At 60.5% G+C, this 230,686-nt stretch carries 177 protein-coding genes, 50 pseudogenes, 1 riboswitch and 2 other annotated features (2 of these 230 cut by a window edge); of the genes and pseudogenes, 138 read left to right on the top strand and 89 right to left on the bottom strand.

Annotated elements, in window-relative coordinates:
• A protein-coding gene (locus tag NLM33_RS48355) for a ribonucleoside-diphosphate reductase subunit alpha (RefSeq protein WP_254106563.1) crosses the window boundary here: on the bottom strand, positions 1-834 show its beginning. 1,107 nt of this gene lie to the left of the window's left edge; only the first 834 of its 1,941 coding nucleotides appear in the window; the start codon lies at positions 832-834; the stop codon falls past the left edge of the window.
• Between the two features lie 97 nt (positions 835-931).
• A riboswitch (cobalamin riboswitch) is annotated at positions 932-1,144 on the bottom strand.
• Between the two features lie 103 nt (positions 1,145-1,247).
• Here NLM33_RS48355 and NLM33_RS48350 point away from each other — a divergent pair.
• Complete coding sequence (locus tag NLM33_RS48350; protein WP_254106562.1) at positions 1,248-2,045, top strand: hypothetical protein; 798 nt, start codon at positions 1,248-1,250, stop codon at positions 2,043-2,045.
• 20 nt (positions 2,046-2,065) lie between these two features.
• Here NLM33_RS48350 and NLM33_RS49460 read toward each other — a convergent pair whose 3' ends face one another.
• Positions 2,066-2,200, bottom strand: coding sequence for a hypothetical protein (locus NLM33_RS49460; protein ID WP_256570633.1), 135 nt, complete (start codon positions 2,198-2,200; stop codon positions 2,066-2,068).
• Between the two features lie 162 nt (positions 2,201-2,362).
• Between NLM33_RS49460 and NLM33_RS48345 the strand changes: the two genes are divergently transcribed.
• From NLM33_RS48345 to NLM33_RS48335, 3 genes are read left to right on the top strand one after another with little or no spacing between them, the layout of a single operon-like run.
• Positions 2,363-3,106: a DUF6088 family protein gene (locus tag NLM33_RS48345; protein WP_254106561.1), complete on the top strand. Its 744-nt coding sequence runs from the start codon at positions 2,363-2,365 to the stop codon at positions 3,104-3,106.
• A complete protein-coding gene (locus tag NLM33_RS48340; protein WP_254106560.1) occupies positions 3,087-4,190 on the top strand; it encodes a nucleotidyl transferase AbiEii/AbiGii toxin family protein in 1,104 nt (367 codons plus the stop codon). Before NLM33_RS48345 ends, NLM33_RS48340 begins: the two co-directional genes overlap by 20 nt.
• Positions 4,191-4,250: 60 nt before the next feature.
• Positions 4,251-5,351 (top strand): hypothetical protein, encoded by a 1,101-nt coding sequence (locus NLM33_RS48335; protein ID WP_254106559.1) that lies wholly within the window; start codon positions 4,251-4,253, stop codon positions 5,349-5,351.
• Between the two features lie 445 nt (positions 5,352-5,796).
• On the opposite strand, the gene NLM33_RS48325 is transcribed toward NLM33_RS48335, so the two are convergent.
• Positions 5,797-6,384: an N-acetyltransferase gene (locus tag NLM33_RS48325; protein ID WP_254106558.1), complete on the bottom strand. Its 588-nt coding sequence runs from the start codon at positions 6,382-6,384 to the stop codon at positions 5,797-5,799.
• Between the two features lie 244 nt (positions 6,385-6,628).
• Here NLM33_RS48325 and NLM33_RS48320 point away from each other — a divergent pair.
• Positions 6,629-7,374 (top strand): annotated as a pseudogene (locus NLM33_RS48320) (IS3 family transposase); the annotation flags it as partial.
• Positions 6,913-7,029, top strand: a sequence feature (AL1L pseudoknot). (Overlaps the previous pseudogene by 117 nt.)
• A 635-nt stretch (positions 7,375-8,009) precedes the next feature.
• A pseudogene (locus NLM33_RS48315) lies at positions 8,010-8,520 on the top strand (reverse transcriptase domain-containing protein); the annotation flags it as partial.
• Here the strand turns inward: NLM33_RS48315 and NLM33_RS48310 are convergent.
• Positions 8,515-10,743 carry a recombinase family protein gene (locus NLM33_RS48310; protein ID WP_254106556.1) on the bottom strand — a complete coding sequence of 743 codons (2,229 nt, stop codon included), beginning with the start codon at positions 10,741-10,743 and terminating at the stop codon, positions 8,515-8,517. The pseudogene NLM33_RS48315 and the gene NLM33_RS48310 overlap by 6 nt on opposite strands.
• A gap of 368 nt (positions 10,744-11,111) precedes the next feature.
• On the opposite strand from NLM33_RS48310, the gene NLM33_RS48305 reads away from it, so the two are divergent.
• The 4 genes from NLM33_RS48305 (at position 11,112) to NLM33_RS48290 (ending at position 15,749) form a co-directional block, all read left to right on the top strand.
• Entirely contained in the window at positions 11,112-11,321 is a 210-nt protein-coding gene (locus NLM33_RS48305; RefSeq protein ID WP_254106554.1) for a hypothetical protein, read from the top strand.
• Positions 11,279-12,094: a reverse transcriptase domain-containing protein gene (locus NLM33_RS48300; protein ID WP_254106553.1), complete on the top strand. Its 816-nt coding sequence runs from the start codon at positions 11,279-11,281 to the stop codon at positions 12,092-12,094. Before NLM33_RS48305 ends, NLM33_RS48300 begins: the two co-directional genes overlap by 43 nt.
• 288 nt (positions 12,095-12,382) lie before the next feature.
• On the top strand, positions 12,383-14,842 hold the full coding sequence (locus NLM33_RS48295; protein WP_254106551.1) for a DEAD/DEAH box helicase family protein: 2,460 nt from the start codon (positions 12,383-12,385) through the stop codon (positions 14,840-14,842).
• 256 nt (positions 14,843-15,098) lie between these two features.
• The gene (locus tag NLM33_RS48290; protein WP_254106435.1) at positions 15,099-15,749 is read left to right on the top strand and encodes a hypothetical protein; all 651 of its coding nucleotides are present in this window, start codon (positions 15,099-15,101) and stop codon (positions 15,747-15,749) included.
• On the opposite strand, the gene NLM33_RS48285 is transcribed toward NLM33_RS48290, so the two are convergent.
• Positions 15,662-16,435: a hypothetical protein gene (locus NLM33_RS48285; RefSeq protein WP_254106436.1), complete on the bottom strand. Its 774-nt coding sequence runs from the start codon at positions 16,433-16,435 to the stop codon at positions 15,662-15,664. The genes NLM33_RS48290 and NLM33_RS48285 overlap by 88 nt on opposite strands.
• An 8-nt stretch (positions 16,436-16,443) precedes the next feature.
• Positions 16,444-17,379, bottom strand: coding sequence for an ABC-three component system protein (locus tag NLM33_RS48280; RefSeq protein ID WP_254106549.1), 936 nt, complete (start codon positions 17,377-17,379; stop codon positions 16,444-16,446).
• Here NLM33_RS48280 and NLM33_RS48275 point away from each other — a divergent pair.
• The 3 genes and pseudogenes from NLM33_RS48275 to NLM33_RS50170 all read left to right on the top strand — a co-directional run bounded on the left by NLM33_RS48275 (position 17,341) and on the right by NLM33_RS50170 (position 20,402).
• Entirely contained in the window at positions 17,341-17,658 is a 318-nt protein-coding gene (locus tag NLM33_RS48275) for a hypothetical protein (RefSeq protein ID WP_254106547.1), read from the top strand. The genes NLM33_RS48280 and NLM33_RS48275 overlap by 39 nt on opposite strands.
• Before the next feature lie 277 nt (positions 17,659-17,935).
• Positions 17,936-19,295: pseudogene (locus NLM33_RS48270) on the top strand (IS1380 family transposase).
• A 585-nt stretch (positions 19,296-19,880) separates the two neighbouring features.
• Positions 19,881-20,402 (top strand): papain-like cysteine protease family protein, encoded by a 522-nt coding sequence (locus tag NLM33_RS50170; RefSeq protein WP_371930202.1) that lies wholly within the window; start codon positions 19,881-19,883, stop codon positions 20,400-20,402.
• Between the two features lie 451 nt (positions 20,403-20,853).
• Here the strand turns inward: NLM33_RS50170 and NLM33_RS48265 are convergent, their stop codons facing one another.
• The 7 genes from NLM33_RS48265 to NLM33_RS48240 form a co-directional block, all read right to left on the bottom strand.
• Positions 20,854-21,543 carry an SMC-Scp complex subunit ScpB gene (locus NLM33_RS48265; RefSeq protein ID WP_254106546.1) on the bottom strand — a complete coding sequence of 230 codons (690 nt, stop codon included), beginning with the start codon at positions 21,541-21,543 and terminating at the stop codon, positions 20,854-20,856.
• 1 nt (position 21,544) lies between these two features.
• Complete coding sequence (locus NLM33_RS48260) at positions 21,545-22,486, bottom strand: DUF1403 family protein (RefSeq protein ID WP_254106544.1); 942 nt, start codon at positions 22,484-22,486, stop codon at positions 21,545-21,547.
• Positions 22,487-22,761: 275 nt separating this feature from the next.
• Entirely contained in the window at positions 22,762-23,907 is a 1,146-nt protein-coding gene (locus NLM33_RS50165; protein WP_371930201.1) for a TniQ family protein, read from the bottom strand.
• Positions 23,907-24,842, bottom strand: a complete 936-nt coding sequence (locus NLM33_RS48255) for a TniB family NTP-binding protein (protein WP_254106543.1) — start codon at positions 24,840-24,842, stop codon at positions 23,907-23,909. The genes NLM33_RS50165 and NLM33_RS48255 overlap by 1 nt, the downstream gene beginning before the upstream one ends.
• Positions 24,839-26,494, bottom strand: coding sequence for a Mu transposase C-terminal domain-containing protein (locus NLM33_RS48250; RefSeq protein WP_254106538.1), 1,656 nt, complete (start codon positions 26,492-26,494; stop codon positions 24,839-24,841). Before NLM33_RS48250 ends, NLM33_RS48255 begins: the two co-directional genes overlap by 4 nt.
• A 257-nt stretch (positions 26,495-26,751) precedes the next feature.
• Positions 26,752-27,279, bottom strand: a complete 528-nt coding sequence (locus NLM33_RS48245; protein ID WP_254106536.1) for a GNAT family N-acetyltransferase — start codon at positions 27,277-27,279, stop codon at positions 26,752-26,754.
• Positions 27,276-27,554 (bottom strand): DUF1778 domain-containing protein, encoded by a 279-nt coding sequence (locus tag NLM33_RS48240; protein WP_254106534.1) that lies wholly within the window; start codon positions 27,552-27,554, stop codon positions 27,276-27,278. Before NLM33_RS48240 ends, NLM33_RS48245 begins: the two co-directional genes overlap by 4 nt.
• Before the next feature lie 298 nt (positions 27,555-27,852).
• On the opposite strand from NLM33_RS48240, the gene NLM33_RS48235 reads away from it, so the two are divergent.
• Genes NLM33_RS48235 through NLM33_RS48225 form a run of 3 tightly spaced genes read left to right on the top strand, consistent with a single transcriptional unit; the run spans position 27,853 to position 29,605 of the window.
• Positions 27,853-28,107, top strand: a complete 255-nt coding sequence (locus NLM33_RS48235) for a type II toxin-antitoxin system Phd/YefM family antitoxin (RefSeq protein ID WP_254106533.1) — start codon at positions 27,853-27,855, stop codon at positions 28,105-28,107.
• Positions 28,107-28,514 carry a type II toxin-antitoxin system VapC family toxin gene (locus NLM33_RS48230; protein WP_254106532.1) on the top strand — a complete coding sequence of 136 codons (408 nt, stop codon included), beginning with the start codon at positions 28,107-28,109 and terminating at the stop codon, positions 28,512-28,514. The genes NLM33_RS48235 and NLM33_RS48230 overlap by 1 nt, the downstream gene beginning before the upstream one ends.
• On the top strand, positions 28,511-29,605 hold the full coding sequence (locus NLM33_RS48225; protein WP_254106530.1) for a site-specific integrase: 1,095 nt from the start codon (positions 28,511-28,513) through the stop codon (positions 29,603-29,605). The genes NLM33_RS48230 and NLM33_RS48225 overlap by 4 nt, the downstream gene beginning before the upstream one ends.
• Positions 29,606-29,623: 18 nt before the next feature.
• On the opposite strand, the gene NLM33_RS48220 is transcribed toward NLM33_RS48225, so the two are convergent.
• The 6 genes from NLM33_RS48220 to repA all read right to left on the bottom strand — a co-directional run bounded on the left by NLM33_RS48220 (position 29,624) and on the right by repA (position 34,944).
• Positions 29,624-30,037 (bottom strand): type II toxin-antitoxin system VapC family toxin, encoded by a 414-nt coding sequence (locus tag NLM33_RS48220; RefSeq protein WP_254106528.1) that lies wholly within the window; start codon positions 30,035-30,037, stop codon positions 29,624-29,626.
• The gene (locus tag NLM33_RS48215; RefSeq protein WP_254106526.1) at positions 30,034-30,282 is read right to left on the bottom strand and encodes a type II toxin-antitoxin system VapB family antitoxin; all 249 of its coding nucleotides are present in this window, start codon (positions 30,280-30,282) and stop codon (positions 30,034-30,036) included. Before NLM33_RS48215 ends, NLM33_RS48220 begins: the two co-directional genes overlap by 4 nt.
• Positions 30,283-30,398: 116 nt before the next feature.
• Positions 30,399-30,980 (bottom strand): hypothetical protein, encoded by a 582-nt coding sequence (locus NLM33_RS48210; protein ID WP_254106524.1) that lies wholly within the window; start codon positions 30,978-30,980, stop codon positions 30,399-30,401.
• A gap of 86 nt (positions 30,981-31,066) precedes the next feature.
• Entirely contained in the window at positions 31,067-32,422 is a 1,356-nt protein-coding gene (gene repC, locus NLM33_RS48205) for a plasmid replication protein RepC (protein WP_254106522.1), read from the bottom strand.
• A 276-nt stretch (positions 32,423-32,698) separates the two neighbouring features.
• Positions 32,699-33,733: a plasmid partitioning protein RepB gene (repB, locus tag NLM33_RS48200; protein WP_254106520.1), complete on the bottom strand. Its 1,035-nt coding sequence runs from the start codon at positions 33,731-33,733 to the stop codon at positions 32,699-32,701.
• Positions 33,730-34,944 carry a plasmid partitioning protein RepA gene (gene repA, locus NLM33_RS48195; protein WP_254106518.1) on the bottom strand — a complete coding sequence of 405 codons (1,215 nt, stop codon included), beginning with the start codon at positions 34,942-34,944 and terminating at the stop codon, positions 33,730-33,732. Before repA ends, repB begins: the two co-directional genes overlap by 4 nt.
• A gap of 469 nt (positions 34,945-35,413) precedes the next feature.
• Here repA and NLM33_RS50160 point away from each other — a divergent pair.
• From NLM33_RS50160 to NLM33_RS48125, 15 genes and pseudogenes are all read left to right on the top strand, one after another.
• Positions 35,414-35,533 (top strand): annotated as a pseudogene (locus NLM33_RS50160) (acyl-homoserine-lactone synthase); the annotation flags it as partial.
• Between the two features lie 118 nt (positions 35,534-35,651).
• Positions 35,652-35,846, top strand: a complete 195-nt coding sequence (locus tag NLM33_RS50155) for an acyl-homoserine-lactone synthase (RefSeq protein WP_371930194.1) — start codon at positions 35,652-35,654, stop codon at positions 35,844-35,846.
• A gap of 117 nt (positions 35,847-35,963) precedes the next feature.
• Positions 35,964-36,932, top strand: a complete 969-nt coding sequence (gene trbB, locus NLM33_RS48185) for a P-type conjugative transfer ATPase TrbB (protein ID WP_254106516.1) — start codon at positions 35,964-35,966, stop codon at positions 36,930-36,932.
• 4 nt (positions 36,933-36,936) lie between these two features.
• Positions 36,937-37,302 carry a TrbC/VirB2 family protein gene (locus tag NLM33_RS48180; RefSeq protein ID WP_371930200.1) on the top strand — a complete coding sequence of 122 codons (366 nt, stop codon included), beginning with the start codon at positions 36,937-36,939 and terminating at the stop codon, positions 37,300-37,302.
• Positions 37,295-37,594: a conjugal transfer protein TrbD gene (locus tag NLM33_RS48175; RefSeq protein ID WP_254106510.1), complete on the top strand. Its 300-nt coding sequence runs from the start codon at positions 37,295-37,297 to the stop codon at positions 37,592-37,594. The genes NLM33_RS48180 and NLM33_RS48175 overlap by 8 nt, the downstream gene beginning before the upstream one ends.
• A 12-nt stretch (positions 37,595-37,606) precedes the next feature.
• Positions 37,607-40,060, top strand: a complete 2,454-nt coding sequence (locus tag NLM33_RS48170; RefSeq protein ID WP_254106509.1) for a conjugal transfer protein TrbE — start codon at positions 37,607-37,609, stop codon at positions 40,058-40,060.
• Entirely contained in the window at positions 40,032-40,829 is a 798-nt protein-coding gene (gene trbJ / locus NLM33_RS48165) for a P-type conjugative transfer protein TrbJ (protein WP_254106507.1), read from the top strand. Before NLM33_RS48170 ends, trbJ begins: the two co-directional genes overlap by 29 nt.
• Entirely contained in the window at positions 40,826-41,005 is a 180-nt protein-coding gene (trbK, locus tag NLM33_RS48160) for an entry exclusion protein TrbK (RefSeq protein ID WP_254106504.1), read from the top strand. Before trbJ ends, trbK begins: the two co-directional genes overlap by 4 nt.
• Before the next feature lie 12 nt (positions 41,006-41,017).
• On the top strand, positions 41,018-42,178 hold the full coding sequence (gene trbL / locus NLM33_RS48155) for a P-type conjugative transfer protein TrbL (RefSeq protein ID WP_254106502.1): 1,161 nt from the start codon (positions 41,018-41,020) through the stop codon (positions 42,176-42,178).
• Between the two features lie 43 nt (positions 42,179-42,221).
• Complete coding sequence (locus NLM33_RS48150) at positions 42,222-42,884, top strand: conjugal transfer protein TrbF (protein WP_254106501.1); 663 nt, start codon at positions 42,222-42,224, stop codon at positions 42,882-42,884.
• 16 nt (positions 42,885-42,900) lie between these two features.
• Positions 42,901-43,746: a P-type conjugative transfer protein TrbG gene (gene trbG / locus NLM33_RS48145; protein ID WP_371930193.1), complete on the top strand. Its 846-nt coding sequence runs from the start codon at positions 42,901-42,903 to the stop codon at positions 43,744-43,746.
• 2 nt (positions 43,747-43,748) lie between these two features.
• Entirely contained in the window at positions 43,749-44,201 is a 453-nt protein-coding gene (trbH, locus tag NLM33_RS48140) for a conjugal transfer protein TrbH (protein WP_254106500.1), read from the top strand.
• A gap of 9 nt (positions 44,202-44,210) precedes the next feature.
• Positions 44,211-45,518, top strand: coding sequence for an IncP-type conjugal transfer protein TrbI (trbI, locus tag NLM33_RS48135; protein WP_254106499.1), 1,308 nt, complete (start codon positions 44,211-44,213; stop codon positions 45,516-45,518).
• A gap of 37 nt (positions 45,519-45,555) precedes the next feature.
• A pseudogene (locus NLM33_RS48130) lies at positions 45,556-45,978 on the top strand (IS66 family transposase zinc-finger binding domain-containing protein); the annotation flags it as partial.
• A gap of 100 nt (positions 45,979-46,078) precedes the next feature.
• Positions 46,079-46,771, top strand: a pseudogene (locus NLM33_RS48125) (transposase); the annotation flags it as partial.
• 211 nt (positions 46,772-46,982) lie between these two features.
• Here NLM33_RS48125 and NLM33_RS48120 read toward each other — a convergent pair.
• A pseudogene (locus tag NLM33_RS48120) lies at positions 46,983-47,718 on the bottom strand (IS630 family transposase); the annotation flags it as partial.
• Positions 47,719-47,729: 11 nt separating this feature from the next.
• On the opposite strand from NLM33_RS48120, the gene NLM33_RS48115 reads away from it, so the two are divergent.
• Together NLM33_RS48115 and ltrA (NLM33_RS48110) are read left to right on the top strand one after the other, a co-directional pair.
• Entirely contained in the window at positions 47,730-48,047 is a 318-nt protein-coding gene (locus NLM33_RS48115; protein ID WP_254106498.1) for a LexA family transcriptional regulator, read from the top strand.
• Positions 48,048-48,558: 511 nt separating this feature from the next.
• Positions 48,559-49,821: a group II intron reverse transcriptase/maturase gene (gene ltrA / locus NLM33_RS48110; RefSeq protein ID WP_254103067.1), complete on the top strand. Its 1,263-nt coding sequence runs from the start codon at positions 48,559-48,561 to the stop codon at positions 49,819-49,821.
• Between the two features lie 92 nt (positions 49,822-49,913).
• Here ltrA (NLM33_RS48110) and NLM33_RS48105 read toward each other — a convergent pair.
• A pseudogene (locus NLM33_RS48105) lies at positions 49,914-50,237 on the bottom strand (FAD-dependent thymidylate synthase); the annotation flags it as partial.
• 608 nt (positions 50,238-50,845) lie between these two features.
• Between NLM33_RS48105 and NLM33_RS48100 the strand changes: the two are divergent.
• The 4 genes from NLM33_RS48100 (at position 50,846) to NLM33_RS48085 (ending at position 55,026) form a co-directional block, all read left to right on the top strand.
• The gene (locus NLM33_RS48100; protein ID WP_188107594.1) at positions 50,846-51,127 is read left to right on the top strand and encodes a helix-turn-helix transcriptional regulator; all 282 of its coding nucleotides are present in this window, start codon (positions 50,846-50,848) and stop codon (positions 51,125-51,127) included.
• Entirely contained in the window at positions 51,124-52,479 is a 1,356-nt protein-coding gene (locus tag NLM33_RS48095; RefSeq protein WP_254106497.1) for a type II toxin-antitoxin system HipA family toxin, read from the top strand. The genes NLM33_RS48100 and NLM33_RS48095 overlap by 4 nt, the downstream gene beginning before the upstream one ends.
• Before the next feature lie 894 nt (positions 52,480-53,373).
• Complete coding sequence (locus tag NLM33_RS50150; protein ID WP_371930192.1) at positions 53,374-53,835, top strand: transposase; 462 nt, start codon at positions 53,374-53,376, stop codon at positions 53,833-53,835.
• Positions 53,836-53,944: 109 nt separating this feature from the next.
• Positions 53,945-55,026 (top strand): IS3 family transposase gene (locus NLM33_RS48085; RefSeq protein WP_254106496.1). Its coding sequence is split into 2 segments (ribosomal slippage): positions 53,945-54,149 and positions 54,149-55,026, totalling 1,083 coding nucleotides; the frame shifts between segments, so codons are not numbered across the junction.
• A gap of 294 nt (positions 55,027-55,320) precedes the next feature.
• Here NLM33_RS48085 and NLM33_RS50145 read toward each other — a convergent pair.
• Positions 55,321-55,491, bottom strand: a pseudogene (locus tag NLM33_RS50145) (transposase); the annotation flags it as partial.
• 70 nt (positions 55,492-55,561) lie between these two features.
• On the opposite strand from NLM33_RS50145, the gene NLM33_RS48075 reads away from it, so the two are divergent.
• The 3 genes and pseudogenes from NLM33_RS48075 to NLM33_RS48065 all read left to right on the top strand — a co-directional run.
• A complete protein-coding gene (locus NLM33_RS48075) occupies positions 55,562-56,035 on the top strand; it encodes a transposase (protein ID WP_254106365.1) in 474 nt (157 codons plus the stop codon).
• Positions 56,016-56,369 (top strand): IS66 family insertion sequence element accessory protein TnpB, encoded by a 354-nt coding sequence (gene tnpB / locus NLM33_RS48070; RefSeq protein WP_254106366.1) that lies wholly within the window; start codon positions 56,016-56,018, stop codon positions 56,367-56,369. The genes NLM33_RS48075 and tnpB (NLM33_RS48070) overlap by 20 nt, the downstream gene beginning before the upstream one ends.
• Before the next feature lie 53 nt (positions 56,370-56,422).
• A pseudogene (locus tag NLM33_RS48065) lies at positions 56,423-56,742 on the top strand (IS66 family transposase); the annotation flags it as partial.
• A gap of 227 nt (positions 56,743-56,969) precedes the next feature.
• Here NLM33_RS48065 and NLM33_RS48060 read toward each other — a convergent pair.
• A protein-coding gene (locus NLM33_RS48060) for an IS3 family transposase (RefSeq protein WP_254095161.1) occupies positions 56,970-58,099 on the bottom strand; the annotation gives its coding sequence in 2 pieces (ribosomal slippage) (positions 56,970-57,847 and positions 57,847-58,099; 1,131 coding nt in all).
• A 70-nt stretch (positions 58,100-58,169) separates the two neighbouring features.
• On the opposite strand from NLM33_RS48060, the gene NLM33_RS48055 reads away from it, so the two are divergent.
• The 4 genes and pseudogenes from NLM33_RS48055 to NLM33_RS48040 form a co-directional block, all read left to right on the top strand.
• Positions 58,170-58,655 (top strand): transposase, encoded by a 486-nt coding sequence (locus NLM33_RS48055; RefSeq protein WP_254106576.1) that lies wholly within the window; start codon positions 58,170-58,172, stop codon positions 58,653-58,655.
• Positions 58,636-58,989: an IS66 family insertion sequence element accessory protein TnpB gene (gene tnpB / locus NLM33_RS48050; protein WP_254106366.1), complete on the top strand. Its 354-nt coding sequence runs from the start codon at positions 58,636-58,638 to the stop codon at positions 58,987-58,989. The genes NLM33_RS48055 and tnpB (NLM33_RS48050) overlap by 20 nt, the downstream gene beginning before the upstream one ends.
• A 53-nt stretch (positions 58,990-59,042) precedes the next feature.
• On the top strand, positions 59,043-60,611 hold the full coding sequence (locus NLM33_RS48045) for an IS66 family transposase (RefSeq protein ID WP_254106368.1): 1,569 nt from the start codon (positions 59,043-59,045) through the stop codon (positions 60,609-60,611).
• A gap of 4 nt (positions 60,612-60,615) precedes the next feature.
• Positions 60,616-61,944: pseudogene (locus NLM33_RS48040) on the top strand (IS66 family transposase); the annotation flags it as partial.
• A 198-nt stretch (positions 61,945-62,142) separates the two neighbouring features.
• Here the strand turns inward: NLM33_RS48040 and NLM33_RS48035 are convergent.
• The 7 genes and pseudogenes from NLM33_RS48035 to traA (NLM33_RS48005) all read right to left on the bottom strand — a co-directional run bounded on the left by NLM33_RS48035 (position 62,143) and on the right by traA (NLM33_RS48005) (position 72,963).
• Entirely contained in the window at positions 62,143-63,891 is a 1,749-nt protein-coding gene (locus tag NLM33_RS48035; RefSeq protein ID WP_254106495.1) for a hypothetical protein, read from the bottom strand.
• Between the two features lie 877 nt (positions 63,892-64,768).
• The gene (locus NLM33_RS48030) at positions 64,769-65,254 is read right to left on the bottom strand and encodes a relaxase/mobilization nuclease domain-containing protein (protein WP_254106494.1); all 486 of its coding nucleotides are present in this window, start codon (positions 65,252-65,254) and stop codon (positions 64,769-64,771) included.
• Between the two features lie 407 nt (positions 65,255-65,661).
• Positions 65,662-66,791, bottom strand: a protein-coding gene (locus NLM33_RS48025; RefSeq protein WP_254095161.1) for an IS3 family transposase whose coding sequence is annotated in 2 segments (ribosomal slippage) — positions 65,662-66,539 and positions 66,539-66,791 — 1,131 coding nt in all. Because the reading frame shifts where the segments join, the coding sequence is not laid out codon by codon here.
• A gap of 591 nt (positions 66,792-67,382) precedes the next feature.
• Positions 67,383-67,964 carry a conjugal transfer protein TraH gene (locus NLM33_RS48020; RefSeq protein WP_254106493.1) on the bottom strand — a complete coding sequence of 194 codons (582 nt, stop codon included), beginning with the start codon at positions 67,962-67,964 and terminating at the stop codon, positions 67,383-67,385.
• A gap of 11 nt (positions 67,965-67,975) precedes the next feature.
• A pseudogene (locus NLM33_RS48015) lies at positions 67,976-69,107 on the bottom strand (conjugal transfer protein TraB).
• Positions 69,108-69,126: 19 nt separating this feature from the next.
• Positions 69,127-69,660: a conjugative transfer signal peptidase TraF gene (traF, locus tag NLM33_RS48010; RefSeq protein WP_254106492.1), complete on the bottom strand. Its 534-nt coding sequence runs from the start codon at positions 69,658-69,660 to the stop codon at positions 69,127-69,129.
• Positions 69,657-72,963, bottom strand: a pseudogene (gene traA, locus NLM33_RS48005) (Ti-type conjugative transfer relaxase TraA). The gene traF (NLM33_RS48010) and the pseudogene traA (NLM33_RS48005) overlap by 4 nt, the downstream one beginning before the upstream one ends.
• Positions 72,964-73,210: 247 nt before the next feature.
• Here traA (NLM33_RS48005) and NLM33_RS48000 point away from each other — a divergent pair.
• The 4 genes and pseudogenes from NLM33_RS48000 to NLM33_RS47985 form a co-directional block, all read left to right on the top strand.
• Entirely contained in the window at positions 73,211-73,471 is a 261-nt protein-coding gene (locus NLM33_RS48000; RefSeq protein WP_254106491.1) for a TraC family protein, read from the top strand.
• Positions 73,472-73,475: 4 nt separating this feature from the next.
• A complete protein-coding gene (traD, locus tag NLM33_RS47995) occupies positions 73,476-73,691 on the top strand; it encodes a type IV conjugative transfer system coupling protein TraD (protein WP_254106490.1) in 216 nt (71 codons plus the stop codon).
• A complete protein-coding gene (gene traG, locus NLM33_RS47990) occupies positions 73,678-75,609 on the top strand; it encodes a Ti-type conjugative transfer system protein TraG (protein ID WP_254106489.1) in 1,932 nt (643 codons plus the stop codon). The genes traD (NLM33_RS47995) and traG (NLM33_RS47990) overlap by 14 nt, the downstream gene beginning before the upstream one ends.
• A gap of 628 nt (positions 75,610-76,237) precedes the next feature.
• Positions 76,238-76,747 (top strand): annotated as a pseudogene (locus NLM33_RS47985) (IS701 family transposase); the annotation flags it as partial.
• On the opposite strand, the pseudogene NLM33_RS47980 reads toward NLM33_RS47985, so the two are convergent.
• Positions 76,748-76,882, bottom strand: a pseudogene (locus NLM33_RS47980) (IS3 family transposase); the annotation flags it as partial.
• Between the two features lie 471 nt (positions 76,883-77,353).
• On the opposite strand from NLM33_RS47980, the gene NLM33_RS47975 reads away from it, so the two are divergent.
• Together NLM33_RS47975 and NLM33_RS47970 are read left to right on the top strand one after the other, a co-directional pair.
• A complete protein-coding gene (locus NLM33_RS47975) occupies positions 77,354-78,895 on the top strand; it encodes a hypothetical protein (RefSeq protein ID WP_254106488.1) in 1,542 nt (513 codons plus the stop codon).
• Positions 78,896-79,040: 145 nt separating this feature from the next.
• Complete coding sequence (locus tag NLM33_RS47970; protein WP_254106487.1) at positions 79,041-80,846, top strand: effector protein; 1,806 nt, start codon at positions 79,041-79,043, stop codon at positions 80,844-80,846.
• 193 nt (positions 80,847-81,039) lie between these two features.
• On the opposite strand, the gene NLM33_RS50140 is transcribed toward NLM33_RS47970, so the two are convergent.
• The gene (locus NLM33_RS50140) at positions 81,040-81,204 is read right to left on the bottom strand and encodes a hypothetical protein (protein ID WP_371930191.1); all 165 of its coding nucleotides are present in this window, start codon (positions 81,202-81,204) and stop codon (positions 81,040-81,042) included.
• Here NLM33_RS50140 and NLM33_RS50135 point away from each other — a divergent pair.
• The gene (locus tag NLM33_RS50135) at positions 81,160-81,501 is read left to right on the top strand and encodes a hypothetical protein (RefSeq protein ID WP_371930199.1); all 342 of its coding nucleotides are present in this window, start codon (positions 81,160-81,162) and stop codon (positions 81,499-81,501) included. The two genes, NLM33_RS50140 and NLM33_RS50135, sit on opposite strands and share 45 nt — an antisense overlap.
• A 15-nt stretch (positions 81,502-81,516) precedes the next feature.
• Positions 81,517-83,595, top strand: coding sequence for a type IV secretion system ATPase VirD4 (gene virD4 / locus NLM33_RS47960; protein ID WP_254106486.1), 2,079 nt, complete (start codon positions 81,517-81,519; stop codon positions 83,593-83,595).
• A gap of 407 nt (positions 83,596-84,002) precedes the next feature.
• On the opposite strand, the gene NLM33_RS47955 is transcribed toward virD4, so the two are convergent.
• Both NLM33_RS47955 and NLM33_RS47950 read right to left on the bottom strand, forming a co-directional pair.
• Positions 84,003-84,944 carry a hypothetical protein gene (locus NLM33_RS47955; protein WP_254106485.1) on the bottom strand — a complete coding sequence of 314 codons (942 nt, stop codon included), beginning with the start codon at positions 84,942-84,944 and terminating at the stop codon, positions 84,003-84,005.
• Between the two features lie 4,672 nt (positions 84,945-89,616).
• The gene (locus tag NLM33_RS47950; protein WP_254106484.1) at positions 89,617-90,354 is read right to left on the bottom strand and encodes a RolB family protein; all 738 of its coding nucleotides are present in this window, start codon (positions 90,352-90,354) and stop codon (positions 89,617-89,619) included.
• A gap of 455 nt (positions 90,355-90,809) precedes the next feature.
• Here NLM33_RS47950 and NLM33_RS47945 point away from each other — a divergent pair, with 455 nt between their 5' ends.
• The 3 genes from NLM33_RS47945 to NLM33_RS47935 all read left to right on the top strand — a co-directional run bounded on the left by NLM33_RS47945 (position 90,810) and on the right by NLM33_RS47935 (position 93,284).
• A complete protein-coding gene (locus tag NLM33_RS47945; RefSeq protein ID WP_095730859.1) occupies positions 90,810-91,205 on the top strand; it encodes a transposase in 396 nt (131 codons plus the stop codon).
• Positions 91,202-91,549, top strand: coding sequence for an IS66 family insertion sequence element accessory protein TnpB (gene tnpB, locus NLM33_RS47940; RefSeq protein ID WP_028344503.1), 348 nt, complete (start codon positions 91,202-91,204; stop codon positions 91,547-91,549). Before NLM33_RS47945 ends, tnpB (NLM33_RS47940) begins: the two co-directional genes overlap by 4 nt.
• Positions 91,550-91,700: 151 nt before the next feature.
• Positions 91,701-93,284, top strand: a complete 1,584-nt coding sequence (locus tag NLM33_RS47935) for an IS66 family transposase (RefSeq protein WP_371930198.1) — start codon at positions 91,701-91,703, stop codon at positions 93,282-93,284.
• Here the strand turns inward: NLM33_RS47935 and NLM33_RS47930 are convergent.
• The 3 genes from NLM33_RS47930 to NLM33_RS47920 are packed head-to-tail and all read right to left on the bottom strand — an operon-like array spanning position 93,208 to position 96,370.
• Positions 93,208-94,209 (bottom strand): tyrosine-type recombinase/integrase, encoded by a 1,002-nt coding sequence (locus NLM33_RS47930; protein ID WP_254106483.1) that lies wholly within the window; start codon positions 94,207-94,209, stop codon positions 93,208-93,210. The genes NLM33_RS47935 and NLM33_RS47930 overlap by 77 nt on opposite strands.
• Positions 94,206-95,132 carry a tyrosine-type recombinase/integrase gene (locus tag NLM33_RS47925; protein ID WP_254106482.1) on the bottom strand — a complete coding sequence of 309 codons (927 nt, stop codon included), beginning with the start codon at positions 95,130-95,132 and terminating at the stop codon, positions 94,206-94,208. Before NLM33_RS47925 ends, NLM33_RS47930 begins: the two co-directional genes overlap by 4 nt.
• A complete protein-coding gene (locus tag NLM33_RS47920; protein WP_254106481.1) occupies positions 95,129-96,370 on the bottom strand; it encodes a tyrosine-type recombinase/integrase in 1,242 nt (413 codons plus the stop codon). The genes NLM33_RS47925 and NLM33_RS47920 overlap by 4 nt, the downstream gene beginning before the upstream one ends.
• A gap of 122 nt (positions 96,371-96,492) precedes the next feature.
• On the opposite strand from NLM33_RS47920, the pseudogene NLM33_RS47915 reads away from it, so the two are divergent.
• From NLM33_RS47915 to NLM33_RS50125, 3 genes and pseudogenes are all read left to right on the top strand, one after another.
• Positions 96,493-96,636: pseudogene (locus tag NLM33_RS47915) on the top strand (transposase domain-containing protein); the annotation flags it as partial.
• Between the two features lie 31 nt (positions 96,637-96,667).
• Positions 96,668-97,057, top strand: coding sequence for a transposase (locus tag NLM33_RS50130; protein WP_371930197.1), 390 nt, complete (start codon positions 96,668-96,670; stop codon positions 97,055-97,057).
• Positions 97,054-97,140: pseudogene (locus NLM33_RS50125) on the top strand (IS66 family insertion sequence element accessory protein TnpB); the annotation flags it as partial. The gene NLM33_RS50130 and the pseudogene NLM33_RS50125, both read left to right, overlap by 4 nt.
• Before the next feature lie 21 nt (positions 97,141-97,161).
• Here NLM33_RS50125 and NLM33_RS47910 read toward each other — a convergent pair.
• Positions 97,162-98,301, bottom strand: a pseudogene (locus NLM33_RS47910) (IS4 family transposase); the annotation flags it as partial.
• Positions 98,302-98,425: 124 nt separating this feature from the next.
• Between NLM33_RS47910 and NLM33_RS47905 the strand changes: the two are divergent.
• The 4 genes and pseudogenes from NLM33_RS47905 to NLM33_RS47890 all read left to right on the top strand — a co-directional run.
• Positions 98,426-99,019 carry a UPF0149 family protein gene (locus NLM33_RS47905; RefSeq protein ID WP_254106479.1) on the top strand — a complete coding sequence of 198 codons (594 nt, stop codon included), beginning with the start codon at positions 98,426-98,428 and terminating at the stop codon, positions 99,017-99,019.
• Positions 98,982-99,383 carry a transposase gene (locus tag NLM33_RS47900; RefSeq protein ID WP_254106358.1) on the top strand — a complete coding sequence of 134 codons (402 nt, stop codon included), beginning with the start codon at positions 98,982-98,984 and terminating at the stop codon, positions 99,381-99,383. The genes NLM33_RS47905 and NLM33_RS47900 overlap by 38 nt, the downstream gene beginning before the upstream one ends.
• A complete protein-coding gene (gene tnpB / locus NLM33_RS47895; protein WP_256570628.1) occupies positions 99,380-99,733 on the top strand; it encodes an IS66 family insertion sequence element accessory protein TnpB in 354 nt (117 codons plus the stop codon). Before NLM33_RS47900 ends, tnpB (NLM33_RS47895) begins: the two co-directional genes overlap by 4 nt.
• Before the next feature lie 44 nt (positions 99,734-99,777).
• Positions 99,778-100,563: pseudogene (locus tag NLM33_RS47890) on the top strand (IS66 family transposase zinc-finger binding domain-containing protein); the annotation flags it as partial.
• A 519-nt stretch (positions 100,564-101,082) separates the two neighbouring features.
• On the opposite strand, the gene NLM33_RS50120 reads toward NLM33_RS47890, so the two are convergent.
• Positions 101,083-101,802 carry a winged helix-turn-helix domain-containing protein gene (locus NLM33_RS50120; protein ID WP_371930190.1) on the bottom strand — a complete coding sequence of 240 codons (720 nt, stop codon included), beginning with the start codon at positions 101,800-101,802 and terminating at the stop codon, positions 101,083-101,085.
• A gap of 876 nt (positions 101,803-102,678) precedes the next feature.
• On the opposite strand from NLM33_RS50120, the gene NLM33_RS47885 reads away from it, so the two are divergent.
• The 12 genes and pseudogenes from NLM33_RS47885 (at position 102,679) to ltrA (NLM33_RS47830) (ending at position 115,804) form a co-directional block, all read left to right on the top strand.
• Positions 102,679-102,990: a TrbC/VirB2 family protein gene (locus NLM33_RS47885; RefSeq protein WP_254106478.1), complete on the top strand. Its 312-nt coding sequence runs from the start codon at positions 102,679-102,681 to the stop codon at positions 102,988-102,990.
• Positions 102,991-103,057: 67 nt separating this feature from the next.
• Positions 103,058-103,336, top strand: coding sequence for a VirB3 family type IV secretion system protein (locus tag NLM33_RS47880; protein ID WP_254106477.1), 279 nt, complete (start codon positions 103,058-103,060; stop codon positions 103,334-103,336).
• Entirely contained in the window at positions 103,329-105,677 is a 2,349-nt protein-coding gene (locus tag NLM33_RS47875; RefSeq protein ID WP_254106476.1) for a VirB4 family type IV secretion system protein, read from the top strand. The genes NLM33_RS47880 and NLM33_RS47875 overlap by 8 nt, the downstream gene beginning before the upstream one ends.
• A gap of 352 nt (positions 105,678-106,029) precedes the next feature.
• Positions 106,030-106,584: a type IV secretion system protein gene (locus NLM33_RS47870; RefSeq protein ID WP_254106475.1), complete on the top strand. Its 555-nt coding sequence runs from the start codon at positions 106,030-106,032 to the stop codon at positions 106,582-106,584.
• Between the two features lie 4 nt (positions 106,585-106,588).
• A complete protein-coding gene (locus tag NLM33_RS47865; RefSeq protein WP_256570632.1) occupies positions 106,589-107,635 on the top strand; it encodes a type IV secretion system protein in 1,047 nt (348 codons plus the stop codon).
• Positions 107,636-107,791: 156 nt separating this feature from the next.
• Positions 107,792-108,466 carry a virB8 family protein gene (locus NLM33_RS47860; RefSeq protein ID WP_254106473.1) on the top strand — a complete coding sequence of 225 codons (675 nt, stop codon included), beginning with the start codon at positions 107,792-107,794 and terminating at the stop codon, positions 108,464-108,466.
• 62 nt (positions 108,467-108,528) lie between these two features.
• A complete protein-coding gene (locus NLM33_RS47855) occupies positions 108,529-109,224 on the top strand; it encodes a TrbG/VirB9 family P-type conjugative transfer protein (protein ID WP_254106472.1) in 696 nt (231 codons plus the stop codon).
• A gap of 155 nt (positions 109,225-109,379) precedes the next feature.
• Complete coding sequence (locus NLM33_RS47850) at positions 109,380-110,573, top strand: TrbI/VirB10 family protein (protein ID WP_254106471.1); 1,194 nt, start codon at positions 109,380-109,382, stop codon at positions 110,571-110,573.
• The gene (gene virB11, locus NLM33_RS47845; protein ID WP_254106470.1) at positions 110,570-111,568 is read left to right on the top strand and encodes a P-type DNA transfer ATPase VirB11; all 999 of its coding nucleotides are present in this window, start codon (positions 110,570-110,572) and stop codon (positions 111,566-111,568) included. The genes NLM33_RS47850 and virB11 overlap by 4 nt, the downstream gene beginning before the upstream one ends.
• Positions 111,569-112,304: 736 nt before the next feature.
• A protein-coding gene (locus NLM33_RS47840) for an IS3 family transposase (RefSeq protein ID WP_254095161.1) occupies positions 112,305-113,434 on the top strand; the annotation gives its coding sequence in 2 pieces (ribosomal slippage) (positions 112,305-112,557 and positions 112,557-113,434; 1,131 coding nt in all).
• 149 nt (positions 113,435-113,583) lie between these two features.
• A pseudogene (locus NLM33_RS50115) lies at positions 113,584-113,994 on the top strand (transposase); the annotation flags it as partial.
• Between the two features lie 556 nt (positions 113,995-114,550).
• On the top strand, positions 114,551-115,804 hold the full coding sequence (gene ltrA, locus NLM33_RS47830; protein WP_254096825.1) for a group II intron reverse transcriptase/maturase: 1,254 nt from the start codon (positions 114,551-114,553) through the stop codon (positions 115,802-115,804).
• 163 nt (positions 115,805-115,967) lie between these two features.
• Here ltrA (NLM33_RS47830) and NLM33_RS47825 read toward each other — a convergent pair whose 3' ends face one another.
• The gene (locus NLM33_RS47825; RefSeq protein ID WP_254106575.1) at positions 115,968-117,155 is read right to left on the bottom strand and encodes an IS110 family transposase; all 1,188 of its coding nucleotides are present in this window, start codon (positions 117,153-117,155) and stop codon (positions 115,968-115,970) included.
• Positions 117,156-117,407: 252 nt separating this feature from the next.
• Here NLM33_RS47825 and NLM33_RS47820 point away from each other — a divergent pair.
• Positions 117,408-117,533: pseudogene (locus tag NLM33_RS47820) on the top strand (transposase); the annotation flags it as partial.
• Between the two features lie 847 nt (positions 117,534-118,380).
• Here NLM33_RS47820 and NLM33_RS47815 read toward each other — a convergent pair.
• Together NLM33_RS47815 and NLM33_RS47810 are read right to left on the bottom strand one after the other, a co-directional pair.
• On the bottom strand, positions 118,381-118,851 hold the full coding sequence (locus NLM33_RS47815; RefSeq protein WP_254106469.1) for a hypothetical protein: 471 nt from the start codon (positions 118,849-118,851) through the stop codon (positions 118,381-118,383).
• Positions 118,852-119,404: 553 nt separating this feature from the next.
• Positions 119,405-119,659: pseudogene (locus NLM33_RS47810) on the bottom strand (transposase); the annotation flags it as partial.
• Between the two features lie 271 nt (positions 119,660-119,930).
• On the opposite strand from NLM33_RS47810, the gene NLM33_RS47805 reads away from it, so the two are divergent.
• The 3 genes and pseudogenes from NLM33_RS47805 to NLM33_RS47795 all read left to right on the top strand — a co-directional run.
• Complete coding sequence (locus tag NLM33_RS47805) at positions 119,931-120,518, top strand: hypothetical protein (protein WP_254106468.1); 588 nt, start codon at positions 119,931-119,933, stop codon at positions 120,516-120,518.
• 37 nt (positions 120,519-120,555) lie between these two features.
• A protein-coding gene (locus NLM33_RS47800; RefSeq protein WP_254095161.1) for an IS3 family transposase occupies positions 120,556-121,685 on the top strand; the annotation gives its coding sequence in 2 pieces (ribosomal slippage) (positions 120,556-120,808 and positions 120,808-121,685; 1,131 coding nt in all).
• 647 nt (positions 121,686-122,332) lie between these two features.
• Positions 122,333-122,563: pseudogene (locus NLM33_RS47795) on the top strand (DDE-type integrase/transposase/recombinase); the annotation flags it as partial.
• A gap of 164 nt (positions 122,564-122,727) precedes the next feature.
• On the opposite strand, the gene NLM33_RS47790 reads toward NLM33_RS47795, so the two are convergent.
• The 3 genes from NLM33_RS47790 to NLM33_RS47780 all read right to left on the bottom strand — a co-directional run bounded on the left by NLM33_RS47790 (position 122,728) and on the right by NLM33_RS47780 (position 125,926).
• Positions 122,728-124,071, bottom strand: coding sequence for an IS1380 family transposase (locus NLM33_RS47790; RefSeq protein ID WP_254094818.1), 1,344 nt, complete (start codon positions 124,069-124,071; stop codon positions 122,728-122,730).
• 121 nt (positions 124,072-124,192) lie between these two features.
• Entirely contained in the window at positions 124,193-125,392 is a 1,200-nt protein-coding gene (locus tag NLM33_RS47785; protein WP_254106467.1) for a relaxase/mobilization nuclease domain-containing protein, read from the bottom strand.
• 147 nt (positions 125,393-125,539) lie between these two features.
• The gene (locus NLM33_RS47780) at positions 125,540-125,926 is read right to left on the bottom strand and encodes a DNA mobilization endonuclease VirD1/MobC family subunit (protein ID WP_254106466.1); all 387 of its coding nucleotides are present in this window, start codon (positions 125,924-125,926) and stop codon (positions 125,540-125,542) included.
• A gap of 327 nt (positions 125,927-126,253) precedes the next feature.
• Here NLM33_RS47780 and NLM33_RS47775 point away from each other — a divergent pair, with 327 nt between their 5' ends.
• Together NLM33_RS47775 and NLM33_RS47770 are read left to right on the top strand one after the other, a co-directional pair.
• Entirely contained in the window at positions 126,254-126,949 is a 696-nt protein-coding gene (locus NLM33_RS47775; RefSeq protein WP_254106465.1) for a conjugal transfer ATPase VirC1, read from the top strand.
• A gap of 1 nt (position 126,950) precedes the next feature.
• Entirely contained in the window at positions 126,951-127,529 is a 579-nt protein-coding gene (locus tag NLM33_RS47770) for a VirC2 family conjugal transfer protein (protein WP_254106464.1), read from the top strand.
• Positions 127,530-127,558: 29 nt separating this feature from the next.
• Here NLM33_RS47770 and NLM33_RS47765 read toward each other — a convergent pair.
• Positions 127,559-127,741 (bottom strand): annotated as a pseudogene (locus NLM33_RS47765) (hypothetical protein); the annotation flags it as partial.
• Positions 127,742-127,790: 49 nt separating this feature from the next.
• Here NLM33_RS47765 and NLM33_RS47760 point away from each other — a divergent pair.
• Positions 127,791-128,918 carry a hypothetical protein gene (locus tag NLM33_RS47760; protein ID WP_254106463.1) on the top strand — a complete coding sequence of 376 codons (1,128 nt, stop codon included), beginning with the start codon at positions 127,791-127,793 and terminating at the stop codon, positions 128,916-128,918.
• A gap of 122 nt (positions 128,919-129,040) precedes the next feature.
• The gene (locus NLM33_RS47755; protein WP_254106462.1) at positions 129,041-129,367 is read left to right on the top strand and encodes a transposase; all 327 of its coding nucleotides are present in this window, start codon (positions 129,041-129,043) and stop codon (positions 129,365-129,367) included.
• A 448-nt stretch (positions 129,368-129,815) separates the two neighbouring features.
• On the opposite strand, the pseudogene NLM33_RS47750 reads toward NLM33_RS47755, so the two are convergent.
• Positions 129,816-130,088, bottom strand: a pseudogene (locus tag NLM33_RS47750) (transposase); the annotation flags it as partial.
• Positions 130,089-130,349: 261 nt separating this feature from the next.
• Positions 130,350-130,469 (bottom strand): annotated as a pseudogene (locus NLM33_RS47745) (ATP-binding protein); the annotation flags it as partial.
• 511 nt (positions 130,470-130,980) lie between these two features.
• Here NLM33_RS47745 and NLM33_RS47740 point away from each other — a divergent pair.
• The gene (locus NLM33_RS47740) at positions 130,981-133,083 is read left to right on the top strand and encodes a recombinase family protein (protein ID WP_254104135.1); all 2,103 of its coding nucleotides are present in this window, start codon (positions 130,981-130,983) and stop codon (positions 133,081-133,083) included.
• Between the two features lie 15 nt (positions 133,084-133,098).
• Here NLM33_RS47740 and istB read toward each other — a convergent pair.
• From istB to NLM33_RS47725, 3 genes and pseudogenes are all read right to left on the bottom strand, one after another.
• Positions 133,099-133,726 (bottom strand): annotated as a pseudogene (istB, locus tag NLM33_RS47735) (IS21-like element helper ATPase IstB); the annotation flags it as partial.
• Positions 133,623-134,542, bottom strand: a pseudogene (locus NLM33_RS47730) (IS21 family transposase); the annotation flags it as partial. The pseudogenes NLM33_RS47730 and istB, both read right to left, overlap by 104 nt.
• A gap of 7 nt (positions 134,543-134,549) precedes the next feature.
• Positions 134,550-135,619, bottom strand: a protein-coding gene (locus tag NLM33_RS47725; protein ID WP_254096555.1) for an IS630 family transposase whose coding sequence is annotated in 2 segments (ribosomal slippage) — positions 134,550-135,133 and positions 135,133-135,619 — 1,071 coding nt in all. Because the reading frame shifts where the segments join, the coding sequence is not laid out codon by codon here.
• Between the two features lie 196 nt (positions 135,620-135,815).
• On the opposite strand from NLM33_RS47725, the gene NLM33_RS47720 reads away from it, so the two are divergent.
• On the top strand, positions 135,816-136,541 hold the full coding sequence (locus tag NLM33_RS47720; RefSeq protein ID WP_254106461.1) for an autoinducer binding domain-containing protein: 726 nt from the start codon (positions 135,816-135,818) through the stop codon (positions 136,539-136,541).
• Positions 136,542-136,611: 70 nt separating this feature from the next.
• Here NLM33_RS47720 and NLM33_RS47715 read toward each other — a convergent pair.
• From NLM33_RS47715 to traA (NLM33_RS47690), 6 genes and pseudogenes are all read right to left on the bottom strand, one after another.
• Positions 136,612-137,167 (bottom strand): annotated as a pseudogene (locus NLM33_RS47715) (IS630 family transposase); the annotation flags it as partial.
• 170 nt (positions 137,168-137,337) lie between these two features.
• Positions 137,338-137,658, bottom strand: coding sequence for a transcriptional repressor TraM (locus NLM33_RS47710; RefSeq protein WP_254106460.1), 321 nt, complete (start codon positions 137,656-137,658; stop codon positions 137,338-137,340).
• 536 nt (positions 137,659-138,194) lie between these two features.
• Entirely contained in the window at positions 138,195-138,815 is a 621-nt protein-coding gene (locus NLM33_RS47705; RefSeq protein ID WP_254106459.1) for a TraH family protein, read from the bottom strand.
• Between the two features lie 9 nt (positions 138,816-138,824).
• Positions 138,825-140,060, bottom strand: coding sequence for a conjugal transfer protein TraB (locus NLM33_RS47700; RefSeq protein WP_256570630.1), 1,236 nt, complete (start codon positions 140,058-140,060; stop codon positions 138,825-138,827).
• Complete coding sequence (gene traF / locus NLM33_RS47695) at positions 139,981-140,514, bottom strand: conjugative transfer signal peptidase TraF (RefSeq protein WP_371930189.1); 534 nt, start codon at positions 140,512-140,514, stop codon at positions 139,981-139,983. Before traF (NLM33_RS47695) ends, NLM33_RS47700 begins: the two co-directional genes overlap by 80 nt.
• The gene (gene traA, locus NLM33_RS47690) at positions 140,511-143,819 is read right to left on the bottom strand and encodes a Ti-type conjugative transfer relaxase TraA (protein WP_254106457.1); all 3,309 of its coding nucleotides are present in this window, start codon (positions 143,817-143,819) and stop codon (positions 140,511-140,513) included. The genes traF (NLM33_RS47695) and traA (NLM33_RS47690) overlap by 4 nt, the downstream gene beginning before the upstream one ends.
• A 244-nt stretch (positions 143,820-144,063) precedes the next feature.
• Between traA (NLM33_RS47690) and traC the strand changes: the two genes are divergently transcribed.
• The 5 genes from traC to NLM33_RS47665 all read left to right on the top strand — a co-directional run bounded on the left by traC (position 144,064) and on the right by NLM33_RS47665 (position 148,717).
• Positions 144,064-144,324, top strand: coding sequence for a conjugal transfer protein TraC (traC, locus tag NLM33_RS47685; RefSeq protein WP_254106456.1), 261 nt, complete (start codon positions 144,064-144,066; stop codon positions 144,322-144,324).
• A 4-nt stretch (positions 144,325-144,328) separates the two neighbouring features.
• Positions 144,329-144,544 (top strand): type IV conjugative transfer system coupling protein TraD, encoded by a 216-nt coding sequence (traD, locus tag NLM33_RS47680; protein ID WP_254106455.1) that lies wholly within the window; start codon positions 144,329-144,331, stop codon positions 144,542-144,544.
• Complete coding sequence (gene traG / locus NLM33_RS47675) at positions 144,531-146,462, top strand: Ti-type conjugative transfer system protein TraG (RefSeq protein ID WP_254106454.1); 1,932 nt, start codon at positions 144,531-144,533, stop codon at positions 146,460-146,462. Before traD (NLM33_RS47680) ends, traG (NLM33_RS47675) begins: the two co-directional genes overlap by 14 nt.
• Positions 146,463-147,149: 687 nt before the next feature.
• A complete protein-coding gene (locus NLM33_RS47670; RefSeq protein WP_254106453.1) occupies positions 147,150-147,494 on the top strand; it encodes a hypothetical protein in 345 nt (114 codons plus the stop codon).
• A gap of 1,049 nt (positions 147,495-148,543) precedes the next feature.
• Complete coding sequence (locus tag NLM33_RS47665) at positions 148,544-148,717, top strand: hypothetical protein (protein ID WP_254106452.1); 174 nt, start codon at positions 148,544-148,546, stop codon at positions 148,715-148,717.
• A gap of 90 nt (positions 148,718-148,807) precedes the next feature.
• Here NLM33_RS47665 and NLM33_RS47660 read toward each other — a convergent pair.
• Positions 148,808-148,939 (bottom strand): annotated as a pseudogene (locus NLM33_RS47660) (DUF736 family protein); the annotation flags it as partial.
• Between the two features lie 254 nt (positions 148,940-149,193).
• Between NLM33_RS47660 and NLM33_RS47655 the strand changes: the two are divergent.
• Positions 149,194-149,856, top strand: a pseudogene (locus NLM33_RS47655) (ATP-grasp domain-containing protein); the annotation flags it as partial.
• A 33-nt stretch (positions 149,857-149,889) separates the two neighbouring features.
• Here the strand turns inward: NLM33_RS47655 and NLM33_RS47650 are convergent.
• From NLM33_RS47650 to NLM33_RS47625, 5 genes and pseudogenes are all read right to left on the bottom strand, one after another.
• Positions 149,890-150,175 (bottom strand): annotated as a pseudogene (locus tag NLM33_RS47650) (ParB/RepB/Spo0J family partition protein); the annotation flags it as partial.
• 610 nt (positions 150,176-150,785) lie between these two features.
• Positions 150,786-151,421, bottom strand: a complete 636-nt coding sequence (locus NLM33_RS47640; RefSeq protein WP_254106451.1) for a DUF6036 family nucleotidyltransferase — start codon at positions 151,419-151,421, stop codon at positions 150,786-150,788.
• Positions 151,418-151,777, bottom strand: coding sequence for a hypothetical protein (locus tag NLM33_RS47635; protein WP_254106450.1), 360 nt, complete (start codon positions 151,775-151,777; stop codon positions 151,418-151,420). The genes NLM33_RS47640 and NLM33_RS47635 overlap by 4 nt, the downstream gene beginning before the upstream one ends.
• Before the next feature lie 517 nt (positions 151,778-152,294).
• Positions 152,295-152,980: pseudogene (locus NLM33_RS47630) on the bottom strand (transposase).
• A gap of 476 nt (positions 152,981-153,456) precedes the next feature.
• Positions 153,457-153,721 (bottom strand): annotated as a pseudogene (locus tag NLM33_RS47625) (hypothetical protein); the annotation flags it as partial.
• A 162-nt stretch (positions 153,722-153,883) separates the two neighbouring features.
• On the opposite strand from NLM33_RS47625, the gene NLM33_RS47620 reads away from it, so the two are divergent.
• Positions 153,884-154,321 carry a hypothetical protein gene (locus NLM33_RS47620; RefSeq protein WP_254106449.1) on the top strand — a complete coding sequence of 146 codons (438 nt, stop codon included), beginning with the start codon at positions 153,884-153,886 and terminating at the stop codon, positions 154,319-154,321.
• Here the strand turns inward: NLM33_RS47620 and NLM33_RS47615 are convergent.
• A pseudogene (locus NLM33_RS47615) lies at positions 154,322-154,525 on the bottom strand (transposase domain-containing protein); the annotation flags it as partial.
• 667 nt (positions 154,526-155,192) lie between these two features.
• Here NLM33_RS47615 and NLM33_RS47610 point away from each other — a divergent pair.
• The 3 genes from NLM33_RS47610 to NLM33_RS47600 are packed head-to-tail and all read left to right on the top strand — an operon-like array spanning position 155,193 to position 157,889.
• Positions 155,193-155,528, top strand: coding sequence for a helix-turn-helix domain-containing protein (locus NLM33_RS47610; protein ID WP_254106448.1), 336 nt, complete (start codon positions 155,193-155,195; stop codon positions 155,526-155,528).
• Positions 155,521-156,768, top strand: coding sequence for a type II toxin-antitoxin system HipA family toxin (locus NLM33_RS47605; protein ID WP_254106447.1), 1,248 nt, complete (start codon positions 155,521-155,523; stop codon positions 156,766-156,768). Before NLM33_RS47610 ends, NLM33_RS47605 begins: the two co-directional genes overlap by 8 nt.
• A complete protein-coding gene (locus tag NLM33_RS47600; RefSeq protein ID WP_254106446.1) occupies positions 156,765-157,889 on the top strand; it encodes a hypothetical protein in 1,125 nt (374 codons plus the stop codon). The genes NLM33_RS47605 and NLM33_RS47600 overlap by 4 nt, the downstream gene beginning before the upstream one ends.
• Before the next feature lie 330 nt (positions 157,890-158,219).
• Here NLM33_RS47600 and NLM33_RS47595 read toward each other — a convergent pair whose 3' ends face one another.
• From NLM33_RS47595 to NLM33_RS47575, 5 genes are read right to left on the bottom strand one after another with little or no spacing between them, the layout of a single operon-like run.
• Positions 158,220-158,567: a hypothetical protein gene (locus NLM33_RS47595; RefSeq protein ID WP_254106445.1), complete on the bottom strand. Its 348-nt coding sequence runs from the start codon at positions 158,565-158,567 to the stop codon at positions 158,220-158,222.
• The gene (locus tag NLM33_RS47590) at positions 158,557-160,302 is read right to left on the bottom strand and encodes an Hsp70 family protein (protein ID WP_254106444.1); all 1,746 of its coding nucleotides are present in this window, start codon (positions 160,300-160,302) and stop codon (positions 158,557-158,559) included. The genes NLM33_RS47595 and NLM33_RS47590 overlap by 11 nt, the downstream gene beginning before the upstream one ends.
• Positions 160,299-161,042 (bottom strand): nucleotide exchange factor GrpE, encoded by a 744-nt coding sequence (locus NLM33_RS47585; RefSeq protein WP_254106443.1) that lies wholly within the window; start codon positions 161,040-161,042, stop codon positions 160,299-160,301. The genes NLM33_RS47590 and NLM33_RS47585 overlap by 4 nt, the downstream gene beginning before the upstream one ends.
• A 17-nt stretch (positions 161,043-161,059) precedes the next feature.
• On the bottom strand, positions 161,060-161,440 hold the full coding sequence (locus NLM33_RS47580; protein ID WP_254106442.1) for a DnaJ domain-containing protein: 381 nt from the start codon (positions 161,438-161,440) through the stop codon (positions 161,060-161,062).
• Positions 161,441-161,461: 21 nt separating this feature from the next.
• Positions 161,462-163,669: a hypothetical protein gene (locus NLM33_RS47575; RefSeq protein WP_254106441.1), complete on the bottom strand. Its 2,208-nt coding sequence runs from the start codon at positions 163,667-163,669 to the stop codon at positions 161,462-161,464.
• 839 nt (positions 163,670-164,508) lie between these two features.
• Between NLM33_RS47575 and NLM33_RS47570 the strand changes: the two genes are divergently transcribed.
• The 5 genes from NLM33_RS47570 to NLM33_RS47550 are packed head-to-tail and all read left to right on the top strand — an operon-like array spanning position 164,509 to position 168,580.
• Positions 164,509-164,889 (top strand): XRE family transcriptional regulator, encoded by a 381-nt coding sequence (locus tag NLM33_RS47570; protein ID WP_254106440.1) that lies wholly within the window; start codon positions 164,509-164,511, stop codon positions 164,887-164,889.
• Positions 164,882-165,796 (top strand): ABC-three component system protein, encoded by a 915-nt coding sequence (locus NLM33_RS47565; protein WP_254106439.1) that lies wholly within the window; start codon positions 164,882-164,884, stop codon positions 165,794-165,796. The genes NLM33_RS47570 and NLM33_RS47565 overlap by 8 nt, the downstream gene beginning before the upstream one ends.
• The gene (locus NLM33_RS47560) at positions 165,793-166,038 is read left to right on the top strand and encodes an ABC-three component system middle component 6 (protein WP_254106438.1); all 246 of its coding nucleotides are present in this window, start codon (positions 165,793-165,795) and stop codon (positions 166,036-166,038) included. Before NLM33_RS47565 ends, NLM33_RS47560 begins: the two co-directional genes overlap by 4 nt.
• The gene (locus NLM33_RS47555; RefSeq protein WP_254106437.1) at positions 166,035-167,798 is read left to right on the top strand and encodes an ABC-three component system protein; all 1,764 of its coding nucleotides are present in this window, start codon (positions 166,035-166,037) and stop codon (positions 167,796-167,798) included. The genes NLM33_RS47560 and NLM33_RS47555 overlap by 4 nt, the downstream gene beginning before the upstream one ends.
• Before the next feature lie 8 nt (positions 167,799-167,806).
• Positions 167,807-168,580: a hypothetical protein gene (locus NLM33_RS47550; protein WP_254106436.1), complete on the top strand. Its 774-nt coding sequence runs from the start codon at positions 167,807-167,809 to the stop codon at positions 168,578-168,580.
• Here NLM33_RS47550 and NLM33_RS47545 read toward each other — a convergent pair.
• Together NLM33_RS47545 and NLM33_RS47540 are read right to left on the bottom strand one after the other, a co-directional pair.
• On the bottom strand, positions 168,493-169,143 hold the full coding sequence (locus tag NLM33_RS47545) for a hypothetical protein (protein WP_254106435.1): 651 nt from the start codon (positions 169,141-169,143) through the stop codon (positions 168,493-168,495). The two genes, NLM33_RS47550 and NLM33_RS47545, sit on opposite strands and share 88 nt — an antisense overlap.
• Before the next feature lie 256 nt (positions 169,144-169,399).
• Positions 169,400-170,689, bottom strand: a pseudogene (locus tag NLM33_RS47540) (DEAD/DEAH box helicase family protein); the annotation flags it as partial.
• Here NLM33_RS47540 and NLM33_RS47535 point away from each other — a divergent pair.
• From NLM33_RS47535 to NLM33_RS47510, 6 genes and pseudogenes are all read left to right on the top strand, one after another.
• Positions 170,682-171,488: pseudogene (locus NLM33_RS47535) on the top strand (DUF2130 domain-containing protein); the annotation flags it as partial. The pseudogenes NLM33_RS47540 and NLM33_RS47535 overlap by 8 nt on opposite strands.
• Before the next feature lie 163 nt (positions 171,489-171,651).
• Positions 171,652-172,923: pseudogene (locus tag NLM33_RS47530) on the top strand (IS256 family transposase).
• A 314-nt stretch (positions 172,924-173,237) separates the two neighbouring features.
• Positions 173,238-174,152 carry a DNA-processing protein DprA gene (locus tag NLM33_RS47525; RefSeq protein ID WP_254106434.1) on the top strand — a complete coding sequence of 305 codons (915 nt, stop codon included), beginning with the start codon at positions 173,238-173,240 and terminating at the stop codon, positions 174,150-174,152.
• Entirely contained in the window at positions 174,127-174,774 is a 648-nt protein-coding gene (locus tag NLM33_RS47520; RefSeq protein ID WP_254106433.1) for a hypothetical protein, read from the top strand. The genes NLM33_RS47525 and NLM33_RS47520 overlap by 26 nt, the downstream gene beginning before the upstream one ends.
• Before the next feature lie 380 nt (positions 174,775-175,154).
• Entirely contained in the window at positions 175,155-175,352 is a 198-nt protein-coding gene (locus NLM33_RS47515; RefSeq protein ID WP_254106432.1) for a hypothetical protein, read from the top strand.
• Positions 175,349-177,811 carry an AAA family ATPase gene (locus NLM33_RS47510; protein ID WP_254106431.1) on the top strand — a complete coding sequence of 821 codons (2,463 nt, stop codon included), beginning with the start codon at positions 175,349-175,351 and terminating at the stop codon, positions 177,809-177,811. Before NLM33_RS47515 ends, NLM33_RS47510 begins: the two co-directional genes overlap by 4 nt.
• A 56-nt stretch (positions 177,812-177,867) precedes the next feature.
• Here the strand turns inward: NLM33_RS47510 and NLM33_RS47505 are convergent, their stop codons facing one another.
• Positions 177,868-178,413 (bottom strand): hypothetical protein, encoded by a 546-nt coding sequence (locus NLM33_RS47505; protein ID WP_254106430.1) that lies wholly within the window; start codon positions 178,411-178,413, stop codon positions 177,868-177,870.
• A gap of 128 nt (positions 178,414-178,541) precedes the next feature.
• On the bottom strand, positions 178,542-179,681 hold the full coding sequence (locus tag NLM33_RS47500; RefSeq protein ID WP_254106429.1) for a YncE family protein: 1,140 nt from the start codon (positions 179,679-179,681) through the stop codon (positions 178,542-178,544).
• Between the two features lie 390 nt (positions 179,682-180,071).
• Here NLM33_RS47500 and NLM33_RS47495 point away from each other — a divergent pair.
• From NLM33_RS47495 to NLM33_RS47485, 3 genes and pseudogenes are all read left to right on the top strand, one after another.
• Positions 180,072-180,278 (top strand): annotated as a pseudogene (locus NLM33_RS47495) (transposase); the annotation flags it as partial.
• 845 nt (positions 180,279-181,123) lie between these two features.
• Positions 181,124-181,996, top strand: a complete 873-nt coding sequence (locus tag NLM33_RS47490; protein ID WP_371930188.1) for a hypothetical protein — start codon at positions 181,124-181,126, stop codon at positions 181,994-181,996.
• 143 nt (positions 181,997-182,139) lie between these two features.
• The gene (locus NLM33_RS47485; RefSeq protein ID WP_254106428.1) at positions 182,140-183,051 is read left to right on the top strand and encodes a protein-L-isoaspartate O-methyltransferase; all 912 of its coding nucleotides are present in this window, start codon (positions 182,140-182,142) and stop codon (positions 183,049-183,051) included.
• Between the two features lie 490 nt (positions 183,052-183,541).
• On the opposite strand, the pseudogene NLM33_RS50110 reads toward NLM33_RS47485, so the two are convergent.
• Positions 183,542-183,772: pseudogene (locus tag NLM33_RS50110) on the bottom strand (IS701 family transposase); the annotation flags it as partial.
• Between NLM33_RS50110 and NLM33_RS47475 the strand changes: the two are divergent.
• The 5 genes and pseudogenes from NLM33_RS47475 (at position 183,740) to NLM33_RS47455 (ending at position 188,747) form a co-directional block, all read left to right on the top strand.
• Positions 183,740-184,120, top strand: coding sequence for an endo-1,4-beta-xylanase (locus NLM33_RS47475; protein ID WP_254106573.1), 381 nt, complete (start codon positions 183,740-183,742; stop codon positions 184,118-184,120). The pseudogene NLM33_RS50110 and the gene NLM33_RS47475 sit on opposite strands and share 33 nt — an antisense overlap.
• A 276-nt stretch (positions 184,121-184,396) precedes the next feature.
• Positions 184,397-184,498: pseudogene (locus tag NLM33_RS47470) on the top strand (transposase); the annotation flags it as partial.
• Positions 184,499-185,233: 735 nt separating this feature from the next.
• Positions 185,234-185,679 (top strand): annotated as a pseudogene (locus NLM33_RS47465) (transposase); the annotation flags it as partial.
• 445 nt (positions 185,680-186,124) lie between these two features.
• The gene (locus tag NLM33_RS47460) at positions 186,125-187,165 is read left to right on the top strand and encodes an IS110 family transposase (protein WP_254106570.1); all 1,041 of its coding nucleotides are present in this window, start codon (positions 186,125-186,127) and stop codon (positions 187,163-187,165) included.
• A gap of 220 nt (positions 187,166-187,385) precedes the next feature.
• On the top strand, positions 187,386-188,747 hold the full coding sequence (locus tag NLM33_RS47455) for an IS1380 family transposase (RefSeq protein ID WP_254106427.1): 1,362 nt from the start codon (positions 187,386-187,388) through the stop codon (positions 188,745-188,747).
• A gap of 123 nt (positions 188,748-188,870) precedes the next feature.
• Here the strand turns inward: NLM33_RS47455 and NLM33_RS47450 are convergent.
• Positions 188,871-189,308, bottom strand: a pseudogene (locus NLM33_RS47450) (transposase); the annotation flags it as partial.
• 264 nt (positions 189,309-189,572) lie between these two features.
• On the opposite strand from NLM33_RS47450, the gene NLM33_RS47445 reads away from it, so the two are divergent.
• Genes NLM33_RS47445 through NLM33_RS47435 form a run of 3 tightly spaced genes read left to right on the top strand, consistent with a single transcriptional unit; the run spans position 189,573 to position 192,002 of the window.
• Positions 189,573-190,046: a transposase gene (locus NLM33_RS47445; RefSeq protein ID WP_254106365.1), complete on the top strand. Its 474-nt coding sequence runs from the start codon at positions 189,573-189,575 to the stop codon at positions 190,044-190,046.
• A complete protein-coding gene (gene tnpB / locus NLM33_RS47440; protein WP_254106366.1) occupies positions 190,027-190,380 on the top strand; it encodes an IS66 family insertion sequence element accessory protein TnpB in 354 nt (117 codons plus the stop codon). The genes NLM33_RS47445 and tnpB (NLM33_RS47440) overlap by 20 nt, the downstream gene beginning before the upstream one ends.
• Before the next feature lie 53 nt (positions 190,381-190,433).
• Positions 190,434-192,002: an IS66 family transposase gene (locus tag NLM33_RS47435; RefSeq protein WP_254106368.1), complete on the top strand. Its 1,569-nt coding sequence runs from the start codon at positions 190,434-190,436 to the stop codon at positions 192,000-192,002.
• Positions 192,003-192,189: 187 nt separating this feature from the next.
• On the opposite strand, the gene NLM33_RS47430 is transcribed toward NLM33_RS47435, so the two are convergent.
• Positions 192,190-192,471 (bottom strand): LexA family transcriptional regulator, encoded by a 282-nt coding sequence (locus NLM33_RS47430; RefSeq protein WP_254106426.1) that lies wholly within the window; start codon positions 192,469-192,471, stop codon positions 192,190-192,192.
• Between the two features lie 38 nt (positions 192,472-192,509).
• Between NLM33_RS47430 and NLM33_RS47425 the strand changes: the two genes are divergently transcribed.
• The 10 genes and pseudogenes from NLM33_RS47425 to NLM33_RS47380 form a co-directional block, all read left to right on the top strand.
• The gene (locus tag NLM33_RS47425) at positions 192,510-193,667 is read left to right on the top strand and encodes an IS630 family transposase (RefSeq protein WP_254106571.1); all 1,158 of its coding nucleotides are present in this window, start codon (positions 192,510-192,512) and stop codon (positions 193,665-193,667) included.
• Between the two features lie 511 nt (positions 193,668-194,178).
• A complete protein-coding gene (ltrA, locus tag NLM33_RS47420) occupies positions 194,179-195,441 on the top strand; it encodes a group II intron reverse transcriptase/maturase (RefSeq protein WP_254103067.1) in 1,263 nt (420 codons plus the stop codon).
• 294 nt (positions 195,442-195,735) lie between these two features.
• Positions 195,736-196,017, top strand: coding sequence for a hypothetical protein (locus tag NLM33_RS47415; protein WP_254106425.1), 282 nt, complete (start codon positions 195,736-195,738; stop codon positions 196,015-196,017).
• Between the two features lie 18 nt (positions 196,018-196,035).
• Positions 196,036-196,482, top strand: a complete 447-nt coding sequence (locus NLM33_RS47410) for a transposase (protein WP_254106424.1) — start codon at positions 196,036-196,038, stop codon at positions 196,480-196,482.
• On the top strand, positions 196,463-196,816 hold the full coding sequence (gene tnpB, locus NLM33_RS47405; RefSeq protein WP_254106422.1) for an IS66 family insertion sequence element accessory protein TnpB: 354 nt from the start codon (positions 196,463-196,465) through the stop codon (positions 196,814-196,816). The genes NLM33_RS47410 and tnpB (NLM33_RS47405) overlap by 20 nt, the downstream gene beginning before the upstream one ends.
• Before the next feature lie 125 nt (positions 196,817-196,941).
• Positions 196,942-198,543: an IS66 family transposase gene (locus NLM33_RS47400; RefSeq protein ID WP_254106421.1), complete on the top strand. Its 1,602-nt coding sequence runs from the start codon at positions 196,942-196,944 to the stop codon at positions 198,541-198,543.
• A gap of 493 nt (positions 198,544-199,036) precedes the next feature.
• Positions 199,037-199,993, top strand: coding sequence for a hypothetical protein (locus NLM33_RS47395; RefSeq protein WP_254103617.1), 957 nt, complete (start codon positions 199,037-199,039; stop codon positions 199,991-199,993).
• A 242-nt stretch (positions 199,994-200,235) separates the two neighbouring features.
• The gene (locus NLM33_RS47390; RefSeq protein WP_254103168.1) at positions 200,236-200,661 is read left to right on the top strand and encodes a hypothetical protein; all 426 of its coding nucleotides are present in this window, start codon (positions 200,236-200,238) and stop codon (positions 200,659-200,661) included.
• Positions 200,662-200,664: 3 nt separating this feature from the next.
• Positions 200,665-202,443, top strand: coding sequence for a tetratricopeptide repeat protein (locus NLM33_RS47385; RefSeq protein WP_254106418.1), 1,779 nt, complete (start codon positions 200,665-200,667; stop codon positions 202,441-202,443).
• Positions 202,444-205,605: 3,162 nt separating this feature from the next.
• Positions 205,606-205,776, top strand: a pseudogene (locus tag NLM33_RS47380) (IS256 family transposase); the annotation flags it as partial.
• Here the strand turns inward: NLM33_RS47380 and NLM33_RS47375 are convergent.
• From NLM33_RS47375 to NLM33_RS47360, 3 genes and pseudogenes are all read right to left on the bottom strand, one after another.
• Positions 205,735-205,977, bottom strand: a pseudogene (locus NLM33_RS47375) (hypothetical protein); the annotation flags it as partial. The pseudogenes NLM33_RS47380 and NLM33_RS47375 sit on opposite strands and share 42 nt — an antisense overlap.
• A 428-nt stretch (positions 205,978-206,405) precedes the next feature.
• A complete protein-coding gene (locus NLM33_RS47365; RefSeq protein WP_254106415.1) occupies positions 206,406-206,822 on the bottom strand; it encodes a hypothetical protein in 417 nt (138 codons plus the stop codon).
• A 90-nt stretch (positions 206,823-206,912) separates the two neighbouring features.
• Positions 206,913-207,254, bottom strand: a complete 342-nt coding sequence (locus NLM33_RS47360) for a DUF1236 domain-containing protein (RefSeq protein ID WP_254106414.1) — start codon at positions 207,252-207,254, stop codon at positions 206,913-206,915.
• 197 nt (positions 207,255-207,451) lie between these two features.
• Here NLM33_RS47360 and NLM33_RS47355 point away from each other — a divergent pair, with 197 nt between their 5' ends.
• Both NLM33_RS47355 and NLM33_RS47350 read left to right on the top strand, forming a co-directional pair.
• Positions 207,452-208,426 (top strand): ABC transporter substrate-binding protein, encoded by a 975-nt coding sequence (locus NLM33_RS47355; protein ID WP_254106413.1) that lies wholly within the window; start codon positions 207,452-207,454, stop codon positions 208,424-208,426.
• 211 nt (positions 208,427-208,637) lie between these two features.
• Positions 208,638-209,575: pseudogene (locus NLM33_RS47350) on the top strand (ABC transporter substrate-binding protein); the annotation flags it as partial.
• A 172-nt stretch (positions 209,576-209,747) separates the two neighbouring features.
• Here NLM33_RS47350 and mdoH read toward each other — a convergent pair.
• From mdoH to NLM33_RS47335, 3 genes are all read right to left on the bottom strand, one after another.
• Complete coding sequence (gene mdoH, locus NLM33_RS47345) at positions 209,748-211,874, bottom strand: glucans biosynthesis glucosyltransferase MdoH (RefSeq protein ID WP_254106412.1); 2,127 nt, start codon at positions 211,872-211,874, stop codon at positions 209,748-209,750.
• A complete protein-coding gene (locus NLM33_RS47340; RefSeq protein ID WP_254106410.1) occupies positions 211,862-213,361 on the bottom strand; it encodes a glucan biosynthesis protein G in 1,500 nt (499 codons plus the stop codon). Before NLM33_RS47340 ends, mdoH begins: the two co-directional genes overlap by 13 nt.
• 225 nt (positions 213,362-213,586) lie before the next feature.
• Positions 213,587-213,823 (bottom strand): response regulator, encoded by a 237-nt coding sequence (locus NLM33_RS47335; protein WP_371930187.1) that lies wholly within the window; start codon positions 213,821-213,823, stop codon positions 213,587-213,589.
• 256 nt (positions 213,824-214,079) lie between these two features.
• Here NLM33_RS47335 and NLM33_RS47330 point away from each other — a divergent pair, with 256 nt between their 5' ends.
• Together NLM33_RS47330 and NLM33_RS47325 are read left to right on the top strand one after the other, a co-directional pair.
• Complete coding sequence (locus NLM33_RS47330; RefSeq protein ID WP_254106408.1) at positions 214,080-214,307, top strand: hypothetical protein; 228 nt, start codon at positions 214,080-214,082, stop codon at positions 214,305-214,307.
• A 206-nt stretch (positions 214,308-214,513) separates the two neighbouring features.
• Positions 214,514-215,554, top strand: a complete 1,041-nt coding sequence (locus tag NLM33_RS47325; RefSeq protein WP_254106570.1) for an IS110 family transposase — start codon at positions 214,514-214,516, stop codon at positions 215,552-215,554.
• 426 nt (positions 215,555-215,980) lie between these two features.
• Here the strand turns inward: NLM33_RS47325 and NLM33_RS47320 are convergent, their stop codons facing one another.
• Positions 215,981-217,006 carry an IS110 family transposase gene (locus tag NLM33_RS47320; protein ID WP_254106407.1) on the bottom strand — a complete coding sequence of 342 codons (1,026 nt, stop codon included), beginning with the start codon at positions 217,004-217,006 and terminating at the stop codon, positions 215,981-215,983.
• 199 nt (positions 217,007-217,205) lie between these two features.
• On the opposite strand from NLM33_RS47320, the gene NLM33_RS47315 reads away from it, so the two are divergent.
• A complete protein-coding gene (locus tag NLM33_RS47315) occupies positions 217,206-218,234 on the top strand; it encodes an IS110 family transposase (RefSeq protein ID WP_254106406.1) in 1,029 nt (342 codons plus the stop codon).
• A 487-nt stretch (positions 218,235-218,721) separates the two neighbouring features.
• Here the strand turns inward: NLM33_RS47315 and NLM33_RS47310 are convergent, their stop codons facing one another.
• Together NLM33_RS47310 and NLM33_RS47305 are read right to left on the bottom strand one after the other, a co-directional pair.
• Positions 218,722-219,408, bottom strand: a complete 687-nt coding sequence (locus NLM33_RS47310; RefSeq protein ID WP_254106405.1) for an RES family NAD+ phosphorylase — start codon at positions 219,406-219,408, stop codon at positions 218,722-218,724.
• Positions 219,405-219,842 carry a DUF2384 domain-containing protein gene (locus tag NLM33_RS47305; RefSeq protein WP_254106404.1) on the bottom strand — a complete coding sequence of 146 codons (438 nt, stop codon included), beginning with the start codon at positions 219,840-219,842 and terminating at the stop codon, positions 219,405-219,407. The genes NLM33_RS47310 and NLM33_RS47305 overlap by 4 nt, the downstream gene beginning before the upstream one ends.
• Before the next feature lie 415 nt (positions 219,843-220,257).
• On the opposite strand from NLM33_RS47305, the pseudogene NLM33_RS47300 reads away from it, so the two are divergent.
• A pseudogene (locus NLM33_RS47300) lies at positions 220,258-221,570 on the top strand (IS256 family transposase).
• A gap of 133 nt (positions 221,571-221,703) precedes the next feature.
• Here the strand turns inward: NLM33_RS47300 and NLM33_RS47295 are convergent.
• Positions 221,704-222,177 carry a hypothetical protein gene (locus tag NLM33_RS47295; protein ID WP_254106402.1) on the bottom strand — a complete coding sequence of 158 codons (474 nt, stop codon included), beginning with the start codon at positions 222,175-222,177 and terminating at the stop codon, positions 221,704-221,706.
• A gap of 358 nt (positions 222,178-222,535) precedes the next feature.
• Positions 222,536-223,767 (bottom strand): IS3 family transposase gene (locus NLM33_RS47290; protein WP_254094988.1). Its coding sequence is split into 2 segments (ribosomal slippage): positions 222,536-223,476 and positions 223,476-223,767, totalling 1,233 coding nucleotides; the frame shifts between segments, so codons are not numbered across the junction.
• Positions 223,367-223,483: a sequence feature (AL1L pseudoknot), on the bottom strand. It overlaps the preceding gene by 117 nt.
• A gap of 263 nt (positions 223,768-224,030) precedes the next feature.
• On the opposite strand from NLM33_RS47290, the gene NLM33_RS47285 reads away from it, so the two are divergent.
• The gene (locus NLM33_RS47285; protein ID WP_254106401.1) at positions 224,031-224,204 is read left to right on the top strand and encodes a hypothetical protein; all 174 of its coding nucleotides are present in this window, start codon (positions 224,031-224,033) and stop codon (positions 224,202-224,204) included.
• 365 nt (positions 224,205-224,569) lie between these two features.
• Here the strand turns inward: NLM33_RS47285 and NLM33_RS47280 are convergent.
• Positions 224,570-224,853: pseudogene (locus NLM33_RS47280) on the bottom strand (IS5/IS1182 family transposase); the annotation flags it as partial.
• A gap of 125 nt (positions 224,854-224,978) precedes the next feature.
• On the opposite strand from NLM33_RS47280, the gene NLM33_RS47275 reads away from it, so the two are divergent.
• Both NLM33_RS47275 and NLM33_RS47270 read left to right on the top strand, forming a co-directional pair.
• Positions 224,979-225,200 carry a hypothetical protein gene (locus tag NLM33_RS47275; protein ID WP_254104198.1) on the top strand — a complete coding sequence of 74 codons (222 nt, stop codon included), beginning with the start codon at positions 224,979-224,981 and terminating at the stop codon, positions 225,198-225,200.
• A 15-nt stretch (positions 225,201-225,215) separates the two neighbouring features.
• Complete coding sequence (locus NLM33_RS47270; RefSeq protein ID WP_371930062.1) at positions 225,216-225,638, top strand: hypothetical protein; 423 nt, start codon at positions 225,216-225,218, stop codon at positions 225,636-225,638.
• A gap of 588 nt (positions 225,639-226,226) precedes the next feature.
• Here the strand turns inward: NLM33_RS47270 and NLM33_RS47265 are convergent.
• Positions 226,227-227,541: pseudogene (locus NLM33_RS47265) on the bottom strand (IS256 family transposase).
• 93 nt (positions 227,542-227,634) lie between these two features.
• On the opposite strand from NLM33_RS47265, the gene NLM33_RS47260 reads away from it, so the two are divergent.
• The 3 genes and pseudogenes from NLM33_RS47260 to NLM33_RS47250 form a co-directional block, all read left to right on the top strand.
• Positions 227,635-228,603 carry a DUF2939 domain-containing protein gene (locus NLM33_RS47260; protein ID WP_256570629.1) on the top strand — a complete coding sequence of 323 codons (969 nt, stop codon included), beginning with the start codon at positions 227,635-227,637 and terminating at the stop codon, positions 228,601-228,603.
• A gap of 271 nt (positions 228,604-228,874) precedes the next feature.
• Positions 228,875-229,216: pseudogene (locus NLM33_RS47255) on the top strand (transposase); the annotation flags it as partial.
• 547 nt (positions 229,217-229,763) lie between these two features.
• Positions 229,764-230,686 carry the 5' portion of a hypothetical protein gene (locus NLM33_RS47250; protein WP_254106397.1) on the top strand. Its footprint extends 67 nt past the window's final position, so 923 of the gene's 990 nt are visible here — the first part of the coding sequence; it begins with the start codon at positions 229,764-229,766; its stop codon lies beyond the right edge, outside the window.

The following is a 230,686-nucleotide window of genomic DNA, read 5'->3' as shown; positions in this document are numbered from 1 at the left end:
AGCGTCGATCTCGCGGACGACCTCGTTGGTCTTCGGGCTGCGCAGAGCGAACGTGGTGCCGGCGCCCACGGCACGCATGAACTCGTCGGTGACGTTGATGCCGTGATGCAGGTTGAGGCTCTTGCGGTTGAAGTCGCCGGACGCCTTGCGGATCTCGAGGAACTCCTCGATCTCGGGATGGTGGATATCGAGATAGACTGCCGCCGAGCCACGCCGCAACGAGCCCTGGCTGATCGCCAGCGTCAGACCATCCATGACGTGGATGAACGGGATGATGCCCGAGGTGACGCCGCCCTTCACCTTCTCGCCGATCGAGCGAACATTGCCCCAGTAGGTGCCGATGCCGCCGCCGTTGGAGGCAAGCCAGACGTTCTCGTTCCAGGTGCCGACGATGCCCTCGAGCGAGTCCGACACCGAGTTAAGGAAGCACGAGATCGGTAGGCCGCGCGTGGTGCCGCCGTTGGAGAGCACTGGTGTGGCCGGCATGAACCACAGCCGAGACATCGCATCATAGAGACGTTGGGCATGCGCAACATCGTCCGCGAAGGCACAAGCCACCCGCGCGAACATATCCTGGAGGCTCTCGCCGGCGAGCAGATAACGATCGGTCAGCGTCAGCTTGCCGAACGACGTCAGCAGGTCGTTGCGCGACCGATCGAGCGTGAGGTCGGAGGGCTTTGGCGATGGCGCGAGCGGCCAGGGCAGCGGAGCCGGCGATGGCGGCGGCACAAGACGCAGCTCAGGCGCGGTAGGCTTTGCCTGCGCTGGGGGCGGCCGCACACTCGGCAGCTCAACGAGATGACCATGCTGATCGAAATCGTAAGACGGCGACATCGGCAACCCCGCGATGTTTGGGGGCTGGGCGCGGGACGACTTGCGAGACTGGGCAAATGTCCCCGGCCGCAAGCGCCTCACCGGACACCCCGCCCGAGGACGTTCGTTCTGTCGCGGCAGGTCTCCTGGCTCGCGGGTCGCTGCGGCTGTCGGCCTTCCGGCGCTGTCGCGCCAGTGACCATGATGACAACCGCTCGCCGCTTACAGTTGCGGGGGCAGCCTCGGAGTAGCCGTTGCCGGCGCACCGGGTTCCCTCTTAGCTTCCATCCGACGAGATGTGGACTGGAAGACCGTGACGTACTACATATAGTGCTCCTCGGCGAGATTCGTCAAGCTTTTGGCGCGGGGGGAGGTCAAGATTCAGAAGGAAAACGGCACCGTCAAGTTTACCGATTGGAACGGCCGAGAGGTAGATGACTATGCATGCCAATCGGTCGGGCCCCTCTTTATCGCTGGAAGTGATTAGCTATGCCGTTTGGTTGTATTTCAGTTCCGAGACCGGCATCGAAGCCGCAATAACGATCCTGTTATTCGCCGAGTACATGGCGGAAAACGACGGCGCGCTGCACTTCGCGATGCCGGTCAATGGGAATGGCCCCCTCCCAAGCGAACAGATGAAAGCGCAACGCGTCACCATGCCCCGCGACACGCGTTCCCAACTGATGCCGATCGTGACGGATGTCATCGCGAGAAGAACCGATGGAAGGCCCCGACACGCGGAACCATTGGATGCATTCGCCGCGAGGCTGAACTCGCTCGGCTACGCTGGGTTTCATACGTGGTGGGTGCAGATCGTTTCGGAGTTGAAACGTTCGGATGTCCAGTCGGCATCCGTCTCCGTATGCGTGCTGGCGGCGGCTCTCGTGGAAGGCGCGCTAACGTTCGTGGTCAAGCACGCGCGATCCAAGCAGGTAGGCCCATTCGGATCCAACAACTTCGAACGTGATCCGCGTACCTGGCGGATCGACGATCTTGTCTCGAGCGCGGCGTCCGGAGGGCGATCGAGCATCCGGGATCAGGCCACGCGAAGCCGGTCAGACGGCCTAATTCAAACGCGCCAACGCATACACGCCGGGCGGATGTTGTCCGATCACCCTGCGGGCGTGCCCGGTCTTCGACCGGAAGAAGCACGCGACGCCAAGCAGACGGCCGAGCTAGTCGTGCGGAGTGTGCTCGACTGGCTCGACCGGTTTCCGCCGGATCCAAAATAACTGTCGCGCGCGCCGCGGGCCTAATCGATATCGGGAAGCCGATAACGTCGAACGTGGAGGGCCTCGTCCTCCGAGGTGATTTCTAGCACCTGGTTCACCAGATCGGCATCGGCATTCAGTTCGTCCAGCGCCTGCTCGAAAAGCTCGACCTGCATATCGAGGTTCCATGTTTGGGGGACCGTTGGGCGAGGAGTCCCGAAAGCGACTTTTTGCGCTTTACTGACCAAATCTTGAATATAAATTCTGGTCAGTTGGTTATTCCCAACTTGCTACTGACCGTTTTTTATATACAATATTCGGTCAGAAAATGGTGGCTGATGCCCGACCCCACGTCCGATACCCTCGATCGCATCCATGATCGGATCGCCCAGGCGGCGCCGGCCGGTGTGTGGTCGCGCGCCGATTTTCTCGACATCGGAACCCCGAACGCCATCGAGAAGGCGCTACAGCGGCTGACCCTGAGGGGCGACATCCGCCGGCCTCACCGCGGCCTCTACGACAAGCCGGGCCTCAGCAAGCTGACCGGCAAGATGGTGTTTCCGCCGCGCGCCTCGTTCATCGATGCCATCGCCCGGCGTGACAAGCTGCGCGTCCTGGTCGATGGCATGACGGCCGCGAACGACCTCGGCCTGACCACGGCCGTTCCGGCGCGATCGACGATCTATGCCGATACCTATCCGCGGACGATCGAGATCGAGGCGAGCGCCGGCGATCCGCAGGTGACCAAGCCCGTCATCTACAAGCTCGACTTCAAGCGCATTTCGGCCAAGACCGCATTCTGGGCCGGCCGCCCCGCCATGCGCGTGGTCCAGGCGCTGACATGGTTTCGCGACGAGCGATCAAACCTCGATCCGGCCGTGAACGGTATCGTCCGGCATTTGTCGCACGATCCGAACCGGGAAAACATCGCACAAGATCTACGCGACAACATCCAAGCGGTCCCGGCGTGGATGTACCCGCTGGTCGAAACGATCGCACGCAAGCTCCGAGCGGAGGATCACAGCGACGGCAAGTCGAATCCTGAGGGCGCAAAAGGCGGCCATGCAGAAAACCTTCATTGAAATCCTGCGCTCGAGCGTCGACGAGCGCCGCACTCTCTTTGAGACGGTTGCTGCCCATCTGGAGACAGAGGCGCAGAACATCGAGAAGGACCTCTGTGTCTGCTGGGTGCTCGACTTCCTGTTCAACCGGCGGGGTGATGATCCCATCGGACTTTATTTCAAGGGTGGTACAAGCCTCAGCAAGGCATATGGACTGATCCGTCGCTTCTCCGAGGATATAGACATCGGCATCTATAAGGCCGATTTGCACGTCCCGTTGGAAGCCGAGATCGCGACCCTCCCCTCGGTGAATCAGCAGCAGCGCGCGCTCGCCGAGAAAGTGGACGAGGCGGCGCGGCAGTATATCTCGGGTCAGCTCAAAAAGGAGCTGACGACGGAGATCGCAGCCGTCGAAGGCGCCGCCGAACAATCGGGGCATTTCTCACTCCGCTTTGGCTTCGATACGTATCGCAACAAGGAAGCGCTCGACATTCTAGTGGTCGGCTACAGGAGCGTCTTCGACGCCGGCGACGCCTATGTGCAGGCGGCGGTCCGCATCGAAGGTGGTGCGCGTCCTGATCCTGAGCCGGCCGAGCCCCGCGAGATCGTTCCCTACATCGCTTCGGAAATGCGGGAGGGAATGGAGCTCACGGTGCGCAACGTGACGACGGTCAAGCCCGAGCGGACCTTCTGGGAGAAGGTGCTGATCCTGCATGCCATGACTGAAATGACAGAGAAGCGAAGCACGGAAAGCAAACCCGACCGTCCGGTGCCCGATCTCAATCGCTACTCGCGCCACTATTACGACGTCCATCAAATCTGGACCCATCCGGACTATGGCGTCGCCACGGCGTCGATGCGCGATCTTGCTGAAGCCTGCCGGCAGCACAAGGAGTTGATGTTTCGTGCGCCGGATCACCGGTACGATCGCGCTGTGCCCGGCAGCTATCGCCTCGTTCCGACCGCGGAGATGCGGGCCAGGCTCGCCGCCGACTATGACCGGATGTCGGCAATGATCTTCGGCACACCGCCCGCTTTCGCGGACGTCATGGCGAGCATCGAAGCACTCGAACAGCACCTGAATGCTGGACCGCCCAACTTATAGCGGGGCCTGTCCCGGGAAAAATGAACAGGACTCAGCGGGCTACAATGATAGGATCAAGGCATGGGTGAAGCTCCAGAGAACATCCCAGTGCGACTGCCTGATTCCGCCACGATCGAGGCGGCTCTCGCGTGTCTTCCATCCGGCGCCGACGAAGGGACTCTCGCATCTGCGCTGACGGACGCATTCCCGGGATTTTCCTTTTCGGCGGTCAGCATCGACGACCCGTATTGGCGCGACGCGCTCTCAGTGATCGCGGCCGACGGGACGCGGATCGCGGACTATCGGCCATGGATGGAAGCGGAGCTCGCGAAGGTCAACGGCGACATCGGCGCGCTCTGGACTCGATTGCGCGAGAGCGACCTTCAGATTTCGGAATGGCACGGCAACAGCGTGTATGCCTTCGCGCCGACTGGACCGGACGCGGCGGACTATGTGCAAATCCGTCTCGGTCGGGAAGTCGAACGGCGCGCTGGGCCGATCGTCAATCCGAGCTATCGCCCTTGGGGCAAGGACGAGTTGCTCGATCCGTCATGGATCACGCACGGAGATATGTCTGACGACAAGGTACTCGCCGGCCCGCTTTATCGGATACTTGGGCGCGCGGGCAGCAGCGTTGTCCATGTCCGCAGCTTTCTGACTCGGCGTGCCTGCCTTGAGCGCGAGAAGCGCGAAGCGCAGCGGCCGGAGATGGAACGCCGTGTAGTGCGGGAAGTGACGCGGGAGGGCACGACCGAGACTCCGTTCCTGGAATTGGTGCCGGACTGGTTCGAGTACGTGCCACGAGAGAATCGCTTCTTCCAGGATTGGGACGAATCAAGCGCTTCAGTCGAGCGCATCTACGCGCACTGGGCGCTCGACATTTACGACTACGACGACAAAGGCACGCGCGAGGTCGGATTCGTACCGCGCCCGCTGCATCTGCCGGAAGAGAGGCTTATCGCTGGCGACGCCTCGGTTCATATCCTGATGGATCGCGCTGAAGCGATCGACCGTGAGGTCGGCGTCCCATTTGGTTGGTTCTTCTTGATGACCCATGGTAATCGGATTGAGCCAGAGGTTGGTCAAGCGATTGCCAAGGGTCTGCGTGACCAGCGCGTGGTCCTACCCGATCGGGATGCGCGCGTCCTGCTGCGCTGGGCCGAGCGACCTTACGGTTTCTGATAGGACAGGGGTGATGGCCAGAACTCAGGTTCGTTGTCACGCGCTCAACCGGCCGCGATCACCGCGAAGCCCAACTCAGGCATAGCGACGGCATGCTCGCATAGCCGCCGCCTTGAGGGTTGATATCGAAGATCTGGTGCCGTTCAACTGCACCCGTTCTCCTTACGGAAATTGGCTATGGTCGATAGCCCGGAACGAGCCCGCGCAATGGCCAGATCAGTTCCAGATTGCGCCCGGCCTCTCGCTCGAGGCGACGCTAGGAGCGGATCTGATTGATATAGCGGTAGAGATAGAACTTCAGCAGATCTGCCGGATCACATGGCGGCTGTCCCGCTCCGCTCTGGCGCTCAGCGTGTCGAAAACGAAGTGCAACCAGATCAAGGTTGGCAACGTAGGCTAACCAATAGGACTGAAGCGTACGAAGCTACTCTTCGCCGGATACCACTCAATGGGCTGTCCGCAACATTGGCGTTAGCGTGGGCGAATCACCACGCTGTATCTCACCAATGACCTTGAAGCCGTGGCGCTCGTAAAAGGGAATGTTTTCCGGATTTGAGCTTTCGAGATATGCGGCGGCACCCTCCGAATCACATCGTTTAAGAGCGTGTTCCATTAGCAACGTGCCAAGCCCCTGTCCGACCCAGTTCGGATCGGCGGCAATGAGAGGCAGATACCAATGTGGCTCAGGTGGATGATGTTCGACCATTCCCAGCCGTAGCTGTGCCATATCTTCGCTGATCTCCGGACGTAGGGAGTGAGCCATAATTGCGTCGAGTGCATCCTCATCTTGCTCCACGCCGGGTGGCAGCCAGAGCGCCGCGGCTCGAATCCCTCCCGTCACGTATGCTGTGCCATGCTCGAATGCTCGTCCACCACAGGCCTTAACGAACTGAGGCATGATCGTAAGATATTGGTCTGGGTCAGGCCAGCTCCATCGAGCCAATGGGTCCGCGGCAAAGCCGAGCACAAGTGTCCAGACGGCGGTCGCCTGCATTTTTGAGGGCGCAGATTTTATGTCCGTCTCCGCTGTCATGATGTCTGTTCCAGGTCTCTATTTGGGCGCCAGAGTTGCAAAGCTAGAACGCACGACAGGTGCCTCTGAACATGCGCAGAAGAGGGCACCAATGGAGGTTTCGTCGGCTGCATCTCGTTTTCGCGTTTCGAGCTCTTCTCTTTCCTCAGACGGTCGCACTAGCGACCCTGCGGGACCAAAGCTCGTCAGCGGGTTGAACCGCCCCGGGTTTGCCGGAGGCTCCAACTCCTGAGAGGATGGAGCCATGACAAGCAAGACGACGAACAAGTTTTCACCCGAGGTCCGGGCTCGTGCGGTTCGGATGGTTCTGGATCATGCGAGCGAGCACCCGTCGCGGTGGGCGGCCGTGACCTCGATTGCGGCCAAGATCGGCTGCACACCGCAGACGCTGCACGACTGGGTCAAGAGGGACGAAGTCGATAGCGGACACCGGGCCGGCGTTCCGACCGACATGGCCGAGAAGCTGAAGGCGCTGGAGCGGGAGAACCGTGAGCTTCGGCAGGCGAATGAGATCCTGCGCAAGGCGAGCGCGTATTTTGCGATGGCGGAGCTCGACCGCCGGTCCAAGCCATGATCGCCTTCATCGACGATCATCGTGGGGCGCATGGGGTCGAGCCGATCTGCAAGGTCTTGCCGATCGCCCCTTCGACCTACCACGCCCATGTGGCCAGGCGGCGCGATCCTGCCAGGCTGTCGGCGCGCGCCAGGCAGGACGCTACCCTGAAGATCGAGGTTCGGCGGGTGTTCGATGAGAACTTCCGGGTCTATGGCGTGCGCAAGGTCTGGCGGCAGCTCGAGCGGGAAGGCTTCGATGTTGCCCGCTGCACGGTGGCGCGACTGATGCGGGACATGGGTTTGCAAGGAGTCATCCGCGGCAAACCCGTCAAGACCACGATCAGCGACAAGGCCGCGCCATGCCCGCTGGATCACGTCAACCGCCAGTTCAGGGCGCCAAGGCCGAACGTTCTTTGGCTCTCCGACTTCACCTATGGTGCGCCTCGCCCCGAGGAATCGGGGGAGCGTATGTTTGGAATGCATTGAGAAAGGAGGAATTTGACGAGCCTGCTTCCTGCTGTGGGGAAGCATGAGCCCAAGCGGCGGTGACCTGCTGTCAGCTGGCAGGGTGACGTAGCCCGCAGGTAAAGGGGACTGAGGCGAAACCGTTACGCCGAGATGGTTCCCGAGGCTGAGTATCGGAAGGTTGAGGAACACGAACCGGTTCATCCGCGTCTGTGGGCTGAAATGTCGCCTCCGCCTACACGGTTTAACAGGCGGAATGCTGAATGGTGTCGAAGGATATGTAGCCGGAGACACCCGAACGCGAGCGTAGACGTAAGGCGTCTTGCGTGGGCCGAGGGGAGAACGCAGCCAAACCTGAGGCAACGGCATCGACTTGCAGCAAGCAAGGGAAAAGACTGCGACCGGCAACCTCACCGATGCGCTGGTAGTCCAACATATGAACGAGGGAAGGCATGAGCGGAATGGTAAGGGAGTTGACCCCGATGTCCGTCATGCTGGCAGAGCTCCCGTAGTAGTCCGAGGCCGGGAAAGCCGGTCACATGGCGAAGGGGAGCAGTTTGAGTTGCTTGGAGTGCACGTGATCTGACCTAATGAGGTGAAGACCTTTGATAATCAGTGAAATGCAGCACAAGCTCGCGACGTGGGCCGCGGCCGATCAGACCCGCCGGTTTGATCGATTGCTCCGGCTCATCACCGACAGGAATTGGCTTGCTGAGGCGGCCCGGATCGTCCTGGCGTCGAAGGGCGCCAATACACCGGGTCTTGACGGAATGGACAAGCGACGACTTGCTGCCGTTCTGGAGCGTCATCTGGATCGGTTGCGCGTGGCCCTGTTGGACGGCACTTACCGCCCAACGCCGGTCAAGCGAATCCATATCCCGAAGACCAACGGCAAGTTGAGACCATTGAGACCGCATCGTCCAGCGGGCGATGCTGATGGCCATGGAGCCGATCTGGGAGAGCGACTTCCACTCGGGCTCCTACGGCTTCCGTCCCGAACGCAGTGTTCATCATGCGGTTCGTACAGTGAGGATGCAGTTGCAGGATGGCTCCGACTCGAAGGGCCGCTGGATCATCGAAGGTGATCTGGCGAGCTACTTGGATGTTGCGTCATACTACACCTTCAGTTTTTTTGAGAGGGTCGAAGAGGTCCGGAGCAACTGCAGGTACTTGAATTCGTATGCCTTTTGCTCGTCCGCGATAGACGTGAACGGCCTTAAGCTCGCCGCGCTTTACACGTTGCAAGATGGTTTGCCGCGAGACGCCGAGTAGATTCATGGCCTTAAACATCTTCACATAACCTTCGGGCGCGCTCTCCACAAAGCGCGACCGCAACTCGTCATTGATACGGACGCGCCACGGCGCGCCAGGTGTGATCTGCTCTCCGGCAATGAAGCCATCTTTGAGGTAGCGATGCAAAGTAGAGGGTGCGATCCCGAGAGCGCGTGCTGCTTTCTCGATCGTCATGCACTCGCCGTCCTGCACTTGCTGTTTCGGCTCGAAGCACGGAATCTCCCAGTGCGTCCGCAGGCTCGACACACGATTTGCCGTAAACGACAGTCCTGTGGCCGTTGTACGGCCTTGGCGATTGAGGATGCCGGCGATCTTGGTGTCGGGATAATGTGCAGCCAGTCGCCGCAGCAGATCGATCGTATCGTCGGCGGTGCGGATCGGCGATGGATGCGAGTGCGGTAATGGGACATTAACTTCACTGAAGAGACCGCCGCGCCAACGTAGCGTCAGGTGAGCGTTGTATTTATCGCGCTCGACTCTCAAGGTGATATCGTCGAGCAGCGTGCGGAGCAACTCCTTGCGATCGCGATCGCTCGTCGTGGGAGCGAACCAGATACGCTTGAGGTCTTTACCGAGTGCAAGGATCGCGTCGCGTTCTTCGTGCGTAAGCGAGCGCGGTCGGGCATGTTCGCGGTCCGAGAGTTCGGATTCGGCAGTCTTCAGTTCCAGCAGAGCGCTTTCCCATTCTGCTTCGAGCCCACGCGCGACGAGTCTATTCTCCGGATCCACGGCGCGATAGCGTCGCTCGGCGCGCTGCGCGTTGTAGCGCGCACGCTCGACGTCGCGACGGAACTGCGCGAGAGTCGTCTCGTGATCGGCGTCGAATTGCTCGATCGCCTGGAGCGAGGCTTCCAGGCCTGCGGGCGCGAGAGCCGCAAGGAACGCTTCGGCGACAGCCGCATCAATCTGCACACCGCCGATGTTGAGGCAGTACTCGCCCCGGCCGTTGACGATGTTCTTGCCGGCGCAGTGATATCCGGGCGCCGAGAACCGGCCGCTGTAGTGTACGGCCAGGCGCCGACCGCAGTGTCCGCATACGGCGAGGCCTTGTAGGAGTGCTGCGCCTTCTCTCACGGCACCCCCGCTCTGGTGCGGTCGAGGACGGATGTTCTGCGCCAGGCGCTTCTGGTTCGCCTCGAAGGTATTCCAATCGATGTATCCGGCATGATGGTCACGAATGAACACCGGCCACTGCTCGCGGTCGCGTTGTCTGATGCGCTTTCGGATTCGACCGCCCGCATCGAGATAGCATGTCTGCTGGGTGCGGCCATACACATAAACGCCGGCATAGAACGGGTTGGTGAGGACCTGGTGGATCTTTGTGTAAGTGGGGGCGACCCAGCGGAGATCGACAAGGCTGTTGGAGTGCAGCGGAAAGCGCAGGCCTTGCGAGCGGAACCACAGCCACACGCGTCGTGCCGAGCCGAATTCGGCAAAGCGGTCGAAGACAGCATGGATCGCGGCTTGCACCGACTCGTCAGGATGCAACAGCACCTCCCCGTCGGCGTCGCCCCGTACCAGACCCACCGGCAGCCCGCGGTGCAGTTCTCCGCGTGCGGCCTTGTTGCGGATGCCACCGAGCAGCCGCGCACGCAGCACATGCAGCTCTGCCTCTGACATCGTACCTTTGAGCCCGAGCACCAGGCGGTCATTGAACAAGCCCGGATGATAAATCCCATCTCCATCCCCGATGAGCGTGTGGGTCAGGCCGCATAGATCGAGCAGACGGTACCAATCAGCATTATTGCGCGCTAGTCGCGAGACTTCCAAGCCGAGCACGATGCCCACCTGGCCGAGGCCGACCTCCGCGGTCATACGCGCGAAGCCGGTGCGCTCGGAAAGGCCGGAGCCGGAAATACCGAGGTCCTCATCGATGACCTTCACCTGATCGCGTCGCCAACCAAGCCGCGCGGCGCGTTCGGCTAACTCGTACTGACGGGCGGTGGACTCGCGATTATGCTCGACCTGCGTCGTGCTGGACTGACGCACGTAGACGATTGCGCACCGGCGTAGGTGCTCAGCGGTGATCTTGCTCAGTTCGTTCATCGTTGTGATCTCCGGCAGTGGCGATTGCTCGGGCGATTAGTCGGGCGAGTCGCAGCACGAGATGTGCGCGCTGCTCTTTATCGAGGGCCTCCCATACGGGTACGGCCCCGCGCTGAGGTGGTGGGTCGAGAAAGCTTAGCTGCTGCATGGCTGTCCTCCGATTCCGGTGGCAGGACAGTATGCGCGGCATCCAATTGCCGCAGCAAAGCGTCGACGATCGTCCGGGCGTGCAGCAGCTCGGCGTGGGAAGCCAGGAATGCCGCTCGAGCGCATTGCGGGCTTGCACGCGGTAAATGTTGTGCGATAGGCAGATCTGTCCACGCGGCCGGTACAAGGGCACGGGTACCATCGGGCAGTACAAGCGTCAGATGAAGTTCGCCGCGTCGATGACACCAGCCAAGCACATTAAGCGCAGATCCCTCGAAGGGATGGCGCGACCGAACGATGGTTACCTGATCGGGATAGTCGTCGAGATGATGAGCGCGGTGGTGGGTAGTCTGTCGAGTAGTCTTTCGGGAGTCTCAATCATGATTGGGTGCTCCGATTTGTCGCGCATCGAGTCGGTGATCCACGCCTGATCAGTTTGATCCGGAGCTGGCTGAAAGCGGGCGTTTTGGAAGATGGAAAGGTCCATCCGAGCGAGCAAGGAACACCGCAAGGGGGATCGATCAGCGTACTTTTGAGCAACCTTTATCTGCATCATGTGCTCGACCTCTGGTTCGAATGCGTGGTGAGATGCCGGTTGCGGGGCGAAGCCCGGCTGGTGCGCTACATCGACGACTTTGTGATCTGTTTCCAATATCGATCGGACGCCATCCGCGTTCAGGACGCGTTGCGCCTTCGGTTGGAAAAGTTCGGTCTCACTCTTGAGCCGACCAAAACCAAGTTGGTTGAGTTCGGTCGGTTCGCGCAGCGACACGCGGGTAAACGCGGCAGAAAGCGCCCGGAAACAATCTACTTCCTGGGGCTGACGCTGCATTGCACGCAAAACCTGAAAGGTAACTTCAAGGTTGGGATGCGCACCGAGAAATCTCGCTTGCGGCGCAGCCTTACGTCCCTGCAGGAGCTCCTGCGGCGAATACGACATCATGCGATCAGTGACCAGGTCGGCGAAATCAACGCCTTCCTACGCGGCCACTATGCCTATTACGGTGTCGCCGGGAATCTCCGGTGTCTCTTGAAGGTGTATCGTGCCGGGGAGCGTTACTGGCATCGGATGTTGCGCAGCCGCAGCTGGGCCGGGCGACGCTTGACCTGGGAGAAGTACCACCAGATCAAAGCAAGGACGCCGTTACTGAAACCAAAGCTGCGCCTTCCATATGCGGAGTTGCAGGCTCTTGCAGTGCTGTGAACCAACTGCCGAAGAGCGTAGTGCGGTAAATCCGCATGCTACGTTCTGTGGGAGCGGGAGGCGGGCGACCGCCTCCCGCGACCCGGTGGTGGCGTTGCGAGACGTCCCCCTATCCCGATCAAGGCAGATTATGCGGAGAGCGGGATTATGCGAAGTGCCGCCCTGTGATGGGCTGGTTTTCGCCGATCTCGGCGTGCTCCGCTCCGCATAATCCCAGACGTCTCGGGCCGTAGTGATGCATTGTCCGCCTTAAGCTGAGATCGCCTTTGGTCTATGTTGGCTCGCGGGATGAACGTAGGCGCGGACTGCAAGCCGGTGGATAAGAATGATGCTTGGGAAGAGATTGCGCGCATCCGACAGCGGTTGGCTGATCTGGATGCCGAGCGGATGGAGCTTGAGCGCAAGTTGGAAGCGCTTGAGCAAAAGCTGACATCCGGCAGCGAGGCTGAAACACCTGCTTTTTTCGACACCCCCGTTACCAATAACTCGCAATCAATCGAGAAAGTCGAGTTGTTCCGACGCTTGTTCGGCGGGCGTCCCGATGTTTTTCCGGTGCGCTGGGATAACAAAAAGACGGGACGCTCCGGTTATTCGCCGGCGTGCTCGAATGAGTGGGCAAAGGGGATCTGCGGCAAGCCGAAGGTAAAATGCGGGGAATGTCCGCATCAGGCGTTTATTCCGCCTTCCGAGGACATTATCGAAAAGCATCTGCGCGGCGGCGATGCTCGCACCGGTGACTTTGTCGCCGGGGTTTATCCATTGCTGCAGGATGAGACATGCTGGTTCCTTGCCGCCGACTTCGACAAGGAAAGCTGGGCGGATGACGCCAGAGCATTGCTCGGCACCTGTCATGTGAAAGGAATTGCCGCGGCCCTGGAGCGGTCGAGATCGGGAAATGGCGGCCATGTCTGGGTATTCTTCTCCGAGCCTGTTCCAGCAAGGATCGCCAGGCAGATGGGGGCGGCCTTGATCACGGAGACGATGGAAAAACGGCCCGAAATCGGCTTCACCTCCTATGATCGCTTCTTTCCCAATCAGGACACGATGCCCCTTGGGGGCTTTGGCAACCTGATTGCATTGCCGTTGCAAAGGAAAGCTCGTGAGATCGGCAACAGCGTTTTTGTCGACAACGATCTGCGGCCTTACGACGACCAATGGGCGTATCTGTCGTCCCTGCCCAGATTGTCAGCTGACATGGTCTTCAGGATCGCGGAAGAGGCGGAGCTATCGGGTCGGGTTTTGGGCGTCCGCATGCCGGTGGACGACGAACATGTCGACGAACCGTGGAAGATGTCGCCGTCTCGCCGCCGTGCGCCGCGGCGTATTGAGGCCGCGATACCGCACAGCATCAGGGGCGTGGTCGCCGATCAGGTTTACATCGACAGGACAGAGCTGCCGCCAGCCCTGATTGCGCAATTTATTCGCCTGGCGGCATTCCAGAACCCGGAGTTCTATCGCGCCCAGGCCATGCGGTTGCCGACATTCGGCAAGCCTCGGGTCGTCTCATGCGCCGAGCTGTTTGCGCAGCATGTCGCTCTACCGCGGGGCTGCCTCGAGGAAGCAATCGATCTCATCAAAAGCCATGGCGCCGCGGCCGATCTGGAAGATATGCGCGAAATCGGTACGGCACTTCCCGCGAACGTATCCTTCCAGGGCGAATTGCGACGGCCGCAGTTGGCGGCTTTCGATGTTCTCGTCGCCCACGACAACGGGGTGCTCGCCGCCACGACGGCCTTTGGCAAGACGGTTGTCGCAGCAGCCCTCATCGCGCACCGCGCCCGCAATGCGCTGATTCTCGTTCATCGCCGAGAACTGCTCACTCAATGGGTGGAGCGACTCGGTTCCTTTTTGAACATTGACCCGAAACAGATCGGTATTATCGGGGGCGGAAAAAGGAAGCCGACTGGCGTCATCGATGTGGCGCTGATCCAAAGCCTGGTGCGCAATGGAGAGGTTGCCGATATCGTCGCCGATTACGGCCATCTCATTGTCGACGAATGCCATCACCTGTCCGCAACAAGCTTCGAGCTTGTCGCTCGGCGATCAAAGGCGCGATACGTCGTTGGTTTATCTGCGACTGTCGCCCGAAAGGACGGACATCATCCCATTATCTTCATGCAATGCGGCCCCGTTCGCCATCGGGTGGATGCGAGGGTCCAAGCGACCGAGCGTGGCATTCGTCATCGTGCCCGCGACCGTTCGACGAAATTTGAATTGCCATCGTCCCTGGCCTCCGTCGAGCGCCCATCAATGCCCGCGATCTATGCGGCCCTGGCGCAGGACAGTAGCCGAAATGACCTGATCTTTGATGATGTGCTGAAATCGCTGGAAGCCAAGCGTTCTCCCATCGTCCTGACGGAGCGAAAGGACCATCTCGATTATCTTCAGCAGAGGTTCTCGTCGTTCGTGAAGAATCTTGTGGTTCTGCGCGGCGGCATGTCCGCGAGGGATCGCAAGCTAGCCAATACGACATTGAATGTTGCTGACGATGACGAGCGCCTGATACTCGCGACAGGCCGCTACATCGGTGAAGGCTTCGATGACGCCCGGCTTGATACGTTGTTCCTAACGATGCCGATCGCCTGGAAGGGAACCCTGACGCAGTATGTCGGTCGTCTGCATCGACAGCATGATGGAAAGAGAGACGTGTTGGTCGTCGACTACGTCGATAAAGCTGTTCCCGTTCTGGCCCGGATGGCCACGAAGCGACGCGCGGGCTATCGCGCGCTGGGCTACATGATCGAGTAGTGGACCTGACCACTTGAAGCCGCCTTAACCCTGCTGGTTTATAGCGGCTGGCAACATAGGGCGGCAGATTCGCCACCACGGCTTGAACTCGCGCATCGTCGCGGTGCGGTCGCGCCATACCCATACGCTGGGCGAGCAGAGCCAGATTGTGACCATCCTTGCTTTTTCGGAAGGATTCAGGATCGACACCATCCCATACCAATGCGGCCTTCATCGATAACTCCGCCACCATACAAATCGGCTGGATAACCGAATCGTGGCTGAACGCGGACGGCAAGGTGTTTGCTGCGTCTTCGAGATTCGACCCCGCCATCCGCCAGAGCGTCACCGCATCAGCATTGCCTTGCTCAACTTGGTTGAGACCCATCGTGAAGTCGTGAATGTCAGCGCCCGCAAAGGCGACATCCGCGGCGATCATCCGATCCTGGCGGCACCAATTCCACCATTCCTCGGCATTCTCGAAACCCGTCATCTGCCAAGGCTGGGGGGCATTCTGGCCGAAGACGATGGGGAAAACGGCCTTTCGTGCCTGATCGACAGACGCGACCAATCCGATCCCGGCACCGGGCCAACTCGTTTCAACTTCCGGCACCATGGCAGCGTAAGCATCCATGATAAGCTTGACTTCAAGATTACCACCCGCGCCGATGACGAAGTTCGAGCCGAGCAATTCTATTGCGGCCCGGAACGGTCGCTGATGGGTGTGAACGCCTTCCTCCGCATATTTCCGGTCCAAGCGATGCAGATCATCCAGTGTCCATCCACTCATTCGCGCCTCCTACCGCCCATTGGCCAAGCGCCTGAGGAAGGTTCGCGCGGTTACGAGTACGACATGAAGACGAAAGGTGCTGTGGTCTTCATCCGAAAGACCGGGATGCGATCCCTCAGTGTGCAGCATCTTGAATAGGCCATTGATGTAGCTTTTCCCATCCGCAGTCCATCCGTTGCGGCTCGCCGACAGGAAGCCGATTTCCTCCAGCAACGCCCGACGGTTCTAGGCGTTGGGCCGTTTCGCCGCGTCTTCCGGGCGGACATTTCTGGCAATGTCGCTGAATAGGCTTTCGAGGAACGTGCGAAGCTGTCCGTTGCAGGCCGCCCAATCGCCGCGGGTGTGCGCTTCGATCGCCTGATCGAGATGACCGAGCGGTGTTGCGAAACCGAAGGATTCAGGAGCCGATGCACCTCATCATCGGTTTCGGGGAGCTGGATTTCCCCCGGCAGCGCGGCCCGAATAGAGGCACTGCGGCCATCGTCATCCCACACCAATACAAAGGCGTCGTGGGCCAGGCCGCGGGCAAACGCCGTCTGCAACGGGTGAGTGGCATCCTGTTGTGCCAGCAACGCGGCTTGGCGCACCACGGCTTCGCCGAGTGTCATGCGGCCGTCGAGCGTGTCGATGACGGTTTCAGAGCGCTGAACAACGATGCGTCCAAGCAAGTCGCATTTCTTCGCGACGCTGATGCTGGTATTCGAAGAAATCTCATTCTCAAGCCCGAGACGAAGCACCACCTGATTGAAGCGCGCCTGACTGTGTTGTTCGAACAGTTCGACGGCGGCAATCAGGGTGGGTCGGGTAAAGGGAACGGATCGCATGGGCCGGCCTACTCGAAGCGCAGGCCGAACAGCCCCCCGGTGTCCGTCGCATCTGTCAGCTTCATTTCTATAATGCGAGAACGGATGTCGAAGCCGGCCTTGAAGCCCTCGCGCGGCAGCGCGTCGGAGTTCATCGTGACGATATACTGGAAGCCGGCTGCCTCGGCCCGCTCGGCCCCGAGCTGCAACGCCTTGGCGACCTGCCGCTCGTCCACGCCATCGAACAGGTGGCTGTCATGTATCAGGAAGCCGGGACCACGGCCGTTCTTCAGGCTGATTTCGGTCAACATGAGATCAAAGCAGAAGATCTGCATGTTGGTAATGCCCTTGCTTCGCTGCCCGTCGATATGGACCTCGAACTGGGGGCCGCTTCCGGTTTCGGAAATCGTCAGGCTGCCCGCCTTCTCGTAAAGGGATTCCGACAGCGACTCGAAGGCGAGGATCGCCTCGCGGATGAGGTCGGCCCTCTCGTGGATGTCGTCACGCAGCGCCTTGGTTAGGTTGGCCCGCTCGATGTCGAGTTCGGCCTTGGTGCTCTCGATCCGCTCGGCGGTGTCGAGCCGCTGGCGAAGTCCCTCGACCTCCGCCTCGGCTCGGCCGACTTCCTCGCGCAGCGAAGTGTAGTGTTCCAGTGCGCCGCCGGAGCGAAGCACGCCCATGATCTGCCGTCGGCGACGGTCGCGCTCGGCGGTACGCTGATCGCGATCGGCAACGCGAGCCTCGGCCGAGGCGATCTCAGCGGTCAGATGCGCGCGCCGGTTCTCGATGATGATCCGGTGGAAGCGTTCCACCTCGTCGAAACGCCGCCGCACCATGTCGGGCAGAACGACCCCGGCCTCGGCATAGAGCTTCGTGACATCCCCCAGATCGGGCGCATCCTCGTCGGACAGCGAGGCGCGAAGCTGTTGCAGAAGATCGCCATCGATCACGTTCTCGACGTTCATGCCGTCGATCTCGCGTGTGATCTCGTTCGCCTCGCGCTCCAGAGCTTTGTATTCTGGCACGACCTCGAACGTCTCAAGCTGTTGACGCAGCCGCGCTGCGCGAGCCTCGGCGATGGTCAATCTCGTCCTGAGATCGGCCGCCTTACCAAAGAACCGGCCAAGGTCGCCGCTCCGGGCAGCCTTGCGCAGTTCCTGCGCAACCTTCTCCTGTGCGCGCAGTTCCTGAAAATGGCCGGGGGGATATTACGCCTCGCCGGCACGCTCCGACATGCGGATTGAAGCACATGTCCTCAGACTTGCTAGGGGGCCCACTTATGGGCGTCCCCCTGAACAAAGAAGCAACTCGTGGCAACGACGGTTCCGCGGTCGCAGGGATTTGTCCTGCCTGGTCCGCCTGCTAAAAGATTCTGGTGCAAGCGAATGGGCAGCTGAAACTAACCGTTCTTATTCATCAGCGCATGTTGAGAGGTTGGCGAGCGTGGCGTAAGCCGCTGAGGTGGCGTAGGATTCGGTTGCTGACACCCACCCTCCGCGCATCCGGGCCGCCACACTCGCCATGACCGACGATACGAGTCTGTCGTTCTCATTTCCAGCCGTTTCCCGCAAGAAGATCACAGCCGCGTTTGATTGCGGCAGGCTGACATCGGATGGTGGCGTCATGCTTCTGGCCATGGCGGACCGGCGCCTCGGCCTGGCCGCGAAGTTGTCCTGTGTATTCCCCGAGCGGCGCGATCGGGGACGCATCGTGCACAGCCTTGCGGATATGATCCGCGCCCGCATCTTCGCCATCGCGTGCGGCTACGAGGATGGCAATGATCTCGATCGGTTACGCGGGGATCCGGCGTTCAAGCTGGCTTGCGGCCGACTGCCGGACACTGGCCGGGATCTGTGTTCGCAGCCGACGCTATCGCGCCTGGATAATGCACCACACCTGCGTGAGGTGATCCGGCTGAGCTATGCGCTGGCTGAGCTATGCGCTGGTTGACCTATGGATGGACAGCTACGCGCGAGCGCCGAGCGCAATCACGCTCGATATCGACGACACGGTCGACGTGGTGCATGGCCGTCAGCAACTCTCGCTGTTCAACGCCCATTATGACGAATACTGCTTCCTGCCTATCCACGTCTACGACACCGAGCATAGCCGGCCTGTTGCGGTCATGCTGCGCCCCGGCAAGACGCTGAGCGGCATCGAGGTGCGAGCACACCTGTGCCGCCTGGTTCGGCGCATCCGCCGGCGCTGGCCCAATACGCGTATCACTTTCCGCGGCGACGGCCATTACGCCTGCCCCGAGGCGATGACTTTTTGCGAGCAAAACGCCATCGATTACGTCTTCGCGCTGGCCGGCACCAAGCCGCTCGCCAGAAAGGTCGATGAGGTCTGCGATGCTGTTTGAACCGAACGTGCGGTCGAGAACAAGATCGTGGTTCGCGGCTACACCGAGACCCGCCACGCGGCAGGTTCCCGGCATCGTGAGCGCCGCGTCATCGCCCGCATCGAGGCAACCCAACAAGGGCTCGACAACCGCTACGTCTTCACCAGCCTGAATATCGGCTCGGCCGAGTGGATCTATGATAGCCTCTACTGCGCACGCGGACAGGCCGAGAACCTGATCAAGCTGCACAAGACCCAGCTCGCCTCCGATCGCACCAGCTGCCGCTCGGCGCTCGCCAACCAGGTCCGCCTCGTCTTCCACACCGCCGCCTATTGGCTCATCCTCGCCGTGCGCGACGCCATCCCGAAGCCGCGTGATCTGGCAACCGCCGAATTCAACACGATCAGACTCAGGCTTCTCAAAATCGCAGCCCGTGTCATCGAGACCGCCACCCGCGTCCGCCTAGCCTTCGCTGCGGCGTGCCCCGACGCCGACCTGTTCCGCGGCTTGGCAGACGCTCTGGCCCCGCAAGCGCCCTGACGCGCGGGGCATGAGCCCCGGTCATCCCCGCCGCCGTCCTCCAACGCGTTCACGAAGTCCGGTCGAAAAGCGGCGAAAAAGCCGTAGCATTCGCGCGCGCCTTCAACCACGACCGGAAATGTTCCAGCAGCCCGCCCGGCAATCATGAATAAGGCGGGCTAGAGAACGCGTCGCCCGCGGCGCGCAGCAGGCTACGAAGAGGATTGACAATAGCGGGCTCTGGCGCGCTCTACAGAGCCTACAAGATGCCGGTCGAGGGTCGAATGGTGCCGGAGTGTTTTGCGATATACCGCGCTTCAGAAACGCGCTGCGAGATGTTGCCGCCGAGGGCGCAGCCGCACAGAAGATCATGAACGAAACGGATTGGCCTTCAGACGCCGACTACGACGTCTGTGACTGATCGAAGCATTGGCGGTAGCTGCCCCGTTGGTTGGCGCGCGCATCTGTGGTCTCTGCAACGTTGTTTGACATCGTCGATAGCGGACGGAGCCGGCGCCGTCGTAAAACAAACCGGCTGGCGGCTCGACGTGGTTCATCTTCGCTGTCAGCGCTTGGCGCGCTATTTGCTTGGCTCGCCTTAAACTTATGGAGGTGGCTGTGGTGCGCTTGAATGTTCCGCTTGTCGGCCAACAGCATGATTATGATGGTCAACCGATCATGCGACGAGATTACCAGGAAAATATGCGGCCATTTGGGAGTCGCGCTTGTTGGTATGCTTCCGCTTGTATGGTGTCCTATTACTTTCGCCCGGGGCCCCGCCTGGGTTTTCCCACGCTTTGGCGGGACGACTCAGGCCTCCCCCAAAACTGTTTTGAATATTTGGCTTTGACCGAAGGATTGGATTGGCTCGTAAAGCCATATGGCGGATTTACCCCATATTTCATCGCCGAGACGCTGCTGAGGCGAGGGCCAATTTGGGCTGCGGTAACGCTTCCGGTAACGCTAGAATCGGGGGATAGGCTTGTGGATAAGCATGTAGTGGTACTAACCGGCGTGAATGGACATACGCTATACTTCAATGATCCTAAGCCCCCAGCGCGTGCAGAGATTGGCTTCTTTGATCTCGAGCTCGACGCGCTTTTCGTCAAGAGTTGCGATTCGCTGTGAATGCTCTTCCGCAAGGCCCTTCGCCCAGGACTGGGACGCCAGTTGAGCGGAAGTAGCAGCCATGCAGGCGTAGGGGTGCTGAGAATTTTGGGGTTAAAAAGTGGCGGGCTTTTTTGGGGGGGGGCTATTGGCGTCTTTGCACTGGGCGGTATCGGCTGGATAGTAACATTCGTTTGTCGGTCAGCCGTTCTGAAGTGGACCCGCGGCCGGCGCGTCATTGGTGTGCCTCATTCACGGCCACGGCCACGGCCACAATCGCGGGCTTAGCATCGGCTTCGTCAACACGAACACCGGCTATTTTCGAAGCTCAACACCGGCCCGGTAGCGGGCAGTCTCGGGAAAGCCTCGAATAGCCGTCGGGCTGTCCCCGAGGAATGAGATGAGCTTCATAGCTAAAGTGTATCAAAACCGATACACCCAGGCAAGGCTTGAGATATGCCTCGGCAGCGATTCAAGCCGCATCGTCGTCTTCCTCGGGGTCGGCCTCGACCTCGTCGGCCTCCTCGTCCGATGCCAGCGCCGGCAATTCTCCCGCCAACATCTTGTCCTTGCTGAGCAGGCCGGCGTCCTCCAGCGCCTCCATGTTTGGAAGATCGCGCAGCGTCTCCAGGCCGAACTGCACCAAAAACCCCTTGGTGGTCACATAGGTGTAGGGCGCGCCGGGTTGCGGGCTCCGCGGGCCGCGCGCGATGAAGTCTAATCCGCGCAGACGGGCGATGGTATCGCGGCTGACCTCCTTGCCGAAGAAGGCGGACAGCTCGCTGCGGGTGATCGGCTGGTAATAGGCGATGCAGGCGAGGATCAGCGTCTCGGACTGCGACAGCGCCTTGCCATCGCTCGCGCCGCCGATCGCCGCGCGGATCGCATCGCCAAAGTTTTTCCGGGTGCGGTGCTGCCAGCCGCCGGCCACTGAGACGAGCTCGTAGGGCCGGCCGCGCAGCTCGGCGCGGATGTCGTCGATGATCAGATCGAGGCTGCAGTCGCGGCCGACGACGCGCGCCAGGGTCTCGCGGGTCACCGGCGCGGGTGCGGCGAAGATCACGGCCTCGACCCGGCCCATCCATTCGCGCCAGCGCAGCTCCGGCGGCAGCTCGGTGAGCTCCGTGTCGAGATCCGCTTTGGCTCGCGCGCGCCGCCCCATCTCAGAGCCCGTACAGTCGGAAGGTCGGCCGTCCCGTGAGCTCGCGCACCGCACCAAGCAACACCAGCCGTTCGAACAGCCGCCGCGTCGAACGGTCGCTCGCGGACGGGCCGGCGCCGGCGGCTTGCGCGTCCTCCATCAGCAGGATCCCCACCATCCTGTCGGCGTCCTTGCCGCGCAGTTTTGGCGCCACCGCCAGCAGCCGGTTGGCCCGTCGCACGAGGTCGGCGTAGAGCTCCGCTGCGGCCGCGGCGGCGCGCGCATAGGCCAGGGCGCAGGCCGAAAGCCAGGCGTCGTCAACGCCGCCCGCCTTGCCGGCAGCGCGCAGATCGGCGCGGCGGACCTGGCTCGCGATCAGCGGCACGGCGATCGGCCAGTTCAGGCGGTGAGCGAGCACGACGTCGGCCAGCCACAGGGCCAGCGGCTCGCTTGCCGGCACGAAGCGCAGGCTCAGCGCCGCGATTTCGGCGGCGGCCGCGACGGCGCTGCCCTGTCCGGCCGCGAGTTGTGTCGCGGCTGTGACGACATCCTTGAGCGCAGTGTCGACGCGCAGCTCGAACCGAACGGACAGCGTCATCAGCCAGTCGTCCGGCGCCATGGCGGCGCGCGCGCCGAGCTGGCGCCAGGCCGCGAGGATGCGCCCGCCCGGGCCGGGATCATCGGTCGTGCGGCGCAGATACCAGGCGTCGCGCAGGGAAGCCTCGTCCTCGCGGCGCCCACTGTTCCGGGCGAGCACAGCGGCGCTGGCGAGCGCTAATCGATATCGCCAGAGCTGGCCGAGCGGGTGTTCGCTGCGCGCGATGGGGTGGAGTGCGGCGAGCGCGCCACCGGCCAAAAACATCGCATCATCAGCGGCTTGTGCGGACGCGACCTGGCGCGCCCAGCTCGGTGCGGGCGGGACGGTCGGCGGGGCTTCCGGGAGAGTTCGCGCGCGCGGGGGCATGGCGAAGCTTATGCCGATTGCGGCGCTTATGGCATCAAAAATCGCCAAAACCGCCGCACCTGTCGGGGGATAACAACGCGTGATAATGTTGCCTTATCAGTCGTTTTGCCCTTTATAGAGAGGATGCCCGTTGTCGCTGGCGTTTCACCGCCGGACAGCCCCGTTTTGGCATCAAATCGACGAAAATTCGCAGTCATTGAGCGGACCGCCTTTGCGCTTAATCCCCGGACAGCGGCCTCCAGGATGGCCTCTCTCGTCGCGCAGAATGCGGAAATTCACGCCAATCGGGCGCGCGGACGACATCTCGCGCGTCCTTGTGCGGCCAGATGAATCTCAAGGGCTTGGGCGGAAATCTCGCGCACCATTATGAGATTCCCGGAGCGCCATTGTGGACTGGCTGAATCGGAATTCGTGAGACTGCGTGCCAAAGCACGTAGTCTCAGCATTACTGAATCGCCTGGCCGGCGGTCGCGGCGGCCGGGCTCCGGTGCGAATTTTGGGTGCTGCGGCACGCCGGACCAGGTGAGCCGCGGCGGCCCCCATCTCACGGTCCAGGCGCAGTTCGGCGCCGAAAACATCGTCCAGGGCAAGCAGGGTGAAAAAGCGCCAGCGCACCGGCAGCTGTCCGAGCGGCGCTTCGGCGCCGACGGCATGCCTGGCTTCGTGGGACAGCGCCAGCCGGGTTCATTGATCCAGAGCGCCAGCACGGGTCGCGCCGCTGCAGCATGGTCAAGCGGCGCCCAGAGGGTCGCAAGCGCCTTTTCAAGCTGCTGCTCTTCGGGAGCTTGTTTGACGGTCACTGAGATCCGCTGCTGGACCGCAAGCGCCCTTCCCAACAAGGCACGGTCCTGCGGGCGGCCGCCCTCCCCTCCCCTATCGATCAGAATCAGGCCGCAAGAGCTGCAGACGGGGCGCGCGCCCCCGTCAAGCAAGCGGAAAGCCACGGAAAGACGCCGGTGGCACGACACGCAGCGATCGTAAAGCAGCCGGTCGTGGATCGGGCAGATGCAGCGCTCGGCAAGCATCCAGCCGGCTCGTAGATAGGCATCGCGACCTGCGTCACGATCGGCTGCGAAGCAGGCGAAACAGACCGGGCATGACCCGGTCATTGCCGATGGCGCCCATTCCGGTCCCCGGCGCGCGTACCATGACCGGGGACGCCGCGGATAACGCCTGCTCAAGGACAGGCGCTCCAGTCGCTCGGGGTCGACACCGCAAGCCTGCGCCCACACCCTCGTCTGCCCCGCCAGCGGCGCCCTGTCGTCGATCGGCTGGAACGAGGACAGGCCATTGCCGCCGGCGGCGAAATGGCCTGCCAGTTCGCGCGCCGTCAGGCCATAGCGGCATGCCACCCGTGCCAGCCACGACGACAGCAATTCGTCGCGATAGGGCCGTGGCGCCACAGGCAGACGCCCTTGCATCATTCCCCCGCCATCTGGGTCATCCCCGGAGCCGCCCGTCCGCGCACAGATCGGGTCATCGACACAAGCGGCAGGACGAGATCGTCGCCGAAGCTCATCCGATCGAGCCGTTCCCGTCCCGACCGGATCGCCTCCTCGGCGGCCGTTTCGATCAGCCGGAAAGTCCGGGCCGTGACGCCGCTGGTGAGCATGTGGACCCGCCCACGGACGACGTCGCTTTCGAGATCGGACGCGGCACGCAGCGGCAGGATGCCAGCCAGGCTCTTCAAGAGCCGCGCAAAGGCGTGATTGTTCTTCCAGGGCTTGAGATGAAATGCCTCGAAGCGCTCGGCGAGCTGCGCGTCGGTGAGCAGGGCCTGGCGCGCCAGGTCGGTGCCGGCGCAGACAAGCGGCACTCTCAGGTCATTTGCGAGAAACCGCAGCGCATTCAGAAATATCCTCTGCTGCCGATAGGTGCCGGCCAGCATGCCATTGACCTCGTCGAGCACGATCATCCTGGCGCCGACGGTGCGCAGCAGCGAGCGGCAGATGTCTTTCTCGCGGGCAAGCGTGCCGCCGACCAGGGCGGGAGCCTGCAGGCTGGTCAGCAGTTCGCGATAGAGGTCGCGCTCGATCGGCTCCGAGGGCACTTGCGCCACGACAACGGGCCTGTTGGTCACGCCGGTCGATTGGCAGAATGTGGCCGGGTGCGCACGCTCGAACTTGCGCACGATCTTGGTCTTGCCCATGCCGGTGTCGCCATAGATCAGCAGGCAGGGCATGCGGTCGCGCGGCGGATAGGCCAGCAAGGCATTCAGACGGACAAGTGCTGCTTCTGCCTGGTCGAAGCCGATCCAGCGGTCGGCCTTGATCCAGGCAATGCGCTCGTCGTCGGGCAGCGCCGCATAGCGGCGGTAGCGCTCGTCGAGGTGCTCGTATGTCCCCTCGCCTCTCACGACCACTCCTCGACGGAGAAAACGGGCACCTTGCTCCAATCGATCGGCCGGTCGTCCTCAATCTGCGGAGGCTCGGCCGGCGCCGACGACTTGTTTGGCGCGGCAGCGCCGAGCGCCCGGTCGCGCTTCTCCGCCAACTGGCGCGCTGCCTTGGTGCGCCTCGTGGCCTCATCGACCAGTGCGCGCTGGGCCTCGATGGTCTCGAAGATCAGTTGCTCGTCGACCAGCGTCAGACCACGCTCCCGCAGGGCGGTCCGGGCGCGGCGGTGCTCACCGAGCGTGATTGGCGGGCGACGTAGATCAGCAAAACGGATGGGCCAGCGCGTCCCGTCTGGAGCGCGCACGAAAACCCTCGAAAGATCGCGTGGATCGTAGGAAACGCGCAGCGGCCGGTCGAGCCGGCCGGCCCAGATGCTGAGCACGTCATCCCAGTAGCGCAAACCGAACAGATGAATGCCGTCACGCCGCACCAGTCGGTCGAGGCTGGGCAGGAAATCGATCATGAAGCCGGCGAGGTCATGGGGCTGGCGCACAGGCCTGACACGGCGGGCCGCGGCCTCGTGCCAGCCCGCCAGCGGCGGAATCCCCAGCGCGCCATGGCGATCGGCGTGGTAGCGCACGATCTCGAGCGCCAGCCACCGCTCCAGCTCGTCGAGTGTCATCGTCGCATTGGCGGCTGAATCATAGCCGCCGCGCTCGTCGATATCGCTGAATGTCGTGCCCGGCAGAAGGTGAACCGCGCCCATCATGGTGCCGATCAGCCGTTCGATATGGCCGCCATAGTGGGGCGTGGCGACCGGGCGGTGGATGAGCTTAATGCCATATTCCTCAGCGCCACGCTGCAAGGCGCGCGACCGGAACTCCTTGGCGTTGTCAACATGGATCGAATTGGGGAAGCCGGAGGTTGGCCACTCCCCATCGATCCCCAGCCCGGCAAGCCATGCCCCTTTCGGCTGCACGAGGTGTTGGATGACGAGTGCAACCGAAACCACCGACGGCGCCTCGAGCGTCAGATAAAAGCCCGCGACCATACGGCTCGCGACATCGATGGCGAGCGTCAGCCACGGCCTCTGGAGTGGTCGTCGATACTGGCGATCGACGACAATCACATCGACCAGCGTGTGGTCGATCTGGACAACGTCGAAGGCGTGCTCGGCGGCATATTGTCCGGGAACGCACCGAAAGCGGTCGCGTGCTGCCTTCGGGCCTTCCCGTGCCACAGAGAGCTCGGCGGGATCCATCGCAGCGATCCGCGTCTTCACGGCATACCAGGACGGTGCTCGCAGGCCGCGCGAGCGGCAGAGCCTGCGGATCTCCTTGTGCAGCCGATTGATGCTCGGCTTCTGGCGCGTCTTGTAAAACTCCCGCAACGCTTCGGCGATCACCGCTTCGGTCTCGTCCGGCAATCGGCGGCTGCCTCGTCGCGTGCCCGCCGGACGCGGCAACAGCGAACTCGTGACCGGATGCTCCCGGTACGCCCTGATCAGCTCATAAAGGCGGGTTCGCCTAAGGCCGAGTTCACGGCAAGCCCGGAAGAAGTCTGACCGGCCAGGGCAGTCGAGCGCCACCAGCCGCCGGATCACGATCTCCCTTGCAACCGCCTCATTCCAGGCAGGATCATCGACCGTGTCCCTGTCGGGCCTATGAACCACAGCGCCTCGCTGAAAGTTCGTCCGCTCAATGGTTACGAATATTCCGGTGATTCGGCTAGAATCCGCCCTTGAACTCCGAAGATGATTCGCGCCAGATCAATGATTTACCGTCCGCCAATGAATCGCGAGCGACACCCGTTTTCAGCGCCCAGACGATCGAAAATCGCCCGCAATCGGGCTCCCGGCCGCCTCTTGGCTGGGCTTCCGAAATTGCCGGTAACGTTGTGCAGGTGTCGGCAAAGGGCGCTGGAGGCAGGCTAGAGACGTCCGGCCGCCCGCAACGCGTCGGCGAAGGTCGCAAGCGGGGTGACCAAGGCAAGCGGTTGATCGGCCAGCGGCTCGGCGCCAAGACTGCGATACCACTGTGCCGCCCGCGCGGTCTTGGCCTCGATGACCATCAGCACGCCGCCGACCTCTTCCGTCACCCGCAGGCAGCGCAAAGCCGCCGCCAGCAGCAGCTGGCCACCCAGCCCCCTGCCCGCGACCGTCTTGTCGACCGCGAGCCGCGCCAGCAGGAATCCGGGCACCTTGTGGCGCGCCAGGCCTTTGGTCATGGCGGCCGGCACGGCGTCGTGCGCGATCGACGCCAGCGCCAGGCTGTAGAAGCCGAGGGCCCGGTTCGGCGTGGCGTTGGCGAGCGCGCAATAGGTCTTGACCGCGTTCTGCTCATGCCCCTGGCGGGCATAGCGCAGCAGGAAGGTGTTCAGCGCGCCATCGCCGCAGTCGAAGGCTTTGCGGTCATGGCCCTTGGCGACCGGCTCCTCGTGCCAGGCGGGAAGCGTCACAGGTCTTTGGGCAGACCGGCTGCGGCCGCGTGCAGCTTGGCATTCGCCTTGGGCGGATTGTCCAGGAGGTCGAGAATGCGCGCAAAATCGCGCTCCGACACATTGATCGCATCGGCTTCGGCAATGACGGCGTCCGCTTCACGCAGCGCCGACTGCGTCACAAAACTGGTCAGATCGGTATGGCGTAGCGCAGCCGCACGCATCAGCCGGGCTTTCACCTCCGGCTTGATCCGCAGATTCATGCGGTTGGTGTCATCGACGGCAACGCGCGCCATGGCTCAAATCTACTCCTTGTGCAGCCACAATATGTACGCGAGATTGCAGACCAAGTCAATTTCGTACGCACACAATATGTACGGAGGGCAGTACGATTCTGACCGGCGCCGAAAACGAGGATCTTCCCGAAGTCGTCGCCGCCGCTCGGGACATTGTCGAGGCCTCCTCCCCTGCTGGCCTATCTTGCGGGCCTCGCCGATCGCGCCCCGGAGACGGCGGCGAGTTCGGGTGACCCGATTGACGGACCCACCCCCAGGCCTCTATATAGCTAGACAGTCCAGCTAGGAACGCGCGCTCATGGAATGGCAGCTACAGGACGCCAAGAACCAATTCTCCAAGCTCGTCCAGAAGGCCCGGCTCGAGGGGCCGCAGGTCGTCACCCTGCGCGGGATGCGGGCCGCCGTGGTGCTGTCGGCCGCCGACTACGACGCCTTGCGCGCCGGTCGGCCGAGCCTGGTCGACGACCTGCTGGCCGGCCCGGCCTGGGACGACGACTTCGCGGAGGCCGCTGGCGCCCGGGCGACGACGCCGAGCCGCGACCTCGCACTCTGATGTACCTCGTCGACACCAATGTGATTTCCGAAGCGCGCCGCGGCTCGCCGCAGGCGACCTCGTGGCTGCGCTCGGTCGATCCTAGCAGCGTTCATCTCAGCACGCTGACGCTGGGCGAGATCATGCGCGGCATCGCCTTCCGGCAAAGGTCCGATCCGAAGGCGGCAGGACACTTGGCCGAGTGGCTCCGTAAACTGCGCCACGACCACGCCGATCGGATTCTTCCCGTGACCGACCAGATATCGGTCGAGTGGGGCCGGATCGCCGCGATTCGGCCGCGCGGCGATATCGGCGGCCTGATCGCGGCCACGGCGATCGTGCACGACCTCATCCTCGTCACCCGCAACGAGCGGGATTTCGACGATATAGGGGCGTCCCTCATCAATCCCTGGGAGGTCGGCACATGACGCCGCCTGACAGCACTGACGGCGTCACTGAAACCTTGCCGACCACATTGGCTGCGGCGGCATCGACGCCCGAACCGACCGGCGAGCCCCCCTCCCCTGCCCTGCCGACGCATCTTGCGCGCCTCGCCGAGCGCGCCCGCGGCTATGTCGCGGCGGCGAGCTCGGCCAATACCCGCCGCGCTTACGCGGCTGACTGGAAGCACTTTGCCGCCTGGTGCCGGCGCCAGGGCCTCGAGGTCCTGCCACCCTCCCCGCAGACCGTCGGCCTCTACATCACCGCCTGCGCCTCGGGCGCGGCGACCGCCGATCGCCAGCCGAATGCGGTCGCGACGATCGAGCGCCGGCTCTCGGCGCTCGCTTGGAATTATGCGCAGCGCGGCACACCGCTCGACCGCACGGATCGGCATATCGCGACCGTGCTCGCCGGCATCCGCAACACCCACGCCGCCCCGCCCCGGCAGAAGGAAGCCGTGCTGCCGGAGGACGTCATCGGCATGCTCGAGACCCTCGACCGCGGCACGCTGCGGGGCTTGCGCGATCGCGCCATGCTGCTGATCGGCTTTGCCGGGGGCCTGCGCCGCTCCGAGATCGTCGGCCTCGACGTCCAGCGCGACCAGACGGAGGACGGCCAAGGCTGGGTCGAGATCCTCGACAAGGGCCTGATCGTCACCCTGCGCGGCAAAACCGGCTGGCGCGAGATCGAGATCGGCCTTGGCTCGTCCGATGCGACCTGCCCAGTCGTCGCTCTGCGGACCTGGCTGAAACTGGCCCGGATCGGCCACGGCCCGCTGTTTCGGCGGGTGCGCGGCCAAGGCAAGGACGTCGGGCCCGATCGCCTGAACGACCAGCAGGTCGCCCGGCTGGTCAAACGCGCGGCCCTTGCCGCCGGGGTGCGCGCCGACCTGCCCGAAGGCGAGCGGGAGACGAAGTTCGCCGGGCATTCGCTGCGCGCCGGCCTCGCCTCCTCGGCCGAGGTCGACGAGCGCTACGTCCAGAAGCAGCTCGGTCATGCCAGCGCCGAGATGACCCGCCGCTACCAGCGGCGGCGCGACCGTTTTCGGGTCAATCTCACCAAGGCCGCCGGCCTCTGACGCCCTGCCGCCCGCCCTCTAGAAGTTCCAGGGCGAGATCAATTCGAGCCCTGTCGAGGCAAAATCACTGAGATTTCGCGTGGCCAAGCGGCCGCCATTGACGCGGGCGATGGCCGCGATCATGCCGTCGGGTGCCGACATCGGTTGGCCACGCCGCGTCGCGTCTCCCATGATATCGCCATAGGCGAGCGCAGCCTCTTCCGTCAGGCCAAAAATCCGATCGGCGAAGCGTCGGCGCCACTCCGATAATCCGCGTTCCAGGCGCTCGGCGCGCTGGTCGGGCCTGATCTTTTGAATGCCAAAGGCGATCTCCGCGATCGTGACCGTGGGAAGCGCGAGCTCTGCGTCGTGGCTAACCAACCAGGCCATGACCGCATCGTCAGGTGCCTTCCTCAAGGTCTCCGAGAGCACATTGGTGTCGAGAAAGATCAAAGCTCAGGCCCTATGTGCGGTCGGCGCCCCTCCCGAATGATCGCCTCGAGGTCAATATCCGCGTCCCCACTTGCCCTAAGACGGGCGTAGAACTCCACGGCAGGCTCGCGCCCGGCCGCGCGTTCCTCGTAAGCTTCGAGCGCACGCTCGACGACGTCGGCGATCGAGCGCTTCTCCCGACGCGCCAGACGATGGGCAAGATCTCGTGCCTTCGCACTGCGGACTGAGAGCTGTGGTTCGGCCATAACAACTCCTCTCTTGAGGCCTATATAGGCCGAAGCGCCCTTGCCATCAAGATGGCACCTGGTGGCTAGCCAGCTGCAGGTCTCGCCGTACGGCAATCCGGCGACCTTCGTATCGGCTACGAATTCAGGCTCGGTCGACGGGCCAACTCAGGCGACGCGCGCATGTTGCTCATCACCTCGGCCATAGCCGTTCGGAGCTCCTCCTGGGCGTCGTTCAATCCGACATGGCCAGTATAGGCCGCAAGTGCCGCAAATTTCAGCGCGGCCAACATGGCCGCTTCGCTGCCCAACTCCCGCGAGACGCGTCTGGCCGGATGGGTTTCCAGCACGGCAAGAGCCGATTGGGTGATCGTTCGCCCGAGCCCGTCGATCAGATCGTCGAACGCGGCAAGCTCCAGCTCATCTTCCGAGCGGCTCGGCCGCGGCACTGGCGGGGCGTTTCGGACGGCCAGCGTCACCTCGCCGACCACCTCGTCCACCAGGCCCACGATCTCGCCGGCGCGCGCGTCGAGCTCGTCCCACGGGATACGCCGTGTCCCCAGGCCTTCCTGGGCACGATGCTCCGCCGGCGTTCGTGCCGCGATGCGAGCGTTAATCGTGAGACCTGAGCTGTCATCGCCGCAGATCGTCATGATCCGCACCCGAGCCGGACGGTCGGTGAGGCTGCGCAACTCCTCGGCCCGTGCGAGCGCGGCCACCAGATGTGGAATCTCCGGTCAAATCGCCCCCTCTCATCTTTCGTTAACCCTAAAATTTGGTAGCCGAGTCATCCGCAACGACGGAGTCATTTCGTGCTTCGTTTCAAATCATTTTTCAGCCGCTTGGCCAATGAGGCGCGCAATTCGGCGCTGGCCTGGAAGGCGAAGGCGCCGGTTTGTGTCGGCTTCCCCGGCTCGAATCTGGCGGTCCCGCCTGCGGGCGGCGGGGTTGGCTTCGATCCATCGAGCTTGGCGCGCAGCAAAGCCATGATCATCGGCCAGACGGAGAATTTGCCGTGCTTGGCGCGGTCAGTCAGGCTTCGCAGATAGCCGCCGGCGGAGCTGATTTGGTCGGATTTCTGATGAATCGCGGCGAGCGTGATCGCGGCCTGCTGCTCACCCAGCACGTCCCGCGCCTCGCGCCACGCACTGGGGCTGATTCCGAGCATCGGCCGGGCAACCTCCGCGGCAGCCAGTAAATCCTTCCAGTGCCGGATTTCGCCGCCTTTGATCAGCCAGTGCATGTTGGGGCAGGCATCCAGCACGATTCCCAAGGGCAGCTCACGCTTCGGCAGGCTCCGCAGGTTGGGGGGAGCTGTGGCGGTGCCGCCCGCTTCAGGGTTCTTCGCTAAGCCACTTTCAGATTCAGATGGAAGGTCTGGGTTTGAATTCTGTATGTGACGACCAGAATGGGACTCATTGGCGTCCGGATTCCGTGTTTTCGCAAAAGTTTCCAACAGCTCACGGATCTCGCGCCAGAGCGTTTCCATCTCGCTGCCCAGGCTCTCCACGAGCTGTCTTGGCGCTGTCCGGGGGATCCGGCCAGCGATCTCCTGATACGCCTGCTGAAACCGCTTCCAGTTTCCCGGCACGCCCTCCTCAAGCCCGGCCTCGATCATCTTCACGATGTCCCGGCGCAGGATCGTGAGACGCTCCTTGGCAACACGGAACGCCTTCTTCTCGGCCTGCACGGCAGCCGCGAGCGATTTGTACTTCTCAGCGCAGGCCACGATCGGGGCCAAGTCGAAGCCGTAGGCCTGCTCGATCTCTCCGCCCTGCCCTTTGCGCGCAAAGCGCTTGCCGTTCGGGCTGTCCCTGCGGATGATCAGGCCGCAGTCGACCAGGACGGCGAGATGCCGGCGCAGCGTTGTTGGCGGCATTCCGTTGGCGCGCGCCATCAACTGTTCGTTGGACGGCCAGACGATCAGCTCGCTGTTGGCCTCGAGGGCGATCTCGGGATGGAATGACAACAGCGCGTGCAGAATCGTCAGCGCTCGGTCGGTCGCGCCGAGAGCCTGCCGGGCTTCCTTGATGTGCTGGAAGACGTGCCATTTGTGAACAATGGCCGTCTCTGGCTTTGCCTTCGCGGCCAGCTGGCTTGAAATCATGCCAAGCGTCATCGGCCGCCGCCCAAAGGGCGTCGTTGATAAAGGATGCGTCATGGTTGCCTTTCAGCTTTTGGGCAAAGCGAAAGCGCTCACCAAAACGGTGTCCAACGCCTCGAAGAGGCTCTTGACTGTGATTCGCGGAAGTGAGATTCTCGTTGTCGCCAAACATACGAGAAAGGGCTTCCGGGACACTGTTTCGGGGGCCTTTCTTTTTACCGCATGCTACCTCTGTGTTTGTTGCGCTATCGTCCGGCTTCGGCCGAGGCCTCTGCCCTTCCCGCCGCCCAGCCAAACCTTGTCAGCTGACAAGGTTTGGCCACGCGGCAAAAATCACTCAGTGCCCTCGCGAGCGAAAAACCGTTCCACCAGACCCGGCAGCTCTTCTTCCAGGAAGGAGCCGAACTCCGATGCGTGCTTGTCGGAGACCGTCAGTTTGATGTCGCCCTTTGAGAATGTCGCCTTGCCCAGAACCTTGCCCGCCGGGCTACGCAGCTCGATCTCGCTATGAGATCGCGTCGGCGACTGCCTTACAGCCGCAAAGACGAGCTTGAATCGATCATCGGAGGGCAGCGTCGAAACCTTGTCAGCTGACAAGGTTTTTCGCACCCGGTCCAGCGCCGCCGGCTCTTCTCCGACGGCAGTCGAAAGCGCAACCCAACGGGGTCGACCAGCCTTCGGCGCTCGGCCAATCGCCTCAATCACCTCGATCGGAATCACTCGGCAGACTGCTCTGAGGCGGGCAAGCTCTGGATCATCGACCGAAAGAGCCGCCCGGATATCGCGCGGCTTGATACCGGCCTGATCCATTCGCCATGCGAAAAGCGCGCGCTCTATCCAGCTCAGATCCTCACGTGCGGCGTTCTCGATGCCCTGTGCCACGACCAGCTCGCTGTCCGACAGCGCGACAACTGTGGCTTTGACCTTGATGCCAAGATCTAAAGCCGCCCGCCAGCGGCGATGGCCGTAGACGACCTGGTATCGGCCGCTGACGTTCGGATGCCGCCGGACCTGGATCGGCACCTTCTGGCCTTCCTCGGCGATAAGCTTCTTGAGCGCTTCGAAACTGACCTGGCTATCGTCGGGCAGCCGGTCCGGGAAAGGCGATGGGTCGATAGACGATGGATCAAGCTCTGAGCCGCCGCCGGCGTCGACGAGCGCTTGGAGCCTGTCACGCTCTTCACGCAATTCTGCCAACGAGCGCTGTGTCGCTCCGATAACGCCGGCTCCGACGCGGGCCGTCGATTGCATCGGTGCCTCCGCCCGTGTGGCCGCTGGAGGGGAGGGGTCACTGGTCGCCACCTCTGGCTCGGAGAACGAGCCGAAGTTGCGGAGAATCGATCGACCTGACGGACGTTTGTTGGTCATGCGCGCCCCCAGGCTTGAGTGATCAGCGCGAGGATCTGATCGTTAACCGCATCGATAGATTCCCGCGCGCGCTTGGCAGTTGCCGCCGAAATATTGCCCGGCTCCAGTTCGTAGAGCGTGCGCTTCGCCAGACCGGCGGTCTCGATGGCCGAGCTCGCGATCGCTGTCGCAGTCAGCACATCTTCAGAGAATAGGTGCCGGAGCATGGTCACGACCCCGACCTGCGATTGGTCGAATGGATCGTGCCGGGTCACGACATAGCGCAGGAAGTCATGTTTCATCGACGCGCCGGCGTCGCGGATGACTGATATGAGGTCGCCCATCATCAGCAAGAACTGGCTCATCGACATCACGTCGAGCATCGCAGGATGGACGGTCACGAGAAGCCCGGTCGCCGCATAGATAGCACCCAGCGTCAAGAAGCCGAGCGAAGGTGGGGTGTCCAGGATGACGACGTCGTATGCGTCTTCGACGTCCGCCAACACGAGGCGCAACCGCTCGAAAAAGATGCTCTCGGAGCCCGGCTGCCGCCTCGACAAGTACCGCGGTGTCTCGTGCTCATACTCCATGACCTCGATGTTTCCAGGAATGAGGTCTATGCCTGTGAAATAGGTTGGCCGGATGATGTCTGCGATTGATCGGCGTTCATCGTCGTACCGGAGAGCTGCGTAGATGGTCTCGTTGTGCTGGACGTCGATTTCCGGCTGCGCGCCGAACATCGCCGACAGCGACGCTTGCGGATCGAGATCAATCGCCAAAACGCGATAGCCATAGAGAGCTAGGTAGTGGGCAAGGTGCGCGCTCGTCGTCGTTTTGGCACTGCCACCCTTGAAATTCGCTACCGCCAGAACCTGCAAATGTTCGCCGGCCCGACGATGGGGCAAGAACCTCAAGGCGTCCGCGGGACGCTGAGACGCAAACAGCTCGCGAAGCTCATTGATCTGGGCGAGCGTGTAGGCGCGGTGATTGTTTTCCAGCCGGGCAGGGACGGGGCCTTTCCCTTCGTTCGACATCAACTTGAGCGTCGATTCCGGAACCGAGGTCAGTTTCGAGACCTCATGGGTCATGAAATACCGCAGGCTTTTCCGAGCGTCCGGGGGATACATCTGCTGACGCCTGGCCTGCAAATGTTCAGAAAGCATCCCCGCGTGCCGGATAATCTTATCGGCGGGATCTTCGATTTGAATTTTGGTCTGAGCCTGCGTAGCCATTGCCGATTCATTCCTTGGTTGTCGGCCAACAGGCGGTTTGTCGCCCCTTGCCCGCTAAACCTAGGTCACGATTCTCGGCTTTCGTCCAGTCCTTTAAGGTTAACAGACACTTAACGGCACCTTCGCATCGCAGTGCTCGAACCGCTGATTCGTCGGAATTCGCTCAATCTTATCGAGGGCTTAGCTTGCGCGCCCAAAACAGGATGATCACGTTTCGTTCTCCCGCTAATCCTACAGTCCGAGCGTGCGCTTTGCCGCCCGGATTTCGAAGGCTGAGAGACCAGAATCGACGCCTACGACGCGACTCGCTCGACTCAGAGCTCGCCGGCCCCCCGTTAATTCAACAGAGCGTACGAGCCGCCGCACCATGCTGACTTGCCTCCGTTCACACGAACGCGACGGAGGATTCGGCGAATGCGGGCAATTGCGATCGAGGCAAACGAACCTGGCGGATTAGGGTCTCTGCTCGATGAGATGCATCAGTTGCGCCCGGGTGTTTGCCGGCCGGCTCGGCTGGCCGGTGAGGATCGAGTATGGCCGCGAGCGCGACGAATATCACGCGCTCGACCCGACCTACATCCTGGCGCTGACGGACCGCGGCGACGTTGCCGGCTACGCCCGCCTGCTTCCGACCGCGGGGCCCAACCATGTTGTCGTAGACCTTCCCACAACTGGTCCCGGGCGGCCGGCTACGGGGCAAGCCCACCATGGTCGAGAGTTCGCGCTTTTGCCTCGACACCCAAGGCGAGGGCAGGGGAGGCCGGTTCCTGCACGAAGCGACTCTGACCATGTTCGCGGGGATCATCGAATGGTCGATGAACGGCTTCGACGAGTTCGCCACAGCGACGGATTTGCGGGTCGAACGCATCCTGATGACAAAACTCGGATCGGCGACACCATGAGCGGCGCCGGCATCCTGCCAGCCGACCAGGCGAGCTTCGACCGGGTCCGTCCGCCTGGCTATCGATCCGACCTGCGCCGCCTTCAGCGCGTCGCTGCATGAGCGAGGCGCGATCGCCATGACCGAACTTCGTTCGCATCCGCGGCTTGTCCGCAAACTCCAGGACGCGCTTGGCGACCATATCTGCGCCGCGCTCGATGATCCGGCCGTTGTCGAAGTGATGCTCAATCCGGATGGGCGGCTGTTCATCGAACGGCTCGGCCACGGAATGACCGCGGCCGGGGACATGCCGGCCGCGACCGCCGAGATCATCATCGGCAGCGTCGCGCATGCGCTGCAATCGGAGGCCGACGACGAGCGTCCGATCATCTCGGGGGAACTGCCGATCGGCGGTCATCGCTTCGAAGGGTTGTTGCCGCCTGTCGTCGGCGCCCCCACGTTCACGATCAGAAAGCGGGCCTCGCGTCTCTTCGATCTCGAGGATTACGTGACGCAGGGCGTGATGACCGCCGACCAGCTCGCGGTCATCCGCAACGCCATCGTCTCGCGCCTGAACATCGTCGTGTCGGGCGGCACGGGCTCGGGTAAGACCACACTCGCCAATGCTGTCATCGCGGCGATCGTCGCGCACGCACCTGAGCACCGCCTCGTCATTCTCGAAGACACGGCCGAGATCCAATGCGCGGCCGAGAACGCCGTCTCACTTCACACGAGCGACACGGTCGATATGGCGCGCCTGCTGAAGAGCACCATGCGGCTGCGCCCCGATCGCATCATCGTCGGCGAGGTCCGCGACGGCGCGGCCCTCACGCTGCTCAAGGCGTGGAACACCGGCCATCCGGGGGGCATCACCACCATCCACGCCAACAGCGCACTTTCCGCGTTGCGCCGTCTCGAGCAACTCACGGCCGAGGCCAGTCAACAGCCCATGCGCGAGGTCATCGGGGAAGCGGTCGACCTGGTTGTCTCGATCGAGCGGACGGATCGCGGCCGACAGATACGCGACGTGCTCCATGTCGAGAGCTTCTCGGCCGGCCAATACCAAACCCAATCCTATGCCCCGAAGGAGGAGCGCCATGTCGCGTAACCGCATGATCTTTGCAGGCGCCGGCGGCCTGCTGCTCGCACTCGTGATGTCGGATCCAGTTTTTGCGTCGACCGGCGGCGGCGGCAACCTTCCCTGGGAAAGCCCGCTTCAGCAGATCCAGCAATCGATCACCGGTCCGGTGGCCGGCTTCATTGCACTTGCGGCCGTGGCGGTTGCCGGCGGCATGCTGATTTTCGGGGGCGAGCTCAACGATTTCGCGCGACGCCTGATGTACATCGTGCTCGTCGCCGGCATCCTCCTCGGCGCCACCCAGATCGTCGCCTTGTTTGGTTCGAGCGGGGCCTCAATCGGCGATGTCGCGCGCACGCTGCCGATCGCGGATAGGGCAGGGGACCTCGGCCATGGCTGAGATCGGCGCCAATCTCAGACGCAACCGCATTCATCGCGCGCTGTCGCGGCCGAACCTTTTGTTCGGCGCCGATCGCGAGCTCGTGCTGCTGACGGGCCTTGCCGCGGTCATCCTGATCTTCGTCGTGCTCACCTGGTACGCGGCAATCCTCGGCGCGGTGATCTGGATCGTTGTCGTGGCGGCGCTGCGGATGATGGCGAAAGCGGACCCGATGATGCGGCGGGTCTATGCCCGCCACATCTCCTATTCCCCGTACTACCGGGCGACCTCGACGCCCTGGCGCCGCTACTAAAGGTCCACTTCAATGGTCGCGCTGCGCTCCTTCCGTCATTCCGGCCCGTCTTTCGCCGATCTCGTGCCCTACGCCGGACTCGTCGCCAACGGAATCGTGCTGCTGAAGGACGGCTCGCTGATGGCGGGCTGGTATTTTGCCGGGCCGGACTCGGAGAGCTCCACGGACGCCGAGCGCAACGAGGTCTCGCGTCAGATCAACACGATCCTAGCGCGCCTCGGCTCGGGCTGGATGATCCAGGTCGAGGCGGTGCGGGTGCCGACCACGGATTATCCGGCGCGGCGGGATTGCTATTTTCCCGATCCCGTCACGCGCGCGATCGACGACGAACGCCGGAGCCGCTTCGAGCAGGAGAGTGGGCATTTCGAGAGCCGGCATGCGATCATCCTGACCTGGCGGCCGCCCGAGCGCCGGCGCGCCGGTCTCGCACGCTACGTCTACTCCGATGTCGAAAGCCGCTCGGCCTCCTATGCCGACACCGCGATCGAGAGCTTCCGCACCTCGGTCCGCGAGGTCGAGCAATATCTCGCCAGCGTGCTGTCCATCCGCCCCATGGAAACCCGCGAGGTCGAGGAGCGCGAGGGCATGCGCATGGCGCGCTATGACGAACTGTTCCAGTTCATCCGCTTCTGCATCACCGGCGAGAACCATCCGATCCGGTTGCCGGACATTCCGATGTATCTCGATTGGCTGGCGACCGCGGAGCTGCAGCATGGCCTCTCGCCCATGGTGGAGAACCGCTTTCTCGGTGTGGTGGCGATCGACGGCTTTCCGGCCGAGAGCTGGCCGGGAATCCTCAATTCGCTCGACCTGATGCCGCTGACCTACCGCTGGTCCTCACGCTTCATGTTTCTCGATGACCAGGACGCGCGGCAAAAGCTCGAGCGCACCCGCAAGAAGTGGCAGCAGAAGGTCCGCCCCTTCATCGACCAGCTCTTCCAGACACAAAGCCGCTCGATCGACCAGGATGCCGCCGCTATGGTAGCGGAGACCGAGGATGCGATCGCAGAAGCGTCTTCCCAGCTCGTCGCCTACGGCTATTACACGCCCGTCATCGTCCTGTTCGACGACAGCAGCACGCGTCTGCAGCAGAAGGCCGAGGCGGTCCGCCGCCTGATCCAGGCCGAAGGTTTTGGCGCGCGCATCGAAACGCTGAACGCGACCGAAGCCTTCCTCGGCTCGCTACCGGGCAATTGGTACGCCAACATCCGCGAGCCCCTCATCAACACGCGCAACCTCGCCGACCTGATCCCGCTCAACTCGGTGTGGTCCGGCAATCCGACCGCACCGTGCCCGTTCTATCCGCACGCGTCGCCGCCGCTGATGCAGGTCGCGTCCGGCTCCACACCTTTCCGGCTGAACCTGCACGTCGACGACGTCGGGCACACGTTGGTGTTCGGCCCGACAGGCTCCGGCAAGTCGACGCTGCTGGCGCTGATCGCGGCGCAGTTTCGGCGCTATGCCGGCGCGCAGATTTTCGCCTTCGACAAGGGCCGTTCGATGCTACCGCTGACGCTGGCGGCCGGCGGGGACCATTACGAGATCGGCGGCGACGACGCGGACGGCGCGGCAACGCTGGCGTTTTGCCCGCTATCGGACGTGTCAACAGACGCCGACCGCGCCTGGGCCTCGGAATGGATCGAGACGCTCGTCGCGGTCCAAGGCGTGACGATCACGCCAGATCACCGCAACGCCATCTCGCGGCAGATCGGCCTGATGGCCGAGGCGCGCGGGCGATCGCTGTCGGATTTCGTGTCGGGCGTGCAGATGCGCGAGATCAAGGATGCGCTGCATCACTACACGGTCGACGGTCCAATGGGCCAGCTGCTCGATGCCGAGAAGGATGGCTTGCTGCTCGGATCGTTCCAGACCTTCGAGATCGAGCAGCTCATGAACATGGGCGAGCGCAATCTCGTCCCGGTCCTCACTTATCTCTTCCGACGGATCGAGAAGCGTCTGACCGGCGCACCGAGCCTGATCATTCTCGACGAGGCTTGGCTGATGCTCGGCCATCCCGTCTTCCGCGACAAGATTCGCGAGTGGCTGAAAGTGCTGCGCAAGGCCAATTGCGCCGTGTTGCTCGCCACGCAGTCGATCTCGGACGCCGAGCGCTCCGGCATCATCGATGTGCTGAAGGAGAGCTGTCCGACCAAGATCTGCTTGCCGAACGGCGCTGCGCGCGAGCCCGGCACGCGCGAGTTCTATGAGCGCATCGGCTTCAACGAACGGCAGATCGAGATCGTCGCGACCGCAAGCCCCAAGCGCGAATATTACGTCGTCTCACCCGAAGGCCGCCGTCTCTTCAACATGGCGCTCGGCCCCATCGCACTCTCCTTCGTCGGCGCGTCCGGCAAGGACGACCTCAAGCGCATCCTGGCGCTGAGGAAGGCGGGGGCTGATTGGCCCATTCACTGGCTCAAGGAACGGGGGATCGGCCATGCCGAGACGCTTCTCGCGGATTTGTAAGGCGCTCATCGTCGCTACGGGTATCGGAGGACTCGCGGCCGGTCCAGCGTTCGCGGGGGCCGCGGCCGGCGGCGCGACCGAGTTCACGCAGATTCTCAATAATGGACAGCTGGTCCAGCTCGCCGGCCAATCGGCGCAACAGATCAACAATCAGATCACGCAGATTTCGCAGCTCGCCCAGCAGATCCAGAACCAGCTCAAGATCTACCAAAACATGCTGCAGAACACGGCGCAGTTGCCGGCGCATGTCTGGGGGCAGGCCGAGAATGACCTCAAGCAGCTGCAGAACATCGTGGGTCAGGGCCAGGGCATGGCGTTCTCGATGGGCAACATCGACGACGTTCTCAAGCAGCGCTTCCAGAGCTATGCGCAGTTCAAGACCAATCTGCCCAATGGCGCGAGCTTCGGCTCCACCTATCAGACCTGGTCGGCGACCAACCGCGACACGATCTCGAGCACGTTGCAGGCGGCGGGTCTCACCTCGCAGCAATTTGCGACCGAGAATTCGACGATGGCGCAACTCCAGACGGCGTCCGAGAGCGCCGACGGACAGATGATGGCCCTGCAGGTCGGCCATGAGATCGCAGCCCAGGAGGTCGCCCAGATGCAGAAGCTGCGGGGTCTCGTCGCGCAGCAGACCACGATGATGGCGACCTGGTTCCAATCCTCAGAAGCCAACAAGGACCTCTCGCAGGCGCGTCGCGAGCAATTCTTCAACGCGACCACGCCGGCGACCTCCGGCGGGCAGACCATGGAGCCGCGCTGGTGAAACGATCTGCGATCATCATCGTCGTTATCGCGATCAGCGCCTGCGCCGCAGGCGCGTGGTTGTTCGTCGCACCGCACAGCTCGTCCCAAGGTGCAACGCAGCGTGGGAGCGAGTTTTTCAAGCCGCCGCAGGACTACAAGACGTCCGGCGGTCAGCCGATGAAACCACGCTGGTAGGGGAGGGGCAGGGTGCAGAAACTCAAACCGGGGCTCGTTCTGATTGGCGCGATCGGACTCATCGTCGTTGCGCATCCTGCCTTGGCGCAACAGGACGGCAGCGTTCTCACGACGTTGGAAAATTCGGTGACGACGGCCGCCAAGGGCTGGCAGACAACCGTCATGCAGGCGGCGAAGTCGCTGTTCTGGATCCTCGCGGGGATCGAGGTCGGCATCGCCGCGGTCTGGCTCGCCATTCAGACTGCGACACTTGACGCCTGGTTCGCCGAGATGGTGCGGCGGATCATGTTCATCGGCTTCTTCGCCTTCGTGCTCGACCAGGGCTTTACGTTCGCGAAGGCTGTCGTCGACAGCCTCTATCAGATTGGCGCGGGCGGTGGCTCGGCCTCGCCGGCGGATGTGTTCAACGCCGGGCTCAAGGTCGCCTCCGCCATGTCGCAGAATGCGCAGTTCGGCCTGTTCCAGGACAATGCGCTCGCCATCGCGTCCGTGTTCGCCATGGTGATCGTGGTGATCGCCTTCTCGCTGGTCGCGGCGATCTTCGTCGCCGTGATGGTCGAGATGTATGTCGGCCTGCTCGCCGGCATGATCATGCTCGGTCTCGGCGGCTCGTCCTTCACCAAGGATTTTGCCATCCGCTATCTCGTCTATGCCTTCTCGGTCGGCATGAAGCTGATGGCGCTGGTGATGATCGCCAAGATCGGCTCCGACGCCTTGTTGAACCTCGCCAACCAGACCGGTACCGGCAACGACGCCTTCGTCGGGACACTGGCGATCGGCGGCATCTCGGTCGTCGTCTTCATCATCTCGATGTATGTGCCGAGCATCGTGCAAGGCGTCGTGCAGGGCGTCTCCGTCGGCAGTGGCATGGAGGTCGCGAAGCATGCCGGACAGGCGGCAAGCTTCGCTGCCGGCGGCGCCGCGCTCGCCATGGGAGGGGCGCGGGCAGGGGCTGCGGGCTTCAGCGCGGCGCGGGCCGATGGCGCCTCATTCGGCGCGGCTGCGCTAAAGGCCATGACGGGAGGCGTCGGAGCGGCAGGCGGCGCGCTCGCCTCCGCCGCCCGCGATCAGGCCATCGGCGCGCCGGGCTCGTTCGGCACGTCGACCTTAGGCCTTGCCAACGCCAAGCTCGATCAGCGCCAGCCACGAAACGGATCGGGCGCAAAGAGCTGAGCCCTTCCATCCAGCAACATCATGAGTGGAGACAACGATCCGAATGGCCGCGCTAAATCCCCCCGACAATCCCTATCTCGCTGCGCGCCAGGAATGGAACGAGCGCTACGGCTCCTATGTGAAGGCTGCCGCCGCATGGCGCATGGTCGGCATCATCGCCATGGTGATCGCCGTGATCGGCTTCGCCTACGCACTGTTCCAGAGCACGCAGGTCAAGCTCGTGCCTTACATCGTCGAGGTCGACAAACTCGGCACGGCCATGAGCGCCGGCTATCCGCAGCAGATCGAATATGCCGATCCCCGCGTGGTGCGCGCGGCGCTCGGAAGCCTGGTCTCGAACTTCCGCTCGGTGACGCCCGATGCTGTGGTGCAGAAGCAATACATCGATCGCACCTATGCGCTGTTGCGGACTTCCGATCCCGCCACGCAGAAGATCAACGACTGGTTCCGCAGCAACTCGCCGTTCGAGAAGGCCAAGACGACGACGGTCGCTGTCGAGGTCAACAACATCGTCGCCCTGTCCAACCAGTCCTACCAGATCGACTGGACCGAATTCGAGCGCGACAGGAAGGGGAAGGAAATCGGCGCGCACCGCTTTCGCGGCATCGCCACGGTCACGCTGACTCCGCCCCAGGACGAGCAGACTATCCGGCTCAATCCGATCGGGCTTTACCTGCGTGATTTCGACTGGACGGCGCAACTATGAAAGGGGCGGGACACCGATGTATCCAAACACAATGACAATCGGGTTCAAGATTGGCACTCTTTTTGCGACTTCCGCCTTTGGCGTGCTGCTGGCCGATGCCAGCGCACACGCGCAGGCAATGAACGTCAAGGAGCGAAAAGGCACGAACATCTCGAGCCAGTGGCGGGGATCGACCGGACTCGTGACGCGCGGAGCGGACGGCAAGGTGATCTTCCTGTTCGGCGAGGTGCAGCCCTCCGTCGTCTGCTCGCCGCTCGAGGTGTGCGACATCGAGCTGCAGGCGGGCGAAGTCGTGCGCGATGTGTTGGTCGGCGACACCGTGCGCTGGAAAGTGGAGCCGGCGACGTCGGGCGCCGTCGGCGGCCAAGCCATCCACCTGATCGTCAAACCCGCCGAGCCGGGGCTCGTCACCTCGATGGTGGTGACGACCTCGCGACGAACGTATCATATTCAGCTCAAGTCGAACGCGACCCAATATATGGCGCGTGTCGGTTTCGAATATCCCGAGGATGTCGGCAGCAGGCTCGCCGACGTCAACGCCCGGCTCGGTTCCGACACCATTCCGGGCGCCGGCGTTCCGGCCGAGCAGTTGAACTTCGGCTACAGCGTGAGCGGCAGCGCCTCGTGGCGGCCGACGCGCGTCTACAGCGACGGCGTCAAGACTTACATCCAGTTTCCCTCGTCGCTCTCCGGAGGGGATGCCCCAGTCCTGTTCGTCGTGTCGGGCGGCCAAAACCGCATCGTCAACTATCGGCTGAAGGACGACATGATGGTGGTGGACTATCAGATCGACACCGCCATTCTGGTGTCCGGCGTCGGCTTTTGGAATCAGGACAAGGTAACGATCCGGAGGGGAGGCTGATCATGCGCTCCATCTCCTTGAGACGCCGGATTGCCGTTCTCTCTTTGCTCAGCCTGTCGCTCGCCGGATGCGCGTCGTTGGGAAGTGGCCGCCTGGTCGCGAGTTCAGCGCCACCTGAGCTCTCCGGCCCTGCCGCCTCCGCGATCGCCGGCGACATGGTGACGAAATTCGCCGAACAGGTCGGTCCAGGCACCGGCACGATCATCCTGAAACCCGATGGCTCGCCCTTCGGCCAGGCGCTGGTGACGTCCCTCAAGAGCTGGGGCTATGCGGTGGCGACCGACCAGAAGACCGGGGCTGAGAAGACGATCCCGCTTGCTTACGTGCTCGAGTCCTATGACGGTCAGGTCCTGGCGCGGTTGTCGACCGGCAGCGTCGAGCTCGGCCGCGCCTATTCAGCGACGGCGGCGGGTGCGTCGCCGGCAAGTCCGGTCTCCGTCATGCAGCGCGGGTAGGAGGCGGCGATGGCGCAATCCCTGAAGCTCGGCGGCAGCCCGGATGCAGAGGAGGCAAGAGGAATCCGCCGTCTCAACCGCTTGCCGATCATCGTCGCGATCGTGCTGGTGGTCGTGTTCTTTGCCGTGATTTTCTACGGCCTGACGTCGCGCGGACTGTACTTCCGACGCAACGCCGGCATCGAGACGGCCTCGTCCAATCCGGCCTCGACCTACGCCGATCAACTGAAGAAAGGCGTCTCCAACGGCATCATCGGAGATCAGACCGAAGCGCAAACGTTCCAGCCCGCCCCACCGCAGCCCGACACGCCAAAGCCGGCCAACAATCCCTTTTCCGGCCGACAACAGACCGAGGCAAGGGCGGCATCACAGCTCGAGTCCGAAGAATTGTGGCGGGCGCGCCTCGATCGAGAAGCGCATGAGCAATATCTGCGGGAGCGACAGCGCGAGCGAATGGCGCGCGTGCAGGCGGGTGATGCCGCCCATGACTCACCCCTCGCCATCAATCTGAGCAAGCTCCAGACAGCCTCTGCGACGGCGACGAGCAACACGGCGCCGGTAAAGACGACAACACCTGTCGTTGGCGGCGGGGCGTCTGATCTCTATGCGGCGGCGCTGCGTGCCGGCCTCGGCATACAGAACATCGATCCAAACGGACAGACGGCGAAAGAGGATTTCTTCAACGCGGATCTCAAGAAGCTCGGCTACTTGCCCAATAAGGTGGTCACGCCGACGTCCGCTTACGAATTGAAGCGCGGCTCGGTCATTCCCGCAACGCTGATCACTGGCATCAATTCCGACCTTCCCGGACGCATCACGGCCCAGGTCAGTCAGAACGTCTACGACAGCGCGACCGGCCATCACCCGTTGATCCCGCAGGGCGCCAGGCTCCTCGGCCGTTACGACTCCAAGATCTCGTTCGGCCAAAGCCGCGTCCTTGTGGTCTGGACCGACATCATCTTCCCGAACGGCTCGACCCTCCAGATCGGCGGCATGGCCGGCACCGATGCCGAAGGCTATGGCGGCTTCAATGACGAGGTCGACAATCATTATTTCCAGGTGTTCGGCTCGGCGATCCTGATTGCCGCAATTGGCGCTGGCATCGACATGTCCGTGCCGGCAAGTTCGCCGTACGGATATCGACAGACACCCTCGGATGCCGCGCGCAACAGTTTTGCTGAGTCGTTCGGCCGCGTCGCCGAACAGACGATCAGCAAGAATATGAACGTCCAGCCGACACTCGAGATTCGACCGGGCTATGTGTTCAACGTCCTCGTCGACCAAGACATGGTGTTTCCGGGGGCTTACAGAGGATGAAGTGCTTCGGTTCGGCTACGAAAGAGCCTCTGGCAGAGCGCCGAAGAGCGAAAAGCTCAAGGAGCGCATCTTCAACGAAGCCGAGCAGGCCGCCGCTGAAAGCCGGGAGGACGACGATGTCGAGGCGGTCGCCGTGCCGGACACGGGATTGCCGGAGGCTCCAAAGCCGGCGCCGAAGACACGCGGCCGCAAGCCGCTGCCTGACGATCTGCCGCGCCAACGCGTCGAACATGATCTGGGTGAGGATCAAAAGGACTGTCCGTGCTGCCATAATCGGATGCATCGGATGGGCGAGACCGTCGCCGAGCAGTTGCACGTCGCGGTGAAAGCGTCGGTGCTGCAACATGTGCGGTTCAAATATGCCTGCCGTCACTGTGAGCGCACCGCGCTGAACACCCCGATTGTGACCGCGCCGATGCCGGCGCAGCCGCTGCCAGGTAGCGTCGCCACGCCATCGACGGAGCTATGGCGGAAACTGGGTGATGACGGGTTGAGAGAGGCGGCGTATCGTGAGGCGGGTGTCCAGCCTGCCAGAAACCTCTCAAGGAGAGCGATACGCCATGACCGAGACTACCAACGTTCTTGCTTTTCGTCAGCCCTCCACGGTTGACGATCCACTGACCGATATCCTGCGCGCTGGGGCGCGCGAGCTGCTTGCCAGGGCGATCGAGATCGAGGTCGACACGTTTCTGGCCAGCACGTCTGAGCTGACCCTGCCCGACGGCCGGGCCCGGCTGGTCCGGCACGGCTATGGACCGGCGCGGCAAATTCAGACCGGCATCGGCCCCGTGGAGGTCGCCCGGCCGAAGGTTCGGGACCGCGGCGCCTGCGGGGCCAATCGGATCCGCTTTAGCTCGGCGATCCTGCCGCTGTGGGCGCGGCGCACCAAGAGCCTGGATGCCCTGCTGCCAGTGCTCTACCTGCGCGGCATCTCGACTGGCGATTTCCAGGACGCGCTGTCGGCGCTGCTCGGCAAGGATGCGCCGAACCTGTCGCCGTCGGTGATTGCACGCCTGACGGCCGACTGGCAGGCCGAGTACGAGCGTTGGCAGCGACGTGACCTGTCGGCGCGGCGCTACGTCTATCTTTGGGCCGATGGCATTTATTTGCAGGCCCGGATGGAGGATCACAGCGAATGTATCCTGGTGCTGGTCGGCGCGACGCCGGAGGGCCGCAAGGAATTGGTCGGCTTCCAGGTGGGCGCCCGCGAGAGCGCCCAGAGTTGGCGTGAGTTCTTGATCGATGTGAACCAGGGCATTACCGTCAATCGCTGGCCCCATGGCTATGCCTATTCTCCGAACAGCCTATTCGACGACCCGAATGAGATGGCGCACACGATGACGGTGGCGCGACGCCCCTTCGGCAATGTTGCGATTGCCAATTCCGATTCCGGCTGGGAACCCCTTACCCAAGCGGCGATCTATCAAGCTTGGCGTGCCGTCGGCGAGATCGACTAGTGGTTCATCACTGTGGTCTTGACTCTTTGGTGGCAACCGGATAGGCGCGACCGAGTTTGCGCGCGGGCTTTGTCGGTTGTGAACATCCATTTGATGCGGTCTCGGACTTTGTTTCGCTGCCGTTGCCATGCTGCGATCTCTTTTCGAAGCCTTTTGGGATCGTCGATGCGACGGCCGAGACACTGGCGCTGCAGCACGCTGATCTCGCACTCGACCATATTGAGCCAGCTGGCGTGTTTCGGGGTATAGTGGAACTCGAGGCGGCGCAGGATGCGACGGGCCTCGGCAGGCGCAAATGCCTGATATAGCGCGCCGGCGGTATGGATCGACAGATTGTCCTGCACGACCCGGATGCAGGCGGCATCGGGATAATGGACGTCGACGAGCTCATGCATGCAGTGGGCGTAATCTACGGCGGCGCGGCGCTCGGTGACCTGGACGTTGCGCCAGCCACGATGCGGATCGAAGGTGACGAAGAGATTGACGGTGCCGTTGCGGCGATATTCGTAATCGTATCGCTCGCGCTGTCCCGGTTGGGCAGGGATCGGCTGGCGCGCCTCGCCGATCAGCTGGACGGGGGTCTCGTCGAAGCAAACCAACGGCCGGTCCGGATCCGGCGTCTCGGCGTAGAGATCGAGCACGTCCTCCATGCGGGCGACGTATTCGCCGTCGACCTGGGGAATGCACCGCATGTCCCTGCGCCAACGTAGATTCATGCTTCGCCTCCTTGTCGGAGGCCGGGACGAATCAAGCTATGAGTCAAAAATCAGGCGTGCACTTCACCGAGAAGCAGGGACACTATCTCGCTTTCATTCATACCTATTCGTACATGTTCGGACAGCCGCCAGCCGAGGCCGACATCCAGCGCCACTTCCGCGTCAGCCCACCGTCAGTTCACCAGATGATCGTCACCCTCGAACGCAACGGGTTCATTCGTCGCAAGCCTGGCGTCGCACGAAGCATCGAGATCCTCTTGCCACCCGAAAACTTGCCCATCCTCCAATGGCTCGGCATCAAAACGTCAAAATCACGTGTGCTGCAGAAGTTGACGAACGAGGAGAAGTTGAAATGACTTAGCCTAATTGAAGACGAGCTGTGCGATTGATGAGGGTAGGCCCCTCGGGATCGGCTTTCAGGAGCGGGTCTCAAACCACTTCAAGCTGCTGCGGCCAAAATCCGTGGTGGTGAGCGTTGAAGACAAAGCGCGGGGAAGACCCCGCGCAGGTATGTGTCCGGGAGACGAATGAAAATGAACCCTTCGATCACGCGTCGTTATACTTTCAAGTACCGTCAAAACCAGGGGTGGTGATTCTCCTGCGATAAACCTGTCGGAGGCCTGATGACTGGACAGGTGGCGGTCGGCGTAAAGGGGGCGTGAACCGGATACAGGCGATTGCACGGAACTGCAGGAACCAGTTCTCCGATGCCAAGGGAGAAGCACAAGCGGCCAAAACCGCGAGGCGAGAGTACCGATGCGGATAACTGGGGCGGACCGACCCGTACGAGCGTTGAAAGTCTGTAATGGGACTGGAGCAAAGGGGTCGGGTCAGGCGGTGGCATTCACCGAAACAACTGGAAACAGGATGAACTCGACGAATGCGACAAACAAACCGTTCAACATCGAGAAACGTCTCGTGTACGAGGCGTACAAAGCGGTCAAATCCAACAAGGGCGCGGCCGGAGTGGACAAGCAGACGATCGACGAATTTGAGAAGGCTCTGTCAGGAAATCTGTATAAGATCTGGAATCGAATGAGTTCGGGAAGCTACTTTCCCCCACCGGTGCTCGCCGTCTCCATTCCGAAGAAGACTGGAGGCGAACGGATTTTAGGTGTGCCCACTGTGAGCGACAGAATCGCGCAGATGGTGGTCAAGCAGGTCATTGAGCCGATTCTAGAACCAATCTTTCTTCCAGACTCCTACGGGTACAGGCCGAACAAATCGGCGCTGGATGCTGTAGGGGTCACGCGACAGCGGTCCTGGAAGTATGACTGGGTGTTAGAGTTTGACATCAAGGGTCTGTTCGACAACATCGACCACGATTTGATGCTCCGGGCTGTCCGGAAACACATAACGTGCAACTGGGCTGTGTTGTACATCGAAAGATGGCTCAAGGCGCCCATGATGAAGGAAGACGGAGCCATCATCGAGCGAAGCCGCGGTACCCCGCAAGGGGGAGTGGTCAGCCCGACTCTGGCGAATCTTTTTCTCCATTACGCGTTTGATCTCTGGATGACGAGGACGCACCCCGACCTCCCGTGGTGCCGTTATGCAGATGATGGACTGGTGCACTGCCGTACCGAGCTAGAAGCAGAAACCCTCAAGGTTGAGCTTCAAGCCCGGTTGGCAGAGTGCCATCTGGAGATGCATCCAACGAAAACCAAGATCGTCTACTGCAGAGATGGGAATCGCAAAGGCAACTACCCGAATGTCAGCTTTGACTTCCTCGGATTTTGCTTTCGCTCCCGTCAGGTAATGAATTCCCGAACCAACTCGCTGTTTGGAGGATTTACTCCAGCAGTCAGTCCATCGGCAATGAAGACCATGCGGGAAACGATTCGGGCCTTGAACTTGCGCCGGCAGACACACCTGTCCTTGCAGGACCTAGCCTCAGAGATCAATCCTCTCCTCAGGGGATGGATTGCATACTATGGGCGCTATACTCGGTCGGCACTGTATCCCTTCCTTCGATACGTCAATCAGACGCTCGTGGCGTGGGCGGTGCGGAAGTTCAAGCGCTTCCGCCGCACTAAAGCTGGTGCGAGTCAGTTCTTCCTAAGACTCGTCAAGGAAAGTGCGGAACTCTTTGTGCACTGGCGACTCGGTATGACTGGGACGTTTGCCTGATGGGAGCCGGATGACGGGAGACTGTCATGTCCGGTTCTGCGAGAGCCCCGGGGTGAAATTCCGCGGGGCTACTCCCCTGTGATGAACCACTAGCGCGCAACGAAGATCGGGAGCTTCACGTGCAGCTTGATCTCCGCCATCTCGAACGGAGTCGTATGCCGGTGGCGCAGCAGGTATCGGATCAGCGCACTGTCCTCGGAAACCTTGCGCGTTCCTCGTCCATACGAAACGCGGGCGGCCTGGACGATCGATGAATCGTCGCCCATGTAGTCGACGACCCGTACGAACCCGTGATCGAGCGCGGGCATGGGCTCAAAAAGCAACTCCTCGAGGGCAGGGACGGTGGGTCGTCGCGTGGGAGCCGCTTCCCGCCGGGACTTCTCGATCTCGGCCCTATCGTCGTCAGATATTTCCATTCGTCGCCTTCCAAACCCGTTGAAGCCCGCTTCCGATCGCTTCGCGAAAGATATCAGCGCTGCACCGCCGGGCCTATGGTTGCCTCCCAAACTGATCGGACGCGCAGCGTCGAAACGAGCGAGGCGACGAGATCGAACTGGACAAGTATGTTCTATGTAGCATGACCGACTGACCCATCAGGTGGTGCATTCGTCGACCAGGAAGCAGATGGACCCGTAGCTGCTGCCGTCGGCAGGAACGTGCCGCCAGTGCATGGACTAGCTCCGGACAATGGGTCCTGCCGCCGGAATACTGGTGGGCACTCCTGACGACGCGGGCGCCGACGGCGGTCGACCGGGTCTTATCCGGACGCCTGCTCCGACTGACGAGATTCTGAGCGACTGCTACGATGGCCGGTTGGCGCCGCAACATCCTAGGGCCACAAAGTTAATCGGATTTACCGATCGGTAAATTCGGCTGTAGAACGGCCTTCCAGGACGCCACAAAATTCCCGCTCGGGAAATTCTTGGCGTCGGAACTCATTCGAGCAGCTAAAATTTACCGCTCGGGAAAATCTGGCTTGTCGTTCCGGCATTTCAGGGCATATATTCCCGCTCGGGAAATTGTCATGACGATCGCAACCACGACAGAACTCGGCGAACTGATCCGGGCCCGGCGTACCTCCTTGGGGCTCCGGCAGCAGGACGTCGCCCTGACGGCCAACGTCGGTGTCCGCTTCATCGTCGACATCGAGAACGGTAAGGAGACCAGCCAGGTCGGTCTGGTTCTGCGCCTGCTGCAGGCGCTCGGCATCCGGCTGAATCCGGAGATGAGCCCGGTGCCGACGGCGCGGCCGACGGACGAGGAAGCCGAACCGTTCGACCCCGACAACTTCTCTCCCACGCCATGACTAGCAACCCGAAGCCCGGCGAGGCCGGCGAGACCCTCGAAGTCCGGTACGGCACTCTGCTCGTCGGCCTGCTGCGCCGGCGCTCGGAGGAGATCCAGGACATCGAGTTCGTCTACGGCGAAGCGTGGACGAAGGATCCGGAGGCGTTCGCCGTGTCGACCCGCATGCCGCTCGCCAAGCGCGTCCACGAACCGGACGTCGTGTACCGATGGTTCCTGAACCTGCTGCCCGAAGGCCGCACGCTGAAGACGGTCGGCACGATCCTCAAGATTCCGGAGGCCAACGTCTTCGCGCTTCTTGAAGAGTTGGGAGAGGACCTTCCCGGCGCGCTCGAAGTCTATCGGCCCGCCGACCAGAGGCCGAAGCGGACGCCGCGCTACAAGCGTCTCTCCGAAGCCGAGCTCGCCGCGGCCATCCGCCGCCTTCCCGAGAAACCGCTCCTGATCGGCGAGGAGGGCATCCACATGTCGCTCGCCGGCGCGCAGGACAAGCTTCCCGTGGTCCGGTATCCGGACGGAGGGATCGGCCTCGCGCTCGACGGCGCGCCGACGACGCACATCCTCAAGCCGACCAACAAGCACTTCAACAACGCGGTCGAGAACGAAGCCTTCTGTCTTCGCCTGGCGGCGAAGGTGAAGCTGGACGTCGCCGAGTGCACGATCGGCAAGGCCGAGGATCTCGACTACCTGCTGGTGAAGCGCTACGACCGCGTTCCCGAGGGACGCAGCCTGCGCAGGCTGCATCAGGAGGACTTCTGCCAGGCCACCGGGCACATTCCTTCCACGAAGTACGAAGCCAATCCGGCGACGAGGCTGCGCGGTCCGACCCTGAAGGACTGCTTCGACGTCATCCGGAAGACGGAGAACGGTGCGGCCAACGCAGCGCGCTTCCTGGACTTCTTCGTCTTCAACGTCCTCTGCGGAAACGTCGACGCGCACTCCAAGAACTACTCGCTGCTACTGCTGCCCGGCGGCGGCGTGTCCATGGCGCCGCTCTACGACGTGATGAACGGCGACATCTATCCGGATGTGACGCGTAATCTCGCCATGAAGATCGCCGGCAAGAACCGCGGACACTACATCCATGCGCGCCACTGGGACCGGATGGCGGAGGAGAATCAACTCTCCGGCGCTCAGGTCAGGCGCCGCGTCGGCGAGCTCTCCCAGGCGGTGATGGATGCGCTACCGTCCGTCGTCGAGGAGTTGAACGCGCTCAAGGAGTCCCCGGTCTATCAGCGTATCTCCGACTGCGTCGCCGGCTATTGCCGCGACATGCTGCGGAATCTGAAGAGTGACGTCGACGACGAGCCGGAGGAAGATCCGGAGCCCACGCGTCCGCCGGGCTTTTCCTGAGCGCTTCCGCAGGAGCGGTTTCGCGCGTTCATGCCGTCGGCCGTCGCGCTGCGGTACGCCGGGCCGAACGTTCCTCATATTTCCGTACGTTCGCAGTCCCGAGTGAGCGCCGGGAAACCCGGAGTACGAGCTTCAGGAGGTCGCCGCCACGGTCGCTTTCCGAACATACCACCCCGGGCCGCGCGGTACGCAAAGGAGAACGACGGCCCACGCCGTCAAGGCGAGGCCCAGCAGAGGGACCACGTAGAAGAAGAGGGGGGTCCACGAGCGGGGGAATATCTCGACGCCCTTCGTGCAGTCCTCCTGTCCAGATCCGGCCTTCCGGAGCCGCATCTGCTGACCCTCAACCGCGGCCGGCGCCCACAGCAGCGTCGTGTCGGCGCCGCCATAGAAGTGCTTCTTGTCCTGTTCGCAGATGTCGCCGCGCTTCCGCGATCGTCATGCAACTGACGACGCCTGCGACCGGCGCGAGCACGAGGAGCACGCAGAACTGGTACAGCTTCCCTTCCCATGCAGCGGTCTCGAGACCCTCAAGCCACACCAACGGGATCCTGGAATGCCAGACGTTGCCGTGCCGCCGGACATGGAGCAGAAACGGAAGCGAAGCCAGCAACAGCAAACCTCCACCGATGATCCCCCGAAATAAGCGACGCCGACGGGATTCTCGACCGGCGCTCCGGCCTTCTCTCCGAAAAGACGGCCGACGAATTCGGTGCCTCCCTGCAGCGTTACGACCGTCGCCGCCAGGAACAGCACCGCCGCGACAGAGAACCAGCTCCACAGCTTCGTAAGATGCCCTTCGTTCAAGCGTAACCGGCATGAGGCACCCACCTCGCCATCCTTCGGCTCGGCTGCAATACAGCTTGGCATGAGCTGATCGGTGGAGGTGGAGTGATGGCAAATGCCATGCTTGATGCCAGGCAGGAAGGTGACTCCTATCGTCGCGTCGAGGTGATCACTGGGGAGCGCCGACGGCGACGGTGGACTGGCGCGGAGAAGGCCCGGATCGTGGCGGAGAGCTTTGAGGCGGGTGCGAACATCTCCGAGGTGGCGCGGCGCAATGGCGTTTCCCGCGGGCTGCTCACGGCGTGGCGCCGCCGAGTTGCGGCGGCAGTGGCCGGTAAGGCGCCGAGCTTCGTGCCGATTCAAATTGGCGCCGGAAGCGGTGGCGAGACAGCTGGCGAGTCCGACCGTGCTTCGCCGGCACAGACGAAGGCTTTGGAGATCGCCGCGCCTTCGGCCAAAGTCTGCGGGGTGATCGAGATCGACGTGAACGGAGCGCGCATCCGCGTCGAGCCAGGCGTGGAGTTGGCGACGCTGTCGACGGTGCTGGCGGCGCTCCGGGGTTGCCGGTGATTGCGTTACGGTCCGACCTCAAGGTGATGTTGGCGACACAGCCGGTCGATTTCCGTAAGTCGGTGCACACGCTGTCGGTCGGACGCATTCTCCGGCATTCAAGGCAAAGGTGGCTTTGGCGGCCGTGAAGGGGGAGAAGACGTTGGCCGAGCTGGCGCAATTGTTTGATGTCCATCCGAACCAGATCACGACCTGGAAGACCCAACTCCTGGAAGGCGCCGCCGGAGTGTTTGGGCAGGACAACGGACCGGCCGAGGCGCCGGTCGATTTGAAGGCGTTACATGCCAAGATCGGCGAGCTTGCGTTGGAGAACGATTTTTTGTCCGGCGCGCTCACCAAGGCGGGCCTGCTGAGCGCAAAGCGATGATCGACCGCGACCATGATCTGTCTGTCGTGCGCCAGGCGAAGGTCCTGAACCTTGCCCGCAGTACGGTTTACTATGAACCTCGGCCGGTTTCGGCCGAGGACCTTGTCTTGATGCGCCGGCTCGATGAGCTGCACCTCGATTATCCCTTCGCAGGGGCGCGCATGCTGCGATCGCTGTTGCAGCGTGAGGGCATGCAGATTGGCCGCCGCCACGTCGCGACGCTGATGAAGCGCATGGGGATCGAGGCGATCTATCGCCGTCCGAACACGAGCAAGCCCGCACCGGGCCACAAGATCTACCCGTACCTATTGCGCGGATTGAAGATCGAGCGGCCGAACCAGGTCTGGGCAATGGACATCAGCTACATTCCGATGCGACGTGGATTCGTCTACCTCGCGGCGGTCGTCGATGTGTTCAGCCGACGGGTGTTGGTCCATCGCGTATCGATCACGATGGAGACGATATTCTGCGTCGAAGCGCTCCAGGAGGCGTTGGCGAAGCACGGCAGGCCCGAGATCTTCAACACGGATCAGGGTAGCCAGTTCACCAGCCTCGACTTCACCGGCGTGCTGCTGGACGCGAACATCGCCATCAGCATGGACGGCAAGGGTGCCTGGCGCGACAACGTGTTCGTCGAGCGGCTGTGGCGCACTGTCAAATACGAGGAAGTCTATCTGCGTGCTTACGACAGCGTGCTCGAGGCGCGAGCATCGATTTCCAAATATCTGGCGTTCTACAACCGAGGACGTCCTCACTCGAGCCTTGACGAACGCACGCCCGACGAGGCTTACTTCGGCGCGCAAACGATGGTGACGGCCGCATGATCGTCGCCAACGATTTTGCTGCGGCTCTGGTCGGGCTTACGCCCTCCCGACGCCACAGCAAAATCGTAAAGCCCCGCCTTCAGCATAACCCGGCAGGAATCCACTTAATTTTCGCGGGGCGCTGTCCAAACAACCGGGGCCAGCTCTGTGACCTCGTGACGAACCATTCCACGAGATCTTCCTACCCGACCAGATCAGCCCTCAGCGCGTGGTCCTTGGATGACGCTCACGAATAAAGGCTGGCGCAATCGGCGCCCGCGCCTCCGGCTGGCCATCCCCGTTCTGAAGTTGTCGCTTGGCCACCCACTTGCGCAGCAGGTTCACGTTCACGCCGTGTTGCAACGCCAGCCCCGCCAGCGACGCGCCAGGCTGCAGACAGGCCTCGACCAGCCGCTGTTTGCTGGCCGGATCATAGCGACGCCGGCCATTGCGCAACACGCCGACCGTCTCAAGGTAAGCGCGAATTTCCCCGCACCTTTTGCTGTTGAGTACTCTGATGCATGAGGTGTCCACCAAAATAGGTGGACACCTTGTGATGTCAGACGATGATCAGAAACTGCGGGTAAGGCTTGTTGGTCGGAACGGTCGACGCCGTTACGACGCCGCATCGAAGGACCGCCTTGTCGCGGCCTGCCTTGCGCCTGGCGTGTCGGTATCGAGACTTGCGCTCGAACATGGGGTCAATGCGAACCTTCTTCGGAAATGGGTAAAGAAGCGCACGGAGACGCTGTCTGTCCGGCCGTCCTCACCAGCGGCGTTCATCCCGGTTCAGATTGAAGGGACTGCTGATCGGGCACTGTCGGGACAGAGCCGCATGGATGCGGTGGATTTGCCGGCGACTTGTGATGGGGTGCGTGGATCGGCACCGGAAAGGGCTGCGACGTTTTCCTCTCCAGCCAAGGTGAGCGCGTCACTGTCGAACGGCGTGAAGCTGACGCTGGAATGCGGTGATGTGAATGTATTGACGGCGATCATCGGAGCACTGGGACATGTTCAGACTGGGCGCTGACCTGAAAGTCTATCTGCACCGTGAGTCGATCGACTTCCGGGCCGGCATCAACAGCCTTGCGGTTCTGGTCCAGGAAACGATGGCGCTCGATCCGTTTGCTCCGGCGGTTTTTGCGTTCTGCAATCGCCGTCGCGACCGGATGAAGCTCCTGTTCTTCGATCGGTCCGGCTTTGTGCTGATCCTGAAACGGCTGACCGAGGACAAGTTCCGGTGGCCGGGCCGCGAGGCAGCGGTGATCACGCTTACGACCGAGCAATTGCACTGGATCCTCGACGGGATCGATATCGATGCGATGGTCCGCCATCCGGTGCGGCAATATCAGGTTGCTGGTTGAGGGCCTCGAATTGAGCGGTTGACGCGGCGGCATGCTTTCGATTCAAGAATCTGATGAATCGACCCGGCGAACCGGCTGTTGAAGAGTTGATGGCGCGCATTGCTGCGCTGCAGGCAGAGAACCGTCAACTCACCGAACGCGTCGTCAGACTCGAGGAAGAGCTGGCGCTTGCACGACTGCATCGTTTTGCGCCGCGCAGTGAAAGCACATTGACCGCCTCTTCAATGAAGCCGAACAGGCCGCGGATGAGGACCCCGCCGACAACGAAGATGACGATGTCGTTGCTCTGCCGGACACGGGCTTGCCGGCGACCGAGGGGGCGACGGGAAGGAAGCGCGGCCGCAAGGCCTTGCCAGAGAACCGTAAGCGCGAATTTCCCCGCACCTTTTGCTGTTGAGTACTCTGATGCATGAGGTGTCCACCAAAATAGGTGGACACCTTGTGATGTCAGACAGAGCTGGCCCCGGTTGTTTGGACAGCGCCCCGCGAAAATTAAGTGGATTCCTGCCGGGTTATGCTGAAGGCGGGGCTTTACGATTTTGCTGTGGCGTCGGGAGGGCGTAAGCCCGACCAGAGCCGCAGCAAAATCGTTGGCGACGATCATGCGGCCGTCACCATCGTTTGCGCGCCGAAGTAAGCCTCGTCGGGCGTGCGTTCGTCAAGGCTCGAGTGAGGACGTCCTCGGTTGTAGAACGCCAGATATTTGGAAATCGATGCTCGCGCCTCGAGCACGCTGTCGTAAGCACGCAGATAGACTTCCTCGTATTTGACAGTGCGCCACAGCCGCTCGACGAACACGTTGTCGCGCCAGGCACCCTTGCCGTCCATGCTGATGGCGATGTTCGCGTCCAGCAGCACGCCGGTGAAGTCGAGGCTGGTGAACTGGCTACCCTGATCCGTGTTGAAGATCTCGGGCCTGCCGTGCTTCGCCAACGCCTCCTGGAGCGCTTCGACGCAGAATATCGTCTCCATCGTGATCGATACGCGATGGACCAACACCCGTCGGCTGAACACATCGACGACCGCCGCGAGGTAGACGAATCCACGTCGCATCGGAATGTAGCTGATGTCCATTGCCCAGACCTGGTTCGGCCGCTCGATCTTCAATCCGCGCAATAGGTACGGGTAGATCTTGTGGCCCGGTGCGGGCTTGCTCGTGTTCGGACGGCGATAGATCGCCTCGATCCCCATGCGCTTCATCAGCGTCGCGACGTGGCGGCGGCCAATCTGCATGCCCTCACGCTGCAACAGCGATCGCAGCATGCGCGCCCCTGCGAAGGGATAATCGAGGTGCAGCTCATCGAGCCGGCGCATCAAGACAAGGTCCTCGGCCGAAACCGGCCGAGGTTCATAGTAAACCGTACTGCGGGCAAGGTTCAGGACCTTCGCCTGGCGCACGACAGACAGATCATGGTCGCGGTCGATCATCGCTTTGCGCTCAGCAGGCCCGCCTTGGTGAGCGCGCCGGACAAAAAATCGTTCTCCAACGCAAGCTCGCCGATCTTGGCATGTAACGCCTTCAAATCGACCGGCGCCTCGGCCGGTCCGTTGTCCTGCCCAAACACTCCGGCGGCGCCTTCCAGGAGTTGGGTCTTCCAGGTCGTGATCTGGTTCGGATGGACATCAAACAATTGCGCCAGCTCGGCCAACGTCTTCTCCCCCTTCACGGCCGCCAAAGCCACCTTTGCCTTGAATGCCGGAGAATGCGTCCGGCGACTCCTCTTCGTCATCTTCGCTCCTGATTCGCGGCAAGAAGCCTCGCCGCTCTCAGGCAGAAAATCCACTCAAGCTACTGTCCGAATTTGCGGAGCCAGCTCTGACGATGATCAGAAACTGCGGGTAAGGCTTGTTGGTCGGAACGGTCGACGCCGTTACGACGCCGCATCGAAGGACCGCCTTGTCGCGGCCTGCCTTGCGCCTGGCGTGTCGGTATCGAGACTTGCGCTCGAACATGGGGTCAATGCGAACCTTCTTCGGAAATGGGTAAAGAAGCGCACGGAGACGCTGTCTGTCCGGCCGTCCTCACCAGCGGCGTTCATCCCGGTTCAGATTGAAGGGACTGCTGATCGGGCACTGTCGGGACAGAGCCGCATGGATGCGGTGGATTTGCCGGCGACTTGTGATGGGGTGCGTGGATCGGCACCGGAAAGGGCTGCGACGTTTTCCTCTCCAGCCAAGGTGAGCGCGTCACTGTCGAACGGCGTGAAGCTGACGCTGGAATGCGGTGATGTGAATGTATTGACGGCGATCATCGGAGCACTGGGACATGTTCAGACTGGGCGCTGACCTGAAAGTCTATCTGCACCGTGAGTCGATCGACTTCCGGGCCGGCATCAACAGCCTTGCGGTTCTGGTCCAGGAAACGATGGCGCTCGATCCGTTTGCTCCGGCGGTTTTTGCGTTCTGCAATCGCCGTCGCGACCGGATGAAGCTCCTGTTCTTCGATCGGTCCGGCTTTGTGCTGATCCTGAAACGGCTGACCGAGGACAAGTTCCGGTGGCCGGGCCGCGAGGCAGCGGTGATCACGCTTACGACCGAGCAATTGCACTGGATCCTCGACGGGATCGATATCGATGCGATGGTCCGCCATCCGGTGCGGCAATATCAGGTTGCTGGTTGAGGGCCTCGAATTGAGCGGTTGACGCGGCGGCATGCTTTCGATTCAAGAATCTGATGAATCGACCCGGCGAACCGGCTGTTGAAGAGTTGATGGCGCGCATTGCTGCGCTGCAGGCAGAGAACCGTCAACTCACCGAACGCGTCGTCAGACTCGAGGAAGAGCTGGCGCTTGCACGACTGCATCGTTTTGCGCCGCGCAGTGAAAAGCACATTGACCGCCTCTTCAATGAAGCCGAACAGGCTGCGGATGAGGACCCCGCCGACAACGAAGATGACGATGTCGTTGCTCTGCCGGACACGGGCTTGCCGGCGACCGAGGGGGCGACGGGAAGGAAGCGCGGCCGCAAGGCCTTGCCAGAGAACCTGCCGCGCGAACGCGTCGAGTATGACCTTCCCGACGACCAGAAGGCTTGTCCTTGCTGCCGTCACCAGATGCATCGCATGGGCGAGACCGTTAGCGAGCAACTTCATATCGAGGTGAAGGCGAAGGTTTTGCAGAATGTGCGGTTCAAATATGCTTGCCGCCATTGTGACCGTACCGACATCAACACGCCGGTCGTGACCGCGCCGATGCCTGCACAACCCTTGCCGGGCAGCATTGCTACGGCCTCGACGCTGGCCTTCGCACTCGTCCATAAATATGTCGATGGCACGCCGCTCTATCGTCTGGCGAAGGCCTTCGAGCGCGCTGGTGTTCCCGTCAGCCGCGGCGCTCTGGGCCACTGGGTGATCGGTTCGAGCGAGAAGCACCTCGTTCGTATCTACGACGCGCTAAAGCTACGGTTGCGGTCGCAGACCGTCATCCATGGCGACGAGACCACCGTTCAGGTGCTGAAAGAAGCGGGCAAGGACCCCACCAGCACCTCGTATATGTGGGCTTATCGCAGCGGCGAGGATAGCGAGCAGCCGATCGTGCTGTTCGATTATCAGCCTGGTCGCGGACAGGAACACCCGCAGGCCTTCCTTGGCGACTATCGTGGCATCCTGATGAGCGATGGCTACGCGGCCTGGCGCACATTGAAAGGCGCCACGCACGTCGGATGCATGGCCCACGCCAGACGGAAGTTTGTCGACGCCCTCAAGGCCAGGAAGAAACCGGGTGGGCCACCGGCCCAAGCCCTCAAGTTCTTCGACCAGCTCTACCGGATTGAAAGACAGGTGCGGGACGAAAAGCCCGGCGACGGCGAAACGCAGGTCGATTACATACGCCGCTTGCGCCAGAAACACAGCCTCCCGGTCCTGGACGCCCTCAAGGCGTGGCTCGATGCAATCGCTCCCAAGGTTGTGCCCGACACCAAGCTTGAGGATGCGGTCTCCTATACGCTCAACCAATGGGAATATCTGACGCGCTACGCCAAGGACGGCAGCATGCCGATCGACAACAACCTTCTGGAACGCGATATCAGGATTTTTGCCTGCGGCAGGAAAAACTGGCTCTTCAGCGCTACCGTGGAGGGAGCCAGGGCCAGTGCCGTCATCTATAGTCTGATGCTGACCTGTCGGGCCTGTCGCATCGAGCCCTTCGCATGGCTGAAGCACGTCCTCGCCCAGTTGCCGACACGCCCCGATGAAGCCGATGTCCAGGATCTTCTGCCCTTCAACTTCAAAAAGTTGCCAGCCTGAGCCGCCACCACCACTGCCGCCGCCGCATTACGCCGCTCTACGACGTGCATCGAAATCCGCGCTTACAGAGAACCTGCCGCGCGAACGCGTCGAGTTTGACCTTCCCGACGACCAGAAGGCTTGTCCTTGCCGCCGTCACCAGATGCATCGCATGGGCGAGACCGTTAGCGAGCAACTTCATATCGAGGTGAAGGCGAAGGTTTTGCAGAATGTGCGGTTCAAATATGCTTGCCGCCATTGTGACCGTACCGACATCAACACGCCGGTCGTGACCGCGCCGATGCCTGCACAACCCTTGCCGGGCAGCATTGCTACGGCCTCGACGCTGGCCTTCGCACTCGTCCATAAATATGTCGATGGCACGCCGCTCTATCGTCTGGCGAAGGCCTTCGAGCGCGCTGGTGTTCCCGTCAGCCGCGGCGCTCTGGGCCACTGGGTGATCGGTTCGAGCGAGAAGCACCTCGTTCGTATCTACGACGCGCTAAAGCTACGGTTGCGGTCGCAGACCGTCATCCATGGCGACGAGACCACCGTTCAGGTGCTGAAAGAAGCGGGCAAGGACCCCACCAGCACCTCGTATATGTGGGCTTATCGCAGCGGCGAGGATAGCGAGCAGCCGATCGTGCTGTTCGATTATCAGCCTGGTCGCGGACAGGAACACCCGCAGGCCTTCCTTGGCGACTATCGTGGCATCCTGATGAGCGATGGCTACGCGGCCTGGCGCACATTGAAAGGCGCCACGCACGTCGGATGCATGGCCCACGCCAGACGGAAGTTTGTCGACGCCCTCAAGGCCAGGAAGAAACCGGGTGGGCCACCGGCCCAAGCCCTCAAGTTCTTCGACCAGCTCTACCGGATTGAAAGACAGGTGCGGGACGAAAAGCCCGGCGACGGCGAAACGCAGGTCGATTACATACGCCGCTTGCGCCAGAAACACAGCCTCCCGGTCCTGGACGCCCTCAAGGCGTGGCTCGATGCAATCGCTCCCAAGGTTGTGCCCGACACCAAGCTTGAGGATGCGGTCTCCTATACGCTCAACCAATGGGAATATCTGACGCGCTACGCCAAGGACGGCAGCATGCCGATCGACAACAACCTTCTGGAACGCGATATCAGGATTTTTGCCTGCGGCAGGAAAAACTGGCTCTTCAGCGCTACCGTGGAGGGAGCCAGGGCCAGTGCCGTCATCTATAGTCTGATGCTGACCTGTCGGGCCTGTCGCATCGAGCCCTTCGCATGGCTGAAGCACGTCCTCGCCCAGTTGCCGACACGCCCCGATGAAGCCGATGTCCAGGATCTTCTGCCCTTCAACTTCAAAAAGTTGCCAGCCTGAGCCGCCACCACTGCCGCCGCCGCATTACCCCGCTCTACGACGTGCATCGAAATCCGCGCTTACGTCTCAAGTCTCACAGGTTCTTCTAGAGTTATGATCGATGGTGTCCACTTCGCTCATGGTGGACACCTCATCCCATCCCCCGCACTCAATTGCATAGGTGCGTAGAAAGGAGCACTTACAGAGGTTCAGAGGAGATTACCGCCCGATGTCCGTATCTCGAAGGCGTTTGCGGTCATGCTCGTGAGAGCACTGAATGACATCATCGCGAGCAATAAACTTGGCGAAGGCTCCCTCAGCTCCCTCCCGCTCCTTATGATTATAAGCGCGCTCCGTCATGTAGGTGTTGTCGGCCGCCTTGAGCCACACGTTGTCTGCGCCGTACTTTTGTGTCAAACTTGCTAACGTTTTCACGTCGACAAGTTTCGGCCAAAGGCCGATGAAGACGCCGTCATTTCGGATCAGAATATCTGGATTGTAGTTTCCCGTTTGGAGTGGAAATTCGTAGTTGTGGAGAGCGGTTCTCCTCCCGGCGGGAGTATCATAGGAATGGGGCCCCGGACTTCTCACTGAACCGAAGACTCTATGCGATAGGCCTAACTCATCCATCTTCTCAATGTACCGCTGTCTCCCAAGCTGCGAGAACAGCCGATTTCTGGGTGAGTACGCACCTTCAGGATCGTCTGACTTAATCAGCACGGACATTTGATCGTACTCTTCTTTATCGAGCCATCTTCCCACTCTCCTAAAATGCTGCTGAGGGGTTTCGAAGAACATCGAATGGTCCCACTCCGAATTGGACTCATGTCCAATGAGTAAGTCATCGCGCTCAATGGCATCATCGCGAGCAATGAACTTGGCGAAGGCTCCCTCAGCTCCCTCTCGCTCCTTATGATTATAAGCGCACTCCGTCAAATAGGTGTTGTCGGCCGCCTTGAGCCACACGTTGTCTGCGCCGAACTCTTGTGTCAGACTTGCTAGCGTTTTGGCGTCGACAAGTTTCGGCCAAAGGCCGATGACGACGCCGTCATTTCGGATCAGAATATCTGGATTGTAGTTTCCCGTTTGGAGTGGAAATTCGTAGTTGTGGAGAGCGGTTCTCCTCCCGGCGGGAGTATCATAGGAATGGGGCCCCGGACTTCTCACTGAACCGAAGACTCTATGCGATAGGCCTAACTCATCCATCTTCTCAATGTACCGCTGTCTCCCAAGCTGCGAGAACAGCCGATTTCTGGGTGAGTACGCACCTTCAGGATCGTCTGACTTAATCAGCACGGACATTTGATCGTACTCTTCTTTATCGAGCCATCTTCCCACTCTCCTAAAATGCTGCTGAGGGGTTTCGAAGAGCATCGAATGGTGCCACTCCGAATTGGACTCATGTCCAATGAGTAACTTGTCGCCGACTTCAACGCGCTCAAAGGTCCGCAGCGGCACGGATCGCGGCATCGCTTCACTCGGATGGCCAATCGCAGTAGCAGGCAAGGCTACGTCACGAACGTCACTTTTTGCCTTACCCTTATCGACAACGGGTGTGTCTCCATGACCCCACATTACTTCGTCGATTCGCGACCAATCGTCTTCGGTGAGATCATCGAAATCATCATGCATCGCCGCGTCTGGCGGGAAGGCACCACCTATTTGGCTATTCGCGGACGACGATGCGGCAAGTGTATTGCTCCTTTCGCCTCGACCGCTTGTTGGCTCCCCCACGCGGCCACTGGAACCGGCGAGCGATTCGTCCTCGTGGGTGTCCGATCCTCCTTCGCGATTCATCGCTGGCAACAATTGGTCGGACTTCGACCAATCGCCTTCGGTGAGATCATCGAAATGAACATCACTTTTTGCCTTACCTTTATCGACAACGGGTGCGTCTCCATGACCCCACATTGCTTCGTCGATTCGCGACCAATCGTCTTCGGTGAGATCATCGAAATCATCATGCATCGCCGCGTCTGGCGGGAAGGCACCTATTTGGCTATCCGCGGACGACGATGCGGCAAGTGTATTGCTCCTTTCGCGTCGACCGCTTGATGGCTCCCCCAGGCGGCCACTGGAACCGACGAGAGATTCGTCTTCCTGGGTGCCCGATCCTCCTTCGCGATTCATCGCTGGCACCCCCCGGGCGTTTCTTACCATTTATCTGTCCCTTATCGTTTTGGGCAGCATCACATCATGTAATCGGCTTCATGGAATCGACCGTCTACATATAGAGGCTTCAGCTCCATCAAGTTGATGCATTACCCGCACGGCGCTTCGCGTCCGCACGAGTTCTGCCTTACATGTGATGGGTCGCCCCTGCTGTTTGATCGTTACCCGGGAATGGTTCGTCGCAAAGGAGCCTGTGCACGTCCATTGCTGGTGATGTATTGGATTCGCGCGCGGGGCCGCGTTGTTCGCCGCTCGCCCCAGGGGCGGTGGAGCTGGCGTCCTCCATGAGCCCTTATTCGTCGTGACTTGTCCCTTGCTATCTATCTCATCGGCTGCGACCGTCTCTTGCGCGTTTACTTTCGTTCCTTTCTCCGTCATTGACGTACGGAAGAGTCGATTGCTGCTCTCCGTGCTGCTCGTCTCGCTTTGAGTTATCCTGCTCCTCCTGTCGGCGACGGCCGATAGCCTCCCACCGCATGACCATGTCTTCTGGAGGCCCCCGATGGGGCGCCACGGCTTTGGTTTGCTTTGTACCCAACACAGACGTATGCTGAGGAGGCTCGACCTGCGGTGCGACCGGTCCATTTGAACCGCTTTGATCGCCGAATGTCAACAAACGGTACTTCCACCTTCGACAACCATATTTGAGTGCACCAGCAAATTCTCCCCTCGCTCACACCGGCGGTATTCGGCAAAGGTCATCGGCCGCTCGGTGAGCGCCGCGCTCCGCTCGCGAGCTCGCGTCTAGCATGATGCCATGCTGCCGTGAGATCTCAGCCATCTCAGTGCGCAGGGCCTTATAGTTCAAGTGCGGGTGGCGACGGGATATCTTCAGCCGCGCTCGTCCCAGGAGTTCACGACGATTGACGACCACATGAAGGTGAGGATGGCCGCGATCCGTATAGAAAGCGGTAAGATAGTTATACTGACCGCCCCCAAATCCTGAGCCGAACATCTTGGCCGCCCACCCGCGCCCTGCTGCATAAGCGGCCTCTTGATTGGTGCCTGGCGTGAAGCTGATGAAGTGGACTGAGCCAGCTCTCTCGAACCCGCAATAGGCCAAACGGAAATGATAGAGACGATGATGGGCAGGCGGGGCGCCCGTCGGCGGCGGCGGCGGCGGCAGGATATATTGTGATGTAAACGTCGCTCTCGTCATTTCGTCTTCACTGCGGGGTGATATCAAAAACCGTTGGCTTTCTGGGAAAAACCATCAAGTCCCTGTCGAATACAGAGGGGGGCCCAGTAAGAAAGAACGGCTCCCTAGTTGCTTGAAAAGGCCACTCTTTGCCTTTATAAATCTCAGCGCGTTCGGTTAAATCACTCACAAACCCATCACCTTTGATCTTCCAGTCTCGCTTCTCTGATGTCGTGGCTCGCTGGCGATCCAGTCGTTGTTGACGTGCCTGCCTCGCTGACAGAGCTGGCCCCGGTTGTTTGGACAGCGCCCCGCGAAAATTAAGTGGATTCCTGCCGGGTTATGCTGAAGGCGGGGCTTTACGATTTTGCTGTGGCGTCGGGAGGGCGTAAGCCCGACCAGAGCCGCAGCAAAATCGTTGGCGACGATCATGCGGCCGTCACCATCGTTTGCGCGCCGAAGTAAGCCTCGTCGGGCGTGCGTTCGTCAAGGCTCGAGTGAGGACGTCCTCGGTTGTAGAACGCCAGATATTTGGAAATCGATGCTCGCGCCTCGAGCACGCTGTCGTAAGCACGCAGATAGACTTCCTCGTATTTGACAGTGCGCCACAGCCGCTCGACGAACACGTTGTCGCGCCAGGCACCCTTGCCGTCCATGCTGATGGCGATGTTCGCGTCCAGCAGCACGCCGGTGAAGTCGAGGCTGGTGAACTGGCTACCCTGATCCGTGTTGAAGATCTCGGGCCTGCCGTGCTTCGCCAACGCCTCCTGGAGCGCTTCGACGCAGAATATCGTCTCCATCGTGATCGATACGCGATGGACCAACACCCGTCGGCTGAACACATCGACGACCGCCGCGAGGTAGACGAATCCACGTCGCATCGGAATGTAGCTGATGTCCATTGCCCAGACCTGGTTCGGCCGCTCGATCTTCAATCCGCGCAATAGGTACGGGTAGATCTTGTGGCCCGGTGCGGGCTTGCTCGTGTTCGGACGGCGATAGATCGCCTCGATCCCCATGCGCTTCATCAGCGTCGCGACGTGGCGGCGGCCAATCTGCATGCCCTCACGCTGCAACAGCGATCGCAGCATGCGCGCCCCTGCGAAGGGATAATCGAGGTGCAGCTCATCGAGCCGGCGCATCAAGACAAGGTCCTCGGCCGAAACCGGCCGAGGTTCATAGTAAACCGTACTGCGGGCAAGGTTCAGGACCTTCGCCTGGCGCACGACAGACAGATCATGGTCGCGGTCGATCATCGCTTTGCGCTCAGCAGGCCCGCCTTGGTGAGCGCGCCGGACAAAAAATCGTTCTCCAACGCAAGCTCGCCGATCTTGGCATGTAACGCCTTCAAATCGACCGGCGCCTCGGCCGGTCCGTTGTCCTGCCCAAACACTCCGGCGGCGCCTTCCAGGAGTTGGGTCTTCCAGGTCGTGATCTGGTTCGGATGGACATCAAACAATTGCGCCAGCTCGGCCAACGTCTTCTCCCCCTTCACGGCCGCCAAAGCCACCTTTGCCTTGAATGCCGGAGAATGCGTCCGGCGACTCCTCTTCGTCATCTTCGCTCCTGATTCGCGGCAAGAAGCCTCGCCGCTCTCAGGCAGAAAATCCACTCAAGCTACTGTCCGAATTTGCGGAGCCAGCTCTCACAGCAAAATCGTAAAGCCCCGCCTTCAGCATAACCCGGCAGGAATCCACTTAATTTTCGCGGGGCGCTGTCCAAACAACCGGGGCCAGCTCTCACCATGTCAAAGGATAGTCGTAAGGATGGCGATAAGGATAGGCATGCCCTTGGACACGGCATATCGCTCCTTCGGTGGAGAAGTGGAGACGTCAAGCACCCCCACGATATGCCGCCTTCCCGATTCCCGCCGTCACCAACTTTCGGCGATAGCTCTCGACCAAGTTGGTATGGTCTGAGCGGCCAAGAGCCTGGCAACATAAAGGGAGCGCGCCGGTGGTTGGTGACGTCCAACTCCTGCTGCTCGATGTCGAGGAAATGCGATAGCCCCTCAGAGCGGAGACCCCGCGCCCCGCACAAGCCAGATCGCATCGCTCCAGATCAGCATTAGGAGTTGACGGCCTACGGCGTAACGCTGCCGCCTATCCACTTGGCTTTCCAGCCCGAGGCCGTTGCAATGCGCAAAGGCCTATTTCGGCTTGCCTACGCCAACGCCGGTCAGATCGATCCTGATGCCCGCCTTGTTCGGATCAATCTGCTCCCTGTCCAGCTGGGTCCCCTCGTCCGGTCCGCTCGCAGGCCTCACCTCGTCCGCGGACTTGTCGCCGGCTTCCGGGGGCTGGGCTGGCAGACTGCCAGGATCGGGCTCATCGAAGACATACTTCCCATCGAAATAGCCAGTCTTCCAGGCCGCGATCGCATCGCCGAAGGCCTCGTCGACCTCAGCGCCATACCATTTCGTGACGATGCGATAGACCTTGCCGAACAGCGCGGTGCCCATCCTGATATTGGCGCAGGTGTCGATCAGATCGGAGGTGAGCGCCGAGACATCGGTGATACCGAGCCCGGCGGGATATTGAGTGACGCCGACGCGGACCAGCTCCATGGCATCATCTGCGGTCTTGGGCGGCCTCACCAGGATGACGCGGTTTTTGGTCCGGACGGTGACCGCGAGCGGTTCGGGTGCCCCGACCGCGCGGATGAATCTTTCGACGATCGCAGGCTTCAGAGTTGGATCGGCGCATTGATGAATAGTGGCGGCATCGATCATGATAATCCCCTTCAGGTGTTGAACGAACGCACGAGCGGCAGAGCGAACAGGCGCGCCCAGGCTTGTGTGCTGGCGCGTTGAATGACGAGGACGTTGGTTCCGGCGGTCTCACCAATCGTTGCCGATCGCGACAAGCACGTCGGGCGAGTGGAGCGTCGACTGCAGGACGGGCCAGACGAGCAGTTGCTCGTAACAGATCAAGGGCGCGATGCGGCGGCCGGCGGACTCGACGACGGGATTGACAAAGAAGCTGGCGCTGGCGCCTGCGCCCTGCCCCGTCCATGCGAGCCAGGGCTGCCACATCGAGACCGGGACCGGCATGCGTTCGCCATAGAGCCGGCGCGTGCGACCGGCGCTGATCTCCATCATAGCGTTGTCGTAGCCTGCGCGATCGACGATCGCCGCGCCAACGATCACCGTAATGTCGGAGCCGCGAAGGCCCTCCATCCAGACGCCGCTCGTGGTCGGGGTCCACAGCCCGGCCGCACTCTCGGGAAGCACGACAACGCGCGCACCGGCCGCGCCCGCTTCGCGCACGCGCTGGAGAAGGAGGCGGGATTGATCGAGATCGGGACTTCGGCCGAGCGCGCTGCCAAGCTTGGTCTCGAGACCAGCCCATCCGTCTGGTTGCGACGGCGCGGTCCAGTGCGCGGCCGACCAGGTCCACAAGGCGGCCGCGACGATTCCCGCGATGGGCCACTTGCCGGTCGTCATGGTGAGCAGGACGGCTGCGGTCGCCGCCACTCCCCACCATCCCCATCCCGGCAACAAAACTCCGGCCGCAGTGATCGGCTGCGCCCATCCGACGATGCCAAAGGGCGGCACGCTCATCAGGATCGCAGCAAAGGCGAACCGAAGCGCCCTCTCCCATCCCGGCCGTCTCTGCCACAGCACGGTGTGGACAAGGACGAAGGCGGCCGCGGCGCCGATCCACAAGGCGATGCCGACGCCGAAATCGGTGCCGTAAAAATTGACCGCTCCTTGCGGAAGCCCGCGCGATGCCGCCAGGAAATAGGCTGCGCTCACTGCCGCTGAGATCGACCGTGAGGGCGCGAACGCCCACAACGTCGGAAACGCGCAGGCAAGCGGCAGGGTGAGCGCGTGACCGCACCAGGCGACAGCCCCGACCGCGGCCGCGGCCATCGCCGCGCCCCGCCAGGAATTATGGTCCAAAGGTGAAGACCGGCCGGGCAAGGCCGAGAACGCCCGATGACGGGATCGGGCCGAAGTAGTGGGAATCATAGGAGCCTGCGAAATCGGAGTGGAGATAGAGCTCGCCGGCGGGAACGACGCCGCCGGCAAACGGTGTGAGAGGACGGCGGGCGGCATCGGCATGCCGGACCTCGGAATCAGGGAGCGGACGGCCGTCGATCGAGACCCGATTGGCCACATTGACCTGTTGGCCGCCGATGGCGACGACGGTCTTGATGAGCGGGCTTAAGCCCCCGGCGCACAGTCCGCGCCGGATGTAGCCGCGGTCGAAGGCGCGTTCGAACTCGGCCGTATGCGGTGGACAGACGAAGACGAGATCGCCGGCAGCGGCCTCACGATCCAGCATCTCAATCCGCCACAGGCCGCGCGGATAACTCGGCGTCATGTTGACGCGCAGTCCGGCGCACCAGCCGGCGCCTGCCACGGCGATGACGAGGCCGGCGCCAGCCAACAGGATCACGAGCGGGAAACGCCGAACAGTCATTTCAGGGTCTGTCCCTGGCGTTGGGCTAGACGCTCCGTCTCAGCCTGCTTGAGGGCCTGCGCGGTGCGCTCGCCGCTTGCGAGCTGCTGTGCTGCGCGCATGGTTGGCCAGGCTTCTTTCAGCTGCGCGCGCCGCACCGAATCCATGCCGGCCGCCACCTTCTCGAAGGCCTGCCCGTTCGGCTCTTTAGCGGCGTTCGGCAGGAACGTGCGATCGCCAAAGCGCTCTGCGATGGCTTTGTTGAACCCGTCGATCTCGGCTTTCACCATCCGGTCCGCCAGTGCGAATTCGAGCGCGCTCGGCAGGTCGTTCCGGTCGATGGCGTCGCGCACGCGCTCAAGCACGCGGCGGGCATCGCGCGACAGAGCGGGGATCTCGATGGCGACGCGGTGCCGGATCGCGCGTTCCTCAGTCTCATGCTTGTGCTCAGCCTGGGCGCGAAGGCGTAAGTAACGCTCGATCTCGCGCTTGAGCGCGGGCACATTGGCCTCGGCGCGCTGACGCTCCCGTTTATCGGCCTTGCGCGCCAGCAGGCCGACCTTCCCGCGCAGCGCTCCAAGGGATTCCGGGTTTGTGGCGAGACGGCCGATCGTCGAGGTTGCAGCAGTGGCATCCTTCAGCATGGCGTCGAAGTTCGTCGCGCGGAACGCTCGCTCGGGATCGGCAAAGACGAGGCGAAAGCGAGTGGAGACGTCCTCCCACTGCTTCTTGATGGCGGGATCGGCGAGGATCCTGTCCTCGACGGTGTCGATGAGGGATTTGGGGAAGGTCGTCACGCCGGCGACCATGGGCTTCGCCTCCCTGTATGCGGTGCTAATGATGGGTTGACGGACATCGACGATGCCGAGTTTTTGGCCGAGCGCACGCAGCCGACGCGCCACGTCGGCGAGGCGCTGCTTCTGGCGAACCGTCCAGCGCAGGCGGTCGTTCACCAGCGTGCGCGCCACCCTGACGATATGCAGTCCGCGGTTCGCGGCGAAGCGCAGCGCATCGCGATAGAGAGCGCCGCGTTCGTAATCGAGGGTGGTCTCCTTCCCTCGGCGCTGCGACAGGATCGGGATCAGGCCACCGGCCTTCTGGAACGAACGCCGGCCGTAATAGAGCGCCACATCCTCACGATGCCGAGTCAGCGCGACATAGGTCAGGTGCTTGTCCAGGGACAGCGTTGCCAGCACCTTGACCCGGTCGACCGTCGCTCCTTGCGCCTTATGCACGGTCGTCGCGTAGCCGTGGTCGATATTGCGATAGAAGCGCTGATCGACCTCGACGCGGCAGCGGCCCTCGCCCTCACCGATCTCGGCGACCAGGCGCGCTGGCCCGGCTTCCACGACCTTGCCGATCATGCCGTTCTTGACGCCGAGCGAGCCCTCGTTCTTCAGGAAGACGATCTGGTCGCCAGGCGCAAACCGGCGCTCGCCGTCCTCGGTTCGGAAGCCATATCCGTCTTCGACCAGACCGCGCGCGACGAGCTTGGCCCGCGCCATGTCGTTCAGCGCGCGGACGTCGCGGCGCAGATGCGCCAGGATCAAGGTCGACTTGGACGGATCGTAGTCGCGGTTCCAATCGGCGATGAGACTGTCGATCGCCTGCGCCTTCAACTCCGAGCCGAACAGACGTCCATGATGGCGATAGGCGGACAGGGCCTGCGCCGTGCGGCCACGGGCAAGATCGAGCGATGCCTCGCGCATCCATTGCTGGCGCTGGCGATAGATCGTTTCGAGCTCGGCATAGCCGACGCGCTCGACGATTGCGCGAAACGCCGCCCCCGCTTCGATCGGCTGCAGCTGCTCGGGATCGCCGACCAGGACGAGCTTCGCTCCCGCCTTAGATGCTGTTTCGACGAACAGCGCCATCTGGCGCGAGGCGACCATGCCAGCCTCGTCCAGGACAAAAACCGTTCGATCATCGAGGCCGTCCCGACCGCTTTTCCAGTGCAACTCCCAGGAGGCCAGCGTGCGGGATTGGATGCCCGCCTCCTTCTCCAATCCCTCGGCCGCCTTTCCCGCCAAGGCGCCGCCGACGACGCGATAACCGGCGGCCTCCCACATCTGCCGCGCAGCCCGCATCATCGTGGTCTTGCCCGCCCCCGCGCGACCAACAACCGCCGCGATCCGCGGCCCGGACCCAAGATGCGCGATGGCCGTGCGCTGCTCGGCCGAGAGGTTGGCGTTTCGCGATGACACGGCCGCGACCACCTGTGCCTTCACGGCAAAAGCCGTGCTGCCAGAGAGGTGGACCGCCCGCCGCGCCATCTCGGATTCGAGCCGGATCAGCTCGCGTGTCGTATATTTTGCCGGCGCCCGCGCGCCCGTGGCGAAATCGATCTGTTCGCCTTCCAGCCGCAGCGCATCGGGGCTTTGCAGCACCCGCGCCATCAAGTGCTGAAACGTTCCGGCATCGTCGACATAGCGATGCAGGAGCTTGCCGACATCCCGCTCATCGAACACGCTCTTTTCCCGCGAGATCAGGTCGAGCACGATCTCCGGACGGCGCTGGATTCGTCTTAGCGTCTCGGCCCGGCTCTCCTCAAACACGCGCAGCCGTTCGAGGTCGGGATCGCGCCCCTCGCGCTGTGCCCGGCGCTGGATGGCCTTGGCCGCAACGCCGATATGGGGCATCGGCGCGACGTCGATGCCGCGCTCGGCGTAGGAGCGCCCATCGACCCGAATCTCATGACCGTTCAGAGCCAGATGCTGGTTCTGCAGGTCGAGCCAACCGTTGCGCTGCGCGAGGAACTCCTGCTTGTCCCCGGCCCAAAGCCGATAGGCGATCTTGCCGGATTGCATGCGCAGCGGCTGGCCATCTTCACCGATGACCGCGACCCGCTTTGGCCCGAATCCGTCCGCTGAGAGGCCGCAACGTCGTCATCAGGTGGACATGCGGATTGCCGGGCTCGTCGTGATAGACCCAGTCCGCGACTTGCCCGCGCGACAGCACTTGCTCGACCACGAACTGGCGCATCAGCGCGATGTTCTGCTCAGGTGTCAACTCGACCGGCAGTGCGACGATGAACTCCTTGGCGAACTGGGCATCCGCCCGCTTCTCGAAGGCCTCGACCTTATTCCAGAAGGCCTCCGAGGCACCGGCGACAGAGCGATCGGCGATCATGGTCCGGAGCCAGGCGGGCGCGTCGGCTGGCACCAGGAATTCCTCGTGAACCATCCCGCGCTTGCCCGAATAGTCGACGGTACGGCCCTCGGCCTCGAACGCCATTTTTGCGCAATGCCGGTAGGCGGCGGCCAGCACGGCGCTGCGGCCATCGCCGCGTCCGATGAGCTGGGGCGTGAAATGCGTGATAGCCACGACTGGAGCGATCCTTCGGACAAGTGAACATGCCGTTCGACGGGATCGGCCCCCCAATTCGGGGCGAGAAGCAGGACGTCGCGTCAGCGACGTATTACTGCGCCCTTAGACCGCTCCTTCGGAACGGCGGGATGATCTTCCAAAGCGTCGGCTTCGCCGACCCCGTTAATTACCCGGGTCGCGCTTTGCGCTCAGCCCGGCTTTCCTTCGGACGCTTCGCGCAAGTTGAAAGGAAAGGTCTTTCGGAATGAAAAAGCCCTCGCGGCAGATCAGGGACGAAATCGCTCGGCTCCAGGACCAGCTGAAGCAGGCCGAAACGCGGGAGGCCGAGCGGATCGGCCGGATCGCACTGAAGGCCGGCATCGGGGAGTTCGAAAGCGACGAGGGGGCACTGCTGTCAGCGTTCGCGGAGATCGCCGGCCGGTTTCGTAAAGGAGGCGGCCGCGCCGCAAAGACGGCCGCGGCCATCGCGCCTGGCGCGTCTTCGGATCTGGCTGAACAGGGCTGAACGCATGCACCGCTCCGACGCCACAGAGGCCCGCAAGAAGAATACGCGGGAGAAGATCGAGCTCGGCGGCCTGATCGCCAAGGCCGGGCTGCGCTACGAAAAGCGGGCGCTGCTGCTGGGCCTGCTGATAGAGGCCAAGGAGCGGCTTCACGGCAACGAAGCGGAACGCGAGCGCCTGACGGCGATCGGCGCGAAGGCGTTTGGTCATGAAGGGAAGTAAGATCGCGCTGGCCATCGCGCCGGCCGTGCTGATGGTGGGCTCTTGCCTTGCCATCACGGGCATTGAGGTGTGGTTTGCGAAGTTCGGGACAACGCCGAACGCACGCCTTCTGCTCGGCCGGATCGGCATCGCCATGCCCTATGCGTTGGCCGCCGCAAACGGCGTGGTCTTCCTGGTCGCGGCCGCAGGCGCGACCGCGATCCGCGCTGCCGGCTGGGGTGTCGTGTCTGGCGGCATGATCGTCGTAGCGATCGCCGCTTTGCGGGAGATCGCGCGGCTGCATTCCTTCGCCGGCGCGCTGCCAACTGGCGACCGGCTTCTCGCCTACGCCGATCCGTCGACCATCGTTGGCGCGACCATCGTGGCGCTTGGGGCCGTGTTCGGGATCCGGGTCGCGATCAGGGGCAACACTGCCTTCGCAAGCTCCATTCCGCGCCGCATCCGAGGACGGCGCGCCATCCATGGCGAGTCCGATTGGATGGCGATGGCGGAGGCTGCACGGTTATTCCCTGAGGTGGGTGGCATCGTGATCGGTGAGCGCTATCGCGTCGATCGGGATGCGGGCGCGGGCCAGTCCTTCCGCACTGAGGACGCCGAGACATGGGGTGCTGGCGGCAGGTCTCCCCTGCTCTGCTTCGATGCCTCCTTCGGCTCATCGCACGGCATCGTGTTTGCAGGGTCCGGCGGCTTCAAAACGACATCCGTCACGGTGCCAACGGCGCTCAAATGGGGCGGCGGGCTGGTCCTCCTCGATCCTTCCAACGAGGTCGCGCCTATGGTCAGCGGACACCGGCACGAGGCGGGTCGGCAGGTCTTCGTGCTCGACCCGCGCTCGTCAGAGATCGGCTTCAATGTGCTCGACTGGATCGGCCAGCACGGCGCGACCAAGGAAGAGGACATTGCCGCCGTCGCCTCATGGATCATGACCGACAATCCGCGCCAGGGTTCGGCACGGGACGACTTCTTTCGCGCCTCGGCCTTGCAGCTGCTGACGGCACTGATCGCCGACGTCTGTCTGTCCGGTCATATGGACAGGAAAGATCAGCACCTGCGCCAGGTCCGCGCCAACCTGTCCGAGCCGGAGCCGAAGCTGCGCCAGCGGCTTCAGACGATCTACGACAATTCGGAATCGGAGTTCGTGAAGGAGAACGTCGCGCCGTTCATCGCCATGACCCCGGAGACTTTTAGCGGCGTCTACGCCAACGCCGTGAAGGAGACGCACTGGCTCTCCTATGCCAACTATGCCGCGCTGGTGTCGGGGTCGAGCTTCACGACGGCCGAGCTGGCGGAGGGCCGGACGGACGTCTTCATCAATCTCGACCTGAAGACGCTGGAGAACCACGCCGGCCTTGCCCGCGTCATCATCGGCGCACTCCTTAACGCCATCTACAATCGCAATGGCGAAGTGACCGGCCGGACCCTGTTCCTGCTCGATGAGGTCGCTCGCCTCGGGCACTTACGCATTCTCGAGACGGCACGCGATGCCGGTCGTAAGTACGGCATCACCCTCTTGATGCTCTATCAGTCGATCGGCCAAATGCGCGAGGCCTATGGCGGACGTGATGCCACCAGCAAATGGTTCGAGAGCGCCTCCTGGATCTCCTTCGCCGCAATCAACGATCCCGAAACCGCCGACTACATCTCGAAGCGCTGCGGCGACACGACGGTCGAGGTTGATCAGTTGACCCGGTCCTCGCAGATGTCCGGTTCCTCCCAGACGCGGTCCAAACAGCTCGCGCGCCGGCCGCTGATGCTGCCGCATGAGGTGCTGCGCATGCGGACCGACGAACAGATCATCTTCACGGCGGGCAACCCGCCGCTACGCTGCGGTCGCGCCATCTGGTTCCGGCGCGTCGACATGCGAGCCTGCGTCGGCGAGAACAGGTTCTACCGGCGAGAAGCAAGTAGCCGTCGCTGATGATCATGAAAGCGGCGATGGGGGGAAAGACGTGGCCGGCCTCCAACAGACCGGCCGGTTCCAAAGCAGAGAAAGAAGGGGCGTGTGCGGCGACGGCAATATTGTCCGGGAACGGAAAGCCGAGACGGAGCGCATCCACAACGACAGCAACCGCGGGCTCAACGATCGACTCGTTTGCGAGCCAGCGCTACCAAGGCTACTACCGGCCGCCGCGCCTTGCGATAAGAAGCCATGTCCCCCGTGCAAAACCAACCTCGAACGTAGAGGTGACCGATCATTCCTTACATTGTCTCGGCCCTCAGTTTGAGGAAGACAACCACGCTTCGACGCCCTCTGAACGCATGTGCAGATGCGCGCGCTGCTGCGCGGCTGGTCATAGGCCAACGAGCGCTGGGCGATGACGGTCCCCAGTCCGCAAGGCTATTACCCGGCTTTAGTTGCGCTTGGGTCAAGGTTTCTTTGGCTGTTCAAAACGCACCACGATCAACGCGTTCCCCAGGGAGCTCATAGTCTGACTGAGTCACACAACCGCAGGCTTTGTCCGGCCGGAATCAGCGATGGTTGAAGCATGGACCATCAGCCGAGGAGGCCACATGAGCGGGCGTGGCACCAAGACCAGTGAGATGCGATTTGCGGCGTATTTGGAGGGCTTGCCAGCGTCATCGGTCATGCTGATCGGAAGGCACCGCTGCGCGACTATTGCGTCGGCCTCATGGCCTGTGGCGATCGCAAGAGCGTGGAGCCGATGGCGGCGGTGACGGCTCCGGAACGGACGGCCGCCCAGCATCAATCGCTGCTGCATTTCGTCGGCAGCGGCACCTGGTCGGATGAGAAGGTGCTGGGCGAGGTACGCGAGATGGTCCTGCCGGCGATTGAACGCCAGAGCCCGATCGAAGCTTAGATCATCGATGACACCGGCTTTCCCAAGCAGGGGCGACATTCGGTTGGAGTTGCACGGCAATATTGCGGGCAGCTCGGCAAGCAGGATAGTTGCCAGGTGGCGGTGTCACTGTCGATCGCCAACCACCACGCCAGCCTGCCTGTCGCCTATCGCCTTTATCTTCCGAAGGAATGGACTGAGGATTGCGATCGGCGGCGCAAGGTGGGCATTCCTGCCGAAGTCGGCTTCCGGACCAAGCGCGTTGGGCTTGGCCTCCACCAGGATCGGGGCTCGGGTCCCCACAGCCTTGCGGCGGGCACGTCGCTTGCGGACGACGAGTCCTTCCTCCCGATAGAGCCGGTAGATCCGGTTGATCCCCGACGGCTCGCCCTCAATATGTTGGACTACCATCGCATCGAACGGGCAAGCTGTTCAGCTACGTTGATCTGGAGGCGCGGGTGCGGCGTGCGAGCGACGGACGATGGTGAACGAGGGGTCTAACCACATTACAAGTGCAGCACGATTCGACGTTGACGCCGTAGAACTTCAGATCATTATTAATGGGAGACGCGCCAACCGGCGCGTTCAATATTGAACGGAGGTCAAGTTGCCGACCGAAACACTTACATCACCTCACTCCTCCGGGCTCAATCAGAGTGGCAACAGCGTTCGGCTATCACGCGAACTGAGTGCGCTTCTGGATATTGATGCAAACGACTATGCACCGATGGACGATCCGAATCTATTTTTGGAGTCTCGTGAACGTCGGCTTATGGCATTGCTACGAGCTGTAAAGGCCCGAGATGAAAAGCAAACAAAAAACACTCGCAGCTGAACACCCCAGGTTATTGAAGGATCGATTACGTGGCCGATGATGACGAAGTCATGCCCCAGGTCGGCGATGATTACGCTAAACGATTTGCAGCGCTTAAACTCAGTGCAGCTCGACGCACCGTCGCCGCCAGACTTCCCTCGAACGACGACCTTTTGATTGCGGTTGCAGACACTACACTTCGAGCCAATGGCATCCAAACAGTGCCGCTGAACTCGGAAGATTCCGAAAACCGTTCCAGGAAGAAGAACGTACATACGTTTTTTACTGGTGCAGACTTTCAGGCTCTCCCCAAGCTCGGCAACAAAACCGCCAAGCAGATGGACGAGCAGCTTATCTACATCAAGTACGAAGGCAACTACTATACTAAGAATACACTTTGGAATGCCATTAAGGTCCCTCATAACGAGAAACACAAGATAGACTACAAAAATGCCGAGTTCAGGAAACTCACGACATCACTTGGGCTGACCGCGGAGCGTGATAACAGGCTTTTCGAAAGTGGCAAAACAGAAAAGAGGGATAAAGACGGAAAGATAGTGCTTAAGGACGGGAAGCCCGAGATCATTCCGACTTACAAACTCGATGGCGAGGCGCAGCTTTACAACACTCCAGCCGGGAAGAGGCGACGAGCGTTCGCCCATCAAGATCCGCATACTAGCGGCGAGCAGGCTCCGGACATCATGCTTCGAATGAAGAACGGAGTCATGAAGGGGTTTTCGCGCCTCCCAGACGATGCTTATCAAGAGTGTACGGCTTGGGACTTGGAAGCGGCTCTTGACGGCGTTGTATGGCTGAAGTCAACGCTTCACGGCTATCAAACCATCGACTTCATCGAGCGCACGCTTGGACCCGAGCAAGCCACGCACCGCTTACGCGACTATGTTGGCGAAAGCCGCGGGTATAACCAGGATACCCACAGTGCCTACGTGAAGATCGATACGATATACTTCCCGATAAAAGAAGTTGTCCAGCTGATGCCCGGCGACGAAGCGGTACAAGCCGTTCAGGGACCACCCTCCATGGAAGCAATGGACCATCGGATGATAATCAGAATGCCGGAGGGCAATACGTTCGTCACACCGGATTTTCTCGCAGGGCGCTTTCCTGAATACTTTCAGGAGGTGTGCAAAGAGCATGGAATCAACCCGCAATGGGGCACATTCAAGCCAGATTGGAATAAGATGCTTGATAAGTATGCGTCCCATGATCGCGTACTCGTGGAGGTCGATGCGGCCCTTGTTGAAGGACATTCAATTAAGTTATCGAAAGGCGAATCCATAATGGAGACGTACGCGGCAAAACAGATATTCTACGCCGATGATGGAAGCGCTAGAGGCGTGACTTACACGAAACCTTCCTTCACGTCACTTGCTCTGACTCTGCAAAGGGCTGACCAAGAGAAGAATAAGGGTACAACGCTGGATGTTCCAGCTAGCGTAACGGAACGGCTTCTGTCGGGTCGGGGCACCGAGGCGGGCAGCAGCAGCAATACAAGCAAGCCTCAGCCGCCGCCAAGCAGCAGATACGAGGATCGGAACGACAGATTACGCGACATTTCCCGTAGTTGTTGAACCTGACAGTTGCGCGCACGCAGTGGCGTGTCAGTGGAGAAAGCCGGGAGGCAAAGGACAGCCGGCAACGCCCTTCCGCGGGACGCTTGCATGAGTTCTACATATTCCACGACTCTCTTGCGAGAGAGTGCAGAAGAACCAATTCATGGTCGACATCAAAAAAAAACCAATCAAGCTGAGAGATCCTGTCTATAAGAACGCCCGTTCTGCTAGGCGCGAAGCAAAGCAGCATCTTCGAGCGCGGGAAATGGCCGACGAAGCTCGCAGCATAGATCGCGGGCTTAGGAGACCAAGCAAACAAACCGCATATGTCGCCGAGATGGAACTCTTCGACAAAGTGAAAGAGGGCTATCACGGTGAGATCGGCTACAAGCTCCTCGGCAACAAGAAGCTTGTAATCGATAAGAATGGTAAGCGCACGCGTAAAAGGGGTGTGGTCAGGAAGACCACGGAGGTCCTAGAACGTGACCCGCAGTCAGGTACTGTTTACGTCAGCCATCTTAAAAGGGAGGGTTGGCGCAAAAAGGCGAGCTACGAGTTTGGCCCGAAGGGTGAGCTTCGCTCCTGCAGCCTCGAACTCAGAAATGGCCGTTTCCGTGAACAATGGGAACGCGACGAAAAAGGCCACCTGATTCGCACCAGCTACTACACGGGCAGGCTTCGGGATGGTCGGTTCTTCAGGTCGATTTCTGAGGAGATTAGCGCCCCTTACGAAAGCGCGGCCGATAACAAGAAATATCGCATCCTAACCCGTACCAAAGGCTCCAGAAAAGAAGTTTTTGAGCGAGACGAAGACGGCAATCTGGAACTGATCGGTCGCGAAAGTCGCGGCTTCTCGAAATATTCGATAAAATCGCAAGACAGGAGAACTGAGGTAACCGAAACCAGGACGCTCTTTGGCATCAAGTCATATACATCTCTATTGGATCCGAAGGGAAACGAGCTGGGCAGAAACATTACGTCCCATCGAAGGCTTTGGAACAAAAGGTCGGCCACGTTCGACGAACGTACCTATCAGTTAATCGATACCAAACATACCCTTGGCAAGTTGTTCAAACGTGAAACGAAATATGTCGGCAGCGATGCCAAGGTCGTTACCACGAAAGTGTTGGGAATAAAACTGAAGACGCGCCTAAAGGGTCTCCAAGAGCATGAGCAAAATGCTCAGAAAATGAGAGCTGCAGAAGCAATACAGCATAAGGCGGCTTGGGAAAATACCTCTCATTTCGACGCTCCTTCGAATGAAGGGGATCGCGTGGAAGACGATCACCATTCGAACAGCGTTTCTACCAGAAACATCGACAAAATCATGTTGGCGGTGCAGTCACAGGCAGCGGCGGCGCGCGAAACCCCACTTGCTTCCGGTTCTGCGAACAAATCCGAAGCGCTTCAAGTCGACTTCGGTAAGGCGCAACGTCCTAAGTATCAGAGCAAGTTGGACAGCGGTGGGGCGCTCAGGGAGCACGATGCCCCCTCGGGTATGCAACTGTTGGCAGCAGCGAGTCATGGGGCAACGAAACCAGCGGGCGTGGACACGGTTCTAGAGATCTTACCAGCCTTCGATGCTGCAAGCAGAAACGACGCGATCAAAGATGATTTTAGCAAGACGCAACTTCCTAAGCACAAAAGCACGTTGAACAGCGTTGCGAACGATTGCCCGTGGGGTATGCCACCGTGGAAAGCAGCGAGTCATGGTCATGAAACGATCAAACCAGTAGGTGAGGACACGACGCCAGAGGTCTTACCAACCTCCGATGTTGCAAGCAGACTTGAGGCGATCAAAGATGATTTTAGCAAGGCGCAACCTCCTAACTACCGAAGTAGTAGCGCCGCCAGCGCGGCGCCGAACGGTAGGAGAATGGCTATGATGGAAGCCGCAAGGCGTCGCGACGGAGCAGCGAAGAGAGCTGGCCTCGACACGCGAACTGTGGCGAGCATAGGTAGATGCTGATGTCGATGCGTCAAGACTGGAGCATTTGCAGAAGTGCGGATAGACGGCGAGCGTCTCGTCGGACTGGATGCAGTTGAAAGAATCTCGGATGGCCTTTGCAATGACCAACCAAGTCATCATTCCTGAGGGGACGGGCGCCGGGACACTGCCCTAGACGCCGCGCCCGATTTCCTCGTCGGTGATGAGTGCGAAGTCAAGAGCGACCGGCGGCAATCATTGACAGCCAGAGTGACAAGGCGGCGCGAAAAGGGGCTCTGCGCTCGACCCGCAAGGCTTTGATGCCGGCAAGAAGGTCACCGGTCGCAAACGCCATATCCTTGTCGATACGCTCGGCCTGCTGCTGAGTGTCGTAGTCCATCCCGCCATCAGCAAGCGCGCGACGGTGGTCGTGACTTGCTCCGCAGCGCACGCCGCTCGTTCCCTTTCATTAAGCGCATTTTTGCCGATGCTGGCTACCGGGGAGCCAAGATGGCAGAGGTGGTCGCCGACATCGGTTGCTGGACCATTGAGATCGTCAAGCGCAACGAACTGCATAAATTCGTCGTGCCGAAACGGTCGTTGCCTTCATCCGTCTCGCCATGATCCTCATCATGCTCAAGCGCTTGACCAGGCCAGCCCCTCGATAATGAATCCCTTCCTCTTGGATCGGCTCTAAGGAGGTCAGACGATCATGCGTTCCAGCCAAAAACTTGAAAGGCTTTTATTCGGTGCAGCTTTATCGCTGCCGCTCGGCGTATTTCTGGCGAGCGCCTATGTTAATTTTCAGCATGGCTTTACTCTCCAAGCGGTCCAGAGCTTCGATGTCTTCGCAATTTGGTACGAGACGCCCTTTTACCGGGGCTACGTGACGCAGGCCTTCTGCCGCGGATTGACGATTGTCGGCTTCACGGCTGTCATCGCGTCCCTCATGCTGGCCGCCATAGTGCTTAAACCCCAGCACCATGGCACGGCCCGGTGGGCGCGCTTCGGTGAGATGAGAAAAGCTCGCTATATCCTGCCCTATCACAGGGTTTCCGGACCAATCTTTGGCAAGACGGTGGGTCCGGGCTGGCCGGGCCAGTATCTAAGCAATGGCGAGCAGCCGCACAGCCTAGTGGTAGCGCCGACCCGCGCCGGCAAAGGCGTCGGGATTGTTATTCCTACGCTGCTGACGTTCAACGGCTCGGTTTTGGCGCTTGACGTTAAAGGCGAACTGTTCGAGCTGACGTCGCGCGCGCGAAAAGCCCGGGGCGACCAGATCTTTAAATTCGCCCCGATGGACCCGGGCGGCCGCACTCATAGCTACAATCCAGTTCTTGACATCGTCTGTATGCCGTCGGAGCGCCAGTTTAGCGAAGCGCGCCGCCTTGCTTACAACCTGCTTTCGCCGAAAGGCAAAGGGTCGGAAGGCTTTATCGATGGTGCGAGAGATCTGTTCGCCGCCGGAGTGCTCGCTTGTATCGAGCGTGGCACACCAACGATTGGCGCCGTCTATGACCTCCTCACATTGCCCGGAGAAAAGTACAAGCTCTTTGCCCAGTTGGCGGAGGAGTGTCAGAACCAAGAAGCGCGCCGCATCTTTGATAACATGGCAGGAAATGACACCAAAATTCTCACGTCCTACACGTCGGTCCTTGGAGATGGTGGACTTAACCTCTGGGCGGACCCGCTAATCAAAGCGGCGACGACGCGATGCGACTTCTCAATCTACGATCTCCGCCGCGACCCTACCACAATTTATCTTTGCGTGAGCCCAAATGACCTTTTGGTCATCGCACCACTGGTCCGCCTTTTCTTTCAGCAGGTAGTGGCGGTCATGCAGCGCTCTATGCCGACCAACGATGAGATATTTGAGGTCTTGTTTCTACTCGACGAGTTCAAGCATCTCGGCAAGCTAGAGTCAGTGGAGACGGCCGTCACCACAATCGCGGGCTACCAGGGTCGGTTCATGTTCGTGGTGCAGAGCCTCTCGGCTCTAACCGGCCTGTACGAGCAGTCGGGGAGGGAGACTTTCCTCAGCAACACCGGGATTCAGGTCTTCATGGCCACGGCCGACGAGGAGACGCCTATCTACATTTCCAAGGCGATCGGCGACTACACTTTCCGCGCCAAATCGAAGTCATTCGCGCTAAGCCGAATGTTCGACACCAACATCCATCTTTCGGATCAGGGAGCCAACCTGATGCGTCCTGAGCAGGTCCGCCGGATCGATGAGAACAGCGAGATCGTCCTGATCAAGGGACTGCCACCGTTGCAAATGTCTAAAGTGAAATACTACTCAGACCGCATACTAAGGCGAATCTTCGAGAGCCAGACCGGCCGACTGCCGGAGCCAACTCCGATTACGCAGCAAGTCTCCGCATCCGCTACGCCAGTGCAGTGCGAGCAGAACGGAGAAGAGATCGCCAGCACAAGCAACCCCGGATATTCTGCCGTTAATGAAGCAGATACGTTCCCAACGGATCCCATTGCTCTCGATCACGGCGAGAAATATCTCGCGCTTGCCGATCAGGATCAGTGTCGGGCACGACATGAAGCTGAAACGTCAACTCTGGTGGAAGAAGCGCAGACTGAACCGGCCGATAAGAAGGCAGTAAAACAATGGCGCGAGCGCGAGGTCGAAAATCATACGTTCGAGGGCGCAAGAGCCGATCAGATAGAACCTATGCTGAAGCCAGAAGGCGAGGCCATGGCCCGCCAGCGCGCGCTGCTCAACCGGATTATCTCATTGCAGAAGCGCTCATCCTCCCAATCGGACGTGATGATCTGAGGCCTGAGGCCGACGAACTCGACCATTATTGGCTAGCCCGTCTTAGTCATGATTGCCGGGCGGGCTTCTGGAACATTTTCGGTCAGGGTTGAAGGCGTGCGCGAACGCTACGGCTTTGACGCCGTTTTTCGACCGGACTTCGTGAACGCGTTGGAGGACGGCGGCGGGGTGACCAGGGGCTCATGCCCCGCGCCTCAGGGCGCTTGCGGGGCCAGAGCGTCTGCCAAGCCGCGGAACAGGTCGGCGTCGGGGCACGCCGCAGCGAAGGCTTGTGATCTTCTGAGGTTGCGTAAGTCCCGTGAAGAGTGATGGCAAACAGGTCGGACCGTGATCCACTAAACCTGAATGGTTCTTCGGGCTTCGAGCCCTCTCGGAAAATGAGGCATGCTAAGCCTCGCTAACGACACTCATCGTGCCAAGTTGGAGCGTTCTCTGCTCCTGTCAGATGCCATTAACTCTGCTCGCGCGTTATTGTATGCTTCGCTGATGGATTTTCCGATGGGACGAACCGCATCCATTTGCTCGCGTGTGCTCATGTTATCTTCGCATGGGGCTACTCCCAAATCCAGAACTGAATCCCAAATTCGCTTTATCTTCTGATCTAGATCCGCATTTTGCGACGCTACCGCATGCCCAGATACGGAGCGAGATGTCGAACTCAAGCTGGGATCCAGATGGTGTGACTGAGCGGCACAGATTGAAAACAAGTCAGGACGGGCTCGCATCGTGTCGAGAATTTTCACTTTTTGGTCTGCATTCAAATGGTCATAACCTGTTAGAAGAGCCTGGGCAGCATGGCGGCGGCTTTGTCGATCCACCCACTCTTGACCGTCCTGCCCAAACAATTCGATCGCTCTATTGACGAGGCGATCTTTGTTTGCATGGTCAAGGTCACCTAGGCGTCGCGCTATGCTTGCGATCGCCAGAGCCTGCTCAGACGCGTGAGGCAAGTTAAGAATATGAAGCACAAAATTAGATTTTGCCCGAACAGGCAGAAATTTAAGCGTAGGCGCGACGGCGCTAGCGGGCGCGGAGGCGGGGATGTAAATCTCTTCTTGGTCCCAAAAGCCGCGCACCGCGATGTCAAGCAAAACCCCAGCTGACTCGACGAGACGCTTGAGCCGACCGTGAAACGTCTTAACGGGGGCTGTCTCAACCGCCTCTCGTGCTGAGCGGCTCACGAGTTTAAAATTCGTAAGGTTTTTTGCTGTCTCAAACGGGTTGTCTGTGGTTAAATGCTTCAATACGTCGGCCAACAGCGCTTTCGGCAAGTCAGTTACCTGTGTAGCACCGCCGCCATCATGAGCTGTACTTTCTGGTTTACGTTCCTGATCGCTATCGTGATCCATTGATCAGACTCCACCGTGTTCCGACTGCTCCAAGGCTACCATGCAGGATGTAATCGATCGAACCGATATCGTGTTACACGTGTAATCGAGGAGCGAGAGAGTAGCGGCCGAATATCAATCGTACGTCATGTCCAAGTTTGGCGATTTCTCGCGCCCAATAATGCGCGCCGCCGCTTGCTTCGAGAGCACTCGTCAACCGCTCGGCATCCCATGGCATGATACTCAGCTATTATATTGGCCTTTGAGGATGCTGTGCTGGGCCCTCGGACGGATACCCACAAGCGCATCGTCGGCCGCGTCGCAGCCTCCGCGATCCCCTCGGCGGGGGCGGCGGCGGCGGCAGGATATATCCTGATGTAAACCTCGCCTCGGTGTTTTGAACCGCAGCTTCGGCTCGCGCTGCGCGCGAGTCTTGGGCTTCGCCCAAGTCCGGAAGCTGCGGTTCAAAACACCGAGGCGAGGTTTACATCAGGGATGTCATTTTCTGTCGTAGTCCGCCGCTAGACATTATTTAGACGTAACTTTCCGAACATAATAGTGGATCAAGCTTAGCTATTTAAAAGACGAATCCGGTTAAGTTGCCAATATCCGTTGTTGATTCAGGGCATAGATCTTCTTTTAACCGTAAATTGAACGGAGCAGCGATCTGCGTAGCCATGCGTAGCGCGTAAGTGAATAGTTCTCTATTCATCCCAAAATGACTCAAGATGTACAAAGCTGCCTGGCCTTTAATTGAATTAGGTGAACAGTACAACAACATGACGCCGGGGGGGGCGCAAAAGCAGAAATAACGAGACAAACGCTTACAAGCCAAAAATCAAAATAACACAAGTAAAACGGTCCGACCAAAATGCGGAGACCTCAAATACGCGCCAGGCCATCGGGGGCAGCTTTGAGAGAGAGGTGGAGGGACTCTTCCTCTTGCTTCGAGAAGCATCTACTCCTTCAGGCTAGCAAAATAGATCGCGATCAAGACCAGGAAAGCGGCTATGGCATTAAGGCCACCAAGCAGCGCCACGAGCGCGCAAACTGCCACCGCGAACGCAAGCTTCATGCCGCGTTTTTGAGCTGTTAGGCAAGAGAGAGCCTAATTCGTGCTTTGAAAACGATCGGTGCTAGGCAAAGCAAGAATAGAGATTGTCTTGGGTGAATGCCAGGACGCAACGAGGCTTATATGGAACCCGGTGGCCGGGAGTTCCTCGCGTGAGTGAGTGACTTCACGCATTGTGCTCTTTGCGAGAATTTGATTGCGACTGCGGAGGTTTCTAGCCCTTTGCGGAATCGTAGAGCCCATCATTATCCTCGGATGACCGCTCGCCAAGGTGTGCCCACTTTTGCACTCCCAGAAGCCAATCTATGGAGTGGATGATGACGGAGAAGAAACATCACACATCGCTGTCCCCACCGAATAACTCGATACGATCTTCAAAGGGTACCTTTTCGAGTCGCACGGAAAGGCTCCGCGCTCACGATCGGCGCCGACCCTTGGTGAGGCGAAAAGATTGCGCTTTTGGACAGGGACAGAAGATGACTGCCTAATGCATAGGTCGGCTCGCCATTTTGGCGGGGCATTCCTGGCCGACATTGAAAGCCTCTGGCCTTCTGCGAAAGCCATCAAATGTCACCGTCAAAAATTGAAGTCCAATAAGAATGACCCTAGTCGACTGCAAAGGTCACTCTTTGCCTCCATAAAGCTCCAGCGCTTTTGGCTCCATCACTCACAAACACAATTACCTTTGCTTTGATCTAATTTCCAGCCCTCTCTCTCGAGATGCCGTGGATCACTGGCAACGCAGTCACCGTTGATACTTCTGGTTCGCTGACGGGCATCATCAATGCCCGAAAGATCATGTACGCAAACTATCTCGGACGAAGTAGTGTAACTCTCTCTTACTTCTATATGAGTGAAGACGCTGCACGTACATGTGTCGCGAGTCGCAGCTTTGGCAGCGTTACGTCGGTGGAATCGAGCACGTCTCCGGCCGAGGCTCCGAGCAATTGCGTTGATAACGGGTATGACTGGTTCATCGGTGTTCTCGCCGGTACAGCCGTCACCGCTTCCAACTTCGATGTTGTGTCATGGGGGCAGGCGATAAAGCGGTGATCAAGTTCGTCCGACAGTTGGCCTGGCATTGTTCGTGGGGTTGTGCGCTTCTTATTGTTTTTGCACTTGTTTGCTTTGTAGCTCCTGATACCTATTACCCGCCATAGCGGCGGGCTCTATGTAATAGTTTTTAAATAAGTCAGGCCAGATTGTAAAATGAGTTGTCTATTTCAAGTTTCATTCTGTTCGTGACTATGGGGTCAATGTAGTATGCCAAGTCTTCTTAATTAAACGAGAGTGGTGTGTTGTGTTGAGGTCACTACGTCGTCCTCCAAGGGGACCGACATTTCGCACAACTCGATATTTGAATGAGTGGCGTAAACGGTACGGTAGCAATAGCCGAGTCCTCTAGTCCGGTTTATGTCCAGAGGTCTTTCCCGGGCGGGTCGTAGAAAATATCGTCGAGGGTCAAACTGGCGTGGCCGGGTCAATTGGGTGCCGATCTGCGGCGGCGGCAGGATATATTGTGAGATTTAGGTGAACAGTTAGACGCCCTTCCGTATTGTCAAGGGCTCTTGGCTTGATCTGAGGCCTGCGAACTGGTTATTTTGCTAATGTAAAAGTCGCTTCGTCATTTCGTCTTCACTGCGGGGCAATATCAAAAACCGTTGGCTTTCTGCGAAAACCATCAAGTCCATGTCGAATACAGAGGGTGGCCCAGTAAGAAAGAACGCCTCCCTAGTTGCCTGAAAAGGTCACTCTTTGCCTTTATCAACCTCAGCCCATTTGGTTCAATCACTCACAAACCCATCACTTTTGATCTCATTTCCAGTCTCGCTTCTCTGATGTCGTGGCTCGCTGGCGATCCAGTCGTTGTTGCCGAGCCTGTCGCGCTGACCAGCAGCATCGAAAAACGCAAGGTTCAATACGAAACCCATTTTGGGTTAAGTAATGTCAATCTCTCTTACGTCTACATGAGTCAGGCGGATGCACGTCTGTGTGTCCAGACTCGCAGCCTTAAGCCCGCCGAGAGGGTGACATTGCCGACGTCTCCGGCTCAGGCTCCGGCGTGGTGTCTTGCTAAGGGGTTCATCTGGTTCGTTGCAATTCGCCAAGGGTCAACCATCGATTGCATCGACGTCGTGTCATGGGGGCGGGCGATAAGGGCGGAGTGATCAAGTAGCCGTATATTGGCCTGGCGTTTGTTTGTAGTGTTGTGTCTTATTGGTTTGCATGTATTTGTACGCGCTGTAAGCGACGATTGTATCGCCACTCGGTATATGCGGCGAGTGTTTATGTAATGTTTTGCTATGAAATAAATAAAACGCTGGCCCGGCAATAACGGCACTCGTTTATTTCAAGTATGGGTGCATCCGTTCATCCACAAGATGCAACACAATCTGAGAAGATAGATGCACAAACAAACGCGCTAATTTTAATTTCACTCAGTGAACAGTACAACAACAAGACGCCATGGCACAAAAACATAACTAACGAAAACAAGAACAACAACAAGAGAAAACTATGCAACAGTAGGCCGATGGCGCATCGGCGCACTGCCCGAGCACAACAAACCACTCTCTGTTTCCGGCGGGTTCAACAGCGCTGCCAGCAACATTCCCGAAAGCATCCCTTAGTCAGGGATTACCGGAGTATTCGCGACGATGTCAAACGTCCACGAACGGCTTCGAGAGAAACGGACTCCGGATTCATGCATAAAGTCCGTCGCGGGAATTGTGAGGACGTGCTCGATGTCATCCTCGTCAACCGCTCGGCATCCCATGGCATGATACTCAGCTATTATATTGGCCTTTGAGGATGCTGTGCTGGGCCCTCGGACGGATACCCACAAGCGCATCGTCGGCCGCGTCGCAGCCTCCGCGATCCCCTCGGCGGGGGAGGCGACGTTTACATCACGGATTGTGAGATTAGGTGAACAGTTAGACGCCCTTCCGTGTTGTCAAGGGCTCTTGGTTTGATCTGAGGCCTGAAAACTGGTTATTTTGCTAATGTAAAAGTCGCTTTGTCATTTCGTCTTCACTGCGGGGCAATATCAAAACCTTTGGCTTTCTGCGAAAAACCATCAAGTCCATGTCGAATACAGAGGGTGGGCCGCCACCAGGTGACATCGAGGACGTCTCCGGCTCCGGGGGTACGTTGCTAACGGCTTCACCCGGTTCGTCGTAATTCGCCAACGGTCACCCAATGATCCCATTGCTATGAAATAAAAAACGCCGGGCCGGAAATAAAGGCACTCGTTCAACGACTTGACGCCAAGGGCACCAAAACAAACACAACTAACGAAAACAAGAACTGCAACAGTAGGCTGGAAACGCATCGGCTTATTACCCCAACAAGTATCACCATCCCGCCCGGGACACGCATTAAGCAAACCAACGAGAAGACATGACAAGGTGGGGGCAAAGCACACACAAGACAAGAAATCGCTTGGCTTTATTGCCATATAAACAGTCAACAGTACACATGCTGGGTGGCACAAAGACGCCTACGACAACAGGACATGAAATGAAAAACGTAATAACGTAGAAAGCACAACACAGGGCGGGGAATAACATCCCCTGACAAGCCAAGTCCTACGGTGGCCACTGTTCTTTTTCCTCCTGATGGTTATGGATCGAGCAGCACAGGGGAGATGGCCACCACATCAAAGGAGCCAAACCAGGAGCGCATATACAAATCATCATCGACATCATAATGGATCCAATCTGTATCGGGCACAACAAGGCAACATTGAAGATCAGTCCCCACGACTTGATCGCATCCAACCGCGTGATACTTTGCCACAATGTCTGCGATAGTATGGGTTGCGGAATAGGGTTCGATGTCGACCAGCAATGTTCTGGAGCGACCATCAGCGGTAAAGCGCATCCAACCTGGAATGGGATTGAGGCTTTGCTGTTCGCAACATGCTCTTGCGCTGTCTTCCGGCATATAGATGTACCGGAACCTCGACGCGAGGCGCTCTAAGACGCCGTCTGATGGGTCATTCATGCAAGGATAGTCAAAGAATTCCTCCAAAAGGTCACGATTAAGGTCGCGGTCTGTAAAAAAGCTATCGGGAGTTTCATCGAAGTAGTCAGGGTCAAACCCAACAGCCTGCCCGACGGCCCGAACCCACATACGTTGGGCGGTCAATACGTGCCTGCGGAAGCCGATGTTAACGTTGTTATAGTGGTCCACACGTTCATCGATGCGCCCTTCCAAAGTAGATCGATAGCAGGGACTGAGGTTGCGGATCGGAGTCCAAAGGGTTGGGCGCCGATATGGAAGATCCATAATGGTAATCGGGGTGAAACGAAAAGCAAGGCGATAGGCAAGCCACACTTGCTCTGAACGTTGGTTCAAACAAGAGAGCCCTATAAATAAAAGATACTTCGCTGTAGCCGTAACATCAGAAATTGCGTGAGATGTGCAAATTGTGCGGAATCGCCACGGCATGAGGTCCTTCGGGCAAATCACTAGGCGATCTTAACGTCTGGTTCAGGACACGGCGGCGGCGGCAGGATATATGGCTTTGTCGCTTTCGTGTGTTTGTGCGTGGTTACATCTGTAACGGCGCTCGTTGGACCGTTTAGGCATGAAGCGGCTGCCGCTGTATCGTATCCCTCCATTGAGGGCCGCCTTGTTTGATGAACGCGATCGCTGCAGGTCCTAGGGGTAATCCTAGGAGAAGCGCTATGACGATTTCGAGGGCGGAGGTGATCACATGGGTCGTACGCATCCGACGGGCGCCGTCTTGTCTGAGGCGCTGTAATTGGTCAAGCGTGTGACCTTAAGTCTAGCTTTAAGGTCATCAGGCGATGCGGGTCGAGGTTTTGGGCGGGCTGGAGCGGCGGCGGCGCTGGTCGCAGGATGACAAGGCGCGGATTGTCGAGGAGACGTTGGCGCCGGGCGCAAAGGTGACTGCGGTTGCGCGTCGCAACGGAGTAGCGGCCAGCCTGGTGTTTACCTGGCGTCGACAAGCGCGGACATCCGAGCAGGTCGTACCATCTTTTGCGCCGGTGCAGATCGCCGCCACGGAAGCGGAGGAAACTCCGAAGCTTTTACCTGCGGGTGATAGCCGAGGGCGGTCTGTGGTGGCCGCGCGTATTGGATTGATCGAGATCGACCTTGGCAACCGGCGACGCATCCGAGTGGACGCGCACGTCGATCCAGAAGCGCTGGCGCGGGTCCTCGAGGTGCTTGAGCGCCGATGATTGCCATACCGGGTAATGTGCGGGTGTGGCTTGCGACCGGCCACACCGATATGCGCCGCGGCTTCCCGAGCCTTGCGCGTCTGGTCCAGGAGAGCTTGAAGCGTGATCCGCATGCTGGTGATCTCTACGTTTTTAGGGGCCGCCGCGGCGACCTGATCAAAATTATTTGGCATGATGGCCAGGGCGCGTGTCTGTTCACGAAGCGGCTGGAACGCGGCCGCTTTTTGTGGCCATCACTGGCAGACGGCGTTGTGACGATCAGCGTTGCGCAGCTCTCCTATCTGCTGTCCGGCATCGACTGGCGGATGCCGCAGGCAACCTGGCGTCCACAGGCTTCCGGTTAAGCTGTGGCTCTTTGACTCACGGCAGGAATCCGGCGGGATTTTTTGCGGGGAATATGGTTGATTCGTCCTCGTGACGACGCCCTCCGATCAGCTTCCCACCGACCTTGCCGCAGCACACGCGATGATCCTTGCGCAGCGCGAGCAGTTGACGCTGGCGAAGAGCGAGGTGACCGTCGGCCGGCTGGAGATCGAGCGGCTGAAGCTGATGCTGGCCAAGGCACGGCGTGAACAGTTCGGGCAATCTTCTGAGCGCGGCAAGCTGCTGGTCGAGCAGCTCGAACTCGCCATCGAGGATCTTGAAGAGACTCAGGCGGAGCAGGAAACCAAAGCCGAGTTCGCAGCGCCGGAAGCCGCCAAACAGAAGCACGCGCAAAATCCACGGCCGGCGCGACGCCCCCTACCGGATAACCTGCCGGTCGAACGTATCGTCGAACCCATGCCTTGCGCGTGTGGCAAGTGCGGCAGTGAACGGTTGCACAAGCTCGGCGAGGTGGTGTCGAAGACCCTGGAATGCGAGCCGCGGCGCTGGAAGGTTATCGAGCATGTCCGCGAAAAGTTCTCCTGCCGAGATTGCGAGGCGATCACAGAGGCGCCGGCGCCCTCCCATCCGATCCCGCGAGGCTTTGCCGGGCCGAACCTGCTGGCGATGGTGCTGGTCAACAAGTTCCTGCTGCATCAGCCGTTGAACCGGCAGAGCAAGACTTATGCTCGTGAGGGGATCGAGATCGACGTCTCGACCCTGGCGGATCGGGTCGGCGCCTGCGTGGTAGCACTCGATCCCATTATTGAGGCCATCCGGATCCACGTCATGAGCGCGGAACGCATCCACGCCGACGATACGACGGTACCGGTACTGGCCAAGCTTAAGACGGTTACCGGCCGGATCTGGACCTATGTTCGCGATGATCGGCCGTTTGGCGGCACAGATCCGCCGGCGGCCCTGTTCTACGACTCACGCAACCGAGCTGGAGAGCATCCGCAAAACCATCTTGCCGGCTATGTGGGCCTCATGCAGGCCGACGCCTTTGATGGATATAACCAGCTCTACAAGGCCCAAAGAAAGCCGGCTCCAATCCTTGAAGCGGCCTGCTGGAGCCACGGCCGCAGAAAGTTCTTTGATCTGGCGAAATCTGGAGAGGCGCCGATTGCCAGCGAGGCCGTGCGACGCATCGATATCCTGTTCGAGATCGAGCGCACCATCAACGGCAAAACGCCAGAACAGCGGCTTGCGGTACGTCGAGAGAAGTCCGCGTCGATCGTTGCTGATCTCGAGATCTGGATGCGCCAGCAGCGGACCTTGCTCTCCTCAGGCAATGATACCGCAAAGGCGATCAACTACCTGCTCAACCGCTGGGCGGCGTTCACTCGCTTCCTGGACGACGGTCGCATCTGCCTCTCGAACAACGCTGCCGAACGAGCGTTACGCGGTGTGGCCGTCGGAAGACGAAATTGGACATTCGCCGGTTCAGACGCTGGCGGCCATCGCGCCGCCGCCATCTATACGTTGATCGAAACCTGCCTATGCCGCACTCGGCATAGGCAGGTTTATGCCGCCCGCCGAACTATGCCGAACGGGTCCGGTATGGCACGTCGTTGTCACGCTGGCACCGTCGATCGCGTGCACGGTTGCCCCATTCCATTCGGCATAGTCTGGTCGTTCAGAGCGCCTCTAGGAAGGCGAGCAGGCGGTCGTTCGGCTGGAAGCGGGTTCGCTTGCCGCGCTCGTACGGCTTAAGCCTCGCCAGGGCAGCTTCCTTGAGGGCGAGGTGGGCGTGCAGGTACGTCTGCGTCGTCTCGACCGATTCATGACCGAGCCACAGCGCGATCACGGAGCAGTCGACGCCGGCTTGCAGCAGTTCCATCGCAGCGCTGTGCCTCAGCACATGCGGTGACACGCTCTTGGCCTTCAAAGACGGGCAACTCTTGTGAGCGACACGAACATGCTTTCCCAGCAGCGACTGGACGCTGTCGGCACTGAGCCGGCCCCCGTGCACGTTGGGGAACAACGCTGTTGCTCCTTTCCGTAACGGTTCCTTGAGCCATGCCTGGAGCGCACACCGAGCGAGTGTGGTCAGCGGAGTGGTCCGCTCCTTCCGCCCTTTACCGACGCATCGTACGTGTGCGCCAGACCCGAGGTGGACGGCATCCCGGTCAAGGCCAGTCAGCTCGGAGAGGCGTAAGCCCGTCTGGGCCGCGACCAGCAGCAAGGTGTGATCACGGCGGCCAAGCCACGTCGTTCGATCGGGCGCTGCGAGAACCGCCTCGATCTCGGGACGCGTCAGGAAGTGCACCTGTCGCTTATCGTGGCGCTTGCTCGGTATAGCGAGCACGCGCTGGATCAGCGCACTGTGTGCCGGCTCCTCGAAGGACACGAACCTGAAGAAGGATCGGATAGCAGTCAGACGCAGGTTACGCGTCTTCGCGCCGGCGCGGCGCTTTACCTCGAGATCGGTTAGGAACGCGCCGATGAACGTTGCGTCCAAATCGGTGAGCGTCAGGGCCGATGGGAGCTTCCGCAGCCGCACCTGTGCGAACATGAACAGCAGCCGGAACGTGTCCCTGTAGGAGGCGATCGTGTTGGCGCTAACATTGCGCTGGCGCATGAGGCGCTCGGTGAAGAAGCGCTCGATCAACGTGGCGACATTGCAGGCGGGCTTCATGGTGTCACCTCCCACCGCCGATCGAGACGCCGCGCCGCTTCTTCCATCAACTCGGGGCAGGCCGAGAGATACCAATAGGTATCACGCACGCAGGCGTGGCCGAGGTAAGTGGAGAGCACTGGGAGTTGCTGCTCGACGTCCTTGCCTTCGCGATACCAGTCGAGCAGCGTCCGGATGGCGAAGCGATGACGGAAGTCGTGCACGCGTGGCCCGGTACGATCACCTGGGCGCCGCAGCCCGATCTCTCGGGACAATCGCCAGAAGACGCGATGAACGTACTGGTGCAGCAAGCGGCCTCCCTGTTCGGCAACGAAGAAGGTCGAGCCGCAGCGTGATCCGAGCATCGCGTCGCGCCGGTGGGCGTAGTCGCGCAACGCAGTTGTCGTCGTCGGATGCAATGGCACGAGCCGCGACTTGCCGAACTTGGTCAGCCGGACCGTCAGCACGCCGGCGTCGAGGTCGACGTCATCACGCTCCAGGCCCATCGCCTCGGATATACGCATGCCCGTCACCGCGATCAGCCCGAACAGGGTATGGTAGGTCCATCGGCGCAGCCCGCCCGCTGGCGGCAGAGCCAGCGCTGCCGTCAGCAACGCATCGATCTCCGCGTCGCTGTAGACATAAGGCTTGGCGCGCTTCCATCCGGGCAGCATGCCGACGGGCGGTACCTCCGTTCTCGGATCGAAGTTGGCGACATGGCGCGCGAACCCGCGGACGTCGCTCAATCGCAGCGCCCAGGATGCATGACGATCGGGCGGCAGCGTTGCCCATTCCAATGCCAGCTTCGTCGTGATGATCCTGGCTTTGCGCTTCTCCATGAAGGCGACGAAGTCGGCGAGCCGACGGGTCTGGTGCTCGTACTTGTATCCAAACCCCTTGCGCATGCTCAGGTACTTATCGAGTGCGGCGCGCAGATTGGTCATTGCACGCCTCCCGGCCAGGGCAGGCTCAATGTTCTCAACGCATCAATATCGACCTTCGCGTAAATCCGGGTAGTGTCGTGGTTCTCGTGCCGCAGCAACTGTCCGATCTCCGACAAGGTCGCGCCAGATCGGAGAAGCTCGGTAGCGAGACTGTGTCGGAAGATATGGGCGCCGCGGTGTGCGCAACCGTCGATTCCAACGCGATCGAGGGCGGCCTTGGCGATCATGGTGATCGCACATCCGGAAGCAAACCCGATGTGCGGCGCGAGTGTGCGGACGAACAATCGTCGGCACGACGACTTTGGGCGGCCATTGCGCAGATATGCAACGATGGCCGCGCCAACGTCTGGCGGTATCGGCATCCGTGCACGCTGTCGGCCCTTGGCGCGAACGAGTATCTCGCTGGCGCGCCAGTCAATATCATCGAGCGTGAGCGTCGCAACCTCGTCGGCCCGCAGGCCGAGCTTGGCCAGCAACAACAGAATGGCGTAGTCGCGCCGTCCCATCACCGTCTTTCGGTCGCAACCGTCGAGAGCCTTCCGCACCTGTGCGGCAGGCAGATAGGTCGGCAGAGTTGCGAGCTTCCATCGCCGCATTGACGGAACGCAATCCGCCAACGGGCGCGCGTTCAGCCCCCGATAGTGGAGGTAACGGAGAAAGGCGCGCAACGACCAGCACATCGCCTTGCCTGTTCCCGGGCTCCAATCCTGGGCGTGGCGCTCAATGCAGCGGGTCACGTCCTCTTGGCTGATCTTGCACAGGGCGGTGGCGCCGCCGGAGCACACCTCGTGCAGGAACCTGCGGATAACCGGGAGATGGCGGACAATGGACCTCGGGGCCAACCCGCGCTCTGATCGCAGGTAGGCATCGAACTCCTCGAAGATCCGTTCGTGCGGGGTGAGAGGCGGCAGCACAGTCGGCGCGATCGCGCCTTCCTCGCGCAGCACCGACAGCCATCGCTTGAGCGCGGCCCGGTCACCAGGTTGGATAGACTGCCTCCCGCCTCGATGTCGGAGGTACCGCTCAACGACCTGCTCATCGAGATCGAGCAGCCCAAAGCGACGGCCTGCGATCCAACTCAGGAGCCCGCCAACCACGTTGAGGCAACGCCACGTGCCGTGCCGAACGAGTCCCTCTTCGACGAGACGAGCGCCATAGCGCTCGATGAGCAGTCCGTGCGGTCCGCCTCTGAGACGCCGGTACAGCCGGCTTCTGCCCAAGTACTCTTTCGCAATCATACCCTGACCTCCGCTGTTGAAAGCGGAGGTACAAGACAAACTATGCCGAGCCGATTACACGCCGCTCACGGTGAATCTCGGGGAAAAAACGCCCATTCGGCATAGTTCGGCAGTCGGCATAAACCTGCAAGATGAACGACGTCGATCCGCAAGCCTGGCTCGCTGACGTGCTGGCCAGACTTCCAGATTACCCTGTCAACAGAGTCGCCGACCTGCTCCCGTGGAATTGGAAGGCGACCGGACAGTCCAAAGCGGCTGCCGCCTGAGCGCCACGGCAGACCGGCGCGCTTGCCCGGGGTGCTGGCCGGATGCGTACCATGGGTCGAGCGGCGGCGCCGGTGGTCGCAGGATGAGAAGGAACGGCTTGTTGCAGCGTCGCTCGAGCCCGGCGCCAATGTTTCCGAGGTGGCTCGCGTGGCCGGGCCTCATGTGAGCGAGCTGTTCAGGTGGCGCAAGGAGCTTTGCAGGCACGGCGAAGCGAGCATAGCGCCGTTTGTTCCGGTCGAGATTGGGCCGTCTGCGCCACCGCGGGAGGTGGCCGAAGCGCCGTTGACGACGACGGCGCGTCGACGCAAGAGCCAGGGCATCATCGAGATTGATCTTGGTAGCGGGCACCGCATCCGGGTCGATGGCGACGTTGATGGAGACGCGCTACGTCGCGTTCTCGATGCTTTGGTCCGCCGATGATCCCGGTTCCGACGGGCGCGCGAGTGTGGCTCGCGACAGGCTACACGGACATGCGCCGAGGCTTTCCGTCGTTGACGCTCCAAGTGCAGGAGGTGCTGCACAAAGATCCGCTCAGCGGTCATTTGTTTGTCTTCCTCCGCCTTGCAGCCCGATTTGAGGATCTTATGGAAGACTTCGATCTTCCACCTCAACGCGTACCATCCGAGCTTCTCAATAGCGTCCTTGCGCGATTGGACCGGGAGATCAGTGAGGAGCTTCCACTCGATCTTCTTTCGCCGCTTCGGCGTTCCCCGCTCTTGAGCATGGATCACGGTTAGAGTGAGTGCGGGATATTTCTTCTGCTTGCCGATCGGCGGCAGAATTCGAAGCTTGCGGAAACGAATTTCGAGAAGCGCTTCATCCGGATCGCCTTTGTCGTCCTTGACCTCGATCCGATGTAGGCCTTTGACCGTAACCTCGTCCATTTCGTCGGCGATTGTATGATTGCCGTCTCCGGCAAGCCGATCAACACAGGTTCGCACCAGGAAATGCGTTCCAACCTCCTCGGCGAGGCAAAACAGCTCATAGATGTCGCTCTCGCGATCACCGATATGAACACATCGTCCAGGGGCCGCGAGAAGGTCGGTCGATTGCCGTAAATTCTCCAGCCAACGGATGCTCTCCTTCTGCTCGATCGGAACACGTGTCGGATTGATCTTTCGCTTCAGCGCCGTCGTCCCCTTGAACTTCTTGCGTGTCCAGAACTTGATCGCCGTCAGTCCGATCGGTAGCCCCTCGGTCGTCACGGCGAGGCTCGAATGCATCAGGATGCCGCACTGTGTACGCACCGCTGTAGGACCTCCTCTGTGTGTTCCAAGGCCGGTCAAGCCCGTAAAGCCAATCAGTTCCGGCCTGTTGCGCTTGAAGCTGAATTCCGTCGTGTCATGGAGCACCAGAATCGGTCCCTCCGTCGTCGTCACGCGACCGCGCGTCGCCTCGAAATGACCGCATAGAATATCCGCCTCGTTGACCCGCTCGTTGGACAAGAAGCGATAGGCGGCCTTGGTGTTGGCCCAATCCTGACACACCAGCGGGATGCTCTGACCCATGTCGCTCCCGATTTGTGCGAGTAGTTTGCCGAACCGGCGGCCAAGCCGCTCATCCTTAAACTCGCATCCCGCAACTTCCCGATCAACCCAAGTCTCGATACCGGTTCTCGATCGCGGAGCACGCGCCTTCGCGCGCTCCTTCAATACCAAGCCCATCGAGCACCCCGCGCTTCCGAATCAGGTGCTCAACAAGGAATCACAACAGATTCTGCCGATTCAAGATTTTGTCCCGGGAGCGTCGTCTAAATCGGCCGTCAACTGTGGGTAATTGAAAGGTAAAATGCGCGCTTACGACTATGCCATGTCGTTCGAACGGCTCGGGCAATGGATCAGCGAGCGCGCCAGGTCGCCGACGCTTCGGCATCCGCGGGCGACCTCGCTCTCCATGCTCGACGGCGCGGTGGCCGCGGTCGTCGCCGGGCCGGTCTCGATGGCGTCCGAGGAATGGGTGTGCCCGCTCCTCGGCGTAGATCCCGACGCCTTCAATCACGACACCGAGGAGTTCTCGGCGATCGCCGCCACGCTGATGCGCCACAACGCGATCAGCGAGACGCTGTCGACGAGACCGGAGAGCTTCGAGCCGCTGTTCGTGCGATCACCGGACGGCGAAGTCGACCCGCAGCCCTGGTGCATGGGCTTCTACGCCGTCATGAAGCTTCGGCTTCTCGTCTGGTCGCGGCTTCTCTCCCCGAACGGAACCGAACACCTTATGCTGCGGCCGATCTTGGTCCATTGCATCGACGATGCCGGTCGGCCCTTGCTACCTCGTACGCGTACGACCATGACCGCTGAATTGCGCGTTGTGAATTTTGGCGAACAGGTGAGAAATCGCCTGTATGGACGTGCATACAGTCAATTCTGTCAGTCGGCTTGAGATCGTTGATAGGGGCGGTCGACGTCGGTTCAGCGACGAGGCCAAGCTGAAAATCGTCGCCGAGAGCTATTCATTGCCCCGTTTAGGGTCGGCCACGGCCCGCAAATACGGGATCACGCGCTCGCAGTTGGCTGATTGGCGTAACGCAGCCCGGGCCGGGCGTTTTGGTTCGACTTCGGTTGAAGGATTTGTGCCAGCGGTGATCGTGCCGGAGGTTCCGGCGGCGCCCGCGACGCCGATGACGAGCGCGGCCGGCAGTCGTATGGAGATTGTGGCTTCTAACGGTTGTCGGGTGATTGTGGATAGGGGCGTCGATGTTGACGTGCTGATTCGGATCATGCGTGGTCTGGAGACGCTGCGGTGATATCGCTTCCCTCTGGCCAGAACGTGCGTGTGTGGCTAGCGACGGGCTATACCGACATGCGGTGTGGATTCCCGTCTCTTGCGTTGCGGGTACAGGAGGTGCTCCGAATGAGCCCGATGGAGGGCAATCTCTTCGTCTTCCGCGGTCGCAGTGGTTCGCTTTTGAAGTGCATCTGGCACGATGGCCAGGGCGCATGCCTTTTTACAAAAAGATTGGAACGTGGGAAGTTCATCTGGCCTACCGTTGATGGAGGCGCTGTTCCAATATCGCCGGCGCAGCTGAGTTATCTTCTGTCCGGAATAGATTGGCGTCATCCGCAGGAAACATGGCGCCCGACGCGTGTCGGATAGCATTTTGCGATTGCATATTTGTGCTGATCTGATTCGATGGCTTCGTGACATCGAAAACGGACGATCTTCCCTCTGACCTTGCGAGCGCCCTGGCGGCGTTGCGGGTTGAGCGCGAGGCTCTTCGGGCCGAACGAGAAGCGCGTCAGCAAGCCGAGACGAAGGCTGCGAGTGCGCAGGCCGAAGCAGCCAACGCGCTGGCAAAGCTGTCCGGCAACGAAGCGCTGATTGCACATCTTGAGCTGCGCATCGAGACGCTGAAACGCGAGCTTTATGGGCAGCGCTCCGAGCGCGGGGCGCGACTGATCGACCAGCTGGAACTGCAGCTTGAAGATGTTGTTATGTCGGCGACCGAGGACGAGCTCGCCGCGGCCGCTGCAGCGGCGAAGACGCAGAGCGTACGCGCCTTCACGCGCAAGCGGCCGGTGCGCAAGCCCTGGCCGGACGACATCGAGCGCGAGCGCATCGTCATCGATCCTCCAACGGCCTGCCACTGTTGCGGCGGGTCGCGGCTGTCGAAGCTGGGCGAGGATGCAAACAGGACGCTGGAGGAGATCCCGCGCCGGTTCAAGTTGATCGAGACGGTCCGCGAGAAGTTCACTTGCCGCGATTGCGGGCAGGTCAGCCAGGCACCGGCGCCGTTCCATGCCACGCCGCGCGGCTTCATTGGTCCGCAGCTGCTGGCGACAATCCTGTTCGACAAGTACGGCATGCACATCCCGCTCAACCGCCAGAGCTCCCGGTTCAAATGCGAGGGCATCGACATGCCGGTGACCACGCTGGCCGACCAGGTCGGCCACGGAACCTTCGCCCTGGCTCCGATCTCCGAGCTTCCTGGCCCGTATCGCTGATCTGCCCGCCTCGCACCTGCACGAACTGCTGCCCTGGGAGTGGAAGCGCCTGCTCGAAGCTAAAAAACAGGCCACTGCCGATCAGCGGGCGGCCTGAACCTCACGCGCGACGATCATAGAGCGGACCGTTTACGAGCGCACGAGCCGATCACGCGGCCCTCCTCGTGTGCATACGCTACCTCCGGCCCGGCGCACGCTGGGAACGCAGCCCATTGTCCAAAACGCCTGGCGCGACATTCCAGCAACCGTCGAGGCCCTGCGCCAGTTCTGGATGCCTATACGCTTCAAGCGCGGTGCGTAGGCCGTCCGCACCAAGTCCGTGGCCCTCTCGTACCGTTTACGACAAAACGCCGGACGGTCACCCACGCCAGCCGCCAGCCCCCGTCAGACGTCAAGAACGACCGTGCTCTCGTGAATAGATCGGGCTAGGAACTCGGTTCAATCCGTCCCTCTTTGCGGTGCGGGGGTCCATTTCGCCGCTTCACCATCTCGAGGGAGACGTCAAGCGCGGACAGTCTGCACGCTAAACATGTAACCCACGCCACGCACAGTTTTTATTAGCCGGGGAGCGCGCGCATCTCCTTCTAGCTTGCGACGCAAACGGAGGACCTGAACATCTATACTGCGATCGAGTATTTCACCGTGCACACGGGTGGCCCGTTGTAGGTACTCTCGCGACAACGGCCGTTGCCCTGCCTCAACAAAGGTGACTAGGAGCGAGTATTCCGCCGCACTTAAAGGCACCGATGTGCCCGAAGGATTATAGAGCTTTCGAGTTTTAAGGCGCAGCTCCCACCCTCCGAAACACCATCGTCCCTCCTGCGCCTTGCTTCGCATTCTAAGGGTGCTGAAATGACGCCTGCTCAGAGCGTTGATGTGAGCCAAAAGCCGAGCCATCGAGAGGGGCGTGGTTAGATACTCATCAGCACCAGAGTCAAGCCAGGTCACAGCATCGTGCTCATACCGTCGGCTCCTAATGACAATAATGGGAACGTCTCTTCGAACACGGAGATCACGCAGGAGCTCGAATCCGTTGTGGCGGACAAGGTCCATGTTTACAATAAGTGCCTCGGCGTTGTTGTAGAGGGTGAGCGCTTCTGCGTGCGTGACGGCCCGGACCGTACATAAGTTGTTACTCCTCAAGTACTCATCCATGGTTCTGCTAAGATTGAGATCATTGTCGACGATAGTGATGCATCCGATTTCGTACGAGCGGTGCATGTTTCTCCGTTCTGTGCAACAGACGTTGGCATTCATCTTGACTGCAAGTTGCGTTCCAAAACTCGTGGCCGAAGAGCCGGGCGAGGGGCACCCGGGCGGTGATGAAGTGGGCCCTCCCTGGGACCATGGGGACCGGTTTGTTCGTTGCCCGGTCGCTCCGATCTCTTGATATCCGCTGCGAACAGGGCTGTCTGCTAGTGTTGTTGTCGCGGCCCTGCGAGGACGGAAGCTGCAAATGCGGCACTCCTGCATAGAGACGACCGCGGAAGGAATTATGAACCCGGCATAGATCATTTTTGTCGGTCGGGGTTGACATCGTGCCCGCGATTAAAGAACGGGCGACTGCAGATGCGAACCGTTTGCTGGAGTGCTACCAATGCAACGGTTTTGTCCTAGCCATCCATCCTAGCGATCGGATATTGAGGCCAAGCAGTAGCAGTGAAACTGCTGATGTTGAGGTGCTTTCTTCACGAGTCCCAATAGGTCGGCGATGACGACCCAACCGTAGCTCGAGGGCCCCCCTTCGGTGATCAACAAATGTACGGGCACATTGTCCGTCTAGTGGGACGGTGTTCGATGGATCTACGTGGGCGCAGCGCGGGCGGCAATTTGGCTATTTTGTCCATCCTCGGTCATCCAATAGGTGCGTCAATTTCGAGCATAGCAGAGTCGTGGGAGGAGCGAGTGGGTCTTCCTGGCGCCGTGCTGCAGCTTCAGGTTGGCGATCGTTCTCAGCCTCGCAAAGTCGTCAATGCTCAGGTGCTTGCTGACCGTCGCATCACCTCGTGCTAGCCGAGCTTGAGCTTTTGGCACACGGAACACCATAACGCTTATGGCTCGTACAACGACCCGCAACAGACAATCGTGAGGCACTCAGTGAGGACGTGTTTTTCGCACATTGCTTTCAAGAAGCTGCTGTCATTCGTCGGTCTGTACATTCTATTGACCGCCGCTTTTGCCGCTCCATGTTCTGCTCAGAACTTCAACGGGGTGACAACGTTCCTCACTACAATCGTGAAGACTGTCACCGGCCCCTTTGGGGTGGCAGTGTCCGCTCTGGCAGTCATGGCGGTGGGCTTCTCGTTTATGACTGGCCGGATGGACTGGACCTTTGCCGTCTCCGTCATCATGGGCATCGCAATCGTCTTTGGCGGAGCCAGCTTTGTCGGCTCCTTGGCGCCACACTAATCTTGTCGGGCCGCCGTGCGGACCAGGGAAAGCGCGGATCGCCGCAGCATTTTCAAAGGAGACGATTATGGAGCGCACGACAGTCTTCCTCGGATTAACTCGAGAGGTCTCTTTTGCGGGATTGCCGGTCATTCATCTAGTGTTCCTCATATGGGTCGTTATGCTTGGCTTCGTCCTCACGAAGTCATTCTGCTATCTGGCAATAATGGGAAGTGTTGGTTACGGACTCCTGCGTGCTCTAGCCGCTTACGATCCAAAACTGATTAGTGTCATCATCGCGACCGTGCAAAGTACACCTATAAGCTCTGCCCTGTTGAAGGGCGGCCGGTTCGTGTATCGTGCATAAGGGTTTCCCAAGTCACGTTCTGCGACGCTCTCGTCACGAAGGCGAGCAGCTCGTCGGTGGATTGCCGTATCTAAGTATCATCGACGATGTCAGTCTACTGCTGCGTGATGGCGATGTAATCGGGACCTTCGCTGTGGAGGGGGTGAATGCCGACGCTCTCGACAGCCGGAAAACAATTGAGCTGAGTACCGCTTTGTCGCGATTTATTGCGCAACAGCGCGAGGATGTCGGATACTATGTTCATCGCATCTCCGTGGAAACCCGCCCCAGCATGAGCGCCGTTGAAGGAAATTGGTTTAATGAGGAGATTGACAGGCGCTGGCAAGGTTATCTTCAGTCTGTTGGGTTGCGTAATCGAGTGTCGATCGTAACCATCGTAATTCGACCACCGAAGAGAATAGCGAGGCTCATTGGCCTTCTTGGCAGTAGCGACTTCTGCGGTAGGGAAGAGGTCGCCGCGCGCGCCAGTCGGCTGGATCAGTTGATCAATACATGTATGGTCAGCCTAAGTGAGGCAAGACCACGCCGGCTAACCGTTTCGGGCGGTGAATGGCTCAGTTTGCTCCGCACGCTGATAGACGGGTCAAGTGGGCGTCTCGCTGCTGGTGAGCAGTTCGTGCCTGTAGCTGACGTTTTGGCTAATTCGATAGTTACCTTCCAAGGGAGTATCTTCGAATGCGATAATCCGAATCCGGATCTCAAACGCTACGGCACGATTATATCCCTCAAAGATTATCCCGCTGCGACGTATCCTGGGATATTCGATAGTCTTAATCTGCCATATGACATGATTGTCTCGCAGAGCTTCACACCCATCGACAATATCGCCGCCCAAGGCCGAATCGCTCGCGTGCGGAAGCAAATGAAGGCCGCAGAGGACGCGGCCATTTCTCTGCGGGCCCAACTCGAACAGGCTGAGGACGACGTCGCCTCAGGCCGCGTGGTCTTTGGCAATCATCACTGTAGTATCGCCATGTTCTGCGAAACTCGACCTCGACTTGAGGAGGCAGTATCCTATGTCACTCGCGCAATGCAGGATGCTGGCGCGTCGATCGTCCGCGAAAAGTTCTCCGCCCGCGCCATATACTTCGCTCAGCATCCGGGTAATTTTAGCTACCGCGCACGGGCGGCAATGATCTCCTCACAGAACTTCGGAGAATGTTGCGCCTTGCACGGGTCGCCGAAAGGCAACGCGGCGGAGCGATGTCCTTGGGGCGATTACGTGACAATTCTTCCGACTGCACGCGGCGAGGCGTTTCGCTTCAATTTTCATTTGCCCGGACAATTAGGCGAGCGCACCGCTGGCCATACACTTGTGCTTGGCCAAACTGGATCAGGCAAAACTCTCGGTACTGCCTTTTTGCTCAGCCAGGCTCATCGGCTTAGGGCACGCATTGTACTACTCGATAAGGATGGCGGTTTCGAAATGGCGGTTCGCGCGATGGGCGGAAGCTATTCCACCGTACGGATGGGGCAGGAGCTTGGCTTCAACCCGATGCGGGCGGAGGCCGATGACCGCGGCTCGGCTTGGCTTTCCGACTGGCTTAGGGCATTAGCTGAGAACGAGGGTGAACGGCTTACTCCGCAGCAGTGTCAGGCACTGAACGATGCCGTCCAGGCGAACGCGGCCGCTGATCGCCGTCTGCAGAACTTCGAGCAATTTCGCACTCAGCTGCGGGCGACGGATGATAATGGAGATCTATATCAGAGGCTTGGCCAGTGGGACCGCACTGGTCAGTTCGGATGGCTGTTTGGCGGCAAGGGCCATGATCCCCTCTGTTTCGACAGCCAGCTCACCGCTTTCGATATCACAGAACTGTTCGACAACAAGACCATTCGGACGGCTTGGTTGAGCTACGTTTTCAGGCGGGTGGAACGGCTCGTAGAAGATGAAGCACCAACCCTGCTCGTCGTCGATGAGGCCTGGAAGTTACTTGACGATCCCTATTTTGAAAGGCGGCTGAAGGACTGGATGCTAACAATGCGCAAGAAGAACGTTGCTGTCGTTCTTATGACCCAGCGTGTGTCGCATGTCGCCAACAGCGCGGCTGGGAGTGCGATTCTGGAGAGCGCAGTCACACGGCTGATATATCCAAGTACCTCCAATACCGAAGCGGAACTTGCGCTGCTCAACCTGACGGCAACCGAAAGCGCATTTCTCCAGATAAGTAATGTGGACAACCATCTCGTACTATTAAAATCCGGGGATGACAGCGTTGTTCTCGATTTCGCACTTGGCGCGCTCGAGAAAGGAATCGATGTCTTGGGTGGAGGGCGCGGCAATAAAGCGTCGTCAACCTGGCGTGAAACACCGGACTTCCAAATGAAAATGCTGCAATGAAGGCGTCGACAATAGTTCTCGTGCTTGGGCTTGCCGCCTCCCTTACTGGGTGCCAATCGATTCCGGAGATACGGAAGAACGATTGTGTTTGCGCCTGGGAGCGGGTTCATCTTCAAACAAAGCGAGCCGCCGCATGAACATAGTGTCCCGATTTCTCGTGTGTACTTGCCTGATGCTTGGGGCGATTGGTCTCACGCCTTGTGGGGGTTACGCTAGCGAAGGCAGGCTTAACCCGCTCCCGTCGGCCGGAACATCTGGCACGGTGCCGGATGGCTCACAGCAAACTTTCGATAAGCGAGTCGTTGAGCTGCTGGCGCACATAGTTGACAGTGTCCGGTCACTAAGTGACAAAATGATGCAACTCTTTGCGTCGACTTCCACGGCTGTCGCCGCTATATCAGGTCCAAAGCCGTTTCCGGTGAACAACGAGGCGGCGGATATTGCGGCCCGCAAGGGAGGCTCAACGCCGGCGGAAATGGCCAGCGCTGTTTTGACGGGAGCATTGGCTGGGCCCGACGAAACGCGGGAATCGATTTCCCGATTTCGCGAACGCTATCGTTTGGATGATGCATTTGCGCTGCATCACGACAAACGGTCGAGCAAGATCGCGTACTTGTCGGCCCAAGCGGCAGTCACCGCGTACACCGCGGAAGACTCTTACAAGCGGGCCAATGCTAGCATGGGAAGGATCAATGGCTATATCACAGCGCTTGAAAACAGTATGGACTTAAAAACTAGCGTCGATATTAATACGCGCGTAATGATCGAAGTCGCACAGCAGCTTAACGAAACGCTGCGGACCCAAGCGGCGATTGCGTCGGTGGCAGGCTCGTATTTCATGGTGCTCGGCTCGGATAGTGCCGAGCCAGACACTGTGCGCATTCTGCCAAACGACATGAAAAAGTGATCGCATGGGTCTCATCTCGAGTATCGCGCATAGTATCGACACAGCACTTGTCGATTATGTGCAAACGGTGTTTCAATCAGTCGCTGATCCGATCCGAGCACTACTTGGTGCTACAGCCCTAGTCGGGCTTCTCTTTATAGCACTGAACCATTTAGTCCAGTTTGGAAGCGTAAACTACTCTGTATATCTTCAATGGGGGTTGAGATATGTGCTCATATATTCGTTCGCGACTATGTGGGCCAATTTCAAGGGCATTTACGTGATAATCACGGAGGTGCCGAGCGACTATGGCGCGCTCATGGCGCGCGGGGTTGTGGCAACGCTCAAGACGAGCGCTGCTCCCGGTTTCAATCCAGCAAATATAATCGATACGTATTCGGCAATGGACGAGACGGCACATGCCGCGCTGCAGATTGCCGATGACTTCTTTTCGCACCTCTCGGTGCTCAAAGTCGGGAAGGCAATTCGGGGCGTGTTTTTTGGTGCGTTTACATTGGTCGTTGTCGGTTTTTTTTACGCCGCGTGCGCTATTACTGTGATAGTTGGAAAATTAGGGCTTGCGGTGGCAATCAGCCTAGCGCCCCTGGCAATTGCCATGCTGATGATGCCACAAACGAAGCAATATTTCGAGAGCTGGACACGCTTTACGATTGGTTATTCAGTCATTCCGTTATTGACGACGGCGCTAATGGCTATTGTACTTTATATCGCGGCGGAGACTCGCGCGGCGTCCGGCGGCGATCCATTTGCGTTCCTTTTCGTCATAATGGCAGCGACTGTTCTCCTGTTCCAGATTCCAACTATGGCAAGCAACCTAGCCAGTGCATCGGTTGCCGCTGTCGGGGCAGGTGCAGTCGTTGCCGCAGCTTCTATGGCCAAAAGTGCGACGATGAGGCTTTACGCCAACGCTCGACGATCGCAGGGCGCTGCCACCGATACCGGAGCGACCTCTAAGGCATCGTCAGGCAGCGATACGTCGCAGGCGATCAACGCGATGCGTCAAAGCGCTTCTATGCGGCAACGGCATTGGGACGAACGTGTGGATCGCTGAACGCCAATAATTGTCCCATGGATGGGCGGTACATTACATGAGCAGCTGGTACTAAATTGTTGGAAATCGTTCGATCTAGGTTGAGACCAGGCTCGTGTTTTTGCGAACTCAATCCTCTGCGTCACACCCGAGAGTGGCTACTGACCAGGGAACTGCATGTCTAAACAGTCAACCCAGCATTCATTCGAAGACGAGATTTTTTTTAGTCTTTGCGTGCAAAGGAACAATTGGGCGAAAGTTGCGGTCGGTTCCATTGGCGCGTGTCTGCTGGCCTTGGGAGTTCTTATTGCCGTGCTGCCCATCAAGGAGACCGTGCCGTATGTGGTTCTGGTGGACAAAACAACCGGCGAGGCCGAAAAACTCGTCCAAGTCCAGCCAGCAACGCTTCAGGAGCGGGAGGCCGTGCTTCAGGCGGAACTCGTTTCCTACGTCGTTGACCGAGAGACATATGATGCAGCGGACAACAAAACTCGGATACTTGACGTGATGGCACGCTCGTCAGGCTCCGCGCAGGAAACCCTCGCAGAAACTTGGCATTCGGGTTCTTCGCAATATCCACCCATAGTCTATGGAGATGACGTGCGAGTGAGGGTCGTAGTTAAGTCTATTTCCCTCATGCCTTCAGACCAGCGCAACGCAGCGGATTTGGCCCGGGTCCGCATCGTCAAGTACCGGGAGCAAAAGGGACACGAGGCCGTCCGCCGCAGTTTCGTGGTGACTGCCGGATATCAGTTCAAGCCGCAAATAAATGTTGCTTTGGAGGCAGTGTGGAAGAATCCGCTGGGCTTCGTCGTCTCGTCTTACCGAATTGATGCGGAAACTGCCGACTAGACATTTGGCAAAACGATGTAAGCGCGATGGTTAGGCTTCTTTCCTTTTGTTTGATTATCCTCATGGCATTCTTGAGTGCGGTGAAGGCGGAGCAATCCCCCAAAGCGGCTGCGTCAGATTGGCGTATCAAGCGCTATGTTTACGACGAGAACAACGTCTACAAGCTCGATCTCTACTTGAAGTCCATCACGGCTATCCAGTTCGCACAGGGCGAGATAATCGAATCTATTCTCGTTGGCGACAGTGCATCCTGGGAAGTGGTCAAGCTGAAGGTCGGAAATGTGATGAGCGTAAAGCCTATCATTGATAAAGCTCTAACCAACATGACTGTCTACACTGATCGACGCATTTACACTTTTGAGCTGCGAACGGTCGGCGAAATTAAGGCGGGTATGCAGGCGGGGGCGCATCAAGCGTTCCGGACAACTTTCGCCTATCCCGATGAGAACAAGGCGCTACATGAAGGCGCGGGCAGGGGTCTTCCTATAAATGAAGGGTACGCAGCCTCGGGCGATGCGCGGTTCCGGCCGCTCGCCGTAACAGACAATACATTGCAGACAACGTTTATTTTGCCTAGCGGTGCGCCGCGGCCAGCGGTATTTATGATAGGACACGATCGCCAGGAGAAGCTGGTTAATTCTCGCACTGACGGCGACCGTATCGTCGTCGACGGGATCAGCGAGTTTTGGGTAATGAGAATTGGCGATGAGACGGTGTGCGTCGCCAAGGCGAGCGCGGTGGGCATGGCGCCTCAATGAGGGACGGTTCGATGGGTCCGAGAGGCTCCGACCATAGGCGTGATCCCCATGCCGCACAGGCTGTAGCAGAGGCGCCAGCGGACGCTGAGCGGAACAGACTGTTGGACAAACGCCGCGCTAAGCAAATCAGCAACTCTAAGCGCAGAAGTAATTGGATGGCAGTTTTCGCCACCACGCTTCTAGCCGGCGCCGTCTGCGCGTTCATTGCTATGAGCTCCACGCAAGTCTTGAAAGTGATCGGTCTGAGTGGCGATGACGGCCAAAAGGCTTCGCAAGTCGATTTAAAGGTCGAGGACGTGCCAAGAGCCCATCAGCCGCTTGACTTTGCTGTTCCCAAGGCTCCTCCAGCTAAGCAAACGGCCACTGAGTCTGACAGTCCGATGGATAAGCAGGTCCATGACAGCAAAAATGAAGTAGGCTTAAACGCCCAGGACCACGATGGCGCGAACGTTTCGCTCGCGGATGTCCAGAAACTGCTGGACGCTTATAACAAAGAACTATCGCTGAAGCTTAAAGAGGATCGTGAAAGGGCAGAAGCCGAGAATGCACGTCTTCGGGCCGCGGCACTACGATTGGAAGAAGAGCGCAATTCCGCTCAGCGCGAGGCCGAGAGGCGCCGCGAGCTGGATGAAATAAGCGCCAAGCAAAGGCAATCCAACGGCATAGTCGTTGACGAGTCAGGGCCGTGGGACGGGTCCGGCTCGGAGGTAAAGACCTCGGTGTCACGAGTTCTCGCTGATCCATCGCATACCATCGTGCAGGGGACCATCATCTCCGCGGTACTTGAAACGGCTATCCATTCAGAATTGCCCGGAAATGTCCGAGCTCATGTCCTCGAGCCCGTATTCGCGATCGACGGCTCGCGTGTTCTGCTGCCCGCAGGAACAAGCCTGATTGGCACTGTCGGCGATAAAGTGCAAATCGAGCAAAGACGAGTGCTAATCGCTTGGAATCGGGCCATCACTCCGGACGCCAAATCGATCGAGCTTGGCTCCGCAGGTGTGGACCTCCTCGGTCGAGCTGGTACCGAAGGGAATGTAGATAACCGTTATGGCGCGAAGATAGGTGCGGGTCTCCTCTTCAGCGTGGTCACGGCAGTGTCATCGACCATTCCCGCTCTCGTCGGCAGCAACAGGTCATCGAATGTAAATCGTCCGCCGTACTATAGCGGAGGTGCCTGGCCAGACAGCTCGAACGCTACAGGCCAGGCCGTGGCCGACGCTGCAGCGACCATCGGGGGGCAGGCCAGACCTATCGTTGACGAGTATCTCTCCCTTCCTCCACTCTTGCGTGTCCCGCAAGGCGAGGAAGTTCGTATTTTCGTGAATCGGGACCTTGTTCTTCGATGAATGACTTCCGGTCAAGCCCAGACGTCTCTTATATAGAGGAGTATTTCAGCCCCCTGAAGGAATATCTCACGAACGATAGTATCAATGAGGTGGTGATCAACCCCGACAATTCCATCTTCGTCGAAGAGGCCGGATCGTTACACATGCACCAGATCAATGTGGCGTTAGGGGCCAACGCCATCAAGCGGCTCGGAGTGCAGCTAGCGGGAGAGGCCCGCAACACTCTTGGGGTACTTCATCCGATCGTGTCAGGCCGGGTTAACGTTTGGGGCAACCCCCAGCGCGTCCAAGTGGTTGTCGAACCTGCGGTTGAGTACGGCGTGTCCCTGTCGATCCGCAAATACCCGGCGCGGACTTTGGACGTTTCCCATATCCAATTCGTCGAAGGCGAGCAGATCTCGGTGGACGCCCTCCGGCAGGAGCGCCATAGGACAGCGGCCGATATGGCTCAAACCGGCAACCTGCAGGCTCTCTTCCGACTGGCAATTGAGGAGAAATTTAACGTTTTGGTTTCGGGTGGCACATCGTCAGGGAAGACGACGGTGGCACGCGCTTTGCTGGCGATGTCGCACTCCGACGAACGAATCATTACCATCGAGGATGCACCGGAGCTTTCTCCACCGCACAAGAACCAGGTTGGCTTAATTGCCGATCGCACGGCAAACTCCGCTCGGAGTCCGTCAAAGCTCTTGGAAAGCTGTCTGCGAATGCGCCCTGACCGCATCGTTCTGGGCGAAATTCGCGGTGTCGAGGCTTATGATTTTCTTGAGGCGATCAATACTGGACACCCAGGCGCGATAACAACTATCCACGCCGACAGTCCTGAACTTGCGTTCGACCGGCTAGCCTTCATGGTCATCCGATCAGGGGTGCAGATGTCCCATAGTTCGATCGTCAACTACGCGAAAAAGACGATTGACCTCATTGTCCATGTGGGACGCCGCCGTGGCAGGCGCGGCGTTTTGCAAATCTATTTGCCGTTCGCCCGACCATGACCCTACTGCCCCACTCTTATTAAATCGTCATTGCCCCGGTCTAAGTGAAGTCGGCATAGTCTCCGCTCCGCCCAAGAAAAGGCATCGTCGTGAGTCCTCCGTTCTATAATTGTCGCGCGCCATGGAAAACTGCCCCCTCAGTTCCGGATGGCGTTTGACATATAATCGCGGGCACGGTGTCAACCCCGATCGACAAAAATGATCCAGTGCCGGGTGTCAATCGGCATTGGACTGGGACCCCGCGTATTGCCTCAGGAAGGAATGTTATCCGGGATGAAGGTCTGCGAGCTCCGCAGACCGATCTCGAAGCTGCGGCGAACTCGGTGGAGGGGCTGTGGACGGGGCGGAGTGATCATTACACGCAGCGCCGTCCACAGCCCCGGCCCGTATTTCCTCCAGCGGCATGGATACGATGATCGTTTCCGCCACCTTCCGCCGGAAGGACCGAAGCCGGCGTTGAACGATTGAATGCTGCTTGTCGCTAAACGAAGGATCGATGGTGATGAGCCTGCGTACGATGGCCAGCGCAGTGAGCTGCGGTTCGACAGCGAGCCAATTCTCGATCGTCGAGAAATGGGGATCGAGCTTCGAGGGCATGCGAATGCGCTTTTTGTATCGTCGTTTCGGCCGACGATGTGTGGCGCGTACAGAGCTGGCTCCGCAAATTCGGACAGTAGCTTGAGTGGATTTTCTGCCTGAGAGCGGCGAGGCTTCTTGCCGCGAATCAGGAGCGAAGATGACGAAGAGGAGTCGCCGGACGCATTCTCCGGCATTCAAGGCAAAGGTGGCTTTGGCGGCCGTGAAGGGGGAGAAGACGTTGGCCGAGCTGGCGCAATTGTTTGATGTCCATCCGAACCAGATCACGACCTGGAAGACCCAACTCCTGGAAGGCGCCGCCGGAGTGTTTGGGCAGGACAACGGACCGGCCGAGGCGCCGGTCGATTTGAAGGCGTTACATGCCAAGATCGGCGAGCTTGCGTTGGAGAACGATTTTTTGTCCGGCGCGCTCACCAAGGCGGGCCTGCTGAGCGCAAAGCGATGATCGACCGCGACCATGATCTGTCTGTCGTGCGCCAGGCGAAGGTCCTGAACCTTGCCCGCAGTACGGTTTACTATGAACCTCGGCCGGTTTCGGCCGAGGACCTTGTCTTGATGCGCCGGCTCGATGAGCTGCACCTCGATTATCCCTTCGCAGGGGCGCGCATGCTGCGATCGCTGTTGCAGCGTGAGGGCATGCAGATTGGCCGCCGCCACGTCGCGACGCTGATGAAGCGCATGGGGATCGAGGCGATCTATCGCCGTCCGAACACGAGCAAGCCCGCACCGGGCCACAAGATCTACCCGTACCTATTGCGCGGATTGAAGATCGAGCGGCCGAACCAGGTCTGGGCAATGGACATCAGCTACATTCCGATGCGACGTGGATTCGTCTACCTCGCGGCGGTCGTCGATGTGTTCAGCCGACGGGTGTTGGTCCATCGCGTATCGATCACGATGGAGACGATATTCTGCGTCGAAGCGCTCCAGGAGGCGTTGGCGAAGCACGGCAGGCCCGAGATCTTCAACACGGATCAGGGTAGCCAGTTCACCAGCCTCGACTTCACCGGCGTGCTGCTGGACGCGAACATCGCCATCAGCATGGACGGCAAGGGTGCCTGGCGCGACAACGTGTTCGTCGAGCGGCTGTGGCGCACTGTCAAATACGAGGAAGTCTATCTGCGTGCTTACGACAGCGTGCTCGAGGCGCGAGCATCGATTTCCAAATATCTGGCGTTCTACAACCGAGGACGTCCTCACTCGAGCCTTGACGAACGCACGCCCGACGAGGCTTACTTCGGCGCGCAAACGATGGTGACGGCCGCATGATCGTCGCCAACGATTTTGCTGCGGCTCTGGTCGGGCTTACGCCCTCCCGACGCCACAGCAAAATCGTAAAGCCCCGCCTTCAGCATAACCCGGCAGGAATCCACTTAATTTTCGCGGGGCGCTGTCCAAACAACCGGGGCCAGCTCTAACATCCCCAGAAACACCTGGTTGGGTACCAGGGCATCCTTCAGGCTGACTGTTACAGCGGTCTCAATCCGTTGTTCGACGAGCGGCGGAAGGACCGGCCGCTCACGCCCGCCTTCTGCATGGCCCATGCCCGCAGGGGGTTCTTCGAGCTGGCCGACATCGAGAAGAATGCCCGGGACGGCGGAAAGGGCAAGCCGATCTCCCCGATCGCGCTGGAGGCCGTCAAACGGCTCGACGCCTTGTTCGAGATCGAACGTGGGATCAACGGCATGACAGCCGCCGAGCGGCGTGCCGTGCGCCAGGAAAGGAGCAAGCCGTTGTTCGACGAACTGCACGCCTGGCTGCTGCGCGAGCGCGAAACCCTCTCGCGTTCTTCCGAGGTCCTGAAGCCAATGAACTACAGTGCGCCACGAAGGCGAAGGAACGAGGGAGAACATGAAAATGTAACCCAAACTTCGAGTAGCCTTGCTGCGCGAGAGATGGGGGTTGGCCCTCCGGACTCGGATTACAGGATCAGGGTCCAAACCACCACAAGCTGCGTCGGCACAATGGCCGAGGTGGTGAGCGTTGTTGGAAAAAGCGGGCGACATGCCCGTCAGGTAAGCCTCAGGAAGGCGAGTGGAAACGAACCGCCGATGAAGCATCGAAAATTGGATCAGATGTTGTCGAAACCAAGGGCTTGTAGTTCCCTTGGGACCAAATCTGGCAAGGGCCTGTATTTTGGCCAGGTGGCAACCGGTGTAAAGGCGGCGCGATCCTGATGGCAGGCTCTTGCGTGGAACGTGGGAACCTGCGTCGTGATGACAAGGGAGAACCTGAAGGCGGCAGCACCGCTGAGGGGAGAGTACCGATGCACGGCGCAGGGGCGGACGGGTTCGCAGTAGTGATGAAGCCCGGTAATGCGGGTAGAGCGAAGGGACCCGATCATCTGGCCAACGACGACAGCCAACCCGAAAAGGGGAGGAGCTGATGTCCGAGGCAAAGCCGTATGACATTTCCAAACACCTTGTTTGGCAAGCCTGGCAACAGGTCAAAGCAAACCAAGGAGCTGCGGGCGTGGATGGCGTCTCTATCGCGGCGTTCGAAAAGGATCTGAAGAGGAATCTCTACAAGGTCTGGAATCGCATGTCGTCGGGGACGTATTTTCCACCGCCCGTTCGTCTCGTGGAAATCCCCAAATCTGACGGCAAGAGTGTCAGGAAACTCGGCATTCCCGCCGTCGGAGACCGCGTTGCCCAGACGGTCGCAAAGATGGTCATAGAAAAGGAAGTGGAGCCAATCTTCCACCCCGACTCCTACGGCTATCGACCCCGACGGTCTGCGCTCGACGCAGTGGGGAAGGCGCGCGAGCGCTGCTGGAAATTCGATTGGGTCATAGACCTGGACATCAAGTCATTCTTCGATACGATTCCATGGGACCTGATGGAAAAAGCTGTAGCCCACCATGTGGAATTGGGCTGGGCTCGTCTCTACGTCAAGCGGTGGCTGCAAGCTCCCGTGGAACGGAAAGACGGAGCCCGTGACGAGCGAACACGGGGAACCCCTCAGGGCTCCGTTGTCTCGCCCGTGCTCTCCAATCTCTTCATGCATTACTGTTTCGATGCATGGATGCAGCGGACCTTCTCACATCTGTGTTTCGAAAGATTCGCCGATGATGCGATCGTCCATTGCAGGAGTGAGGAGGAGGCCAAAGCCGTATTGGAAGCGATCCGAGAACGTCTTGCCGAATGCGGTCTAGAACTCCACCCGGAGAAAACCCGGATCGTCTACTGCAAGGACAACAATCGGAGCGGAGGATATGAGCAAATCACGTTCGATTTCCTCGGGTATACCTTCCGGCCGCGAAAAGCCCGCAACAGGAGCGGTAAGAAGTTTGTTAGCTTCGTGCCGGCCATCAGCCGCAAGGCAGCCAAGGGAATCCGGCAGACTATCCGCGAATGGCGGATAGCATCGACACGGAATAACCAGGAGCTGAAAGACCTTGCCAAGCTGATCGATCCTGTGGCGAGGGGATGGCTGAACTACTACGGGCGATACTACCGCACGGAGTGCGTCAACGTCCTTCGCCATGTCAACGAGACGCTCACGCGATGGGTGATGCGGAAATATAAGAGGTTCAAACGCCGAAAGACCGCAGCAGTACACTGGCTCGGACGTCTCGCAAAACGAGAGCCGAAGCTGATGTACCTGTGGACGGCCGGCATTCGACCCGCGGCTGGATGATAGAAGCCGGATGAAGCGCGAGTTTCATGTCCGGATTCGTGAGGGCGGAGAGGTGAAATTCTTCTCCGCTACTCGACTGCTCAGCCGCTGGGACGACTTCGCCCGCTTCCTCGACGACGGTAGAATCTGCCTGACGACGGATGGTGTTGAGAAGTCCTTACCTTCAGTTCGTGGCAACTTTTTTTGGTTTTTCCTTCCAGGCAGCCACCATGCGTTCGTAGGCCTGCTCGACGCGTGCGACGTAACCAGCTTCCCGTTCGCGGATTTCCTTGATCCAATAGTCCCGGCCCGGGCCAGCCTTGCCGTAGGCACGGGGAGCCCCAGCCTTCAGAGCCACCTTCCGGAGTTTCATCGCCGTGAACGCTGGCCGCGCGTAAGCGTAGTCCTTCCCGGTCGTCAGGACGTGCCAGATCATGACTGCGAGCTTGCGGGCCGTCGCGACGGCTGCGACCCCCGCCCCGTGCTTTTTCTGCGTGCGGTTGAAGAATGCTCGCAACGGACCCGGCGCCGTCTTGGCTGACCACGCCGCCTCAACCAGCATCTTGCGGGCGTCACGGTTGCCCTGCTTCGAGATCCGGCCATGCCGTGCCGGGTGCTCGCCTGACTGCCGAACCCGCGGAGTCAATCCGAAATAGCTGCTGAGCTTATCCGGCGACGGGAAGCGTGCGATGTCGCCGATGGAGGCCAGTACACTCGATGCGACAACCGAACTCACGCCGGGGATCGTCATCAGCTTAAGAGCCCGTGGATCGTCCAGAGCCTGTTGGGCCACGACTTTGTCGATCTCCGACAGTTGCTTCGTCACGCGTTCGAGTTCCACGATCAGACGCCGGAGCATTGCACGCTCCTCCGATGGAAGAGGCAGACTGTCCAGCCAATGCTGTCCGCGCTTGCCGAAGAGATAGCCTTTGTAGGGCGGGATGAGGTTGGCATGCAGGATAGCCTTCATGCGTCCTTTAATCCGGATGATCTGCGCCAAGACGCCAGCGCGCTCGGCCATCTGGCGCCGGCGGCTGTAGGTATCCTCGTCAGCAACCCAGACCTCCGGCAAGAAGCCGGCAGCATGCAACTTTGCCAGGGTCCCAGCATCGACCTTGTCCGTTTTGACTCGCGCATAGGCAATCGCCCGAACGAGCCTCGGATTGGCGACCGCGACGCGCTTAACGTGCGGGCGCAGAATACGTTCGACCGCCGCGCTGTTGCCCGTCACCTCGATGACCACCTCATCCTCGAGGCTGAGTGTCTTGGCAAAGGCGACAAGCCGATCGTGGACGAGATCTACGCGGAGCTGTCGGATTATTGTTCCGTCCTCCAGGATCGCCACCTGGGCGAACGATCGGTGGATGTCCATGCCGACGATTTGCATGCTTGGTTCTCCTTTGTCTCAGGAGCCAGTGGCTTGCACGACATCTACGGATCCGCGCTCGCAGCGCAGCCGGGCAAGTCGTAGGGGGCGGCCAAGTAACAAAGCGAGCTCACAGCTCATGGTCATGGCGGCCTGCCACCGTTTCGTGCTCCAGCGCCCCTATCCCGGCTTCGCCAGACTAGTCCGGACGACCAGTCCTCTCCACCGGGTTTGAGCGCTGAAAACATCATGCCCTTTAACAATTGCGCTGAACGCGCATTGAGAGGCATCGCTTTGGGGCGACGCAACTGGACCTTCGCTGGCAGCCAGCGTGGGGCCGACCGTGCCGCCATCATGCTGACGATGATCACGACCTGTCGCCTCATGGAGGCCGGCCGTTCAAGGTCAAATCTGGTTACCCTGCTCACTATGAGTGTCACACCATCTCTCCATGAATAATATTCAGTACGATACGATGCAAAAAAAGGCGCCCCCGCCACGTTGTGTGGGGCCGCGCTCTCCCTGCCGAGCAGGGCGACCATCTGGCTGAACGTCCCCATACTCCATTAAATTTCTAACGAGCGACAATACCAACGCACGCCTGCACAAACACAGAAAGGCGACAAAGCTATATATCCTGCCACCGCTGCCACTGCTGCCCAGCATTAGGCCTCGCCCTCCTTCTGGAAGCTCGAGGGGCGGTTCGAACACGCTGGGCAGTCCAAGACCTGATTTGTCCACGGGGTCTGTGAACGAGGCCATCGTGTCGGGAAAGCATTGCACCGATTGACGCCGAAAACCTTGCTCGTGGAGGCTGATGTTGCGGGTGGAGGTCGTCGGGGTTGTATGTTGAGTGTTATTGTTAGTCGCAAGTTTATTATGGATGTGTCGAGAGTGGTTATGCGATTGCCCGAAGAACGCAGAATTTGAGTTTCATTGGTTGTGCCGCCTTTCTGTGTTTGTACATGCATGCATTTGTATGTTCGTATTGGGAGGGCGCTCATTTACATGTTCATACGCGATAATTGACCGCAAAGACGGAGATTAAAAGAAAAGGCTGCTACGACGGAGCAGCAGTCGTACTAATAATTGCCTGACTTATTTCATTTGATAGTTCAAATACAGAAAACCCGCCGCCGTGAAGGATGATAGGCGTAGCGAGCTACAAAGTATAAGACAATCGACAGACGAAACACAACACCACCTAATGCCAGGCCGGACGGCGACTTGATCACTCCTCGTCGTCGTTGTCGTCGTCGTTGTTGTTGTTGTTGTTGTTGTCTTCGTTGTTGTTGTCGTCCTCGTCCTCGTCGTCCTCCCGTATCGCGCGCCCCCAAGACACAACGTCGATGTTACTCTCGGACGAGCCGCTGGCGATGGCAATGAACCAGCTATACCCATTATCAATGCAAATCTCCGGCGCCTCAGCCGGATGCGTATCCGATTTCAGCTTGGTAGCGGCGGCGGTAAGGCTGCCAATCAGGACACATGAACGTGCATCCGCCTCACTCATATAGAAGTACGTGAGTTGAACACGGTACCCAAGATGGCTTTCGTATGATTCCCAGCGGTCGGCGATGGCGGCCTCCAGCGAGGTAAAATCGTCAGCAATGACCGGATCGCCAGCGTCCCACGACATCGAGAGAGAAGAAACTGGAAATGAGATCAAGGCGAAGGTAATTGGGCTTGTGAGTAGAGCCAAACGGGATCAGAGTTTTATTAGCGAGAGTGGCCTGTGCTGGCGATTGGGGGCATTCCTATTGGACCGGATTTTAGACAGTGACATTTGATGAATCGGTGTGTGTCAATTTGAGAGGAGCCCACGACATGGTGAGACCGAGATGTTGAATTCTGCGTTGGTGTGATGGAAGAGCGAGCGGTTGTGATGGTAGCTAGAATGATGAGGGGCTTTAAATGCCGGAAGAATCATAACCTTCCAGCATCGCGAAATGTTAAGTGGCTTCTTAGGCAAGCGAACAGAATAATGGCCCTTTTCATAAGCGAACCGTTAGAGATAGCGAATGGGGGCCAGCATGTGTGATGTAAACGTCGCCTCGGTTTTTGAGCCGCAACTTCCGGCTCGCGCTCCGCGCGAGCCTTGGGCTTCGCCCAAGTCCGGAAGTTGCGGCTCAAAAACCGAGGCGACGTTTACATCACAATATATCCTGCCGCCGCCGCCGCCGCCGCCGCCGCCGCTGAGGGGATCGCGGAGGCTGCGACGCGGCCGACGATGCACTTTGTGGGACTGAAGAGCCAAGATCAACGTATTCGTCCGATGACGGCGCCAGGCGACGCTTACCGGCCTCGAGGAACTCCTTGGACCAGCCGTAATACATCGAGGCGGCAATGCCCTCGCGGCGACACAGCTCGGAGATGTTCTCCTCGCCGCGCAATCCTTCCAACACGATGCGGATCTTCTCTTCCGCCGAATAGTGCCGGCGGGTCTGCCGCCGAATGTCTTTCAGTACCTGTTCTGCCGGCGCTTTGCCCGGTCCGGATTTCTGCTTCATCTACGCTCCTGGTGGCTACGATGAACCAGAAATCCTCCCTCCACAAAACCATTCAATTTGTCTCACAGGCCCTGACGGCGAACAGCCACCCTCGCCTTGACGGCCGGAGAATGCGTCCGGCGGCTCCTCTTCGTCATCTTCGCTCCTGATTCGCGGCAAGAATCCTCGCCGCTGTCAGGCAGAAAATCCACTTAAGCTACTGTCCGAATTTGCCGAGCCACCTCTCTGCATGGTAGCCTTAGAGCAGTCGGAACACGGTGGAGTCTGATCAATGGATCACGATAGCGATCAGGAACGTAAACCAGAAAGTACAGCTCATGATGGCGGCGGTGCCACACAGGTAACTGACTTGCCGAAAGAGCTGTTGGCCGACGTAGTGAAGCATTTAACCACAGACAACCCGTTTGAGACAGCAAAAAACCTCACGAATTTTAAACTCGTGAGCCGCTCAGCACGAGAGGCGGTTGAGACAGCCCCCGTTAAGACGTTTCACGGTCGGCTCAAGCGTCTCGTCGAGTCAGCTGGGGTTTTGCTTGACATCGCGGTGCGCGGCTTTTGGGACCAAGAAGAGATTTACATCCCCGCCTCCGCGCCCGCTAGCGCCGTCGCGCCTACGCTTAAATTTCTGCCTGTTCGGGCAAAATCTAATTTTGTGCTTCATATTCTTAACTTGCCTCACGCGTCTGAGCAGGCTCTGGCGATCGCAAGCATAGCGCGACGCCTAGGTGACCTTGACCATGCAAACAAAGATCGCCTCGTCAATAGAGCGATCGAATTGTTTGGGCAGGACGGTCAAGAGTGGGTGGATCGAGCTGGCTCCGCAAATTCGGACAGTAGCTTGAGTGGATTTTCTGCCTGAGAGCGGCGAGGCTTCTTGCCGCGAATCAGGAGCGAAGATGACGAAGAGGAGTCGCCGGACGCATTCTCCGGCATTCAAGGCAAAGGTGGCTTTGGCGGCCGTGAAGGGGGAGAAGACGTTGGCCGAGCTGGCGCAATTGTTTGATGTCCATCCGAACCAGATCACGACCTGGAAGACCCAACTCCTGGAAGGCGCCGCCGGAGTGTTTGGGCAGGACAACGGACCGGCCGAGGCGCCGGTCGATTTGAAGGCGTTACATGCCAAGATCGGCGAGCTTGCGTTGGAGAACGATTTTTTGTCCGGCGCGCTCACCAAGGCGGGCCTGCTGAGCGCAAAGCGATGATCGACCGCGACCATGATCTGTCTGTCGTGCGCCAGGCGAAGGTCCTGAACCTTGCCCGCAGTACGGTTTACTATGAACCTCGGCCGGTTTCGGCCGAGGACCTTGTCTTGATGCGCCGGCTCGATGAGCTGCACCTCGATTATCCCTTCGCAGGGGCGCGCATGCTGCGATCGCTGTTGCAGCGTGAGGGCATGCAGATTGGCCGCCGCCACGTCGCGACGCTGATGAAGCGCATGGGGATCGAGGCGATCTATCGCCGTCCGAACACGAGCAAGCCCGCACCGGGCCACAAGATCTACCCGTACCTATTGCGCGGATTGAAGATCGAGCGGCCGAACCAGGTCTGGGCAATGGACATCAGCTACATTCCGATGCGACGTGGATTCGTCTACCTCGCGGCGGTCGTCGATGTGTTCAGCCGACGGGTGTTGGTCCATCGCGTATCGATCACGATGGAGACGATATTCTGCGTCGAAGCGCTCCAGGAGGCGTTGGCGAAGCACGGCAGGCCCGAGATCTTCAACACGGATCAGGGTAGCCAGTTCACCAGCCTCGACTTCACCGGCGTGCTGCTGGACGCGAACATCGCCATCAGCATGGACGGCAAGGGTGCCTGGCGCGACAACGTGTTCGTCGAGCGGCTGTGGCGCACTGTCAAATACGAGGAAGTCTATCTGCGTGCTTACGACAGCGTGCTCGAGGCGCGAGCATCGATTTCCAAATATCTGGCGTTCTACAACCGAGGACGTCCTCACTCGAGCCTTGACGAACGCACGCCCGACGAGGCTTACTTCGGCGCGCAAACGATGGTGACGGCCGCATGATCGTCGCCAACGATTTTGCTGCGGCTCTGGTCGGGCTTACGCCCTCCCGACGCCACAGCAAAATCGTAAAGCCCCGCCTTCAGCATAACCCGGCAGGAATCCACTTAATTTTCGCGGGGCGCTGTCCAAACAACCGGGGCCAGCTCTGATCGACAAAGCCGCCGCCATGCTGCCCAGGCTCTTCTAACAGGTTATGACCATTTGAATGCAGACCAAAAAGTGAAAATTCTCGACACGATGCGAGCCCGTCCTGACTTGTTTTCAATCTGTGCCGCTCAGTCACACCATCTGGATCCCAGCTTGAGTTCGACATCTCGCTCCGTATCTGGGCATGCGGTAGCGTCGCAAAATGCGGATCTAGATCAGAAGATAAAGCGAATTTGGGATTCAGTTCTGGATTTGGGAGTAGCCCCATGCGAAGATAACATGAGCACACGCGAGCAAATGGATGCGGTTCGTCCCATCGGAAACTCCATCAGCGAAGCATACAATAACGCGCATCTGACAGGAGCAGAGAACGCTCCAACTTGGCGCGATGAGTGTCGTTAGCGAGGCTTAAGTTAACCAGCAGAGAAAAACGGGATTGAGTATTCGGGCCATATCAGCCAACGGATGCGGCGCATGCTGTGAGAAGCGCTTATGCGCTTCTTACTCCATTTCCGATGCGGCGTGGCTTCGTCTACCTCGCGGCGGTCGTTGATGTGTTCAGCCGACGGGTCCTGGCCCATCGCGTATCGATCACGATGGAGGCAGCCTTCTGCGTCGAAGCGCTCCAGGAAGCATTGGCGAAGCACGGCAGGCCCGAGATTTTCAACACGGATCAGGGCAGCCAGTTCACCAGCCTCGACTTCACCAGCGTGCTGCTGGACGCGAAGATTACCCCTAGCCCGATCTATTCACGAGAGCACGGTCGTTCTTGACGTCTGACGGGGGCTGGCGGCTGGCGTGGGTGACCGTCCGGCGTTTTGTCACCGGGTTCTACATCAAGCTGTTTTGTACGCGCTGGAGGAATGGGCGGGTGAGCGGGCGCAGGCCCGGTCGGTTACGGACCGAGCGGGAGCAGCGCGCCGGGCAAGCTGCGGAAGAGGTCGGCTTCGGGGCATGCCGCGGCGAACGCAAGGCGAATGCGGCTCGCGGTTTCGATGACCCGGGCTGCGATTTTCAAGAGACGAAGACGCAGCGTCGCGAACTCGGCAGTGGCCAATTCCCGGACTTTGGGAATGGCGCCGCGCACGGTAAGCATCAACCAATAAGCGGCGGTGTGGAGAACGAGACGGACCTGGTTGGCGAGCGCCGAACGGCAACTGGTGCGATCGGAGGCGAGCTGCGTCTTATGCAGCTTGATCAGATTTTCGGCTTGGCCGCGCGCGCAATACAGGCTGTCGTAGATCCACTCGGCCGAGCCGACATCGAGGCTGGTGACGACGAAGCGGATGTCGAGGCCGAGCATCGTCGCCTCAATACGGGCGACAGTGCGCCGTTCGTGATCCCAGGACTTTGCCTTGTGGCGCGTCTCGGTATAGCCGCGCAGAACAGGCAGGTTCTCGATGGCGCGTCGCGTGCGAACGTCGTCGGCGACCTCGTCGACTTTTCTGGCGAGAGGCTTGGTACCGGACAGACCGAAGATGTAGTCGATGCCGTTGTTCTCGCACCACGTCATGGCCTCCGGCCGAGCATAGTGCCCGTCGCCACGGAACGTAATTCGCGTCTTGTGCCACCGCGTCCGGATATGCCGTATCAGGCGGCGCAGATGGGCACGCACCTCGACGCCGCCCGGCGTCTTGCCGGGCCGCAGCACGACCGCCACGGGCCGGCTCTTCTCCGTGTCGTAGACGTGGATCGGCAGGAAGCAGCGTTCGTCATAATGAGCGTTGAACAGCGAGAGCTGCTGATGGCCGTGGACGACATCGCAGGTATCATCGATGTCGAGCGTGACGGATGCCGGCTCGCGCGGGTAGCTATCCATCCATGCGTCGACCAAAGTGTAGGTCAGTCGGATCACGTCGCGCAGGCGCGGAGCATTCTCCAGGCGCGACAGCGTCGGTTGGGAACACAGATCGCGACCGCTGTCCGGCAGCCGTCCGCAGGCCAGCTTGAATGCGGGATCGGACCGCAGATGATCGAGGTCGTCGGCGTCCTCGTAGCCGCAGCAGATCGCGAACATGCGCGCGCGGAACATATCGACAAGGCTGTGCACGACCCGCGTCGGATCGCGCCGATCCGGGAACACCCGGGCCAAATTGTCGGCCAAACCGAGACGCCGCTCGGCCATCGCCAGAAGCATCACGCCCCCATTCGAGGTTAGGCGTCCACCATCGAAGGCAGCTGTGACTTTCTTGGCGTGAACGGCTGGAAACGAGAAGGGCAGAATCGTATCATCGGTCATGGCGGGCGTGGCGTTCGCGGTTGAGGTGATGGGGTTGGCTTCGCAACCGAATCCTACGCCGCATCAGCGCTTTACACCACGCTCGCCAGCCTCTCAGGCGCCCTCTCGCGAATAAGACGGGCTAGGATCTGCCCGGCTCTTCACGCACGATGGCACGTCCGCTGCGAAGTCGCAGTGGTTCATCGGGATCGAGAACCTCTGGTTGAGGCTCGCGGCGGCGATGTCGCCTTGCGCGTTCTTCGCACTCGCGCTGCTCGCGGGCCGCGCACTGGGCGCGAGTTTCGATGATGGAGGGCGGGAAGCGACGGCGTTGCCGCGGCCGCTCGAGCGAAGTCGGCTGGCCGTCGCCGCCTTCGGTCTCGCGGCCGCGGCGCCGCCCCGTCTCGCCCTGGGGTTCAACACCACCTACATCTGATGGACCAACATTATCCGCCGCATCTTCTTCGGTCTCGCGCTGTTCACAGATCGCTCGCTGCGCGCGTGTTTCGATGTGGGCCGGTGCGAAACGGCGACGCTGCCGTGGGCGCTCGAGCGAGCTCGTCTGGACGTCGCCGCCTTCGAGCTCGCGGCCGCGGCGGCGCCGAGTTTCGCGCTGGAGTCCAACACCGCGCATATCTGATGGACCAGGATCCGTGGCTTGTGCTTCGATTCCCTGAACACTGGCCCCCGTATTTGCGTGGCCGACCACCTCCGCAGTGCTCGTGGACGCTTGGATTGTCTGGCGAACGTCCCGTGCTGATTGAAGGGCTTCAGAGGTCGTGCAGTCGGGTTCAACGTTCGGCGGTTCGGGGGGGTCTCTGGGACTAACAGAAATACCTGGCTGAGGTTGCAGTAGAATTGCGACGTCTGTTCTAACCCTCTGCCTGCGTCGGAATTCCGCATAAGTAATCGGACGCTCCATAATGCCTCGGTCGACACGACGTGTCGCATCCAATTCAATGTCGTGATCATAGGCTACATCAACCAATACGGCGCGCATATTATCGTAGTTGTGATGAGGATTGCGGCGCGAGATCTTGAGCCAATGGCCTTCCTGTGCCCGTCGATTGACGACTGCATGCAAGTGTGGATGCTGCCGATCGACATGGAACGCCGTCACATAGTCAAATGAACCGCCATTATGACCTGAACCCAACATTCTGTCGGTCCATGCACGACCGGCAGCATGCGCACGGTTGGCATCGGTGCCGGGCGGGAAGCTGATGATGATATGAGTTGTCAGGTCCTGATTGCTTTCTGCGGGCGACTGATCGGCATGATAGTTGCCGGTCTGCTCGGCCCAACTTTCCGCAAACTGGCCGAGTCGGTCGTATTGCAGCAAAACGCCTTGATGACGTTCGGAACGTAAAAGATCAACAGCTCCGTTGCGCGAGAGGTATTGCAGCTGACTTCGGAGCTGCCCGGCGGTCCGAGCGCCGCCTCGAGGCACAATTCTTACGATTGCTTGCGGATGAGCCACCTTGAGTGCTTAACGATCGCGTTCATGGGCGCTGTCGCCCTGCATGAGCTGCTGTAGTCGCCCACGACCGTCCTCTCGACGTCGCGATACGTTCAGGATTGTGCGGAGCAGAGCGTCGAGCGCGGAAAATTCCTGACCAAGGTGCTGCCTGTGCGTCTCGAACCGTTCAACGTCGAACGAGGCGTCACGGTTAGCAACTCCGCTTAATTCTCTGAGTGTTTGGGCAATGTTGCCGATGTGACAGGTGATCGCCCGAAGATCATTCCGAGCCTCGTCGCCAATCTCAATAAATCCGCCGATCCTGCGGACGGCAATTCGCAGTGCCATACTGTTGGTCAGCCCAAGCAAACGTACCTGCTGCGAAAACGCATCGAATTCTGCCGCGCGTAACCGCACGCTGATTATTCTATAGCCGCTCTGGGCGATGAGAGCAGAACTCCCCCTATTACTTAAGCGCGTCATCGACCGAATGCGACACCTTGCCCTGTCATGTCTAGGGTTATCATACGGTGAGAAGCGCCGAATGTAATACCGCCGGTCCCGAATTGCACCAATAACTGGTTGCGTTTGTAGCTAAGCACATCGAGACGTACGCGATGGTGCGTTATGTTGACATTCGACATCTGGTTCGCGGTCAGGATCATTTTGAAGTAACGGGGCAGCGCCTACACATCTCACGTCACAAGCCGCGTCAAAACTGTTTGAGCACGGGGGCGATCGGATATGAAACTAATCACTTGCTGCTCATTCAAAGGAGGAGCCGGTAAAACCACAGCATTGATGGGGCTGTGTTCGTCATTCGCAGAAAAAAAGTATAATGTCGCTCTTTTCGAAGCGAATAAAGACCGTCCGCTCAATAAGTGGAAAGAAAATGCTTTGAGCAACGGCGCTTGGGACCCTGGGTGCGAAGTATTCGTTGCGGATGAAGTTCCCCTACTCGAAAAAGCATATGCACAGGCGGAAGCTATCGGCTTTAGGTACGCGCTTGCGCATACTCACGCCGGCTTGAGCGAACTCAATGATACTATCATTGCCAGCTCCGATTTCATTCTGATGCCTACCATGCTGACACCTGGAGGTCTCGACGAAGCACTTACGACGTACCGATACGTACTCGAACTTCTAATAGAGGAGAAACTTGAAATCAAAACCGCCATTCTTCGTCAGCGAGTGCCGACTTGCAGTCTGACCGCCGCTCAGCAGAATGTGCAAGACATGCTGGCCCTCCTGCCGATGTTGGAGACCCCGATGTATGAGCGTGATGCCTTCGCTTTTATGAAAGAACGCGGTATGCTCCAGATTACGATGCTGAATATGTCACGCGCTCCCGCAATGCGGCCTATGTTGCATATCACCCGGCGCGCAATGGACGAACTAGCGCTCATCGGCGACGTCATCGAGAAGGCATTGGAGGATTGATGTGGCTTTCCGCAAGATGACCGGTTCACGGCAGGCAGCGCGTCTCGCTTCGACGATTTTGGAAAACCGGAGTAGTATGACTATCTCATCTCTATCTGCGGCGTTGACACCACTCGAACCAGTTGCCCCACCGATAGTGAACGCAAGGGGCCCGACCTCCTTATCGTCCGTGGAAAGGAAACGCATCCTTTCGAATCAGCGCGCCGAGCCAGATCCCAAGGTGCAGGTATTTCTGTCAGCTGCGCTTCCCGCTCCCGGCTTCTCTCCGGGTTTTGACAGCCTGTGCGGGCAGTATCGCCCGGCGAAGGCTCTACAGATGATTTTACGGTGCGCGTTAGACGATTACCAGGTGATCCTGTTAAGCGCCTCATTGACCAAAGCTGCTCCTTATCCTGTTGAGGAGCCGCTGACGCTCATTTCAACATCGCGGATGATACCCCGACGGACGATTGAGATCGCTCTCGCGCATTTTGATCCACTCGGGCTGGAAAGTGCGCGCGCCTTCGGCCGTAAACTGGCGAGCGCCGCGCTCGGCATGTTCTTCGAGAACGAAAGGAACGGCATCCGTCAGCATCGCTGATCGGCACCGCGGTACTTCGGGCGGTTCTCTGTTGGTCTGCGGCTCGTGGCCAATAGTCTGTCGAGGAGCTGTGCCGCCGAGGCTGCATCCCGCTCCTGCGTAAACAGCGGATTAATGCTTTGCTTGGCATCTCGCAACGACGAAGCCTGCAGCGTCAGGGTATCCTTAACCGACGCACCACCAATCAACAGATCCAGAATCAGGTCACGCATATGGATTCAGAATCCCCAAGAAACTGTAACTGTAATTAGAAGGGACACCATGACAGGGGAATGGACGCAGAACGATGTTTTGGAGCGGTTCGCAGCGCTGACAAAGGTAGCCCGTCTGATGCGGCGGCGGGCCAATGCGGACCCGGCAGATTTGATGCGCATCCGCGACGCGTTCGAGGCAAAGGAAAGGGCGATCGGATATACTACCGAATGCATCGCCCAAGAGCTCCATAAGATTGAGCCTCAGATCTTCAGACCAGAACTCCACGCGCGCTTCAAGGAGGTGGGCGACAGCATCGACCGACATGTCAGTTCCGGTCCGATCGGAGCCGACAAGCGTCGGGCATTGATCGAGAGGGTCGAGGCTTACGTCTCCTCTTCCGCCGGTGTTCTGAGGGCCCTTGAGCCCGCGGATGATGAGACGATAGCAAAAGCCCTTAATGTGAAAGCATCCATGGTCTCTTACATCTTCGACAGAGAGATCGGCCGGCAGCAGCACCTCGCCGCAGTTGATCGACCATTCGACGGCCACGATGCCCGACGATTGAATGATTCGCTCGGCGAGCTACACCACGAAGTAGATCGACGGATTGTGACGAATGACTACATGTTCTCCAAGCCCGCGCATGATCGCGTGGGCTTTTTTCCCGATCAGATCGAGAGACAGCTCGAAGAGGAATATCAAATTGTACACAGCAGGCCACCAGATTTGACACTGGCGCGGGTCGACCAAAATCTGCAAGCAGCGGCAGAAGCCGCGACCCGGGATGATATATCGGACGAGTTTTTCTTGTCATCGCCGGAAAACTCACCAGCAGCTTCTGCGACGACTTCTCCTCGGGGAACTTCGTCGCGCCAGCGCAAGCATGAGGAGATCTCCTCGATCGATGAGGGACCCTGGATGGGCCTGCCGGCACGTCGCCGAAGGCTCAGCCAACCTGGGCAGTCTTCGACGTCCAGCATCGTGTTGGGGCCTCGTTCCGAGGCGATCGACGCCCGAGACAATCTTCTTGTGGACGGGCAAGCCGCTAACCTTCATCAGTCGGATCGCCCGCCGCTTCAGGGGCCCGACCAGGGAGTCGGATCGATTGCACGTAGTGCTCCGCCCTCTGACTCGACCAATCAGCGCCCCTCGCGCGAGCGTCAGAGGAACCGTGGCGGAGGACTGGAATACTGAACGCTTCCCGAGTGCTGTGGTGCGGGTGGAAAAGCCGCTTGTCGTGTTTCACCCAAGCCTGTGAAGCAGCCGGCCGTTGTCGGCTGAGAGGTGGGGATTTCGCTGGAGCACGGGTCGCGCAGATGTATCGTCTGATCATGGCGATTCGTCCCGACGCTCTCCCGACCGATCCGGCGGCTCTGACCGAGATGCTCGCGCTTGACGTTGAGAACGAGAAGCTGCGTGTAGCGCTCAACGAGATGATCTTCGGGAAGCGCTCGGAGCGGCTTGCGGTGCTCGTGGACGAACAGCTTGCGCTCGAGCTGGGCGATCTTGAGGCCGACGCTACGCTGCCTGCGCCCGCCAACGATGATGTGGTGCTGCCGCTGCCGATTGAATCCATCAAGGCCAGCGCGGTCGCAGAATTTGCGTACAACGTCGACAGCGAATTGAGTATCTCGCTTATTTGACCGGGAAGGAATTCCGATTGCTCGTTGTATTGGCTCTGGCCCCACTCTGAGAGCTTGTCCCACCAGTCAATTTTATTGACGAAAGCTTCCCATGACATGCCCGGCACCTCTCAAAAACAAAAAAGCCAAAGACAGTAGCGACCTTCGCCTCGAAGGCGTTCGATCTTCATGCGATAAATCTCGAATGTTCTGACCTTCGCCGCGTCACGTTCAAGACGGTAGGCAAGAACGGCAATCTGGCCGGCAAGCGCCAGGACCTGGGAATCCTCGGAAATCGCGGCATTCAGGCTTCCCTCTTGGATGCAGGCGCCGGTTCGGGCGGCGTCGGGATCGAGTTCGGTCAGGCCACATGGAGCCAGAAGTCCTTGATGCTCCCCTTGGATGCGACCCTCGACGCCGAAGCCAAGATCCAGTTGAACGTCGACATGATCGCCAGCGGCGTGGTCCGCACGTCGGTGGCCCTGGCTCCCTCCACGGTAGCGCTGAAGAGCCAGTTTTTCCTGCCGCAGGCAAAAATCCTGATATCGCGTTCCAGAAGGTTGTTGTCGATCGGCATGCTGCCGTCCTTGGCGTAGCGCGTCAGATATTCCCATTGGTTGAGCGTATAGGAGACCGCATCCTCAAGCTTGGTATCGGGCACAACCTTGGGAGCGATTGCATCGAGCCACGCCTTGAGGGCGTCCAGGACCGGGAGGCTGTGTTTCTGGCGCAAGCGGCGTATGTAATGTAAACGGTACGAGAGGGCCACGGACTTGGTGCGGACGGCCTACGCTGCGCATTCCAGGGATGGTGATCAGTGGTTCCAGACGATGGTGATCACGGATTCCAGTGATCGTGATCATGTTCGGAAGCGGACACGACTGACGATTGCATCTGTGCTGGAAATGGTCTCCTGGTCAAGGCTGGCGGGCTGGCTTGGAGATCGTTCCGACGGTCCATGGGAGGGGCCTGTGGGCCGGCGGGGCGATCGTGTGCGAGGCGCTCACGGTTTTTTCTTTTCGCCAGCCTGACGCCGGAGACTGTCGCCTTTGAGCTCGAGGCGGTGCGCATTGTGAATGATGCGGTCCAATATCGCATCGCCAAGGGTGGGATCACCGAACACGACAGAGTGCCCCTATTCTTGACCGGGTCGTGTCTCACGTCACGATCACCGACCCGCATCATTTTCTGTTCGGGCACCGGCTTGAAGTGCTGAAGGAGCGGTCGGGACGTGGTCCCGCCTACGTTGTTGTCGCGCTGCCGGACGGACGACGGCGGGGAGTTCGGATCGCGTCGACGGACCTTGCCGAGACGTCGATCACTTCCTGCCCGAACGCGGCCGATCTGCCGCGCATCAGTGTGCGTACGCTGATCCCATTGATGCAACATTTGAGCGCGAGTCTGGGCCTTCTCAACGAGAAGGTGATTCGCGATGACCCACCGACCGCTTCCAGGTCACGTTGCGTATCGACCCCTGCCGACGTTGGCAAATCCCTCCGGCCATCCGACAGCCGACATTCCGCGCCTTTGGCCGAATCTGTCGACCGCGACGCAAACGCAGATTGCTCAAACAATCGCCGCGCTGATGCGGCGAATGCAAGCGATCCCCGGCACGCCCGGAAGGGGACTGGGTCGTGCTGATCAGATCGAACATCGCTGACGAGCGGCTCACGACCGCACACCGAGCCAAGTTGGCCTACGTCTACGTGCGGCAGTCATCCGTGAACCAGGTGCGCCAACATCAGGAGAGCACCGAGCTGCAGTACCGCCTTGTCGATCGTGCCATCGGTCTGGGCTGGCCGCCTGAGCGCGTCCAGGTGATTGACGAGGATCTGGGCAAATCCGGCGCTGGCGGCGTGGATCGCCATGGTTTCCAGAAGCTCATCGCCGAGATCGGCCTTGGCAACGCAGGTCTTGTGGTGAGTCTCGACGCTTCTCGCTTGGCCCGCAACAACCGGGACTGGCATCAGCTTCTCGAACTGTGCTCGGTATTCGGTGTGCTCATTGCGGATGGCGAGCGGCTTTACGATCCACGCGCCTACCACGACCGCTTGCTGTTGGGCTTGTCCGGCATCATGAGCGAGGCGGAGTTGCATCAACTTCGGATGCGCCTTCACCAAGGGGAGCGCCAGAAGGCGGCGCGGGGCGAACTGCGGCTACCTCTGCCAGCCGGGCTCGCCTACGATCGAGCAGGCATGATTATTCTCAATCCCGATGAGGAGGTGCAGGCTCGTCTGCATCTCGTGTTCGCCAAGTTCCGGGAACTGCAAAGCGCTCGCCGTGTGATGCGTTACTTGGACAGGAACGGATTGTTCTTGCCGGCTCGACCGCTGCTTGGACCGTCTCCACACGAGATCGTCTGGCGTGCGCCAGATAGTACACGCGTCCTTAATATCCTTCAGAATCCGGCCTATGCTGGCGCTTATGTTTATGGCCGCCGGCAAAAGGATCCGAGCCGATGCCGGCCGGGATCGCTGACGGGAACGGTCAAGGTGGCGATCGCGGATTGGGCGGTATGCCTCCACGCCGCTCACCCAGGCTATATCGGCTGGGAGGAGTTCATGGCCAACCAGGGGCGACTGGCGGATAACATCTGCCGCTTTGAGGCAGGACACTCGGGTGTACCGCGCAAGGGGGCAGCCCTGTTGCAGGGAATTGGGATTTGCGGTCGTTGTGGACGGCGCATGAGCATGCGCTACACGGGCCCGAATGCCGACTATCCGGTCTATTGCTGCCGCTCGGATCGGGACCAGCAAGGCAGTGCGATGTGCCAGGAAGTCCGGGCCTTGGCGGTTGACGCGCTGGTCGAGCGGATGGTCCTCGATGCTCTGGTGCCGGATCAGATTGAGATCGCAATCGCAGCCGCGGGCCAACTGGAGCAGGAGAGCCGTCAGCTCGAGCGCCAGTGGGCGCTTCGCGTGGAGCGCGCCCGCTACGACGCCGAGCGCGCTCGGCGTCAGTATGACGCCGTAGAGCCCGAGAACCGTCTTGTGGCGCGCTCACTCGAGCGGGCTTGGGAGGAGAGGCTGCGCGTCGTCGAGGCGGTCGAGCAGGAGCATGCGCGTTGGCGCGCGCAAGAGCCGCTTCTGATTGGCCCAGTGGAACGCGCAGGGCTACAAGCGCTCGCCGAGAACCTGCCGCGGATTTGGAACGCGGCGACCACGTCGGCAGCTGATCGCAAGCGCATTCTTCGATTTGTCATCCGCCAAGTCGTTCTTGATCAGAAGCGAGCCCAAGGTCAGGTGTGGCTCAAGATCGTCTGGCAGACCGGCGCAATCAGCGAGCATCACGTGCAACGCCGCGTTCACACCTACCGCGATTACATCGACATTGCTCGATTGCGTCAACGGATCGTCGAGTTGAACGCTGAACACAAAATGGATGGCGAGATCGCGGCAATACTCAATCAGGAAGGCTTCGTCGCGGCTCGAGGCTGCGACTTCAAAGGCGAGAATGTCTGGCTATTACGTACCCGCTGGGGCATTCCCACCGTTAAAATCAACGGCGTGGACAAGAATCCGATGCGCTGGCCCGACGGCAGCTTCTCGATTCAGGGCGCAGCGGCTGAGCTTGGGGTGACCCCGCAGACGGTGTTCGATTATCTCGCGCGGGGATTGCTGGCAGGTCGGCAGCTAACCAAAGGCCAGCCATGGCAGATCGAGCTCTCAGACGACCAAATCAGTCAGCTTCGTAATCGGGTACGACGCACCAAGCGTTCGAAGAAGGAGGCATCATGAAGTCATTGGCTCGCCGAAGACGCTCGGCCATTCGCCAAAGGCGAGATTGGTGGTCAAAATGACGGAGGCGCGCTCATAAAGCCGGCTGACGAGGTGGAAGAGAAGCTGGCCCCCCGACTGAGCGAAGGGAAGATATCCAAGTTCGTCCAGAACGATGAAGTCCATCCGGGTCAGATGCTCAGCAAGCCGCCCCTGACCGTCCGCTGCGGGTCTCGGCCTCGAGCCGGTTGACGAGGTCGACGACATTATAAAATCGTCCCCGGGCTCCGGATCGGATGCAGCTCCTGGCGATTGCGATCGCAAGATGGGTCTTGCCGGTTCCGGTACCGCCCACCAGCACGACGTTGCGTTGTTGGGCGATGAAGCCACCGCCGGCGAGGTCATTGACGAGCGTCTGGTTGATCGGCGTGCCGTCGAACTGGAAGTCGGCGATATCCTTGGCGAGCGGGAGCTTGGCGATCGTGAGCTGGTATTTGATCGATCGAGCTTGCTTCTCGTTGATCTCGGCGTTGAGCAGGTCGCCGACGATGCGCTGAGGTTCATGCTGTCGCTTGACGGCGGTCGCCATGATCTCGTCGAAGGCGGCTTTCATGCCGTAGAGCTTGAGTTCGCCCATGAGGTCGAAGATTTGGGTTCGTTCCATCAGCTGGTCCTCCGGAGGTTGTCGTAACGGGCACAATCGGCGATCGGCGCATGGCGGAGCGTTCATGATGTTGGCCGGTGGAGCGGGTTCGCGTTGCCGGGCCAGGATGTTGATCACGACATCGGCGGAATGGACGCCATGACCGAGGGCTTCGGCACAGGCGGCTTCTACCGCCGGCAGGCCGTCAGTCAGCACGGCGTTGAGGATGTCGACCATCTGCCGATTGCCATCGTCGGTGCTGGCGAGCCTGCGCCGGATCCGCTCGATCGCTGCCGGCAGCACCCAGTCCTTGAAGGGAGCGCCATTGCGCAAGGCGCCGGGTTTGCGAGCCAGCACCGGCACGTAGTGCCAGGGATCGTAGGTCGTCTCGCCGCGGCCAAAAGATCGCGGGTGCTCCGCGACGATGCATCCATCCTGACGGATCACGATGAGGCCGGCATAAGCTTGGACCTCGACCGGGCGCCCGACCGCGCTGGCTGCGACTGAGTATTTGTTGTTGTCGAAGCGCACCAGACAGGTCTTCGAGACCGACGCCGTCACCGCATGGAAGCCGTCGAAGCGGCCGGCATAGGGAACGAGCTTGGGACGCTCGGCTTCGAACACCTCCCAGACCGTCTGCTCGGCAAACTCCGGATGGCGATGCGCCTTGGCGTAGGCGATGCATTTATCGAGCAGCCAGGCGTTCAACTCGTCCAGCGTCTTGAACCGTAGCCGAGGGGTGAAAAAGCGCTCCCTGACCAACCCGACCTGGTTCTCGACCTGGCCCTTCTCCCAGCCCGAGGCTGGCGTGCAAGCCACCGGATCAACCAAGTAATACCAATCCTCATAATGATCGACCGATGTAAGCCCAATCGCGGAGCCCGATCGACATGATCTTCCACGGCTGCGCGATGAGGGTGTTCCAGGCGTAACAGCAGTGGTCGACGATGTCGTCGTAGGATTTGAAGACGCGGTTTGACAGCCAATTTTGGCGCATGAACTGCCAGATGTTCTCCTGGCTGTTCAGCTCGGGCGAACGCGGCGGCAATGGCAGCAGCGAGATGTTGTGCGGAACGCTCAGCTGCTTCGCTCCGTGCCATCCAGCCTGATCGAGGATGATGATGGCGTGGGCACCATGGCTGACCTTGGTGGATATCTCATCGAGATGAAGCTGCATTGCTTCGGTGTTGCAGAAAGGTAGTACCAGAGCGGCGCCAGTTCCGAGTTCAGGACATACGGCACCGAACAGGTACGTCGATTGCGTACGCTGGTCATGGGCTGCCCGCGGCCGCGATCCCTTTCTGGCCCAGCGATAGGTGAGCTTATTCTTCTGGCCCACCCGCATCTCATCCTGGAACCACACCTCTACCGGCGTGTCCGGCGCAAGGCTGCTGCGGATGTCCTCCACGCTGGAGTGGAAGTTTTTTTATATGCCTCGATCGCATCGGGATCCTGCTTGTAAGCTCTCGGCCGGGCGCTGACGTGTGAGAAGCCGAGGTCCTTGAGGGCGCGATAGACCGTGTCGTCTGATACCGAGATGCCAAACTCCTCGTGCAGCCGCATGATCAGGTCACACGCCCGCCAGCGCACCACGCCATGGATGGCCGGGATCGGCCCTTCGTCCACGATCTGCGCCAGAAACGCCCGATGCTCCTCGTTGAGCTTCGCCGGCGCACCTGGCGCGGGGACATTGATCAAACCATCCGGCCCTTGCTCGTTGAACCGGATCACCCAGTCGCGTAGCGTCTGCCGGTCCATCCCGCCGACCTTGGCGGCCTCCGTGCGCGAGGCGCCATCGAGCACCGCAGCAATCGCCAGAAGCCGCCGAACCTGATCGCTGTCCTTCGCCCGCCGCGCTAACCGGCGCACCTCAACCGCCGTCAAATCCGTCCGAACCGCAATCGGCTGGCCCATGGCAACTCCCTCCAATTGCCATGTTGAATCATCGACCCGCTGATTTGGAAAGCCCCACCGTGAGTCACCACCTCAGCGGATTAGTATAAGCCAGCAAGAGGTTGAATTTCGTGGAGTAGCTCTGAAAAGCTGATCAAATCAAAAGAATGACAGATTCGTGATGCTCTTCCGCCGAGCGAGGCGGCCATTGCTTTGCTTGGAAGATGAAGGCGAGGAGGAACTCAGTTTGGATAGGCAGTTACAGGGGTTGATCGACGCTGTCGATCTGGCACGCGACGAGCGCTCCATTCGCAACGCGATCAAGACTTTTACTGTCTCATCCGGGTTCGAGCGCTATGCCTACATTCATGTTCACGGCAATGACGCGGTTGCTTTCAGCGATTATCCTACGGAGTGGTTGAACCTTTATTCTGCAAAGCATTACACGATCATCGACCCTGTCGTGACGACCGCCAAGCGCAGCATGCGGATGTTCGCCTGGTCAGCGGAGGTGCGCAGGAGCTCGCGCGAGATCAAGCAATTCTTTTCCGAGGCAACTGACTTCGGCATCCGCTCGGGCGTTTCCGTTCCGATCAGGACAAGCTATGGCCGCACCGCGATGATCACGCTCGCATCAGATCGGCAGCGGGTCGAGGTCCCGCCATGGGATCCGTTGCAGGCAGCATTGGCGCTCGCCTACATTCACGTTCGCCTCAGCCTGGCGTCTGGGTCGTCCTTCAAAACAGGGAATGTGACGTTGTCGACGCAGGAAGCGACCTCGCTCAGCTGGTCGTCACACGGCAAGTCAATGAATGTGATCGCGGACTTGCTTGGGATCAGGCCACGAACGGTCCAATTCTATCTGGATAATGCGCGCGACAAACTCGGCGCCAGCAATCTTCAGCAAGCCGTCCGTATCGCCATGGAGAAGAAGTTGATTTAGTGTCCTGAACCAGAAGTTCGCAATGTCGCGTCGTGTTTCGCCGGGACATTTGCTCGCGATCGAGCGCCTAAATCTGGCTCTTCTCATCGATGCTGAGGACAAGAGCTCGGTTCAGTGGGGATAGGTGAAAGCCAACGATGTCGCGCACCTCATCGACGAACTTCGACGAACAGCGGGTCACTCGACAGCGAGAATGTCTGGTTACGGTGCGGCTGCAAGCCGAGCGCTGCCCACATTCGGCGGATCGTGCTGTGGAAAAAGCCAGTTTCCGCAGCCATCGAGCGGATCGACCAGTGCGTCGCATCGGCCTGCGTCGTCCGCAACGTGCGCTCTATCACCGCAGCGACCTGATCGCCGTTGATGGTTCGAGGGCGGCCAGGGCGGGCCTCGTCAAGGAGACCCTCACAGCGATCCTTCAAAAATCGGCGACGCCACTTGCCAACGGTGTGTTCGTGGAGGCCGAGTTCGGCAGCCACAGACTTACTTGGCAATCCATCCGCGCATCGCAGGATCGCACGGCATCGCTCACATAGCGACCGGTCAACACGATGACGACGAGCTTGCGTCTCCAAGTACGTCCGCTCCTGCTGACTCAGCACCAACGTCGCGGTCGGTCCGACTCTCACACTGCGTTCGCCACAAGCGCTCCCCTTTAGGGGGGCCCGCGCTTCTTTTATGTGACGAACTTGCATTCCCAGTTGACTAGGTCCACCGTGACACGTTACCGGATGATCCCGCTCTTCGCGAGCTAGGCTCAACGGCGTCACCCGGCCTGTAGCTCGCTTGCCATCGTCGATCATCCGGCGGGAACGTTGGGAACGTAGCCGAGGCGGTCGATCAGGCTGTTAAGGACAAGCTGGCGCGCCCGATGCTCGGTCTCCGCATGTTCATGGATTCGTTGGAGTTCTGCCCGACGTTCGGGACAAGAAGCGGTGTCAGCCTCAGCAGCTAGCCGCTGCAATCGGGCCGTCTCGGCGAGCGCGACGCTAGCACGGTATTCGCGAATGGCGTCGATGGTCAGGCGTTCAAGGTCAGATTGCGTCATTCCCCCAAAGACATGCTCAAGCTCGCAGTCGAGCCCGGCGTCGGGAGATTCATCATCATTGTTCGATGCCACAATTCTCACGCAGACTAGGTTAGGTCCGCGGTGCGCCCCCGCCGACGATAATCCCCTTGATCCCAAGCCGGGGGTTAGAAAACCGCGATTAGACGGTCCCTGTGACCTTTAGCACCGAGGCGCCTGGACATGCGTCGCAGGCCCCCGGCCATTAGGTCAGAGGATCCCGGTGCCGTCACGGCCGGCACCAACCGCTAATCGAGGGGTTTCTAAGCCCCAGGGCAGCGCGTACTGCCCTGCGATTCTTATAGATTGAAGAGGGGTTGGGCGCTAGCCGCGGAGAACCTGGCGAAATCGACCAAGTTGGTATGGCCTGAGCGGCCAAGAGCCTGGCAACATAAAAGAAGCGCCGATGGTTGGTGACGTCCGACTCCTGCTGCTCGATGTCGAGGAAATGCGATAGCCCTCAGAGCGGCGACCTCACGCCCCGCACAAGCCAGATCGCATCGCTCCAGATCAGCATCCGGAGTTCACGGCCTACGGCGTAACGCTGCCGCCTATCCACTTGGCTTGAGGCCGTTACACTCCGCAGAGGCCTATTTCGGCTTGCCAACGCCGATGCCGGTCAGATCGATCCTGATGCCCGCCTTGTTCGGATTGTCCGGCTCCTTGCCCTGGACGGTCCCATCGTCTGGACTGCTCGCGGGCTTGGCTGCGTCATCATCCGGTGGCTTGTGGGCCGCCTCCGACGCCCTCTTACGGGCTGGCAGGGTGCCAGGATCGGGCTCGTCGAATACATACTTCCCGTCGAAATATCCGCTCTTCCAGGCCTCGATCGCATCGCCGAACACCTCGTCGACCGGCGCGCCATACCAATTCGTGACGATGCGATAAACCTTGCCGAACAGCGCCGTGCCCATCCTGATATTGGCGCAGGTGTCGACCAGATCGGGTTTGAGTTCCGAGACATCGGTGATACCGAGCCCGGCTGGATATTGGGTCACGCCGACGCGGACCATCGCCTGGCCAACGTAACGGCGCACCAGCTCCATGGCGTCGTCCGGAGTCTTGGGCGGCGTTACGAGGATGACGCGGTTTCCGGTCCGGACGGTGACGGCGAGCGGATCGGGTGCCCCGACCGCGCGGATGAATTTCTCGACGATCGCGGGCCTCAAGCCCGGATCGGCGCATTGATGCATGGTGGCAGCATCGATCATGGCTGATCCTCAGGTGTTGAACGCGAGCACGAGCGGCAGGGCGAACAGCCGCGCCCAGGCTTGGGTGCTGGCTCGCTGAATGGCGAGGACGTTGGTTCCGGCGGTCCACCAATCGTTGCCGATCGCGACAAGCACGTTGGGCGACTGGAGCATCGACTGCAAGACGGGCCAGACGAGCAGTTGCTCGTAACAGATCAAGGGCGCGATGCGGCTGCCGGCGGACTCGCCGACGGGATCGGCAAAGAAGCTGGCTCTGGCCCCACCGCCCTGCGCCGTCCTTGCCAGCCAGGGTTGCCACATCGAGACAGGGACCGGCATGCGTTCGCCATAGAGCCGGCGCGCGCGACCGGCGCTGATCTCCACCATGGCATTGTCATAGCCTTCGCGATCGACGATCGCCGCACCAGCGATCAGCGTGACGTCGTTGCCGCGAAGGCCGTCCAACCAGAAGCCGCTTACGGTCGGCGTCCACAGCCCGGCCGCACTCTCGGGAAGCACGACAACGCGCGCTCCAGCCGCGGCCGCTTTGCGCACGCGCCAGAGAAACGCCTGGGATTGATCGAGGTCCGGAGCTCGGCCGAGCACGCTGCCAAGCTTGGTATCGAGACCAACCCATCCGTCGGGTTGCGACGGCGCGATCCAGTGCGCGGCCGACCAGGCCCAGAAGCTGGCCGCGACGATCGCCGCGATGGGCCACTTTCCGGTCGTCATGGTGAGCAGGATGGCTGCGGTCGCGCCCAGTCCCCACCATCCCCATCCCGGAAACAAAATGCCGGCCGCCGTGATCGGCTGCGCCCATCCGACGATGCCGAAGGGCGGCACGCTCATCAGGATCGCTGCGAGCGCAAACCAGAGCGCCCTGCCCCATCCCGGCCGGCTCTGCCACAGCACGGTGTGGACAAGGACGAAGCTGGCCGCAGCCCCGATCCACAAGGCGATGCCGACGCCGAAATCGGTGGCGTAAAAATTGACCGCTCCTTGCGGCAACCCGCGTGATGCCGCCAGGAAATAGGCGGCGCTCACTGCCGCTGAGATCGACCGTGAGGGCGCGAACGCCCACAGCGTCGGAAACGCGCAGGCAAGCGGCAGGGTGAGCGCGTGACCGCACCAGGCAACAGCCCCGACCACGGCCGCGGCGACGGCCATCGCCGCGCCCCGCCAGGAGCTATGGGCCGAAAGTGAGGACGGGCCGCGCGAGGCCAAGGACGCCCGATGACGGGATCGGGCCGAAGTAGCGGGAATCATAGGAGCCTGCGAAATCGGAGTGGAGATAGAGCTCGCCGGCGGGAACGATGCCGCCGGCAAACGGCGCGAGAGGACGGCCGGCGGCATCGGCATGCCGGACCTCGGAATCAGGGAGCGGACGGCCGTCGATCGAGACGCGATTGGCCACATCGACCTGTTGGCCGACGATGGCGACGACGGTCTTGATGAGCGGGCTTAAGCCCCCGGCGCACAGTCCGCGCCGGATGTAGCCGCGCGCGAATGCGCGTTCGAACTCGGCCGTATGCGGTGGACAGATGAAGACGAGATCGCCGACGGCCGCCTCACGATCCAGCATCTCAATCCGCCACAGGCCGCGGGGATAGCTTGGCGTCATGTTGACGCGCAGTCCGGCGCACCAGCCGGCGCAGGTTAGGGCAACAATGAGGCCCGTGCCGGCCGCCAGAATCATCACAGAGACGCGTCGAGACCTCATTTCAGGGTCTGTCCCTGGCGTTGGGCTAGACGCTCCGCCTCGGCCTGCTTGAGAGCCTGCGCGGTGCGCTCGCCGCTTGCGAGCTGCTGTGCTGCGCGCATGGTTGGCCAGGCCTCTTTCAGCTGCGCACGCCGCGCCGGATCCATGCCGGCGGCCACCTTCTCCAAGGTCTGCCCGCTCGGCTCCTTAGCGGCGTTCGGCAGGAAAGTCCGATCGCCAAAGCGCTCGGCGATGGCTTTGTTGAACCCGTCGATCTCGGCCTTCACCATCCGGTCCGCGAGCGCAAATTCGAGCGCGCTCGGCAGGTCGTTCCGGTCGATGGCGTCGCGCACGCGCTCAAGCACGCGGCGGGCATCGCGCGACAGAGCGGGGATCTCGATGGCGACGCGCTGCCGGATCGCGCGTTCCTCGGCCTCATGCTTGTGCTCGGCCTCGGCGCGAAGACGTAAGTAACGCTCGATGTCTTTCTTCAGCGCCGGCACATTGGCCTCGGCCCGTTGACGCTCTTGGCTCTTGGCCTTACCCGCAAGCAGGCCGACCTTCCCGCGGAGCGCGCCAAAGGATTCGGGCTTCAAGCCAAGACGCTCAAGCGTCGAAGTCGCAGTCGCGGAATCCTTCAGCATGGCGTCGAAGTTCGTCGCGCGGAACGCCCGCTCGGGATCGGCAAAGACGAGGCGGAAGCGGGTGGAGACGTCCTCCCATTGCTTCTTGATGGCGGGATCGGCGAGGATCCTGTCCTCGACGGTGTCGATGAGGGATTTGGGGAACGTGGTGACGCCGGCGACCATGGGTAGGGCCTCCTTCTTCGTGGCGGTGACGGTTGAGGTGCGCGCGTTGGCCAGCCCAAGCTTTTCGCCGACGGCGCGCAGGCGCCGGGCGAATAGGGCCAGCTTGTCCTTCTGGCGGATGGTCCAGCGGACACGGTCGAGGAGAAGCGTGCGGGCGACCTGGACGATGTGCAGCCCGCGGTTCGCGGCGAAGCGCAGCGCGTCCCGATAGAAGCGACCGCTGGCATAATCGAGGGTGGTTTCTTTCGCGTTCAGCCGCGACAGGACCGCGCTCAGCCCGCCGTTGAGACCGAACGATCGACGGCCGTAATACAGCGCCACGTCCTCGCGATGCCGGGTCATCGCGACATAGGTCAGGTGGCGGTCGAGCGAGAGGCTCGCCAGCACTTTCACCCGGTCGACGGTCGCGCCCTGGGATTTGTGAATGGTGGTGGCGTAGCCGTGATCGACGTGGGGATAGAACCGCTGATCGACCTCGACGCGCTGGCGATGCCCGCGCTCGCCGATCTCGGCGATGAACCGCCCCGGCTCGGCTTCCACGACCTTGCCGATCATGCCGTTCTTGACACCGAGCAAGCCCTCGTTCTGCAGGAACACGATCTGATCGCCGACGGCAAAGCGGCGCTCGCCATCCGCGGTCCGGAACGCATGTCCTTCCTCGAGGAGGCCGCGCTCGATCAGCTTGCCGCGCGCCATATCGTTGAGGGAGCGCACATCGCGGCGCAGATGCGCGAGGATCAGCGAGGTCTTCGCCGGATCGTAATCGCGGTTCCAGTCCACGATCAGGTTATCGATCGCCTGGGCCTTGAGCTCGGAGCCGAGAATGCGGCCCTGGGCGCGATAGGTTGCCAGCGCCTCAGTGATGCGTCCGCGCGCGAGATCGAGCGAGGCATCCCGCATCCATTGCGCGTGCTGGCGATAGATGGTCTCGAGCTCAGCATAGCCGATGCGCTCGGTGATCGACCGGAACGCGGCGCCCGCTTCAATCGGCTGAAGCTGGTCGGGATCGCCGACCAGGACGAGTTTTGCCCCAGTCCACGATGCGGCTTCCACGAAGGTCGCCATCTGCCGCGAGGCGATCATGCCGGCCTCGTCGATCACCATGACGGTCCGCCCATCGAGGACGTCACGGTCGTTCTGCCAGCGCAGCTCCCACGACGACAACGTATGCGAGACGATCCCCGCTTCCTTCGACAAGCCTTCGGCGGCCTTGCCGGCAAGCGCCGCGCCGACGACCCGATACCCGGCCGCTTCCCACACGTCGCGCGCCGCGCGCATCATCGTCGTCTTGCCGGCGCCAGCCCGCCCGATCACGGCCGCGATCCGCGCCGGCGCCATGACGTGCTCGATCGCCGCGCGCTGCTCCGCCGAGAGCTGCGCATGCCGCGCCAGCACCTCGCTTATGGCCTTCTCCCGGACGCTGAAGCTGTTGGTGCGGGCAAGGCCGATCGCGCGTCGTGCCATGTCGGCTTCCAGGTGGATCAGTTCGCGCGTTGTAAGCCTGGCCGGGGTCCGCGCGCCGCTCGCAAAGTCGACGCCAGCGGCCTGCAACCGCACGACATCCGGGCTTTGTAGGATGCGGTTCAGGAGGGCCTGGAAGCTGCCGGCGTCATCGATGTAGCGATGCAGCGCCTTGGCGAGATCGCGCTCGTCAAAGACGCTCTTCTCGCGGCTGACAAGCTCGAGCACGATCTCCGGCCGGCGCTCGATGCGTCGAGCATTCTCGGCCCGGCTCTCTTCGAAGACCGCCAGCCGATCAAGCCCGTGCGCCGCGCCTTCGACCTTCGCTTTCCGGTCGATCGCTTTTGCCGCGACACCGATATGGGTGGTCGGGACGAGGTCGATGCCGCGCTCGGCATAGGAGCGGCCATCGACACGGATCTCGAGGCCGGCGAGCGCGAGATGGTGGTTCTGCAGATCGATCCACCGCGCCCGTTGCGCCAAAAACTCCTGCTTGTCGCCGGCCCAGAGCGCATAGCGGATTTTGCCGGCGTCGGTGCGGAGCGGCTTGCCGTCGTCGCCTGATACGGCGACCCTCTTGCCGCCGAAACCCTCCTCAGTCAGCGGCCGCAGCGTCGTCATCAGGTGGACATGCGGATTGCCGGGTTCATCGTGATAGACCCAGTCGGCGACCTGTCCTCGCGCTAAAATCTCCTGCGCCACGAACTGGCGCATGAGAGCGATATTCTGTTCGGTCGTGAGCTCCACCGGCAGGGCGATGATCGCCTCCCGCGCGAACTGCGCATCGGAGCGTTTCTCGAAGGCCTCGACCTTGTTCCAGAATGCCTCGGTCGCGCTCGCGACGGAGCGGTCGGCGATCAGCGCGCGCGCCCAGGCCGGCGCATCGGGCGGCAGCAGGAATTCCTCATGCGCTAGCCCCCGCTTGTTCGAATAGTCGACGACCCTCGCCTCCGCCTCGTGCTCCATGCGGGCGCAATGGCGGTAAGCGGCCGACAGAACGGCGCTGCGGCCGCCGGCACGGCCGATGATCTGGACGGTGAAATGCGTAATGGCCACGAGGGGCGATCCCGAAGAGAACGAACATCCTGTTCGTCGGGATCGGCCCGCCCATTCGGGCTGGGAAGCAGGACGTCGCGTCAGCGACGTATAACTGCGCCCTTAGACCGCTCCTTCGGAACGGCGGGATGATCTTCCAAAGCGTCGGCTTCGCCGACCCCGTTAATTACCCGGGTCGCGCTTCGCGCTCAGCCCGGCTTTCCTTCGGACGCTTCGCGCAAGTTGAAAGGAAAGGTCTTTCGGAATGAAAAAGCCCTCGCGGCAGATCAGGGACGAAATCGCTCGGTTGCAGGATCAGCTGAGGCAGGCCGAAACCCGCGAAGCCGAGCGCATCGGCCGCATCGCGCTCAAGGCTGGGATGGGCGAAATCGAGATCGAGGAAGGCGCTCTGCTGTCGGCCTTCGAGGAGATCGCCGGCCGGTTTCGCAAAGGTGGGAGCAGACCCGCCAAGGCGGCCGCGGCCGACGCGCCTGGCGCGTCTTCGGATCTGGCTGAACAGGGCTGAACGCATGCGCCGCTCCGACGCCACTGACGCCCGCAAGAAGGACACAAGGGAGAAGATCGAGCTCGGCGGCCTGATCGCCAAGGCCGGGCTACGCTACGAGAAGCGCGCGCTGCTGCTGGGCCTGCTGATCGATGCTTCGAACCGCCTGCGCGGCAACGAGGCAGAACGCGAGCGCCTGACGGCGATCGGCGCGAAGGCGTTCGGCCATGAGAGCCCATAAGATCGTATTGGCAATCGCGCCGGCCGTGCTGATGGCGGGCCTGTGCCTCGCCCTCACCGGCATCGAGGCGCGGCTGTCGAAGTTCGGGGCGAGCCCGAACGCGCACTTGGTGCTCGGCCGGATCGGCATCGCCCTGCCCTACGTCATGGCCGCGGCGGTCGGCGTCGTCTTCCTGTTCGCGGCAGCTGGTGCGACGGCGATCCGCTTCGCCGGCTGGAGCGTCGTGCTCGGAGGTTTCGTTGTGGTCGCGGTCGCCGCGTTGCGCGAGATCGCGCGCCTGCATTCCTTCGCCCGTGCCCTGACCGGTGATGACCGGCTTGTCGCTTTTGCCGATCCCGCGACCATCATCGGAGCGACGATCGCGGCGCTCGCGGCCGTGTTCGGGTTGCGGGTGGCCATGAGGGGCAATGCCGCCTTCGCGGCCGCTGAACCGCGCCGCATCCGGGGCCGGCGCGCGATCCATGGCGAGTCCGACTGGATGGCGATGACCGAGGCTGCGCGGCTGTTCCCGGAGGCAGGTGGCATCGTGGTCGGGGAGCGCTATCGCGTCGACCGGGATGCGGTCGCCGACCAATCCTTCCGCGCCGACGACCCTGAGACCTGGGGCGCCGGCGGCAAGTCTCCCCTGCTTTGCTTCGATGCGTCCTTCGGCTCCTCGCACGGCATCGTGTTCGCAGGTTCCGGCGGCTTCAAAACGACATCCGTGACCGTGCCGACAGCGCTCAAATGGGGCGGCGGGCTGGTGGTCCTTGACCCCTCGAACGAGGTCGCACCGATGGTGACCGCGCACCGGCAGGAGGCCGGTCGCCAGGTCTTCGTGCTCGACCCGCGCTCGTCAGAGATCGGCTTCAATGTGCTCGACTGGATCGGCCAGCACGGCGCGACCAAGGAAGAGGACATTGCCGCCGTCGCCTCATGGGTCATGACCGACAATCCGCGCCAGGGCTCGGCGCGGGACGACTTCTTTCGCGCCTCAGCCTTGCAGCTGCTGACGGCACTGATCGCCGACGTCTGTCTGTCCGGTCATACCGAAAGGAAAGATAAGCACTTGCGCCAGGTCCGCGCCAACCTGTCCGAGCCGGAGCCAAAGCTGCGCCAGCGGCTTCAGACGATCTACGACAACTCGGAATCGGAGTTCGTGAAGGAGAACGTCGCGCCGTTCATCGCTATGACCCCGGAGACTTTTAGCGGCGTCTACGCCAACGCCGTGAAGGAGACGCACTGGCTCTCCTATGCCAACTATGCCGCGCTGGTGTCGGGGTCGAGCTTCACGACGGCCGAGCTCGTGGAGGGCCGGACGGACGTCTTCATCAATCTCGACCTCAAGACGCTGGAAAACCACGCTGGCCTTGCTCGCGTCATCATCGGCGCGCTGCTTAACGCCATCTACAATCGTAATGGCGAAGTGACCGGCAGGACCCTGTTCCTGCTCGATGAGGTCGCTCGCCTCGGCTACTTACGCATTCTCGAAACTGCGCGCGATGCGGGCCGCAAATACGGCATCACCCTCTTGATGCTCTACCAGTCGATCGGCCAAATGCGCGAGGCCTATGGCGGACGTGATGCCACAAGCAAATGGTTCGAGAGCGCATCCTGGATTTCCTTCTCGGCGATCAACGATCCCGACACCGCCGACTACATTTCGAAGCGCTGCGGTGACACGACGGTCGAGGTTGATCAGTTGACCCAATCCTCGCAGATGTCGGGTTCCTCTCGCACGCGGTCCAAACAGCTTGCGCGCCGGCCGCTGCTGCTGCCGCATGAGGTGCTGCGCATGCGGACCGACGAACAGATCATCTTCACGGCGGGCAACCCGCCGCTACGCTGCGGTCGCGCCATCTGGTTCCGGCGCGTCGACATGCGGGCCTGCGTCGGCGAGAACAGGTTCTACCGGCGAGAAGCCGGTAGCCGTCGCTGATGATCATGAAAGCGGCGAGGGGGGGAAGACGTGGCCGGCCTCCAACAGACCGGCCGGTTCCAAAGCAGAGAAAGAAGGGACGTGCGGCGACGGCAATATTGTCCGGGAACGGAAAGCCGAGACGGAGCGCATCCACAACGACAGCAACCGCGGGCTCAACGATCGGCTCGTTTGCGAGCCAGCGCTACCAAGGCTACTACCGGCCGCCGCGCCTTGCGATAAGAAGCCATGTCCCCCGTGCAAAACCAACCTCGAACGTAGAGGTGACCGACCATTCCTTACATTGTCTCGGCCCTCAGTTTGAGGAAGACAGCCACGCTCCGACGCCCTCTGAACGCATGTGCAGATGCGCGCGCTGCTGCGCGGCTGGTCATAGGCCAACGAGCGCTGCGCGATGACGGTCCCCAGTCCGCAAGGCTATTAGAACCCGGCTTCAGTTGCGCTTGGGTCAAGGTTTCTTTGGCTGTTCAAAACGCACCACGATCAACGCGTTCCCCAGGGAGCTCATAGCTGCCCGATAAAAGAAGGACGGACAAGTGATCGGACGCTTGCCATTGTCCAAAGGTGAATACATAGGTCCCGCCAAATGTTCTAGACGGTGATTTCATCATCACCTCGCCTAGCCGTCTAATTTTTGCCCGTTCAGGCCGGCACAAACTGTTCAACGATTCGCGAGGAGAAAAGCAGATGAGCGATGATACCGATCTCGAAAGCAGAGTGGTTGCAGCGATACGACACTATCGCGCGGCGCTCGAACTGGCGGAAAAGCTGGAGCGAGAGGATGCTTCCGCGGATCGAGCGGTGACGAGCACGCTGCTCGATTTGGAGCGTGCTGTGCGAGACAAGGCGTCACCGCAACTCAAGCACAGCCTGTGTGAGATCGCCTCCACAGCAGTTTCGCGGTCGGCGGATACGCAGAACGCCCTGGTCGAGGCGAGTGCGAGATTGGATTCTGCTCGCCTAACGTTGGCTGACCTGGAACAGCAGTTGGGATATATTCCAAAAGTCGCGATGGCAGCGGATCACCAGTAGACGGGTCACTATGAACGAAGCTCGGGCGACTTGTCTGAACAATCACGGGTCTGCCCTCAGCGCAAACGTTCTTCCCTAGAGATGTCCAAACCAACGTTCCGTTCAGGGTGCAATCACGTTGCTGCTACACTTAAAGTGGGACGTCTCCGGAAAGGGGCAGCGCGATTGGGCTCTTTGCAAAAGCGAAACCAGGCGACATCAATCTGCGAGCAAAGCGGCTTTCCAGAAAAAGGGGGCCGCATCTCGGCGCTCCTTACGATGAGGGCTGAATGACAATTTGGTCTTTCCTGCCGCCACTATTACTATGGGGCCGGTTGAAGAAGAATTGCCTATAGCCGAGCGCCGCCTTAGCATCAGATGGCATCTGTTTGCTTAAACCATTTCCTCGGTAGGCCAATCTCGTAGCCGCGCCTGCGAAGCTCTGGTTCGGACCTGTTGAGCGTTTCGCAAATGGATTTCACAGGCGTGCCTGCATCAACAAGCTCGCGCAGCAATTCGTCTTCTCGTTTGGTCCAGCGGGGAGAACAGCGAGTCAACTTCAATCAACCTCTCAGCTTCGATTTCACGCGGTTCTGTCGAAGAGCTATCCCCGGCCAGACCCTGGCTCAGCCCGTATCGTGTTGAGCGTGCTGCCAAGCTTTGGCTGCGATCTCCACGTTCCTGGTCTGAAAGGCGCAGTACAGTCCCAATCAGGATGGCGAGATTCATTTGAACAGGCTCGCGTGTGACCAAACGTGGACCTCCCATGCCTCGCCTGTTCCTCGTCATCGCATTGGCCTAAAAATGACTGGCAGGGGACGCGTTCCTTCGGAAGCTATACGTTCGCATAGCAGCCGAAGCTCCCGCTGGTCCTCTGCCAACAAGATTTTGGAGCACTGGGAGCAGTGCCGGAAAGGTGGGCCGTCCCGTAGCGCATCGTCTGTTTGTGCGCTGCGAACATCTCGCGGCTCTACGTGTTGCCCGTAATTCTACGGACGTTGCACATCGATGATGTTTGGCATCTATTTCAGATTGAATTGGATGACGATCTTATTTCCAGGCGAGGTCCCATGAACGTCAAGGCCATGATGGCGACGATCCTTCAGAATCAAATGGCGTTACGCGGCGTGCATTCACTAACGCCATCTGACTACGAAGAGATCGTGGACCTGCTGATCGAGCAGTTCAGAGAGTTGGAGCTTCGCTTGGCTGCGCGAGAAGGAACGAACAGGCCCAAGCCGTAGAAGCAGACCCAGGGAATGCGTAAAGGCTCAACAGCGGATCCGTAGCTTGCGCGCATGCGTGCCAAAAGCCATCCACGCTGGTTGCGGGCGGGACCAGATCGGGGCCGGAGAGGTCGGATGGTCGAGCTTGACCGAGTGGTATTCGCGCTCGCTGTCGCGGGCGGTCTTCTTCCAGGCGGCGCCGAGCTCGATGTTATGCGGAGCTCCAACATCGATATGCGGAGAGCAGGATTATGCGGAGTGCCGCCCTGTGATGCCTGGTTTTCCGCCGATTCTGGCAGTTTATGCTCCGCATAAATCCAAGCGTTGAACAGCCGCGGCACGTACTGTCCTCCTTAAGCCCGAGCCGCTTTTGGTCTATGTTGATCGGTGGCAAGGAGCTTGGAGCGTGAGCTGCGATTTTGGTGAATAAGGATGACATCTCAGAAGAAATTGCACGTGTCCGGCGGCGGCTGGCCGATCTGGATATCGGGCGGATGCAGCTTGAGCATGAGCTGGAAAGGCTTGAGCAAAAGCTGATATGCGATAATCGTGCTGCCGAACGGCCATTGTTAGTCGATGCCCCTGTCACCAACAACTCGCCCTCGACCCGGAAAATCGAACTGTTCCGCCGGTTGTTTGCCCGCGTCCCCCGCTTCACCGTGTTGTCACCGCGCAACCGGGCCGCGAGATCTGAAATCTCCATCCCATCGATCGTGAAGCCAGTGGCGCTGGCCAACTCCGACGGGATTCGCGAGCGTAGCGTGGTCGACAACTGGGAACAGGCGCGGGTGCAGGCTGACCGAATCTGGCAACGCTTCGAGGTGCCCTCGATGTGCGATGCATTCGTCATCGGCCGCGAGTTCCAAGTTGGCCTTGTCGAGCGGGGTCAGTCGTTTGCGGTGACGGCGATCGCCGAGCTGCATTTCGAGGGAGCCGCCGCCGGTCACGGCTTCAAGAGCGAGCCGTATTATGCCGCAGGCAGGCGCCGCCGGGTCTTTGAGGTTTCACAGCGAATGGCGCGGCTTCCGCGCCGGATGGCCACGGAAATGGCGCTGACCTGCCGGCAGACCGCTGAGTTGCTTGGCCTGCGCGGCTACGCCAAGATCGATCTTCGCGTCGACAACCACGGGCATATCTTCGTTATCGAAGCCAACGCCAATCCCGGTCTCTGGTCAGGCATTGCGATCTGGCTGCCGCGCCCGATCGTTGGTGATGGCAAAGGCCATCAACTGCTCAAGGGGCAGATCGCCATCGCGATACAGCTGGATCAATTTTGGGGAGACCGCCCCCAACCGGAGGTGTTGCCGCACCACATGCGGCGTCACCCCGAAGCGCGCTGCGATCTCCTCCGCGCCAAAGCCACGCTCCTCAGCAAGCCTCCTGAACGCCTCGAACTGGTCGGCGGGATTCAGCGCCCGGGTGACATTCTCGTACACTGATTTCGTTGGGATCGTTGGCGGTGTCGATGATGCAACGTCGGCTGGACACATCAACGACCGCCGCGAGGAAGCCACGCCGCATCGGAAATGGAGGAAGAAGCGCATAAGCGCTTCTTCTCCCCGAACCGTACGGCTCCTTTCAGCGCATACGGCTCTCCGTTCAAGTCTGGCCCATGGCCATTGCGACATCCTGATACGTCGCGAGCTTGTGCTGCATTTCACGGTGCGGACGAAAGGATCGCTCTCGCCGAAAACCGCGAAGCTGATGGTGTTCAAGTTGACCGACGGCATCGAGGTCATTCCGACCACTGAAAGCCACGCCGCCTGATCAGGCCACGCCACCCAGAATCAGCCATAGCTCGGTCCAGGGTACCGAGCAAGTCAGCAGCAACATCGTCAACGTCCAGCAAGGCGCGTCGGAGACCGGATCTGCTTCGACTCAAGTGCTGTCTGCGGCCAGTCGTGGTCATACGACGCATCCGCCTGAAAGATCAAGTCGCGCGGTTTCTGACGAACGTGCGTGCAGCATAATTTAGAGAGTTGGGGACCCGCTATGGGACAAGTCATTCGGTTGCAACGCGCGGAACAATTCTCTCTCGCTCCCGACGCTGAATCTAAGGCGCGATAGGTTACACAGCCGGCAACGGCTATGATCCGACCGTCTTGCCTGCCGCAGCATCTGCTTTCGGCGTATCCGCAAGGTCGCGCACGAAGTTTATGGCTCGCTTCTGAAGTTCGGCCTCAAGCTTCGTCGCCTTGATGCGCTCGACAACGAGCTCGCGATCGAACGGTCGCGCCTGGTGGTAGCCTTCCACGAACTCCTTGTCCTTGTCGGACAAGCGAGCGAGTTTGGATACGATGATGTCCTCAGGACATGGGGCAACGGCTAGGACCTTTCGATCGTCGACGTCGACCGTCTTGGTGATCGTCCGCTTATTCCAATCGTCAGGAAGCCGCGCGGTGTTCTCGTCGACACCGTCGATATAGAAGCCGTGCTCGCGATGGAATTTAGAGCCCTCGCCATAGAGGGCATTGATCTCTTCTGAAGCCTCTGGATCGTCTTCGGGATCCAGTTCCTTCTGCTGAATCTCCCAAATCTTCGCGTTCTCCGGATAAGCGTCGATTTCGCCAGAGGTGCGTAGGACGACTGGGGCGTCTGGCCATGAAAGCAAGATGCTTTGGCTGCCGATGATGAAGACCTTGTCGGTTTTAAACAGCCGGGCGATCACCCTGACTGTCTCGACAAGGTCTTCAATAGTGCGAACAAACGAGTTTTGTGTCACGCAGCCATCCGCGGAAGCGCCGCGGTCTGATGGATCGCAGATCTCTCGGCAATCCGCTTCGCCGCCTTCCAGATACGACGGCGCAGAGTGTCGTCCTCGAAATTGATGCCTTCCGCCAAAACGAAAGGTGAGGACAGACGCAGACGCGTCATCTCTTCGTCGCGGCTCGTCAGACGGCGGCGGACCGTAGAAGGAGGAAAGCCAAGCATGTCCGACCACTCGCAAACGAAAGCGTAGCCTTCGAAACGCTGAGAGTTATGGGCCAAAGAATCCTTCGCCCTTTCGACCAGCGACGGGTCACGGCCGATCTGCCGCGCAATAAGCCGATGCATGATCAGCTTCGCGGTGTCGTTCACGTATTCCCGGTTGATCCGGACGCTCATGGTTCTCGACCAGTGCCTATCTCAGGGTGGAAAATAAGGCATCGACCCTTAAAAATCCAGCTTCTCACCAATCCTCTGGACGGCGGATGTTCCCTGTCCGTTCAAACTAGCAGTTCCGATAAGCTCGGGCAACGGGGCAAAAAACCCGGAAAATCGCCAAGGTCTAAGGAACCTGACCTCCGACCAGCAAGCGTCTTATTCAACTAAATATGGGGATATTGATACGATAGATCAATATCTTAGCTCGTTCTGTCGCCTCAAGAACGATAATCCTCCTTTCAGGCCCAAAACGGGAATGGAGGTCATGCTGGCGATACGAACTGAGATCTTTCAGAAAACCTTTACCACCTCCCCGCGGGAGATCTCCGAGCCCATCCTGGCCCTCTGCCGCGCTCAGCCCAGACCGACAGCCTGTCTGGATCTCAGTTGTGAATGCTGATCGAAAAATGATCCCCATCGGCGTCGTCGGGACCCCTTCAGGCCATTGATTTCATTGAATTGAAACGATGGGACCCCCACGCCGATCATGGTTGAGACCCCACGCCGAAACACACTCGCACCACGTCATGGCCTCCGGCCGAGCATAGTGCCCGTCGCCACGGAACGTAATTCGCGTCTTGTGCCACCGCGTCCGGATATGCCGTATCAGGCGGCGCAGATGGGCACGCACCTCGACGCCGCCCGGCGTCTTGCCGGGCCGCAGCACGACCGCCACGGGCCGGCTCTTCTCCGTGTCGTAGACGTGGATCGGCAGGAAGCAGCGTTCGTCATAATGAGCGTTGAACAGCGAGAGCTGCTGATGGCCGTGGACGACATCGCAGGTATCATCGATGTCGAGCGTGACGGATGCCGGCGCGCGCGGGTAGCTATCCATCCATGCGTTGACCAAAGTGTAGGTCAGTCGGATCACGTAAGGTCGTCGGCGTCCTCGTAGCCGCAGCAGATCGCGAACATGCGCGCGCGGAACATATCGACAAGGCTGTGCACGACCCGCGTCGGATCGCGCCGATCCGGGAACACCCGGGCCAAATTGTCGGCCAAACCGAGACGCCGCTCGGCCATCGCCAGAAGCATCACGCCCCCATTCGAGGTTAGGCGTCCACCATCGAAGGCAGCTGTGACTTTCTTGGCGTGAACGGCTGGAAACGAGAAGGGCAGAATCGTATCATCGGTCATGGCGGGCGTGGCGTTCGCGGTTGAGGTGATGGGGTTGGCTTCGCAACCGAATCCTACGCCGCATCAGCGCTTTACACCACGCTCGCCAGCCTCTCAGGCGCCCTCTCGCGAATAAGACGGGCTAGGTGCCCATCCCATGCACGACAAGTACTGCCGTCCGTTTGGCGAGAGCGTCGTCGCTCCGGTTTCCATGAGTGACGCCTTTCGAGAACAATCACGGCGTACGGCTGGCGCTGCACTCACGCCAAAACCTGGCCGCGGACCGTTCGGCATCGCCGCCATATATAGGTGACGTCGGCGCTGGCCATTATCTCCTTGACGCACCACAAAGGCGGTAGGCCCGTATCGGCAAGACAGCTGCCGTCTTCGTCGAACAGATCACGGATATCAGTGCTGCCCGCTCGTGAGTCCCAATGCGGGGGAAGACAACACGTCGGTTGTCAATATTCGACGGCAGGTCCGACCGCCAGTTAGCCGACGTCCAGGAATTTAGCCGAGTTTGCCTTGTCCATCTGACCATCGCCGCCACCGGGGCCGTCCCCACTCTCTCAGGCCAACCACTTCGGCGACGACATACTCAGTTTGTGCGAGGATCATGAGAAAGGAGCCGAGCCGCGCGACGTAGTTGTCATCGAAGCCAACAACTGTGGAGTAGTCGGTCCCGCTATGCACCTCGATGACGAAGCAGTGTGCGCGCTGCCATGATCGAGGCCAGCGCGAGCTCGTTCTGCCTGAGGCCATCATAGATTGCGGGCAGTTTCAGTGTGAGCGTCACGAGAGGATCACCATACCGGACCTTGACTCGCGCGGAATGCTCGGGATAGCGCGGTCGGGATGATTGACGCCGCAGGCACGTGGTGATGGGGTGATCGTGGGTTAGAGCGGGTAACGGGGGACCTCGGAATGACCAGCGAGTCGCAGCTACGCGAGAAGCTTCGGAAGATCGAGGCGTTGTTCGCGGGTGCCGGAACTGCCGGTGAGCGCCTCGCGGCGGAAGCTACGCTACAGCGCGTGCGTGCTCGGGTCGAGGAAGTGGCTCGCCACGATCCGCCGATCGAGCAGCAATTGTCACTTCCTGACCAATGGTCGCGGCACCTGTTCTTGGCGCTTTGCCGCCGATACGGGCTGCGGCCGTTTCGTTATCACCGCCAGCGACGCAACACGGTGATGATCCGTGCGTCACGAGGCTTCGTCGACAAGGTTCTGCTACCGGAGTTCACCGAGCTGGAGAAGGCGCTGCAAGTCTATCTGCACGAGGTGACGCTGCGCGTGATCCGCGAGGAGATCTATGACGACACCAGCGATGCGGAGGAAGTTCCAGATGCCCTGCCGTCGAACTGATCAGGCGGCGAGCTTTGCCTGCGGACTGTCGCGCTCGGCCTTCCAATTCCACGGCAACAGCATGTTCAGCTGATTGATCTTTGTACGACCGGAGACGATGCGCTCAAGAACATCGGTCAGATAGTGCCGCGGGTCGATGTCTTGCAGCTTTGCCGTGTTGATAAGCGACGCGAGAATGGCCCATGTCTCGGCGCCGCCTTCCGAAGGGGCTGCATGATGCAGGGATTTCGGGCAACGACGTTCGAGTAACATATCCATTCCATCCTGACGCTGGCCGGGACCTGGTCGTGCTCGGCTAACAAATCCACGATGGCCATCGCCACTTCACGGTTCGCCGCGAGAACGGCCGTCTCCATCTTCTGCCGGCATGGATGACGGAGCCCGAAGCAGCATCGGCTAAAGTTATAGCTGATCCGTTTCTCCCAGTGGACCGACTTCTTGAGCCTTCGCACGTTCCTTGACGTCCTCGTAGCCTCGCGTCGGGAGGAATCGCCTCCCGTCGAGGGAGGAGCCCATGTCCAAGACGACGCAAAAAAGGCGGCAACCGGATCTGTTTGTGAATGCTGATCGAAAAATGCCCCCCATCGGCGTCGTCGGGACCGCTTCAGGCCATTGATTTCATTAAATTGAAATGATGGGACCCCCACGCCGATGATGGTTGAGACCCCACGCCGAAACACATCCCGAGATGCGAATACCGACTTTCGGAGACTACGCCGGGTTTTTGACAGTTCTCAACCAATAGGCCCTCTCCTTGGCCGATATATACGCTTTGGCGACCATCCACTACGGTAATACCGGCGTTGGCCAACTAGAGGATTTGTAAGCTTCGTGCTACACATCTTATAAATCTGTAGCACGAAGGTGTCAAATGCCGACCCCCCACAATCCTCCCGCCGCCGTTCGACGGGCCCTGCGCAAGCTCGGCGCCGACATCCACGATGCCCGGCGGCGCCGGCGGCTGCCGATGGCGGTCGTGGCCGAGCGCGCCTTCACGTCCCGCTCGACACTGCAAAGGGTCGAAGCCGGCGACACCAACGTCAGCATTGGCATCTATGCCGGCGTTCTTCAGGCACTCGGCCTGCTCGACGGCTTGATCAAAGTCGCCGACATCAGCAACGACAGCGTCGGCCAGGCGCTCGCCAGCGCCGAGCTGCCCAAGCATATCCACGTCAAACGCAAGACCGGAGCCTCACGCAATGGCTGACTTCGAGGTGCATATTGATCTCGGCGGCCACACGCGCCGCATCGGATTGGCCAGAAGCAATCGCGCTCGCGGCTCGGAGACCATCCTTTTCGAGTACGATGGCGCGTGGCTTGATGATCCGGACCGGTTCTCCCTGGAACCCGCCCTCGCCCTGACGCGCGGCGCCTTTGCTCCTCCTGCCGGACTGGCTACTTTCGGCTCCATCGGCGACTCCGCGCCTGACACCTGGGGCCGCCGTCTCATGCAGCGCGCCGAACGCCGCCTCGCCGATCGCGAAGGCCGCGCCGTTCGCACGCTTGCAGAAAGTGACTATCTGCTCGGCGTTGCCGACGAAACGCGGCTTGGCGCCCTCCGCTTTCGCTGGGTCGGCGAAGAAACCTTCCAGGCACCGATCCGCGCCGGTGTGCCCGCCCTGATCGAACTCGGCCGACTGCTCCAGATCACCGAGCGCATTCTCCGCGACGAGGAAACGGACGAAGATCTCCAGCTCATCTTCGCTCCAGGCTCCTCTCTCGGCGGCGCCCGGCCGAAGGCCTCGGTCGTCGACCAACACGGTCATCTCTCGATCGCCAAGTTTCCAAAGGAGACCGACGACTATAGCATGGAGACCTGGGAAGAGATTGCGCTGCGGCTCGCCAGCAAGGCTGGCATCGCCACCCCGCAACACGAACTGATCGAGGTGGCCGGCAAGGCCGTCATGCTGTCACGACGCTTTGATCGAAATGACGCCGTTCGCATCCCGTTCCTGTCCGCCATGGCGATGATGAGCGCCAAAGACGGCGAGCGCGGCAGCTATCCGGAGATAGTCGACGCTCTCGCGCAGCATGGCGCGCAAGGAAGGACGGACGCTCATGCCCTCTACCGGCGCGTCGTTTTCAACGTGCTGATCTCCAATGTCGATGATCATTTACGCAACCACGGTTTCCTGTGGCTGGGAAAGGCGGGATGGTCGCTCTCTCCGGCTTACGATCTCAATCCAGTGCCCACCGATGTGAAGGCGCGGGTGCTGACGACGAACATCGACCTCGACGAAGGCACCTGCTCGCTCGATCTGCTCGAGGCCACGTCGGAATATTTCGGGCTCACGCTGCCGCAGGCCCGCGCGATCATCAAGGAAGTCGCGACCGCGACCGCTACCTGGCGCGACACCGCCAAAGCCGTCGGCGCCCGCGCCGCCGAGATCAATCGCATGGCCAGCGCTTTCGAGCACGATGACCTCAAACGAGCGCTGGCGCTTTGACTCGGACATTCCTTCATAGCTTCGACCCTGCGGCCGCGAGCCCCGTCGCCGGCCCGACCGTCGACCTTGAAGTCTCCGATATCGAGGATGCCGGCATTCGGGAGGTGCTGCAGACACCCGGCGCCGCCTATGGCGCGTGGTCCATTCTCGACGAACTGCTGGCGCCGACCGGCGCCGGAACGCCTTTCATCTTCAGGGAGCCGCTTGGACAGGCGCGCGAAGTCAAAGTTGCGCTCTCGGGTCTGTTTGGACGCTTCGTCGCCCGCGCCTATCTCGAGCGACACTTCAATCTTTCGATCTTTGCACATCTCGGCAGCCGAACCATCGACCTGGACCGCCGCAGACAGGTCAAGGTCAAGCGCCCGTTTCGCGGCGACCTGCCCGACTGGATCGCCTGTGCCTCTGACCTTTCCTCCCTAACGGTGGCCGAGGCGAAAGGCTGCCATGATGTGGCAGAACCCGCGAAGGCGCTGGATCGCGCATGGACGCAGGCTGGACGGATCGATGTCACCGCCCAAGGCCGCAAAGTCACGGTGAAGCGCATCGCGATCGCAACGCGCTGGGGAATGGCTGTAGCTGGTCCAGCCGATGTCCATCTCTCGGTCCGCGATCCCGTCGATGAAGGCGAGCCCGTCGCTCCCGAAGAAAAGAACGCGCTGTTCATCGGCCTTCTTCGGCTGCATATCGCCAACCTGATCAAGCCGCTCGGTCATGCCGAATTGGCAGGCGCCCTCCATCGTCTCACGCATCAACCATTTGCCCGAAGGCTCCAGGACGATCTCGGACTCGCGCGAGTGCTGCTCGATGCCGCATCGGCACGGGACGTGGAAGAGGCAAGCGCCATCGGCGGGCTTGTCGGCGGCATCGTTACCCGCGCGGGAGCAATCACCGACGCCGATGTCGCGCCCGCCGACCAGGAAGCGCTCGCTCGCCTCAACCTCCGGCCGGTCTTTGTCGGGATCGAGCGCGATCTCATTCGCGTAGCCATCGACGCAGAGCCTGACGCCGTGCGCAACCGCCTAGCTACCATCGTGCATCCTGATGACTTTGCCCGATATGACCGCGCAGGCGGCTGGATTGTGCCGCTCGGCGAGGAACGACGCATCAGCGGCGAGACCTGAAACCAGTCGCGGAAACAGAGTGAGCTAAATCGTCTGTAGTAGACCTTAGCTCAGATCACGATTCGTTGCAGACCACCCGCTTTGAAAAGTCAGACCGCATGATACACGACCCGTTTCTTCGCCGTTAGCCGCAGCAGATCTATGGGGCCGATCGCCCTTCCCCTGAGCTTCATAACGTCTTCGTGCAGGCCGCTCACATACTCGTCGAACCGCTCTGCAGGATGTTGGCCTTTTCAAACGTGCTCACGGCGCGCTCGCGCGCAGGCGCGGGGATCGCCGTATTCACCCCGGTTTCGGGCTGATACCGGAAGTTCGACTGATCCACCCCGATCAGGCCGTCGGCCCGGCGCTCCGAGTAGCGGTCGGATCGGGCTCAGTTCGTCTGCCGTCGGGCGCCTCACCGTCGGCGAGCGCCGACAGGATCCAGGCGAGATCGGGTGTTGCCCGCAATGTGCTGGCGCGGCGGAGCAGGCAGACGGCGGCGGCCCAGTCGCCAGTGGCGAGGCTTTGAAGGCCGGCCCCCACCAGCGTCGCGCTCTGCTGCGCGATGCGGTGGACAGTTTCAAGCTCCGCCCGGCAGCGCCGACAGGTGTCGCCGCCGCTGAGCCGCGCGCCGCAGATCGGGCACTGGTCCAAGACCCCGGTGATCATGACGCGCCGCTCCGGATCAGGTCTCAAGATAGAACAGAAGATCATCGAGCCGCAGCACCGTGTCGGCGAGCCTGGCGTCGTCGCCGCTCGCCCGGCTATCCTCGATGGTTTCAATCAGATCGACGATCTCGGTGCGGTCCTCCGCGACCGCGCCGTCGAGTTTGGCGCGCGCCTTGACGAGCAGGGTCTCGAGTTTCGGGTCGACCGGGGCGGCCCCCTCGACGTCCGTCACTATCTGGTCAGTGGACTCGCCGAACAGACGGTCGATGTGCCGACGGGCCTCCTCGATCTCTGCCTTCTCATAGCGCGACATCGCCTTGTCGATGGTGATCCGCCGTTCGAGCCCGGTCGTCTTCTCCTTGGCGGATATGTGCAGGATGCCGTCGCGGTCCAACGCGAGATCCAGGATGATGGTGTTGCCGGCCGGCACGTCGGCGAGGTCCTCGACGCGGAACTCGCCGATCTGGATGTTTTCCAGGGCGTCCTCGTTCTCGCCCTGATAGATGCGAACCTCGACGACCTTCTGATTGTCGTTGATGGTCACGAACGCCTCGCTCTTGCGCACCGGGATCGGCGTGTTCTTGGGAATGATCGGGATGAAGCAGTAGGGATAGAGGGTGCCGCCCAGCTCACCGAGTGCGCCGGTGCCGAACGTATAAGGGGTCACGTCCACCAGCACGGCCGACACCTTCTCGCCCGCGATGGATGCGCCCTGGATGGCAGCCCCCATCGCGACGCACAGGTCGGGATCGACCTCGCCGCGAGCCGGCCGCCCGAACACTTCGAACAGCCGGTCGCGGATCAGCGGAGTGCGGGTTGCGCCGCCGACCAGGAGGACTTCCTCGATCTGCGACGCGGTCAGGGCGGCTGATTCCAGCGCGATGTGGATCGCGCTCAGCGTCTCCTCGATGAACGGCGCGATCATCTCCTCGTAGTCGGCGCGGGCGAGTTCCAGAGCGAGATGGATCGGCTTGCCGCCGACCTCGGCGAGGTATTCCTCCTCGATCCGCGCGAACGGATGGTCGGAGAGATGCTTCTTGGCGTTCTCGGCGGCGCGATGGATGCGCGCCATCGCCGGCGGATTGTCGCTGACGTCCACTTTGTGCTCGATCCTGAGATGGTCGAGCACGTGTTCGACGATCTTATGGTCGAAGTCGTCGCCGCCGAGATGGTTGTTGCCGTGGCTGGCGATGACCTCGACCACACCCTCTTCGATGCGCACCACGGAGACGTCGAAGGTGCCGCCGCCGAGATCGTAAACCAGCACCCGCTTGCCCTGCTGCTGCGCGGCCTCGTAGACCAGCGCCGCCGCGGTTGGCTCATTGACGATGCGAGCCACCTCGAACCCGGCGATCTCGCCGGCTTCACGGGTGGCCTGCCGTTGCGCGTCGGAGAAGAAAGCCGGCACCGTGATCACCGCCTTGCGCACCGGCGCGCCCAGCCGCTCCTCGGCGATCTCCTTGAGGCGGCGCAGGATCATCGCCGAGACGTCCTGCGGCGTATAATTTCGGTGGCCGAGCGAGACCTTGCGGTCGCTACCCATCAACCGCTTGATCGAGCGCACCGTGCGTTCGGGATGAAGGATGTACTGGTTGCGCGCGGCTTCGCCGATCAGGAGGCTGCCGTCCTGATCCAGCCCGACGACCGACGGCAGAATCAGGCGCCCGCTGCTATCTGCCTGCATCTCGGGCCGGCCGTCGCGATAAACAGCGATCTCCGAATTGGTGGTCCCGAGATCGATTCCGACAATGGTCTCGCTCATTCGTCATCTCCCCGATCGGAACGATCCTTGGTGCCCTTATCCTTGGCGCTCGTGCGTTTCGCCACGATCACCTCTGCGACGCGCAGCAATTCGCCTTCCCACTCGAAACCAGTGCGGGATTCAGCAATCACCAGTCCCTCGGTGACGAATGGATCGTCTCGCGTCCCCACCACTCGCGCAACATTGGGCGTCAACGGGCGGCCGATGGTGGCGATAGGGGTGACGCGGCGATCCGCCAGAACCCGATCGAACCGCTGCAACGTCATCTCCAGGCCCTCCCGCCAAGGGTCGCGCGAGGGTCGCCGCCACGGTCGCCACGGCGACGCGCGCCGCGGCGGAGCGGCCGCGAGCCCGGCGGCAAGGCGATCCCGCACGTCAAGGATGTCGAGCAGCAGCGGCCGCAGAACGGTGCGGGTCTGCTCGCGGGCGCGCGCATGCGCTTCCTTCAGCTCGCGGTCCAGCGCTGTGTTGGCGGATTGCAGCGTCGCGAACACGTCGCGGAACTGGTCGAGCGCGTCCTTGACGATGCGCGACTGGGTGCGCACCTCGTTGCGGGTGGCGGCGATCTCCACGAACACTGAGAACAAGTCCCGCGCCTCGTCGGTCACGGCATCGCTCTCGAGGTCGGCTACCATCTCGATCGCATCCGCGGCCTGCGAGACGTCGGCCTCCGGCGCGTCCGCCGCATCGAGATAGGCGCGCAGCCGCTCGAGCAACGTTTCCTTGATGGATTGGTCCATGTCGTCCTTCCCGCCGCTCACGCACCGTTGGTTCGCGCGGCGCCGGTTCGTGCGGTCTCGGTTCGTGACGTCTCTTGCCATCGCGCGATCGCCTGCTCGATACCCTCGACCAGCAGCGCCGTCACCTGCGCTTGAGAAACCCGCCCTTGCTGCCGCGCCTCAGGCGACGGCAGGCTGGCCGTCTTGAGCCGCGTCAGTGCGGTGTCGTGCGTAGCAAGCAGCTTCGCTGCGAGCCGTTGGCGCTCGGTGTGCAGAGCTTCAAAAGCCGCACGGTAGCTCTGGAACCGCTCCGGCTCACGGTCGGGCGGGAAGTCCCGCACCAGCGTCAAGTATCGCCGCTTGATCTCGTCGTCACTGGCGCTCTCGTCGACGCCGAGGATGGAAAACGGGTCCGTCATCACGTGTCGTCCTCAGGGCGCTCAGAACGGCGGCGCCTCGCCGAGGGCCGCGACGACCATCGTCGTTGCGACCATTTCCAGGAGCGGGCGCGGCAACGCGGCGCCGAACGGCAGCTTGCCGAGCCGGTCGGCGAGGGCCGCGACGCCGCCGGCCCGTCCATGCGACCTGACGAGCTTCTGAACGTCGCGCTGCGAAATTGTCTCCATGAAACTCGTCACAATGTCTTCGAGGACATCGAAGCCGCCGGTGGCGTTCGCCTCGCGCCGCCGCGCCCGTCGCCGAGACTCGCGATCGTCACCTGTGCTGTTGAGGTAGCGGTCGATGCGGCTGTAGCCGTGCCGATTCTGCTCGATCGCGGGCGAGCGGCACATCTCATCGAGATCGGCCTCCTCGCCGACGGACATCCAGTCCGGGTTATTCTTGGTCCGGGCGACGATCTCGTAGAAGCGCCACAGCCGCTCGTTCGGCTCGCGCCGCTTGCCGGCAGCAGCGAACGCGTGGAGTATGTCGAAGTAGTTCCCGCGCACGATCGCGTCCGCCACCGAATAGAATTCCGCGATCGACAGTACAATGTGCGTGGCGTTTCGCAGCCACGTGCAGAACTTCCAGGCCAACTCGGACGTGGCCTTCTGATCGGCCCGGACGTCTTCCGCCGAGAACAGGGTGGCGATCGCGATGATCTCCGGCTTGGAGGGATTTCCGCGCATGATGCGCGCGAGTTCATCACGGATCAGCGACAGCGGTCCTGACCGCGGCGGCGTCAGCAGTGCATCCTGCAAGGCGGCGCGGAACCAACCGACCGCGCCGCCACCGGCCAAATCTACCCCCTCGCGAAGTCGCGCCTCCGCCTCCAGGTCCAGCCCGCCGCGCAAGCCGACGAGTCCCCGGTTGGTCCGCAGGTCGGCGTTCGGCGTATCGGCGCGGTCCCATTCGCCGGCTGCGGCCAACTCCTTCCAGGCGAGGTCGGGACGCTTCGCGCGCATCTGTTTGCGGGCATACGAGATCTGCATCTCGATCATGCGCTGGCGCGCCAGCCGGTTGATGGGATCGACCGCCAAAAGCTTCTTCGCGAACCCAGCCGCCTTCTTGTACGCCTTGCGGGCGGCCGCCGACTCGATCGCCTGCATCAGCACGGCGCTCTCGGCCGGGAACCGTTGCACGGCATCCTCAGCGAGGGCATGCCAGTCGTTGTCGTCGCCATTTTCGCGATGAAGCTTGGTGAGCTGCAGCACCGCCGGCAGATGGTCCGGATCGTAGTCGAGGCTCTTCTTCAGGTAGGAGACGACAGGGTCGGTGAACGGATCTTCGCCCGCGATCATCGGCTCCTTGAGCGCCAAGGTCGCCAGATGACGATAGATAATGCCTGCTGACAGCTTGCCGTCGCGCGAGCTGTCCCCCACGAAATGCTGTGCTGCGGCACGCCAGCTGGACTCGGCGCGGGTCCAGTCCTGCTTCGTCTCGGCCGCGAGCGCGAAGATGCGCGCCTTCTCGGCATCCAACAGTTTTCCGAAGGTTTTCTCAAAGGGGATGATGCGGTCGGGGAGCTGCGGCAGCAAATTGAAGCAGGCCCTCCGGATGTCGGCGGCCGGCAGGATCGCCGCCTGCTTCGACAGGCAGTTGAACAGCGTACCTGGCCCGCGGCGTTCGGCGTCCAGCAGCCGCTCCAGCAGCGATGGCGTGGACCAGCCACCGAGCCTGGCGAACGCAAAGGCCCGCTGCGCCCCGCTCGCCTGGCCTAGCCGACCGATAACCTCCGCCGGCTCACCGGGCAGCGCCGCCTCGACCGCAAGCCGCAGCGGCCCGAATGGCGAGGCGGGCGGAACGCCGTCGAGCAGCCGGCGGGCCTTCGCCGGATCGTCAGTGAGCAGGGCCTTGATGATCAGCCGCACCGGCCCGAACGGCGAGCGCGCCGGGATGTTGGCGAGCAGCGGTTCGATCTCGCAAGCGGGCTTCTGCTCAGTCAGCGCGGCCAGCACCGCACGCGCCGCATTGGCGGCCGCGATCCATTCGGCGCGAGCCGGCGGGTCGTCGTCGCCCAACTTAAGCGGAACCGGCCGAGCCAAAAACAGCGCCGCAGTCAGCTCGGACAACAGGCGTCTCTGGTCCGGCTCCGGGACGTCGGTTCCGATGTATTTAAGGGCCTGAGCGAGCGCCTTCTCGATCTGGCCCTGGCGGACCAAGCAGCTGAGCAGGAGCAGCGGCTCCTTGACGGCGCCGTCGAGCGCCACCGCGTGGCCGAGCACGACCTCGGCCTCCTTGAACAGCCCCTTGGCGGACAGCATCTTTGCGCGACCCACATAGGCGGCAGCAAGGGCGTCCCGCCAGTCGGGCTTGGCCTCCTGCTTGAAGAGCTGCTTGTAGAGCTCGATGGCCTCCTTGAATCTGCCAAGACGAAACGCCTCCGCGGCCTGGGGGACGAGCGCATCGGCCGGTGCTGCAGACTGAATTTTGCGCGGGTTCTGATTGGCCATGCCGACGACTCTTGGCCATGTTTAGCCGCGATGTCGACCACTCGGGGTGCCCCGATCGATCGTATTCCCAAGCTGTGCACAGGGTCCAGGAGGCTCCAAGTCCAACAATCCTGGCCCTGAGTTCGTTGTTTTGTTCTGAATGGTGGCAAAATGGCGCGCCGCACCGGGCGATGATGATAACTACGTTTACGCTATAGCCCTCTAAATTCGGGGCTGCAATCGGACTGGAAGCTACTGAAATCACAGCGGCTTTCGGCTCCTCGCCTCGCCGGCACGCGGATTCTCGTAAGTTGGAAGGAATCGCCTCGGCCGAGCAATGCCCCCGATTGCCTTCCTTAATATCACGCTCAACGAGGACCGTCGGAAAGCTGGCCGACGCTGTGGCGTGGTCAAGCCCGGCCCGTACCGAACCGCGTAAGCGGACTTCGAGTTCGTCAAGTTCCACCAAGGGATGGATAGTCACTTCTGCCGTTGACCCCAACATAGCTTCAAGGCTATATGCATGAATATGTCAGTGGTGGAGTCGCATCACGGTAGGTCATGCCCGGAGGGCCATGGCCTGCTTTCACCAAATCTCATCAAGGAAGGACAGCAGGATGGGCCGGAGCCACGACGACATCATCACCGCCCTTCCTCATGACAAGCAGGTCGCAATCGGAGCGCGCCGTGACGAATTGAAACAGGAAGTCGAAGGTTTGCGCGAACTGCGGCAGATCGCAGGCAAGGCGCAGGCGGACGTCGCATCCGCGCTCAATATCACCCAGCCCTCGGTCTCGAAGATCGAAAAGCAGACCGACATGCACCTCTCGACGCTTCGCAACTATGTTGAAGCCGTCGGCGGCGAGCTGGAGCTGACCGTCAAACTGCCCAAGCGGCCGGCGTTGCGGATTCATCATCTGGGCGATCTTGCGTCGGTCGGTGCCGTTTCGGCACGGAAGAAGAGCGGCGATCCGTCGCCAAGGCGGCGCCATGGATGAGCTGCAACAGTCCATCTACGTCGATCGCTTTCGTTTGGCATTTCACACCAAGAAAGGTGCGGCATTTCAGGATTGGTTCGTCCTTCTGGCCGGACACGCTTTCGGTCCCGATTTCGAGGAGGTTCGCCCCTACGGTCCTTACGGCGACCTGAAATGCGATGGCCGCCGGATCAGCTCCGGCTCCGTGTTCCAGTGCTATGCACCCGACGCCATGAAAGAAGCCGACCTCATCGACAAGGTCGATGCGGACTTCCACGGCGCGCGTGCGCATTGGGGTGGCAATATGCTGGAGTGGGTGTTCGTACATAACGACGGGCGCAGGCTGCCGCCGAACGCGGTTCAGCATCTCGGCGGGCTTCGTCAGGCCCATGCACCGCTTCAAATCGCAACATGGTCCGAGCCGGAACTGCTCGATCTTGCCATGATGCTCGACCTGGCTGCGCTTCAGGCTCTCTTCGGCCCTGCGGCTTCGATCGCGATCGTGGATCGTCTCGTCATGTCCGATCTCGTCCCGATCATCGAGGCGCTCCAACGGCAAGAACCCAATCCGACCGATCCACCCTTGACGCCACCGTCGCCGGAAAAGCTGGAAAAGAACGCTCTTTCCGAGGAATCGGGCCTGTTCCTGCGTATCGGCCGTCGGAAGTCTGCGCTCGTCGACACCTTCTTCCGCAAAAGTCCGCGTCCCGATCTCGGTGAGCGCATCGCTGAGGCGTTTCGGCTGCGCTATGCCGAGCTGAAGGCTCTCGATCTTTCGGCGGATACGATCTTCAAGCACCTTCAGGATTATGCCGGCTTCAACGGTGAACCGAAGCGGCAAGGCGCGGCGCTGGCGGTCCTCGCCTATTTCTTCGATAGTTGCGACATTTTCGAAGATCCGATCGTCATTTCCGTGGAGGCGTCATGATCCTCCCGACGAAGCATGTCCGCCCCGATCGCGCGCTCATCGGCGTCGGCGCCGAGGTTCTCGATATCCTCAAACGGCCGATGACCATGTCGCGACTGTGGGACGAGATGCGCGGACGCCGCTCGCTCCATGCGCCCAACGCCCCGATCGACTACCAGTGGTTCATCCTGTCGCTCGACCTGCTCTTTACGATCGGCGCGGTCGATTTCGATCGCGGCCTGATGCGGAGGGTTCAGCCATGATCCGCCGTTTCGGTAGCGACCTCGAATCGTTCAAGACGCTGACCTTCAAGCCCGGCCTGAACATCCTTCTGGCCGACAAGAGCGAGGGCGCGAACGATCGCCAATCGAGAAATGGCGCCGGCAAGACCAGCTTCATCGAACTGGTTCATTTCCTATTTGGCGCCGACGCGCGCAAGGACAGCATCTTCCGATCCGATGCGCTGACGGCCTGGACTTTCGATGTCGCCGTCGACATTGCTGGTGACGCCATCTCGGCCGCGCGCAGTGGCGCCAAGCCGAGCCGGATCGTGGTCAATGGTCCGGTTGAGAACTGGCCGATCCCGCCCCAGTTCGATAGCCGAGCCGGGCTTTTTGAACTGTCCAACGAGAACTGGAAGGCCAATCTCGGCCAGCTCTGGTTCGGCTTGCCCATTTCGGCTGGCGACGAAGCCGAGCGCTTTCAGCCGTCGTTCCGTTCGCTCTTCTCCTATTTCGTCCGCCGTCAGAACAGCGGCGGCTTTCAGCAGCCGATGCAGCATTCAGGGATGCAGCAGGCATGGGATCAGCAGGTCTCGATCTGCTATCTGCTCGGGCTCGACTGGAGCATCCCCGGCCATTTTCAGGAACTGCGCGCACAGGAGAAGGTTGCGCAGGAACTGCGCAAGGCTGCCCGGAGCGGCGACCTTGGCCGGTTCTTTGGTAAGGCGGCCGATCTCAGGACGAGATTGACCATCGCCGAGGCTCGCGCAGCGCGGCTGCGTCAACAGCTTGAGACGTTCGAGGTCGTGCCAGAATACAAAGCTCTGGAGCGCGAGGCGAACGAGATCACACGCGAGATCGACGGCATGAACGTCGAGAACGTGATCGATGGCGATCTTCTGCAACAGCTTCGCGCCTCGCTGTCCGACGAGGATGCGCCCGATCTGGGGGATGTCACGAAGCTCTATGCCGAGGCCGGGGTCGTTCTGCCCGACATGGTGCGGCGGCGTTTCGACGAGGTGGAACGCTTCCACCGGATCATCATCGAGAACCGGCGCGCGCATCTGACCGCTGAGATCGCCTCGGCCGAGGCTCGCGTTGCCGATCGCGATCAGCGTACCGCCGAGCGCGACCGTCGCCGACGGCAGATCATGGGCGTGCTTCGCTCCGGCGGCGCACTGGAACACTACACTTCGCTGCGCGAGGAAGTCGGCCGAGCCGAGGCGGAGGTCGAGGGACTTCGCCAGCGGCTCGACACCGCCGAGCGGATCGAGAGCACCAAGGCCGAACTCGACATCGAGCGGGCCAACCTAACCAAGGCGCTGCGTGACGACATCCACGAGAGGGCCGACCTCATCCGCGAGGCGATCCTCGCCTTCGAGTCGCTGTCGGAATCCCTTTACGAGAAGGCGGGCAGCCTGACGATTTCCGAAACCGGAAGCGGCCCCCAGTTCGAGGTCCATATCGACGGGCAGCGAAGCAAGGGCATTACCAACATGCAGATCTTCTGCTTTGATCTCATGTTGACCGAAATCAGCCTGAAGAACGGCCGTGGTCCCGGCTTCCTGATACATGACAGCCACCTGTTCGATGGCGTGGACGAGCGGCAGGTCGCCAAGGCGTTGCAGCTCGGGGCCGAGCGGGCCGAGGCAGCCGGCTTCCAGTATATCGTCACGATGAACTCCGACGCGCTGCCGCGCGAGGGCTTCAAGGCCGGCTTCGACATCCGTTCTCGCATTATAGAAATGAAGCTGACAGATGCGACGGACACCGGGGGGCTGTTCGGCCTGCGCTTCGAGTAGGCCGGCCCATGCGATCCGTTCCCTTTACCCGACCCACCCTGATTGCCGCCGTCGAACTGTTCGAACAACACAGTCAGGCGCGCTTCAATCAGGTGGTGCTTCGTCTCGGGCTTGAGAATGAGATTTCTTCGAATACCAGCATCAGCGTCGCGAAGAAATGCGACTTGCTTGGACGCATCGTTGTTCAGCGCTCTGAAACCGTCATCGACACGCTCGACGGCCGCATGACACTCGGCGAAGCCGTGGTGCGCCAAGCCGCGTTGCTGGCACAACAGGATGCCACTCACCCGTTGCAGACGGCGTTTGCCCGCGGCCTGGCCCACGACGCCTTTGTATTGGTGTGGGATGACGATGGCCGCAGTGCCTCTATTCGGGCCGCGCTGCCGGGGGAAATCCAGCTCCCCGAAACCGATGATGAGGTGCATCGGCTCCTGAATCCTTCGGTTTCGCAACACCGCTCGGTCATCTCGATCAGGCGATCGAAGCGCACACCCGCGGCGATTGGGCGGCCTGCAACGGACAGCTTCGCACGTTCCTCGAAAGCCTATTCAGCGACATTGCCAGAAATGTCCGCCCGGAAGACGCGGCGAAACGGCCCAACGCCTAGAACCGTCGGGCGTTGCTGGAGGAAATCGGCTTCCTGTCGGCGAGCCGCAACGGATGGACTGCGGATGGGAAAAGCTACATCAATGGCCTATTCAAGATGCTGCACACTGAGGGATCGCATCCCGGTCTTTCGGATGAAGACCACAGCACCTTTCGTCTTCATGTCGTACTCGTAACCGCGCGAACCTTCCTCAGGCGCTTGGCCAATGGGCGGTAGGAGGCGCGAATGAGTGGATGGACACTGGATGATCTGCATCGCTTGGACCGGAAATATGCGGAGGAAGGCGTTCACACCCATCAGCGACCGTTCCGGGCCGCAATAGAATTGCTCGGCTCGAACTTCGTCATCGGCGCGGGTGGTAATCTTGAAGTCAAGCTTATCATGGATGCTTACGCTGCCATGGTGCCGGAAGTTGAAACGAGTTGGCCCGGTGCCGGGATCGGATTGGTCGCGTCTGTCGATCAGGCACGAAAGGCCGTTTTCCCCATCGTCTTCGGCCAGAATGCCCCCCAGCCTTGGCAGATGACGGGTTTCGAGAATGCCGAGGAATGGTGGAATTGGTGCCGCCAGGATCGGATGATCGCCGCGGATGTCGCCTTTGCGGGCGCTGACATTCACGACTTCACGATGGGTCTCAACCAAGTTGAGCAAGGCAATGCTGATGCGGTGACGCTCTGGCGGATGGCGGGGTCGAATCTCGAAGACGCAGCAAACACCTTGCCGTCCGCGTTCAGCCACGATTCGGTTATCCAGCCGATTTGTATGGTGGCGGAGTTATCGATGAAGGCCGCATTGGTATGGGATGGTGTCGATCCTGAATCCTTCCGAAAAAGCAAGGATGGTCACAATCTGGCTCTGCTCGCCCAGCGTATGGGTATGGCGCGACCGCACCGCGACGATGCGCGAGTTCAAGCCGTGGTGGCGAATCTGCCGCCCTATGTTGCCAGCCGCTATAAACCAGCAGGGTTAAGGCGGCTTCAAGTGGTCAGGTCCACTACTCGATCATGTAGCCCAGCGCGCGATAGCCCGCGCGTCGCTTCGTGGCCATCCGGGCCAGAACGGGAACAGCTTTATCGACGTAGTCGACGACCAACACGTCTCTCTTTCCATCATGCTGTCGATGCAGACGACCGACATACTGCGTCAGGGTTCCCTTCCAGGCGATCGGCATCGTTAGGAACAACGTATCAAGCCGGGCGTCATCGAAGCCTTCACCGATGTAGCGGCCTGTCGCGAGTATCAGGCGCTCGTCATCGTCAGCAACATTCAATGTCGTATTGGCTAGCTTGCGATCCCTCGCGGACATGCCGCCGCGCAGAACCACAAGATTCTTCACGAACGACGAGAACCTCTGCTGAAGATAATCGAGATGGTCCTTTCGCTCCGTCAGGACGATGGGAGAACGCTTGGCTTCCAGCGATTTCAGCACATCATCAAAGATCAGGTCATTTCGGCTACTGTCCTGCGCCAGGGCCGCATAGATCGCGGGCATTGATGGGCGCTCGACGGAGGCCAGGGACGATGGCAATTCAAATTTCGTCGAACGGTCGCGGGCACGATGACGAATGCCACGCTCGGTCGCTTGGACCCTCGCATCCACCCGATGGCGAACGGGGCCGCATTGCATGAAGATAATGGGATGATGTCCGTCCTTTCGGGCGACAGTCGCAGATAAACCAACGACGTATCGCGCCTTTGATCGCCGAGCGACAAGCTCGAAGCTTGTTGCGGACAGGTGATGGCATTCGTCGACAATGAGATGGCCGTAATCGGCGACGATATCGGCAACCTCTCCATTGCGCACCAGGCTTTGGATCAGCGCCACATCGATGACGCCAGTCGGCTTCCTTTTTCCGCCCCCGATAATACCGATCTGTTTCGGGTCAATGTTCAAAAAGGAACCGAGTCGCTCCACCCATTGAGTGAGCAGTTCTCGGCGATGAACGAGAATCAGCGCATTGCGGGCGCGGTGCGCGATGAGGGCTGCTGCGACAACCGTCTTGCCAAAGGCCGTCGTGGCGGCGAGCACCCCGTTGTCGTGGGCGACGAGAACATCGAAAGCCGCCAACTGCGGCCGTCGCAATTCGCCCTGGAAGGATACGTTCGCGGGAAGTGCCGTACCGATTTCGCGCATATCTTCCAGATCGGCCGCGGCGCCATGGCTTTTGATGAGATCGATTGCTTCCTCGAGGCAGCCCCGCGGTAGAGCGACATGCTGCGCAAACAGCTCGGCGCATGAGACGACCCGAGGCTTGCCGAATGTCGGCAACCGCATGGATCGCGACGACGCGATCGAGCGCCTGAAGGACATGAAGGCCCGCCTCTCGACCAAGATGGTTGGCGAGACCCTCGAACAGCACTGTGAGACCGAGTTCAACCGGGTGCGCTCGATGGCCTTTCCGCGGGCGTACTTCGAGAAGGACAATGACACGCGGACCGGCAGCAAGGGCGACTATATCTTCCGCGACTCGGACGACGCCGGCACCGAGATCATCTCGATCATGTTCGAGATGAAGAACGAAAGCGACAAAACCGCCACGAAGAGCAAGAACGAGGACTTCCTCAAGGAGCTTGACCGGGACCGGACCGAGAAGGGCTGTGAGTATGCCATCCTGGTCTCCTTGCTTGAGCCGGACAACGAACTCTACAACGCCGGCATTGTCGACGTCTTCCACCGCTATCCGAAAATGTATGTTATCCGGCCGCAGTTCTTCCTGCCGATGATTACGCTCTTGCGGAATGCCGCGATCAACTCGCTGAAGTACAAGACTGAGCTGGCGCTGGTGAAGGCGCAGAACATCGACATCACCCAGTTTGAAAGCCAGCTAGAGACCTTTAAGACGGCGTTCTCGAAGAACTACGATCTGGCTTCCAGGAATTTCCAGACCGCAATCACCGAGATCGACAAGTCCATTGATCATCTGCAGAAGACCAAAGATGCGCTGATCGGCGCGGACCGCAACCTGCGCCTCGCGAACGACAAGGCGCAGGACGTGACGATCAAGAAGTTGACTCGCTCCAATCCGACGATGGCAGCGAAGTTTGCGGAGTTCAAAAGCCATGGCGCTGAAGCAGCGGAGTGATTTCTAGCCAGGTCAGGCAGAAACTACCGTGACGTCAGATTGGGGGTGACCAATAGATGGTCGCGGGGATGTCCCGGGTTCTGTTGATTTTCTGAAGAGGTCGGCGTTGCCCACCTTGAGCCGGTAGGCTCGGGGTGCTGATTCCTCAAAGGAGAGCAACGCCATGACGAGAGATATCACACCGGCTGGTTGGCCGCCGACTGGGGCTGTCGACGAAGCGTTTACAGAAGTGCGGGCGAGCTTTGATCGGTTCTGCCTTGCGGCGGGATCGAGGCGCTCGGCACGATGATGGAGGCGGATGTCACGGCGGCCTGCGGGCCGCGCCACGGTCGCGATGCGGCGCGGCGGGCGCACCGTTGGGGCCGAACGCGCGGACGGATCGGCTTCCACGGCGGCAAGATCGAGGTCGAGCGCCCGCGGGTCCGGGGCGTGGACGGCCGCGAGGTCACGATCCCGAGCTGGGAAACGGCAGCGCAGGAGGACTGGCTCGGTCGCTGGGCGATGAACCTGATGCTGATCAATGTGTCGACGCGCCGGTTCGGCCGCGCCGGCTGCCCGAGGGAGACGTGCCGGCACCGCCCGGATCGGGGGTTTCGAAGTCGGCGGCCTCGCGGAGGTTCGTAGCGCTGTCGGCGGCGCGGCTGGCCGACTTCATGGCTGCCGATCTGTCCGCGCTCGACCTTCTGGTGGTCCAAATCGACGGGCTGCATCTCGGCGAGGATCTCGTGCTGGTCGCCGCGATCGGGGTTGACGGCGAAGGCAACAAGCATCCGCTGGCGCTGGTGGAAGGGGCGACCGAGAATGCCGCAACGGTTCAGACCCTGCTGGACAACCTGGTCTCGCGCGGGGCTCGACCCGACGGCGCCAAGACTGTTCATCGCCGACGGTGCGAAGGCGTTGTCGAAGGCGATCCGCCGCACCTTCGGTTCGGCCGCAGCGATCCAGCGCTGCCAGATCCACAAGGCGACACAACATCATGGAACGCCTGCCGAAAGAGCATCATGCGGCCACCCGTCGGGTGCTGCGCCAGGCCTGGGAGCTCGATGACGCCGACAAGGCTGAAAAACTGATCCGCAATCTCGCGCGTCGACTCGACCAGCAATGGCCCGGCGTAGCGGCGAGCATCCTCGAAGGCCTCGATGAAATCCTGACTGTCGTCCGGTTGAAGTTGCCGAAGGAGCTTCGTCGATCGCTCGCCTGTACCAACATCGCCGAGAACATGATGGGCACCATTCGCCGTGTCACGCGCAACGTCAAACGCTGGCGGGATGCCGGTATGGCCTTGCGATGGGTCGCGGCCGGCATGATCGAGGCCAACAAGGGCTTCCGACGATTGAAGGCGCATAAGCAATTGTCGGTTCTGCGTGCGGCTCTTCAAGCTCGCCACAATCGCATGACGATCAACCCCGTTGCCCACGTCACGAGGGCCGCGTAACATTCATTCCGGCAACGTCGGCCCGACCTAGTTCAACAGCGATCGGGACATCCCCATCACGCGTGTCCGAAGCTGGTATGCTTCACTGACGCTGCGATGATGGCGCAGTAAGCCGTGGGCCCGACACCGAATTCACCTCTCGTTCACCACGTAACCATATGATACTTAATGAGTTATCTATTTGTTCTTGATTTGTTCTTCTCATCCACTAAACTGGCTTTTGAACTTTTTGCCCACAAATGTTGGCTCCTCAAACTAGTGGACTTCGTCACTGTGGATTCGACGCCGCCGCAGGGGGTGGCTAGGGTTGGATGATGAACCTGCTTGCACGAATGAATGACGGACCCGCCGTACGGTCGATCTCGCCGCGCAGGGAGCTCGGAGCGTACGAGGCGCTGTGGCTCGAGAAGGGCGCGACCTTCAAAACGATCGCAGAGAAGTTCGCTTCCGATCCGACTGCCGTCCCATCCGATTTCGTTCCGGGTGCTGTAGCTGACGCTTGCGCTGCGGAGGTTCTGGCAGCACTTAAGAAGGCTGGCATCTGCAGGTTTGGCACCCGGCTGAATCTTACTGGGAATTATCCTTCGAAGCTCCGAGACGCGAGGCATCCCGTAGAGATGCTGTACTTCCAAGGCGCTTGGGAACTCGTCGAGACCCGGTGTGTCGCCATCGTAGGCAGCCGCAATGCGAGCGAAGAGGGGAAACTGCGTGCGGGTAAGCTCTCACGTGCATTGGTCGAACGCGGCTTCACCGTCGTGTCGGGATTAGCGACCGGTATCGACACCGCAGCTCATACAGCCGCGATCGAGGCGAAGGGCCACACCATTGCGGTGATCGGCACGCCGATCGGAATCTATTACCCGAAGGAAAACCAGGTTCTCCAACGCAAGATCGCGGAGCAGCATCTGCTCATTTCGCAGGTGCCAGTGCTGCGATACGCTAGTCAGTATGTGCCGCAGAACAAGCTGTTCTTTCCCGAGCGGAATGTCACGATGAGCGCGCTCACGGAGGGGACGGTTATCGTGGAGGCCAGCGACACGAGCGGGACGCTCACGCAGGCTCGTGCCGCACTTCAGCAGGGCCGCAAGCTGTTCATCCTCGATTCTTGCTTCAAGCGGGATGGCATCACCTGGCCGGCGAGCTTCGAGAAGCGAGGCGCGATTCGTGTCCGCGACCTCGCCGATATCTTGGGCGTATTAGGTGATGGCACGCCTGCTTCAGCAAATTGACGAAACAAACCGGCGGGACCACTGGTACCTCGACGAGAGTGACGACTGTCATTATCTCTATGAGTACACAGCAGGTAAGGGCTGGCGAGGCGGCGATACCAACCAACTGATCCACAATCTTCAGAAGAAGCGCGGCGATGGCGGCTACCATTACAAGGCGCCAGCGATCGCAAGATGTGCTCGTGACTTGTCTGCGGTTCTGAGTGCGGAATGGCTGGACCAGGCCACGATTGTCCCCATTCCACCATCGAAGGCGAAGACCGACCCGGCTTACGATGATCGGATGGTTCAGGTATGCAGAGGAATCCGCGCTGCGACCCCACCAGATGTTCGGGAGCTAGTCGAGCAGATCGCCTCCACTGACACGTTCAAGGGTGGCCACAGGAAGTCGCCGGCCGAACTCAAACAAAACTATAGGATCGTCGAAAATCGGCTGCAAAACTTGCGGGGTATCGTCGGGATTTTCGACGATGTTCTCACGACCGGCTCCCATTTCAAGGCAATCAAGGAAATGATTTTGGAGCGCGCTCCACAAGCCCGCGTGATCGGTCTTTTCGTTGCCAGACGCGCGATTCCAAATCCGTTTGAAGAACTCTCCGAAGACGATCTGCTGAAGTTATAGTTGGTACTTCGCGGCGACCCGTGAACCGGCGTGACGCTCGCGGCCTGATCGTAATGACGTGCCCATCCGGGTTGGGTGCTGATAAGAGAATTACACAAACGGAGTCAGTTCGCTGACTGATAAGGTTTGGTCGCAAATGGAGTCAGTTGAATGACTAATAAAGTTGTTAACAGAGGCTTTTCAGTCCCAGTGGCCTCAAGCGCTGTCTCTAACGGTAGCGCTCACATCTTGGTACAGCTTCGATGCTCGATGGGCTTCCGCTCGCCCGTCTCCGAGTCGCGTTGGTCACCCCGTCTGCAGCGAGGCGAAGGGCAATAACCCTTTCGTTCTATTGAAAGTTGCGTTGAGGTTAGCGACGATAGAAGCAGGGGGAGCAATCAATGGCTTTCAAGTTCGACGACACCGCACCGTTGCCAGACAATCTTGCGACATATGCGAAGGAGGTATCCGGGCTCGATGGTATCTTAGGACCTGTCCTTGCCGCCCGGCTCGAGGATTTGATCGCCGGCGCCGACGCCGACGGGATCCTGGATCAGCTTCTCGCGGCCCTGGTGCAGACCCCGAAGGGGGCGTCGTGAGCGGCTGGTTTCTCGAGTGTCTTGAAGTCGAAGGCTTCCGCGGCATCAACAACGAGGGTGATCCGCTCGTCCTGAATTTCACCCACGACGCCGTGAACTCGGTTTCCGCTCCGAACGGCGTCGGCAAAAGCTCGATCTTCGACGCCCTAACGTACGCGCTGCGCAAGCGTATCCCCAAACTCGACGAGTTGCCGGCCTCTGAGGGGGGCGACGGCTACTACCTGAACCGCTTCCACTCGAAGAGCACGGGGACGATCAAGCTGACCGTACACCCAGATGGCGCCGGCAAGCCCGTCACCATTTCGATCACGCGCGACGTGGCTGGCGCGCGAAAGGTTTCTGCGCCCAAAGGCGTTGACGGCGAAAAGTTGCTCGCCTCCCTCAACCGCGATTTCGTGCTCCTAGATCACAAGACGCTACAATCGTTCATTGATGACAAGGCCCTCGAGCGCGGCCGCGCCTTTGCCGGCCTGCTAGGACTTGCCGCGTACTCGGCGCTTCGTCAGGAACTCCAGGCACTTTCGAACACGAGGGCGTTCAACAACCATTTCGATGTCAAAGCCCTCAACCAGCAAGATACCTCACTGAAGGCGACGATCATCAAGCAGCAAGCGGAGGCCGTCAGCGCCTTCCAGGCGCTGACCCAGACGTCGTTGCTTGACCAGAAGGATCATGCGGCTGCGGTACTCAAAGCTCACAACGCCCTTCACCAAATTGCGATTCTGAACCCCCACTGCACCGGCAAACTGTTCGGCGAGATTGTCATCGACGACTGCGTCGAGGCCATCAAAAAAGCCGAAGGTGGAGACGCTCCGGCACGCCTTGCGGGCCTGCAGCGGCAGGAGACGATGATCGCCAGCCGGATTTCGGTAGGCCCATCCGACGACAACTTTAAGAAGCTGCTCTCCCTTGCGACCGAACGGGATCAGGCGATGTCGCGGACCGCCGGAAAGCTCCTCAAGGCCCTATACGCCGCGAGCCGAGCGGTTCTGTGCGATGATTCGTGGCCTAACAAGAATCAGTGCCCGGCGTGCGAGCAGGAGAGCGCAGGATCTCTGCTTCCAGGGCTGGAAGCCCGTTTGGCGGCGTTCCAGGAACTCGAGGATTGTACAGCAAAGCTTGAGACCGAATGGAAAGGCGGAGGATGGGGCGAGCTCCGCAAACTTGAAGAGGCGCATGCTGAAGGTGGCGACCAACTAATGTTCGCGGCGCTCGGCAAGAGAGCGGAGCTAGCGTTGACTGAAAGTGAGGTGCGCGACCTCTGGGCGTGGCGCTCAACTTTGCTGGAACGTGCTGCGGCTGCGTTGCAAGATACGAAGACGAAGCGAGAGGCCCTCGAAAAGGAGTTGCCAGCCTCTCTGGTCGCCGTCACGAGCGCGGTCGAAGCGGCGCGCCGCCTCCAAAAGGCCTGGAAGGACGTTCTTGACGCACAGGCCGGCCTCGCCAAGGTTACCAGCAAGCTTGCTGCGATCAATCGCATCAAGGGTTTTCTGGACAAAGCAAGCGACACTTTCGCGGCTGCTGAGGCCGACTTGTCAAAGCGGCGTCTCGCGGCGGTCGAGCCGCTATGCCAGAAGTTCTTCGGGTCCATCATGTACGAGCCCGTCAAACCGTCCCTGGCCAAGGCCGATGGCGCGGAGGCTCTTTCCATCGGGCTTTCGCAGTTTTTCACTTTGAGGAACGTCTCAGCGCAGGCACTTCTTTCAGAGAGCTTCCGCAACGCCTTTGCAGTGTCGGTCTACCTAGCGGCCGCGACGCTTTATGGCGGCGAACCGCGTTTCATCGTGCTTGACGACGTCACTTCGAGCTTTGACGCCGGCCACCAATTCCACCTGATGGAGCTCATTCGCACACAGTTTGCGCGGCCGATGCAAGCCAACGGCCCGCAAGTCATCCTGCTGAGCCACGACACTCTGCTAGAGAAGCTCTTCAACCGGAACAACGGCCAAAGCTGGAAACATCAACGGTTGGAGGGAACGGCCCGCACGGCTGTGCTGCCGCAGTCCGACGCGGTCAACCGGGTTCGTGACGCTACGCTCCGCTTTCTACAGGCAGGCCAAGTAGACGATGCCGCACCGCGCCTTCGGCAGTATCTCGAACATCGGCTATTGGACGTCATCCAGAAGGTAAAGATACCCGTGCCGATCGACTTCGCACTCGACGATAACAATAAGCAGGTTGGCAACGCGTCAGCCGCAATCGAAGCCGCTGTAAAGCTGCATAAGGCGGCCGGCATCCTCGTGCTTGACGCCGCCCAAGAGGCCGGTCTGCAGACCCACATGGCGAGCATAACCGGGAATTTCGTCGCTCACTTCGCTACCGGATCGACCAGCGCCTTTTCTAGCGGGTCGCTGCTCGGCGTGATGCAAGCGATCGACGAGTACGCCGAATGCTTCATGTACGAAGATCCACCCGGCGGCGGTACCAAGAAATTCTATCGTTCACTGAGTAAGCGCTGAGATGCAGGACGAGGCAATCGGGGCGGGCACCTCCGGCCATGAATAGCGCTGGCTCTTTAAGCTGGCAGCTCGTGTTTCTCTGGTGTGACTTTGTACCCGTCGCCGCTTTGCTCCACCGCATAGTAGATACCTCGAAGCCGGAACGTCGCTGGCAAGGGAACGTTGGCATGCAAATTGGGTGCGAGCTGATAGTCCCCGTCCAGCTCGCCACGATGGTTCGCGATCTCGGCGCGCGAGCAAAGTAGCGCGCTGAGCCCGTTGTGTTCCCCGTCTTGAAAAACCCCGGTCGAGATTTCAGTGCCGCTCTTAGCCGCGTCACCTGCATCTTCCGCTTTGGGGGCTTTCCTGATGGTTCCGTGAAAATGATATCCGGAACCAACGATCTGGGCAGTCGTCTTGTCGAGGGTAAGATATTGGGGGCCCACCGTATACGCAGCCTGAAGCATACGGGGTGGGTTTGTGTCGGAACTGTCGAAGGGAATACGTCGAGGGTTCAGCGCGATGACAAACGCATCTTCCTTTGATACGTAGCCCTTTTCGATCCAGTTTGAGTCTTGCCTCTCGTACTTCTCCGAAATGCTGCTGAGATATCGCAGTACCATTTTCTGGTTCGGTGTCACGGCTTGAAAGACTAGCAGCGAGCCCCGATAACGGCGCGGAGCGCCGAACTCGCAGGTAGACCAAGGCCGCGCACATAAAAGCACGCCGGCAGAACGGGTTGTGCACGGCTCTACCGAGCTGGTGCTCGCATGGACGCCGGTTGTCCCGGCAGCTTCAACCTGGACCCCGTCTCGGTCAGCTTGCCGCCAGCGAGGTCAAATACCTGCAGGTCCCTGTCGAGATAGTTGGCTACATAGAGGTAGTCGCTGTTTGGGCTGTAAGCGACGCCCTCCGGCAGGCGGCCAAGCGGCGCACGCGCTGTTACCGTCAGGCTACCGCCAGTGCCGATCGACATCAAAACGAGTTCGCCCCTCTTAGTCGAACTGCCAAGCAGCAGCGGGGTAGCTGCAGTCTTCCCATCGGGCGCTATCGCGAAACCTTCCGGTCCGACACCAGGGCTCATCAAGTCGACCACGTGGGGATGTGGGCCGGTTGCTTCGATAATCACCGCCGCATCAGCGTTGTTCTTCAGTGCGCCGGTGTTTGAGGCAATGACGTATTTTCCGTCTGGCGTGATGTCGATGTTGTAAGGATTGAATGCCGAAGGAATGTCCATCGAATTGTCGTAGGCCACGTCTTGTCCATCGATTGCCAACACGCCGATTTTGTTCGCAAGATTGAGGCAGACGAAGGCGCGCTTGCCGTCAGGCGCGATGACTACGGCCGCGGCCTGCTGCTCCAGCGGCACTTCGCGGACGGCTTTGACCGTCGTACCCTGGATCGAGACAACAGAGACACTTTTGCCCTCTCGGTTGGCAATCAACGCGAGATCGCCCTTCTTCGAAATCGACAGGCCCGACGGCTGCCGTCCGACGGTAACCGCATCGATCACCTTCGGCGGGGCCGCAGTGAGGTCAATCACGTACAGTTTGTCGTCGGGGACCGTTTTCCAAGCGTTGCCCTCCTGAATGTGAACCACGGAATTGGCGACTAGGCCCAACTTGCCGTCCGGTGTAATCTGCAAATTGGTGGGCGGCCCCAGCAGGGAGTTCGCCACCGGCACGCTGGCGCGAATCTTGGGTTTGGCGGGGGCGGAAACATCAATGACCAGCACGGCGTCGTTACCCGGAGCGCCCTTCGTTTGGCCTTCAGGACCATAGGTGATCTTGCTGTCAAGTCCGATCAGGATATCGTTGGTTCCGGCCTGCGCCGAGCCGCTGCCGATCAGGCCAACAAGGCATATGGCACACAGAGCATTGCGTAGGTTCATGATGCGTTTTCGTTGCGCCATTTCTAAGTGAGCCTTCACCGTTCACGCAGTATTAATAACTGGTACCCCTTACCGCGCTCAGGCCGCGCAACCACGCGACCGCCTCGGGTCATGAACGGTAAGCATCGAGTGAGCACATTGCGTCTGCTCTTGGGCGGATAGCATTCCCCGCTCCGTCTGCGGTCCCTAGTCCTGTGAATGTACAACGAAGGCGATTGAAACAGAAAAGTCCACCTGCCAAAAATGAGGGGGAATGATAAACCGGAGTCACTGCACATGATCGTCGCGGCATCACGAAGTGGCCCAGTCGGCCATCGCTCCAAGAAGAAGTTGAGTCAGGTGAATCGGTTGTGATTCTGTGATGGCGCTTGATTCGGGATGGAGCGTCTAATGTGGAAGCCTGAACACCGGTGCGCGGCTGAACGGCACGGGCTTCGTTATCCGAGTGATTTTACCGAGGCGGAATGGGCGATCATCGCACCGAGGATTTCGCCGGCCAAGCGGGGCGGCCGGCCGCGGAATGTCGATGTCCGCGAGGTTCTTTAACGCGATCTTCTACGTGTTGTGGACGGGTGTCAGTGGAAGGCGCTGCCGAAAGCAGATTTACGCGACTATTTGGATGTTGCGTCATAATACACCTTCAGTTTTTTGAGAGGGTCGAAGAGGTCCGGAGCAACTGCAGTACTTGAATTCGTATCGAGGTCAGGTGGCTCGGATACCTGATCTTTCCACGAAGCGAGGTCTCCTGGGAGAGTGGCAGGTTCGCGCCTTCGGCGGGGCTTCGGTCCCGCGCCTCCGCTACCTTAGGAGGGCTATGTAGTCCCTGTGGAGGCAAGTTGGTCTTGCCCCGCCATCAAACCGTACGGTGATGCCGGTGGTACGAAGACTGACTTCGACGACCGTACCGGTCTTCATAGCGAGATCGGGGCACCGAAGAGCACCAAGCTTGCTCAGCTGGAAACGGGCGCCCACGACGACTTTGTCGGTCTTTTGAGCAATCATTTCATAATCCGAATTAATGAAAATCTGTGGTTCCAAAAAACCAGCAGACAATACCCTCAATCGTGATCATCTGCAACTTAGGGTGAATATGGCCGAAAACGCGCGCGTTCCGAGAATGGAACCCGCCGAACGTCTGCGTTTCCAAAGCGTTTGGAGTGGAGCGAATTTCATGACGGGAGGAGATCGTGAAACGTCCAACACGTTTTTAGATTACCGGCGCCCCTGCGAGTGCTCGTGTTGGGTACCGAACCACGCGCCGCCAATCTAAAAACGCTCTCTATTATGCGGAGAGCGGGATTATGCGAAGTGCCGCCCTGTGATGGGCTGGTTTTCGCCGATCTCGGCGTGCTCCGCTCCGCATAATCCCAGACGTCTCGGGCCGTAGTGATGCATTGTCCGCCTTAAGCTGAGATCGCCTTTGGTCTATGTTGGCTCGCGGGATGAACGTAGGCGCGGACTGCAAGCCGGTGGATAAGAATGATGCTTGGGAAGAGATTGCGCGCATCCGACAGCGGTTGGCTGATCTGGATGCCGAGCGGATGGAGCTTGAGCGCAAGTTGGAAGCGCTTGAGCAAAAGCTGACATCCGGCAGCGAGGCTGAAACACCTGCTTTTTTCGACACCCCCGTTACCAATAACTCGCAATCAATCGAGAAAGTCGAGTTGTTCCGACGCTTGTTCGGCGGGCGTCCCGATGTTTTTCCGGTGCGCTGGGATAACAAAAAGACGGGACGCTCCGGTTATTCGCCGGCGTGCTCGAATGAGTGGGCAAAGGGGATCTGCGGCAAGCCGAAGGTAAAATGCGGGGAATGTCCGCATCAGGCGTTTATTCCGCCTTCCGAGGACATTATCGAAAAGCATCTGCGCGGCGGCGATGCTCGCACCGGTGACTTTGTCGCCGGGGTTTATCCATTGCTGCAGGATGAGACATGCTGGTTCCTTGCCGCCGACTTCGACAAGGAAAGCTGGGCGGATGACGCCAGAGCATTGCTCGGCACCTGTCATGTGAAAGGAATTGCCGCGGCCCTGGAGCGGTCGAGATCGGGAAATGGCGGCCATGTCTGGGTATTCTTCTCCGAGCCTGTTCCAGCAAGGATCGCCAGGCAGATGGGGGCGGCCTTGATCACGGAGACGATGGAAAAACGGCCCGAAATCGGCTTCACCTCCTATGATCGCTTCTTTCCCAATCAGGACACGATGCCCCTTGGGGGCTTTGGCAACCTGATTGCATTGCCGTTGCAAAGGAAAGCTCGTGAGATCGGCAACAGCGTTTTTGTCGACAACGTGTGTTTCGGCGTGGGGTCTCAACCATGATCGGCGTGGGGGTCCCATCATTTCAATTCAATGAAATCAATGGCCTGAAGGGGTCCCGACGACGCCGATGGGGGGCATTTTTCAATCAGCATTCACACAGGCGGACCGCACGCGTATCGTCTGTATAGCAACAGGAGAGCCCAATGGACGACACGTTGGCGGCAGCGCGCCGCTGGTATGCCGAAGACCTGCTATATAAGACCCCGCTCCTGCAAAACCCTCAGCTGATCAACGCATTCGCGTCTGTTCCACGTGAGCTATTCGTCGGCCCCGGACCGTGGCGCATCATCTCGGACCCGTACGACAATAGCGCATTCCTGACCCCCGATACCGACCCCCGCTGGCTCTATCATGACGTTCTCGTGACGATTGATCCGAACCGTAATCTCAACAACGGGATGCCCAGTTTCTGGGCGCGCAATTTGGACCATCTCCATATCGCGCGCGGCGAACGGGTGCTCCAGGTCGGTGCCGGGACCGGATACTATTCGGCAGTGCTAGCTGAGATTGTCGGCCCCTTTGGTCGTGTGACGGCGGTGGAAACCGACCCAGCTTTGGCGGCGCAGGCCCAGGCAAATCTTGCGAACTGGCCGCAGGTCGATGTCGTCGCAGGCGACGGCCGGACGGTAGATGTCGGCGAGCTTGATATCGTAGTCGTGTTCGCTGGCTCTACACACCCCTCCCGTCTCTGGCTCGATCGCCTCGTCGAAGGTGGCCGGCTTCTGATGCCGCTGACCAGCGAGTCCCGGAGGGGCTTTCTTCTCCGTGTGGTCCGGCGTCGAAATCGGTTCGAGGCCTCTTCGATCGGCGGCGTGGCTGTTTATCCTTGCATGCGCTCGAAGGCCTGCCGCGCGGCAAGGTGCCGATCCGCGCGCTGCACGTTGATGATCCCAGACCTGGCGACGTGGCAAAAGTCTGGTTTCAAGGACCCGGATTTTGGCTCGAAGGAGATCCTGTCGAAGTGGAGGCCGCACCCGAAAGTGATCGGAATCGGTCGAAATCGTACGAGACACTCTCGTCTGGCCCATTGCGGTCCGTCACAAGGCGCGAACTGAGGTCGTCCAACGATCGATAATCTCTCGGAATACGGCACGGAGCCGTGGCTTTCATGCAGCGTATCGTCGCGTGAAGGCGTTAGCCAACGGGCTCCTCGAGGACGCCCGCCAATCATCGAGTTGTACGGGGCATTCTAAGACGTCCTCCGTGTAGAAACTCGCAAGCCATGGAGCAGGAGACGACTTTTCGTGTAGGCGGCAAAATCTGCAGCGGTACGGCCCGAGCCGCCACCAGCCGAACCAAATGCGGTCGTCGCAACCACCGTCCCACCGGGACATCGCTGGCCCGTCTAGAGCCGGACCAACACCTCGCAAGACTTGATCAGGCTGGCTTAGCTGTGCCCCGACCGAACGATGTCGAAATCGAAGAACAAGGTCTCGTTGAGCAGCTCATCGCGCATCCGGCCATGGATGGGGAAGACGGTTCCGTTCTCTCGGCGCCGGTGGCATGATGTGCCGGCGGTAGAAGGAGCCATTCAAGACATTCAAGAGATTTACGATGGCGTGACGTACGGCGGGCATGGTTGGTTGAGGCGGAGGCCCGTTGATTCTTTTTTCCGCCCCGCATATGCGAGGCGACGATGTTGCAGGAAGGCGTAGGCAATCATTGTCATCAGGGCATGGCGATGAGGACCTGCCATGATCGCCCTTCGAAGTGATCAAGTCCAAGCTCCTCCTTCAACTGCTGATGCGCCTGCTCACAAATCCACCCTGCCTTGAGTTGGATTTACGCGTCGATCTACCCGCGCCCCTGGGATCCCTTGCTCAGCAAGCCGCCGGTTATCGCTTCGTCGTCGCCTCTTGCCTCGCCGTCTCGCGCTGCGCCGACGTCACCACATGGGGCATATCCGATGACCATTCCTGGCTTCTCAAAATGTTCCCGGGTTATGGCGACACTTTGCTTTTCGATCGGCGCGGCGATCCGAAGCTGGCGTACGCGGCCGTGATCGCCGCGCTTCGCTTTGAAAAGCCCTCGTCGAGAATCCACTCGGTCACGACAAAAAAGGGACGCAAGACGCCCAACAGCGCGCTGACATCCTGCTGTAACGCATTCATGCGCCTGCATTAAAATTGCCACCGTCCCCCCTCAGCACTCACGTGTCGCCAGCTTATAATGACTTGTTGCCGCGCGATGAGCGTGCGCAGGCTTCGGTGGGGTGGTGGGAATATCAGGCAGCTGGCGATTGCGGCGCGATCGTTTCCAGTGTCATATAGCGGCCGCGCTGGACCGCCCACCCAACCTCCACCAGATACACGAAGCCGAGCGCCATCGGGAATGGAGTAAGAAGCGCATAAGCGCTTCCCCTCGCCGAACCGTACGCAAACTGCCGAAGCTCGCGCGTTCCTCGATGAGGCCGAGACCGACGTTCTGGCCTATATGAGCTTCCGGGCCGCGCACCGCGCCAAGCTGCACTCGGTCAATCCGCTCGAACGGGTCAACGGCGAGTGGTCGGCATCTTGTCCAACGAGCAGTGGCAGGTCAAAATCTAATCAAGGTTTCGAGGATCACGCTCAGTCGCCTACCCCGATGGGAACGATATTTTGGTGCCTGGCGTGGTCATCGACATCCGGTCGATTGGCACGCGAATTGCTGGCTCGAACATGGCTGCAGAAGAACGCCACCACCCCGATGGTCGAGAGGGTATCAATGTCAAACCCTAATTGGTTCTCATGGTTCGCTTTCCCATTCTTTGCGCCACTTAGCGGGGCAGTGACTCAGGACATTAAAACGAATGTCCGCCGCGGAGTTCCGGAAATCGAAAATGATGTACTTAAGAAGGTTGGCTTAGGCCGACAGCTCGGCATCATTTCCCGAGCCGTTGTGGAGCTCAAAGAGGAACTCGGGAATGCAGGCCTCAAAATCGGTGCCGGAACGGCAATCGGGAAACTCGAACAGATGGTAAAAGACGTGGAAGAGATAAAACAGGTTCACCGCAGTGCCGCCGACCGGGAGGCCAATCTCGCGCTGGACCGCCTGAAGGCCGTCAACCCTGCGCGCTATAACGCTTTCGTTCATGCGCGCCAGACGAGCGGGAGCCCTGACGGAGACGCCGATCGGCACCACTCTGATCAGCTGTAGAAGTTTCGACTTAGTCTTAGTGTCTGTTCGAAAACATGCTGAGTCGAATGAATCGGTTGTGATTCAAGGTGAGCGGCCTGATTCGATGGGGACGTGCCGCCAATGTGGACTACCGAGAACCGTGCACGCTACGACCGCAGCCGCCTGCGCTATCCGAGCGACTTGACCGACGAGGAGTGGGCGCTGATCGCGCCTCGCATCCCGCCGGCCAAGCGCGGCGGCAACAAGCGTACGGTGGACCTGCGCGAGATTGCCAACGGGCTGATGTACATCCTGAGCACAGGTTGCCAGTGCACGCTCGATGAAATTCATCACACCCTCTATGTCGAATGTCGCGAAAGGGCCGAGCGTGAGGCTTCTCCCACCGCCGCCATCATCGATAGCCAGAGCGTGAAAAGCGCTGAAAAAGGGGGCCTCATGATCTCCATGGCTACGACGCGGGCAAGAAGATCAAGGGCAAGAAGCGGCACATTCTCGTCGACACGCAAGGCCTCTTGATGCACGCCATCGTGCATGCGGCGGACATCCAGGATCGCGACGGCGGCGTGCTTCGCACATATCGCAGCCGGAAATACCTTCACCACCGCCGAAATCCAGCCCGCCGTCATCGAAGCGCTCGGCTGCGCCCCCGAGCGATACACGCTCGCCTCGCTCCGCTACGACCTCTCGAAACTCCGCGCCAAAGGCCTTGTTGCCAAGTTCCCGAACTCTCGCCGCTATCAACTCCTCCCGCAGGGATACTCGATCTGCCTCGTCTTCTTGAAGCTCTTCGAACGTGTCTATGCCCCACTCACGGCAGGCCTTCTCAGCCCCTTCAAGCCGGATGCTCGGCTCGAATCCCAAAGACGATCGCAACTCGACCGCCTCTACCAGCGCGTCATCGACGATCTCGACACCCTGATTGTGTTTCGGCGTGTTGGGGTGGACGGCCCCCGACGGCATCGATTGTGCCAGAATGAGGTCGTTGCAGATCTCAGACAAAGGAGACCGTCCGTGGAACAGATTAGCCGAATCGGCATGGATACGTCGAAGCGTTTTTTCCAACTTCACGGGGTGAACGCCGCCGAGAAGGTGGTTTTGCGCAAGAAGTTGCGGCGCAAGGAGATGGTTGAGTTCTTCGAGAAGCTTGCGCCGACGGTGATCGGGATCGAAGCCTGCAGCGCCTCCCACCATTGGGCGCGGCTTTTGCGGTCGTTCGGCCATGAGGTGAAGCTGATCGCGGCTCAACTGGTCAAACCGTATGTAAAGCGCAGCAAGAACGATACGGCTGACGCCGAGGCGCTTTGCGAGGCGATGAGCCGGCCAACGATGCGTTTTGTGCCGGTAAAAACTGCCGAGCAACAGGCGGCCCTGATGCTGGTCAGCCTGCGCGATCGGCTCATCCGCAATCGCACGCAATTGTCGAATGCCATCCGCGGCTATGCCGCCGAGTTTGGCTTTACCGCCGCCAAAGGGATGGTGCACCTCGATCCGCTGTTCGAACACATTCAAGCGGATGAGAGCGTGCCCGACCTGGCTCGCGAGCTGTTCGCGGCCCAGGCTGAAGAATATGCTCAGTTGCAGGCGCAAATCGCCGAAGTCGCCGCCAAGCTCATGGCTTGGCACAAGGCTGATGAATGCAGCCGACGTCTCGCCAAGATCCCTGGCGTCGGTCCGATCGGCGCGGCGCTGTTGATGATGAAGACCCCGGCGCCTGAGCTATTCCGGTCAGGGCGCCAGTTTGCGGCCTGGATCGGATTGACGCCGAAGGATCATTCTACGGCCGGCAAGGTCAGGCTCGGCGCCATCACCCGGGCCGGCGATGAAGCTTTGCGCGCCGTGCTGGTGTCGGGGGCCACCGCCGTGATCAGGCATGCTGTTCGCTGCGGAGGACGCGCCTCGCCCTGGCTCCTCGACCTTCTCAAGCGCAAGCCGCCGAAGCTGGCCGCCGTAGCGTTAGCCAATAAGATGGCCCGTATCGCTTGGAAACTGATGGTCACGGGCGAAAACTACGCCATGACATCCGCGCGCGTCGCTCCGGCGGGCGCGGCATAGAGATCAGCCAGGCACGGGGAGCAACTTAACTGCAACCGTGCTGAGCCGATGCCGGAACTTGCAAGGTGACAAGCAGATGGTGTGATCGATCGATCCTAGCCCGTCTTATTCGCGAGAGGGCGCCTGAGAGGCTGGCGAGCGTGGTGTAAAGCGCTGATGCGGCGTAGGATTCGGTTGCGAAGCCAACCCCATCACCTCAACCGCGAACGCCACGCCCGCCATGACCGATGATACGATTCTGCCCTTCTCGTTTCCAGCCGTTCACGCCAAGCCAGCCGTTCACGCCAAGAAAGTCACAGCTGCCTTCGATGGTGGACGCCTAACCTCGAATGGGGGCGTGATGCTTCTGGCGATGGCCGAGCGGCGTCTCGGTTTGGCCGACAATTTGGCCCGGGTGTTCCCGGATCGGCGCGATCCGACGCGGGTCGTGCACAGCCTTGTCGATATGTTCCGCGCGCGCATGTTCGCGATCTGCTGCGGCTACGAGGACGCCGACGACCTCGATCATCTGCGGTCCGATCCCGCATTCAAGCTGGCCTGCGGACGGCTGCCGGACAGCGGTCGCGATCTGTGTTCCCAACCGACGCTGTCGCGCCTGGAGAATGCTCCGCGCCTGCGCGACGTGATCCGACTGACCTACACTTTGGTCGACGCATGGATGGATAGCTACCCGCGCGAGCCGGCATCCGTCACGCTCGACATCGATGATACCTGCGATGTCGTCCACGGCCATCAGCAGCTCTCGCTGTTCAACGCTCATTATGACGAACGCTGCTTCCTGCCGATCCACGTCTACGACACGGAGAAGAGCCGGCCCGTGGCGGTCGTGCTGCGGCCCGGCAAGACGCCGGGCGGCGTCGAGGTGCGTGCCCATCTGCGCCGCCTGATACGGCATATCCGGACGCGGTGGCACAAGACGCGAATTACGTTCCGTGGCGACGGGCACTATGCTCGGCCGGAGGCCATGACGTGGTGCGAGAACAACGGCATCGACTACATCTTCGGTCTGTCCGGTACCAAGCCTCTCGCCAGAAAAGTCGACGAGGTCGCCGACGACGTTCGCACGCGACGCGCCATCGAGAACCTGCCTGTTCTGCGCGGCTATACCGAGACGCGCCACAAGGCAAAGTCCTGGGATCACGAACGGCGCACTGTCGCCCGTATTGAGGCGACGATGCTCGGCCTCGACATCCGCTTCGTCGTCACCAGCCTCGATGTCGGCTCGGCCGAGTGGATCTACGACAGCCTGTATTGCGCGCGCGGCCAAGCCGAAAATCTGATCAAGCTGCATAAGACGCAGCTCGCCTCCGATCGCACCAGTTGCCGTTCGGCGCTCGCCAACCAGGTCCGTCTCGTTCTCCACACCGCCGCTTATTGGTTGATGCTTACCGTGCGCGGCGCCATTCCCAAAGTCCGGGAATTGGCCACTGCCGAGTTCGCGACGCTGCGTCTTCGTCTCTTGAAAATCGCAGCCCGGGTCGTCGAAACCGCGAGCCGCATTCGCCTTGCGTTCGCCGCGGCATGCCCCGAAGCCGACCTCTTCCGCAGCTTGCCCGGCGCGCTGCTCCCGCTCGGCCCGTAACCGACCGGGCCTGCGCCCGCTCACCCGCCCCACTCCTCCAACGCGTACAAAACAGCTTGATGTAGAACCCGGTGACAAAAGGCCGGACGCTCACCCACGCCAGCCGCCAGCCCCCGTCAGACGTCAAGAACGACCGTGCTCTCGTGAATAGATCGGGTTAGCGACGTTTTTGAGCATGATGTATGCGAAGGCGATGAGGTGGAGGTCGGCGAGGGTCTGAGCGTATCGCTCGTAGTCTTTGACAAGTCTTCGGAAGCGTGTGGCCCACGCGAAAGATCGTTCGACGACCCATCGCCTTGGGAGCAGCACGAAGCCTCGTTTGGCCTCCGACAGCTTTATGACCTCGAGGGCAATGCCGTGTTCTGCAGCCGCCGTTGCAGGCTTGTCGCCTGTGTAGCCCCGGTCAACGAAGGCGACTTCGACGCTCTGACCAGTCTCGGCCTGAATCGTCTTGGCGATCCGGCCAATCTCGGCGCGATCATCGGTGTTGGCGGGCGTGACATGCAGCGCCAGAAGATGGCCGAGCGTATCGACGGCCAGATGCAGCTTCGAACCTTTCTCGCTCCATTTCTTGCCCAATGGGCAAATGCAAAGCCCGCGACTGGCGAGCAGTCGGGTCAAGGCCGCAGCCGCCGAAGGCCGAAGGCGGGGGCGCGCAGCGCCAGCCTTGAGCCGCGCTGATCGGCCGGTCCATTCAACCGTTGCCGGCTTGGGTGTCGTCAGAACTTGGGTGCCGGTGGGAGGTAAGCGCGAATTTCCCCGCACCTTTTGCTGTTGAGTACTCTGATGCATGAGGTGTCCACCAAAATAGGTGGACACCTTGTGATGTCAGACGATGATCAGAAACTGCGGGTAAGGCTTGTTGGTCGGAACGGTCGACGCCGTTACGACGCCGCATCGAAGGACCGCCTTGTCGCGGCCTGCCTTGCGCCTGGCGTGTCGGTATCGAGACTTGCGCTCGAACATGGGGTCAATGCGAACCTTCTTCGGAAATGGGTAAAGAAGCGCACGGAGACGCTGTCTGTCCGGCCGTCCTCACCAGCGGCGTTCATCCCGGTTCAGATTGAAGGGACTGCTGATCGGGCACTGTCGGGACAGAGCCGCATGGATGCGGTGGATTTGCCGGCGACTTGTGATGGGGTGCGTGGATCGGCACCGGAAAGGGCTGCGACGTTTTCCTCTCCAGCCAAGGTGAGCGCGTCACTGTCGAACGGCGTGAAGCTGACGCTGGAATGCGGTGATGTGAATGTATTGACGGCGATCATCGGAGCACTGGGACATGTTCAGACTGGGCGCTGACCTGAAAGTCTATCTGCACCGTGAGTCGATCGACTTCCGGGCCGGCATCAACAGCCTTGCGGTTCTGGTCCAGGAAACGATGGCGCTCGATCCGTTTGCTCCGGCGGTTTTTGCGTTCTGCAATCGCCGTCGCGACCGGATGAAGCTCCTGTTCTTCGATCGGTCCGGCTTTGTGCTGATCCTGAAACGGCTGACCGAGGACAAGTTCCGGTGGCCGGGCCGCGAGGCAGCGGTGATCACGCTTACGACCGAGCAATTGCACTGGATCCTCGACGGGATCGATATCGATGCGATGGTCCGCCATCCGGTGCGGCAATATCAGGTTGCTGGTTGAGGGCCTCGAATTGAGCGGTTGACGCGGCGGCATGCTTTCGATTCAAGAATCTGATGAATCGACCCGGCGAACCGGCTGTTGAAGAGTTGATGGCGCGCATTGCTGCGCTGCAGGCAGAGAACCGTCAACTCACCGAACGCGTCGTCAGACTCGAGGAAGAGCTGGCGCTTGCACGACTGCATCGTTTTGCGCCGCGCAGTGAAAAGCACATTGACCGCCTCTTCAATGAAGCCGAACAGGCTGCGGATGAGGACCCCGCCGACAACGAAGATGACGATGTCGTTGCTCTGCCGGACACGGGCTTGCCGGCGACCGAGGGGGCGACGGGAAGGAAGCGCGGCCGCAAGGCCTTGCCAGAGAACCTGCCGCGCGAACGCGTCGAGTATGACCTTCCCGACGACCAGAAGGCTTGTCCTTGCTGCCGTCACCAGATGCATCGCATGGGCGAGACCGTTAGCGAGCAACTTCATATCGAGGTGAAGGCGAAGGTTTTGCAGAATGTGCGGTTCAAATATGCTTGCCGCCATTGTGACCGTACCGACATCAACACGCCGGTCGTGACCGCGCCGATGCCTGCACAACCCTTGCCGGGCAGCATTGCTACGGCCTCGACGCTGGCCTTCGCACTCGTCCATAAATATGTCGATGGCACGCCGCTCTATCGTCTGGCGAAGGCCTTCGAGCGCGCTGGTGTTCCCGTCAGCCGCGGCGCTCTGGGCCACTGGGTGATCGGTTCGAGCGAGAAGCACCTCGTTCGTATCTACGACGCGCTAAAGCTACGGTTGCGGTCGCAGACCGTCATCCATGGCGACGAGACCACCGTTCAGGTGCTGAAAGAAGCGGGCAAGGACCCCACCAGCACCTCGTATATGTGGGCTTATCGCAGCGGCGAGGATAGCGAGCAGCCGATCGTGCTGTTCGATTATCAGCCTGGTCGCGGACAGGAACACCCGCAGGCCTTCCTTGGCGACTATCGTGGCATCCTGATGAGCGATGGCTACGCGGCCTGGCGCACATTGAAAGGCGCCACGCACGTCGGATGCATGGCCCACGCCAGACGGAAGTTTGTCGACGCCCTCAAGGCCAGGAAGAAACCGGGTGGGCCACCGGCCCAAGCCCTCAAGTTCTTCGACCAGCTCTACCGGATTGAAAGACAGGTGCGGGACGAAAAGCCCGGCGACGGCGAAACGCAGGTCGATTACATACGCCGCTTGCGCCAGAAACACAGCCTCCCGGTCCTGGACGCCCTCAAGGCGTGGCTCGATGCAATCGCTCCCAAGGTTGTGCCCGACACCAAGCTTGAGGATGCGGTCTCCTATACGCTCAACCAATGGGAATATCTGACGCGCTACGCCAAGGACGGCAGCATGCCGATCGACAACAACCTTCTGGAACGCGATATCAGGATTTTTGCCTGCGGCAGGAAAAACTGGCTCTTCAGCGCTACCGTGGAGGGAGCCAGGGCCAGTGCCGTCATCTATAGTCTGATGCTGACCTGTCGGGCCTGTCGCATCGAGCCCTTCGCATGGCTGAAGCACGTCCTCGCCCAGTTGCCGACACGCCCCGATGAAGCCGATGTCCAGGATCTTCTGCCCTTCAACTTCAAAAAGTTGCCAGCCTGAGCCGCCACCACCACTGCCGCCGCCGCATTACGCCGCTCTACGACGTGCATCGAAATCCGCGCTTACACTACAAGAACTTGTAGGTGAGGAGGATCCAGCATGTGTGTGCATCCCAGTCCTACCAATGGTGGACGCTTCGCCCTTGAGGAAACCAGCACGGGATCGTTCCCCACATCCTAGTGGTTCATCACTGTGATTTCGACGTTTTAATACCGAGCCATTCGGGGATCGGCAAGCTTTCCGGCGGCACGAGGATTTCGATGCTTCTGGGGACGCCGGGTTGACGCCGGATGAAGCCGTTTCGTTCGAGGGTGACGATCATCTGGTGGACCGAAGGCGGGCTGACGCGGAAGTGGCGCTGGATGTCGGCTTCGGCGGGTGGACGTCCGAACATGTGGGCGTAGGTATGGATGAAAGCCAGGTAATAACCCTGCTTCTCGGTGAAGCGCGCGCCTGATTTTTGACTCATCGTTGGATTCGTCCCGACCTCCGACAAGGAGGCAAAGCATGAATGTACGTTATCGGGTCGAATTGAGCCAAACCGAGCGCGACGAATTGACGGCGATGCTCGGCGGTGGCAAGCACGCCGCCCGCAAGCTTAAGCGATCGCAGATTTTGCTGGCGGCCGATAGAGGCTGCCGCGACGAGGAGATTGCCCGGACCGTGAGTGTCAGCCTCTCCACCGTCGGCCGGACCAAGCGCCGCTTCGTGGAAGGCAATCTGGAGCGGGCCTTGAGCGAGGAGCCGCGTCCGGGCGCTGAGCGCAAGCTGACCGGCAAGGAGGAAGCCTTGCTGGTGGCGACCGCATGCGCCAAGCCGCCCGCCGGCTGCAAACGCTGGACGCTGACGCTGCTGGCCGACACGATGGTCAAGCTCACCGATCACAACAGCCTGTCGGGCGAGACCGTGCGTCGCCGGCTGGCCGAGAACGACCTCAAGCCGTGGCGCAGGGACATGTGGTGCATTCCCCATGTCGACGGCGAATACGTTGCCCGCATGGAGGACGTGCTCGACCTCTACGCCGAGACGCCGAATCCCGCCCGGCCGCTGGTCTGCTTCGACGAGACCCCCATCCAGCTGATCGGCGAGGTGCGCCAGCCGGTCCCGGCCCAACCGGGACAGCGCGAGCGCTACGACTACGAGTATCGCCGCAACGGCACCGCCAATCTCTTTGTCACCTTCGATCCACATCGGGGCTGGCGCAACGTCAAGGTCACCGACCGCCGCGCCGCCGTGGACTACGCCCACTGTATGCGTGATCTCGTCGACGTCCATTATCCCGACGCCGCCTGCATCCGTGTCGTGCAGGACAATTTGTCGATCCACAAGCCTGGGGCGCTGTATGAGGCCTTCGCGCCCGCCGAGGCCCGGCGCATCCTGCGCCGCCTCGAATTCCACTTCACCCCGAAGCACGCCAGTTGGCTCAATATGGTCGAGTGCGAGATCAGCGTGCTACAGCGCCAGTGTCTCGGCCGCCGCATCGACGATCCCAAAAGGCTCCGAAACGAGATCGCAGCATGGCAAAAGAGGCGGAATAAAACCCGAGCCCGCATCCAATGGATGTTCACAACAGATAAAGCCCGCGCCAAACTCGGCCGCGCCTATCCCAAAGAGTCAAAATCACGTGTGCTGCAGAAGTTGACGAACGAGGAGAAGTTGAAATGACTTAGCCTAATTGAAGACGAGCTGTGCGATTGATGAGGGTAGGCCCCTCGGGATCGGCTTTCAGGAGCGGGTCTCAAACCACTTCAAGCTGCTGCGGCCAAAATCCGTGGTGGTGAGCGTTGAAGACAAAGCGCGGGGAAGACCCCGCGCAGGTATGTGTCCGGGAGACGAATGAAAATGAACCCTTCGATCACGCGTCGTTATACTTTCAAGTACCGTCAAAACCAGGGGTGGTGATTCTCCTGCGATAAACCTGTCGGAGGCCTGATGACTGGACAGGTGGCGGTCGGCGTAAAGGGGGCGTGAACCGGATACAGGCGATTGCACGGAACTGCAGGAACCAGTTCTCCGATGCCAAGGGAGAAGCACAAGCGGCCAAAACCGCGAGGCGAGAGTACCGATGCGGATAACTGGGGCGGACCGACCCGTACGAGCGTTGAAAGTCTGTAATGGGACTGGAGCAAAGGGGTCGGGTCAGGCGGTGGCATTCACCGAAACAACTGGAAACAGGATGAACTCGACGAATGCGACAAACAAACCGTTCAACATCGAGAAACGTCTCGTGTACGAGGCGTACAAAGCGGTCAAATCCAACAAGGGCGCGGCCGGAGTGGACAAGCAGACGATCGACGAATTTGAGAAGGCTCTGTCAGGAAATCTGTATAAGATCTGGAATCGAATGAGTTCGGGAAGCTACTTTCCCCCACCGGTGCTCGCCGTCTCCATTCCGAAGAAGACTGGAGGCGAACGGATTTTAGGTGTGCCCACTGTGAGCGACAGAATCGCGCAGATGGTGGTCAAGCAGGTCATTGAGCCGATTCTAGAACCAATCTTTCTTCCAGACTCCTACGGGTACAGGCCGAACAAATCGGCGCTGGATGCTGTAGGGGTCACGCGACAGCGGTCCTGGAAGTATGACTGGGTGTTAGAGTTTGACATCAAGGGTCTGTTCGACAACATCGACCACGATTTGATGCTCCGGGCTGTCCGGAAACACATAACGTGCAACTGGGCTGTGTTGTACATCGAAAGATGGCTCAAGGCGCCCATGATGAAGGAAGACGGAGCCATCATCGAGCGAAGCCGCGGTACCCCGCAAGGGGGAGTGGTCAGCCCGACTCTGGCGAATCTTTTTCTCCATTACGCGTTTGATCTCTGGATGACGAGGACGCACCCCGACCTCCCGTGGTGCCGTTATGCAGATGATGGACTGGTGCACTGCCGTACCGAGCTAGAAGCAGAAACCCTCAAGGTTGAGCTTCAAGCCCGGTTGGCAGAGTGCCATCTGGAGATGCATCCAACGAAAACCAAGATCGTCTACTGCAGAGATGGGAATCGCAAAGGCAACTACCCGAATGTCAGCTTTGACTTCCTCGGATTTTGCTTTCGCTCCCGTCAGGTAATGAATTCCCGAACCAACTCGCTGTTTGGAGGATTTACTCCAGCAGTCAGTCCATCGGCAATGAAGACCATGCGGGAAACGATTCGGGCCTTGAACTTGCGCCGGCAGACACACCTGTCCTTGCAGGACCTAGCCTCAGAGATCAATCCTCTCCTCAGGGGATGGATTGCATACTATGGGCGCTATACTCGGTCGGCACTGTATCCCTTCCTTCGATACGTCAATCAGACGCTCGTGGCGTGGGCGGTGCGGAAGTTCAAGCGCTTCCGCCGCACTAAAGCTGGTGCGAGTCAGTTCTTCCTAAGACTCGTCAAGGAAAGTGCGGAACTCTTTGTGCACTGGCGACTCGGTATGACTGGGACGTTTGCCTGATGGGAGCCGGATGACGGGAGACTGTCATGTCCGGTTCTGCGAGAGCCCCGGGGTGAAATTCCGCGGGGCTACTCCCCTGTGATGAACCACTAGGGGAATCGGGTGAAGGATTTTAGGGTACGATGAGGCTTGCGAGGAAGTCGTCGTCCCAGGCTACGGTCATGCGTTTGAGGCGTTGAGAGTCTTTTCCGGGCACCCTGCGGATCAGATTGTTGGCCATCTGTGTGAATGCTGATCGAACATTGACCCCCATCGGCTCATCCTCGACACTCCCCGGCACTGAGGAGGAATATGATGCACGAGGGCGACAAGGATAGTTTGGGAGCGACTCGCAGGACAACGGGTCAGATCGGTTCGCCTGTCCAAGCGGATCTCGACGAGAATGCACAGACAGTTTCCATGAGCGATGACTTTGACGATCCTGACGACGTACCACCGTATCGCGACCGCGCCGATATCGGAATGAACGAGCTTGTGGGTGCCTTCGACTCCTTTCAACTGATGGATGATCGTAAGCGCTCCTTTCTACGCACCTATGCAGTTGAGCGGGGGGATGGGATGAGGTGTCCACCATGAGCGAGGTGGACACCATCGATGATCACTCCAGAAGAACCTTTGAGACTTGAGACGGTCGGCGTGTTGCGCAATGGCCGGCGTCGCTATGATCCGGCCAGCAAACAGCGGCTGGTCGAGGCCTGTCTGCAGCCTGGCGTGTCGCTGGCGGGGCTGGCGTTGCAACACGGCGTGAACGCGAACCTGCTGCGCAAGTGGGTGGCCAAGCGACAAGTTCAGAACGGGGATGGCCAGCCGGGGGCGCGGGCGCCGATTGCGCCAGCCTTTATTCCGGTTCGCGCGCCGTCATCGTCGCCAACTCGATCTGCTGGCGCGATCGCGGTTTGCGCGACGGAGCGATCCTGTGCAGGGCGGCTGACGGCATCGATGCCCAACGGCGTGACGCTTTCGCTGGAAGGCGGCGACGCGCAGTTGCTGTCGGCGGTGATTGAAGCGCTGGGGCGTTGCGATGTTCCGACTGTCGTCTGATCTTCGGGTCTACCTTCACCGCGAAACGATTGACTTCCGGGCGGGCATCAACAGCCTGGCGATCGTGGTCGAGCAGTCGATGGGGCTGGATCCGTTCCAGCGCGCGGTGTTCGCGTTCTGCAATCGTCGCCGCGACCGGATCAAGCTGCTGATTTATGATCGGTCAGGATTTTGGATGCTGCTGAAGCGGCTGGAGGCCGACAGATTCCACTGGCCCCGAAGTCAGGAGGCGGTGCTGACGCTGACGACGGAGGAGCTGCACTGGCTGCTTGACGGCATCAACATCGCGGCGGTGCGTCGTCACCCGGTGCGGCAATATCAGAGCGTGGGCTGAGCGTGCTCGATGCTGGCGGCGTCATCGGGCTTCGGCATGGCCGTTCTCAGATGACGCCGCCGAAGACATGACGAAGACATGGGAGCCCGGTTGACGCGGCGGCATGACTTCGATTCAAGACTACGATGAGTCGCAAGCCCACGACGCACGAGCTGGAAGTCTTGATCGCGGCGCACGCGGCCGAGATCGCGGCGCTGAAGGCCGAAAACGAGAAACTCGCACAACGCGTGCTGCATCTTGAGGAGCAGTTGCGCCTGGAGCGCCTGCACCGCTATGCGCCGAAGAGCGAAAAGCTCAAGGAGCGCATCTTCAACGAAGCCGAGCAGGCCGCCGCTGAAAGCCGGGACGACGACGATGTCGAGGCGGTCGCCGTGCCGGACACGGGATTGCCGGAGGCTCCAAAGCCGGCGCCGAAGACACGCGGCCGCAAGCCGCTGCCTGACGATCTGCCGCGCCAACGCGTCGAACATGATCTGGGTGAGGATCAAAAGGACTGTCCGTGCTGCCATAATCGGATGCATCGGATGGGCGAGATCGTCACCGAGCAGTTGCACGTCGAGGTGAAGGCGTCGGTGCTGCAACATGTGCGGTTCAAATATGCCTGCCGTCACTGCGAGCGCACCGCGCTGAACACCCCGATTGTGACCGCGCCGATGCCGGCGCAGCCGCTGCCGGGTAGCGTCGCCACGCCATCGACGCTGGCGCTGGTGCTCGCCAACAAATACGTCGACGGCACGCCGCTGTACCGTGTGGCGGACGCGCTGGGGCGCGCCGACGTCAGCATCAGCCGCGGGACGCTGGGCAACTGGGTGATCCGGGCGAGCGAGTTGCATCTGCATCGGGTCTATGACGCGCTACAGCAAAAGCTCAGGTCGCAGCCCCTGGTCCACGGCGACGAAACTTGGGTCCAGGTTCTTAAAGAGGACGGCCGTGATGCGCAGGCCAAATCCTTCATGTGGGCCTATCGCAGCGGCCAGGACTGCGCGCAGCCGGTCGTGCTGTTCGATTACCAGCCCGGTCGCGGCCAGGAACATCCTCAGGCCTTCCTGGCCGGCTATCGCGGCTTGTTGATGAGCGACGGCTATGACGCCTGGCGCACGCTGACAGGCGCGATCCATCTCGGCTGTATGGCGCATGCGCGCAGGAAATTTACCGATGCGCTCAAGGCTAGGACAAAGCCTGGCGGTCCGCCATTGCAGGCGCTCAAGTTCTTCGAGGCGTTGTATGAGGTCGAGAGGGTGGCGCGCCAGACGCCGCCCGACGGCGAAACGCGCGCCCCATACACCTTGCGGCTGCGCCAGCAGCATAGCCTGCCGGTATTGGCCGCCTTCCGGACCTGGCTCGACGACCAGGCGCCGAAGGTCCTACCCGAAAGCTTGACCGGCAAGGCGATCGCCTATGCGCGCAACCAATGGGATTATCTGACCCGTTACACCAGTGATGGTCTCGCCCCGATCGATAACAATGTTCTGGAGCGCGACATCAGGCCGTTTTGCATCGGACGAAAAAGTTGGCTGTTCAGCGACACCGTTGCCGGCGCCAAGGCAAGCGCCGTGATCTACAGTTTGGTGCTGACATGCCGGGCATGCGGCGTCGATCCATATGCATGGCTACGTCACGCGCTCACCGAATTGCCCCAGCGCGCGCCAGACGCCGATATCGAAGATCTGTTGCCGTTCAACTGCACCGCTCAAAAAAACCTGCCAGCTGACAACGACCGCGGCTGACGGTCGAACGCTCAGGATCAATCAAGCCGTTCCGATGATCCCACCGGGGCGCGGCGTCACGCGACGCCGCGGTCAGCCGCGCGCGCAGCCTGTGCAGTAAAATGCGCGCTTACGGATGATCCGTATCTGAGCATCCAAACTTACAATTTGGCGCTTGTCGGACGACGAAGACGAGACGGAGTGTGCTCACCCTGATCGCCGCCGCCCAGCTTTGGTAGGTCGACAATTCTACGGTCTGTGTGAATGTGGGCCTGTTGATGAATGGAGCCAGCGCAGCTGGCGCTGGGCGTCATCTCTGGTCTTGTCATTGGTCCGGGCCGCGCCAAGGCTGGATCTGACGATTTGTCAATGGGCGGGTCAGCGGCAACCAGAGTGGGCATGCCAACCAAGCACAACGGTGCCAACCCGAATGCCTTCGGGCTTTCGACCTCTCAAATCCGCTTGATGACGCAGCGCCAGGGCGCCTACAGCCAAACGACTAGGGAATTCAACGATGCCAAATGCCAGCATGCGACTGAGCGTTCCAGAAACTTTTTCTTCTCCTCAGACCAAGTCGAGTTATCTGCGCCTCGGCTCTTATTCGGACGACGAGGCAAAACTTGTCACTGGTCTCAAGGCGACGGTCAACGATGATCCGGCAGTCACCCGCGAGCATGAAAGCGACAACGCTGGCATACTTGCCTTCACCAACAAGGACTTCCAGGCAAATGTCGAAGGCGCGGCACTGTTGAAAATCGGGGGCGGCCAAACGATGGAGGTCACGAACGGAAACGTCCAGCACAAGGTGCCAAAGGGCATCTATGAGATCTCCGCCGAGAATGGCGTGTCAATCACTGCTGGTAGCGCTGTGACGTCCGCGGACATCATCCTGACGGCTTCGAACCGGGTCAAGTTGGTCAATAAAGGTGACAAAGTAGAAACGACCACTGGCAACACCGAAAAGCGGATTATGGGCAACACCGAGGAATTCTTCGACGGAACAAAACTCACCTGTATGCGCGGCGCGACTACCCAGCTGACGATGGCCAGGAACGTATCAGTCTTCTTTGGAGAAGCGTTCACCTATAAGATTTCAAGATCATGTTTATTTAATCTGGGCGATGCGCAATCTGTCACGGTTGGCAACAACCTCAACATTGTCAGAGGCCACGACGTCAAGCAAGTGATCGGCGAATCGATTAAGTGTGTTTTGGGACCCGACTTCAAGTCGGCTGATAGTAGTCAAACAATTCTCAAAACAAGCAGTTTCAAATACGTACCCGATGAAGACCTGAAGGTGGTCGGCCGCGACAGCAAGATCTGCAAGACCAGCGTGTCCGTTACAGAAAAAGCCGTGAGGCAGGGCAAGTTAAGCACGGCGCAGCACGAGCTTGTCATCCAAGCAGCAGAGAACATGTCCCGCACCGGTAAGAAGGAAGTCATACAAAAGGACCAGACAATCTTCCTGTAGCTGACCAGAGAGCAAGAATGACGATGACGATCCGCGCCACAAACGCTCAAATTTTATCGACAGCCGAGCGCTTGCTAGAAGGCGAACATAACACGGCCCGTGTCGTGTCAGTCAGCGCATTGCGGTGGACGTCGAATTCGCTAGCACTCGGCACAATTGACGGTAGCTGTCGGATATCCCTCGCCTGACCTTTGCCACAGGACATGTTTTGCTCGCTACCAACGTGGATCAAGCTTTTTGTCGTGACCGTGCTCGAGCGGGCGGCTTCCAACGGTCCTGTGGTCGGCCTACTCGGAGGTCACACCATTTCGATTGAAGCCAAGACCATCACTCTTGCGGCGCGTCAGCGCCCCTCCTTTTGCGCCGATAGTGTCGATCTGCAGGCCAAATTGTTTTCGGTACTCGCGAACAAAGGCACCTGGATCGGTAAACTCTACACGTTAATCGCGGATCATGTCCGATCCTCGGCGCGGCCCCAGGAAGCGAGCACCGGGTCGCTCACCGTAAAGGTAGTTGACCGTGCCACGTTGATTGAGCGCATCGACGTTTTGCAGACCGAAACGCGAGCCATTGGGCTTACTGGCATTGCTTCTGAGATCGCCCACATCAAGGTCGCCGCGGTGAGCGCGGCTCTCCGTCGCGACGGCAAACGCGTCACGGTTGCGTAGCCGATGCCGTCCGTTGGCATGTCCGCTCCGAGCTGGCAGGACCGGGTTAGAACGGCCCAGGAGCTTATTGCCGCCGGCCGTATCGAGGAGGCGGAAGCGCTACTGGAGGAGGTCCCTGTCACAAGCGATCCGGATACGCTCAATGCAAGGGCCACATTGGCGCTTGCGCGGCGACAGACCGAGTTTGCGTTCGATATGCTGGCTGAAGCGGCGACCATTTACCCCGAACACGCGAGCCTCATCACCAATCTCGGTATCGCCCACCAATTGCTCGGCCGCGCTGAGGAGGCGATGATCTGCCTCGAACGCGCGGTTGCTCTCGCCCCGCGCAACGGTGCGATTAAGCTAGCGCTCGCTCGAGCCCTGTTGAGCCACGGCAACGTTACGGATGCCCGCGCGATGACGGAGACCGTTGTCGACAACGAGCCAGGCAATACGCGCGCTCTCCTTCAATTCGGAGCCATCGAGTTCGCCTTAGGCCACACTTCGTCGGCTGAGACTGTCCTGCTTCGTGCGCTCGAGATTGCTCCAGACGATCCTGATGCGCTGGGCCATTTGTCGGCCCTTATGCTCGAACGAAGCCGATTCGACGAGGCGCTCAACCTTGCCGAACGCGCGCATCTGCGCGCCCCACTCGATACAGACGGCCTCTTGCATCTGGCTTATTGCCGCGCCGCAACAGGGCGCTGGTCGCAAGCGGAGACGACCTGCGAGAAGTTACTGGCCTATGCGCCGGCTCATGTTGGTGCCCGCGAAATCTTGGCCCGCGTTACGATTGCCAAGGGTGAAATGGACCGAGGCATTGCGCAACTGACGGAATTCGTTCGCGCTCGAAAATCGGACCACTCCGCCGCGATTGCTCTGGTGCGTGTCCTGCAACTCGTTGGCCGGTTCGATGAAGCCCTCAAGCTTGTCGACCGCGTCGCGCAGGCGCTGCCAGAGAATGAAGCAGCGAAGTCTTTACAGAAAACGCTCGAACTGACGCTCGGTCGCTTCCCGTCACCCGATCCGACCGCCTTAGAGCCTGTGACGCGGATACTCGTCCCCCCGACGACCGGCGCACTCGAGTTCGTGGCGCTCGTTCGCCTCTTGCGCCGGCTGACGAGCCAGCAAGATGTGCATGTGGTCGCGGAGCCACGTTATCGGGCTCTTCTTGCCCACCTCGCTGAGCCGGTGGTTATCGACGAGCCGAGACCTGGACTCTCAGCTACGCCGTTGCAATCGCTATTGCGCATTCTGTCGATCGACGCCTGCACCATTGCGGATGGCGTTCCGTACCTGCGTCCCGATGCCGAGCTATTCGCCAAGTGGCGCGATGCTTTGGCCGTGTTCACAAGGCCGTTGGTAGGAATCTTATGGGAGAGCAGCGCCCTCGGCCTATCGATGGAGCAGGTCGCCGCTGTGATTCCACACTCCGTCACGCCGATCAGTTTGATGAGTGGAGCGCAACGCCACGACATGAAGCGATGGCGTCACCCGATCGATGCCGGTGTGCATATCGAGCGCCCTGCGGAATTGATCGCAGCGATCGCCAATCTCGACGCCGTGGTTGGGCCCGACAGCTTCGCCGTCCATATCGCCGGAGCACTCGGAGTTCCCGGCGTGGTTTTCGTGCCATGCGGTTATCCCTGGTATTGGGCCCAGGCTGGCGGAAAGCCACTGTGGTACCCGTCGTTCGAAGTCGTCGCGCAGGAACGGTTCGGCCATTGGTCTGAGGCGATCGAGCAAGGCGGGCGTAAACTGGAGGCACTGTTGCGCGCGTCACCGAGCGAATTGGGGTAGCGTGCTCCCTCGATCACATCTGGAAGGCCATTTAAAGACAAAGCGAGATGGCCCGTTTTTTGGGGCCCAACCGCCAATAGAAACGCCCGGCATTTTGCGCGGCGTTTCTATTTGGCGGGTACTATGCTGGATAGTAACTGGGAGATGATCAAAGGGGGCCCCGGCCATCACATAGAGCAGCTAACAGCTAGATGGAGCGGATGATGACGAAAAAGACGAGACGGAGTGTGCTCACCCTGATCGCCGCCGCCCAGCTTTGGTAGGTCCGCAATTCTACGGTCTGTGCGAATATTGACCTGTTGATGAATGGAGGCACCCCAGCGCAGCTGGCTGAAGCGCCGGCCAGGGATCCAAGTCGTCGCCCGCAAACGTGCGGGACTGTCGCCCTATCCCGATCAATTCAACCGCCTTCCCGCTTTTGGCGCTGAAGTGGAGAACTTGCTACGATCTAACTTCGGACGCGGGAGATTGGCGACGCGGGAGATTGGCGTGGACCCAGACAATTTCAATCCATTCGATCCAGTCGATCCAGGTTGGCTGCAGGCGTACTACGCCATGTTGCAACAACAGGCAGAGCCGGCCGCCCAAGCGGAGGTAGACCAGGTCGCGCACGAGGACTCTGAGCAGCACTTGGCCGAGGAGCGCCAAAGCGGTGCTGCTCCCATCGCAGGGGGCCGCCCACCGCGCTCAAACCCTGACTATCCTCATCTGTCCGATAACGACGAGAACCTCATCAGCTCGGCTCTCGAGGCCGGGGTTGTGCGCGGGAATCTAACAGAAGGAACAGTACGCAAATACGCTGGCGTTCTTCGTCGATTGGGCGATCATCTCGGGGCGCGAGGGCAAGCCATTGATGCAATCGATCATGATTCTTTGGTCGCTCACGCCCAAGAGTTTTTTTCGGATGTCTCTCATGTTGGCTCCGCATTGACGTCCCTTAGGAGATATCGTGAGCTTGGACCAATTGATGTGGGTGCTGCCCCCATCGCAGGGAGCCGCCCACCGCGCTCAAACCCTAACTATCCTCATCTGTCTGATAACGACGAGAACCTCATCAACTCGGCTCTCGAGGCCGAGCGCGGGAATCTAACAGAAGGAACAGTATGCGTTTACGCTCGCGCTCTTCGTCGATTGGGCAATCGTCTAGGGGCGCGAGGCCAAACCATTGATGCACTCGATCATGTTTCCTTGGTCGCTTACGCCGACGAGTTTTTTCCGAAAGACCCGCATGTGGGTCCCGCGTTGACGATCCTTCGGAGGCATCGCGAGCCTTTCTCTGTGGAAGACGAGAGTCTCATCGACCGGGCCATCGAGGCAGCTGCTGGGCACCGAGACTGGCACAGCAAGACCGCCCGGCGGTATAATCGCACTTTGCGTAACTTGGCGAATTCTCTCGGGCCAAGTCAAACGATTACTGCACTCGATCACGAATCGCTGCTCGACCACGCCCACAGGGTATCACGGTGTGCCCGCCACCTGACGGACCTGAAAACCGCCTTGCAAGCGCTTCGTGAGTATCGTGGCTCAAACACATTAGCTGATCGCGGGCCTCCACATCACAGTTCCACGGCAGAACGCGGACATATCATCGATGATGCAGCTCGTTCCAACCAGCGAACAGAGACTACGCCGCCTATCGGCCTGATACGTGAGTCCGGCAACAGTAGCCTCGGGGACGGTGCTTCGGGCGCAGTCGGCTCCTGGCAGATGGGGGAACAGGCAGCCCATTCGCCATTGCAAGCTGTCGATCCGGGGGAACTCTGGCAGGAAGTGGACCAAGCTGGCCAGCTGCCCGCCGACAGTTGGGACCTCGCGAACTTTTGGGCAGGCATGCCGTCTTCCTTAAGCCTGTCGCAACAATCATCCGCTCCGGCAGCCGCCCTACCGGCTCGGCCGCCGCCGCGTGATTTCGGATATCTCCTTCCCCTGCAATTTGATCCCTCGCAATTCAATGGCCCCCAACCGGCCCCCGGCGTCCTGATCGGAGCACTGGACAGAGCAGGGCTCCTACCGAGGCCGTCGCAGTGGCCGACGAATTTGTCTATTAACACTCAGCCTTACACGGCATCGTTCGATAGCCGAGCGTGGGAGCCGGCCGTAAACAATCCGCTAGGCAGACAAGTTATTATTCAGCCGGTCCACGATCCTGGCGGATCCTCGGCCGGTGGAGCATCCCGTCCGCCGCTCGCGGATATCGGGCCGCTCATCCGCGCGGGATGGGAGCACGGCGAAAGCTGGCTCCCAAACCATGCCGAGCCGCAAGTGGCAAGTTGCGATCAGTCGCAGCTTGGGCGCGAGGCGAACCAGATCGCGGCACAGGTACCTGCCGGCTGGAGCTCAGCGTGGCCATTGCAGTCCGCGCAGTCGGACCGCAATGAGCACGGCTACGCGCACGGCGCACAATCGTGGAGCGCGCCGAGTTACCAAGCCAGCGACACACGACCGATTGGCGCACAGGACTGGGGTGGCACCAGCGGTGCCGAAAGCATGGGACCATCAGAGATGCCCACGGGCTTTTGGGGGCGTCATTTCGAAGAAAACATCGTCAGCGATCCTTGGCAACACACCAGTACTTCTGGCTCCGATCGGCACAGCGCCGCCGCCATCGGAGTGCCGCCCGCGGCACATCACCAGGCGCCCTCACAGGCACTCGCGGGCGCATCGCTGCCTGCCTTGTCTGTCGGCCCGTTGAGCGACACGCTCCAAGCATTTTTGGCGCGATTCAATGCCTACGTGGGACAAGCCAGTGGCCAAGGACTGAATTGCCTGCTGGAAACGGTTCTTCAATTGGCCAGCAACACGGAGCGACAGGACGACGAAACGCCGCAGACTCAGCAACTTCAGCAACAGGCTCAGTTGTTGCGGAATAGCCTGGTTCAAGACGGCACGGTCGATCCGCATGGCGAAATCGACCTTTACGGCGCTGGTGTCGGGGTCGTGCTGGCGACCAGTTTTGGCCTGCGCATTCAAGCCATCGAGGCACATGCGAATGGCGGGTGGACCGTGCATCCTGTCCTGGGTCAGGAAGGTCGACTGGTGCACATTTTGCACACGCCGGGGCATTTCCAGCCGCTGTGGCCTCGGCACTAAGAAAGAAAAGCCGAAGCCCGCGCGAGCTCGGTACTGCAGCCCCAGCGCATGCGACGGCGATGAGCGCGCAGACACCGGCGGTGCTGGTGCCACAAAGTCAGCAACGTGCTCGACAAGGTCGCCAAATCCGTGCAGGGCGCGATGAAGAACGATCTGCGGAACGTCTATCTGGCACCGAGCCGGGTGAAAGCCGAAGCCGCGATCGATCAATTCGAGCATGGCGCGACCCTTCTCCGTGATGCGCCATCCGCCGTTCAGACGCTCGACCAATCCTTGCGAGAAGATGTCGAGCTCCGGCACGCGGGCGGCGAGGCGCTTGGTCCGCTCGGCCCAGTCGCGCCCGCTCGTCGCCAGAATCGCCATATCGCGCTTGAGGTCCGACATGACCGCGAATCCGTCGGGATAGCTCACCAGGATCTTGAGCACAGTGACCTGGAAGTTCACCCCGCCCTCCTGCGCCTATCGCCACATCGTCGCAGCGTCGTGGAGGGCCTCGCGTCCCACCTGCTTCAGCCTCTCGGGCGAAGTGTCGCGGTTCGTACCCGCTTCCAGTATCCTTGAGGCAACATGAGTGTGTGCAACGGTCTCATAGCGCGAGACGTCCTCGCAGACCTCGTCGAAAACGGCGCGAAAGAGCACGGTCGTGGTCGGATCGAACATGGGCCCCCAACGCAAGAAGAATTAGCGTACTGCGGAAATGCTTTGCGGCGAATTCAACAAAGTTAACACTGGCGCAGGCAACCCCATCGAACGCTTCCGCGACGCAACACTAACTGACCCCAACACGCACTGGCGAGAGCAGCCCACCCGAAGTCAATGAAGGCCGGCTAAAAGGCGCGGCCTTTTCCTTTGCCGCCACGTTCCAACATTCACTACCATCCGCCGGCAAATGGATCGATCCGCTCGAAGGCGAGACGCCGGTCGGGTGTCCGTTTCTGCAGCTTTGCCGAAGGCTTCGGATGCGTCCGGACCGCTGCAGCGCGGGCCGGCGCTTCCTTCCTGGTCTCGCCGGAAGGTGCTGCAGGAACGGCGGCCACGGCTTCTCGCACTTCCCGCGGCGGCTCTTCCGGAATCGGATCGGCCTGGGCGATGATCGCCACCTCGGCCCGCGGGCTGGTGTCGAAGACGATCTTTTCCGGAAGGCTCCTCGCCGATTTTATCCGGATGATGGTTCTGTCGGGATCGGCCACGGCGGCGGCTCCGACGGGAGCGGGCAGGTACCGATCCGCAGCGAAGAGCAGCGCCAGCAGCAGCCCGCCGACGAAGACGAAATAACGGATGATCGGCATCGACGGCCGCTCGCAAATGAGAAATCAGGGGATCGGCGGGGGGCCGGATTGGGGTGGCGGGCAGCTGCGTTCAGCGACCCGCCGGGACGCTTAGTCGATCTCCTGGACGACCGTGCGGGTCGACGGATCGACCAGCATCACGCGCTCGCCCGAGTAGACGTAGCGGTACTTCGTGAGCGAGGGACCCCAGTCGGCGGGCACTGACTCGAGCTCGACTTCCCGCGGCACGGGCTGACCCACGACGATTGTCTCCCGCACCGGACGCATCTTGTGCTCCGTCACATAGGTTCGGATCTTCGTGCGGCATTCCGGCTCGATCTGCACGGTGGCGGCGTGACCGGTGCCTGTGGTGGTCGTGACGACAGTGGACTGCGCCATGGCGCCCGTCGAGATCAGCGCGGCGGTCGCGCACGTCAGCATCAGCTTCTTCATCGAAATCTCCTGTCCGCAGCATGCGGCCTGCAAGAACCCGCGGATGGTGGCAAGGTTCCGCAGTCGGGTCGGACAAATTGCCGACTTTTCCCGGTGACTTGGAGCCGCGCCCAACCATATCGCCGGTGCCTGCCCCCTTGAGCGCCAGCCGAAACGGACGGATGCTGGACCCTGGTGCAGCTAGGGTGGAGAGAACAGTGGAGCGTCGCACCTTCATAGCGTCCGTCGCAGCCGCCGCGGTCATGGCCCGAAGGCAGGCGCGTGCCGCACCCAAGCCCTTCCGGATAGGCTGGCTCACGACGCAGCGGGAGGCCAGCCTGGTCCCCTTCCTGGCAGCCTTCCGGGAAGGGCTCGCCGAACTCGGCTATCGCGAGGGGGACAACCTGAAGATCGAATATCGGTATGGCGACGACGACCGGTCACGGGTCGGACCTTTGGCTGTGGAACTCACCCGTCTTCCGGTCGATCTTCTGGTGGTCCAAGGGGCGGCCGTTCCGATCGTGTTCGGGTTGAAACTCTCCACGCCATCCGTTTACGCGTTCAGCGGAGACCCGGTGGTCGCCGGCTTCGCCGACAGTCTTTCGCATCCGCGGGGCGGCATGACCGGCCTGACCTTCATGGCGGCCGAGCTGAATTCTAAACGCCTCGAGATGTTGCGGGACATCGTGCCCGGACTGAAACGCGTCGCGATCATCGCCAATCCCGAACATCCGGGATCGCAAATCGAGCGTGCCTATTCCGAAGAGGCCGCGAAGAAACTCGGTCTGGCGCTCGAATTTTATGGGACCGGAACGGAGAGCCAGCTCGCGGGCGCGTTGGCGACCATGGACACAAACCCTCTGCAAGCCATATCGCTCTTCTCCGACGGCTTCGCCATTCAGTACCGCCAACGGATCATCGATTTCGGAATGGAGCGGCGGGCGCCGGTCATTTCGGGCTGGCAAGTGTTCGCGAAGAGCGGTGCCGTCTGCACGTATGGACCCAAGCTGTCCGAAAGCTATCGTAGATTGGCCTACTACGTCGACCGGGTACTCAAGGGGGTGCCGACATCGCAGCTGCCCATCGAGCGGCCGACCAAATTCGCGACCGTGGTCAACATGCGGACCGCAAAAAGGCTCGGACTGGCCGTTCCAGATTCCATTCTCGCGTCCACCGACGAGCTGATCGAATGAGAGCCTGCGAGGACGCGGCAAGTCAGATCGACCAGTTTCGAGCGCAGGGACATCGTGCGAAACTGGCTTAGCCGCCAAATTCGCCAGCCTTCGCCAGTTGCGCCATAGACATTGGACAGCCGCCGCCTAGTGGCGGCTGTCGTCAGCGACGCTCAATGGTGGTGCCGCCGGTGGCCGCGGCCGATGTACCATCCGTAGTGATGGCCCCTTCGGGAGATCAGGCCAGGACACCAAGAAAAAGACAGGCGGCAAGATCGGTGAGATCGCCGATCTCGCGGGGCACAAGGTCGGCATCATCGGACGAACCGGCGCCAACGTCGCGCTCCTGCGGTCAATCCTGGAGGGCTCGGGCGTCCAGCCCGACAAGGTCGCCACGGCTCAATTCGGGACGGAGGAACTCGAAAAGCTCGCGCACGACACCACGCTGGACGCGTATCTCGCCGTCGGTCCCCTCGAGGCCATCGCCCTGCGGCACCCCCGCTACGAAGCCGAGGAGATTCCCGGTAGCGTCTTCAACGCCAAGCCGGCTTGGCCCGAGGACAAGGTCGACACCATCAGCGTCACCCATCTCATTCTGGGCAGAAAAGAGCTATCGGAAGCCAAAGCGGCAGCCTTCTATCGGCAGCTTTTCGCCGTCCGCGACACCATCACGCAACGCGTCGCCGGCGCCGCGCACATCACCAAGCCGGACACGGAGAAGGAGGCGGAGCCGTCCGTGCACCGGGGCGCCGCGGCGGTCATCAACGGGACCGAGCGGACGTTTCTGGACAAGTACAGCGATTACTTCTGGTTCGCCCTGCTTCTTCTTTCCGGCGTCGGTTCGGCCGCCGCTTGGCTGCGTCGCTACCTGAACCGGGACGAGCGGGACGACAACACCAGCCATCGCAACCGCATCCTCGCGGCGGTCTCGGACGTACGGAACGCTGGGTCCGAACAGGACCTGCTTACATCGCAACGGGAAGTCGACGCGATTATCGGCGAAACCCTCAAGTGCTATGACGATGGGACTATCGAACAGGAGGACATGGTCGCGTTCGCTCTGGCCTCGAATTGTTCGACCATGCGGTCGCCGAAAGACGAGCGACGCTGCAGAACGGCCCGGCCGATCAGACGCGGACGGCGGGAGCGGCCCTCGCCTCTCGGCGATAACCGATGCCAGTTCGCCCCCAAGGTGGCATCACCAAATGGGTATTGATGTTCCGGCGCCGGCCTCCAACGGTCCGACCGACCCGGTGGCGAAACGGAATTCAACGCAAAAGTAGGGGACTACTTTGTATCCTGGTTCGAGCCCAGGTCGGGTCTCCAGGTCCTCGGTGCGTCTTTATCGTTTTCGTAGCATCGCAGACAGCACAGCGCCGTCGTTCAGGATCGAAAAGATCTCCCGCGTAGACAGATGCGCAGCTGCCTGCTCGAAGTCATCACTCGCATCGATCTTGGCACGGCCGACTGCCAGATTCGGGTCGATCGTGTCGGGGCGCGCTACGCTGGGAGGCGGCAGCTGCGCGACGTGGAATGCCAGGAGCGCAGCGTCTTCGCGCAGCTCCGTCAAGGCTGGTTTGATACCACCAGCCGCCGACGCGCTCAATTCGTTCGCGCGACGCAGGACCGGAGGCAGGTCTCGATCTTCCGGCGTGGCGAACAATTTGCCGGACGCAGGGCTGGCCGTCAGCGCGCCGATGGGAACGGCGAACAGCAGCCCCACAATGACCGGCGACATCCAAAGCAGAAGGGGCAGCGAAACGGCGTACGCGCTTGCGGCCATCACAACGCCGCACAAGGTCGGAACGCCGTATTTCCGATAGAGCTCGCGGCGCTTCACCGTGCCGTCGTCGCGTCTTTGCGTCTGCCAGCCCGCATCGCGGCCGGCCAAGATCTCCACGACCGCGATCGACTGGAAGATCATCATCACCGGCGCCATCAGCGCCGACACGACAATCTCGGCCAAAACTCCGGCCGAGGTACGCAACGCGCCGCCGAACTGGCCGCGCGCCGATCGCCGCGTCCAGACGAGAACCAGGCTGAGCAGCTTCGGCAACAGCAACAGACCCATAGTGGCGACGAACACCCAGATGGCGAGCACGGGATCCTGAGCCGGCCAGGTCGGAAACAACGAGAAGCCCTTTGGGAAATACTCCGGACGCACGAAGCGGGCCTGGAGGGAGATCAGCATTCCGAGCAGCAGGAACAGCAGCCACAGCGGCGCCGTGAGGTAGGCCCCGATGCCCACCATGAAATGCAGGCGCGACACCCAGTGGAGGCCTCGCGCGGGGACCACGGCCAGATGCTGAAGATTGCCCTGGCACCAGCGCCGGTCGCGCGCGGCGAAATCGAGCAGCGAAGGCGGCACCTCTTCATAGCTTCCGCCGAGTCTCGGCAGCATGTAGATTCCCCACCCCGCCCGCCGCATCAGTGCGGCTTCGACGAAATCGTGGCTCAGGATGTGCCCACCGAACGGCTTCCGCCCCCGCAGCTGCGGCAGGGCGGCCGCTTCGGCGAACGCTCTCACGCGGATGATGGCGTTGTGTCCCCAGTAATTGCCTTCGGAGCCGTGCCACCAGGCGACCCCCGCAGCGATCAGCGGACCGTATAGTCGGCCGGCGAATTGCTGGACTCGGCTGAACAGGCTTCGCGCGTTGACGATCATGGGAAGCGTCTGGACCAGCCCCGCGGTCGGATTGGTCTCGATGGCATGGACCAATCGCACGATGGTCTTCCCGCTCATGAGGCTGTCGGCATCGAGCACGATCATGAAGTCGTAGACGGCGCCGAACCGGGTGATCCACTCCGAGATGTTGCCGGCCTTGCGCGCCGTGTTGTCGGCCCGGTGGCGATAGTACAGCCGCGGCGTTCCGAGGGCCTGACGCAACGCGAGCAGCGCCTTTTCCTCGGCGACCCAGATGTCCGGATCGGTGCTGTCGCTCAGAACAAACCAGTCGAACAGCTCTCCGTGCAAGGTCGCCTCCACGGATTCGATGATCGCCCGAAGCCGGGCCGTCAATCGGTGCGGGTCTTCGTTGTAGGTGGGAAGCAGCATGGCCGTCCGGCTTGCGATCGCGGGCAGCTCCACGCCAGGCGCGAAAGCATCCTCGTCGGGACGATGGGCCAGCAGCACGAAGAAGCCCACCACCGCAGAGGCGAAAGAAAAGGCGACCCAGGCGAGCAGGACGAGGAAAAGCGCCAGCACCAATGCTTCCAGCACAGTGACGCCGCCGACCTGCAGAACGCGATACATCTCATACCCGCCCGCCCCGGTGAGCGCTGCCGTCGAGAGGAGAATGAGGCCGCGCCGCCAAGCCATCGTGCTGGTTGTCGGGGCGGGAACACGGTCGGCTATCCGATCTCTTCCGAGGTCGCCCGGAGCCATGGCAAGCGGGGACTCGCGCGGCAGCAGGCGTTGGCTTCCGATATCGCCGACGATCGATCGCGGTGCCGGTTTCAAGGTGTCCATCGATAGACCCAGACTTCCGACAACGGCTTGTCGCCTTCGGTCAGAAACGCGCGCAGCTCAATCGGCTCGCCCTTGACTTGGCACTGGAAGCTCAGCCGCCAGCCCCCGGTGTGGGGGTTGGGCTGCGTGACGATGTTCTTCACGTCCGACTTCTCCGCCGTCACCACGCCTTTGACGCCAGCGGGATCGATGCCTTTCAGGTTGTCGCCGACCAGATCAAGGACGAACAGGCGGGCGTCTTCGCCCCTCGCGCCGACGCCCGTGCGCGTGAAGCGTGCAAGCGAGTGCGGCTTCGGGCTATCCGGCCCCCAATGCAGCCGATATGTGTAGTTGTGTTCACCCTTGGCCTGCAGCGGGTTTTTCGGTCGCCAGAACGCGGCGATGTTGTCGTGGACCTCCTCCTTGGTCGGGATCTCGAACAGCATGACTCCGCCCTCGCCCCAGTCCCCGATCGGCTCCATCCAGAGGCTGGGACGCTTCTCGAAGCTGGATTCGATGTCCTGATAGGCGAAGAAGTTTCTCTCTCGCTGCATCAGGCCGAAGCCGCGCGGGTTGAGATCCTGAAAGGTGCTGATCTGGAGGTCGCGGGGATTGCTGAGCGGCCGCCAGAGGCTCTCGCCCTTGCCGTTGAAGATCGCCAGCCCGTCGGAATCGTGCACGGAGGGGCGGAAGTCGTCGATGTCGTTGCGGTCGTTCGGACCGTAGAAGAACATGCTGGTCATCGGCGCGAGCCCGGCCCGCTTCATTTCGACGCGCGGGTAGACCGACATCTCGACGTCGAACACCGTCGTGTCCCCCGGCCGCACGGTGAATCGATAGCTCGCCGCGCAGCTCTTGCTGTCGAGCAGAGCGTGGATCACCAGCGAGGTCGCGCCGGGCGCCGGCCGCTCGAGCCAAAAGGCCTTGAACAGCGGAAATTCCTCGCCCTGGGGTTCGCCGGTATCGATCGAAAGTCCGCGGGCCGAAAGCCCGTAGGTCTGCCCCTTGGCGACGGCGCGGAAGTAGCTCGCGCCCAGGAACACGCAGACCTCATCATAATAGTCGGCCCGGTTAATGGGCGCGTGTATCCGAAAGCCGGCGAAGCCGAGGTCGCTTTCCTCGAACGCCGGGACCTTCTCGCCGAAGGAAAAGTCCTCCTTGCGGTATTTGATCTCGGTGGCCTTGCCGTCCGCGACCTCGAAGATATTCACCCGGTTCTTGTAGAAGAAGCCGCGATGGAAGAACTGCGCTTCGAACGGAAGATTCTTGCCGCGCCAGAGCGCGCGATCGGGCAGGAAGCGGATCGAACGGTACTGATCGTAGTCGAGGTCCTTCAAGCCGCCCGGCAGCTTCTCGTCCGGCGCGTCATACGGCTTGCCCGCCAACATACGGGCCAGATTCCTGACCGCCGACGGCTCGAACGCGCCATCGGCAGCGAAACCGGCTCGCGAAGCGAGCAACAACGTCGGCAGCACCGCCGCCCCTCGAACAAGCTGGCGTCGGTTCACGGGCTCTCCTACTCGCTACTGCTGTCGTGGCCAAACAACGACCACAGCGCCCGCGAGTTCCAGAGTTTCAGCCATCACTAGCGAGACGAAACCGCTGCAGCTACGCAGAGTTGAGCTGGCTCTAAACACACCGCCTCACACCGATAGGCCGGTAAGCATCGACAGGTGTGTGGATTGCCAGAAGCTCACTGGGATGGCTGACGCTAAGCATTCGTCGCAAAAGCCTCACACCCGCGGCGGCGTCAGAGCCTGAAGGCTCGCGGCTAGCTCGTCCTTCCGAAAAGGTTTCGTTAGCCGAGGCAGGTCGGAGGCGATGCCATCGACCTCAGCATAACCCGAAATCACCAAGACCGGGGTGTCAGGCCGACTGTCGCGGACTTCCGCTGCCAGTCCGCTACCGCTCATGCCGGGCATGAGGTGGTCCGTCACGACCAGATCCACGCGAACTCCGCTCCCGATCACGCGCAGCGCTACAGCGCAAGGGTTGGCGGCTACTTCGGTGAGCGCCGGGTCATCTACGCGGTAAAACTGCGCCTACCCCCGAAACGCCGGCCGCACATCCTTTTGGGCGCGCGCGCTCCCCACGGCATCGTGGCCGATTGGATTTCGTCGAGGCGCCTTAGCGCCTTACCCTCGTGCCACGGCGATAAGGCGGCCCTTCGCATTTGTCCCCCGCGCGAAGGGCCATTTCCCTCGGGGGCAGGAGGCCCGATCCAAAATGAAGCGCATCGCGATTGCTACATTGGCGCTGGCGGCTGCCGGCTCTGCGCAAGCGGCGCCCGCAGGCGGTTTCGCCCGTTGCATCCAGGCCGGCAACTCGCCCGCGACTTGCGAAATGCGGCGGCAGCAAATCGACGCTGGAATCATTCAGCCCGATTGCACATACGGCCGGGGCGCGTTCCGGGCGCCTGTGCCGGACAAGCACGGTAAACTCGTTTGCAAGTGAACGCTGAAGGCCGCCCCTCATTTCGGGCGGCCTCTTTTTTCATTGCAACGCGCGATCCATGATCAGCACCAGGATCGCCGCGATGGCCGCTGCGATCGATATCACGGCAATGACGTGTGTTTCGGCGTGTTGGGGTGGACGGCCCCCGACGGCATCGATTGTGCCAGAATGAGGTCGTTGCAGATCTCAGACAAAGGAGACCGTCCGTGGAACAGATTAGCCGAATCGGCATGGATACGTCGAAGCGTTTTTTCCAACTTCACGGGGTGAACGCCGCCGAGAAGGTGGTTTTGCGCAAGAAGTTGCGGCGCAAGGAGATGGTTGAGTTCTTCGAGAAGCTTGCGCCGACGGTGATCGGGATCGAAGCCTGCAGCGCCTCCCACCATTGGGCGCGGCTTTTGCGGTCGTTCGGCCATGAGGTGAAGCTGATCGCGGCTCAACTGGTCAAACCGTATGTAAAGCGCAGCAAGAACGATACGGCTGACGCCGAGGCGCTTTGCGAGGCGATGAGCCGGCCAACGATGCGTTTTGTGCCGGTAAAAACTGCCGAGCAACAGGCGGCCCTGATGCTGGTCAGCCTGCGCGATCGGCTCATCCGCAATCGCACGCAATTGTCGAATGCCATCCGCGGCTATGCCGCCGAGTTTGGCTTTACCGCCGCCAAAGGGATGGTGCACCTCGATCCGCTGTTCGAACACATTCAAGCGGATGAGAGCGTGCCCGACCTGGCTCGCGAGCTGTTCGCGGCCCAGGCTGAAGAATATGCTCAGTTGCAGGCGCAAATCGCCGAAGTCGCCGCCAAGCTCATGGCTTGGCACAAGGCTGATGAATGCAGCCGACGTCTCGCCAAGATCCCTGGCGTCGGTCCGATCGGCGCGGCGCTGTTGATGATGAAGACCCCGGCGCCTGAGCTATTCCGGTCAGGGCGCCAGTTTGCGGCCTGGATCGGATTGACGCCGAAGGATCATTCTACGGCCGGCAAGGTCAGGCTCGGCGCCATCACCCGGGCCGGCGATGAAGCTTTGCGCGCCGTGCTGGTGTCGGGGGCCACCGCCGTGATCAGGCATGCTGTTCGCTGCGGAGGACGCGCCTCGCCCTGGCTCCTCGACCTTCTCAAGCGCAAGCCGCCGAAGCTGGCCGCCGTAGCGTTAGCCAATAAGATGGCCCGTATCGCTTGGAAACTGATGGTCACGGGCGAAAACTACGCCATGACATCCGCGCGCGTCGCTCCGGCGGGCGCGGCATAGAGATCAGCCAGGCACGGGGAGCAACTTAACTGCAACCGTGCTGAGCCGATGCCGGAACTTGCAAGGTGACAAGCAGATGGTGTGATCGATCGATCCTAGACACGAGATACTCCGTGGACCCCACTGACCCCGCAAAGGTCGCCGGCGTGTTTGGAACTCGCGTCGCGGAAACCATCTTGGCCAGCGTTCATGTAATCGCGGAGGTGGTGTCAAGTATCTTTGCTTCTAAGACGCCTGTACCGGGTGCAGGGTTGTCTTCGCGGTCGACATAAGCCGCCGCATGATGGAGCTTCGCGGGAGGAGCCTTCACAGTGGACGACGCACTTTGCTGAATCAGCGGTGCAACCCCATCAACGGAATGGCTCGGGCCCACGTCCCGGCAGGGACGTCTCGGGCGCTCAGATTTTGAACGCTATCCGCAAGATATCATATTTCGGCTCCTGCGTTCCGATCAAAGAACTCACCAGTTTTGAGCATCGAATGCATTATCACCGCCAGTTTGCGTGCTACGGCAACGGCGGCTCGTTTGAAGCCGATCCTCTCCCGAAGCTTGAGGCCCCATGTGCGCAAGCTGCTGTTGGCCGCGCTGCGAGTCAGGATGACTGTCGCCGCCTCGTACAGAAGCCCGCGCAGATGATGGTCGCCGCGTCGGGATATATGGCCATCATAATCAACCTCTCCCGATTGGTAGCGTCGGGTCGTTAAACCAAGCCAGGCGCCAACAGAGCGAGACTTCTTGAAGTTTTCAGGCTCTTCAATGGCGGTGACGAAAGATGTCGCGGTGATCGTGCCGACGCCGGGGATCGACATGAGGATGCGGCAGGCTTGGCTTTGACGAGCAGCCGTGATGATTTGATGCCCGAGTTCGGCGACCTTGATGCGTATGCTTCGCCAAGCTTCCAGCATGGGCAACACAATAGGAGCAAGCCCGTCCTGATCGACAAGAAGGCTGCGGACATTCTTCTCGAACGTGCTTCCCTTTCCGGCTGGAATAAGAAGCCCGAATGTTTTCATGAATCCACGGATCTGGTTCGAAAGTTCGGTGGTAATTCTGACCAGCCGAGTGCGCGCCGCCACGAGTGTGCGGGTTAGCATGCTGTCGAACCCTTTCACCCGCACCTCACGAAAGAAACCTACTTCCGCAAGCTGCGCCAATCCATCGGCGTCGTTCGCGTCGGTTTTATTCGCAGCCATGTCGAGGGCTGCTTTGGCATGGCGAGCATCGATGCAGATCGCGGGCACGCCCTCGGCGCACAGCGCATGATAGAACCACACCGATAGCGGGCCGGTCTCGAACACCACCCGTTTTACTGTCGGTGCACGCTTGCGAATGAGCTCGGCAATGATCTTTGGATCAGAGACACACTTACCGCGCCAGATCCGGTCGCCTCCACGTCGGATCGACACCGCAGTCTCTTTCATCGACACGTCGAGACCGATATATTCGTCCATGGCTGTTCTCCATTCGATGCTTGGGCCCGTCCAGTCGTGAGCCCGTATCTTCCATCCTATCGGGGAACAGCCACCCTCCAAGATCATGATTGATTTCCAGGGTAAGCCGCTCCGCGATTACCCCATGTGGATGCCCCCTCCCGCCGGCATCGCAATGTGCCAATGAGGATATTCGCAATCATCAAGGAAGAAGACATCCATGGAAAATGTTACCATCATTGGGATTGATCTGGCAAAGCGCACTTTCCAGCTGCACGGGGCAGGCGCCGATGGTTCGGTGATCTTCCGCAAGAAACTATCGCGCGAGCGAGTTTTAGGTTTTCTGGACAGCCAGCCGAAGTGTCTGGTGGCGATGGAAAGTTGCGCTACCTCGCACTACTGGGGCGGTGAGATTGCTAAGCTTGGACATGAGGTGAGGCTCATTCCGCCCATCTATGTGAAGCCGTTTGTCAAAAGACAGAAGAACGATGCTGCCGATGCTGAGGCGATCGTTGAAGCCGCCTCGCGCCCAACGATGCATTTCGTCGCCGTGAAAACTGAAGCTCAGCAGGCTCAGAGCATGGTGTTCCGAACGCGAGATATTCTCGTCGGCCAGCGGACGCAGATGATCAATGCGTTAAGAGGCCACCTAGCCGAATATGGTGTGATTGCGCCCCAAGGCACAGTTCATGTGCATCGGCTCGAGCAGGTTATTGAGGATCCAAAGTTCGGCTTACCTGAACAGGTGCGAGACTTGAGCCGGCTGTATTTGGATCAAATTACGATGTACGACGACAAGATCAAAGCGTTGGAAAAGATCATCCGCGAGCGTGCCAAGCAGGATGAAGATGTCACGCGACTAATGACCATACCGGGAATTGGAGTGATCACCGCCATGGCGATTCAGGCTTTCGCACCACCGATGGAGGTCTTCAGGAGTGGCCGTGACTTTGCCGCGTGGCTTGGGATCGTACCTCGGCAAAAATCTACTGGCGGCAAGCCGAAGCTCGGAAAAACATCAAAGATGGGCCAGCGCGATATCCGCCGCCTCTTGATCCTTGGCGCAACATCGGTCGTTAATTGGGCTGGACGAACGGGCGTGCCAAAGGGTCCGTGGCTTACCCGGATGCTGGTATGCAAACCGCGCATTCTGGTTGCAACTGCGCTGGCCAATAAGATGGCGCGGATAGTCTGGGCCCTAATGACCAAAAAAGAGAATTACCGCGATCCGGCAGCAGCGGTGGCTTGAGACGCGCCATCCGCCGATAGCGTCGGAATGTGAGAAGGGCAGAAGGACGGGTAAGGGAACACGGTCTTAGAGACGGGATTTGGATAACCAGAATATGTCCAGGAGCTTTGAGCTCGCCAGGCCGATTTGGACCTAATCCGCGTATCGCCATACAGGCCCGCGGCGTGCGAATGCCGCAACTTATGAGGCCGGACACACGACCGCACCTGATCGCATGTTCTCAAGTTCGTCGATAAAAACTTCTTGCCTTCCCGGGGGCATCCACACACGGACATATGGACGCAAGCGATCTGATCAAAACAATGCAAAAAGACCCTTGCGAGGAGAGGGCCGTCCACATATGGGGTCTCGACCATGATCGGCGTAGGGGACCCGTCATCTCAAATCAATGAAATCAACGGCCTGAAAGGGTCTCGACGACGCCGATGGGGGTCAATGTTCGATCAGCATTCACAATCTCGACGATCTGCGGCTTCCGAGAGATGGATTAGGCGGGCTCGACCTTCGGATCTGCGCCAACTTCAAACGTGAAGCGGAGAGTTCGATCTTTCCGGACATTGCCCACAACTGCGGGGCGGAAGCACGCAATGCAGGTGCCGCCTTCATGGCGAACGCTCGGGTATACGAGTCCCAGGGAGTTTTCGCTAAGCAGCTGCTGCGATAGGCGCTGAGACTCGATGTAGCTTTCGGGATCGAGGCAAGCGGCGAACGCGGCGGCTCCCCGCAGATCGTGAAAACTGCCGGTGAAATCGGCCAGATAATCGTCGTAGGTCACTAACACAGGCTTCGTCCAAGAGACCTCGGCAAGCTCGACCCGCTTGTGAAAGCCGACTTCCGCGATCGATGTTTCGATCTCGAAGCCACCATACCAGGCACCTCGGTCGGGGCCGTTGAAACGGCTGCCATGAGGATGAGCATGACAGAAGGCCGCATTGATGATGCGGTAGTAAGGAACACCGAAGACAAGCTCGCCAAGCCCGATGCCCGGCAAGCGATCATTCTCGGCCAAGAGGCGATCGTTCGTCGCGTGATCGAGATCGAAAATATCCTTGAGGTGCGCATCGTCGACGGCAATGCGCGTGAGCACGCTGTCGTTGTTGTCGCTGTATTTCGACGGGATCAGTCGATGCGTGTCGAATTGACGGACGAGCGAAACCGGCGGGGAGACCGTCAATGTCCACCCCGCCGTGAGTCGACCAACCGTCTAACAGTCCACATCGCGGCCAGTCCGCCCTGGATCATGTACGACAAGGGCGTTCCGCCACTGAAGAGACGGTTATTGTTCGGCAGCGTCACCCAGGCATCGGCCAGATCTTCTGGGTAGAGGATATTGAGGCTCTTGAAGATGCCGATGAGCAGCGAGATCCGTGCGAGCCGATCCGTATCAAGAACCCGGTCCGGGTTTTTCTTCATCTCGTAGAACACGCCGTTCGAAACGCCGCCCAACAGATCGCGAGCGTCCGCGTCCTTGATCGCCCACTTCTCCATGATGTTGAAGAAGGCTTTGATGGCGGACGGGCTCAAACGCTCCCGCTCCGTCTGATCGTTCAAGTTGATCAGCGGCGAAGGCTCGTAACCGGCCTTTGGGTAGGCGAGCTGGGCTTGCATGACATCCTCCGAATTAGGAGTGAATATACTCCAAAAACGGAGAATTGCAAGGGCCCATCGCGAGTAGATCGCCCGTCGCCAGAAACGTCTCGGCGGCACAGGAAAAGTCAATTTAATCAGTAGCTTGCGCCTGATTTCCCGGTGGAGCGCGAACTTCTCTGCCTCCCGGTCACGCGGGATGCCCGACCCACACCCTTCACACTGATAAAGGAGACCCTGTGTTTCGCCGTGAGGTCTCGACCATGATCGGCGTAGGGGTCCCGTCATCTCAAATCAATGAAATCAACGGCCTGAAAGGGTCTCGACGACGCCGATGGGGGGGCAATGTTCGATCAGCATTCACAGATAAGCAGGGCAGTCTCCCTCGTTGAGCTATGGCCGAAACTGGGTGATGACGGGTTGAGAGAGGCGGCGTATCGAGGCGGGTGTCGAGCCTGCCAGAACCTCAAGGAGAGCGATACGCCATGAACGAGACTACCAAGATTCTCCCTTTCCGTCAGCGGTCGGCGGTTGACGATCCACTGACAGAAATCCTGCGCAATGGAGCCCGTGATCTGCTCGCCAGGGCGGTCGAAATCGAACTGCAGGCGTTTCTGGAGACGACGGCGGAGCTGAAGCTGCCGGGTGGCCGCGCCCGTGTGGTCCGGCACGGCCATGGCCCTACGCGCAAGATTGCCACGGGGATCGGCGCAATCGAGGTCGCCCGGCCCAAGGTGAGAGACCGCGGCGCCAGCTCAGCCGATCGGATCCGCTTCAGCTCGGCGATCCTGCCGCTGTGGGCGCGGCGGACGAAGAGCCTGGATGCCCTGCTGCCGATCCTTTACCTGCGCGGCATCTCGACCGGCGACTTCCAGGAGGCGCTGTCGGCGCTGCTCGGCAAGGACGCGCCGAACCTGTCGCCGTCGGTGATTGCACGCCTGACGGCCGACTGGCAGGCCGAGTACGAGCGTTGGCAGCGACGTGACCTGTCGGCGCGGCGCTACGTCTATCTGTGGGCCGATGGGGTTTATTTGCAGGCCCGGATGGAGGATCACAGCGAATGTATCCTGGTGCTGGTCGGCGCGACGCCGGAGGGCCGCAAGGAATTGGTCGGCTTCCAGGTGGGCGCCCGCGAGAGCGCCCAGAGCTGGCGTGAGCTCTTGATCGATGTGAAGCAGCGCGGCCTGCGGATCGCTCCCCAAGTGGCGGTCGGTGACGGCGCGCTGGGGTTCTGGAAGGCTCTCGACGAGGTCTTCTGGCACGCGCCACCAGCGGTGCTGGTGCCACAAAGTCAGCAACGTGCTCGACAAGGTCGCCAAATCCGTGCAGCGCGCGATGAAGAACGATCTGCGGAACGTCTATCTGGCGCCGAGCCGGGCGAAAGCCGAAACCGCGATCGACACCTTCGTCGAGAAATACCGTGCCAAATACGGACCTGCGGTCGAGTGCTTGATCAAGGATCGTGAGGTGCTGCTCGCGTTCTTCGACTTCCCTGCCGAGCATTGGGTTCATCTGCGCACCTCGAATCCGATCGAGAGCGTGTTCGCCACGGTGCGGCATCGCACGGAGCGAACGAAAGGATCGCTCTCGCCGAAAACCGCCAAGCTGATGGTGTTCAAGTTGATCGACGCTGCATCGAAGACCTGGCGCCGACTGAAAGGAACAAATCAGTTGCCGAAGGTCATCGCCGGTGTAAAGTTCACCGACGGCATCGAGGTCATTCCGACCACTGAAAGCCACGCCGCCTGATCAGGCCGCGTCACCCAGAATCAGCCATAGCTCTCCCTCGTTTCGACGATAGTTTGGCGAGCTTCTTCGACCTCTTTCCGCAAGGTGGCTTGTTCAGCAGCAATGTCTGCGCGAGCCTGTGCAAGCTGTTTATTCAGTGCATCCACCTGAACCCGCCCCGGCGCCGGCGACCACCAGCAGCCGCAACTTTAGCGTCAATCAACATCCGATCGATTGTCGCCGCGCTCATCGTTGCCAGCAGCGCACGCTCTTCGCTCGTCGGCTTCAGCCGACCATGCCGCTCGAGTGCGGGCAACAGCGCTGGGATCATCGATACGAGGCGCTTGCCGCAGACGCGATCGGAGGCTTCCCACAGCGCGATCAGCGCGTCGCGCACACTGGCGTACTTGCGCCACCGACTGCTCGCAGGCTCGGTTGCGACGGTCGCCTCCTCGCTCAATCGCAATCCGGTCCTGTTCCTTCCGGCTGCCGACAATGCTCGCATCGCGTGCTTGCGATGCCAACCCGTCGTTGCCGTCAACTCATCAAGGATGCGTCCCTTCTCAACTCGCCCTGCCGTACGGTAGCGCTTCGCCACCGCCGCCAACACCTCGCGCCGTGCGCCCATGCTGATCCCGCTCGCCATTGGCGCCACCGACCTGATTCGGTGGCGCGGCCCCAGTCATCGGCGTGGAATCCTTCGGTAACATTCTCGATGAGGCAATGCGCACGGTCCAGATTGGCTTGTACGTAACTTCCTGCATCGAAATACCCCAAAGAATCAAAACCTGGACCGCGCTAACGCGACCATCAGGTTGATGGATAATTCCAGAGCAACATTCCGCTTTCAAGCAGAGTTGTGTGCTTGCGACTTGCTACCTTGGGCGTAGCGGAGACGCCGCCTAAGAGGCCCGAAGCGCTCGCAAGTGCGGATCATTTTGCCGACTTGAACCGCCCCGGGTTTGCCGGAGGCAATTTGGTTTAAGTTATGCCGCCATGGCGGGTTGTTCCAGCATGGCGTAGTAGCGTTGCTCGGCTTCGGCCGGCGGGATGTTGCCGATGGGCTCGAGGAGCCTTCGGTTGTTGAACCAGTCCACCCATTCCAGCGTCGCGAACTCGACGGACTCGAAGCTGCGCCATGGCCCGCGCCGATGGATCACCTCGGCCTTGTAGAGGCCGTTGATGGTTTCGGCGAGAGCGTTGTCATAGGAGTCCCCGACGCTGCCGACAGAAGGTTCGATACCAGCTTCAGCCAGACGCTCGGTGTATTTGATCGAGACGTATTGGCTGCCCCTGTCGCTGTGGTGCACGAGCCCGCCGCGATGGACCGGCCGGCGATCGTGCAGGGCCTGTTCCAGCGCATCGAGCACGAAGCCCGCATGCGCCGTGCGCGAGACCCGCCACCCCACGATCCTGCGGGCGTAGGCATCGATGACGAAGGCGACGTAGACGAAGCCGGTCCAGGTCGCGACATAGGTGAAGTCGGAGAGCCAAAGAACGTTCGGCCTTGGCGCCCTGAACTGGCGGTTGACGTGATCCAGCGGGCATGGCGCGGCCTTGTCGCTGATCGTGGTCTTGACGGGTTTGCCGCGGATGACTCCTTGCAAACCCATGTCCCGCATCAGTCGCGCCACCGTGCAGCGGGCAACATCGAAGCCTTCCCGCTCGAGCTGCCGCCAGACCTTGCGCACGCCATAGACCCGGAAGTTCTCATCGAACACCCGCCGAACCTCGATCTTCAGGGTAGCGTCCTGCCTGGCGCGCGCCGACAGCCTGGCAGGATCGCGCCGCCTGGCCACATGGGCGTGGTAGGTCGAAGGGGCGATCGGCAAGACCTTGCAGATCGGCTCGACCCCATGCGCCCCACGATGATCGTCGATGAAGGCGATCATGGCTTGGACCGGCGGTCGAGCTCCGCCATCGCAAAATACGCGCTCGCCTTGCGCAGGATCTCATTCGCCTGCCGAAGCTCACGGTTCTCCCGCTCCAGCGCCTTCAGCTTCTCGGCCATGTCGGTCGGAACGCCGGCCCGGTGTCCGCTATCGACTTCGTCCCTCTTGACCCAGTCGTGCAGCGTCTGCGGTGTGCAGCCGATCTTGGCCGCAATCGAGGTCACGGCCGCCCACCGCGACGGGTGCTCGCTCGCATGATCCAGAACCATCCGAACCGCACGAGCCCGGACCTCGGGTGAAAACTTGTTCGTCGTCTTGCTTGTCATGGCTCCATCCTCTCAGGAGTTGGAGCCTCCGGCAAACCCGTGGCGGTTCAACTCGTAGCTGGCGCAGATCAGGGGTGGCGCACTGTGAAAGCAGAAACCAAGCAGTGGTGGGAAAGGTGGCCGACGAGGACATCCTATTTGTGCGCTGCGAACATCTCGCGGCACTACAGGCTGCCCGTAATTCTACGGGCGTTGCACATCGGTGATGTTTGGCATCTACTTCAAATTGAATTGGACGCGATCTTATTTCCAGACGAGGCCCCATGAACGTCAAAGCCATGATGGCGACGATCCTGCAGAACCAAATGGCATTACGCGGCGTTGATTCACTAAAGCCAGCTGAATACGAAGAGATCGTGGACCTGCTGATCGAGCAGCTCAGAGTATTGGAGCTTAGCTTGGCCGCGCGAGAAACAGCGAATAAGCAAAAGCCATAGAATCCGCTGCGACGCTGAACGCCGACTAACGGGGGGCTTGCTCAATAATGCAAGACCACCGATTTCTAGGGTTCGATCAAGCCTGGAGCTTGCCGAAATTGGTTCGCGGGTTGTTAATCGGCGATGGGCAAGCTTGCGATCACTCAGTGGATCGCTGCCTTATCCAGCCCCCAGGCCCAAGGCAGCGTAGGATGGCCGGCGGCTGATGACGTCCGCCGGCCATCTGCTCGGAGAGTTGCCCAGGCTCTCTGAGTTTGGCAGGTGTGGGTGTTCGCCGAACAGCATGATGGAAGAGCCGCTCGCACGCGCGCAGCAATAAGCAACGTCGTCCAATTCCCTGGCTCTCGGTGATACCGATGCAACAGTCCAAGCTGCTTCAGGAGCCGGTGCAGAAAGTACATTGTGTAACCGAGCAGCGGGCCGAAGCGAGCTTCCAGCACCGCATCGCCATCAATCTTGAGGCGGATGCCGCGAATGATCCGGCCAAGCCGTGTTCGCAGGAACTTGAGTTGGCGCCGGGCGCGCTTGAACTGGTCAGCGTGGGTATACGGCCGATCGTGATGGCGGCGCGCTTGGCGAGCCCAATGAGCTTGACGATTGCCCGATGCATCTGCCGCGCGTCGGTCGGATGCGCAACGGCCTTGGGCTGCGCGCCGCTGCGATCAGTAGACCAGCGGCAACTTGCGATGGAATGCTCCACCCTTGAAAATCCACGACTTTGGCTCGATACTCGATCGAGGTCCCATGGCTATCAGCAATCCGAGGAGGGCGATTATGGCAATCCAGATCGTGATGGACCACAGCGGCGACAGCCGTCATCCTTTCAACCTCGACGACGCACAAGAACTGGCGAAGGCGGAGCAGCGGTTCTACGAACTGACGAATATCGGGTTTACCGCAGCGGTCCGGACCGGTCCAGGTCAGGTTTCGCAGATCCGATCGTTCGACCCGAAGGCGGAAGAAACCGTCTTCTTCCCCAGGCTGGTCGGCGGCTAAGTCGGCGTTCCTGCCATGTTTGGCTTTCGATCGATGCCGCCGGGCGGCCGTTCCCGGGGGCGAGCGATGCGGGCCCTTATCATCAGGCACGGCGCCGAGCGGACGCCGGAGGGCCGGTCGCTGCGCCTCTTGCAGCAATGGTTGTCGCCGGCGCAGCGGGAGCAGTTCGCCCAAAAGGGCTACTTCGAGGTCGTCGGAAATGACAGCGGACAGCGATACAGGATCCACCTCGGGGCCTCGGTGAACGTGTGCGAGATCGACGAAAGAGGCCGCCTGGGGGAGGGATTATGTTTTTCGCCGGCCGGCGCTCTGCCGATCGGAGACGTCATGCTCGCCCAGAAGATCGCGCTCGAAACATGCGAACGTGACGTGCGTGCCGTGGCCAGGCGGTTCACTTCGAGCGGTTTCCATTTCAGGCAAACCCGACCTCTCGGCTGACCGCGCCGACGGCATCTCGTAAGAACGACAGCCCCACACAGGCAAGGAAGCCCCGGATCGTTGGGATCAGGTGCATCCGCCGATCGCCCAACGATCCGACCGGATCGCAATCACGTCACCTGATCGCCTGATACGGTGCGGCTTGGAGTGGTGGTGCAGCTGAGTGTGTCAGCGTTTGCGGTGCGCGTTGCCACGCCAAAAACGCAAGAACTGCATATCCGCCGAGGATCATCAGCCAGATTGGAAACGCGCGGATGCGCCGAAACGGGAGCACAGCCATTGCTACAAATCGTCTGATGTTACGTTTCTGTCTACTTCGATGATCTTCGAAGAGAAAGAAGGCGACCCGCTTAGGTACCTCTTAATGGTAGACACCCGACCTACCGCTTGTTCGGGATGATCGGCATCATGCAGCCACTGGTGGTCTTGAGGTAACGACAACAATCACCCACGGCCAAACAGGAGCCTGTCAATCGGGGAGGCGGAGGCATTTTGCAGCCATGACTACTTCTACGCCAAGCCGGTTCGACGAAGAGACGACCATTAGGCTGATCGGAGCTATGGCTGATTCTGGGTGACGCGGCCTGATCAGGCGGCGTGGCTTTCAGCGGTCGGAATGACCTCGATGCCGTCAGTAAACTTTACACCGGCGATGACCTTCGGCAACTGATTTGTTCCTTTCAGTCGGCGCCAGGTCTTCGATGCAGCGTCGATCAACTTGAACACCATCAGCTTGGCGGTTTTCGGCGAGAGCGATCCTTTCGTTCGCTCCGTGCGATGCCGCACCGTGGCGAACACGCTCTCGATCGGATTCGAGGTGCGCAGATGAACCCAATGCTCGGCAGGGAAGTCGAAGAACGCGAGCAGCACCTCACGATCCTTGATCAAGCACTCGACCGCAGGTCCGTATTTGGCACGGTATTTCTCGACGAAGGTGTCGATCGCGGTTTCGGCTTTCGCCCGGCTCGGCGCCAGATAGACGTTCCGCAGATCGTTCTTCATCGCGCGCTGCACGGATTTGGCGACCTTGTCGAGCACGTTGCTGACTTTGTGGCACCAGCACCGCTGGTGGCGCGTGCCAGGGAAGACCTCGTCGAGGGCCTTCCAGAACCCCAGCGCGCCGTCACCGACCGCCACTTGGGGAGCGATCCGCAGGCCGCGCTGCTTCACATCGATCAAGAGCTCACGCCAACTCTGGGCGCTCTCGCGGGCGCCGACCTGGAAGCCGACCAATTCCTTGCGGCCCTCCGGCGTCGCGCCGACCAGCACCAGGATACATTCGCTGTGATCCTCCATCCGGGCCTGCAAATAAACCCCATCGGCCCACAGATAGACGTAGCGCCGCGCCGACAGGTCACGTCGCTGCCAACGCTCGTACTCGGCCTGCCAGTCGGCCGTCAGGCGTGCAATCACCGACGGCGACAGGTTCGGCGCGTCCTTGCCGAGCAGCGCCGACAGCGCCTCCTGGAAGTCGCCGGTCGAGATGCCGCGCAGGTAAAGGATCGGCAGCAGGGCATCCAGGCTCTTCGTCCGCCGCGCCCACAGCGGCAGGATCGCCGAGCTGAAGCGGATCCGATCGGCTGAGCTGGCGCCGCGGTCTCTCACCTTGGGCCGGGCGACCTCGATTGCGCCGATCCCCGTGGCAATCTTGCGCGTAGGGCCATGGCCGTGCCGGACCACACGGGCGCGGCCACCCGGCAGCTTCAGCTCCGCCGTCGTCTCCAGAAACGCCTGCAGTTCGATTTCGACCGCCCTGGCGAGCAGATCACGGGCTCCATTGCGCAGGATTTCTGTCAGTGGATCGTCAACCGCCGACCGCTGACGGAAGGGGAGAATCTTGGTAGTCTCGTTCATGGCGTATCGCTCTCCTTGAGGTTCTGGCAGGCTCGACACCCGCCTCGATACGCCGCCTCTCTCAACCCGTCATCACCCAGTTTCGGCCATAGCTCGGCTGATCGGCACGAAGGGTAGAATTGCTCTCTGCCTATTCACTTTCGTGCTGTTTTGGATCGCCTGGCCTTATTACGCGGCCTACGGATTGTTGACCGCAATGAAAGACGGCGACGCGCGTGCACTCGAAACCCGCGTTGATTGGGATCAGCTTCGCGCAGGTCTGCGAGCTGATCTTAACGCGATGGTTTTGCAGAAACTCTCACACAGTGGGAACTCTCTAGCCTCCGGCTTAGCAGTCGCTCTAGCACCTGCCATCGTAAATCAGATGATCGACGGGTACATAACGCCGCAGGGAATGGCTGCTCTTGTCGGCCAAAAAAGACAAACAAAAGGGAGCAACACCGGCGACAGAAGCAGTGGTGACAGGGTCGATCTATCCATTATTGAATACGCATTCTTCGACGGCGGCCCGCTTACCTTCAAGGTCCAACTACGGAACGAAAAGACCAGTCAAGACCCATTCTTACTTCTGTTCAAATGGGACGGGACGTGGCGCCTGAGCCGTCTCATGCTCCCCAAGGAAGCATTCGCCAATGCATTAGATAAGAAGCCGGCCGCCCCTTCCATACCTCTGTCGGCTTCAAGCAGGATAGCCGGATCGAGTCTGGTTGCGTCGAACAGTTCATCAGCGCCCGTTCCGCTTCCATCACCATTTAAGGTCGCTTTGACGCGCAAGGGGTTTAAGAGCTCAGACCCTATGAAAAGTGACTTCGAGGACGACATTACATTTTCATTGACGATAGAAAATATCGGTAAGAAAGACATCAGAGCGTTCGACGGCACGCTAACTTTCACCGACTTGTTAGATAACGAAATTCATTCATCTCTTTTGGCTATTAATGATCGAGTGAGCGCTGGAGCGACGCTGGGTTGGAACGGCAAACTCAAATTCAATCAGTTCATGGACTCGCATCAGCGGCTGCGGAACGCCACCCTCGAAAACTTAAAGATCAAGTTTTCTCCTAGGAAACTGCTCTTTGAGGATGGGAGCTTTGAACAGCTCAGCCGGTGATGCGCGTTGCTCTAGGCGCGGTCGCATGAGCACCCCGGCGCACTTGCGTCGGGGTTCTCATTACGATCATCAGGCCGGTTACATCCGCCGCGCCGTCTGATCTAGATGTGTCTGACTAATGCATCTTAGTCTTGTGTGTGTTTCGGCGTGGGGTCTCAACCATGATCGGCATGGGGGTCCCATCGTTTCAATTCAATGAAATCAATGGCCTGAAGGGGTCCCGACGACGCCGATGGGGGTCATTTTTCGATCAGCATTCACAATCGACACCTTCGTCGAGAAATACCGTGCCAAATACGGACCTGCGGTCGAGTGCTTGATCAAGGATCGTGAGGCGCTGCTCACATTCTTCGACTTCCCTGCCGAGCATTGGGTTCATCTGCGCACCTCGAATCCGATCGAGAGCGTGTTCGCCACGGTGCGGCATCGCACGGAGCGAACGAAAGGATCGCTCTCGCCGAAAACCGCCAAGCTGATGGTGTTCAAGTTGATCGACGCTGCATCGAAGACCTGGCGCCGACTGAAAGGAACAAATCAGTTGCCGAAGGTCATCGCCGGTGTAAAGTTCACCGACGGCATCGAGGTCATTCCGACCGCTGAAAGCCACGCCGCCGATCAGGCCGCGTCACCCAGAATCAGCCATAGCTCCAATAATCTTGGACTTGTGCGAGGCCTCAATCTTCGTAACAAGGTTCTCCAGCGGTGGGCGACCGTGCCGGAGAGCATTGCGTCACGGCTGCCGGGTATGCCGGACGCTATTGCGCATGGCGTTCGGGCGCGCAACTTCTTCGTTCACGGGAGCCCGGTCAACATGTCAACGGAAGACATGTTTACCCTCGCGCCTTTCTTCACCAACACGCTGGAATTCGTCTTCGGCGTGTCGGAGCTTCTCATCTGGGACGCGGAGCGCTGGGCCAAAGAAGGCTACAGTCTTTCACATTATAAATGGTATATCAGCAACTTTCCGGACAACATGAAGCGTGTGGCCGCATCGGTTATAGCCAAGTCGTGATTGTGAAATTTAGCACGGCACCTCGGTTTACGACTGCCAATCCTATTGCTCTCGCTGGGGGCCTTCGATGTGACCGAACTGATCACCTCGATCTTGCTACAGCCTAAAAAAATGCACGGCGTCAGGTACAGTTGCAGAATAGCCGAGCTTGACGGATTACGACAGGGCTGAAGGCCGTATCGTCACATATCGTCCCCCGGGGAGCCTGCAGACGGGCCCGTCCACATGCCACGCCTTTTGTGATAAGCATCTGTGGGTCATGGAACCGCAAACGCTACCGGCTGTCCGCGTTTTTGCGCCCGAGCAATGGGGCGAGGTCGACCGCTTTGCCAGTTTTTACGGGGGGACCTACAAGTTTTCCGACCGTGACCGCCGCGCCGTAAGCGGTGTCGCAAATCATTTCCGCAAAGCGATCACGCTGCAAGCCCTCGCAGTCAAGTTGCGGCCCGGCCTCGATCTTGATCATGATGAACTAAATAAAAACGGCTTCACGCCAGCCCTAAACTCGCACGAACTTTCAGCCGTTATCGAAGGGTCGGTTCTGGAGCTCTACTCGTCGGTGGACTGCACTGTCAAAGTCCTCCGCGCTGCATACGGCGCAGGTTCGCGGTCACTTCCCAATTCAACCAGGAAGCTCTTCCAGAACATCGACAAAGTGACCGGCACCTTTCCCGAGGAGATCAAGGACGCATTCAGGGCAGCCCATTGGTACAATGGCCTACTCTACTGGCGCGACGAACTTACCCACCTTGCCACTGGCCAATGCTGGCTGGATCAAAAGACCAGCGCAGTTAATTATATGCATGCGGGCATGAAATTGAACGGAGGCCCGTACATTGTCGACGATGTGTTTGCTCGGCTCGCGGACACCACCGAAAAACTGAACGCCTTCATCGGTCTCGTTTTTCATAAACTCAATTCGACATTGAAGCCTACGCTTGAGCAGCAAGTCTGCGGTTTCGTCGAGGGCCGCATCCTAATGAGGTATCTCGATCCAACGGAGCCTCTTAGTTTCAACAGCGGGCGATGCATTTCTTACCAATGGTTTGAAAAGCCAGAAAACCCGACCTG

This window comes from Bradyrhizobium sp. CCGUVB1N3 (assembly GCF_024199925.1).
Lineage (GTDB): Bacteria > Pseudomonadota > Alphaproteobacteria > Rhizobiales > Xanthobacteraceae > Bradyrhizobium.
Note: the sequence above shows the minus strand (reverse complement) of the source record. Positions and strands in the feature narration are given on the sequence as shown.

Coding starts and splice junctions, on each gene's coding strand:
- NLM33_RS48260 (WP_254106544.1), bottom strand. CDS start 22,486: ATGCCCCCGCGCGCGCGAACTCTCCCGGAAGCCCCGCCGACCGTCCCG.
- NLM33_RS48095 (WP_254106497.1), top strand. CDS start 51,124: ATGACTAGCAACCCGAAGCCCGGCGAGGCCGGCGAGACCCTCGAAGTC.
- NLM33_RS47900 (WP_254106358.1), top strand. CDS start 98,982: ATGGACGTGCATACAGTCAATTCTGTCAGTCGGCTTGAGATCGTTGAT.
- NLM33_RS48340 (WP_254106560.1), top strand. CDS start 3,087: ATGCAGAAAACCTTCATTGAAATCCTGCGCTCGAGCGTCGACGAGCGC.
- NLM33_RS47455 (WP_254106427.1), top strand. CDS start 187,386: ATGACCGATGATACGATTCTGCCCTTCTCGTTTCCAGCCGTTCACGCC.
- tnpB (WP_028344503.1), top strand. CDS start 91,202: ATGATTGCCATACCGGGTAATGTGCGGGTGTGGCTTGCGACCGGCCAC.
- NLM33_RS47295 (WP_254106402.1), bottom strand. CDS start 222,177: ATGGGCGCACGGCGCGAGGTGTTGGCGGCGGTGGCGAAGCGCTACCGT.
- ltrA (WP_254103067.1), top strand. CDS start 194,179: ATGAACTCGACGAATGCGACAAACAAACCGTTCAACATCGAGAAACGT.
- NLM33_RS47775 (WP_254106465.1), top strand. CDS start 126,254: ATGAAACTAATCACTTGCTGCTCATTCAAAGGAGGAGCCGGTAAAACC.
- NLM33_RS48115 (WP_254106498.1), top strand. CDS start 47,730: ATGAGTCAAAAATCAGGCGTGCACTTCACCGAGAAGCAGGGACACTAT.
- NLM33_RS47555 (WP_254106437.1), top strand. CDS start 166,035: ATGATCCGCCGTTTCGGTAGCGACCTCGAATCGTTCAAGACGCTGACC.
- ltrA (WP_254103067.1), top strand. CDS start 48,559: ATGAACTCGACGAATGCGACAAACAAACCGTTCAACATCGAGAAACGT.
- NLM33_RS47415 (WP_254106425.1), top strand. CDS start 195,736: ATGCACGAGGGCGACAAGGATAGTTTGGGAGCGACTCGCAGGACAACG.
- NLM33_RS47970 (WP_254106487.1), top strand. CDS start 79,041: ATGGTCGACATCAAAAAAAAACCAATCAAGCTGAGAGATCCTGTCTAT.
- traG (WP_254106454.1), top strand. CDS start 144,531: ATGAGAGCCCATAAGATCGTATTGGCAATCGCGCCGGCCGTGCTGATG.
- NLM33_RS48285 (WP_254106436.1), bottom strand. CDS start 16,435: ATGCGATCCGTTCCCTTTACCCGACCCACCCTGATTGCCGCCGTCGAA.
- NLM33_RS50140 (WP_371930191.1), bottom strand. CDS start 81,204: ATGGACTACGACACTCAGCAGCAGGCCGAGCGTATCGACAAGGATATG.
- NLM33_RS47285 (WP_254106401.1), top strand. CDS start 224,031: ATGAACGTCAAAGCCATGATGGCGACGATCCTGCAGAACCAAATGGCA.
- NLM33_RS47585 (WP_254106443.1), bottom strand. CDS start 161,042: ATGGACCAATCCATCAAGGAAACGTTGCTCGAGCGGCTGCGCGCCTAT.
- NLM33_RS47865 (WP_256570632.1), top strand. CDS start 106,589: ATGGGTCTCATCTCGAGTATCGCGCATAGTATCGACACAGCACTTGTC.
- NLM33_RS48175 (WP_254106510.1), top strand. CDS start 37,295: ATGGCTGAGATCGGCGCCAATCTCAGACGCAACCGCATTCATCGCGCG.
- NLM33_RS47670 (WP_254106453.1), top strand. CDS start 147,150: ATGAGCGATGATACCGATCTCGAAAGCAGAGTGGTTGCAGCGATACGA.
- NLM33_RS48020 (WP_254106493.1), bottom strand. CDS start 67,964: ATGATCGATGCCGCCACTATTCATCAATGCGCCGATCCAACTCTGAAG.
- NLM33_RS47445 (WP_254106365.1), top strand. CDS start 189,573: ATGTCAGACGATGATCAGAAACTGCGGGTAAGGCTTGTTGGTCGGAAC.
- NLM33_RS47505 (WP_254106430.1), bottom strand. CDS start 178,413: ATGGTACTGCGATATCTCAGCAGCATTTCGGAGAAGTACGAGAGGCAA.
- tnpB (WP_254106366.1), top strand. CDS start 56,016: ATGTTCAGACTGGGCGCTGACCTGAAAGTCTATCTGCACCGTGAGTCG.
- NLM33_RS48170 (WP_254106509.1), top strand. CDS start 37,607: ATGGTCGCGCTGCGCTCCTTCCGTCATTCCGGCCCGTCTTTCGCCGAT.
- NLM33_RS47825 (WP_254106575.1), bottom strand. CDS start 117,155: ATGGACATCCACCGATCGTTCGCCCAGGTGGCGATCCTGGAGGACGGA.
- NLM33_RS47475 (WP_254106573.1), top strand. CDS start 183,740: ATGCGCCTGCTCACAAATCCACCCTGCCTTGAGTTGGATTTACGCGTC.
- traC (WP_254106456.1), top strand. CDS start 144,064: ATGAAAAAGCCCTCGCGGCAGATCAGGGACGAAATCGCTCGGTTGCAG.
- traF (WP_254106492.1), bottom strand. CDS start 69,660: ATGACTGTTCGGCGTTTCCCGCTCGTGATCCTGTTGGCTGGCGCCGGC.
- NLM33_RS47790 (WP_254094818.1), bottom strand. CDS start 124,071: ATGACCGATGATACGATTCTGCCCTTCTCGTTTCCAGCCGTTCACGCC.
- NLM33_RS47955 (WP_254106485.1), bottom strand. CDS start 84,944: ATGGATCACGATAGCGATCAGGAACGTAAACCAGAAAGTACAGCTCAT.
- trbJ (WP_254106507.1), top strand. CDS start 40,032: ATGCCGAGACGCTTCTCGCGGATTTGTAAGGCGCTCATCGTCGCTACG.
- NLM33_RS47610 (WP_254106448.1), top strand. CDS start 155,193: ATGCCGACCCCCCACAATCCTCCCGCCGCCGTTCGACGGGCCCTGCGC.
- NLM33_RS48295 (WP_254106551.1), top strand. CDS start 12,383: ATGAACGTAGGCGCGGACTGCAAGCCGGTGGATAAGAATGATGCTTGG.
- NLM33_RS47500 (WP_254106429.1), bottom strand. CDS start 179,681: ATGAACCTACGCAATGCTCTGTGTGCCATATGCCTTGTTGGCCTGATC.
- NLM33_RS47620 (WP_254106449.1), top strand. CDS start 153,884: ATGACCAGCGAGTCGCAGCTACGCGAGAAGCTTCGGAAGATCGAGGCG.
- virB11 (WP_254106470.1), top strand. CDS start 110,570: ATGAATGACTTCCGGTCAAGCCCAGACGTCTCTTATATAGAGGAGTAT.
- NLM33_RS47490 (WP_371930188.1), top strand. CDS start 181,124: ATGAACGTAGGCGCGGACTGCAAGCCGGTGGATAAGAATGATGCTTGG.
- NLM33_RS48230 (WP_254106532.1), top strand. CDS start 28,107: ATGTACCTCGTCGACACCAATGTGATTTCCGAAGCGCGCCGCGGCTCG.
- NLM33_RS47520 (WP_254106433.1), top strand. CDS start 174,127: ATGGCACGCCTGCTTCAGCAAATTGACGAAACAAACCGGCGGGACCAC.
- trbB (WP_254106516.1), top strand. CDS start 35,964: ATGACCGAACTTCGTTCGCATCCGCGGCTTGTCCGCAAACTCCAGGAC.
- NLM33_RS48280 (WP_254106549.1), bottom strand. CDS start 17,379: ATGAACGTCGAGAACGTGATCGATGGCGATCTTCTGCAACAGCTTCGC.
- NLM33_RS48180 (WP_371930200.1), top strand. CDS start 36,937: ATGATCTTTGCAGGCGCCGGCGGCCTGCTGCTCGCACTCGTGATGTCG.
- NLM33_RS47700 (WP_256570630.1), bottom strand. CDS start 140,060: ATGATTCCCGCTACTTCGGCCCGATCCCGTCATCGGGCGTCCTTGGCC.
- NLM33_RS47485 (WP_254106428.1), top strand. CDS start 182,140: ATGGACGACACGTTGGCGGCAGCGCGCCGCTGGTATGCCGAAGACCTG.
- NLM33_RS47925 (WP_254106482.1), bottom strand. CDS start 95,132: ATGACCAATCTGCGCGCCGCACTCGATAAGTACCTGAGCATGCGCAAG.
- NLM33_RS47855 (WP_254106472.1), top strand. CDS start 108,529: ATGGCATTCTTGAGTGCGGTGAAGGCGGAGCAATCCCCCAAAGCGGCT.
- NLM33_RS47270 (WP_371930062.1), top strand. CDS start 225,216: ATGTTTGGCTTTCGATCGATGCCGCCGGGCGGCCGTTCCCGGGGGCGA.
- NLM33_RS47850 (WP_254106471.1), top strand. CDS start 109,380: ATGGCAGTTTTCGCCACCACGCTTCTAGCCGGCGCCGTCTGCGCGTTC.
- NLM33_RS48310 (WP_254106556.1), bottom strand. CDS start 10,743: ATGAACGAACTGAGCAAGATCACCGCTGAGCACCTACGCCGGTGCGCA.
- repC (WP_254106522.1), bottom strand. CDS start 32,422: ATGACGCATCCTTTATCAACGACGCCCTTTGGGCGGCGGCCGATGACG.
- NLM33_RS47805 (WP_254106468.1), top strand. CDS start 119,931: ATGGATCACGATAGCGATCAGGAACGTAAACCAGAAAGTACAGCTCAT.
- NLM33_RS47430 (WP_254106426.1), bottom strand. CDS start 192,471: ATGAGTCAAAAATCAGGCGCGCGCTTCACCGAGAAGCAGGGTTATTAC.
- NLM33_RS48335 (WP_254106559.1), top strand. CDS start 4,251: ATGGGTGAAGCTCCAGAGAACATCCCAGTGCGACTGCCTGATTCCGCC.
- NLM33_RS47365 (WP_254106415.1), bottom strand. CDS start 206,822: ATGCCGATCATCCGTTATTTCGTCTTCGTCGGCGGGCTGCTGCTGGCG.
- NLM33_RS48235 (WP_254106533.1), top strand. CDS start 27,853: ATGGAATGGCAGCTACAGGACGCCAAGAACCAATTCTCCAAGCTCGTC.
- NLM33_RS47395 (WP_254103617.1), top strand. CDS start 199,037: ATGCCAAATGCCAGCATGCGACTGAGCGTTCCAGAAACTTTTTCTTCT.
- tnpB (WP_254106366.1), top strand. CDS start 58,636: ATGTTCAGACTGGGCGCTGACCTGAAAGTCTATCTGCACCGTGAGTCG.
- NLM33_RS47755 (WP_254106462.1), top strand. CDS start 129,041: ATGTATCGTCTGATCATGGCGATTCGTCCCGACGCTCTCCCGACCGAT.
- NLM33_RS47330 (WP_254106408.1), top strand. CDS start 214,080: ATGAAGCGCATCGCGATTGCTACATTGGCGCTGGCGGCTGCCGGCTCT.
- NLM33_RS47580 (WP_254106442.1), bottom strand. CDS start 161,440: ATGACGGACCCGTTTTCCATCCTCGGCGTCGACGAGAGCGCCAGTGAC.
- NLM33_RS47590 (WP_254106444.1), bottom strand. CDS start 160,302: ATGAGCGAGACCATTGTCGGAATCGATCTCGGGACCACCAATTCGGAG.
- NLM33_RS48000 (WP_254106491.1), top strand. CDS start 73,211: ATGAAAAAGCCCTCGCGGCAGATCAGGGACGAAATCGCTCGGCTCCAG.
- NLM33_RS47305 (WP_254106404.1), bottom strand. CDS start 219,842: ATGCAAGCCCAGCTCGCCTACCCAAAGGCCGGTTACGAGCCTTCGCCG.
- NLM33_RS47410 (WP_254106424.1), top strand. CDS start 196,036: ATGATCACTCCAGAAGAACCTTTGAGACTTGAGACGGTCGGCGTGTTG.
- NLM33_RS47665 (WP_254106452.1), top strand. CDS start 148,544: ATGAACGTCAAGGCCATGATGGCGACGATCCTTCAGAATCAAATGGCG.
- NLM33_RS47860 (WP_254106473.1), top strand. CDS start 107,792: ATGTCTAAACAGTCAACCCAGCATTCATTCGAAGACGAGATTTTTTTT.
- NLM33_RS48035 (WP_254106495.1), bottom strand. CDS start 63,891: ATGCATGATGATTTCGATGATCTCACCGAAGACGATTGGTCGCGAATC.
- NLM33_RS47560 (WP_254106438.1), top strand. CDS start 165,793: ATGATCCTCCCGACGAAGCATGTCCGCCCCGATCGCGCGCTCATCGGC.
- NLM33_RS48075 (WP_254106365.1), top strand. CDS start 55,562: ATGTCAGACGATGATCAGAAACTGCGGGTAAGGCTTGTTGGTCGGAAC.
- NLM33_RS48100 (WP_188107594.1), top strand. CDS start 50,846: ATGACGATCGCAACCACGACAGAACTCGGCGAACTGATCCGGGCCCGG.
- tnpB (WP_254106366.1), top strand. CDS start 190,027: ATGTTCAGACTGGGCGCTGACCTGAAAGTCTATCTGCACCGTGAGTCG.
- NLM33_RS50165 (WP_371930201.1), bottom strand. CDS start 23,907: ATGCAAGGGCGTCTGCCTGTGGCGCCACGGCCCTATCGCGACGAATTG.
- NLM33_RS47435 (WP_254106368.1), top strand. CDS start 190,434: ATGAATCGACCCGGCGAACCGGCTGTTGAAGAGTTGATGGCGCGCATT.
- NLM33_RS50155 (WP_371930194.1), top strand. CDS start 35,652: ATGGTCGAGAGTTCGCGCTTTTGCCTCGACACCCAAGGCGAGGGCAGG.
- NLM33_RS47880 (WP_254106477.1), top strand. CDS start 103,058: ATGGAGCGCACGACAGTCTTCCTCGGATTAACTCGAGAGGTCTCTTTT.
- NLM33_RS47570 (WP_254106440.1), top strand. CDS start 164,509: ATGGGCCGGAGCCACGACGACATCATCACCGCCCTTCCTCATGACAAG.
- virD4 (WP_254106486.1), top strand. CDS start 81,517: ATGCGTTCCAGCCAAAAACTTGAAAGGCTTTTATTCGGTGCAGCTTTA.
- NLM33_RS47525 (WP_254106434.1), top strand. CDS start 173,238: ATGAACCTGCTTGCACGAATGAATGACGGACCCGCCGTACGGTCGATC.
- NLM33_RS47905 (WP_254106479.1), top strand. CDS start 98,426: ATGCGCGCTTACGACTATGCCATGTCGTTCGAACGGCTCGGGCAATGG.
- NLM33_RS48225 (WP_254106530.1), top strand. CDS start 28,511: ATGACGCCGCCTGACAGCACTGACGGCGTCACTGAAACCTTGCCGACC.
- NLM33_RS47920 (WP_254106481.1), bottom strand. CDS start 96,370: ATGATTGCGAAAGAGTACTTGGGCAGAAGCCGGCTGTACCGGCGTCTC.
- NLM33_RS47320 (WP_254106407.1), bottom strand. CDS start 217,006: ATGGACGAATATATCGGTCTCGACGTGTCGATGAAAGAGACTGCGGTG.
- NLM33_RS47945 (WP_095730859.1), top strand. CDS start 90,810: ATGCGGGTCGAGGTTTTGGGCGGGCTGGAGCGGCGGCGGCGCTGGTCG.
- NLM33_RS47515 (WP_254106432.1), top strand. CDS start 175,155: ATGGCTTTCAAGTTCGACGACACCGCACCGTTGCCAGACAATCTTGCG.
- NLM33_RS47705 (WP_254106459.1), bottom strand. CDS start 138,815: ATGATCGATGCTGCCACCATGCATCAATGCGCCGATCCGGGCTTGAGG.
- NLM33_RS47315 (WP_254106406.1), top strand. CDS start 217,206: ATGGAAAATGTTACCATCATTGGGATTGATCTGGCAAAGCGCACTTTC.
- NLM33_RS47425 (WP_254106571.1), top strand. CDS start 192,510: ATGAATGTACGTTATCGGGTCGAATTGAGCCAAACCGAGCGCGACGAA.
- NLM33_RS48240 (WP_254106534.1), bottom strand. CDS start 27,554: ATGGCGCGCGTTGCCGTCGATGACACCAACCGCATGAATCTGCGGATC.
- NLM33_RS47360 (WP_254106414.1), bottom strand. CDS start 207,254: ATGAAGAAGCTGATGCTGACGTGCGCGACCGCCGCGCTGATCTCGACG.
- NLM33_RS48305 (WP_254106554.1), top strand. CDS start 11,112: ATGAAGTTCGCCGCGTCGATGACACCAGCCAAGCACATTAAGCGCAGA.
- NLM33_RS50150 (WP_371930192.1), top strand. CDS start 53,374: ATGGCAAATGCCATGCTTGATGCCAGGCAGGAAGGTGACTCCTATCGT.
- repA (WP_254106518.1), bottom strand. CDS start 34,944: ATGGCTACGCAGGCTCAGACCAAAATTCAAATCGAAGATCCCGCCGAT.
- traF (WP_371930189.1), bottom strand. CDS start 140,514: ATGAGGTCTCGACGCGTCTCTGTGATGATTCTGGCGGCCGGCACGGGC.
- NLM33_RS50120 (WP_371930190.1), bottom strand. CDS start 101,802: ATGCACCGCTCGTACGAAATCGGATGCATCACTATCGTCGACAATGAT.
- NLM33_RS48345 (WP_254106561.1), top strand. CDS start 2,363: ATGCCCGACCCCACGTCCGATACCCTCGATCGCATCCATGATCGGATC.
- NLM33_RS48350 (WP_254106562.1), top strand. CDS start 1,248: ATGACTATGCATGCCAATCGGTCGGGCCCCTCTTTATCGCTGGAAGTG.
- tnpB (WP_254106422.1), top strand. CDS start 196,463: ATGTTCCGACTGTCGTCTGATCTTCGGGTCTACCTTCACCGCGAAACG.
- NLM33_RS47930 (WP_254106483.1), bottom strand. CDS start 94,209: ATGAAGCCCGCCTGCAATGTCGCCACGTTGATCGAGCGCTTCTTCACC.
- NLM33_RS47565 (WP_254106439.1), top strand. CDS start 164,882: ATGGATGAGCTGCAACAGTCCATCTACGTCGATCGCTTTCGTTTGGCA.
- NLM33_RS47870 (WP_254106475.1), top strand. CDS start 106,030: ATGATGCAACTCTTTGCGTCGACTTCCACGGCTGTCGCCGCTATATCA.
- traD (WP_254106490.1), top strand. CDS start 73,476: ATGCACCGCTCCGACGCCACAGAGGCCCGCAAGAAGAATACGCGGGAG.
- trbH (WP_254106500.1), top strand. CDS start 43,749: ATGCGCTCCATCTCCTTGAGACGCCGGATTGCCGTTCTCTCTTTGCTC.
- mdoH (WP_254106412.1), bottom strand. CDS start 211,874: ATGGACACCTTGAAACCGGCACCGCGATCGATCGTCGGCGATATCGGA.
- trbI (WP_254106499.1), top strand. CDS start 44,211: ATGGCGCAATCCCTGAAGCTCGGCGGCAGCCCGGATGCAGAGGAGGCA.
- trbG (WP_371930193.1), top strand. CDS start 42,901: ATGTATCCAAACACAATGACAATCGGGTTCAAGATTGGCACTCTTTTT.
- traG (WP_254106489.1), top strand. CDS start 73,678: ATGAAGGGAAGTAAGATCGCGCTGGCCATCGCGCCGGCCGTGCTGATG.
- NLM33_RS49460 (WP_256570633.1), bottom strand. CDS start 2,200: ATGCAGGTCGAGCTTTTCGAGCAGGCGCTGGACGAACTGAATGCCGAT.
- NLM33_RS47400 (WP_254106421.1), top strand. CDS start 196,942: ATGAGTCGCAAGCCCACGACGCACGAGCTGGAAGTCTTGATCGCGGCG.
- NLM33_RS47275 (WP_254104198.1), top strand. CDS start 224,979: ATGGCAATCCAGATCGTGATGGACCACAGCGGCGACAGCCGTCATCCT.
- NLM33_RS47760 (WP_254106463.1), top strand. CDS start 127,791: ATGACAGGGGAATGGACGCAGAACGATGTTTTGGAGCGGTTCGCAGCG.
- NLM33_RS48030 (WP_254106494.1), bottom strand. CDS start 65,254: ATGACGAGAGCGACGTTTACATCACAATATATCCTGCCGCCGCCGCCG.
- NLM33_RS47605 (WP_254106447.1), top strand. CDS start 155,521: ATGGCTGACTTCGAGGTGCATATTGATCTCGGCGGCCACACGCGCCGC.
- NLM33_RS48150 (WP_254106501.1), top strand. CDS start 42,222: ATGGCCGCGCTAAATCCCCCCGACAATCCCTATCTCGCTGCGCGCCAG.
- NLM33_RS47385 (WP_254106418.1), top strand. CDS start 200,665: ATGCCGTCCGTTGGCATGTCCGCTCCGAGCTGGCAGGACCGGGTTAGA.
- traD (WP_254106455.1), top strand. CDS start 144,329: ATGCGCCGCTCCGACGCCACTGACGCCCGCAAGAAGGACACAAGGGAG.
- NLM33_RS48265 (WP_254106546.1), bottom strand. CDS start 21,543: ATGGGGCGGCGCGCGCGAGCCAAAGCGGATCTCGACACGGAGCTCACC.
- NLM33_RS48045 (WP_254106368.1), top strand. CDS start 59,043: ATGAATCGACCCGGCGAACCGGCTGTTGAAGAGTTGATGGCGCGCATT.
- repB (WP_254106520.1), bottom strand. CDS start 33,733: ATGACCAACAAACGTCCGTCAGGTCGATCGATTCTCCGCAACTTCGGC.
- NLM33_RS48215 (WP_254106526.1), bottom strand. CDS start 30,282: ATGGCCGAACCACAGCTCTCAGTCCGCAGTGCGAAGGCACGAGATCTT.
- ltrA (WP_254096825.1), top strand. CDS start 114,551: ATGTCCGAGGCAAAGCCGTATGACATTTCCAAACACCTTGTTTGGCAA.
- NLM33_RS48325 (WP_254106558.1), bottom strand. CDS start 6,384: ATGACAGCGGAGACGGACATAAAATCTGCGCCCTCAAAAATGCAGGCG.
- NLM33_RS50170 (WP_371930202.1), top strand. CDS start 19,881: ATGGAGGTGGCTGTGGTGCGCTTGAATGTTCCGCTTGTCGGCCAACAG.
- NLM33_RS47550 (WP_254106436.1), top strand. CDS start 167,807: ATGCGATCCGTTCCCTTTACCCGACCCACCCTGATTGCCGCCGTCGAA.